Here is a 230,686-nt window from a genome sequence, read left to right as displayed (position 1 = left end):
GGTGTACGAGCTGGACGCGGCGCGGCGGGTGGTGGCGCTCACCATCGACGACGGGCCGGACCCCCGGTACACGCCGACGGTGCTGGCACTGCTCCAGCAGTACGGGATCCGGGCGACGTTCTTCCTGATCGGCGAGAGCGCGGTCGAGCACCCCGCGCTGGTGCGGGAGATCGCGGACCACGGCCACCACATCGCCAACCACACCTGGACCCACCCGGATCTGCGGCACCTGTCCGACACCAAGGTGCGGGACGAGCTGCAGCGCACCTCCGACCTGCTGTACAAGATCACCGGCCGGCAGCCCACCTGGTTCCGCGCGCCGGGCGGGGACTGGTCCCCGGTGTCGCTCAGGGTGGCCGCCGACCTGGGGATGCGGAACATGGGCTGGTCGGTGGACCCGAGGGACTGGGCCCGCCCGGGCACCTCGGCGATCATCGACACCATCCTCAAGGACGTCCGCCCCGGCTCGATCGTGCTCAACCACGACGGCGGCGGGGACCGCTCGCAGACGGTGGCGGCGCTGAAGGCGTACCTGCCGGTGCTGGTCGACTCGGGGTACTTCTTCACGGCTCCGCCGAACTGACTGCAGGCCCGCAGGGGCTTTGGTGGCGGCTTTACCGCTTAAACCACTCGAAAGGGTGGATTGGGAGAACCGTTTCTGCGGATTTTGGGCCTCTAGGGTGATCTCGCACCAATTCACCAGGTACCGATGTGTACCGCCTGAAAGGCCCTCATCCATGCGTCTCCGCAATGCCGTTCTCGCCGCCGTCAGCGCCGCCGCCCTCGTCATCGCCGTTCCCACCTCCGCCGGCGCTGCCACCGGCGACTTCCTCTACAAGGTCGGCCCCGGCGTCCCGGCCGGGCTCGCCGACCCGCAGAGCGGCACGTGCATCAACCTGTTCGGCGCCACCGAGCAGGACCCGGCCTTCGCGCCGGAGAACTTCACCACCTCCACGGCCACGGTCTTCCTCGACTTCAACTGCGACGGGGACGTCTACTACGTGATGAACCCCGGCAAGCGGCTCGGCGGCCGCCTGAAGCTGCGCTCCGTCATCTTCTCCTGAACGGACCGTCGGTGCGGGCGGGGCGGTCCGGCGGCCGGTGGGCCTCGGACGGCCCCGCCGCACTCCGGTGGGGCCGTCCGGGCGACCGGCGCAGCGTGACTGGTGAGGGGGTGCCGCCCCGGCCGCGCAGGAGGACGTCACGACCGTAGGGGACCGGACGCGGCGAAGCGGAACCTTCGCCGGGCGGATGGTGCAGGTGCTCAACGACGCCTGCCTGGGGTTCATGACCAGCCTCGGCCACCAGACCGGGCTCTTCGACCTGATGGCCGGGCTCGACCCCTCGACCAGCGGGCGGATCGCGGACGCCGCCGGGCTGACCGGGCCGTACGACCTGGTCACCACCTTCGACGTGATCCACGACCCGGCCGGGCCGCCCCGGACGCTGGCCGCCATCGCGGGCGCGCCGCGGCCCGACGGGGTCTTCCGAATGGCGACATCGCCGCCAGCGGCAAGCTGGAGGAGAACGTCGAACACCCGCTGGCGCCCGCGCTCTACACCTTCTCGACCTGCTACTGCAAGACGTTCCGCTCGGCGAGGGCGGCGAAGGACTCGGGACGGTCTGGGGCGAGCGGACCGCGCGGCGGATGCTCGCCGAGGGGGACATCCCGAACCTCTACTCGTGGCGCGACCGGCCGGGGCGGCGGCCTGACCGGTGAGCCGGCAGCCTGGCGCGGCCGGGAGCGGTCCGGGGTGGCCCGGGCGCGCCGGGGGACGTACGTTCGAAGGGGTCGGCCCGTTCGCGGCGCGCCGGCGCGTGCGCGCCCGGGGGCCGGTCCGTACAGCCCTGGCGGAGTGAAGGAGGGCCCGGGATGACCGGCAACGGCTACGCACACCCCGAGGCGCTGGTCGACACCGAGTGGCTGGCCCACCACCTGGACGACGGGACGATCCGGGTCGTCGAGGTGGACGAGGACACCACCGCGTACGACCGGGACCACCTCCCCGGCGCGGTCGGCTGGAACTGGACCACCGACCTGCACAGCCGGGTCGGCCGCGACTACGTCGACCGCGACGGCGTCCAGCACCTGCTCCGGGCGGCCGGGGTCGAGGACGACATCACCGTGGTGCTGTACGGCGGCAACAACAACTGGTTCGCCGCGTACGCCTACTGGCTGCTGCGGCTGCGCGGCTTCGGGCCGGTGCGGTTGCTGGACGGCGGGCGCAAGAAGTGGGAGCTGGAGGGCCGCGAACTCACCTCCGAGGTGATGGACTACCAGCACAGCGGCTACCGGCTGACCGGGCCCGAGCGGCCGGAGCTGCGGGCGTTGCGGGACGAGGTGCTGACCAAGGCCGAGGTGTTCGCCAAGCCCGGGGCGGACGCGGTGCTGGTGGACGTCCGCTCGCCGGCCGAGTTCCGTGGCGAGCTGATCGCGCCGCCGCACCTGCCGCAGGAGCAGGCACAGGTGCCCGGGCACATCCCGGGCGCGGTCAACATCCCCTGGTCGCAGGCGGCCAACGACGACGGCTCGTTCCGGTCGGCGGAGGAGCTGCGGGCGCTGTACGGGGGCAAGGGCGTGGAGGCGGAGCGCGAGGTGATCGCGTACTGCCGGATCGGCGAGCGGTCGGCGCACACCTGGTTCGCGCTCACCGAGTTGCTCGGGTACCCGCACGTGAAGAACTACGACGGCTCGTGGACGGAGTACGGCTCGCTGGTGCGGGCGCCGGTGACGCTCGGGGCCTGAGCGTCGGACGGGGGCGGGGTGGCGGGTGGGGCTGACCTGAGGGACGGGGCCCGCGTGCGGGGTGGGGCGTCGTGGCGGCGTGGCGGGATTGCTGCGACGGGGTCATTTCGGCGCGTTTCTTTTCATGAACATCTCACAATTGGGGAGTGGAGCGGGGACCACCGGGACAAGGATCGATCCGACCCATCGTTCCGGTGATCCCTGGAGGACCACGTGCGCAAGAGGCTGATCGTCTCTGCTGCCAGCGCCCTGAGCCTGTTCCTGGCCGTCCCCGCCTCGGCATCCGACTTCCAACCCGGCGCGGCCGGGGCGGGCGACGCCTACTACCCGACCTACGGCAACGGCGGATACCGCGTCTCGCACTACGACATCCGGCTGAAGTACCAGCCCGCCACCGACGAACTCGAAGGCACCACCACCATCCTGGCCACCGCCACCCAGGACCTCTCCCGGTTCAACCTCGACTTCGCGCTGAACGTCTCGGAGGTCCGGGTCAACGGGCGGCCCGCGACCTTCGCCACCAGCGGCGAGCAGGAGCTGGAGATCACCCCCGCCCGGCCGCTCGCCAAGGGCAGCCAGGCCACCGTGGTGGTCCGCTACAAGGGCGTGCCGTCCGCCGTGAAGCGGTACGGCTTCACCGCCTGGCTGCGCACGCCGGACGGCGCGGTGGCGGCCGGCGAGCCCGAGTCGGCGTGGTGGTGGTTCCCGAGCAACGACCACCCGAGCGACAAGGCCACCTTCGACGTCTCGGTGCTGGTGCCGGACGGCAACCAGGTGATCAGCAACGGCGTTCTGACCGGCACTTCCTCCCAGGCCGGGTGGACCCGCTACAGCTGGCGCGAGAACAAGCCCCAGGCGACGTACCTGGCCACGCTCGCGGTCGGCAAGTTCGACGTCACGGCGGACACCACGCCGAGCGGGCTGCCGGTCTACAACGCCTACAGCAAGGACCTCGGCGACAACGCGGACGCGGCCAGGGCGAGCGTGGAGCGCACCGGTGAGCTGGTCGACTGGCTGAGCGGCTACTTCGGCGCCTACCCGTTCAGTTCCGTCGGCGGCTACGTCCCCAACGTCCCGACCGGCTTCGCGCTGGAGGCCCAGACCCGGGTCTTCTACAGCCCCCGGCAGTTCGCGCGCGGCGCCAACACCTCGGTGGTCGTCCACGAACTGGCCCACCAGTGGTACGGCGACAGCGTCTCGCTCTCGCGCTGGAGCGACATCTGGCTGAACGAGGGCTTCGCCCGGTACGCGCAGTTCCTCTGGTCCGAGCACGAGAACGAGGGCACCGCGCAGGAACTGGCGGACTACGTCTACGCCTCGCACCCCGCCGACGACGCGTTCTGGACCGTCAAGCCGGGCGACCCGGGCCCCGACAACCAGTTCGCCACCGCCGTGTACGACCGGGGCGCGGTGGCCATCCAGGCGCTGCGCAACGCCGTCGGGGACGAGACGTTCTTCCGGATCCTCAAGGGCTGGCCCACCGAGCGCCGTTACGGCAACGCCACCATCCCGGAGTTCCAGGCGTACGCGGAGAAGGTCTCCGGCAAGAAGCTCGGCGACCTCTTCCAGACCTGGCTGTTCACCGCCGCGAAGCCGGTCACCGGGCCGGTGGCGCCGGGGGTCGCGGCGGTCGCGCCGGCGCCGGGCGCGGACCGGGGCGACGCGCAGCCGCCGGTGGAACCGAAGTCCTGGAAGAAGATCCAGGAGACCAACTCCCTGCACGAAGCCGGACACTGACACCGGGGCACGGACCGACGTGACGTGACGTGACGTGACGTGAGGTGACGTGACGTGAGGTGACGGGCGTGGCCCGGCCGGCCGCTCGACGGAGCGGGCGGCCGGGCCACGTCGCTTCGGGGCCGCCGCGCCGGCCCTGCGCGAGGTCGGCGGTGGTGAGCGGGGTGGTGCCCGGTGCGGTGCCGGTGCCGTCATGGTGCCCCCTGGTGGTGCTGCGATCGTTCGGGTCCGACCGTAGCGGGTGGCACTGACAACTGGTCAGGACACGGGTGCGCCGGGCGGCAGTCCACGGCGGGTGAGGTCAGCGGGTGTCCGCCGCGGCGAGGGCCCGGGCCTCCTGTTCGGGGGTGAAGCCGTGGTCGAGCGGGGGTTCGCCGCGCTCGCGGTCCCAGGCGAGCACGGCGGCGACGGTGGCGGCGAGCGGGGTCGCGGGCAGCCCGGCGGCGCGGGCCCGGGCGGGGTCACGCTGCTGGCCGGGCCAGAGCGGCTCGGCCCGGACCAGCGGGAAGAACGACTTCGGGGCGGTCTCCGGCGGCACCGGGACGACCTCCGCCCGGGTGCCCGCGACCTCGGCGCAGGTGGCGATCAGCCCGCCCAGGGTGATCGGTTCGGCCGGGCCGACGGCGTGGAAGGCGCCCGGCCGGTCGTCCTGGAGCAGCCGGAGCACCAGCCGGGCGAGGTCGCGCACGTCGACCAGCTGGACCGGCTGCTCCGGGCGGCCGGGCAGGGCGATCCGCCCGCCGCGGGCCGCCCGGCGCGCCCAGTAGGTGAGCCCGCGGTGCTCGTCGTGCGGCCCGGCGACCTTTCCGGGCCGCACGAGGGTCGCCCGGGAGCCGTAGCGGGCGCTGACGCGGTCCTCGCAGGCGACCTTGAGCCGGCCGTAGGTCTCCTCGGTGAGGTGCTCGGCGTCGCGCAGCGGGGCGCGGCGCGGGGCGGACTCGTCCGAGCCGGGGGCGAGGCCGTCCCGCCGGTACACCGCGTGGCTGGAGACGAAGAGGTAGCGGCCGACCCGGTCGCCGAGGACGGCCACGGCCTGGTCGACCTGGAGCGGGCGGTAGCCGCTGACGTCCACCACGGCGTCCCAGCGGCCCTCGCGCAAGGCGGTGAGGTCGCCGGTGTCGCGGTCGCCGACCAGGCGGGTGGCGTCGGGGAAGAGACCGGGGTTGGTCCGGCCGCGGTTGAACAGGGTGACCTCGGCGCCGCCGCGCAGGGCGTCGTCGACGATCGCGCGGCCGACGAAGGAGGTACCGCCGAGGACGAGGATCCGCATGGGCCCAGGGTAGGGCCCGGGGCCGGCCGCTTCGCGTGGGCGGCGGGGTGGTGCCGGTCAGCCGGTCAGCCGGTCAGCCGGTCAGCCGGTGGGCCGGGAGCGGTCGGCGAGCCTCGGGTAGTCGGTGAGGCCGGTCGCGGTCCGGCCGTAGAGGTGGGTCGGGTCGAAGGTGGCGAGCGGGGCGTGGGCGGCGAACCGTTCCGGCAGGTCGGGGTTGGCGATGAAGGCGCGGCCGTAGGAGACCAGGTCGGCCAGTCCGTCGGCCAGCACCGCCTCGCCGCGCTCGCGGTCGGTGGCGGCGCGGTTCTCGCCGACGTTGCCGATCAGGGGGCCGGACCAGCGGGGGCGCAGGTCGGCCAGGGCCGGGTAGTCGGCGTTGTCGGTCAGGTGGAGGTAGGCCAGGCCGAGGCCGTCGAGTTCGGCGAGCAGGGCCCGGTAGACCGGCGCCGGGTCGGCCTCGTGCATGCCGAACTGCGGGTTGCCGGGGGACAGCCGCAGGCCGAGGCGGTCGGGGCCGATCGCCCCGGCGACGGCGGTGACCAGCTCGATCGGGAAGCGCAGGCGGTCGGCGAGGGTGCGGGGGCCGTACTCGTCGGTGCGCAGGTTGGTGTTGTCGGCCAGGAACTGGTGGATCAGGTAGGAGTTGGCGCCGTGCAGCTCGACGGCGTCGAAGCCGGCGGCGAGCGCGTTGCGGGCGGCGTGGACGTGGTCGGCGACCGCCTGGCGGATCTCCTCGCGGGTCATCGCGCGCGGGGTGACGGCCTCGGCCTTGCCGCCGTCCCTGACGTGCACCGGGCCGGGCGCGGGGACGGCGGAGGGGCCGGCCGGCAGGTCGCCGAGCAGCCGGTTGAGCGGGTGGCCCTGGCGGCCGCCGTGCATCAGCTGGGCGACGATCCGGCCGCCGGCGGCGTGCACGGCCGCGGTGACCGCGCGCCAGCCGGCCACGTGCGCGGGCGTCTCCAGGCCGGGCAGCCACCAGCCGGACTGGCCGCGGCTGCTGGGCCAGATGCCCTCGGTGACGATCAGTCCGGCGCTCGCGCGCTGGGCGTAGTACTCGGCGACGACGGGCAGCGGCGTACCGTCCTCGGCGGCCCGGTAGCGCGTCATCGGGGCCATCACGACGCGGTTGGGGAGGTCGAGCGAACCGAGGCGGTACGGGCTGAGCAGGGATTCCGTGGTGGTGGTCATGCCGGTACGGTAGAAGTTGACACCGGTGTCAGGTTCAAGCCTCGGTGGTCGCGGCCGGTGCGGCGCTCGCCGTCACCGTTGCGCCCGCCGCCGCCGTCGCGCGTGCCTCGGTGAGGATCAACTCCTCCATGCCGTACAGGAAGCGCTCCATCGCGGGGCGCGGGAGCACCGAGGGGTCCGCCGTCATGGCGAGGCTCAGCGCCTCGGGGGACTGCAGCGCGTCCAGTGCGTAGGTCAGGCCCGGGCGCGGCTCGAACTCCACCGGCCAGCTGAGGGTGGTCCGGTCGTCGCCGGGGTCGGCGGTGGCGGGGACCAGCTCGCGGGTGTCGTTGAAGACGCAGGAGCGGTCGGCGAGTTCGGTGCCCTCGGCGGTGAGCCGCTCGATCTCGGCGGCCAGCGCGAGCTTGTCGTAGTAGGCGTGCCGGTAGGTGCCGATCGCGGCGGCGTGGGTGCGGCGCACCACCTCGCCGAACTCGGCGGTGGCGTCCGGGAGGTGGAACAGGCCGTCGCCGGCGATCACGCTCACCGCGTCGGCCAGTTCGGGTAGGAAGCGGTTGTTGACCACGACGTTGAGCACCGCCTCGGTCGTCCCGGCCAGTTCGGCGGTCATCGCGGCGGCGGCGGCGAGCAGGACGGAGGAGGTGCTCACCCGGTGGGCGGCGGCCACCCGCTCGACTGCCCGGGGCAGGGCGGGGGAGCGGAGGACCGCGTTCGGGAACAGCGCGGGGCCGTCGGCCGGGCCTTCGGCGGCCGGTGGGAAGAGCCGGGGCGGCCCCAGCCGCAGCTTGCGCACGACCTGCTTGCGGGCGCCGGTGTCCCGTCGGACGCCCCGCTCCGAGGTCTGGAACTCGGCTTCCTCCAGCGGCTGTCGGGCGGGCTCGCGGAGCTCGGCCAACTCGTCGGCGGAGCGGCCGAGGCTGAGCGCGGTCAGGTCCGCGACCAGCCGGTTCATTCCGGCGCCGTCGACCGCCGTGTGGGAGAGCACCAGGCTGATGTACCGGACCAGCCCGTCCACCGTCACCACGCCGATCCGGATCGGCCACTGCTCGGCGGTGTCGAAGGGGCGGGTCGCCAGCTCCTCGTGCAGCCGGGCGCCGAGCTCGGCCGGGTCGTCGCCCTCGGCGGCGGAGCGTGCCTCGACCGCCAGCGTGCCGTCCGGGTCGACGACCTGGCGCAGCCCGCCGTCCTCGCCGGGGAGCAGTCGGGTGTGCAACGAGTCGTGCAGGCGCAGCAGTTGCTCCAGCGCGCCGAGGACGACGGGCAGCGGCAGCCCCGGGTCCACCGGAGTGGCGGTGGTGATGTTGTAGCGCGGCGCGTCGGCCGGGGCCAGCCGGCGGACGGCGTCCCAGATGGCCAGTTGGCCCCAGGTGGCCGGGCCGGACCCGGCCCGGCCGGACGAGAGGGCGATCTCCAGCAGTTGACGAGTGCTCACCGTGAGTCTCTCCGTTGTGCGGTGGTCAGGACGTCGTGCCGGTGCGTTGGGAGCGCGGGTGCTGCTGGGGAGAGTGTGGCGCACCGCCCGCCGTCCGTCGAGGCCCCGGCCGGGGGCGGGAGCGGGGGTTCCGAAGGTGTCTTGATATGAAGTATCTTGATGTCGAGATTGATGGCGATCGTGCAACGGGGGCCTGTGATGCAGGGGAACGGACTGATGGCGCAGCTGCGGAAGCCGCCGGGCGGGCGGGACGCGCGGATCATGCTGCTGGCCCAGGGCGTCGACCGCACCGGGACCGGGGTGTGGGCGGCGGCCTCGGTGCTGTACTTCACCTACGTGTGCGGGATGGACGCCCGGCAGCTCGGCCTGCTGCTGGGGGTGGGCGCGGTGGCGGGGATCGCCGGCTCGCCGCTGGCCGGGCGGGCGGCCGAGCGGGTGCCGGTGCGGTGGCTGCTGATCGGGTGCCACCTGCTGCGGCTGGGGACGATGGGCCTGCTGCTGGTGGTCCACGACTTCGCCGCGCTGCTCGCCGCGGTCGCCCTGACCTGCGTGGCCGAGCGGGCCGCCAAGACCCTGGAGATGCTGTTCGCCACCCGGGTCGCGGGCGAGCGGCGCGCCACCTACCAGGCGCTGTTTCGCAGCGTGGCCAACGCCGGGTACGCGCTCGGCGCGGGCGTCTCGGCGATCGGCCTCGCGGTCGGCACCACGGCCGCCTACCGCGCGCTGATCCTGGCCAACGGGCTCTCCTTCGTGCTGGCCGCCGTCCTGGTCTGGCGCACCCGGGAGCCGGCCGGCCGGAGCCTGGTCGCGGCGGCCGCGGGGGAGGAGCCGGCCGGCGGCGCGTCCGCCGCGCCGAGCCCCTGGCGGGACCGCGGTTACCTGCTGTTCGTCCTGCTGGACATGCCGATGAACCTGGACGACTCGATCCTCAACGTCGGCCTGCCGCTCTGGCTGGTCCACCACACCGGCGCGCCGCACGCCGTCGTCCCGGTCTTCCTGGTGCTCAACACCGTGCTCGTGGTGCTGCTGCAGCTGCGGGTCTCGGCGCTGGCGGAGGGGCCGCGCGGAGCGGCGGCGGCCGTGGGCTGGTACGGGGCGGCGCTGTTCGGCAGTTGCCTGCTGATCGTGCTCGCCACCGGCGGCGGGCCGTGGACGGCCTCGATCGCGCTGCTGGCCGCGGCGATGCTGGTCACCCTGGCGGAGCTGATGCGGTCGGTGAGCTCCTGGGAGCTGGCGGTCGTCCTGGCGCCGCCGGGGGCCCGGGCGTCGTACCTGGGGGTGGCCGGGATGTCCCAGTCGGTGCAGAAGTCGGTGGGGCCGCTGCTGCTGACCGGGGTGGTGATGGCGGCCGGCCCGGTGGGCTGGCTGGGCCTCGGCGCGGCGACCGTCGGGCTCGGCGCGCTGCAGCGCCGGGCCAGCCTGCGCCGGCTGGCGGCCCTGGCCGGGCCCGGGGCTCCGGTCGCGCCGGCGGCTGCCGGGGCTGCCCGTGCCGGTGGGGTTGCCGGGGCTGGTGAGGCCGAGCCGGGGAAGCGGGCGGGTGTGGGGGTCGGCTGAGACGGTCGGCGGCTGTCGGGGTTCCTGCCGGTGTGCGGGCGCCGGCCGCCGGCGGGCGCCGTCGCGGATCAGAGCCGGTCGTAGACCGCGGACAGCCGGTGCAGGACCTCGGCGGCGCGGTCGAGGGCGTCGGCGTCGTAGTCGGCCAGGTCAACGTGCAGGGCCTCGGCCAGGGCCTCCTGGCGCTGCCGGTGCCGCTCGCGCCCGGCGTCGGTGAGCGCGACCACGACGGAGCGCTTGTCCTCGGGCGGCCGGGTGCGGGTGACGTACCCGGCCGCGACCAGGCCGTTCACCAGCTGGGTGGTGGCGGCCCCGGTGGTCTCGGTGCCCGCGGCGAGCCCGCTGATGGTCAGCGGCCCCTGGTCGGCCAGGGTGCGCAGGGCGCGGGCGTGGGTGAGGGAGAGCGCCCCGGGGGTGCGGGTGGCCCGGCCGCGCAGGCGGGCGTCGGCGGCGCTCAGGCGGTAGGCGGCGCGGGCCAGCTGGTCCAGCGCCTGCGCGCGCTCGGGGGTGGGCGGCTGTTCGGCCATGGCCGGTCCTCCTCGGTGGGTCGGGGGCTGGTGGGGCGCCCGGCCGGTGGGTCGGGGCGGGTGGGTTGACAGCAGCCTAGTCTCAGTACTTAATGACTAAGTACTTATTCATTAAGTACTTACCAAACGGCACCGACCCCCCCGAGGAGACCGTCATGACCGTCCGTTCGACCGGCCAGAGCTGGGCCCTGGACATCGCCCTCGCGCAGGGCGGCTTCGATGCGCTGCACCCCGAGGCCGTCGGGACCATGGAGCAGCTCGGCCACGACCACACCGACTTCGCGAAGGTCTTCGCGCTGGTCCGCAGCGGCGCGATGCTGCCCAAGGCCTGGGCGACGGTGGCCGGCCAGGCCGAGCAGCGCGCCGCGCACCACGAGCGCGGCGGGTTCGCGCAGACCGCCGCCGACCTCTACCTGCGGGCCGCGGTGATGTGGGGGCGCGCCCAGTACTCGATCTTCGACGCGGCCGACCCGCGCAAGGCGGCCATGCGCGAGCGCGCGAACCACTGCGTGGCCCGCCTCGGCGCGCTGCGCGACGGCCGGGTGCGGCGGGTGGAGCTGGACTTCGAGGGCTCGACGATCCACGCCCTGCTGCACCTGCCGGCCGGTCGGGTCGAGAACGCGCCGGCCGTCATCCTCGGCCCCGGGATGGACATGATCAAGGAGGACTACATCTGGGCGGCCGAGCGCTACTACACCTCCCGCGGGATGGTCGCGCTGTCCGTCGAGGGGCCGGGCCAGGGCGAGAGCCGCGCCGCCGGGCTCACCGTCGACCTGTCCAACTACGAGCGGGCGATCGGCCGTTACCTCGACCACCTGGCCGGGCTGCCGGAGGTCGACGCGGACCGGATCGGCATGTTCGGCATCTCGATGAGCGGCTACTGGGGCTCCCGCGCGGCCGCCACCGACGGGCGCCTGGCCGCGCTGGCCGCGTTCGAGGCCGTCACCGGCGACTTCGCGACCATCTTCGAGCGCGCCCAGCCGACCTTCAAGAACAACTACATGTACATGGCCGGGTACTCCGACGAGGCGGCCTTCGACCGCGACCTCGCCGACCGGATGCCGCTCGGCGACCTGGTGGCCGACATCGCCTGCCCGGTGCTGTACGGCATCGGCGAGTTCGACGAGCTGACCGACCTCGGCCAGGCGCTGGAGAGCTACGAGCGGATCCGGGCGCCGAAGGAACTGCGGGTCTACGAGGACGAGTTCCACCCGCTCGGCGGCGTGGCGGCCGAGGCCTTCCGGTTCGGCGCGGAGTGGCTGGAGCGGGCCCTGAACGGTGAGTTCGCCGAGCCGGGCCGCGACGTGCGCCACTACGTCCACCGCGACGGCCGCACCACCGACGGCAGCGCCGACCCGACCTGGTGGCTCGGCGCGGCCCCGACCCGGCTGGGGGAGGTCCGGGAGCGGGCCCGGGGCTGAGGGGCGCGGGCCCGCCGCCCGGGCACGCGCGCCCGTGCCCGTGCTCGTGCGCGCGTGCCCGGCGGTTTCAGGTCGGGCGGTTTCAGGTCCGGTGGCTCGGGTCCGGTGGCTCAGGCCCGGACAGCGGTGACGACGTGGTAGTCGAGCAGGCCGTCGCGCCAGGCCGGGAGGAAGTTGCGGGTCCAGTGGCCGGCCGGGACGGTGTCCACGAGGTAGCGGTCGAGGCCGGGCCAGACGTCGGCGCCGATGGACTCGGTGGTGACCTCGGCGAAGCCGGCCGCGGTGAGGTCGTCGGTGAAGGCGCCGAGCGGGTGGGGGACGTCGAGGCCGTCGGCGAAGCCGGCGAGCAGGATCTTCAGGCGTTCGGCGGCCTCGGGGCCCGCGGCGGTGAAGAAGGTGGTGACGGCGAGGTGCCCGCCGGGGCGCAGCACGCGGGCGGATTCGCGCGCGAAGCCGGTGAGTTCGCGGAAGTGCTGGGCGGCTTCGACGGAGTAGAGGCCGTCCAGGGAGGCGTCGGCGAAGGGCAGCCGGTCGGCGGTGCCGATGGTGTAGGCGAGGCGGTCGGGGTAGGTGGCCAGGGCCTTGGCGTTGACGGCGCGGGCCCGTTCGACCTGGTCGGGGTGGATGTCGACCCCGGTGACGGCGGCGAAGCGGAACTCGCGCAGCGCGAGGGCGGCGCCGAGACCGCGGCCGCTGCCGACCTCGGCCAGCCGGAGCCGCTCGCGCGGTTCGGGGAAGGCCCGCAACACCCGCCGGTAGAGCTGCTCCTGGCTGTGTACGCGGTCCTCGGGGGTCGGGGCGGTGAGGTCGATGCCGTGCCAGTCGCCGAAGTTGATGAAACCTCCGGCGAAGCCGGCTGCTTTCGACAGGTCGCCGGCGCCGTAAGTCCGGCGCACGGTCGGGGGGATGCGGTTGTGGTCCATGGGCCGCTGGGTCTCCTGCTCGGTGGGCGCCCGGCCGTCGGGCGCGCCGAGGTACGTACCCAAACCGGTGGCGGTCCGAACACGGTACGTGATGGGCCGGTGTGTTCGTGGGGCGGGGAAAATTCCCGCCGGGAGGGGCGGACGGTTCGCTACAGTCCGCGAGGGTTCCCGAGACGGCGAAGGGATCCTGACGAACCTTCGAGGAGAACGACACCGTGAACGTCCCCGACGAACGCCCCGTACCGCCGCTGACCGGCGGCGAGCGCGAGATGCTGCGCGGCTTCCTGGACTTCCACCGGGCGACGCTCGCCCTGAAGTGCGAGGGCCTGGACGACGAGCAGCTGCGGCGGCGGGCCGGCCCGCCGTCCACGCTCAGCCTGCTCGGGCTGGTCCGGCACCTGGCGGAGGTGGAGCGCACCTGGTTCCGCCGGGTGATCAACGGCGAGGACCTCCCGCTGGTCTGGTCCGCGGACGGCGACTACCAGGCCGCGTACGACGCGACCGGCGCCACCAGTGCGGAGGCCTTCGCCGCCTGGCAGGCCGAGGTCGAGCACTCCCGCCGGATCGAGCGCGCGGCCGAGAGCCTCGACGTCACCGGCTACCAGGCCCGGTGGGGCGCCGAGGTGTCCCTGCGGCTGGTGATGCTGCACCTGATCCACGAGTACGCCCGGCACAACGGGCACGCCGACTTCCTGCGGGAGGCGATCGACGGGGTGGTGGGGGCGTAGCGGGCCGGGGCGCTCCCGGGCGTCCGGGGCGGAAGCGGGCGGAACCGGGCGACCGCGGGGCTACCAGCCGAGGAGGTGGGTGCGGCGGGTGAGGGCGACGAGGACGGACTTGGCGGTGGTCTCGTGGGTGAGGCCGCTGGTGTCGAGGGTGTGCGGGGCGCCGTCCGGGGCCGGGCCGGCCTGGAGGACGACGTAGTGCAGGGCGGCGCCGGTGGTGCGGCTCTCGCGGCGGAAGGTGTCCAGCGCGGCCGGGACGGCCGGGCTCTCCACGACGACCTGGTAGCCCCGGGTGGCGTACGCGAAGGCGGCCTGCGCGGCGGCGGCCAGGGCGGTGGCGTTCTGCCGGCCGGCCTCCGGCAGGTGGGGCTGGAGCCGGCCGCTGCGGATGACCCGCAGGAAGTCGTCCGTCCGCAGGTGGACGCTGGGGTGCAGCTCCTGGGCGAGCAGCTCCGCGACCGGGCTGTTCCCGGCCCCGGACGGGTCGACAAGGACGAGGACGCCCCCGGCGCCCCGGCCGCCCCCGAGCTCCGGCCCACCTACGGTCGTACGGTTCACAGCTGCGGATCCCTTCGCGGGCCGGGGACGGTCGGGTAGCCGGGGCGAGGCGGTCGGAGTGCGAAGGGGCTGGTCGGCCCGGATACCGGACAACCGATCGCCTCGTCCCTACGACTGATGCGTTTCGGGGATCAACCTAGTCCACACGGGTGCCCCGAGTCGTCCCCCACCCGGTCCGCGGGCCGGTCGCCGGGGCCGGTCGGTGGACACCCGGTGAGGTTCCGGTGACCGGCGGGTGGCCGGCCCCGGGACCGGTCGAGGGTCGGCTCGGGGCCGGTCCGGGGCCGGTCCGGGGCCGGGGTCGGGCTAGGCGCGGTCCTCGGTGCGCAGGACGATCGGGTTGGTCAGCGCGGCCATCGGGCCCCAGGGCAGGTCCGGGCCCATCGCGTTGCCCTTGCCCGGCGTGCCGTCCGGCTTCGGGTGGCGCACCTCGGCCCGGACGTACGCGGCGAGCGAGGCCGTCGTGCGCCACACCACGGTGCCCGAGCCGCCGGCGGGCAGCGACTCCTGGTGCATCTGCCCCTCGTCGGTGATCAGCCGGACCGTCCCGCCGGGCACCCCGGAGACGGTGAGCTCGACGTCCAGCGGAGCGTCGGCCGGGACGGTCAGCTCCTCGCCGATGCCCGCCCGGCGACCGTGTCCGGTGACGGTGAACTCCAGCTGGACGGCCCTGGATTCGGCGAGCCAGCTGCGCCCGTCGCGCAGCCCGTCCAGGACCGCGTCCCGGGTGAGGTCCTCGGCCAGCACCACGGTGTGCGGGGAGCCGATCACCTGCGGCTCGCTGTGCGCGTCGCTGTTCCCCAGGGCGGGCAGCCAGGAGCGGCCCTCGCGCAGGGCGACGGCGAGCCGGCCGTCCCAGGTGTCCACCGCGGACTCGTCGTCGTACGTCCAGGGGCCGTTCCAGACCTCGACGGCGTCGGCCTGCTCGTAGCCGAACTTCCACTGGCAGGCGACGTACGGGCAGTACGGGTGGGCGGGCACCACCAGGCCGCCGGAGCGGTGGACCTGGCGGACGAAGCGCGGGAACTCCTCGTCGCGCGAGCGGTAGCGCCAGTCGACGAACTGGCCGCCCTCCAGGCCGAGGGCGAGCCAGTGGCCGTTGCGGGTGGTGATCTCCTCGCCGGGGACGATCAGTAGGTCCGGGCCGGCCAGCGGGCCCCAGACGGCGTGCGAGGAGCTGGTGTTGTGGTCGGTGGAGACGATGAAGTCCAGGCCGGCCGCGCGGGCCCCGGCCGCGACCTCCTCGGGGAGGCGCCGTCCGTCGGAGTGCACGGTGTGCAGGTGGCAGTCGCCCCGGTACCAGGCCCGGCCGCGGCCGCGGGCCCGCTCCGCCGGGTAGTGCGGGGTGAACTGCGGCCCGGGCGGGCCGAACCGGAACGTGACCTGGACGCGGTAGTCCAGGCCCTGCGGGGCGACCTGGTACGGGCCCAGGACGACGTGCCAGGTGCCGGGGTTGACCGGGCCGGGGAGGTAGCCGGGGGTGGCGGCGGAGCGGGAGAGGCTGAACTCGGTGCGGAAGCTGCCGGACCAGCCGCGGAAGCCGGGGCCGCCGAGGTCGGTGCCGCGCTCGTCGAAGATGCCGATGTCGCAGGAGTTGCCGGGGGTGCCGGCCGGGACCGGGGGCTTGTCGTAGGCGTAGGAGACGGCTATCTCCCGGACGCCCTGGGGGACTTCGACCGGGAGGTGGACGAAGTCGGGGGCGCCGGTGGGGAGGTGGCCGGTGAGGGTGAGGGTGCGGTCGGGGATCGGGGTGGTGGCGGCGGGGGTTGGGGCCGGGTCGGGGGCCGCGGCGGCTTCGCCGGTGGTGGCGGCGAGGCCGAGGGCGGCGCCGGTGGCCAGGCCGGTGCGGAGCAGGTCGCGGCGGGCGGGGCGGGGTGTACCGGGTTCGGCCGGGTGGCCGGGCTGGGGCGCGCTGGGTTCGGTCGGCATCGGGGCCTCCGGATCGGGGCGGGCGGATCGGGGCGGTCGGGTCGCTCGCGTGCCTACCCCGGAGGGTGAACCGGGGGTGAGTCGGGAGTGAGGCGGGGCCCACGGAGCCGGGGCGGGTCGGTGAAGAGGAGCGGGGCGGGGGCCGGGGGCGAGTTGCGGGGAGTGACGAATGGTCGGTTCATAGTCATGTAATCAGTTGATTCGGGTGCAGATGGATCGGAGGCAGGCGTGGCGGTGACTCGGCGGGCGCTGCTCGTGGTAATGGCCGGCGGTGTGCTGGCGGGGTGCCGGACGGAGGCGGCGTCGACGTCGCTCGCCGGGGCGGCCTCCTCGGCGGTCCCCGGGGCCGGGACGGCGGCCGCGACGGCGTCCGGCATATCCGGGGCGGCCTCGACCGCCGGGCCGACGGACACCGCGACCGCCGAGCCCACCGCCGAGCCCACCGCCGTGTCGACCCCCGCGGCCACCCCCGCGCCGACTCCGGCCCGGGTGAAGGAGCCGAGCCGGGCCGAGGTGGTGGACCGGTACGACGCCGTCGCCCCGACGGACTGGGGTCTGGAAGTCGCCGGGGTGATCACCGAGCTGCCCGAGGGCGAGAGCGCGACCGCACTCACCTTCGACGCCTGCGGCGGCCCCGGCGGCAACGGCTACGACGCCGAGCTGATCGACTTCCTGCGGGCGAACGCCGTCCCGGCCACGCTCTTCCTGAACGCCCGCTGGATCGACGCCAACCCGGACGAGTTCGAGCAGCTCGCCGCCGACCCGCTGTTCGAGATCGGCAACCACGGGACCGTCCACCGTCCGCTCTCGGTCACCGGCCGCTCCGCCTACGGCATCGTCGGCACCCGGGACGTCGGCGAGGTCTACGACGAGGTCGCGGGCAACGCGCGGAAGCTCACCGGGCTGCTCGGGTACCCGCCCCGGTTCTTCCGCTCCGGCACCGCGCACTACGACGACGTGGCCACCCGGGTGGTCGCCGACCTGGGCGAGCGGGTGGCCGGCTTCACCGTGAACGGGGACGGCGGTGCGACGCTCAGCGCCTCCCAGGTGCGGCAGGAGGTCGGGTCGGCCCCGGCGGGCGCGATCGTGATCGGCCACATGAACCACCCGGGCGGCGGCACCGCCCCGGGGGTGGCGGCCGCGGTGCCGAGGATGCTGGCGGCGGGGCGGCGGTTCGTCCGGCTCTCCGACGTGCTGTAGCACCGACGTGCGGCAGCACCGGCGTCGCCCGGGTGGCGGACGGCCGTGCCGACGGACGGCCGTCCTTCCGCCCGGTGGCGTCAGGCGAGCCGGAGGCCGCCCGGGTGCTCGTCCTCGATGATCCGGACCAGCCAGTCGAAGACCGTCGGCCCCTTCCCCGCCCGGGCGGCGGCCAGCTCGGCGGTGACCTGCTCGCGGTTGGTCGGGTGACAGCGGCCCAGTCGCAGCTCCAGCTGGCGGACCGTCTCCGGGTAGCCGAGCTTGCGCCGGGAGACCGCGTGGTCACGCCACTCGATGACCCAGTCCCCGTCGTCGGGGGTGCCGTAGCCGCCGCGCAGGCAGTCGGCGAAGGCGTCGAGGTTGCGGCCGAAGTAGCCGTCGACGCCGATCTCCCGCCCGACGGCGTCCCAGAAGTCCTCCAGGGTGCCGATCCTGCCGCCGTCGATCACATACGTCACCGTCACGGGGTCGAGGATATGCCCGCACCGCCCGCCCGGGGAGGCGGCGGGTGCGGCGGGAAGCGGCGGGTGTCCGAAAGGGGCCCTATGGCGGCGGGCGTTACGGGTGCACGGCGATGGCGGTGGCGAGCAGTCCGTTCCGGACGGCCCAGCGCCCGTCGAAGCCGTCGAGCTGCCGCCCGCCGACCACCGGGCCGGGGACCAGCAGCAGAGCGGTGAAGGTGCCGTCGGGGGAGAGGTCCAGTTCGGCCTCGCTGAAGTCCAGGAAGATCCCGGTCAGCGGGAACCACGCCTTGTACACCGACTCCTTGGCGCTGAACAGCAGGCGGTCCCACGGGGTGTGCGGGTGCGTGGCGGCCAGGTCGGCGAGGCGCTTCTGTTCGACGGGCAGCGCGACGGCCTCCAGGACGCCCTCCGGCAGCGGCAGCGCGGGCTCGGCGTCGATGCCGACGGAGGCGAGGGTGCCGACGGAGGCGGGGATGCCGGCCCGGGCCACGGCCGCCGCGCGGAAGCCGTCGCAGTGGGTCATGCTGCCGACCACGCCGTCCGGCCAGCTCGGCGCGCCGCGCAGACCCGGGACGAGCGGGCGGTAGGGGACGTCGAGCCGGGCGAGGGCGGCGCGGGCGCAGTGCCGGACGGTGGTGAACTCTCGGCGCCGCTTGTCGACGGCCCGGGCGAGCACCGCCTCCTCCGCCGGCTCCAGCCGGGCCTCCGGGGGGTCGTCGTACGCCACCTCGGTCGCCACGAAGTCCGGCAGCAGGTCCCCGATCACCCGTTCCCCCTCGGTCGTCCCGCGCGGAGTCGTCGCCGCGCGGGACGAGGGTAACCCGACGGGGGGGATCCCGGTGGGCGGAACGGGGACTGCCGCCGGTCACTGTCCGAGGAGCCGGGCGAAGTCCAGCCCGAGGCTGCCGAGGACGGGCAGTGCGCCGAGGTCGGTCACGCCGCCGACCGGGATGCTGTAGCCCTGGTTCACCACGCGGAGCGCGGGGGTGACGGTCGGGAGGGTCGCCGCGTTCGCGGGTGCGGCGACGGCCGGGACGAGGGCGGCGCCGAGGAGCAGGGCGGCGAGAGCGGTGCGCATGTGACGGGACCTCCGGGGGTGGGCGCGTGCCGGACAGCCAAGGGGTGACGGTCTGTCAACACCCTCCGTGTCGGGCCGGTCACGCATCTTCGCCCCTTCGGCGGCATTCGTAAAGATCCTTGCCTTGTGTTCATGCCAACATCATTGAGGTCTGGACCACGCCGAGGACGAGCACATACGTTCCCTTCGCAGGGGTGGGTGTCGAAGTCGCCGATCGCCGAACCGCCGTGTGGGCGTGGCGACTTCCGTCTGTCATGCCCATGCCCCCTGGCTCATGGCCGGCACGTCGTGCCGGCACGGCACTGCAACCGGAGGGAACGAACCATGCGCGCCATCGGCAAGAACCTCAGGATCCTCGCGGGCGCCCCGCTCGCCGCAGCCGCTCTCCTCGCCTTCACGGCCGGCACCGCCAGCGCCGCGATCCCGATCAACAAGCCCATGACCGGCAAGGCCACCTACTACACCGACTCGGGCTACGGTGCCTGCGGCACCCAGATCAACGCCTCGTCGCAGATGCTGGTCGCCGTCTCGCACACCTGGTGGACCGCCGCGAACCCGAACAACGACCCGGTCTGCAAGGGCATTTCGGTCAAGGTGACCTACCAGGGCAAGACCATCACCGTCCCGGTCAAGGACCAGTGTCCTTCCTGCGATTCGACCCACATCGACCTCAGCCAGCCGGCCTTCGCCAAGCTGGCCCCGCTGGACAAGGGCGTCATCAGCGGCCTCACCTGGCAGTTCGTCAAGGCCGGCCTGAAGGGCGAGACCGTCGAGCTCTCCGCGCCGATCACCGGGTCCACCATCGGCTGACGTCGGTCGAGGTGACACGGGCCGTGCCCGCCCCGCCGTCCTTCGGGCGCGGGCGGGCGCGGCCGGTGGTGCGGCCTCGTCCGGGCGTAGCAGTCCGGTGACACGGAACGCGCGGTTCCGTCGACTGCCCGGACTAGCGTCGATCGTGCACGCCGCTGCGCCACCGACCGGTCCCCGGCCGGCGGGCGGAGCAGCGCCCACGCGTGAGCTCCGCCCCGGCCGCAGCGGCCGTCATGGCCGTCACGGTCACAACGGCCGCTGCCGGTGCGCCGGATCAGAACCAGTGCAGGCAGTGCGGCGGGCGCTCGGCCCGGAAGAGGGCGTCGGCGAGCGCTGCCGCGTCCGGGCGGTGGGCCAGGACGTGACCGGCGCGCACCAGCGTGCTCGGGGTGGTCCCGCCGAGGTAGACCGAGCCCAAGTCCCTGACGTCCAGGGACAGATCCGGCTCCCGGTCGGTGGGAACGCAGTCGGCCTCGCCGTTCCGGACGGTCAGCAGGTACCGGTTCCGCTCACCGAGGAACGGGTCGTCCACGTCGAGCACCAGCTCCCCGTCGCCGTACCAGCCGCGCGCGGTCAGCGCGCGCGGGACGTCCAGGATCCGCACCCAGAGCCAGTCGGTGCTCTTGCTCAACTGGCCGGCATTGAAGTCCGCCAGCTGCCAGCGCAGCGGGTGCTCCGGCGGGAAGTGCTTGAACACGACCTCCGACACCAGGTCGTGGCCGAGCAGGAACCCGGCCAGGGCCGTGTACACCGCGTCGTCGGCGGCGATGGTCTCGTCAACCACCAGGGAGTCGGGCTCGTCGAGCGAGTAGCTGGCGTACCCGTCCGGGGTGCCGTCCGCAGCGCGGTGCACGGCGATGTAGCGCGGCGCCGGAGCGATCGGAGGCTGCCCGGCGCCGGAGGCCCACCACCGGTGCGGCCGGGACAGCGCACCGGGCTGGGTACGGCGGTACCGGTCGTAGACCTCCTCCAGGGTCTCGCCGCACTCGGACCGCCGCAGCACCTCGACCGAACCGGCCGCCACGGCCTCCGCAGCCCCGCGCGCCCGGGGGGCGGCGAGGGCCGCCCGGTGGCGCGGCACCGTGAGCCGCCGCGTGTACGTGGCCGGGCCGTACCCGAACCTGCCGTAGATCGTGGCCTCCGAGGCCAGCAGCACCGAGAGGAACTCCCCGCGCCCCCGCAGCTCGGCGAGCTGATGCCGCATCATCGCGGTGAGCACACCCCGGCGCCGGTGCGAAGGCAGGACGCCCACGGCCGTGATCCCGGGGACCGGGACGACGGCCGCGCCGGGCAGGGTGAGCTCGAAGGAGTACGCACCGGCGGTGCCCACCGGCTTGCCTTCCGGTGTGACGGCGAGCAGGGCGCGGTCCATCTCGAACGCCGACCAGAACACCCCGCTGCCGTCCTCGGCCGGGGCCCCGGGGAAGCGCGCGAACGCGGCGTGGAGCGTGTCGACGAAGACCCCGAGGTCCTGGTCGGTCGTGGAACGGATCTCCATCGCTGCTACTGCCCCCTGGCTACCCACCGGCACCACGGCGTTCGCGGTGCCCCGGCACAGTGCACCGTCGCCGGGCTGCGGGGTCAAACGATTTACCGCCGCCGTCGGGGTGGCCGGGGCGGCCGGAGTGAGGAGGGAGGAGCGGATCAGGCCCGGCGTTCGATGGCTTCGAAGATGTCGGCGTCGGTCTCCTGCTGCCACGTGGGGAGGGCGTCCCAGTCGGCGACATAGGCGGGTTTGGGGGCGTCGATGTGCTTGTGGATCTGGGCGATCCAGCAGATCGCGACGAAGCGGCCCTTCTGTTCGCGGGTGAGCTTGGCGGTGCTGCCGGCGCTGACCGCGACGAAGTCGCGGACCTGCCCGAACACGGCGGCCGCCGAAGCGCGTTCCCAGTCCGGGGTGTCGTTCCAGGGGGCGATGTAGCCGGGCTTCGGCTCCCCGGGGAAGTGCTTGCGCACCCCGGCGATCCACGCCTCACGGAAGATCCGGCCGTCCTCGGTCATGTCATGGTCCTTCGGTCAGTCGACTGCTCGGAACTGCGATGGCTCCAGGCCGTCCCGCAGGTACCGCACGCGCCCGTCGGCGAGCGCGCCGAGAGCAGCCCGAAAGCGGGTGCGCTGGCGGGGGCGGAGGCGGGCGGCGGCTTCGAGGGCCGGGAGGAAGAGGGCTTCGGAGAGTTCGTCGTCATGCGGGCGGAGTGCCGCCGCGAGGGCGGGGGAGAGGGTGCCTGCGTCGAAGATGAAGGCGAGCTGGTCGTCCCAAGGCCCGTGCGGGGCCACCCAGTCCACGACGAGCAGGCCGTGGACGGTGATGGCGAGGCCGAGTTCTTCGTGCAGCTCGCGGACGGCGGCCCGGTCGGGCGGTTCGTCGGCCTCCGCCATACCGCCGGGCAGGTCCCAGCCGTCCTTGTAGGTCGGGTTGACGGTGAGGACGCGGTCGCGCTCGTCGCGCAGGACGACGTCGGCTGAGACCCGCTTGCGGGCCTGCTTCGCGTTGCCCTCGGCGAGGTAGGCGTTCCGGGCTTCGGCGTCGGTGGGTACGGGCCTCACGATGAACCTCCTCGCGGCTCCGGGATGATGTCGGCGAGCAGGAGTACGCGGGTCCGGCTCGCTTCACCGAATCGTGCCAGGTATTCCTGTACGGGGCTGTAGCCGCAGTGCCTGCCGAGGAGTTCGGCCAGGTCATCGAGTTGGTTGACGACCCGTACGGATCCGAGGGTGGGGCTGGTGGCGAGCAGGTCGGTGCCGACCGAGACCGCGGCGTCCAGATCGCCGCACTGGACGTGGGTACGGGCAAGTGCGATCCGGCTGAAGGCCAGCGAACGCGTGCGGCCCTCCTCGCGGAGGGCCACGGCCTGTTCGGCGCGGTTGAGGGCGTCGGTGTGCCGTCCGAGGTCGGCGAAGATCAGCGCGGAATCGCCGGCGAGAGTGGCGTGGTCGAACGGGCTCAGCCACGGATGCGACTCGTCGGCCGGGGCGGTGAGGGCTGCTTCGGCACGATCGAGTGAGCGGATGGCCGGTCCGCATTGGCCGGAGGCCGCGATCGCCCTGGCGAGCATGGCGTGCAGCCGGGCCGCCAGGCTCGGCAGGTGAGGGCCCCGGCGGGCCAGATCGATGCCGAGAGCGGCCCAGTGCGAGGCGAGGGACGGATCGCCGTTCTGGAGTGCCAGGTGGCTTGTACTGGCGGCGATGTGAGCGGCCAGCGGCAGGTCGCCTGCCGCGTGGGCGAGCGTGAACGCGCGGGTGAAATGGGTTGCGGCGAGTGAGTCACGGCCGGAGTCGTGTGCCATCCACCCGGCCATCTCGGTGAGCGCCGAGGCAGTGGCGAACACCTGGGAACTGCTGCCGATGTCGACCAGCCTGGGGGCCACGTTCGTGGACAGATGGCGGAGTACTGCCGAATAGAGTCGACCGCCTCCGGTTTCACGGTCTGCGGCGCGGAAGGCCTGCATGGTCGCGAGGTCATGGTCGGCCGATGGGCAGGGAGGCGTGGCCACCAGTGGCCTGGATGTGGAGACTCGCGGCTCCCAAGGCCGCCGAGCGAGGCCCAACAGGAGACCGGGGATGTGGAATGCATCGGAGATCTGCTCGAACAGTGCAAGCTTTTCCACACGGGTCTTGCCGTTCATGTACTCGTAAAGCCGCCCCTGCGTGATGTCGGCGGCTGCGGCCAAGCGGCGAGTGCTGACGCCACGGGACTTCAGGAGCCGGAACACGGCGCCGATGTCGCGTGCCGCGCACGCTGTCAGGAAGCGCTGGTCGTCGAGGAGGCCCGCAATGATCTGACGCGGGTCCGGATGACGGTTCACTACTCGCCTCCTTGAGTGTCGGGTCCGATCCTACGGCCACACAGAGTGCGGTGACTCCGGCGCGGAGTCACCGGATCGGAGTCCCCTGAGCGGGTCGGCAGCGGGTTGGGTTGCGGCGAACCGCTCGGATCCGGTGTGTATCCAGGGATGGAGCGGCTGCCAGGCAGGGGGTCTTGAGCGTCGAGGCCCTCGACCTCACTGAGGAGTAGTCCGCGATGAGCCGACCCGCCGGGGCGAAGCACCCAAAGACCGACTGTCACCTGCAGCAGTTGCCTGCCGAGCAACTGGTCCGGCATCCCTTTCCCGCCACCGCAATGCTGCCGTACCTTCCCGGGTCGGCTTCTGCGGCCCGTCGGTTGGTGCGGGAGAAGCTGGCGGAGTGGGAGTTGCCGGAGCTGATCGAGGTGGCGGAGCTGATCGTCAGCGAGTTGGTGACGAACGCGGTCAAGACCGGGTGTCTCACCAGGATGACCGTCACGATCCGTCGGGCCACCGACCGGACGGTGCGGGTGGCGGTGCGGGACGTGTCCCGGGCGGTGCCGGTGCTGATGGTCGCGGGGGAGGACGAGGAGGGGCATCGGGGGCTGGCGCTGATCCACGAGCTGACGAAGGGGCGTTGGGGTGCGGCGGTGGAGGCGTTTGGGAAGGTGGTTCATGCCGATCTTGTGGTGAGCCGGCGGTGAGCCGAGGGGAGTGCCGGGATGACCGGGAAACCGATGCTGTACGTCGTGGTGTGTGCGGCGGGAGTCGCGGGTGGGGTGGGGGAGTTGATCTCGTCCGCGCAGGCCGACGGGTGGGAGGTGGGGGTGGTGGCGACTCCGCAGGCCATGGGGTTCATCGACGTCGAGGCGATCGTTTCGCGGACCGGGTATCCGATCCGGTCCGCTTGGCGGAAGCCGGGGGATCCCCGGCCGCTGCCCGATCCGGACGCGATCGTGGTCTCGCCCGCCACCTTCAACACGATCAACAAGTGGGCCCTGGGCATCTCGGACACGCTCGCGCTCGGCATCCTCTGCGAGTCGTACGGCTGGGGCGTCCCGGTGGCCGTCCAGCCGTGCCTGAGCGCCGCGCAGGCGGCGCACCCCGCCTACGGTGAGAGCCTGGCGAAGCTGCGGCGGATGGGGGTGCGCATCGCCGGCTTCGTGCCGGACTCCTACGACTGGACCCGCGCCCTGGAGCTGTTGCGGGACTGACAGGGTGGCTGGCCCGGCGCGGTGATCCTGGCAGTGTGAGGGGTGGTCCGCGCCGATCCTCCGGGGTAGCGTCCGGGCAGGTCAGCGATGGTGCGGGAGGTTTCCGGTGGTGGCGGTCAACGGCGAGGTGTCGTTCTGGTACGCGGCGGACGGGGTGCCGGAGCCCGGCCCCGGGCTGCCGGGGGACCGGGACGCCGACGTCTGCGTCGTCGGGGGCGGGTACACCGGCCTCTGGACGGCCTACTACCTGAAGCGGGCCGACCCCTCGCTGCGGATCGTCCTGCTGGAACAGCGCTTCTGCGGCTACGGTGCCTCCGGGCGCAACGGCGGCTGGCTGTACAACGGCTTCGCGGGGCGCGCCGCCTTCGCCAAGCGGTACGGGCGGCAGCGCGCGGCGGCGATGCAGCGGGCGATGGACGAGGCCGTCGGGGAGGTGGTGGACGTCACCGCCGCCGAAGGGATCGAGGCGGACATCGTCCGCGGTGGTGTGCTCGAAGTCGCCCGCAGCAAGCCGCAGTTGGAGCGGCTGCGGGCCTTCGTCGAGGCCGAGCGCGGATTCGGGGAAGACCGCGTCGAGCTGCTGGGCGCGAAGGAGGCGAGCGAGCGGGTCGGCGTCGCCGGCGTCCTCGGCGGCTCCTGGTCCCGGCACGGTGCGCGGATCCAGCCGGCGAAGCTCGTGCGCGGCCTGGCCCGGGTCGTGCGGGACCTCGGGGTGGAGGTGTACGAGGGGACGGCGGTCACCGCGATCCTCCCCGGAGACGCCCACCGCAGGCCGCGGGCCGTCACCGCGTCCGGCACCGTCACGGCCGACCACGTGCTGCGCGCCACCGAGGGCTTCACCGCCGGGCTGCGCGGGGAGCGCCGCACCTGGCTGCCGATGAACTCGGCGATGGTCGCCACCGAGCCGCTGCCCGCCGGGTTCTGGGCGGACGCGGGCTGGCAGGGCCGCGAGGTGCTGGGCGACTTCGCGCACGCCTACATGTACGCGCAGCGCACCGCCGACGACCGGATCGCGCTCGGCGGCCGCGGCGTCCCGTACCGGTTCGGCTCACGGACGGACTCGGACGGGTCCACCCAAGTGGAGACGGTGCGCCAGCTCCGCGCGATCCTGGACGACTTCTTCCCGGCCGCCGCGCAGGCCCGGATCGACCACGCCTGGGCCGGGGTCCTCGGCGTCCCCCGGGACTGGTGCGCCACCGTCGAGTTGGACCGGCTGAGCGGCCTCGGCTGGGCGGGCGGGTACGTCGGCAGCGGGGTGACCACGACCAACCTGGCCGGGCGGACCCTGTGCGACCTGGTGCTGGGGCGGGACAGCGAGCTGACCGGGCTGCCGTGGGTGGGCCACACCGTACGGCGGTGGGAGCCGGAGCCGCTGCGCTGGCTGGGGGTGCACGCGATGTACGCCGCGTACCACGCCGCCGACCGGCAGGAGGCGGCCGGACGGGCGACCACCTCGCCGATCGCCCGGGTCGCGGACCTGGTCTCCGGCCGGTAGCCGCCGCCGGCCCGGACGGCTCGGGTCGGCGCACGACCGTTCGGACCCGCCGGCAGGCGGATCCGGTCCGCGGCGCGGACGGTGGGGGTGTGCTGCGGAGATCGCTGTCGGCCCTGTGCCTCGCCCTGCTGCTGTGCGCGCCCGCGGGCCGTGCGGCGGCCCGGCGGCCCGGTTGGCAGGTCGCCGTGGCGGACCAGGCGTCCCGCCGGGTGCTGGTGCTGCAGAGCGCCGAGGAGCTGATGGCCTACCGGGGCCCGGACCGGCTGCCGGTGGTCTGGAGCTGGAGCGCCGACCGGGCGCCCGAGCTGGCGGACCTCGCCCCGGCACGCAGCTGGACGAACCCGGACGAGGTGAAGAGCCGGGTCCGGCAGGGCCGCCGCTACCTGCTGACGACGGCCTCCGGCGGGCTCGCCGCCGTGGTGGAGACCGTCACCGGCCGGATCCACTGGGCGGAGGACCTGGGGGCGGCCGTCAATCCGCACAGCATCGAGCTGCTGCCGGACGGCAACGTCGCCGTGGTGGCGAGCGCGGGCGGCTGGGTCCGGCTGTACGCGGCCTCGCAGGGCCCGCGCGCCGCCGCGTTCGCGGAGTTCCCGCTGGCCGGCGCGCACGGCGTGCACTGGGACGGGCGGAGCGGCCTGCTCCGGGTGCTCGGCGACTCCGCGCTGACCGCGCTGCGGGTCGGCGGCACCCCGGCCGCGCCCACCCTCACGGCGGTCCGGAGCACCCCGCTGCCCGGCCCGGGCGGCCACGACCTGGCGCCGGTGCTGGCGGCGCCCGGGCGGTTCTGGGTGAGCACCTCGGCCGGCCTGTGGACCTACGACCCGGCGGCCGACCGTTTCACCCCGGTCCACCTGGCCGATCCGGCCGCCGAGCGGGACGTGAAGAGCGTCGGCGACGAACCCGGCCGGACCGGCCGCCTGCTCACCGTGACCCCCGACCCCGCCGGTCCGTGCGCCTGGTGCACCTCGGTGCTCACCCTGCACCGGCCGGAGGGCGCCCGGACCTTGCGCGGGACGCAGCTGTACAAGGCGCGCTGGTGGGGCGGGGCCTGGGGCGGCCACTAGCAGATCCGCGCCGCCGGCTAGTTGATCTTGGGCGTCGAGTCGGCGATACCACCCGAATTGCGGACAGCGTTCGGCTGATGGGGCATATTGTGTACCCCGGCAAACTACTCCAATGGAAGTCAGTTTCCCGTCGCGGTCCGAAAACCATCTGCCGACCCCCGTCGACTGGGATAGCGTCGAAGGCGTCGGGGGGTCGACACCGATCCGGTGTATTCGAACGCTGGTTACCGGGCCGTAAAGGCCGATAGAGTCCTGGAGAAAAACATGGGGAATTCCCCTTCGGAAAACCTGCCGGAAACTCTCGACGACCTGCAGCTCGCGGTGGATTCGCTGGCGGCGTTCCCGTCCCGGAACGCGCCCGGCGGCTCGGACGTGACCGAGCGGCTCGCGGCGGTCGCCGAGTTGTGCCGCTCGGTGGACGCGGTGCTCGACAGCCTGGTCGTCCAGGCGGCCGCGGAGGCCGCCGAGGAGGGGTGGACCGCGGCCCGGATGGCGGCCGAACACTCCGCGTACTACGCCAGGTTGCAGCGCGCGCTGCTCCCCGCGGGGGCCGGCGCCGGGCTGACGCAGCAGTGAGCGCGGTGCACCTGGGCGCGCACGTGCTGGCCTGCCCCACCCGGTGGAGCGACGTCGACGAGAACGGGCACATCAACAACGTCCGGCTGGTCGGCTACGTCCAGGAGGGGATTTACGACCTGTTCCGCCACCACGCGACCGCCGTCCGGGAATCGCTGTTCCCGTCCGGATTCATTATCGCGCGGCACGAGATCGATTATCTGGAACAGTTGCACCACCGGCCCGAGCCATTGTCGGTACGACTCACCGTGGCCCGGCTCGGGCGGAGTTCCGCACATGTCGAGGTGAATGTCTGCCGGGATCGGCTCACGTTTATGCGGGCGCGGACCGTGGTGGTCGCACGGGACCGCGAATCCGGCCGTTCGCGCACCCTGAGCCCGAACGAGCGGCGCTTTCTCTCGACGTTTATGCCGGACGCCGCGCGCGCCGAGGGCGGCGCCCTGGCCACCGCGACGGCGACGGCGCCGGCACAGCGCGTGCCGGCCGGGGTCGCGGGCGGCGGGGTCCCGTCCTCGCGGCGGCCGCGCCGGCGGTGTCGCGCCTCGGCGGGCTGAGGGCGAGCCGAGGCCGGGCCCGAGGAGAGCGGGCCGGTTCCCGGGGCGCCGGGCCGCGTTACGCTGAGCAGCACGGGCACCGGTACGTCCCACGGTGGTCGCGGGCTGCCATGACACCTCCCCCTGGCCCGGGCGCCGAGCGCCGTCGGTCCTGCCGGATCCCGCCGACCGGAAGGAGGACGCGATGACCATCTCCTGGGAGGACTTCCTCGCACGCGTCGTGGAGCGCGGCGAGTACCGGGGGGAGGCGGAGGCGGACCACGCCACCCGGATCGTGCTCGCCCTGCTCGGCGAGCACCTGGTGGGGTCGGAGCGGATCGAGCTCGCCGAGGCGCTGCCCGGGACGTACGCCCCGCTGCTGCGGGACGCGAGGCCCGCCGCCGAGCCGCTGACCGCCGAGCGCTTCGTCCAGGGCGTGGTCGGGTGGATCGACGGGGCGACCCCCGCGACGGCGCAGTGGGACATCGGGGCGGTGCTCAGCACGGTCTGCGACCTGGTCCCCGGGGAGCTGATCGACCGGCTGGTCGAGCAGCTTCCGGACGGTTACGACCTGCTGTTCGGGCATCCCGCGTCGGCCTGAGCGGTCCGGTCGGCCGCCGCCGGTCGGCCGTTACCGGGCGGTGTGCGGCCGTCCGGTGGTGGCCCGGAACAGCTCCGCGCCCGGGCCGGTCAGCCCGACCGGTCCGGCGCCCGGGCGCAGGTAGGCGGACGCCCCCGCCGGAAGCGTGAGTTCGGCGCCGTCGGGCGCGCGCAGCCGGGCCCGCCCGGAGACGCAGAGCAGGATCTGCGGGGTGGGGAGGTCGATCCGGGCGGCGGTGGCGCCGGGGCGTAGGCGGGAGAGCCTGAACTCCTCGGCGGGGGAGGGGAATTCCTGCTCGGAGTAGTCGCCGCCGGCGGTGCCGGTGGGGCCGCCGTCGATCGGGTGCGGGGCGAGCAGGTCGGGCGCGCCGGGGCGGAAGGAGGTGACCGCCAGCAGGCCGTCGACGTCGATGTGCTTGGGGGTGAGGCCGCAGCGCAGCACGCTGTCCGAGTTGGCCATCAACTCCACGCCCAGGCCCCGGAGATAGGCGTGCGGCACCCCGGCGCCCAGGTACAGCGCCTGCCCGGCGGTGAGCCGGACGTGGTTGAGCAGCAGCGCGGCGATCAGTCCGGGGTCGCCCGGGTACTGGCCGGCGATGCGGGCGTAGGCGGCGCAGGCCTCCGCGTACCGGCCGCCCGTCGCCGCCGCGTGAGTCAATGCCCTTGCTACGGAGGCGAGTTCGGCTGAGGCGGGGCGGTCGGCGGCGAGCGTGCTCCGCAGCAGTGCCGGCAGGACCTCGGCGGAGGGCCGGGCGCGCAGTGCCGCCGCCCACGGCGCCAGCAGCGGCAGGTCGAGCAGCTCCAGCAGCCCGGCCGCGTCGGCGGTCGGGCGGAAGCCGCACAGGGCCTCGAACTCGCCCAGCGCGCAGAGGAGTTCCGGTTTGTGCCCGCGGTCCTTGAAGACCCGCTCCGGCGCGTCCGACGGGACGCCCCGGGCCTCCTCCGCCGCGTACCCGGCCTCGGCCTGCGCGCGGGTCGGGTGGACCTGCAGGGAGAGCGCCCGGTCGGCGGCCAGCACCTTGAACAGGAACGGCAGCCGAGGGCCGAACCGCCGTACGGTGTCCGGACCGAGCAGGGCGTCCGGGTCCGCGGCGATCAGCTCGTCCAGCGGCCGCGGGCCGTCGGGGCCGGACACGGACGACGGCGCCGACGGGTGCGCGCCCATCCACAGTTCGGCCTGCGGGGTGCCGTCCGGCTCGGTGCCGGTGAGCGCGGGGAGGGCGGTGGGCGAGCCCCAGGCGTACCGGCGGACCGGGTTGTGCAGCAGGGCGAACGGCGGCATGCGGGTGGCTCCGGGGAGGTTCGGGCGGGAATGGTCCAGCGGCCGGGGTGATCAGGGGTGATCGGGGGTGATCGGGGGTGATCGACGGCCGGGGCGGTCCGACCACCCCGGTGGCTCAGCGGCAGAGCGCGGCGGCGCCGATCAGCCCGGCGTCGGTGCCGAGTTCGGCGCGGCGCACGTCGAGGCCGCGGAGGTACGGGAGGGTGGCGTAGCGGTCCAGGTGGCGGGCGAGCGGGACGAACAGCACGTCCCCGGCGGAGGCGACGCCGCCGCCGACGACCACCCGATCGAGGTCCACCAGGGCGGCCGTGGCGGCGATCCCGGCGGCCAGGGCCTGCGCGGCGCGGTCGAAGGAGGCGAGCGCGACCCGGTCGCCCGCGGCGGCGGAGGCGGCGACGGCGCGGGCCGAGCGGTCCCCGCCGTCGGGCCGCCAGCCTTCGGCGAGCGCGCGGCGGGCGATCGCGGTGCCGCTGGCCAGGCCCTCGAGGCAGCCGCGCGAGCCGCACGGGCAGGGCTCGCCGTCCAGGTCGACGGAGATGTGGCCGAGGTGCCCGGCGTTGCCGCTGGGGCCGGGCCGCACCGCGCCGTCGAGCACCAGCCCGGCGCCGACGCCGGTCGACACCACCAGGCAGAGCGCGTCGGCGGCGTCCCGGGCCGCGCCCTGCCAGTGCTCGGCGGCGGCCATCGCGACACCGTCCCCGGCGAGGCGGACGGGCAGCGCGCGGGCGGCCACCGCCGGGTGGGCGGCGACCCGGGCGACCAGCGGGAAGCCGCGCCAGCCGGGGATGTTGACCGGGCTGACGGTGCCGTCGGCGAGGTCGACCGGGCCGGCGCTGCCGATCCCGACGGCCGTCACGGCGGCCCAGTCGGGCGTGCCGGCGAGCCGGTCCAGCACCTCGTGCACGACCGCGAGCACGGCCGCGCCCGGTTCCGTCGCCGGGGTGGGCACCTGGAGCCGGTGCCGCAGCCGTCCGTCGCCGTCGACCAGCGCTCCGGCGATCTTGGTGCCGCCGACGTCGACGGCGGCGAACAGCGGGGTGGAAGGCACGGAGGGCTCCAGAGGGGTAGGGGGTGGCGCCCCGGCCGGTGAAGGCCGGGGCGCCGCACAGCGTAGGGCAGGCGTACGCCTACGCAGAGCAGGCCGGACGTGTGCGCAGAACAGCCGCACAGCGTGGACGGAGCAGCCGGACGGCGCGCGGCGCAGGCCCTAGCCGGCGCTCCGCAGCCGTAGGGTGACCAGCTCGAACGGGCGCAGCGCGAGGCGCACCGCGCCGTCCTCCACCACCACCTCGCCGCGGGTGCCGTCCCAGGGCCGCTCCAGCAGGTCGCAGGGGACGGCGTCGGCCAGCGGGAAGGAGGTGGTCAGCCGGCCCCGGGCGCGGCCGCCGCCCGCCTCGTAGACGCGGACGATCAGGTCCCCGCTGCGGTCGTCGGCGAGCTTGACGGCGCTCACCACCAGCGCGTCGTGGTCCAGCTCCACCAGCGGCGCGACCCGCTCGGCGCTGCCGGTGACCCGCCGCTCGGGCAGGCCGATCCGGTAGCCCTCGCGGACGGCGTCGCCGATCGCCGCGCCCGGGACGAGGGCGTGCCGGAACCGGTGCAGGCCCTGGTCGGTCTTCGGGTCGGGGAAGCGCGGGGCGCGCAGCAGCGAGAAGCGGACCGTGGTGGTGGTGCCGCCATCGGTGTCGCGCACCGTGCGGGTGACGTCGTGGCCGTAGGTGGAGGCGGTGACCAGGGCGACGCCCCAGCCGGGCTCGTCGAGGTGGACGAAGCGGTGGTTGCAGGCCTCGAACTTGGCGGCGTCCCAGCTGGTGTTGGTGTGGGTGGGCCGGTAGAGGTGGCCGAACTGGGTCTCGGCGGCGTAGCGGTCGGTGTGGAGGTCGAGGGGGAACGCGGCCTTGAGGAACTTCTCGGTCTCGTGCCAGTCCACCAGGGTCTCGAGGTCCAGCCGCTGCTCGCCCGCCCGCAGGGTGAGCGTCTGGACGGCGGTGGAGGAGCCGAAGGAGCGCACGACCCGGACGGAGACCTGCTCGGCCGTCTCCGAGAGGACGGTGAGCGAGTCCAGGTCGGTCAGGTCGGTGACGGTGTTGCGGTAGAACTGGTCGACGTCCCAGGCGTCCCACATGTTGGGGAAGTCGGGGTGCAGCTGGAGCAGGTTGGCGCGGGTGCCGGGGGCGACGGTCTCCCGGCCGCTCGCGACCTCGACCGCCGAGGCCACCAGGCCGTCGGCGTCCACCACGACGTCCAGCAGGCCGTTGCGCAGGAGGTAGCCGCCCTCGGGGCGCTCGGCCAGCGTGCAGCCCTCCGCCGGTGGAGCCACCACGGAGGCCCCGCCCGCCGCGACGGCGGAGCGCGCGTGCGGCGCCGCGTTGAACACCAGCTCGCGTCCGCCGGAGGGATCGCCGGCGAGGGCGCGTTGGGCCTGCCCGATCAGGTCCCGCAGCTCCCCGGCCAGCGCCGCGTAGGTCGCCTCGGCCTCGCGGTGGACCCAGGCGATGGACGAGCCGGGCAGGATGTCGTGGAACTGGTGCAGCAGCACGGTCTTCCAGATCCGGTCCAGCTGCTCGTACGGGTACTCCGCGCCGGTGCGCAACGAGGCCGTGGCGCACCAGAGTTCGGCCTCGCGCAGCAGGTTCTCGCTGTGCCGGTTGCCCTGCTTGGTCTTCGCCTGGCTGGTCAGGGTGGCCCGGTGCAGCTCCAGGTAGAGCTCGCCGACCCAGACCGGCGGGTTCGGGTACTCGGCCTCGGCCTTGGCGAAGAACTCGGCCGGCTTCTCCCAACGGACGGTGGCCGAGCCCTCCAGGTCCTTCATCCGGGCCGCCTTGGCGACCATCTCGCGGGTCGTGCCGCCGCCGCCGTCGCCCCAGCCGGTCGGGGCGAGCGAGTGTCGGGCCACTCCCTTGTCCTTGAAGTTCCGTGCCGCGTGGGCGATCTCGCTGCCCTTCATCGAGCAGTTGTAGGTGTCCACGGGCGGGAAGTGGGTGAAGATCCGGGTGCCGTCGATGCCCTCCCAGAGGAAGGTGTGGTGCGGGAACTTGTTCACCTGGCTCCACGAGATCTTCTGCGTCAGCAGCCACCTGGAGCCGGCGTTGCGGATGATCTGCGGCAGGCCGCCGGTGAAGCCGAAGGTGTCCGGCAGCCAGGCCTCGTGGTTCTCCACCCCGAACTCGTCCAGGAAGAACCGCTTGCCGTGCACGAACTGCCGGGCCATCGCCTCCGAACTCGGCATGTTGGTGTCGGACTCGACCCACATGCCGCCCGCCGGGACGAACCGTCCCTCGGCCACCGCCTTCCGGACCCGCGCGTACACCTCGGGGCGGTGCTCCTTGATCCAGGCGAACTGCTGTGCCTGGGACATGGTGTAGAGGAAGTCCGGCTCGTCCTCCAGCAGCGCGGTCATGTTGGCGGTGGTGCGGGCCACCTTGCGGACGGTCTCGCGCAGCGGCCACAGCCAGGCCGAGTCGATGTGCGCGTGGCCGATCGCGCTGATCCGGTGCGCGGACGGCACGGCGGGCGCGGCCAGTACCCCGGCCAGCTCCGAACGGGCCCGCGCGGCCGTCCCGTTGACGTCCTGCAGGTCCACCGCGTCCAGGGCCCGCTCGATCGCGCGCAGCAGCTCCCAGCGGCGGGCGCCGTCCACCGGCAGCTCGGCCATCAGCTCGCCGAGCACCTCCAGGTCCAGCACCAGCTGCCACACCGTCTCGTCGAAGACGGCGAGGTCCATCCGGGCCAGCCGGTACTGCGGCCGGTCGCCGGCCGTCTCCTTGTCGCCCAACTCGGTCGGCAGGAAGGGGTGGTAGTCCAGGATGACCGGGTTGGCGGCGGCCTCGACGTGCAGCAGCACCTGCTCGCCGCCGGCCGCCGGCGCGGCGATCCGCACCCACTGGTTCTGCGGGTTGAGGCCCTTCACCGGGGTGCCGTCCGGGCGGTAGACCAGGCCCTCGCACTGGAAACCGGGCATGTTGGCGTCGAAACCGAGGTCGATCAGCGCCTCGACGGTGCGGCCGGCCCAGGCGGCGGGCACCGTACCGGTCACGGTGATCCAACTGGTGCCCCAGGGCGCGCCCCAGGCGTCGCCGACCGCGATCGGGGTGCGCGGCGCGGCCAGGCCCTCGGCCACCGGGACGGGCTCGTCCGGAGCCGTCCAGATGCCGACCTCCAGTGGGACGGACTCGGGGTACACGGCCGGGCGGATGCGCTCGTCCAGGACGCGCTTGAGGCGGGACTCGACCAGGGTGCGGTCATCGTGCATGGCAGCGGGCTCCGTTGCGTGGCTGAGGGCGTGTGGCTGTCGGGGGTGTGGACCGGGTGCGGGCTGGGGGTTGCGGGGCGTGGCGGGGCTACCGGGACCGTACGTCGTCGGGGTGGACCACCTCGGTGATGCCGCGCGCGGCCAGGTGCGCCCGGTCCTCGGCGCGTTCGGCGAGCACGGTGGTCGGGCGGGCGCCCGCCTCGGCGAGGCGCATGAACGCCTCGTACACCGGGCCGCCGGGGCCGCAGACCGAGCGCTTCGGGGAGGTGGTCTCGTCGCCGGTGGCGACCACCACGGCGGTGCCGCGCGGCTTCGGCGGCTGCCAGCAGCGGCGGGCCTCGGCGGCGGCCCCGGCGAGCCGGGCACCGGCCGGTTTGACCGTCCGGTCGGTGGTCAACAGGCCCAGGCTGTACTCCAGTTCGGGGAAGTCGGCGAGCGAGCGGTCCACGTCGTGCGAGCACCACCAGGTGACGCCCCACAGGTCCGGGCAGTCCAGTACCGCCTCGACGGTGGCGCCGGTGAACCGCGCCGCGTCCTCCGGGGTGATGTGCGGGGCGGGCGCGCCGACCTCCTGCAGCCAGACCGGGCGGGCCGGGTCGTCCGCCCAGGCCTTGGACAGCTCGACCAGGTACGCGGCGTGCTGCGCGGTGGCGGTGGAGTGGGCGCCGTAGCGCTGGGCGGTGCCGTTGAACACCCAGGAGTGCACGGCGGTGGCGGCGCCGATCCGGGCCGAGTGCCAGGGCGTGAAAGGGTGTTCGTCCAGGTACCAGGCGGCGTCGTAGGAGGCGTGCAGGTGCAGCCGGCCGGGCGCGCCCTGCTCGCAGGCGTCCAGCATCCGGCGCAGCCAGGCCCCGGCCTCGGCGGGGGTGGCCCGGTCCGGGTCGGGGTGCGGCTCGCCGGAGAACTGGTTGATCTCGTTGCCGAGCGTCATCCCGAGGAAGTTGGGCCGCTCGCGCAGCGCCCCGGCGAGGGTGCGCAGGTAGGCGGCCTGACCGTCGATGACCTCGGGGTCGGTGAACAGGTTGCGCCGGTGCCAGGTCCGGGTCCAGGCGGGCAGGAAGTCGAAGCTCGACAGGTGGCCCTGCAGGCCGTCCACCGCGACGTCCAGCCCGCGCTCACCGGCCGCGTCGACCACGGCCACCAGCTGCTCGACGGCGCGCGGGCGGATCAGGGTGCGGTTGGGCTGGAACAGCGGCCAGAGCGGGAAGACCCGGACGTGGTCCAGGCCGAGGGCCGCGATCGAGTCGAAGTCGGCGCGCACGGCGTCGAGGTCGAAGTCGAGCCAGTGGTGGAACCAGCCGACGCTGGGGGTGTAGTTGACGCCGAAGCGGGGGGCGGTGGTCATCGGGTAGCTTCCTCGACTGGGTTGGGGCGTACGGACGGTGGCGCTATCCCTTGACGGCTCCCTCCTCGACGCCCTTGAAGAAGAAGCGCTGGCAGACGCCGAACACCACGACGATCGGCAGGAAGGCGATCATGGTGCCGGCCGCGATCAGCCGGGGGTTGGCGGAGAAGGTGCCGTTGAGGTACTGCAGCCCGACGGTGAGGGTGTATTTCTGCGGGTCGTTGAGCACGATCAGCGGCCAGAGGAAGTCGTCCCAGGCGCCGATGAAGGTGAAGATGACGATCACGCTGATCATGCCGCGCACGTTCGGCAGGCCGATGTGCCACAGCCGCTGCCAGACGCTCGCGCCGTCCACCAGCGCGGCCTGGTCGAGCTCGGCCGGGACGGCGGCGAAGGCGGTGCGCATCAGCAGCACGTTCAGCATGGCGATCGAGCCCGGGAGGGCGACGCCGGCCAGGGTGTCGGCCAGGCCGAGGCTGCGCACCAGCACGTACTGGGAGACGATGGTGACCTCGCCGGGCAGGACGAGCGTGGCGAGGAAGAGGCCGAGGACGAGCCTGGCGCCGCGGAAGCGCAGCCGGGCGAGGGCGTAGCCGGCCAGGGTGCAGCCGACCACGTTGCCGGTGATGCAGACCGCGGCGACGATCACCGAGTTGAGCGCGTAGGTCCACACCGGGATGGTGTCGGCGACCTTGCCGTAGTTGCCGAAGGTGGGCTGGTCGGGCAGGAAGGCCGGGGTGCGGGTGTAGACGTCCTCGGCCGGGCCCTTGAGGGAGGTGGACAGCTGCCAGAGGAAGGGGCCGATGACCAGGAGCAGGACGAGCAGCAGGAGCAGGTAGCGGGCGGCGGTCTGGGCGGGGGAGGGGGTGTTGAAGCCCCGGGAGCCCCCGGAGCCCCGGGAGCCCCGGGAGGGCTTTGCGGCCCGGGCGGCCCGGCCGGTCTGGGCGGTCTGGGCGGTCTGGTCGCGTTCGGCGGTTCGGTCGGCCTGGGTGGCCTTCGTCGGGAGGGTGCTCACGGGTTCAGGCCGCCTTCCGGTTCAGGCGCATCAGGAACAGCATCGGGCCGAGGGTGACGACGAACAGCATCAGGCTGAGCGCGGAGGCGTAGCCGAGGTGGCCGTTGAAGCCGCGGCTGTACATCTGGATCAGCATCACCACCGACATGTCCCGGCCGCCGGGGCCGCCCTGGCCGTTGGAGAGCACGTACAGCTCGGAGAAGACGCGCAGCGAGCTCACCGAGATCAGCGCGGAGATCAGGATCATGGTAGGCCGCACCCCGGGCAGGGTGACGTGCCAGAACCGGCTCAGCGACCCGGCGCCGTCCACCGCCGCCGCCTCGTGCAGCTCCCGCGGGACGTTGGCGAGGGCGGACAGGTAGATGACCATGTAGTAGCCGAGGCCCTTCCAGACGGTCAGGGCGATCGCGCTGAACAGCAGCAGCCAGCGGTCGGTCAGGAAGGAGACCGGGGAGTCGGTCAGCCCGCTCTGCTGCAGCAGACCGTTGACCAGGCCGCGGTCGTCCAGCACCCAGCCCCAGATCAGCGCGACCACGACGGCGGAGGCGATCACCGGGGTGTAGAAGGCGGTGCGGAAGAAGGTGATGCCGGGGATCCTGCGCTGGACGAGCAGCGCGAGAAGCAGCGGCAGGACGGTCAGCAGGGGCAGGCAGACCAGCATGAAGACGATGCTGTTGAGCAGGGCGTCGGCGAGCTGCGCGTCGTCCAGCAGCCGGCCGTAGTTCTCCAGGCCGGTGAACTGCCCGCCGCCCAGGGGCTTGGCGCTGGTGAAGGACAGGATCACCGTGTTGACGGCCGGCCAGAGGTTGAAGACGGCCAGCCAGACGATCGCGGGCCCGGCGAGCAGCCAGGGGGTGAACCAACGCCGGTGGGTCATGCGGTTGCCTTCCTGGGGCCTGGGTGGTGGTGCGGGTCATTCCCGGGAGCGGCGGGTGTGGGGGACCCGCCGCGTCGCCGGTACGGGGTGGGGCGGCTGTTCGTGCGGACGTTCGTGCCGACGTTCGCGTGGACGTTCGTGCTGACGTTCGGGTGGACGTTCGCGCGGATCAGCGTCCGGATGAGCGTTCGGACGCGCGTGCGGCCGTCAGCCCTTGAGCAGCTTGTTGCACTGCTCCACGGCGGTGTCCAGCGCCTGCTTGGAGCTCGCGTCGCCGCTGATGGCCAGTGCGATCTGTTGGTTGATGACGGTGCTCATGGCGTCGTCGACCTGCACGGGCTGGATCAGCTTGGCCTTGGCCAGCGAGGTGAACGCGATCACCTTGGCGTCGCCCGCGTTGGTGCCGTCGCTCTTGCTGAAGAACGGGTCGTCGGCGGAGGCCTTGGTGGACGGGAAGATGCTGGTCAGGTGGGCGAAGGCGGCCTGGTTCTCGGCGTTGGTGACCCAGCGGGCGAGGGCGACCGCGGCGGCCGGGTTCTTGGTGCTCTTCGGGATGGACACGCCCTGGACGTACATCGGCGGGGTGGCCAGCGCGGGGGAGGGGACGACCTTCGGGGCGAGGGTCGGGTTGTCGACGGCGAGGCTGGTGATGTAGTTGGCGCCGGCGGTCGTCCAGGCGGCGGTGCCGGCGTTGAACAGCTTGGTGTTGCCGGCGTAGGTGTTGGTGAGGACGTCCTTGGGGAGCAGGCCCTCCTTGAAGGCGTCGCGGTACTTGTCGAGCAGTGCGGCGGCCTCGGGGGTGTTGAAGGTGAAGGTCTTGCCGTCGTCGGACATGATCTTCACGCCGGCGTTGTAGAGGTCGCCGATGCCGGGCTTGCGGCTCATCAGGTAGGTCTGGCCGCCGGACTTCTCCTTCATCACCCGGGCCTGGGCGATCAGGTCGTCCAGGGTGGTCGGGGGCTTCTTCGGGTCCAGGCCGTTCTTCGTGAGGAGGTCCGAACTCCAGTAGTTCACATCGGTGTTGAGGTACCAGGGGTAGCCGAAGGTGCCCTGGAAGCCGGCGAAGCGGTAGGCGTCGACGCCGCCGGCGACGTACTCGTCGGCGAGCTTCGGGTCGGCCTTGGCGACGTCCAGCAGGAGGTCCTTCTTCGCGAGCGGAAGGGCGAAGTCGGGCGGGAGGTTGACCACGTCGGGCAGGGTGCCGGCGGCGGCCTGGCTGAGCACCTTGTCGGAGTAGCCCTCGCCGGGCTGGTCGAGCCATTCGACCTCGACGCCCGGGTACTTCTTCTTGAAGCCGTCGATGACGCCCTGCATGTAGTCGGTGAACTTCGGCTTGAGCGCCCAGGTCTGCAGCGAGACCTTGCCCTTGACCGCGCCGGTGGCGGCCGCACTCGCCACGGTGTCGCTGTCCTTGGTGTCGCCTGAGCCGAGTCCGCAGCCGGTGAGTGCGGCGGCGGTGAAGGCCGTTGTCGTCAGTGCCGCCCAGATTCTTCGCATGAGGGTCTCCCGGTCCTGGGGGTGGGTGGGGGATCGTGCCGAGTTCGGGGGTTCTTGTGGGTCTTCGGGGGTTCTCGGGGGTTCTCGGGGTGAGGCCGACGGGGGTCGTGCCGGATTCCGGAACCTGTCTAACTAAACCGGTCTAGCTATGCCAGGGACTATGCTCCCGCCTAAACTTGGATGTCAAGAGAGGAGTCGGGTTCTGTGGGCAGACCGACGATCGCCGACATCGCCCGCGAGGCCGGTGTCTCCAAGGGCGCGGTGTCCTTCGCGCTCAACGGCCGCCCGGGCGTGAGCGAGGCGACCAGGGCCCGGATCCTGCGGGTCGCGGAGGAGATGAACTGGCGGCCGCACAGCGCCGCGCGCGCCCTCGGCGGCGCCCGGGCCGACGCCGTGGGCCTGGTGATCGCCCGCCCGGCCCGGACCATCGGGGTCGAACCGTTCTTCAGCCAGCTGCTCTCCGGGCTGCAGGCGGTGCTCTCGGCCAGCTCCGTCGCGCTGCACCTGATGGTGGTCGAGGACACCGCCGCCGAGACGGAGGTCTACCGCCGCTGGGCCTCCGAGCACCGGGTCGACGGCTTCATCGTGGTCGACCTGCAGGTCAAGGACCCGCGGCTGCCGGTACTGGACGAACTCGGGCTGCCCGCCGTCGTGCTGGGCGGGCCCGGCAAGGGCGGCAACCAGCTGCGGATCTGGGCCGACGACCGGGAGGCGATGCTCTCGATCGTCGACTACCTGGCCGCCATCGGGCACCGCCGGATCGCCCACCTGGCCGGGCTGCCGCACTTCCAGCACACCCAGCGGCGGATCCGCGCGCTGCGCGACGCCTCGCGCCGGCTCGGGCTGGAGGAGGCCGTGTCGGTGCCCACCGACTTCAGCGACGCCGAGGGCGCGGCCGCCACCCGCACCCTGCTCTCCCGGGCCAGGCGGCCCACCGCGATCGTGTACGACAGCGACGTGATGGCCGTCGCCGGGCTCGGCGTGGCGGGGGAGATGGGCGTCGCGGTGCCCGGTGAGCTGTCCATCGTCTCCTTCGACGACTCGGTGCTCGCCCGAATCGTCCACCCGCCGCTGACCGCGCTCAGCCGGGACACCTTCGCGCTCGGCGAGCAGGTCGCCCGGAGCCTGCTGGAGGCGCTGGACGACGCCGGGCCCGAGCGGGACCTGCAGATGCCCACGCCGCGGCTGACCGTGCGGGAGTCCACCTCGCCGCCCGGTGTGTTCGTGCCGACGGATCCGGCCGGCGGGGCCGGCGGGGCTGTCGGGGTCGGCGGGGCCGTTGCCGGGTCCGCTGCTGCCGCCGGTGCCGCCCCCGGTTCGCTCCCCGGGGTGATTGCCGCGCGAGTCGTTGACAGGGGTTCTGAACCGGTTTAGCCTCGCAGCGCCGAGCGGCACCCGCTCGGCGCTCCGCCGCACCGGGCCGTACTTCCCCCGCGTGCCGCTGCCCGGCTCCCGCTGCGCCCGTACGTCGAGGAACCGCCGCAGCGGCGACGGCCCGCTGCGGTTCCCGCACCACCTGATCCAGCACCGGCACGCCCGCATGCACCCGGGCCCCCGTACGTGACGGCGGGCCCGCCCCCACCCTCCTCCGCTCGATCGGAGCCACCGCATGTCACGACGCCTACCCCTGCTGCTCAGCGCCGCCCTCGCGACGGCCGCGCTGACCTCCGCCCCTGCGGCCTGGGCCGAGCCGAGACCGGCCGGGGCACCCGCCGCCACCGTCGGCACTGCCCCCGGGGCCACCGGTTCGGCACCCGCCGCCACCGCCGGTCAGGGCAACCAGCCCTTCGCCTCGTACTGGTACCCCAACAGCATCCTGACCTGGGACCCGGCCACCGACCCGGACGCCCGCTTCAACCGCTCCCGCGTCCCGCTGCAGCCGCGCACCAGCGACCCGGCGCTCACGGCGAACCCCAACGCCCGTACCGGCGAAGGGAAGATCGCCTCACTGGTCTCCTTCGGCCCCACCTCCAACAACCCCTCGCAGGGCTCCGCCGATCCCAACTACTACGCCTTCGGCTACTGGCAGTACGTCGACAAGCTGGTGTTCTGGGGCGGATCGGCCGGTGAGGGCCTGATCCTCGCGCCCAACCCGACCGTCATCGACGCCGCCCACCGCAACGGCGTCAAGGTCTACGGCACCGTCTTCTTCCCGCCCGGCGCGTACGGCGGCCAGATCCAGTGGGTGCGCGACTTCGTCCAGAAGTCCGGCAGCCGCTACCCCGTCGCCGACAAGCTCGTCCAGGCCGCGCAGTACTACGGCTTCGACGGCTGGTTCATCAACCAGGAGACCGGCGGCGGCGATTCGGCCCTCGCCGGCGAGCTGCGCAACCTGATGCAGTACACCAAGGCGCAGAGCGGCACCGAGTTCATGTGGTACGACGCGATGACCACCTCCGGCGCGGTGAGCTGGCAGAACGCCCTCACCTCCGCCAACTCGCCGTTCCTGCAGGCCGGTTCCAAGCGAACCTCGGACTCGATGTTCCTGAACTTCGACTGGTCGGCGAGCGGCCTGAACTCCTCCCGGACACTGGCCCGACAGCTCGGCCGCAGCGAGTACGACCTCTACTCCGGCATCGACACCGAGGCCAACGGTTACAACACCGGCGTGGACTGGAGCGCACTTTTCCCGTCCGGTAAGCCGCACACCACCTCGCTCGGCCTCTACCGCCCCGAGTGGACCTGGAAGTCCGCGACCGACCGCGCCGACTTCTACGCCAAGGACGCCCGCTACTGGGTCGGCGCGAACAGCGACCCGTCCCGGATCGACACCTCGGCGAGCTGGCCCGGCCTGGCCGGCTACGTCGCCGAGTCCTCGCCGATCACGGCCAAGCCCTTCGTCACCACCTTCGACACCGGCCAGGGCGACTTCTACAACGCGGGCGGCACCCGGGTCGCCACCGGCGGCTGGAACAACCTCTCGCTCCAGGACGTCCCACCCACCTACCGCTGGGTGGTCGACTCGGCCGGCAGCAGGCTCACCCCGTCGGTCGACTTCACCGACGCCTACCAGGGCGGCTCCTCGCTGCGGCTGACCGGCACCCTCGACGCCGCCAACACCGTCCGGCTCTACCAGACCAAGCTGCCGGTCGCGGCGACCACCAAGCTGGACCTGGTGGTCAAGACCCCGGCGGCCGGGCCGACCAAGCTCAAGGCCGCCGTGGCCTTCACCGACGCACCGAACAGCTTCACCACGATCGACGTCGGCGCCGAGGCCGGCACCGGGTGGGAGCGCCACACCCTCGACCTCTCCCCGTACGCGGGCCGCACCATCGCCCAGATCGCGCTGCGGGTCGAGGGCTCCGATCCCTCGTACGACCTGCGGGTCGGCCAAGTCGCCCTCTACGACGGGGCGGTGGAGACCCCGGCGGCACCGGCCGGGCTCACCGTGCTCGGCGCGAGCGAGGTGACGCCGGGCGCCGCCCAGTCGCTGCGGCTGTCCTGGACGGCGGCGCCGGGCGGCAACGTCCACCACTACGAGGTGTACCGGCGCAACGCGGACGGCAGCCGGACCTTCCTCGGCGCGACGCCCAACGACGCGTACTTCGTCGGGCGGCTCGACCGGGCCGGCGGCGAGACCGCCACCACGCTGGACGTCGAGGCGGTGTCCACCACCTACGGGCGCTCCGACGCGGCATCCACCACGGTGAGTTGGAACGGCACGCCGTCCACCGCCGGCAACCTGGCGCTGAACCGCCCGGCCACCGCCTCCGGCCAGTGCAACGCCAACGAGGGCCCGGCCAAGGCCGTCAACGGCAGCGTCAGCGGCGGGAACGGCGACAAGTGGTGCACCCTGAGCTCCGCCAAGTGGCTCGAAGTGGACCTCGGTTCGGCGAAGCGGCTGACCAAGTTCGTGGTCAAGCACGCCTCGGCGGGTGGCGAGAGCTCCGCGTACAACACCCGCGACTTCTCCGTCCAGGTCCGGTCCACCACCACCGACCCCTGGACGACGGTCGCCGACGTCACCGGCAACACGGCCGGCACCACCACGCACGCGGTGAGCACGACCGCCCGGTACGTCCGCCTGGTGGTCACCAAGCCCACCCAGACCACCGACCCGGCCGCCCGCATCTACGAGTTCGAGGCCTGGGGCGCGTAGCGCCCGCCCGCCCCGTCGGACCTCCGGAAAGGAACCACCCCCGTGCCGGTCACCATCACCGCCGTCGAGAGCACCGACCTGTTCGTCGGCCCCGAGGACGCCCCGCGCCAGATCCTGCGCGTGACGACCGAGGGCCCGGCCGCCCGGATCACCGTCAGCGGCCCGGGCGTCCACGGCGAGGCGACCGGCACGGGTCCGGTCGACGTCCCGCTGGAGATCGCCTCCGAGGCCCGGCCCGGTGATCGACTCCCGGTCACCGTCACGGTGTCGAGAGCCACCGTCGAAGCCTCGGTGGACGTCGCCGAGCCCGGCTGGACGATGTTCCTGGTCTCGCACTTCCACTACGACCCGGTCTGGTGGAACACCCAGGCCGCCTACACCTCCCCCTGGGAACTGCTCTCCGCCGACGCCACCACCCGGCCGCTCTGGGAGCGCAACGGCTTCGCGCTCGTCGACGCGCACCTGGAACTCGCCCTGCGGGACCCGGTGTACAAGTTCGTCCTCGCCGAAGTCGACTACCTGAAGCCGTACTTCGACCAGCACCCGGAGCGCCGGGAGACGCTGCGGCTGCTGCTGGAGCGCGGACAGGTCGAGCTGGTCGGCGGCACCTACAACGAGCCCAACACCAACCTGACCGGCGCCGAGACCACCATCCGCAACATCGTCCACGGCATCGGCTACCAGCGCGACATCCTCGGCGGAGACCCGCAGACCGCCTGGCAGCTCGACGTGTTCGGGCACGACCCGCAGTTCCCCGGCCACCTCGCCGCGGCCGGCCTCACCGGCAGCGCCTGGGCACGCGGCCCCTTCCACCAGTGGGGCCCGATCCAGAAGAACTTCCGCGAGGCCGAGGACGACGCCCGGGTGATGCAGTTCCCGAGCGAGTTCGAATGGATCGCCCCCGGCGGCGAGGGCGTGCTCACCCACTACATGCCGCACCACTACTCGGCCGGCTGGTGGATGGACTCCTCGCCCGACCTCGCCACCGCCGAACGGGCCGTCCACGCGCTGTACCGCAAGCTCAAGCCGGTCGGCGCGACGAAGAACCTGCTGCTGCCGGTCGGGACGGACTACACCCCGCCGAACAAGTGGGTCACCGCGATCCACCGCTCCTGGGCCGCCAAGTACCTCTGGCCCCGCTTCGTCTGCGCCACCCCGCGCGACTTCCTGGACGCCGTCCGGGCCGAACTCGCCGCCACCGGACGGCGGCCCAGCCCGCAGACCCGCGACATGAACCCGGTGTACACCGGCAAGGACGTCTCGTACATCGACACCAAGCAGGCCCAACGGGCGGGTGAGGTCGCGGCCGTGGACGCCGAGAAGCTCGCCACCCTGGCCGCCGTGCACGGCCTCGGCCGCTACCCCGCCGCCGCGCTGGACAAGGTCTGGCGCCAACTCGCCTACGGCGCGCACCACGACGCGATCACCGGCTCCGAGTCCGACCAGGTGTACCTCGACCTGCTGGGCGGCTGGCGGGAGGCGTACGACCTGGCCTCCGCCGTCCGGGACTCGGCGCTGAACGCGCTCACCGGCCGGATCGCCACGGCGGGGGGTGGTGTGGCGCGGAGCGGTTCGGCGGGGGGCGGGGTGGCCGGGGACGGGGTGGCCGGGGACGGGGTGGCCGTGGTGGTCACCAACACGCTGTCCTTCGACCGGACCGACCTCGTCTCGGTCGAACTGCCGGACGGCGCAGCGGCGGTAGGGGCACTGCGGGCGGTACGGGTGCTGGACGACCGGGGCGAGACGGTGCCGAGCTCCGTCGACCGGGGGACGCTGCGGTTCCTGGCCTCGGACGTGCCGGCGCTGGGCTGGCGCACCTGGCGGCTGGTCGAGCGCGATGCGGTGGAGCGCGACGCGGTCGGGGGCGGCGCGGAGGACGGCGGCGCGGCCGGGCCGTGGACGGCGGCCGAGGGCTTCACGATCGCCAACGGCCGGTACCGCGTCACGGCCGACCCGGAGCGCGGCGGCGGCCTCTCCTCGGTCCTGGACCTGCGGCACGAACGGGAGTTGATCCAGGACGGCCGGATCGGCAACGAACTGCGCGTGTACGAGGAGTACCCGCAGCACCCCGACTTCGGCGAAGGCCCCTGGCACCTGGTCCCCAGCGGACCGGTCGTCGGCTCCGGGGACGGCGCCGCCTCGGTCCGCCGGGAGACCGGACCGCTCGGCGAGCGGCTGGTGATCGGCGGCACGGTCGACGCCGTCCGGTACGAGCAGACCGTCACCCTGTGGCGCGGGCTGGACCGGGTGGACTGCCGGACCCGGGTCGTGGACTACTCCGGCGCCGACCGGCTGCTGCGGCTGCGCTTCCCGGTGGACGTCCCCGGCGGACTGCCGGTCAGCGAGGTGGCCGGCGCGGTCATCGGACGCGGCTTCGCGATGCCGGACGTGGACTCCGCCGAGGCGCCGTGGACCCTGGACAACCCGGCCAACACCTGGTTCGGGCTCGGCGCCACCGCGCGGGCCGAGCTCATCGACCCGACCGGGTCGGTCCTCGGTTCCCGGGCCCTCGGCGTGGCGGAGGTCGTCGTCCCGACGCTGGACGACGCGGCCGACGCCCGCCCCCTGGTGGTCGCGCTCGCCCGGGTCGGGGTGACCGCCACCACCTCGGGCGCGGACTGGGCGCGGTACGGCCGGCTGGACGTCGACTCCAACCTGCCGGACTTCCGGATCGTGGTCGGGGCGCCGGAAGTCAACGATGCGGCAAGGGAGTTGATCGAGCAGGCCGGAACGGAGTACGCGGCCGTCCTGAAGGCGCACGGCGCCGTCTGGGTGCCGGCCCTGACTCCGCTCGCCGAGGTCTGGCGGCCGGGCGCCGACCTGCGGGACCTGCGCTGCCTGCCCGCGCTGGTCGTCACCGACGTCGGGGCGCTGGTCGACGACCTGGCCGACGCCCGGATCACCGCCGTCTGCCCGTCCGGGGTGGCGGACCAACTGGCGGACCGGACGGTGGCGTTGCTCACCTTCGGCTTGCCCGGCTTCGCCGTCGACACCACCGGCGCGCTGCACCTGTCGCTGATGCGCTCGTGCACCGGCTGGCCGTCCGGGGTCTGGATCGATCCGCCCCGGCGCACCCTGCCCGACGGCGCCTCCTTCCAACTCCAGCACTGGACCCATGAGTTCAGCTATGCGCTGGTCGGCGGAGCCGGTGACTGGCGGGACCAGGCACTGCCCGCGCGGGGCCAGGAGTTCAACCACCCGCTGTACGCCCGGATCGTCCCGGCCCAGGACGGCCCGCTGCCGGGCACGCTGTCCTGGCTGCGGGTCGAGCCCCAGCGCGAGGTCCTGCTCGGTGCGCTCAAGCCGGCCGGGAACCCCATCGCGCAGGGCTCGGCGGCCCCGAGCGGGCCCGAACTCACCGTCCGGCTGGTCGAGTCGACAGGGCTCGGACGGACGGCACGGCTCAGCGGAGCGCTCGGCCTCGGCGAGCTGCGGCCGGCAGACCTGCTGGAACGCCCGCTCGGCCGCGCCGTGGACTCCCCGGACCTCGCCGGCTCGCAGATCGCCACCCTGGCGGCCACCCCCGGCATTTCCGCCGCCGGAGTCTCTGCCGCCGGAGTCTTCGCGTCCGAGGACGGCCCCGTTCTCGGCCCGGTCGCCGAAGCCGCCCAGCCCGTCCACGCCCGCTACTGGCTGCACAACCGGGGCCCGGCACCGCTCGGCTACCTGCCGGTGTCCGTCGGCGCCTCGCCCGGACTGCTACGGACGGCGGGGGAGGCGGTCACGCTGTCCGTCGCCCTCTCCTCCCAGCTGCGGGACGCGGCCGTCGAAGGCACGGCCGTCGTCCTGCCGCCCGAGGGCTGGGCCGCGAGCCTCGGCAGCCGCCCGTACCGGCTGGAGCCCGACGGACACCTGCGCTTCCCGGTCACCCTCACCCCGCCACCCGGCGCCGAACCCGGGCTGTACTTCGCGGCCGTCCGGATCGAGCACGACGGGCAGCAGGTCGAGGACGTGGTGACCATCGCCGTCGGTGACCTCCCCGCGCTGCTGCCCGTCACCGGCGACGCCCCCGAGGACTGGACGGCCGCCCAGGGCACCAAGGCCACGGCCGGCCGGGACACCGGCCTGGACGTCGAGGTCTCCCACCGGACCCTGCGCCTGGCCCCCGGCGGCCGTGGCAGGTTGAGCCTCACCCTCACCAACCGCACGCGCGGCGAGATCCGGGGCGAACTGCAACTGGTCTCACCGTGGGGCACCTGGGAGGCGATCCCCGACCCGGTGCGCGGCTTCACCGTCCCGGCCGGCGCCTCCAGGGTGGCCGACTTCGAGGTGACCGTTCCCGCATCCTTTGACCCCGGCTCGTCCTGGGCCCTCGCCAAGGTCATGTGGTTCGGCCGCTGCCAATATGCCCCGACCGTCGCCCTGGTGGTGGAGGCATGACCCTCGGCCTGCTCGACGGACGGCCCCTCCCGCGCGCGGCCCTCGACCACCGCCTCGCCGCGCTCCGGACCGGCCCACGGGCCACCGCTCTTCCGCAGGAGGGTAGTTCGGAGGACCGGCAGCTGCGCCGGTGGGTCGCGCAGGTGCTGCTGACCGAGGCGCTGTGCGAGGCGGTGGCCGCGGAGCGGGGGCTGCCGGTGGACGACGGTGCCGACCCGGCCCGGCTCGACCAGCGGGCCGCCGTCGAGCTCGGCTCCATCACGGCCGCGGCGTACGAGGGCAGTGCGGCGGTCAGGGCGGTGTACCAGGCGGTCACCGCCGGCATCGAACCGGCCGCCGAGGAAGTCGCCCACTACCGTGCGATGACCGCCCGAGTGCCGGCCGAGCGCTGGCAACTCGCACTCTCCGAAGGCGAGTTGGAGGCAGATCCGGAGACCCTTCCGGCGGCCCTCGCCGAAGCCCTCCGTGCGGCCCCGGTCGGCGAATGGGCCACCGCCGGCGGATGGACGGCAGCCCTCCTCCTGTCCACCACCACCCTCCCGCCGCCCGACCCCACCCCCGCCCTCCGGGAGGCCGCCCGCCGAGCCGCCTTCGTCCGTTGGCTCGACCGTGAACGCGCCCACCGCCTCACCCTGGTCGAGGGACTGGAACACCCCGGCGACCCCGCCCAACCGGACAACCACCACCGCCACTGACGCATCCGCTCCCCGCCCGCCGTGCCCACCACCGAGCCCGGCGGGCGGGGCCGGTTCGGCGGCCGGCCGGCTACCGGAGGGCGCGGACCAGGACGGCATAGAGCGGGGCGTCCTCGAACGGACGGTGCTCGCCGACCTTCCGGTAGGCCCAGCGCTCGTACATCGCCTGGACGCGGGGGTGGGTGACGTCCACGTAGAGCACGGCCAGAGCCTCGTCCCGCTCGGCGAGCAGCGCCTCGTGCGTCCGCTCGGCGATGCCCAGCTTCCGCCAGTCGGGGCGCACCATGACCTCGGACACGGCGAACGTCGACGGGTCGGCGGGCGGCGGCATGTGAGGGCGCCACCACTCCCGGCCGTCCTCCAGCGGAGCGCCGTAGGAGTAGCCGACCGGCGTGTCGCTGTCGTAGGCGATGACGCAGCTGTAACCGGGCCGGGACGTCCAGTGCTCGGCGAACCACGGGAACCGCTGGACGAAGGGGTCGTCGGCTTGGTCGCGGTAGGCATCCGCGTGGACCTCGATGAGCACCTGCGTGTGGCCGGCGGGAATGCCGCCGGCTCCACAGCGGCGGAGGGCAATCGTCACTGTGGTCCCCTTCCTCCGGACTCACCGGGCAGCTCCGCCGGCGAAGAGCCCTTGCCCGAGATCTCGTCCAGGAACGTCACGTCGAAGGAGGCGAGGTACCGGGCGCGTCCGGCCAGGAACTCCTGGACGTGCGGCTGTCGTTCGTGCTCCTCGAACGCCGCGCGATCCGCGTACAGCTCGTAGAAGACCCGGACGTCGGGTTCTTCCGGCACCGTGTGGTTGACGTACACGACCGTGCCGGGCTCCTTGGCGCGGATGCCCTCCAGCGCCTTCTCCGCCAGCTGGTCGAAGGCGCGAGCAGCCTCCGCGCTGTGGGCGACGAAGCGCACGACAAGACCGAATCCCATGATGACGAATCCCCTTCCGGCGTCGGTCGAGTTTCGCACGGGTGGGCGGAGTGCCGCGCGGAGCAGCGTCCGGCCGTCCTGGCGCTCGGCGGGCGGGCCGCCTCGTTAGGCTGCGGTCATGATTCGCGCTGTGGTGTTCGACGTCGGCGAGTCCTTGGTGGACGAGACCCGGGAGTACGGGACTTGGGCGGACTGGCTTGGCGTGCCGCGCCACACCTTCGTCGCCCAACTCGGGGCGGTGATCGCCCAAGGCCGGGACTACCGGGACACCTTCCAGATCTTCCGGCCCGGCTTCGACCTGTACGAGGAACGCGAGAAGCGGGCGGCGGCAGGCCAATCCGAGACGTACGGCGAGGAAGACCTCTACCCCGATGTCCGGCCCGCCCTGGCCCGCCTCCGTGCGGACGGGCTGTGGCTGGCCATCGCCGGGAACCAGACCGTGCGGTCCGGGGCGAACCTCCGCCGGTTGTTCACCGGCGACGTCGACCTGATCGGCACGTCCGACGACTGGGGTGCGAGCAAGCCGGATGCGGCGTTCTTCGAGCGAGTTGCCGCAGCCGCTCCGGCAGAGCCGGACGAGGTCCTCTACGTCGGCGACCGCCTCGACAACGACGTCCTCCCCGCCGCCCGCGCCGGGATGCGCACCGCGCTGATCCGCCGGGGGCCGTGGGGCTGGATCCAGCAGCACGACCCGGCGGCGGACCGCGCGACCTTCCGGATCGACTCGCTCGGTGAGCTGCCGGAACTGATCGCGAAGGCTAACGCTGAAGCGAACTGAGCGTCGCCGACCAGGAGTAGAGACGGTCGTCGACACGTCGGACGGCATCCGAATCCTGCCAGGGGGTGAGCACTCGGCGCGCCTCGCGGACGCGTTCCATGCCGGTGGCATACCACGTGACACTCAGCTGATCGAGCGCCTGCTCCAGCAGGGCACACGCCGTGTCGGGCCGGCGCGCTGCGGCCTCAACGGCTGCGAGGTCGCCGAGGACGACGACCCGCTGCTTGCCATCGGTCTCGGGGAGGCGGGCAAGCACACCCTCAAGGGTGGTCCGCGCCTGGGGAATCAGGCCGGCCGCCAGTTCCGTGTTTCCCTTGAACGCGGCGAGCCGGGTGGCCGAGAACCAGGTGAACCACTCGGGGCTGTGGTGCTCGGCGTCGTTGGCGAGAGCCTCCTCGGCCCGACGTAGGAGCGAGAGCGCCTGCCTGTGGTCGCCGCACCGGGTGAGGCACTCCGCTTCCACAGCGTCGAGCCACGCCAGCAACTCCGCCGAGGCAGACCCTCGGCGGGCGTACGCGCGGGCAGCTCGGACCCGTTCGGCCGAGGTGTCGCGCTGCCCGGCCCAGCCCGGCACGAATGCGGAGTGCCCGAGGACCGCTGCGCCGAGAAGGGAGTCGTCGGCCTCCCCGGCAGGCCCCGCGGACGGTGCGGCGGTACCGGCGGCCCGGAGGCTGGTGCTGGACATCGTCCGGGCCTGGGGCGTTCCCCTCACCAGAGAGTCACTGCGAGAGCTGGAACTCTGTACGAGTGAGGTGATCGCGAACGCGCTGGAACACGCGAAGGCGCGCTGCACGGTGACCGTGCGCCGAGTGGGCGAGCGGCTGCGCGTCGAAGTCGCGGATCCCGACCCGGCGTTCGAACGCTGCGGAGCGGATCCTGGGGCGACCAGTGGACGTGGGCTGATCCTGGTCGAGGCGCTGGCCCACTCCTGGGGCTGGCACCCGGCGGGGGCGGGGAAGGTCGTGTGGTTCGACTTCCTGGAATCCTGCGAGGCGCCGGGCACCGTTCACGGGTGGGGCGCGGCCCCCGGGCTCCGCTCGCTGCGGGCGGCCGCGTAACGCCCTCGCCGTTGCGTCCGGGCCCGCGCCCGCGCCGAACCTCCTCCTCCGCCTCCTCCTCAGGTCGACGGGCCGGTCCCGTCGGCCGACAGGATCCGCCGCAGGGCGGTGAGCAGGTGACCGTCGCCGTCACCGGCGGGCGGGTGCGGGGCCCGCCAGGCGATGTGGCCGTCGGGGCGGACCAGTACGGCTCCGTCCGCCGGAGCGAGCGCGGTCGGCAGCGGGCGGAGCGCGACGGGCAGGCCGGCTGCGGCGGCGGTGTCCGCCTGCCGTTGCCAGACGGCCTCTCCTCCGGTCACCAGCAGGGTGAACCCGGAGCCAACCAGGTCCAGGGTGGACGCGGGCCCGGGCGGGTCGGTGAGCCGCACATGGGGGAGGCGGGTGCCGGGTGCGCTGTCGGGGTGTTCGCGCTCCGGGTCCAGCGGCGGGCGGGCCGGGTCCTGCGGGTCGGACAGGACGGCGGTGGAGCGGTAGGCGGCCGTCAGCAGCAGCTCGTCGTCGATCCGGTAGCTCGTCCGGGCACGGGAGTTGGCGAGCGAGATGTCGATGACCTGCCGGGCGACCGGGCGGCGTTCGGCCTCGTAGGTGTCCAGTAGGGCGTCGCCCGCCGTTCCGGCGACGACTGCCGCGAGTTTCCAGGCCAGGTTGTCGGCGTCGCCGAGGCCGGTGTTCATGCCGTGCCCGCCGGTGGGCGGCACCACGTGGGCGGCGTCGCCGGCGAGCAGGACGCGGGAGCGGCGGTAGGCGGTGGCGAGCCGGGCGTCCATGCGCCAGGTCATGGTGTCGCGGACGGTGACCGGCAGGTCGGGCAGTCCGGCGGCGTCCCGGACGAGTCGAGCCAGTTGCCGGTGGTCGGTGAGGAGTGCCTCGGCGTTCTCGCCCTCGGGGTCGTACGGGTGCTGGTAGATCCAGTGCCGGTCGTTGTCGACGGCGAGGAATCCGCCGCGCCCCGGGGCGGTGAGGAAATAGGAGGCGCTGGCGCGGTCGGCGACGACCGCGCCGAGCGGGGCTTCGAAGCGGACGCTCAGGTAGTGGCCGAGGCCGGTGGGCCCCTCCATCGGGATCCCGGCCGTCTCGCGGACGGTGCTCGCGGAGCCGTCGCAGCCGACCAGCCAGGCGGCGCGCACGGTGTGCCGCACGCCGGTGGCACGGTCCTCCAGGGTGGCGTGCACGCCGTCGTCCTGCTCGGCGAAGTCCACCAGCCGGGTGCCGAACCGTACGGCGTCCGGGTCGAGTTCGCGGGCGCGCCGCAGCAGGACGGGTTCCAGGGCGTCCTGGGAGCAGATCAGTCCGGGGGAGGGGGTGCGCTCGCTGCCGCCCTCCGCTCCGGTGACGCCGGTGCGGACGAAGTCCGGGTCGACCAGGTCGCGGCCGCGGTAGAAGGACACCTGTGACGCCGGGAGGCCGGCCCGCCGGACGTCCTCCTCCAGGCCGCACCGCCGGAACAGTTCCATCGAACGGGCCGACACCCCACGGGCCTTGGGGTGACGCGAGGTGCCGGGGTGCGCCTCGACCAGCAGGTGCGGCACGCCGTACCCGGACAGCAGGACCGACAGCGTGAGCCCGATCGGGCCTCCGCCGACGTTTAGGACGGACGTTGTCTCCGGGAACACCGCCGGGTTTCGCATGCCACCCCTCCGTAACGCTCATTGATCAATTTTGACGTTACCATGGTGGTGAGGCGACGACCCGACCCGAAGGCGGCCCATGGCGCAGCCCCGCACCCCGCAGCACCCCGACGACAAGCACCCCGACGACAACCCCCGCGGCCTCCACTTCCTCACCGACTTCGCCAACGCGGTCCGCGAGGACCCCACCGCGGGCACCCCCGAACTCCAGGCGCTCCTGGAACGCCACGGTGGCCCGCCCTTCCGGCTCACCGACGCCGACGCCCGCGAACTGCGCGAGGCCACCGCCGAGGTGATCGCCGTCCTCGACACCGACGACCCCGACCGGGCCGCCGAGGCGATCAACGCCCTGCTCGACCGCCACCCGGCCCGCCCCCGCCTCGTCCGCCTGCCCGGCCGCCCCTGGTCGCTGCACACCCGGGCCCCCGCCGACGCCGGCCTCACCCACTGGCTGCTCTCCACCGCCGCCCTCGCCCTCGGCCTGTGGCTCAGCGAGCGCGGCACCTGCGCCTGGGGCCGCTGCGCCGCCCCGGACTGCGACCGCTTCTTCATCGACACCGGCCGCCGCACCGCCCAGCGCTACTGCAGTCCCCGCTGCGCCACCCGTGTCCGCGTCGCCGCCCATCGCGCCCAGCGGGCGGCCGATCCCGACTGATCGTCAGGACGTCCGTGCCGGTACGGTCCGGTCCCCGGAAGCCCCACGATCGGAGTACGCGATGGCGGAACGGCCGCGGATGCGCCTCGGCGCCGGCGAGTCTTGGCTCGAACTCGCCCGGACCGGCGGCGACGAGTGGCGGGTCACCGCCGACTGGTGCTCGTCGCTGACGGCGGACTGCGACGCCTTCCTGACCGACGGGGAAGCCGTCGACTTCGCCGTGCGGATGTTCTCCCACCTGTCCTCGCCCACTGCCTTCGCGGCGGCGGTGACCGAGGGCCGCAACAACCCGCTCCGCCTGCGCGGGGCGCCCGTCGAGGACGGGTTCGCGCTCTTCGCGTTCCTGACGCCCAACGGCGACGACGCGGTGTGCCACCTGCAGACGGAGATCGGCCCGATCGGCACCGAGGACCCCCGCGAGCACTTCGAGGCGTTCCACGCGTCGTTGACGGCGCGACGCCGTGACGGCGCGGCGACCCGGGAGTGACCCGGCCCCGGCCGCCCTGCGGGGGTGCGGGCGAGCGGGGCCGGGAGCCAGAGGGCCGTACCGGTGCGTCAGTGCTGCAGGATCTCGCCCAGGTAGCCGCCGCAGCCGTTGGTGGTGTACATCGAGGCGAGACCGCGGTCACCCTGGTCTGGGGTGTCTGGTGCTGGCAGCGGCCGGTGACCGTCCAGTCCGGTGCCCCGGCCCAGGCCGCCGGCGGCACCCTCCTGCTCTTCACCGAGCTCGACACCGGCCTGCGCGACCCTCTCGTCACCATCGACACCGCCGACCCGGTCTGTGCCGCCTTCGGCACCGCCGGCCCGACCTCCGTCGCCCCCCTCGCCACCGTCGATGCCAACCAGGGCTGGACCGGCGCCGAACCCACCGCCGAGACCCCGGACGACCCGTCGGCCCCCGCCGGGTAGGCGAGGGAGCCAAACTCCCGGCCCCGTCTCGTCCGGGCGTTCGACTCGCTGGTGCGGTCCCGTCGGTGCGGGGCGGGCCGGTGGGGCGTGGGGGCCGTTCCGGGGCGGTCGGGGCGGCGTGCGGGGGCGGGTGGTGGGTGGCTTCGTTGACGGCGGTCGTTCGGGTACGTCAGGCTCGGTGGACCGTCGGGGCGGGTGGCGCGTCGTTCGTGCAGTGCGTCCGGATGCCGCTCCCGGCCCGGTCGTTCGTCCCGCATCCTGCCTGGAGGTACCGCCATGTCCCTGCGCCGCCTCGCCGTGCCCGGAGCCGCCGTCGCCGCCCTGGCCCTCGCCGTCCCGCTGTTCCCGGCCGTGGGCGCCCATGCCGCCCCGGCCGCCGACTCCTGCACCCAGAACTGGAGCATCAGCTCCGCCGAGGGCTATGCGAACGGGAAGTGGTGCAACGACAACACCAAGGTCGTCGGGACGGTGCACGACACCAAGGCCGACGGCCGCTGTCCGTTCGTGCGCGGCAACCTGTCCAGCGGGGGCTACGTGGACAGCGATTGGGCGGGCGGCAAGGGGAAGTCCCGCGCCATCACCCTCCACGCGCCCTCGGGGGCGCACTTCACCAGCGTCACGATGCGCTACATCGGCTGCTGACCGCGGGCAGGTGGGCCGCGCCGGGCCCGGGCCCGGCCCGCCTCTCCCACCCGGGTGCCGGCTACCAGGCCCGCAACGCCCGGTGCCGGTGCACGAAGCCGAGGACGTCGCGGTAGCCGGCGCTGGTCGGCGGCGGGTCGGCGAGGTCGGCCCACACGAAGCGGTCGTGCTCGGTGAGGGCCACCGGGGTGTCGTCGGGCACGGTGGTGGTGAAGACGAACTGGCGGCACCTGCGGTGCTCGGCGTCGGTGAAGTCGAGGGTCCGCAGGTACTCGACGTCCTCGGGGGCGGCCGTGATGCCGGTCTCCTCGAACAGCTCGCGGAGCGCCCCCGCCCGGGCGTCCTCCCCGGGTTCCAGGCCGCCGGCCGGGTAGTCCCAGAGCCCCGGGAGCGCGTCGTCCTCGCGGCGGCGCAGCATCAGCACCCGCCCGGAGGTGTCCAGGACGACCACGCCGCCGGTCAGCCGCTCGAACCCCAGGGCGAGTGCCTGTCGGGTCAGGAGGTTGTGGTCGATCACGGTGTACTGCCTTCCGTCGGGTCGTCGGGTCGTTTCCAGTGGTGCCGTACCCACCTCGCCGCAGGGTGCAACGGGCGGTCCCGGGCCCTTCGGCTCTCCTGACCGGAAAACGGAAATCCGGCCCTCCGGAGAGCCGAAGGACCGGATGACCGGATGACCGGATGACCGGATGGCCGGAGGCCGTCAGAGCCGCTCGGGCACCGGGTTGCCGACCGCCTCGATGGCGCGGCGGAGCGGTACCTTCACGAGCACCGCGAAGCCGATGACGAAGAACACCAGCAGCGAGATGATCGCCGAGCGGTAGCTCCCGGTGAGCTGGTAGGCGAGGCCGAACACCAGCGGGCCCATCCAGCTGGTGCCGCGGTCGCTGACCTTGTAGAGGCTGAAGTACTCGGCCTCCCGGCCCGGCGGGATGAGGTGGGAGAACAGCGAGCGCGAGAGCGCCTGGCTGCCGCCGAGCACCAGGCCGATCATGCAGGCCAGCGCGTAGAACCAGAGCGGCTGGTGGGCGGGCATGAAGTACCCGAGGGCGAGGGTGACCACCCAGCCGACCAGCGAGCCCAGGATGGTCCGCTTGGCGCCGTACCGCCGGGCTATCCGGCCGAGCAGCAGGGCGCCGCCGATCGCCACCACCTGGACCAGGAGGACGGCGGTGACCAGGGAGGTCTGTTCCATGCCGAGCTCCTCGCTGCCGTAGAGCGAGGCCTGGGAGACGACGGTCTGGATGCCGTCGTTGTAGCAGAGGAAGGCGGCGAGGTAGAGCAGCGTCAGCGGGTGCTTGCGCATGCTCTTCAGGGTGCGGCCGAGTTCGCGCAGGCTCCCGGCGGTGGGCCGGTCGGCGTTGGCCGCGGCCCGCTCGGGCGCCGCTCCGGCCCGGGAGGGCAGCCACAGCAGCGGGACGATGGTGAACAGCGCCCACCACAGCCCGGCCGAGGCCAGGCAGATCCGCACCGCCGTGCCGGAGGAGACGCCGAGCGCGTCGTGGCCCTCGAACAGCGCCAGGTTGGCGATCAGCAGCAGCCCGCCGCCCGCGTAGCCGTAGGCCCAGCCCTTGGAGGAGACGGCGTCCCGCTCGTCGGGTGCGGCCAGGCCCGGCAGGTAGGCGTAGGACAGCGCGACCGACACCGCGTACGCGATGTTGGCGACCACCAACAGCGCCCCGCCGAGCAGGTAGCGGTCGCCGTCGAGGAGGAACATCCCCATCGTGGCGAGCGCGCCGACGTACGCGAAGCCGCACATCAGTTCCTTGTGCCGCCCGGTGCGGTCGGCGACCGTGCCGGTCAGCAGCATCACCGCGACCGAGATCAGCACGGAGAAGGAGACCGTGTACGGGAAGAACGATCCGGCGCGGATCGACAGGCCGAGCGGGTGCACGTCCCCGGCCGCGTCGGCGGCGTTCTTGGCCACCGTGGTCAGGTACGGCCCGAGGAACACCGTCAGGACGGTGGCGGAGAAGGCGGCGTTGGCCCAGTCGTTGATGTACCAGCCGAACTGCATCCGGCGCAGCGCCCGGCCGTCGGCGGCGGTCGCCGGGTCGACGCCGGGGTCGACGGCCGGGCCGGCCGGTGGATCGTCCGGCAGGTGCGTCGCGGAGTTCGTGGTGCTCATGGGGTCCCCATCACCGTGCTGGAGCCGGTACTGCCGTCCGTCCAGCAGCCGCGCTCGCCGAGGACGTCCCGGAGGACATCGATGCGATCGGCCATGATGCCATCCACACCGAGGTCGAGGAGAGCCCCGATCCGTGTGGGATCATCCACAGTCCAGACGTGGACCTGCAGGCCGAGGCGGTGGGCGGCCCGGACGAAGGCCCGGTCGACCACCCGCACGCCCCGGTGCCGCTCCGGCACCTGCGCGCACACCCCGGCGAACGGCGCCCCGCGCCCCCGCAGCAGCGGCCCGGCCAGCGAGCGCAGCCGCAGCCGGGCCACCTCGCGCGGGCCGAGGGAGGTGGCCAGCCGGGGGCCGGCGGCGGCGCGGACGGCGGCCAGCCGGCTGTCGGAGAAGCCGCCGACGCAGACCCGGTCCCAGGCGCCGGTCCGGCGGACGGCCTCGACCAGCGGGGCGACGGCCGGTGCCGCCTTGACGTCGATGTTGAAGCGGGCCTCCGGGAACGCGCCGAGCAGGTCCTCCAGCAGCGGCACCGGCTCGGTGCCGCCGATCCGGGCCCGCCTGACGCTCTCCCAGGGCAGCTCCGCCACCGCTCCGGCGCGGTCGGTGACCCGGTCGAGCCGGGAGTCGTGGAACGCCACCAGCACGCCGTCCCGGGTCGCGTGCACGTCCGTCTCCAGGTAGCGGTACCCGAGCGCGACGGCGGCCTCGAACGCGGCCAGCGAGTTCTCGGGGTGCCCGAGGTCGCCGCCCCGGTGCGCGAAGGCCAGCGGCCCCGGATGGTCGAGGAAGGCGTGCATGTGGTGCTCCGAGCTGCAGGGAGGAGGAGGCCGCGCCGTCCGACCCGCCGCCGTCCCGGAGCGCGCGCGTTACAGTATTACGCACTCTGTCAAGCAGTAATGGGTGCCGTCGGGGGTCGGGTGCCGTCTGGTGTCGGCGGGCGGCAGGCGGCGGGCGAAGGGGCTCGCGGTCGGGGCGGGGCGGGCCGGACTTCGACCCTCCGGGTCGACGGTCGTGTAGGAATCAACATTTCAGGGATATTTCGCGCACCCCGATCGATCGTGCGCCTCTTTCCTGTGACCTCTGCCACATCCCGATTTTCCGCCAGGCATTCGGTGACAGCCGTATTCATGGCCGAATCGCCGCGCAATGGCTTGATGTCAACTGACTGTTCGTCAGGGGTCCGGATTCGATGGCAATGTGTGGGTAGTCGTACCACCTTCTGACCTGGTGCACACCGATCGTGTACACGATGACGAATGGCTGAACTGTGCGCATGACCCGTTCGGATCGCAACGAAGCGACCACGCGGCCCCGCTTCCCCGGCGAGAAACTCACCACCCAGGAGTTCTCCCGGCTGGCCGGCACCGTCGGCGGCTACCCCTACGTGAAAATCGTGCTCGACCGCGCCGAGTCGGTGCTCCACTTCATCGACAGTGCGGACGGCATGCTCCACGTCCGCTACATCGCGTGCGAGATACTCGGCATGTCGATCGACGAACTCGCCGCCGGGCTTGATTCGTTCAATGACGATGTCTACCGGAATCCCGATCGCCGTTTCCTTCTCGGCACCCTCGCCCTGCACACCCGGGGCGGTTTGGCGGCGGAAACGGACCACGGCCGGGCGGCCGACACCTTCCTGTCCCTGGAGACCGTCGACGTCGACACCATGTCCCAGGACATGCTGCGCTTCTTCTACCACCGGGTGCGCGACCGGATCGACCCGGCGCTGCCGCTGCTCCTCAAGCCGGCCAACCACCGGCAGGAGGCCTACGTCGCGGGGATCCCGGAGAGCGAGATACCGCGCGTCCTGTCCCACGAGCTCTACTCCACGGCCTCGTTCGTGCCGCTGAACCCCGGCCGGGCCCACGGGCGGCTGCGGGTGTTCCGCTCGGAGGCGGAGTACCGGGCCGACCCGGAGCCGCTGGAGTGGCACGACATCGTCGTGATGCCCCGGGTGCCCGAGGACGTCCCCCGGGTGTCCGGCATCATCCACACCGAGCACACCACCCCGCTCTCCCACATCAACGTGATGGCCGCCGGGTGGCGGATCCCCAACGCCGTCGGCGTGGGGGCGGCCGACCGGATCGAGCGGGCCGGACTGGCCGGCCGGTGGGTCCACTACCGGGTCGACGCCGACGGCACCGACCTCCACCTCGCCGCCGCGCCGCCGCGCGAGGACGGTGACCGGCCGACGCCGGCACCGCGGGCCGAACGGGTCACCGTGGACCGGCCCGACCTCGCGCCCACCCCCGTCACCCCGCTGACCGACCTGCGCGCGGGCGACCACGTCCGCTTCGGCACCAAGGCCGCCAACCTCGGCGAACTCACCCACCTGCTGCAGCACGGCTCCCCGCACTGGCTCGGCTTCTACCGCGTCCCGCGGCCGCCCCGGGACAACCTGCTGCGCTACCTCGCCCGGCAGCTCGGCCTCCCGGACGACGCGGACGAGGCCGAGCTGGACCGCGCCGCGCAGCGCCTGGTGAAGGAGCACGCCCAGGTACCGCGCGGGATCGTGCTGCCCTTCTCCCTCCAGCAGCGCTTCCTGGACTCCTCCGCGGAACTGCGGGGTGCCCTCGACCGGCTCGACTCCGCGCTCCGGGACGGGACTCCGGACGTCGGCGGGCTCTGCCTCGACGCGCAGCGGCTGATCCGCGCCACCCCGCTGCCCGACCCGGTCCGCACCGAGCTCGACCGGGCGCTCGACCGGCACCTGTACGGCGCGCCCGTCCTGGTCGTCCGCAGTTCCTCGAACGCCGAGGACCTGTCCGGCTTCTCCGCCGCCGGACTGTACGAGTCGGTGGCGGACGTCAGCGGAACGGACGCGGTCGCCGACGCGGTCCGCGAGGTGTGGGCCTCGCTGCTGTCGCCGCGCGCCGTACGGCTGCGGCACCAGGCGGGCATCCCGCTGGACCGCTGCCGCATGGGCGTCGTCGTCCAGGAGCAGGTCGGCGCCACCGTCGGCGGCGTCCTGGTCACCTGCAACCCGCTGAGCCCGCAGGACTTCCGCAGCGTCTACCTCAACATCTCGCCGCGCTCGGTGACCGAGGTGGTCACCGGCGAGGGAGCCCCGCTCCAGTACCTCTGCAACACCATGGAGGGCGGCAGCCGCACGATCTCGCTGGGCAGCACCGGCACCGACCTGGACGGGCCGACCAAGGAACTCGTCGGCCGCCTCGCCCTGATCAGCCGGCTGCTGCAGGCGCACTTCTCGCCCGACGAGTCCTCCGCGGCCCCGGTCGACATCGAGTGGGCGATCGAGGGCGACCGGATCGACCTCTTGCAGCTGCGTCCCTTCCGCACCGCCGGCTGACACCTCCCTGGCGCGACGACGCCGGGCCGCCGAGCGCGCCCGGGGCCGACCGTGCCCCGGGCCCAGTGAACTTCCCTCAGGAGAGAGCACCGTGAAACGGATCCTGTACGTCTACGTCAAGGGCGGAGCCCCGCTCGAATACGCCTTCCCCCGCATCGCCGACTGCGGGGAACTGCACGTCCTCGCGCTGGCGCCGCTGCCCACCACCGCCGAGGAGCTGTGGCGGCCCAGCTGCAGCAGCATCGAGCTGGTCCCCGAGGCGCCGCGCGGCGACGCCCTGGTCGAGCTGATCGTGGCGCACGCGAGGTCCGTCGGGGCCGACGCGGTGCTGACGCTCTCGGAGTTCGCGGTGCTGGCCGTCGCGCACGCCGCGCGCCGGCTCGGCCTGGCCGGCCCGGGCGAGGGGATCGTCCGCGCCCGCGACAAGCGGCTGATGCGGGAGGCCTGGGCGGCCGCCGGGGTGCCGATCCCCGGGTTCCGCCGGGTCGACAGCCTCGCGGACCTGGAAGCCGCGCTGGCCGAGTTCACGCCACCGCTGCTGCTCAAGCCGGCCTGGGGCGCCGGTTCGGTCGCGCAGATCGTGCTCCACTCCGCGGCGGACGCCGCCCCGGCGTGGGGCGAGATCGAGCGCGGTCTCCGGGCGGGCGGCCGGGTCGGCATGAACGAGCTCTACGCCCCGGACACCGACCGGGACCGGCTGGTCGAGGAGATCGTCCAGGGGTCCACCGAGGGCTGGTACGAGGAGCCCGGCTACGGCGACTACGTGAGCGTGGAGGGGATCGTCGCGGACGGCGTCCACCGTCCGCTGGCCATCACCGCCAAGCTGCCGACCGTGCCGTCCTTCGTCGAGGTGGCCAGCACCTCGCCCTCCGTCATGGCGGTGCCGCTGCAGCGCCGGATCGAGGAGGTCGCGCGGCAGGCCGTCGACGCGCTCGGGCTGGAGAACTGCGGCACCCACACCGAGCTCAAGCTGATGAAGGACGGCGAGCTGGTGGTCATCGAGACCGCGGCCCGCTTCGGCGGACTGCTGACGACCCGGCAGGTCCACGAGGTGTTCGGGCTCGACCCGATCGGGATGCTGGTCCGGCAGTTGTTGGGCGAGCGGGTCGACTACCCCGAGGCCATGCTCACCGACGGGGTCCGGGCCGCCGCCTCGGTGGCCGTCGTCCCGGCCGACGCGTTCGGCGTGCCCTGGCGCACCCGGCCGGTCTGGAACCCGCAGGCCGTGGACTGGCCGGGCCTGCTGTCCCCGGGCAGCACCATCGAGGCCGTCCCCGGCTTCGCGATGCCGACCGGCGAGCCGGTGCCCGCCTTCGACCCCTCCGCGGGCTCGCGCAACTGGCTGGGGGTCTACCTGCTCGGCGCCGTCGACGCCGACACCCTGCGGCGCGACTGCAACGCGGTGCTGAACGGCCTGGAAGCCGCCCTGCACCGTGCCGCCGAGCACGCCACCGGTCCGGCCGACGACCGCGCCGCCGGCTGATCCGGTCCGTCACCTGCTGAGGAATCCGATGCGAGTACTGTTCGCCGGCGCACCCGGCGTCGGCCACCTCTTCCCGCTGGTCCCGCTGGCCAGGGCGATGCGCGAACTCGGCCACGAGGTCGCGGTGGCCTCGATGGACGGCGGCGAGCCGGTCGCCGCGTCCGGCCTGCCCTACCTGCCGCTCGCCCCGGGCGTCGACTGGCGCCGGGAGATCCGGGAGGCCGGCCGCACCGGGCGGCCCGACCTGATGCGGCGGGTCGTCGGGACCAACGCGGCCGACCGCGAGGCCTTCGTCCCGCTGGCCGCCCGGGTCAACAGCGCGGTGGCCGACGCGGCCGTCGACCTCGCCGCGCGGTGGCGGCCCGACCTGGTGGTGTACGAGTACCTGTTCCCGGTCGCCCTCCTCGCGGCGGGCACCCTGGGCGCGCCCGCCGTCCAGCACGACCTGGGATTCGTCCGCACCCCCGGGCTGCGCGCGCTGATGCTCGCGGAGATGGCGGACACCTTCGCCCGGCACGGCATCGACCCGCTGCCCGAACCGGCCGCCACCGTCGACCTCGCCCCGCCGAGCATGGCCGGGGCCCAGCGGTACGGTTGCGCGCTGCGGCCCGTCGCCTACAACGGCGAAGGCGCCCTCCCCGAGCCGCTGGCCGCACCCGCCGACCGCCCGCGGGTCGCGGTCACGCTGGGGACCGTACCGCCCAAGACCGACGGCCTGACCAGGATCGAACGGGTGATCGCGGCCGCCGCCGAGGTCGACGCCGACTTCGTCCTGGCCACCGGCGAACTCGACCTCGGCACGCTCGGCACCCTGCCGGACAACGTCCGCGCGTACGGCTGGGTGCCCTGGCGCGCCCTGCTGGGCACCAGCACCGCCGCGATCCACCACGGCGGCAGCGGCACCGCGCTCGCCGCCCTCGACGCGGGCATCCCGCAACTCGCCCTGCCCGACGGCTCCGACCGCTTCATCAACGCCGAGGCGGTCCGCGACCGCGGCGCCGGCCTCAGCGCGGGCGCCGAGGAGATCGGCCCGGCACTGCTGGACCGTCTGCTCACCGATGCCGCCCTGGCCCGGACGGCCCGTGAGGTCAGCGCCGAGATCGCGGCGATGCCGGGCCCGGCCGCGGTGGCGGAGAAGCTCGTGGGGCTCGCGGGCTGAGGCCGGTCGGCGGGGTGCTGGGGAACGCCGTCCGCCGCGCCGTCGTCCTGGGCGCGGGCGCGGGCGCGGGCGCGGGCGCGGGCGTGGGCAGCGGCCCCGGTTCAGGCGACCAGGTCGGGCAGCCGGGCCCCCGACGGGCGGGGCGGCGCCCCGGCCGACAGGTCGCGGCCGAGCGGGAGCAGCGCCTCCGCCGGGACTCCGTACGTCAGCACCCGGTCGGCGTCCCGGGCGTGCTGGACCGCGGTGTCCAGCACGCCGGGGAACCGGGTCCGGCTGCAGGTGCGCCGCTGGACGGCGGCGACCCACGGCAGGGCCATCCCGATGCCCGCGTAGGCGCGGGCGCGTCCATCCGGCCAGGTCGGGTCGAGGGCGTGGCCGTGGCCATCGGTGCACCAGGCGTGGTGGGTGACGGTGCCGTCGGCCTCGATCACGTAGCCCTCGACGTACGCCAGGTCGGGCGATCTACGGGCGATGCGCCAGGCGTTGGGGAAGCTGGCGCCGCCGTTGCCCCGGCGGGGCATGCCGGTCGGCCAGGGGGACGGGGTCTGGAACCGCCCCTGGGCGAGGACCACGGCCTCGGCGGTCAGCCTGCCGCGCGCGGCCCTCGCCCGCAGCGCGTCGACAAGGACCCGCTCGTCGCGGGAGGTTCCGGCGTTCACGGTGGAGGACACGTTCGTCAGTCTTCGCAGCCCCCAGGGGCGGCGCGAGAAGTACTACGCCATCCGATGCCGGGGCCGCCCTACACCGCGCCGAGGAAACCGGGGTCGCCCGGCCCCAGTCGGCCCGCGAACTCGGCCGCGATCCCGAGGACTTCGCGCATCGGCACGGCCCGCCGGGTGGTGGCTGACGGGTCCGCCTGCGCCTCCTCGGACCACAGGAACGGGTAGACCGTGATGCCCTGCGAGAGGGCGAGTTCCGCGGCCTCGGCGCGCCAACCGGGCCAGCGCAGTCCGGCGTAGAGCGCCTCCGGGCCGCTCGAGAGGAGCCAGGACACCCATGCGGAGTGGCCCATGTCCAGGGCCTCCCACTCCAGCGTGTCGGGGGCGAAGTAGGTCATCTGCCCCGGCACGCCCGGGCGGCCCGCGGCGGCGGGATCGTAACCGTTGAGCGTGAAGACCCCGCCCACGGCGTCGTGGCCGACGACCAGGCCGGTGGCCGGGTGCCAGGCGGGGTCGAACGCGGCGGGGAACCGGTTGACCCGCCCCAGGCTCGGCAGGCCGCCGTCCGCGGCCGGGCCGCCGCCGAAGACGCGCACCCAGCCGTGGTCCAGGACCAGCCCGCCGGTGTTGAGCACCAGGGCGCCGAGCACGGAACGCGCGGTGACCTGCAACTGCAGCAGGCAGCGGCGACCCTCCGCACGATCGGCGGGCAGCACCCGGGCGGGCACGGGACTTCCCGCGAGCGCCGCCTGCAGCTCCGGCCACGCCGGATCGTCCACTTCGGTCAGTTCGTCGATCGCGCGCATCCGAGGATGATCGCACCGCGGCGGGGCGCCGCGCCGGTCGGGGTCACACCCGGGGCATCACCGCCGCCGCGATCTCCCGGACGCGCTCGCGCATCCTCGCGTACGCCAGGTCGTGCCGCTCCGGCGGCGTTTGCCGTCGCGCACCGCGATGACCCGCTCCCACCAGCGGGACCGTTCCTCCTCGGCGCCGGCCCCCTCGCACCGGGTCGGATACCGCTGCCGTCGCCACCTCCACCCCTCCTCCGCCCGGGCCCGGAGACACCGAGCCGTACGACGCCATCCCACCCGGCTGGATCCCGACCGGGGTTCAGGGCAGGCGGGATGGCCATGGACCCTTCCGGGAAGCGAATGTGGCGGAAGGTCGGAGAAGGTGGTGACCATTCGTCGGGAGTTCCGGCTGCGGCCGACGACGGGTTGACAGCGCCGTGCCGGTGGCCTGTCGGTGCTGTGAGCGGTCTGTTCGTGTGCTGTGGGCGGCCCGCCGCAGGGTGGGTGACGGCAGCATCACCGACCCACGGGAGGTCCACCGTGTCGAGCAACACCGTGTCGAGCAACACCGCACCGAGCGGCGGCAGCGCGCGCACCACTTCGGTCCTGGTCTCCGGCGGAGGGATCGCCGGCACCGCCCTCGCCTACTGGCTGGAGCGCTACGGCTTCCGCGTCACCGTCGTCGAGCGCGCCCCCGCGCTGCGCGGCGGCGGCCAGGCGGTGGACATCCGCGGCAACGCCTTGGAGGTGGTCGAGCGGATGGGGCTGTCGGAGGAGGTCCGGGCCCGCCGGACCGGTCTGCGCGGGATGTCCGTGGTGGACGCGGCCGGCCGCGAGCTGAGCCGCTCCACCGAGTGGACGGCCACCGGCGGCCCGGTCGGCGGCCCCGACGTGGAGATCCTGCGCGACGAACTCGCGGACCTGATCGCGGGGGCCTCCGGGCCCGGCATCGAGTACCGGTTCGACGACTCGATCGACACGCTCGTCCAGTACGCGGACGGCGTCCAGGTCCGGTTCCGCAGCGGCACCGAGCGGTCCTTCGACCTGGTGGTGGGCGCCGACGGCCTGCACTCGAACACCCGCCGCCTGGTGTTCGGCCCCGAGGCCGACTACCTGCACCCCGTCGGCACCTACATCGCGGGCTGGAGCGCCCCCAACCACCTGGGCCTCGACCGCTGGGAGGTCGTCCACCAGGCCGCCGCGGGCTGGACCTGCCTGGCGATGACCGTCCGCGACAACACCGAACTGCGGGTCTTCGTCGGCTTCCGCAGCGACGAGCCGCTCGACCGCATGCTGCCCAGGGACCGTGGCGAGCAGCGCCGGCTGGTCGCCGAGCGGTGCGCCCACCTGGGCTGGGAGATGCCGCGCTTCCTCCGGGCGATGGCCGAGACGGAGGCCTTCCACTACGACGTCGTCGCCCAGATCCGGATGGACCGCTGGTCCCACGGCCGCGTCGTCCTGCTCGGCGACGCGGGCTACTGCTGCTCGCCGTTCACCGGCCAGGGCACCAGCGTGGCCCTGACCGCCGCCTACGTCCTGGCCGGGGAGCTGCACGCGGCGGACGGCGACCACCGCACCGCCTACCCGGCCTACGAGCGGCGGCTGCGCGACCACGTGGCGGCCAACCAGGCCATCCTGGAGCTGACCGCCGCCCGCTACGGCGGCGACACCGCGACTGACGGGACCATGGACGGCACGGCCCCCGGGCCGGAGATGGAGGCGGCCTTCCGCGCCGCCACCACCTTCGACCTGCCCGACTACTGACGGACCGACAGCCGGGGACACCGCCCCCGGCAGCCCGAGGCGGTCGAGCAGCGCGTGGCGGCGTCGGCCGGGTCCGGCACGTCGACGAGCTGGCCCGACTGCGCTCCGCCGTCGAGGACTTGGGCATCTACGGGGCCGGACGCGACGACGAGACGTACTCGACCTCGCTCGTCCTGGACGGGTCCAGGCTCGCGGAGCCGGCCGAGGCCTGGGTCCCGGTGGTCACTCCCGACGGCCCGTTGCGGGAGACATGGATCCGGTAGATGCGGCAGATCCGGTCGATCGGGCGGGTCGGGCACCTCCGGGCGGGTCCGTGCGGGATTCTGCGGCGGAGGACGTCGAGAAGGGCCCGCCGGCTCCGACCACCGGTCGGAGTGGTCCCGTCGGGGCCCGCGCATCCGAGGGAGTCACGAGATGAAGTTCCTGATCAGCCTGCACATCAACCCGGCCGTGCTGGACGCGCTGACCGACGAGGAGAGGGAGGCGATCGGCGTCGGGCACGGCAGGTTCATCGAGGAGTTGAAGGAGTCGGGCGAGCTGATCCTGACGCAGGCGCTGGTCGACCCGTCGCAGGCCGCCGTGGTGACCGTCCGCAACGGGCAGCCGGTGGTGACCGACGGGCCGTTCCTGGAGGCCAAGGAGTACCTGGGCGGCTTCTACCTGATCGACTGCGAGGACAAGCACCGGGCGGTCGAACTGGCGGCCCGGATCCCGGACACCCGGATCGAGGGTCTGGGTGTCGAGGTGCGGCAGGTGATGTTCTCCGACGGAAACTTGGAGGCATGACCGCACCGACACCACCGCCGACACCACCGAAGACACCGACACCACCGAAGTCACCGGCACCACCGACGGCGCCGGGCGTCGAGGACCTGCTGCGTGGGCTCACGCCGCAGGTCCTCGGCACGCTGGTCCGCAAGTACGGCCGGTTCGAGGGGTGCGAGGACGCGGTGCAGGAGGCCGGGCTCGCCGCCGCCGTGCAGTGGCCGTCCGAGGGGGTGCCGGGCAACCCGCGCGGCTGGCTGGTGACGGTCGCGTCCCGGCGGCTGGTCGACCAGGTGCGCAGCGACCGGGCGCGGCGCGAGCGGGAGTCGGCGACGGCGGCCGCCGAGGTGGTGCCGGAGGAGGTGCCGGACACCGACGACACGCTCCTGCTGCTGTTCCTGTGCTGCCACCCGGCGTTGACCGCCGCCTCGCAGACCGCCCTGACGCTGCGGGCGGTCGGCGGGCTGACCACGGCGGAGATCGCCCGCGCGTTCCTGGTGCCGGAGGCGACGATGGCGGCCCGGATCAGCCGGGCCAAGCAGCGGATCAGGGCCGCCGGCAGCTCGTTCGCCCTGCCCGGGGGTGCCGGGCGGGAGGACCGGCTGCGGGTCGTCCTGCACGTGCTCTACCTGATCTTCAACGAGGGCTACACCGCTTCCTCGGGCGGCGAGTTGGACCGGCCCGACCTCGCGCGCGAGGCGATCCGGCTGACCCGGTCGGTGTACGCGCAGCTGCCCGGGGACGGCGAGGTGGCCGGGCTGCTCGCGCTGATGCTGCTGACCCACGCCCGCCGGCCCGCCCGGACGACGGCCGCAGGCGACCTGGTCCCGCTGGGCGAGCAGGACCGTACGGCGTGGGACCGCGCGCTGATCGACGAGGGCACCGCGCTGGTCAAGGCGGCGCTGGCCGGGCCGTCGCTCGGGCCGTACCGGCTGCAGGCCGCCATCGCGGCCACGCACGCCGACGCGGCCACCGCCGGGGACACCGACTGGCGGCAGGTGCACGGCCTCTACCTGATCCTGGAGCGGATCGCGCCCAATCCGGTGGTCACCCTGAACCGCGCCATCGCGCTGGCCGAGGTCGAGGGCCCGCAGGCCGGTCTGGCGCTCCTCGCGCCCCTGGACGGCGACGCCCGGATGGCCGGGCACCACCGGCTGCTGTCGGTCCGGGCGCACCTGCTGGAGAAGGGCGGCGACCGGGCCGGGGCGTACGAGCACTACCGCCGGGCCGCCCGGGCCACCCCGAGCCTCGCCGAGCAGCGGTACCTGGAGGGCCGGGCGGGACGGGTGCGGCCGGCCTGACCGGCCCTTCGTCGTGGCCCGGCCCGATGCCCGTCGCCGTGGCCTCGGGTGGGGGTCAGAGGCCGAGGGCGTCGGCGGTCTGTTCCGCCGTCCAGGCGAAGAGGTCGCCCGCCGGGTCGATCGAGCCGACCAGGTGGCCGTGCAGCTCGAAGCCGATCAGGCCGACGAGCTGGATCCAGGCGGTGACGGCGCGGGCGAGGACGTGCGGCGGGAGGCCGGGGGCGAGGGCGGCGGCCAGCGCGGCCAGCTGCTCGGGCAGGGCGCCCCGGGGGGCGGGGCCGGGCGGGGTGGGCCGCAGGGGGGCGTCGCGGACCACCGCGAGTAGGGCGAGGGGCAGCCGGGTGGCCGGTTCGACGGTGTCCCGGGGTGCCGCGTAGCCGGGGACGGGGGTGCCGTAGACCAGGGCGAACTCGTGCGGGTTGGCGCGGGCCCAGTCGCGGGCGGCGGTCCACAGGGCGCACCAGCGGTCGCGGGGGGCGGCCCCCGCCGTTCCGGCCAGGGCGTGGTCGGCGACGTCGCCGAGTTCGTCGTAGGCGTCGATGATCAGCGCGGTCAGCAGCTCGTCCCGGCCGGCGAAGTAGCGGTACAGGGCGGACGAGGCCATGCCCAGCTCGCGGGCGACGGCCCGGAGCGACAGCTGCTGGGCGCCGACGGAGGCGAGCTGGCGGCGCGCTTCCTGCTTGATCTCGCGGGTGAGTTCCTCGCGGGCCCGTTCGCGGGCGGTCCGGATCGCTGGCATGGGGACAGCCTGCCACATGTCGGAGCGGTGCACACGAACGAGAGCAGTGCTCTTGCCCGGATCGCTCGCCGGTGCCATGCTGGACCCAGCGAAACGAGAGCAGTGCTCTCGAAAGGGATCGGCAGTCGCGAACCGCATGTCGCCGCGGTCACGAACCACGGCCACAAAGCACGGCCCAGGAACCACAGCCCACAAGGCACGGCCCCACGGAATCGAGGAAGACCGATGACCCGGAACGAGAACCCGAACCGGCAGCAGCAGCAGCCGACCGGCCCCGCCACCCGCGTGGTGATGCCGACCACCCGCCTCGGCGCCGTCGCCCTCCGGCTGGTCAACGACGCGGTCGCCGCCCTCACCCGGGCCGGTGTCAGCCTCTGGGGCTCCCGGGTGCTCGCCGTGCGCGGCCGCAAGAGCGGCGAGTGGCGCACCAACCCCGTCAACCTGCTCACCCACGACGGCGAGCGCTACCTGGTCGCCCCGCGCGGCCACACCCAGTGGGTCCGCAACCTCCGGGCGGCCGGCACCGGCGAACTGCGCGTCGGGCGCCGCGCCGAGGCCTTCCGCGCCGTCGAGCTCCCGGACGCCGACAAGCCCGAGGTGCTGCGCGCCTACCTGCGCCGCTGGAAGTGGGAGGTCGGCTACTTCTTCGACGGGATCGGCCCCGACGCCCCGGCCGAGGACCTGCTCCGAGTCGCCCCCGGGTACCCGGTCTTCCGGCTCACCGGTTCACCGGCGACCGACTGAGCGTGCCGGTAGCGGGGCCGGCCGGACGGTAGGGCGCCCCGCCCGCGTTCCCGGGAGCGGCAGTTCGGCGGTGGGCCCCCGCGCGGCCGTGGTCGCGCGGGGGCCGCAGGCGGCGGGGCGGGCGTCAGCCCTTGCCGCCCGCCGTGAGGACCTGGGCCGCCGCCACACCGGCCGCGCTGTTGCCGTGGCCGCCGCCCTCGACCTCGGCGGCGACGGCGAGGTCGCCGCGGTAGGCGATGAACCAGCTGTTGGTGGCCTGGCCGCCGGCCTCGACGGTGCCGGTCTTGGCGCCGATCTGCCCGGACAGGCCGGACATCGGGGCGCGGGCGGTGCCCTCGGTCGCGGTCTTGGCCATCATCGCGCGCAGGTCCCGGGCGACGTCGGCGGGCAGTTGCCCGGGCGCCGTCACGCGCTTGGCGTCCTCCCGCAGGACGGGCTGACGGAACGTTCCGCTCTGTACGGTGGCGGCGACCGAGGCCATCAGCAGCGAGTTGACCTGGATCCGGCCCTGGCCGATGTACTCGGCGGCGGCATCGTCCTTGGTGCCCGGCAGCGGGATGGTGGCGTCCCGGCTCGGGATGCCGATGTGCCACTCCAGACCGAGGCCGAACTGCTCGCGGGCCACCTTGGTGAGCGTGCCCGGCTGCAGCTTCTCCAGGCCCTTGTCGATGAAGCCGGTGTTGCAGGAGTGGGTGAAGTCGTCGGTGAGCGTGTACCCGGGGAAGTCGCCACGGTCGTCGTTGTGCCAGGGACGCGGTGAGTAGGTGGTGTCCTTGCACGGCGCCGCGCTGTCCGGCGTCACCCCGGCCTCGAGCAGGGCGGCGGAGGTGATCACCTTCATCGTGGAGCCGGGCGGCTGGCCGCCCGCGACCGCGCGGTTGAAGCCGCTCGGCGAGTAGGCCATCGCGAGGATCCGGCCGGTGCTCGGCTGGATGGCCACCAGCGAGGCGGGCTTGCCGCCCGCCGACTGCTGCTTGACCGCGTCCTCGGCGACCTGCTGGAGGTCGGCGTCCAGCGTGAGCTTGACCTGCGGCGCGCTCGGCGGGGTCAGCACGAACAGCTGCTCGGACTCCTTCCCGGAGCCGCCCGAGACCACCACGGCCCGCCCGGTGACGACGGTCGCGCCGTCGGCGGGCGCGATCTGCGGCAGGACGGCGCTCAGCGAGGGGAAGCCGTCGAGCGGCTTGCCGTTGCGGTCGGCCGGCTTCGACACCGGGTCCGGCAGCGCCTTCACGGCGATCGTCCGGCCCGGGCCGAGCTGCGGGTGGATCACGGTCGGCGCCCAGTGCACGACCGCCCGGCCGTCCTCGGCCCGGACCACGCTGAGCGCGCTGTCGTACTCCCAGGCGCCGGTCGCGCCCTCGAACTCGGCCTTCACCCGGAAGCCGAGGGTCGGCCCGCTCGCCGCGCCGGTCGCCGCCGGGCCCGTTGCCGCCGCGCCCGCCGCCGGCCCCGTGCCGGTCAGCGCGAGCGAGCGCGCCGGGACGTTCTCGTGGAAGGCGGTCAGCGCCGCGCGCGCCGTCTCCGGCCGGTCCGTGAGGGCGGAGGCGGCGGCCACGTCCCCGCGGCCCCAGGCCGCCAGGAAGTCCTTCGCCACCGACTCGGCCTGCTGGGCGGTCGGCGGCTCCTGCGGAGCCTTCGTCGCGGTGTCGGACCCCTGGCCGCCGCCGGTGCCCGAGGAACTGGTGCCGTTCGAGACGGCGTTCATGATGGTGTAGGCGCCGTACCCGCCGACGGCCAGCAGTGCGGCGAACACCCCGCCCACCGCCACCAGCACGGCCCGCCGCGCGCCCGGCCGGCGCGGCGCTTCCTCCTCGTCCTCGAACTCGACGTGGTTCCCGTCGAGTTCGGTGTATCCGGCGTACCCGTCGGGCTCCCGGTCCTCGCGCATGTCCTCGTCCCCCTGTGTCCTTCACGGCACTTCGGTGTTCCGCTGCCGCTCGGTGTTCCGTGTCGCGCGGACCTGCCCCCTCCGGCATCCCGGCCCGCCGCTGCCCGTCCGGCCGGTCGGTGATCCGTTCGGGCGCGGACCAGCCTATGCGGAGGCGGGCGATCGGTCGATAGCGGGAGGACCGGTGCCGGACCGCGGGCATCGGACCCTCCGGCCGCACGGCTCGGTGTGGGGAGACAACTCGCCCATCGACCAGCGGAGTTCCGCCCGCCCCGGGGGCTCCGGGTGGGCGGACCCGAGCGCCTGACGGATCGTCGGCTGCGCCGGTCGGGTGGCGGCCCGGGCCGTGGCCCGCGCGGTGGAGCGGTCCGACGTGTGCGAACGGGTACTGTGCGGCGGGGCCGACCGGCCCCGCTCGCTGCGCGGATGGGAGAACGCATGCCCGGGACCCGGCACACCGGAGGCGGTAGCACCGGCCGAGCGGCCCGACGGCTGGCCGCCGTCCTGTTCCTGCCGACGCTGTCGGCCTGCGGAGGCGGTGGCGGCGATTCCGGCAACGCTCCGGTCGACAGCGGGCAGAGCAACAGCCCGCAGACCGAGGAGCAGCGGACCAAGGCGCGCGCGATCGAGGGCGGGTTCCAGAACGCCGGCTCGGTGTCCGCCATCGCACACGGCTCCGGCACGAAGGCCGTCGTCGTGCTGAAGAGTTCCTCGCACACCCCGACCGAGGCCACCATCAGCAACGTCAGCGACTGCACGGAGAACGCCCGGCTCGCCACCCCGAGTCAGGCCACGGTGTCGGTGACCGACAGCGGCAGCGAGCCGGCGGAGTTCACCCTCCCGACGTCGAGCGCGTCGAGTCGACCGGTCTGCTACACGGTGACCATCGGCACGGAGAGCCGGGACCTCCAGGCCAGGGGAGCCGTCGAGGGTACGGTCTCTCCGGCCACGGGCACGGCCTCTCCGGGCGAGAGCACGTCTGGCACCGGTCCGAGCCACGGACCGACGAGCGCCGGCGGAGGCGAGACCCCGTACGGAGGCGGCGGGGGGACCGGTACCGAGAGCGGGAGCACCCCCTGAGCCCTGCCGGGGAGGAACGGCCCGCCGAGGAGGGGGAGCGGCCGTCCGACGCCGGGGAGCGGCCTGCCGCGAGTCCGTGGAGCGGCTGGATCGCCAAGCTCGCCGGCTGGATCGCCCCGACCACCTTCGTGACCGCGCTGCTCCTCTTCTTCGGCTACGCCTACACCGACGCCTTCTACGGCTACTTCGGCATCGACGCCGAGACGATCGGTTTCTCCACCCAGGAGCTGCTCCTGCGCAGCTCCTCGGCCCTCTACCTGCCCGCCGGGGTGGTGCTCAGCGGGCTCCTGGTGGCGGCCCTGGCGTTCCCGCTCGTGGCCGGTGCCGCCCGCCGCGGTACCGGAGGTGCCCGGGCGCTGCGCGGGATGTGCCTCGCCGCCGTCCTGCCGGCGGCCGCGCTGCTGGTACTCGGCATGCTGGCGGGGTTCGAGGCGATCGACGCCGGCCCGATGGGTGCCCCGGTGCTGATCGGTGGCGCACTGCTGCTCGCCCTCCTGGCGCGGCTGCTGTACGTGCGGGGCAGCGGTGCGACGTTCCCCGTGGCGGGAGAGCGGGCGGCGCTGGGCGTCACGACGGCGATCGTCGCCCTGTGTGCGTACTGGGCGGTCGGCAGCTACGCCCAGGAGAAGGGGCAGGCCGACGCCGAACAGCTCTCCCACAACCTCCACCTGAGGCCGGCCGTCCTGCTCGACACCTCGGAGCGGCTCTCGCTGGGCTGGCCCGGGGTGCGGGAGGCACCGCTGCCGGAGGCGGCGGCCGGGGCGCACTTCCGGTACCGCTACGAGGGCCTGCGGCTGCTGGCGCAGTCCGGCAACCGGATGTTCCTGATCCCGCGGCGCTGGACCTGGGACACCGGGAACGTCCTGGTCCTCCCGGTCGACGCCGACGTCCGGGTGGCCTTCCACGCCGGCTGACCGGTCCTGCCCCCACCCGCACCCGCCTGCACGGCTGCGCACGGCTGCGCACGGCTGCGCACGGCTGCGCCGCGGCCCGTCCCCCTCGGACGGACCGCGGCGCGGCGGCTTTCACGCGGCGTCAGGTCGCGCCGGTCACACCGGCTGCCACAGCGCCGGGACGATCGGCGGCTCCCAGCCGACCTGGGCGGTGTGGCCCTGGAGGCAGACGTAGGTGACCCCGTTGTACGTCACCGTGTCGCCGGTCTTGTAGGTGGCGCCGGGCGTCCAGGTGCCACCGGGGTTGGGGTTCCCGTTGCCCACGACCAGCGAGAAGCTGGTGCTGTGGGTGGCGGAGCCGGTCCCGGTGAGGGTGATGCTGTAGGTGCCGGCCGCGGTGGAGGCGGAGGTCGCGAGGGTCACCGTCGCGGAGCCGCCGGACTGCACCGAGGACGGGCTGAAGGAGACCGTGACGCCCGCCGGGGTGCCCGAGGCGGTCAGGGTGACCGTCTGGGCCGAGCCGGAGGTGGTCGCGGTGGCGACGGTCGCCGTGGCGGTGTCACCGGGGTTGACGGTGGCGGTGGCCGGGTTCACCGAGACGGAGAAGTCGTTGGCGGGCGTGCTGCCGCCGACCGAGGTCTTCCAGATGGTGTAGGCCACGCCGTCGGCGCTGCGGTTGAGCACCGTCGCGTCGACGTTGCCCGTGGTGTCGCAGGACTGGTGGTAGCAGGAGTCGTAGGAACGGCCCGCCGTGCCGCCCCACTTGGCCGCCTGCGCCGAGGTCTTGGTGGCGCTGGCGCCGGCCGCGTAGCCCGAGGTCGGGATGCCGGCCTGCTGGAAGGAGTAGTCGTCCGAGCGGCCCTGGCCCTCGACGTTCTCCTCCGGCTGCAGGTTGAGCGAGTCCCAGTAGGCCTTCATCGGCGCGGAGGCCGAGGAGGAGATGTTGTTGATGAAGTAGCCGGCGTTGGGCGAGCCGACCATGTCGAAGTTGTAGTAGGCCTTGATCGCGGAGCGCTGGGCGGAGCCGAGCTGGCCGACGTAGAACTGCGAGCCCTGCAGGCCCTGTTCCTCGCCGGTCCACCAGGCGAACCGGACGTGCCGGGTCAGCGAGGGGTTCTGCTGGGCGAGCACCAGGGCGTTCTCCAGCAGGGTGGCCGAGCCGGAGCCGTTGTCGTTGATGCCGGGGCCGGCGCCGACGCTGTCCAGGTGCGCGCCGAACATGGTGACCTGGTCGGACGGGCCGCCGGGCCAGTCGGCGATCAGGTTGTTGGACTGGTAGGTGCAGGAGGTGCAGGTCTGCTCGCTGACGGTGTACCCGGCCGCCTGCAGCTTGGCCTTGATGTACGCCACCGACTGGCTGTGCCCGGCGGTGCCCGCCCGGCGGTTGCCGCCGTTCTGGTTGGCGATGGTGTTCAGCTGCGACAGGTGGGCCTGGACCTTGGCGACGTCGATGTCGGGCGCGGGCCCGCCGGGGTTGCCCCCGCCGCCGACGGTCAGGGTGTACTGGGCGGTGTGGGTGGCCGCGCCGGCGGTGCCGGTCACGGTGATCACGTACGTCCCGGCCGGGGCGCCCGCGGAGGCCGACAGGGTCAGCGTGGCGGAGGAACCGGTCTGCACGGACGAGGGGCTGACCGTCGCGGTGACCCCGGACGGGGCGCCGGAGACGCTCAGGTTGACGGACTGCGCGGTGCCCGAGGTGAGGGCGGTGCCGACCGTCGCCGTGGTCGAGGAGCCGGGCTGGACCGAGCCGGCCGCGGGGGCGAGCGACAGCGAGAAGTCGTTGGTGCCGGACGGCGTGCAGGTCGGGTCACCGCTCTGCGCGGTCACGCTGACCGCGTCCCAGGCGGCCTTGGCCCGGTTGAAGAAGGTGCAGGACGGGTCCAGGTTCTTCGCCGCGGTCAGGGTGGCGGTGCGGTAGCGCTTGTACGTCATGCCGCTGGTCTTGAGCAGCATGCCGCCGTAGAAGACCCGGCCGGCGTCCTTGACACCGATGCCGGTGACCGAGGAGTTGTTGCAGGTCGGGCTGGTGGGCTTGCCGCCGCCCGGGTTGGAGCCCTCGGCCAGCAGGTAGAACCAGTGGTTCAGCGGGCCGGCCGCCGCGTGCTCCTCGGTGTTCGGGATGGAGGCGGAGTAGCAGTTGGGGTTGTTGCTCACCAGCGAGGGGTTGTACATGTTGCGGATCGGCCCGGTGCCGACCAGGTTGATCATCTCGCCGACGGTGTAGTCCGGACTGTCGTACGGCGCGGGCTCGTTGGCGTACGCCTCGGTGAGCGCGCCCATGATGTCGCCGGTGGACTCGCCGAGCCCGGCCTCGTTGTTGGCGCCGCCGGGGGTGTACTGGTCGATGCCGTGGCCGAACTCGTGGCCGACCACGTCGATCGAGGCGATCCACTCGTTGGCCTGGCTGTGGCCGATGGATATCGAGCTGCCGTCCCAGTAGGCGTTGACGTCGTTGAGGCCGACCTTCACCGGCCAGCTGCCGCCGTTGCCGTCGTGCCCGTTGCGACCCAGCCAGTCGCGGAGCATGTCCCATTCCTTCTGGGCCGCGAACATCGCGTCCCCGCAGCCGGTCTCCTTGCTGGTCGGGCTGCCGGTGCCCCAGGAGTCGCCGGACTTGGAGAACACCTGACCGGTGCTGTAGTCGGAACAGGACAGGCCCGGCCGGTTGGGGTCGCGCAGCGAGTACGAGCCGCCCGAGCCGGTGGTGCTGATGGTGACCGGGGCGGGCCCGTTCCACTTGCTGTTGACGGTGCCGGCGTGGACGTCGTCGTAGCTGTCGACGACCTCGCCGGTCGCCGCGTCGACGAAGACGTGCAGCCGGCTCGGGGCGCTGCCCCGGTGGCCGCTGAGCACGGTCTCCCAGGCGAGCCGGCCGCCGCTGCCGTCCTTGACCCGGACGACCAGGCGGTTCGACTCCACCGAGTCCACCGCGGGCAGTGCGGTGCGGGCCGTCTTCTCCGCCTTGTCCGCGCCGATCTTCGGGGTGACGGACCCGCCGACCGGGCCGGGGGCGGCGGACTGCAGGCCGCGGACCTTGCCCTGGCCGTCGGCGAGCACCACCGCGTCGCCGCCGACCACCGGCAGGCCGCGGTAGCTGCGCTCGTACGCGACGGAGTAGAGGCCGCCGACCCACGGGGTGACGGACGTGCGTTCATAGGACTCGTCGGGGCCCTTGGCCAGGGCGTCCAGGCCCGCCGAGGCCGCGGCGTCGGCGGCGTTGACGGCGGCGGCCAGGGCGGTGGGCGGTGCCGGGGCGGGGGTGGGCGCGGCGGTGGCCGGCCCCGTGCTGGCGGCGATCAGGCCGGCCAGCACGGTCAGGGTGGTCGCCGTGGTGAGCAACCTGCCGGTGGAAACTCTGCGTTGCATCGAGGCTCCTCGCATGTGGGGGTCCTCGACCGCGGACGGGCATGGCTGGTGGCGCACCGCAGGCCGTGTCGGGGGGCGGCCGTGCGGGCCGTCCGCGCTCGGGTGCCCGAACCCTCACATGGCGTCATGCTCGGGTCAATGGCTGGTGCGGGCGATGCATAGGGTTGGCAAATTCCGTCAAGCCCGCGGCCCGGCTTCGCGTCAAGCTGGGCTTTTCCGCGAGTGGTTGAGACCACATCATGTACGGCGAGGGTGGCCATCGAGTACCGTCGGCGATCGGGCGCGTCGGCACCGGGCACGTCGGTCGTCGAGCACGTCTGTCGTCGGGCAGGTGGGCGATCGGGCGCGTCGGCCACCGGGCACCGGGCACCGTCCTCGTCATCGGAGTCGTCGGAACCACTGGAATCGTCGGCGGGCCCCGCACCGGGCCGGGGCGGCGATGCACCCGGGGAGGAAGCCGTGGAGCGCAACCGCGTGGTCCCTGCGGCGGGGGCTCCGGCACCGCCGACCGGCCAGGGCCGGGGCGCCTGGCAGGAGTTCGGCGCCCGGCTGCGGCACTGGCGGCGCCGGGCCGGCCTCACCCAGGCGCAGCTCGGCGCCGGGATCGGCTACGACCACACCGCGGTCAGCAAGATCGAGCACGGAGCCCGCCGGGTCACCCCCAGGATCGCCGACCGGATCGACGAACTCCTGCTCGCCGGAGGGGAGGTGAGCGCCGCCTGCCTGCGCGCCGAGACCGCCGAGCTGTGCGCCCTCGACTCCTTCTCGCCCGCGCTGCTGCGGCCCCCGCTGCCCGGTGCCGCCGCGGCCGGTCCGGCTCCGGCCGTCCCCGCCCCTGCCCCGGCCGCCCCCGCCCGGTTGCCGGACTACGGCCTGCTCTGCCCGCTGCACGGCGCCGACGGCTGCGCCGTCCCCGGAGCCGGCGAACTCGCCGCCCTGCACGCCGAGTTCTGCGCCCCCGGAGCGCTCGCCGAGCCGGCCTCCGCCGCACCGCTGGACGCCGCCACCGCGCACGCCCTGACCGGACTGCTCGCCGCCCGGCTGCGCTCCGGCGAGACCGGCGACCGGCCGGGCCTCGCCGCCGCCGTCGAACGCACCCTGCACGCCGTGCTCGCCCGGCTCGCCGACGCCCCAGCCGGGCAGCGCGGTCCGCTCGCCCGGCTGGCCGCCGAACACGCCCACGCGGCCGGCGCGCTGCGCATGCAGGACGGCCGCAACGCCACCGCGATGGCCTGCTACGACCGCGCGTTCACCTGGGCCGGGCTCGCCGGGGACCGGGCCACCCAGGTCGGCACGCTCAGCGACCTGAGCATCCTGGCCCGGCTGGACGGCGATCCGGAGGCGGCGCTCGGCTACGCCCGCGAGATCGACCGGGTCGCGCCCGGCCGGCACTGGGCCGGTGCGATGGGCCGGATCAGCCGGGCCCGCGCGCACGCCCTGACCGGCGACGTCCGCTCGACCGTCCGGCAGATCGGGCTGGCCCGGGCGCACCTGGACCACATCGGCGCGCAGGACGAGGTCGACGCGCCCTGGCTCTCCATCGCCTCGATGCGGATGCGGGTCGAGTCCGCCGCGGCCGCCGCGCTGCGCGACCTCGCGGCGGCCGGTGACGACCCCCGGCTGGCCCGCCGGGCGCTGAGCGCCACCGAGACCGCGCTCGGCCTGCTCGGCCCGAACCAACTCCCCTCCAGCCGCCTGCTGTTCATCGTCCGGGCGGCGGACTGCCACGTCTGCGCGCACGATCCGCGGACGGCCGTCGAACTCCTCGCGCCCGCGCTGGAGGCGACTCCTGCGGCCGTCCTCCCGGCGCTGGTGGAGCACGAGCTGCGCGGCCTGCGCGACCGCCTGGCGGCGTACGAACCGCGCGCCGCCCACCAACTCGCGGAGCTGGTCCGGGCCTGAGCGGCGGCAGTCGCCAAGGGGCCGGCAAGGGGTCGTCAAGGGACGGGCCGGAAGGCGGTCGGAAGGCGGTCGGGACGTGTCCGGGCGGCGTTCGGGAGGCGTTCGGACGGGGCGCCCGCCGGCGCTCACTGTGCGGTGTGACGGTGCCGCGCCCCCACAACTCCCGCCCCTACGGGGAAATGCGCCCTCTTCGCGCCGTCCGAGCGTCAACTTCGTGTGCGCATCGTCCGCCGATCGGGTCATTCGTGGCGTTAACACGTCGAATGACTGCCCCAACCATCGGCTCCCGCTAGAGTCGAGACGTTTCCGGTCGTTGGTCTGCGAAGAACGGGGGGCGCGTGCTGTACGCCATCGCACGCCGACTCGCCCATCCGCTCCTGCTGTTGGGCGTCCTGTCCACCGCCGTCGTGACCTTGCGCCTGCACTGGGCACCCGACCGGGTCTCCCCGCTCGTCCTGGTGGCCGTCATCGGATACCTGGCGGTGCTGGAGAGGGTGATCCCGTACCGGACCGACTGGCACCCGACGCGGCGTGAACTCGGCTGGTACAGCGTCTACTTCGTGCTGAGCATGGTCGGCGGGGGGCTGGCCCAGGGTCTGGTGGCGGCGCTGGTGGAGCTGCTCGGCCCGGCGCACCCGGCGCTGCCCTTCGCGGCGGAGATCCCGCTCGCGCTGCTGGTCGGCTCGCTCGGCGACTACCTCGTGCACCGCTGGTCGCACCGCAACCGGTGGCTCTGGCGGCTGCACGGCGTGCACCACGTGCCGGAGAAGGTGAACGTCGCGAACAACGGCGTGAACCATTTCCTGGACGTCCTCGTCGCGCAGTCCGTGGTCCAACTTTCGCTGGCGCTGATCGGATTCTCGGCGGATTCAGTGTTCGTGGTCGGAATATTCGTCATGGCGCAGGGGTATTTCGTCCACGCGAACATCGACGTCCACCTCGGGCCGCTCGGCCACGTCCTGGCCGGCCCGGAACTCCACCGCCTGCACCACAGCACCGACCTGGCCGAAGCCGGCCACTACGCCTCCGACCTCTCGCTGTGGGACCACGTGTTCGGGAGCTACACCTGGCGGCCCGGCCGCGTGCCCACCGCCGTCGGCCTGACCGACCCGGCCGCGTTCCCCACGACCGGCGAGCTCGGCGCCAGCCTGCTGCACCCCTGGCGCCGGGTGAGGACCACCGAGCAGTCCGTCTGAACTCCGGTCCGCGCAGCCCCCTTGCCCGTGCCCCCGGCGCCACGCCATCACCCCCGGAATGGACCATGACCTCCTCGCCCTCCGCCGCGCCCCGCGAGCCCATCGCGATCACCGGTATCGGCTGCCGCCTGCCGGGACACGCCAACGACCACCGGACCTACTGGCGCAACCTGATCGAGGGCCGGGACTGTCTCACCGGGACGCCCGCCGACCGCTACGACACCGCCACCCTGGGCAGCCGGGACCGGGCCAAACCGGGGCGTCTGATCGGCGGCCGGGGCGGCTACATCGACGGCTTCGACACCTTCGACCCGGACTTCTTCGGGATCAGCCCGCGCGAGGCCGAGCACATGGACCCGCAGCAGCGCAAGCTCCTGGAGGTCAGCTGGGAGGCGCTGGAGGACGGCGGCCTGCGCCCGGCCGAGCTGGCCGGCCGCGACGTGGGCGTCTACATGGGTGCCTTCACCCTCGACTGGAAGATCCTGCAGTTCGCCGACCTCGACTTCGCGACCATCGCCGCGCACACCGCCACCGGCACCATGATGACGATGGTCTCCAACCGGATCTCGCACTGCTTCGACTTCCGCGGCCCCAGCGTCTCGATCGACACCGCCTGCAGCTCCTCGCTGGTCGCGGTCCACCTGGCCTGCCAGAGCCTGCTCCGCGGCGAGACCGAACTCGCCCTGGCCGGAGGCGCGTTGCTGCACATGGCGCCGCAGTACACGATCGCCGAGACCAAGGGCGGCTTCCTCTCCGCGGACGGCCGCTCGCGCGCCTTCGACGCCGCCGCCGACGGCTACGTCCGGGCCGAGGGCGTCGGCGTGGTCGTGCTCAAGCGGCTCTCCGACGCGCGGCGCGACGGGGATCCGGTGCACGCCGTGATCCTCGGCAGCGGCGTCAACCAGGACGGCCGCACCAACGGCATCACCGTCCCCAGCGCGGACGCCCAGGTCGCCCTGATCGAGCGGGTCTGCGCCGAGGCCGGGGTGCTGCCCGGCAGCCTGCAGTACGTCGAGGCGCACGGCACCTCCACCCCGGTCGGCGACCCGATCGAGGCCGCCGCGCTCGGCCGGGTGCTCGGCATCGGCCGCCGCGCCGGGGACCGCTGCTACGTCGGCTCGGTCAAGACCAACATCGGGCACACCGAGGCCGCCGCCGGGGTCGCCGGGCTGATCAAGACCGCGCTCGCCCTCAAGCACCGCCGCATCCCGCCGCACCTCAACCTGGAGCGCCCCAACCCCGGCATCGACCTGGCCGTGCTGCCCTTCGAGATCCCGACCGGGCCGGTCGACTGGCCCGAGCACCGGGGACCGGCCCGCGCGGGCGTCAATTCCTTCGGTTTCGGCGGCACCAACGCACACGTCCTGCTGGAGGAGCCGCCCGCCCCGGAGCCCGCCGGGCCGGTCGCGCGGCCGGTCTGCACCGTCCTGCCGCTGAGCACCAAGGACGCCGCCGCACTGCCCGAACTCGCCGCCGCCGTACGGCGGGAGCTCGCCGCCGGGGTCTCGCTCACCGACCTCGGCCACACCCTGGCGCACCGCCGCCAGCACCTGCCCGAGCGGCTCGCGGTCGCGTACGCCTCCCGGCCGGAGCTGGACGAGGCGCTGGCCGCGTGCGAGCGCGGCGAGGAGCACCCGCGGGTGGTCCGGGGCCGCGCCCGGGAGCGCCGACAGCGGCGCCTGGCCTGGGTGTTCACCGGCATGGGCCCGCAGTGGTGGGGGATGGGCCGCGGCCTGTACGAGCACGAGCCGGTCTACCGGGAGGCCGTCCGGGCCGTCGACGGGGAGATCCGCGAGCAGGCCGGCTGGTCGCTGCTGACCGAACTGGGCCGGGACGAGGCGGACTCCCGGATGGCCGAGACCTGGCTGGCCCAGCCCGCCAACTTCGCCGTCCAGGTGGGGCTCTCGGCACTCTGGCGAAGCCACGGCCTGCACCCCGACGCGGTGGTGGGCCACAGCACCGGCGAGGTGGCGGCCTTCCACGAGGCCGGGGTGTACGACCTCGCCGACGCCGTCCGGGTGGTGCTGGCCCGCAGCCGGCTCCAGCAGCGGCTGGCCGGCACCGGCGGCATGCTCGCGGTCGGCCTGCCGGAGGCGGAGGCGGAGCGCCGGATCCGGCCGTACCGCGCCCGGGTCTCGCTCGGCGCGGTCAACAGCCCGTCCGCGGTGACCCTGGCCGGGGACACCGACGCCCTCGGCGAACTGGCCGGGGAGCTGCGGCAGCAGGGCGTCTTCACCCGCCTGCTGGACGTCGAAGTCCCGTACCACAGCGTGCGGATGGAGCCGATCCGGGACGAGCTGACCGCCGCGCTCGCCGCCGTCAAACCACGGGAGGCGCGGCTGCCGCTCTACCTGACCGCGCGGGAGGGGCTCGCCCGCGGCCCCGAACTGGACGGCGGCTACTGGTGGGAGAACGTCCGCAACCCGGTGCGGTTCCGGGCCGCCGTCGAGCGGATGGCCGAGGACGGGCACGGTCTGTTCCTGGAGGTCGGGCCGCACCCGGTGCTCGGGCACGCGATCCGCGAGTGCGCCGAGCACGCCCACACCCTGCCGTCGATCCGTCGCGGCCAGCACGAGCCCACCCGCTTCGCCCACAGCCTGGCCGAACTGCACACCCTCGGCGTCGAGTTGAGCTGGCACGCGCTGCACCCGGCCGGCCGTCCGGTGCCGCTGCCGACGTACCCCTGGCGGCGCGACCGGTACTGGACCGAGCCCGAGCCGGTCGCGCGGGTCAGGCTCGGCCGGGTCGACCACCCGCTGCTCGGCCGCCGCACCGCGAGCGCCCAGCCCGGCTGGACCACCGCGCTGGACCCCGAGCGGCTGCCGTACCTGACCGACCACCGGATCGAGGGCCAGGCGGTCTTCCCGGCCGCCGGGTACCTGGAGATGGCCGCCCAGGCCGTCCGCGCCCTGACCGGCGGCACCGAGGTGGTGCTGGCCGAGGTCGAACTCAACCGGGCGCTGTTCCTCTCCGAGACCGAGCCCGTCCCGGTCCAGTTCGGCTACGCGCCGCAGGACGCCCGCTTCAGCGTCGCCGCCACCCCCGCCGGCGGCGAGCCGACCGTGCACGCCTGCGGCCGGGTCCGCACCGGCCAGCGCCGCTCGTACGGCCCCGCACTGGACCTCTCGGCGCCGGACGCCTACGGGCGGCACCTCGACGGACCGGACTGCTACCGGCGACTGGCCGAACGCGGCTACGACTACGGACCGGCCTTCCGGGCCATCGCGGAGGTCTGGGCCGGCCCCGGCCGGGCGCTCGCCCGGATCCGGCCGACCGCCGCCCTCGGCCCCGACGCGGCCGACCACCACCTGCACCCGGTACTGCTGGACGCCTGCTTCCAGACCCTGCTCACCACCACCCTGCACACCCCCGCCGGCGGCGGCGTCCGGCTGCCCGTCGCCATCGAGGAGGTCAGGCTCGACGCGATCGGCGACCGGCCGATCTGGGCACACGCCACCGTCACCCGGGACGGCGGCGGCGAACTCGTCGGCGACATCGCCCTGCACGCCGAGGACGGCACCCCGCTCGGCCGGATCACCGGCTTCCGGGTCGCCGACGTCGCCCAGGCACCGGCCTCGGTCGGCCTGGCCACCATCGACGGCTGGCTCACCGAGGTCGCCTGGCCGGAGGCGCCCGCGCCCGCCGCGCCCGGCCAGGACCCCGGCGACCTGCTGCTCCTCGCCGACCGGAGCGGCCTCGCCGAACGGCTGGCCGCGCTCGCCGCCGAGCGCGGCGCCCGCTGCCACCTCGTCCGGCCCGGCCCGGAGTACCGCCACGGCGACGGGCACTCGACCGTACGGCCCGACTCCGCCGAGGACCTCCGGCGGCTGCTCGCCGACCTGGCACCCGGCTACCGCACCGTCGTCCACCTCTGGAACCTCGACCTGCCCGCCCTCGACGCCACCCCGCCCGACCGGCTCGACGCACTCGCCACCCTCGGCGCCTACTCGCTGATCGCCCTCGCCCGGGCCCTGCCCGAGGCCCGCCCGGACGGCCGGCTGCACATCGTCACCCGGGGCACCCAGCCCGCCGCCCCCGGCGACCGGGTCGAACCGCTCGGCGCCCCCGCCTGGGGCATCGGGCGCGTCCTGTGGCAGCAGGAACTCACCGCCCAGCGCGGCAGCCTGATCGACCTCGATCCGGCCGCCCCCGCGGCCGACCAGGCCGAGGCGCTGCTCGCCGAACTCGCCGCCCGGGACGAGCAGGAGCTCGCGCTGCGGGCCGGCCGCCGCCTGACCGCCCGGCTGCGCCCGGCCCAGGGCCTCACCCGGCCGCTGCCGCCGGTCCTGCGCCCCGATGGCAGCTACCTGGTCACCGGCGCGTTCGGCGCCCTCGGCCGGCTGCTCTGCCGCACCCTGGTCAGGCGCGGCGCCCGGCGGCTGATCCTGGTCGGCCGCACCGCCCTGCCCGAGCGCTCCCGGTGGGCGCAGACCGATCCGGACACCCCCGCCGGGGAGCGGATCGCCTTCCTGCGCGAACTGCGGGCACTCGGCGCCGAACCGCTGCTCGCCCCGGTGGACGTCACCGACGAAACCGCCCTGGCCGACTGGCTCGCCGACTACCGGGAGCACCAACACCCGCCGATCCGGGGCGTGTTCCACCTCGCCGGGCAGGTCAAGGACACCCTGCTGGCGCAGATGGACCGCGCCGCCTTCGACGCCGGGTACGCCCCCAAGGTGGCCGGCGGCCACCTGCTGCACCGGCTGCTGCGCGACGAACCGCTCGACCACTTCGTGCTGTTCGCCTCCGTCGCCGCGCTGCTCACCACCGCCGGGCAGACCAACTACGCGGCCGGGAACGCCTTCCTGGACGCCCTCGCGCACCACCGCCGGGCCGCCGGCCTGCCCGCGCTCAGCCTGGACTGGGGCCCCTGGGCCACCGGCATGATCGAGGAACTGGGCCTGGTCGCCCACTACCGGGACGCCCGCGGGATGAGCTCGCTGCCGCCGCACGCCGGGACGGCCGTGCTGGAGCGCGTCCTCGGCCAGGACCACGCCCAGCTGCTGGTCGCCACCGTGGTCGACTGGCCGACCTTCCTCGCCTGGTACCCGGCGCCCCCGCCACTGGTCGCCGAGCTGGCCGCGAGCGCCGCCGAGCAGGCCCCGGCCGAGACCGGCGGCTTCCTGGACGCCTACCGGGCGGCCGACCCGGGGACCCGACGGGACCTGGTCACCGAGCGGTTCACCGCCGCCGCCGCGGCCGTGCTGCGGACCGGCGTCGACCGGATCGGCCCGGACACCGGGCTCGGCGCGCACGGCCTGGACTCGCTGCTCGCGATGGAGCTGCGCGCCCGGGTGCACGGCGACCTGGGCGTCGCCCTGCCGGTGGTGGCCCTGCTCGGCAACGGCACCGTCGGCGACCTGGTCGACCTGCTCGCCGAGGGCCTGGACGAGCGGCTCGAAGCCGACGCCGGCCCGGCGCGGGCCGAGGTCGAACCGCACACCGACGAGTCCCGCTACCCGCTCACCCACAACCAGCAGGCCCTCTGGTTCCTGCGCCAACTGCACCCCGAGGGCTTCGCGTACAACATCGGCGGCGCCGTCGAGATCCGCGCCGAGCTCGACCCGGAGCTGGTGTTCGCCGCCTTCCGCCGGCTGGTCGCCCGCCACCCCGGACTGCGCGCCGCCTTCACCAGCGAGGAGGGCCGTCCGGTCCAGCGCATCCGCGCGGAAGTCCTGTCCGACACCGGGCTGTTCGACGTCGAGGGCCGCCCGTGGGAGGAGATCCACGAACTGATCGTCCGCGAGTACCGGCGGCCCTACGACCTCGCCGAGGACCCGCTGGTCCGGCTGCGGCTGTTCCGGCGCGGGCCGGACCGCTGGGTGCTGATGAAGGCCGTCCACCACATCGTCTCGGACGCGATCTCCACCTTCACCTTCATCGAGGAGCTGTTCGAGGTCTACGAGGCGCTGCGCCGCGGGCGCACCCCCGAACTGCCCCCGGTGCCCGCCCGCTACCTGGACTTCCTCAACCACCAGAACCGCTTCCTGGCCGGCCCCGGGGCGCAGCGGATGCTCGACTACTGGCGCGGCCGGCTGCCCGCCGGGACGCCGGTGCTGGCGCTGCCCACCGACAAGCCCCGGCCGGCCGTGCAGACCCACAACGGTGCGTCCGAGTTCTTCCGGCTGGACGCCGAACTCACCTCCCGTGTAGGTGAGTTGGCCCGTGCGCAGCAGGTCACCCCGTTCATGGTGCTGCTCGCCGGCTACTACCTGCTGCTGCACCGGTGGTCCGGGCAGCCGGACATCGTGGTCGGCAGCCCGGTGACCGGCCGCACCCGGGAGGAGTTCGGTTCCGTCTACGGCTACTTCGTCAACCCGCTGCCGCTGCACGTGAGCCTGGCCGGGGAGCCGACGGTGGCCGAGCTGCTGGCCCGGGTGCGGGAGAGCGTGCTCGGCGGGCTGGACAATCAGGAGTACCCCTTCCCGCTGCTGGTCGAGCAGTTGGGGCTGCAGCACGACCCGAGCCGCTCCGCGGTGTTCCAGGCGATGTTCATCCTGCTCACCCACAAGGTCGCCGTGGAGCGCTTCGGCTACCGCCTGGAGTACATCGAACTCCCGGAGGAGGAGGGCCAGTTCGACCTGACGCTGTCCGCCTACGAGGACCGCTCGGACGACTGCTTCCACTGCGTCCTCAAGTACAACTCCGACCTCTTCGAGCCCGCCACCGTCCGGCGGCTGGCCGCGCACTACCGCAACCTGCTGGACGCCATGACCCGCGCCGCCGAGGGCGAGCCGGTCGGGCGGCTGCGGATGCTGGACGCGGCCGAACGCCGGGAGATCCTCACCGGGTTCAGCGGCGCCGGGTGCCGGACCGGCCACGGCACCCCCGTGCCGGAGCTGATCGCCCGGGCCGCCGCCGAGCACCCGGAGGCCGTCGCCGTGGTCGCGCCCGGCCGCGACGGGGCCCGGCGCCTCACCTACGGCGAGCTGGACCGGCGCTCCCGGCACACCGCCGGACGGCTGCGCGACCTGGGCGTCGGGGAGGGCTCGGTGGTGGCCGTCTGCCTGGACAAGTCGCCCGAGCTGATCACCACCCTGCTGGGGATCTGGCGGGCCGGCGCGGCCTACCTGCCGCTCGACCCCGGGCACCCGGCCGACCGGCTGGCGTACCAGGTGGCGGACGCCGGCGCCGCGCTGGTGGTGGTCGACGAGCGGCGCCCGCCCGCCGTGGCGCTGCCCGCCGAGCCGGTCACCCTGGCGGAGCTGGAGCTGGACCTTGACCTGGACGTCGACCCGGATCCGGACCGGTCGGCCGGGCCGCTGCCCGCCGCCGACCCGGACCGGGCCGCCTACGTGATCCACACCTCCGGCTCCACCGGCCGCCCGAAGGGGGTCCGGGTCGACCACCGCAACCTGGCCGCCGTCACCGCCGGCTGGCGCGCGGAGTACCGGCTGGACACCGAGGTCCGGGTGCACCTGCAGATGGCCGGGACGGCCTTCGACGTCTTCTCCGGCGACCTCGCCCGGGCGCTCGGCACCGGCGGCACCCTCGTCCTGGTCGACCGCGAACTGCTCTTCGACACCGCCCGGCTGTACCGGGTGATGCGCGAAGAGGCCGTCGACTGCGGCGAGTTCGTGCCCGCCGTGGCCCGCGCCCTGCTGACCCACTGCGAACGCGACGGCCTGCGGCTGGACTTCCTGAAGCTGCTCGTCGTCGGCTCCGACTCCTGGAAGGCCGCCGAGCACCGCCGGCTGCGGGCCCTGTGCGGCGAGCGGACCCGGCTGGTCAACTCCTACGGCCTGACCGAGGCCACCGTCGACAGCACCTACTACGAGGGCACGGCCGAGGAACTGGAACCCGGCCGGATGGTGCCGATCGGCCGACCCTTCCCGAACAGCGCGCTGTACATCCTGGACCCGTACGGCGAGCCCGTCCCGGTGGGCGTCCCCGGCGAGCTGTGGATCGGCGGCGCGGGCGTCGCGGCCGGCTACCCCAATGACCCGGAGCTGACCGCCCGGCGCTTCGCCACGCTGGAGCCGGACGGCACACCGCTGCGGCTCTACCGCACCGGCGACCTCGGGCACTGGGACACCGCCGGCACCGCGCACCTGCTCGGCCGGATCGACAACCAGGTCAAGGTCCGCGGCCACCGGATCGAGCCGGGCGAGATCGAGGCCCACCTCACCGCCCGCCCCGAACTCGCCCAGGCCTGCGTGGCGGTCCGCCCGGACGCCACGGGCGAGGCCGTGCTGGCCGCCTACGTGGTGCCCGCGGAGGGCGCCGTGCTGGACCGCCGCGAACTGCGCCGCCACTTGGCCGAGCACCTGCCCACCGTGATGATCCCCTCCTACCTCACCGAACTGCCCGCGCTACCGCTCACCCCGAACGGCAAGGTCGACCTCGCCGCCCTGCCGGAGCCGGAGGCCGACACCGGCGGAGCCCAGCACGAACCGCCCGTCACCCTCTACGAGACCCGGGTCGCCGAACACTGGCGGAACCTGCTCGGCCTGGACGACGTCGGCCTGCAGCACGACTTCTTCGAACTCGGCGGCAGCTCGATCCGGCTGATCGAGCTGATCCACCACCTGCAGACCGAGTTCAGCATCGCCATCCCGGTCGGCCTGCTGTTCAAGGTCACCACCCTGCACGGGATGGCCCGCACCGTCGAGCAGATCGTCACCGGCGAGGTGGCCGGCGGCCAGCCCCACCTCTGGTTCAACTCCGCGGCGGACGGCGACCGTACGGTGTTCTGCTTCCCGCCGGCCGGCGGGCACGGACTGGTCTACCGGCAGCTCGCCGCGCACCTGCCCGAGCACCGGATCGCCGCCTTCAACTACCTGACCGGCGACGACAAGACCGCCCGCTACGCCGACCTGGTCGAGGAACTGCACCCGGCCGGACCGTACGCGCTGCTCGGCTACTCGCTCGGCGGCAACCTCGCCTTCGAAGTGGCCAAGGAGCTGGAACGCCGCGGCCGCACGGTCGCTTCGGTGCTGCTGGTGGACGCCTACCGCGCCCTGGACGCCTTCGACCTCGGCGAGGAGCACGTGGCCGTCTTCGAGCGCGAACTCCGGGAACACCTGCACCGCCACACCGGCTCGCGGATCGTCGCCCGGCAGACCCTCGAACAGGCCCGGGACTACCTGGAGTTCTGTAGCCGCACGCCCAACACCGGCACGGTGCGGGCCCGGCTCGACGTGGTCTGCGAGCGCGAGCGGCTGGGCGTGCACGTCGACGGGGAGGAGGGCTCCTGGCACGGCGCCTCCACCACCGGCACCGCCGTGCACGCCGGCCACGGCAGCCACGCCGAGATGCTCGACGGCGCGCACGCCGCCCGCAACGCCGCACTCGCGGGCGCGATCCTGGCGGGCGGCTTCCCGGCGGACGACCTCCCGGCGGACGACCTCCCGGCCGGAGGCGCCGCCGATGGCCGCGACTGACCGCGGACCGGACTGGTCCGTCCGGGAGCGGGCCCCCGGCGGCCCGCCCCGGGTCATCGTGATCGGGGCCGGCCTGGCCGGCCTCGCCACCGGCTGCTACGCGCAGATGAGCGGCCTGGAGACCCGGGTCTTCGAGAAGCACGTCCTGCCCGGTGGCTGCTGCACCGCGTGGTCCCGGCACGGCTACCTGTTCGACTACTGCATCGACTGGCTGATCGGCACCGCCGAGGGCACCGGCGCGCACCAGGTCTGGCGCGAACTCGGCGCCCTGGACGGCAAGTCGGTGACCCGCTTCGACACCTTCACCCGGGTCGTCGACGAACACGGCCGCGCCGTCACCTTCTACGGCGACCCGGACCGGCTGGAACACCACCTGCTGGCCCTCGCCCCCGACGACGCCAAGCCGATCCGGGCCTTCTGCCGGGACCTGCGCCGCTTCGCCGCCATCGACCTGCCCTGGGACCTCACCCCGCCGCCGCTGCGCACCCCGGCGGAGCGGCTGCGCACCCTGCGCACCGTGCTGCCCGCCTGCCGGCTGTTCTGGCGCACCGCTACCACCCCGATGAGCGGCTTCGCCGAGCGCTTCCAGGACCCGCTGCTGCGCCGGGCCTTCCCGACCATGTTCCTGCAGGAGCCGACCGGCTTCCCGCTGCTGCCGTACCTGTACACGCTGGCCGCCGCGCACAACGGCAACGCGGGCTTCCCGCAGGGCGGTTCGCTGGGCCTGGCGCGCTCGGTGGAGGAGCGCTACACCGCACTCGGCGGGGTGATCGGCTACCGCTGCCGGGTGGAGCGGGTCCTGATCGAGGACGGCCGCGCCGTCGGCGTCGAACTCCGGGACGGATCACGGCACTTCGCCGACCACGTGGTCGCCGCCTGTGACGGCCCGACCGTCCTCGACCGGCTGCTCCAAGGCCGCTACTCCAGCCCCACCACCGACCGGCTGTACGGCGAACTGCTCGACAAACCGGGCAACCTGTACCCGGCCGTGGTCTCCGCCTTCGTCGGCGTCGACGGCCCGCTGCCGGCGGGCGAACCGCACAGCACCACCTACCTGCTGGCACCCGAGGAGGGCGCCCGGCTGCCCGGCTCGCTGCAGAGCAGCCTGGTGGTGCAGCTGCGTTCGGCCTACGCGGAGGGCTTCGCCCCGCCCGGCAAGTCGGTGCTGCACTGCACCTACTTCAGCGACTACCGCTCCTGGAAGGACCTGCGGGTCCGGGACCGCCGGGCGTACCGGGCCCGCAAGCAGGAGGTCGCCGGGTTCGTCCGGGGCTTCCTGGACCGGACGTACCCGGGGCTCGGCCGGCGGATCGAACTGGTCGACGTGGCCTCGCCGGTGACCACCGAGCGGTTCACCGGCAACACCTACGGCAGCATCCTCGCCTGGCAGGCCTTCTCCGAGGCCGAGGACGCCGCCAACCGGCTGGTCAACCGGGACCGGATGCGGCTGCCCGGCCTCGACGGCTTCTCGATGGCCGGGCAGTGGACCGCGCTCGGCGGACTGATCCGGGCCGCGACCAGCGGACGGTTCGCCGTGCAGTACCTCTGCCGGGAGCTGGGCCTGCCGTTCCGGGCCTGGCCCAGCGACAACCGGGAGCCCTGGCACCCCGGCAAGTGGGGCCGCCTGCCGCAACTCGGCCGGGCCACCGAGGGGCGGCCGGGCGAGGGCGGGCCGGAGGGGGCAAGGGAGGCGGCGGACGTGGGACGGGCGGACGTGGACGTGGAAGTGGGAGTGGCGGAGTGAGCGGGACGACGACCGGCGGGGCGGCCACCGGCGGCAGGCAGACCATGGTCATCGTGGGCGGCGGGCTCGGCGGCCTGTCCACCGGCTGCTACGCGCAGATGAACGGCTACCGCACCCGGATCCTGGAGATGCACGAGATCCCCGGCGGCTGCTGCACCGGCTGGGAGCGCGGCGAGTTCACCTTCGACTGCTGCGTCAGCTGGCTGCTGGGCAGCGGGCCGGGCAACGAGATGCACCGGATCTGGCTCGAACTCGGCGCGCTGCAGGGCAAGCGGATGCGCAACTTCGACGTCTTCAACGTGGTGCGCGCCCGGGACGGCCGGGCGGTCTACTTCTACTCCGACCCGGACCGGCTGGAGGCCCACCTGCTCGAACTGGCCCCGGAGGACGCCCGGCAGATCCGCCAGTTCTGCGCCGGACTGCGCAAGTTCCGCCTGGCGCTGGCGCGTTACCCCTTCCTCAAGCCGGTCGGGCTGATGGGCCGGCGGGAGCGGTGGCGGATGCTCGCCTCCTTCCTGCCGTACGTCAACGTGATCCGGCGCTCGATCACGGTACTGATGAGCGACTACTCGGCGCGGTTCCGGAGCCCGCTGCTGCGCGAGGCGTTCAACTTCGTCCTCTACGAGAAGCACCCCAACTTCCCGGTGCTGCCGACCTACTTCCAACTCGCCTCGCACGCGGGCCAGTCGGCCGGGGTGCCGGAGGGCGGCTCGCTCGGCCTGGCGCACTCGGTCGAGCAGCGCTACCGGCGGCTCGGCGGCGAGATCACGTACAACGCCAAGGTGACCGAGATCCTGGTCGAGCGGGACCGGGCGGTCGGGGTGCGGCTGAGCGACGGCCGGGAGGTGCGGGCGGACATCGTGGTGGCGGCCTGCGACGGCCGGACCACCGTGCTGGACCTGCTCAAGGGCCGCTACCTGAACGACACCTACCGCCGGCTGTACACCACGACCATCACCGAGCCCGGCATGGTCTTCCCCGGCTACCTGACCGTCTTCCTCGGCCTGCGCCGCCCCTTCCCGGCCGGGGACCCGTGCACCACCTACCTGCTGGAGGACGGGCTCGCCGCGCGGCTCACCGGGATCCGGCACCCCAGCATCAACGTCCAGTTCCGCAGCCGCCACTACCCGGAGCTGTCCCCGGCCGGGACCACCGTGGTCTACGCCAGCTACTTCTGCGACATCGCCCCCTGGCGCGAGCTGAGCACCGGTCCGGAGCAGGCACCCCGGCTGCGGCGCGGCGAGGAACTGCACACCCTGCCGGTCGGCCGCGGCCGGGAGTACCAGCGGGAGAAGCGCCGGGTCCGGGACGCCGTGATCGAGTTCCTGGACGGCCACCACCCGGGCCTCAAGGAGGCGGTGGCGGTCAGGGACGTCTCCACTCCGCTCACCCAGGTCCGCTACACCGGCAACTACGACGGCACGGTGCTGGGCTGGCAGCCCTTCGTGGAGAGCGGGGAGACGCTGGAGGAGGAGATCAAGCGCAACGGCCCGGGGCTGCCGGGCCTGCGGAACTTCTACCTCTCCGGCGTCTGGGCCACCACCGGCGGCCTGATCCGGGCCGCGGCGGCCGGCCGGCACGTCGTCCAGTTCATCTGCCGGGACGACCACAAGCCGTTCACCGCCGAGGTGGACGACAGCGCGCCGCCGCCCACCCTGCTCATCGACCCGGTCGGGCCGGTCGGCCGCCAGTTTGGAGTCACCTCGTGAGGATCGAGAGTTGGACCGTGCGGGAGCACGTGGACGGCGTGCCGGACGTCGAGCGGATGTACCGGAAGGTGGTGGAGGAGGTGGACGTCCGCCTCGGCGCGGACGAGATGCTGCTGCGCACCCGGTACGTCTCGGTCGACCCGTACCTGCAGGGCATCGCGCTGGACACCCCGATCGGCGACCACATGGGCGCCGACTCGATCATGGAGGTGCTGGAGGCCGGGCCGTTCGCGCCGTTCGCGGCCGGTGACCTGGTGCAGGGCTTCGGCGGCTGGCGCAGCCACGTGGTCAGCAACGGCGCGCCCCGGCTCTGGCAGACCGGTACCTTCCCGATGGTCTTCCCCGCCTTCCGCCGCCTCGACCCCGGCCACTACGACGAGGTGCTGCCGCTCTCCACCGCGCTCGGCGTCCTGGGCGGACCGGGGATGACGGCCTGGGGCACGGTGGAGAAGTTCCTGGACGTGCGCCCTGGTGCGACCGTGCTGGTCAGCGGGGCGTCCGGGGCGGTGGGGTCGCTGGTCGGCCAGCTGGCCAAGCACCGGGGCGCCCGGGTCATCGGCACCACGGCGACGCCGGAGAAGGCCGGGCGGTTGTGGGAGCTGGGCTTCGACGGGGTGGTGCTGTACCGCGACGGCGACGCCCCGGAGCGGCTGGAGAAGGAGCTCGCCGAGCTCGCCCCGGGCGGCGTCGACCGCTACTTCGACAGCCTCGGCGGGGTGCTGACCGACGTGGTCTTCGGCATGCTCGCGGTGGAGAGCCGGGTCGCGGTCTGCTGGCAGTGGGGGAGCCAGGTCGGAGGCGGCTGGGCGGGCCCCCGGCTGCTGCCGATGATCATGTACCCGCGCACCACGATCCGGGGCATCTTCTCGCTGGAGTGGTTCACCGAGGAGAACTGGGCGGCGCTGCGGCGGGACCTCGGCGCACTGGTCCGCGGCGGGGAGCTGAGCTACCAGCAGACCGTCCACCGGGGCTTCGACAGCATTCCGGCCGCCTATCGCAGCCTCTACCTCGACCGCTCGGCGACCCGGGGGAAGGTGCTGGTCGAACTCTGAGCGGGGCGGTGGGCCGGCTCGTCCGCCACCTGCCGGGCACGTGATGTGACGGTGCGTCAGGAGTGTGCCGGGTGGGGTTTGTGGGTCCGGTGGGGGTGGGCACACTCAGCGGGTCGGCGGAGAACGGACAGGAGTCGGGGGAGCGATGGACAGCGGCGTACGGGCGATGGTCGAGGCGGTCGACGAGGCGCGGCGGCAGCTGCGGGAGAACGCCCTCCCGAAGGCCCGGGAGACCGGACGCGAGCGCATCCCGGAGGCGGAGGAGGCGGCGCTGCTGCGCGCGCTCGCCGGGTTGGTGGAGGCCGTGGTGGAGCTGACCGACGCCGTCTCCGACCGGACGACCACCCTCGACAGCGGCACGGTGTACCTCAAGGCGGGGCGGCGGCTGCGGGACCAGGCCCGCTACCTGCGGGACGACGAGCGCAACGTGGCGGCCCGGGTGGAAGCTGCCGGGGCGGCGAAGACGACCTGAACCAGCCGGTGGCGCAGGGCCCTCGGCTGGTCGCGGGCGCGGCGGCAGCCCCCGTCGATCGTCCGACGGGGGCTGCCGGGTGCTCAGCGGTGGCCGGGGAACTGCACCACCTGCTGGTACGTCGGCCGGTTCTGCCAGGTGGTCCCGGCATCCGTCACGCCGCCCAGCGGGCGCTGGATGATCGTGTCGGCGCACCACTGGTCGCCGGCCGAGCAGCTCGCGTCGCCCGGGTAGACCTGCGCCGGGGTCTGGGCGGCCGCGCGCTCGAGGGTGTCGAGCAGGACGCCCCGGCAGGCGGTGAGGTCGCCCCCGCCGCAGAAGGGGCGGGCCAGCGGGCCCTTGACCGGGTCGCCGAGGACGGACCGCAGGTCCTTGTCCAGGTAGCTCCACCAACCGTACTGGAAGGCCGAACCCTTGTGCGGGATGCCCTCGTTGGCGCTCACCGGCCCGCCGCCGGGGCCGGTCTGCCCGCCGGAGGGCGACTCGTTGATCTGCAGGGCGCCGGTCAGGGCGCCGAACAGCTGGTCACCGAGGCCCGGCCGCATGACGCCCTCGGCGACCAGCGGCCACCAGGCGTCCAGCACCCGGATCGCGGTCGCGTCCGCGTAGGTGTGGCTGCCGGGCGAGGTCTCCTGCCGCCGGGCGCCGTCGGCGAGCCAGGTCTCCAGCTGTTGCAGGGCGGTGAGGGCGGCCGGGTCGGTGACCGGCGCGCTGCGCAGCACCCGGATCAGGTCGGGCAGCACGTCCTCGGCCCGGAGGTCGGCCAGGGCGGCGCTCTCCATGGCCTGGGTGAGCGAGACCCGGCTGACCTTGCCGCCGTTCCGCAGCAGCGCCTTGACCCGGTCGTCCAGCAGGTTGCCGCGGTGCACCGAGCCGTTGCCGAAGCCGGCCGCGGTGTAGCCGTCCGCCTGCTTGTTGTTCCAGGAGACGTAGTAGTCCTGGTCGACGGACTGCGGGTGCTCGGCCGCCGGGGTGTACCGGGCGGTGTTGGTGGCGGGGTCGAAGTCCGCCCACTCGTAGGCGGGTCGGGCGAGTACGGGCAGTCCGGCGTCGACCCCCGGGGCGCGCACCGGGTTGCTGCCGGAGTTGTAGTAGGCGATGTCGCGGGAGTCGGCGTAGAACCAGTTGAAGGTGTAGTCGATGTCCTGCGCGGCCCGCTGGAAGCTCGCCGCGTCGTGCACCGCGCCGGGGTCGTTCAGCTCCTGGAAGCCGATGATGGAGTCGGCCTCGTGGCGGTAGGTGGAGCGCAGCGAGGTGAAGGCGACGGGCGCGCCGCCGACCGTGCCGCGGGCGGTGACCAGGCCGTACCTGGAGCGGTACATCACCAGGGTGTAGGAGCCGGCCGGGGTGGAGTCGGCGGTGGTGGGGCTCCAGGCGTCCTGGCGTTCCAGACGGTCGAAGGGCAGGCACTGGCCGTGCCACAGGTAGGAGCCGGCGGCGGTGGTGACCGGTGAGCCGTCGGTGGTGCAGAGCGGGACGGCGTAGCTGTCGGTGATGTCCTGGCCGGCGGAGGTGGCGCTCCAGGCGTAGTCCTGGCCGCGGCCGAGCTGGACGTAGAAGCTCAGGCCGGCGAAGGCGGCGCCGCGGGCGCTGATCCCGGGGCCCTGGAGCTCCTCCAGCATCAGCAGCTGCGGGGCGAAGTAGCCGGTCTGCGGGCCGAACACGGCGACCGGGTGGCCGTCGTCGGTGTGCGCCCCGGAGACCAGCAGGGCGTTGGACATGCCGTGCCGGGCGGTGAGCAGGTTGCCGGGGAGCACGCCGTTCGCCGTGGTGGTCGCGGTGTTCGCCGAGCCGGTGGCGTCGTAGACCAGCCGCTCGGGCACCACCGAGCCGGGGTCGGGCAGTGCCTCGCCCTGCGGCCGGTCGGGCACGGTCGCGTACGGGAAGCTCTGCCCGTCGTGCAGGGTCTGGACGGCCTCGGGGTCGTCGGCCTCGCGCAGCGACGTCCAGAGCGCGTCCCCGGCGTCCTTGCCGAAACGGGCCTCGGCGGCCGACTTGACCTGGGCGGAGGCGAGTTCGTTGCCGCCGCCGGAGCCGAACAGGGCGCCGACCACGGAGGCGAGCGCGACCAGGTCGGTCAGCGCGAAGGGTTCGATCGACCCGGCGTTGGTGATCGGGTCGATGTGCCCGGTCAGGTCGTACTCGCCGGGGAACGTCCGGGCGTCGTGGGACTCCTTGGCGTACTGGTTGATGCCGTCGAGGTAGGCGGTGGCGTCGGCGAGGGCCTGGGTGGCCCGGCCGCCGCGGGCGGCGATGGCGTCGATCTGCTGCTGCAGCTCCGCCTCGGTGTACGGCGCGGCCTGCCAGAAGCTCTGCTCCAACTGGCGGTTGGCGGCGGCGCCGACCGCGAAGCCGGACAGCCGGCCGCGGCCGACGTGCCGGAAGAGGTCCATCACCCAGAGCCGGTCCTGGGCGGCGGCGTAGCCCGCGCCGAACTCGGTGCCGTAGCGGGTGGTGCCGGTGATGTGCGGGACTCCGGTGGCCTTGTCGCGCACGATGGTGACGTCCGGGCGGGGGCTGGTGGTGCTCGCGACCTGGTCGGCGGGGACGCCGAAGGAGGCGTCGTCGAAGAAGTCGCGCAGCTTGGCCTCGGTCAGGCCGGGGTAGCCGGAGGCGAGCGCGGCGTACGGGCCGAGCTGGTCGTCGGTGTGGGCGGGACGGGTGCCGAACATCCGGTTGAGCAGGATGTCGGCGAGGGTGGCGTTGCCGTTCTCGCCGGGCGGCAGGATGTCGGCGCAGCGGCCGCCGCAGTAGTCGCCGGCGGTGGCGGTCGGCGCGGCCGGTGCGGTGGGGGCGGCGGCCGCGGTGGGGGTGGTGGTCAGGGCGGCGGTGACGAGCAGGGCCGACGCGAGGGCGGCGGCCGCCCCGGATCGGAGCGGGTGTCGGAGGGGGTGGGGGCGTAGGCGCAAGGCGGACTCCTCCGTCGAAGCCACGGGGAGTCGACGGTAGGGGTGCTACTGGCCGGTTGGCTAGTGGCGTGCATGCCATTTCCGGTGGTGCGGAGGAAAGTTGACGCGGCGGCGGGCGCCGGCGGGGATGGGTGCTGCCGGGGCGGGGTGCTGCCGGGGTGGGGTTCTGCGGCTCGGAGGTCGTGGGGGAGGGTCACCGGTTCGCGGCGGCGTGTCCGGCGAGGCGGGCGGCGGCGGTGGCCGCGTCCGTGGCGGGCAGGCGTGGGGCGAGGTCGGCGAGGCGGTGCAGGAGGTGCTCGCGGACCGGGCCGGGTGAGGTGGCCACCGAGCCCGCGAGGACGAGTGGTTCGGCGGGTGCGGCGGTGGCGCGGGCCAGGGCGGCCAGGTGGTCGGCGGCGGCCCGGGTGATGGCGAGGGCGGTGGCGTCGCCGGTGTCGGCCAGTCGGGTGACCAGCGGGGCGAGGTCGGCGAGGCGGCGCGGCGGGCCGTCGTAGGCCCACCGCAGCAGCCGGTCGGCGGAGTCGGCGGCGCAGTGGGCGCGGACGGCGGTGCCGAGCGGGCCGTCCGGGTCGGCGTGGGCGTGCCGGACCGCCTCCCGGCCGAGCCAGAAGCCGCCGCCCTCGTCGCCGAGCAGCCAGCCGAGCCCGCCGCCGCGCGCGAGCGTGCGGGTGCCGTCGAGGCGGACGCAGACGGTGCCCGTCCCGGCGATCAGGACGGTGCCCCGGCCGTCGGTGACGCCGCCGGCGGCCAGGGCGGGGACGGTGTCCGGGACGAGCCGGACCGGGCGGTGCAGGCCGAGCGCGGTGCCGGCCCGCCGGGCGAAGCCGTCCGGGTCGGGCAGTGCCCGGTACCCGGCGAGGCCGACCAGGCAGGCCGTGACCAGGGCCGGATCGCGGGGCCCGAGTGCGGCGGACACGGCGGCGGCCAGCTGACCGATGGCGCGGGCCGGGTCCTGACCGGCGGGGTTGGCACCGCCGCTCTCGCCCCGGCCGAGCCGGGTGCCGGCGGCGTCGAGCAGGACGGCGCGGGTACGGCTGCCACCCGCGTCGACGCCGAGGTGGAGGGTGGTCACGGGCGGCTCCGGTGGGCGGAGGGGGACGGCCGCAGGGCTGATCGGTGGTCAGTCTGCCAGGTGCGGCGAACTGTTCGCCGGTTTCCGGGCGGCGCGGGTGCGCCGTGGAACGGTCCGGCCGGCGGGAACGCGGGGGTGGCTGTCGGGTGGTCGTCACGCCCTCCGGGACGAGGCGGTCCGCCGGGCGGGCGGCGAGATGCGGATCCGCTCGGTCGCGGGTGCCCGTTCGAGGTCGTCCAGTTGGGCGAGGACGGTGGCACGCAGGTCGTCGTCGTCCTCGAAGTGGTGGTCGTTGAAGAGGGTGTAGCCGGTCCACATCAGGTTGGCGCAGACCCGGGCCGGCACCCGGCCGGTCCGGGCACCCATCCCGACCAGGGCGACCGACCGGATGGAGCCCGGCGCCAGCCGGTTCTGGTGGTGGACCGCCTGGAAGGCGGCGGCGCAGGCCAGCGCGACGTTCAGGGTCTCGCTCACGTCCTGCGAGGAGGCCAGCATCGTCGGGGCCGAGATCAGGAACCGCGGGGTGACGGCCCCGGACGGGACGCACACCGCGCTGCCGACCGGGAGCGAACCGGCGTACCGCTCCCGGATCGCCTTCTGCACCCGCAGCTGGATGCCCGCGCCCAGGTGGCGCTTGATCGCCGCGTCCGTCCCGCCGTCCATCCGGCCGCGGGAGTTGGTGGGGCTGACCCAGGCGTCGGCCTCGGTGGCGAGGAGCGAGGCGTGCCGGATCTCCACTCCGGGGGTGTCGGCGAAGGCCGCCCGCCAGGACTCGACCACGGTGGCGTTGAGGTCGGTCAACACCACCTTGAGCGGCGACTGCGCGCGGTTCGTGGTCATGCGTGGGCTCCTGTCGGTCGGGTGCGGTTCCTGCTGACGACGACGAAGCTAGCGCGCGGCACTGACACCGGCGACGGACTCCGGCGGCACCCGTCGGCGGTGGTCGGAACCGATGCCCGGGCGGGCCGGATTGTCAGTCCCGGCTGGTAGGACTGTGGTGTCCGCCAGGGAACTGACGGACCGTCACCTCTATTCGGCCTGCCCATCGCACGGTCCCGACCAGCCGGACCGCCACACACCCTCAGGGACCACCATGAGCGCCGTCGACACCCCCGCCACCCAGCCCGACCCGAACGGTCCGAACGACCCGCTCGCCCTCGCGGAGTTGTTCGCGGGCGGCGGCGAGCCCTGGCTCCCGCTGCTGAAGCCGGTCATCGAGGCGCGGCCCGGGGCGGCCTCGTTCATCGGCCCCGGCCGCGGTCCGGACGTCGTCCCGGTCCGCGAGCTGACCTTCCAGGCGCTCAAGCCGCACGCCCCGCACAAGTGGAAGGTGGTGGTGTTCGGTCAGAACCCGTACCCGCGGCCGGAGAGCGCCACCGGCATCGCGATGTTCGACAACACCTTCCACGACTGGAAGGACAGCACGTTCGGCCGGGTGGTCAGCATCCGCTGCATCATCAAGGCGGCGGCGATGTGGAAGTACGGCATCCCCAAGAAGACGCCGATCGCCGACATCCGGGCGCTGCTGAAGGAGCAGGAGACGGTCCAGCCGCCGGAGTGGTTCCAGGCGATGCTCACCCAGGGCGTGCTGCTGCTGAACGCGGCGCTGACCGCGAGCAGCGACGGCGCGATGGGGCCGGACCGGCACACCGCGTTCTGGCGTCCGGTCGCCGAGCGGATCGTCGAGGAGATCCTCCGGGCCAAGCAGCAGGCCGCCGAGGAGGACCGCTACGTGGTGTTCGCGTGGTGGGGCGCGCACGCGCGCAGCCTGAAGAACGTCGTGCTGCGGCTGCAGAAGAAGTACCCCGAGGTCGAGGTCCGGCACATCGACCACGCCAACCCGGCGGCCCAGGGCGACATCTTCTGCGACGGCGAGCACTTCGCGACGGTGAACGCGGCGCTCGCCGCGGTCGGCGCCGAGGAGGTGGACTGGCTGCCCAGCACCGGGTGGAACGCGCGGGCGGCCGACGCGGGCGGGGCGGACGGCGCCGTCGCCGAGCGGATGGGCGCCTTCATCGCCTCCACGATGGAGCTGCACCAGCTCTACCTGGACCGCCTCGCGAGCGTCAAGGACGAGGGCCTCGTCCTGCCCGCCATCACCGGCGTGTTCGACACCCCGCTGATGGGGTTCCGGGAGGCCGCGGCGCCGGTCGCGGAGGTGCTGCGCGGGCTGGACCGGCACGTCGCGCTGTCGCACGACTTCGGCAAGCGGCGGGCGGACGAGGAGGCCGCCGCTCTCTCCGCCGACGAGATCGCCGCACTGTACCTGTACACCTGCGAGTCCGCGTTCTACCGGGAGATCAACGCCGTGCTGCGCTCGCCCGACCGCGGCCGACTGGTGCCCTACCTCCCGTACCTGCGGCTGCTGTTCGCGGCGGTGTCGCGGCTGCCCGTCCGCACCGAGCCGCTCTGGCGCGGGGTCTCGCTGGACCTGCGCCGGCAGTACCCGCTGGGCCGGACGGTGACGTGGTGGGGCGTGTCCTCCTGCACGTCCAAGCTCGGGGTGGCGCAGGCCTTCCTCGGCGGCCGCGGCAAGCGGACGCTCTTCGAGGTGCGCCCCGCCCGGGCCGCGGGCATCCAGAAGTTCTCGGCGTTCACCGGCGAGGAGGAGTTCATCCTGCTGCCCGGCACGCAGCTGGAGGTCACGGACGTCCGGACCGAGCGCGGCGGCCTCTGCACCGTGACGCTGACCGAGCTGGCGGAGGCGCCCCTGGTGTCCTGAGAACGACCCCGGCGTCCTTCGCCGCCTGCCCATCGTCCGGTGCCGCTCACCCTCTGAAAAGCATGACCAAGTCAGTAATTTTACTGAGTTCAGTTATGCTGGATCCCGAGCAAGCCGGCAAGCGAGCGGGCGCGCCCGTGGCGAGGGAAGGGACGCGAACGATGACCTCGGAATTCCAGCGGGTGGCACCGGAGGCCGGGGGCCTCGACGGCGAACTGCGGCGGGAGCGGGCCTATGTCGAGGTCTGCCGGGCGGCGATGGCCCGACAGGTCGAGGACGCGAGCCACCAGGTCGTCGCCGGAGAGGACGTCTCCGGCGACGGCGCCAGCGCGGAGGCGCTCGGCCGGTACCTGCGGACGCGCGCCAAGCGGATGGAGGAGCTGCCGGAGAGCCCGTCCTTCTTCGGCCGCCTCGACTTCGCCGACACCCCGGAGGCCGGGGACCACCGGCGGCAGCGCTACTACCTGGGCCGTCAGCGGATCTCCGAGGACCCGACGGTGCCGCCCCTGGTGGTCGACTGGCGGGCCCCGGTCTCCCGGGCGTTCTACCGGGCGAGCGCCCACGCCCCGCTCGGGCTCGCGCAGCGACGCCGGTTCGGCTGGGCGCCGTGGAGCCGCGGCCGGCCGGAGGAGCTGACCGGGCTGGAGGACGAGCGCCTCGACGCTGCCGACCCGGGCGGGGCGGGCGGCGGTGCGGACAGCTGGGCGGCAGGCGGTGGGGCAGGGGGCGCCACGGGCGGCGGCATCCTCGCGGCCGAGATCGAGCGGCCCCGCACCGGCCCGATGCGGGACATCGTCGCGACCATCCAGCCCGAGCAGGACGAGCTGGTGCGGGGCGAGCTGAGCGAGTCCGTCTGCGTGCAGGGCGCGCCCGGCAGCGGCAAGACCGCCGTCGGCCTGCACCGCGCCGCGTACCTGCTCTACAGCTTCCCGCAGTGGATCCGGCGCAGCGGCCTGCTGGTGATCGGCCCCAACCGGACCTTCCTGCGCCACATCGCCGAGGTCCTGCCCGCGCTCGGTGAGATCGACGTCGTCCAGCGCACCGTCGAGGACCTGGTCGCCACCCGGCCGGTCACCGCCGTGGACGACGAGCGGGCCGCCGCGGTCAAACAGGACGCCCGGATGGCGACGGTGCTGCGCCGGGCGCTGTACGGGCGGATCCGGACGATGGGCGCGGAGCCGCTGGTCGTCCCGGACGGCTCCTACCGGTGGCGGGTGGCGCCGGAGCGGCTCGACCGGATGGTCGCCGAACTGCGCGCGCAGGAGCCGCCGTACGCGGTCGGCCGGGAGAGCGTCCGCACCCGCGTGGTGGCCATGCTGCAGGACCAGGCCGAGCGGCGGGCGGGCGTGATGCCCGGCGCGTGGCAGCGGAAGGTCGGCCGCTGTCGGCCGGTCGCGGCGTTCCTGGCGGCGGCCTGGCCCGAGCTGCGCCCGGAGGCCGTGGTCGCCGCGCTGCTCGGCGACCCCGCGGTGCTGGCCGAGGCCGCCGAGGGGGTGCTCGGCCCGGAGGAGCAGGCGGCGATCCGGTGGCGCCGGCCGCCGCGTTCGGAGAAGAGCGCGACGTGGTCCGAGCACGACCTGATGCTGCTGGACGAGGTGGCGGGCCTGATCGAGCGCCCGGCCGGCTTCGGTCACGTCGTCGTGGACGAGGCCCAGGACCTCTCCCCGATGCAGTGCCGCGCGATCGCCCGCCGCAGTGCCTTCGGCTCCCTCACCGTCCTCGGCGACCTCGCCCAGGCGACCGCCCCGTGGGCCCCGCGCAGCTGGCCGGAGCAGCTCGCCCACCTGGGCAAGCCGGAGGCCGCCGTGGTGCCGCTGACCACCGGCTTCCGGGTCCCGGCCGCCGTGATGGCGCTCGCGAACCGGGTGCTGGGCGCACTGGAGGTGGACGTGCCGGAGGCCGTCTCGCTGCGGCGGGACGGCGAGCTGACGGTGCGCAGGGTCGACGGGCCGGGCCCGGGCGAGGCGGTCGGCCCACAGGCTGCGGTCGGCTCGGGCGGTGTGGCCGGCCTGGGCGGCGCGGTGGTGGTGGCGGTGCGGGCCGCGCTGGAGCGTGAGGGCTCGATCGCGGTGATCGCGGCGGACGGCGCGGTGGTGGAGGCCGCCGACGCCCTCCGGATGGCCGGGATCCCGACGGCCTCGGCCGAGCAGGTCGGCACCTCGGCCAGGGTGACGGTGCTGCCCGCCTCGCTGGTCAAGGGTCTTGAGTACGACCACGTGGTGGTCCTGGAGCCGGCCGCGATCGTCGAGGCCGAACCGCGCGGCCTGCACCGGCTCTACGTCGTGGTGACCCGGGCGGTCTCGCGGCTGGACATCCTGCACTCCCGGCCGCTGCCCGCACCGCTGGCGGGCTGACCGGGGCCCACTCGGGTGGGTGGTCGGGCGGGCGGGTGGTGGGGCCGGTCACGTTCCGGTGTGTCGCAGCGGTGCGCGCACGATGGCCAGGGCGGCGGCTGCGGAGGCGAGGCCGAGGACCGCTCCGGCAGCGACGTCGCCGGGGTAGTGCACGCCCGTGTGGACGCGGGAGTAGCCGACGGCGACCGCCAGCGCTCCGAGCGGTACCGCCGCCTGGGGCAGCACCACACCGACGGCGGTGGCGAAGGCCGTCGCCGACGCCGTGTGCCCGGACGGGAAGGAGGCCGACTCCGGCATCGGCACCTGCCGGGCCACGGTCACCCGGGCCTGCTCGCGGTCGGGCCGCCGCCGGTGGACCACCCGCTTGCCGAACAGGTTCGCGGTCACCGAGGCCAGGGCGACGGCGGTGACCCCGGCGGCGGCCGCCTGCCGGGGGCGGCCTGGCAGGAGCGCGAGGCCCGCGGCGACGGCCAGCGAGATCTTCGAGCGGTCGGCCGCGCGGGACAGCCGCCGCAGGGCGGAGTCAAGGGCCGGTGTCGGGGTGGCGGCCACGGCGGCGTAGAGGGCTCCGTCGATCGAACGGAGGTCGGTGAGCACGTCCGCCGGGGCGGGCCGGGGTGGGGAGGCGCTTCGGTCAGGCACGGGGCTGCCTCCCGTCGGTCGGCCCGGAGGACTGCCCGGAGCCCGGCCCGGAGGCCTGCGTGCCGTGGCTGAACGCGAGGGTGATGAGCTGCCGCCAGTCCATCCGCGGTGCGACGGGGACGACGCCCGGGCGGTCGCGCGGGACCAGGACCCGCAGCGCGCCGGGGCGCAGCGTGCACACCACCGGTGTGGGCATCCGCAGTGCCTCGCCGTCGACGGCGACCGGGATCTCCGGCTCCTCGGAGGTCACCTCGACCCGGTGCGCGGTCAGCACGGTCAGCCCGGTGGCCTGGGAGCCCCGTACGGCCAGTTCGGCGGCCTGCGCCGCGCCCTCGACCCGGATGGCCGTGACGCCGAGCAGGCCGCTGTCGAGCCGGGAGCGACGGCCGCCGCTCTCCAGGTCGTCGGGCGAGCCGTACGGGTTGTTGCTGACCAGCAGCGCCTGCTGGGCCGAGAGCGCCGGGGTCGCGCCGCCGTCGATGAGGGTGTCGACCCGGCGCACCCCCTCGCCGACCAGCAGGTCCGGCAGCAGGTTCAGTGCGGTGCCCGCCTTGGCGTCGCGGTACTCGGGGCGCTGCACGACGTCGGCGTACACCCCGAAGGACACGGTGTTGACGAAGGGCCGGCCGGCGACGTCGCCGAGGTCGATCCGCAGTTCCTCGCCGTCGGTCAGCGCGTCGAGGCAGCGGGACGGGTCGGACCGGTCGAGTCCGAGGTCCATGGCGAAGTGGTTGCGGGTGCCGGCGGCGATCACCAGGAACGGCAGGCCGTGCTCGGCGGCGACGGCCGCGACCAGGGCCTGGGTGCCGTCGCCGCCCGCGACGCCGAGCAGGTCGGCGCCGCCGGCCACCGCCTCGCGGGCGAGCGCGGTGACGTCGGCGTGGACGGCGGGGTCGAGCAGGACCACCCGGGCGCCGAGTCGCTCCGCCCGTTCGACCAGCCCGAAGCGGCCGACCTTCCCGCCCCCGGATTTCGGGTTCATGATGAGCACCGCCCGCTGCGGCCGGGCGGCGGCGGTCGCCGGTTTCGCCCGGGTCGGGCGCGCGCGGCGCAGCGCCGTCCGGCCGAGGGCGAGTGCCACGCCCGAGCAGAGCACCAGCAGCAGCGCCGTCGGCCACAGGTCGTGGCGGGCGAACAGCACCACGAGGGCGACCGGTGCGGCGATCGCGAGCACCGCTCCGACCACCCGCAGGACGCCGCGATGTGCCAGGAACCACCAGACGCCGGCCGCCCAGACCACCAGCTCCAGGAAGCCGATCAGCACCACTTGCAAGCCGCCGTCACCCAGGGCGAACAGCAGCACGACCACGGTGCCGATCGCGGCCAGCAGCGCGCAGCGCGCGAGCACCCGCGCGGTCACGTCCCCGGCGGAGTCCGTCTGCGGCGTCGCGTCGATGTCGTTCTCCCTGAGCCGTGTCCTGAGCCGTGTCCTGAGCGGTGTTCCGGGCGGTGTCCTGCGGCCCGGTCCGTGTCAGCAGCCTGCGCATTCCCGCAGTCGGGGGCATCCCGGCCAGGCTGTCCGGGTGAGCCCGGCGCCGTGGGCCGCGGAGCCCTCCCCGTTCGGCCGGGGCACGGCCGACGGTGGCGGCCCGGTCAGGCGTGCGGGACGAGCGCGACCGGGCAGTGGACGTGGTGGACGGCCGCGTGGGCGACCGGGCCGAGGTGGGCGCCGAGCAGGGTACGGCGGACGCGGCGGCCGAGGACGAGCAGCCGGGCGGTCGCGGCGGCGTCCACGAGGGCGACGGTGGGGCTGCCCCGGACGAGGTCGGCCGTGACGTCCACCGCGGGCCGGCGGGCCCGCCAGGGCTCCAGCAGCTCGGTGAAGCTGGTCCGCTCGGCGGCGGAGAGCTCCTCCTGCAGGCCGCCGATGGCGTCGAAGGCCATGTACTCGGAGCCGACCGGCGGGGACCAGACGTGCACGACGCGCAGCGGGGCCGAGCGTCGGGCGGCGGCCTCGAAGGCGAAGGCGAGCACCTCGTCCATCGGGTGGGTGAGGTCGATCCCCACCAGCACCGGGCCGGCCGGTTCGTCCTCGCCGGTCCGGACCAGCACCACCGGGCAGGCGGCCCGGCGCAGCACCTCCTGGCTCACCGAGCCGACCAGGAAGCCGCGCAGGGCGCCCAGCCCGCGGGAGCCGAGGACGAGCAGGGCGGCGGTCCGCGCGGCCTCGTCCAGTGCCTCGGCCGGGGCGTCCGGCACCTGCGAGGAGGACACCGGGACGGTGACGGTGGTGCGCAACTCGGCTTCGCGGGCGAGCAGTTGCTCCAACGGGCGGTGTTGCTCGGGGGCGCCCCGCTTCGGTCGGGGCCAGGCCTGGAGGAGGTGCAGGGGGCAGTCGCGGCGCTCTGCCTCGCGGGCGGCCCAGGAGGTGGCGGCGAGGCTCTCGGGCGAGCCGTCGAAGCCGACGACGACGGGCCCGGTCACGGCCGGCTCCCTCCCGCGCGCAGCGAGTCGAGGGCGGCGCCCAGCCGCCGGGCCGCCTCGTCGGCGACCGCGCCCAGCCCGCCGTCGGCGCCGGCCAGGGCGACCATCGTCTGCGGGTCGACGGCCTCCACGACGGTGGCGTCGCCGTCGGCGCGGACGACCACGTTGCAGGGCAGCAGCAGCCCGATGCGGCGGTCGGCGTCGAGCGCGCGGTGGGCGAGGGCGGGGTTGCAGGCGCCGAGGATCAGGTAGTCCTCGATCTCGGCGCCGATCTTCTCGCGCAGGGTCGCGCGGACGTCGATGGTGGTCAGGACGCCGAAGCCCTGCTCCTTGAGGGCGGCGGTGGCCGCCTCCACCGTCTCGGCGAACGGGCGGTCGAGTCGTACGCCGATCCCGTAGTCCATGGTTCCTCCCGGGGGTCGGGCCCAGTATCGGCGGCGGCCGGGCCCACCGCCTCCCGGGCGGCCGGGGCTCCTGCCGGGCCGGCCGGCCCGGGTCGGCAGGGCAGCGGGCGTGATCGTTCGGCGGAGGGCCCCGAGGGCGGAGGGGGCGAGACGGTGGGGCTCCGCGGGCGGTGGGGTGCAGGTCGAACGGGTCGAGCGGGTCGAGCGGGTCGAGCGGGGCGAGCGGGTTCGACGAGGCCCCGGGGGTGGGCGGCGCCGTGGTCCAGCGCCGGTCGAGGCGGACCGGCCAGAGTGTGGGCGCGGGCGCGGACGGCACCGCGTCCGCGCCCAGTCGGGCGCACGGTCGGACGGGACGAGGGAGAGTCATGGACGACGAAGCGGTAGCGGTACTCGTGGTCGGCGGCGGCCTGGTCGGGCTGTCGGCAGCCGCCTTCCTGTGCGGCCACGGCGTCACCACGGCGGTGGTCGAACGGCACCCGGGCACCTCGGTGCTGCCCCGCGGCGGGGCGGTGAACTCCCGTTCCATGGAGCTCTACCGGTCCTCCGGCCTGGAGCCGGCGATCCGGGCGGCGGCGCCGTCGGTGGTCGGCCGCCGCCCCGAACCGGCCCGGGTGGGCACGTTGGCCGGCCGCGGGGCCCCCGGCCCGGTGGCGCGCCTCAGTCCCTGCGAACCCGCCTTCGTGGACCGGCAGGTGCTGGAACCGCTCGTCCTCGCGCACGCCCGCAAGCTCGGCGCCGACGTCCGGTTCGCCAGCCGGATGGTGGAGTTCGAGCAGGACCCGGACGGCGTCACCGCGCTGATCGAGTCCACCGCCACCGGCCGCCGCCACCGGGTCCGCGCCCGCTACCTGATCGGTGCCGACGGGCACCGCTCGTCGGTCCGGCGGGCCCTCGGCATCGCGACCCACCGGCCCGGCGCGCTCCGCCGCGGCGCCGAGCTCGCCTTCGAGGCCGACCTCACCGCTGTGCCGCGCGGCCGGCCGATCCCGATCCCGGCCCGCACCGCCACCGGCGACCCGACGCCCGAGGCGGAGATCGTCCCGGTGCTCGACGGGGAGACCGCCCTGGCGCCCGAGGGCGCGGCCCGGCCGGTCGTCCAGGGCGGGGAACCGGCCGCCCGGGTGGCCGACCGGTTCCGGGAGGGGCGGGTCTTCCTGGCCGGGGACGCCGCGCACACGGTCCGGCCGGCCGGGGGTTTCGGCGCCGACACCGGCATCCAGGACGTGCACAACCTGGCCTGGAAGCTCGCCGCCGTCCTGACCGGCTGGGCCGGCCCCGGCCTGCTGGACTCCTACGAACCGGAGCGGCAGCCGGTCGCCGAGACCACCTGCGCCTTCGCCGCCGCCCGGCAGCGCGAGCACGGGCACGGGCACGGGCACAACCGGGCCCACGGCGGGGCCGCCGGCTTCTCGCCGCTCGCCCTCACCTTCGGCTACCACTACCGCTCGGCGGCGGTGGTCGGCGGGGCACCGGCCGGGACCGACCCGGGCGAACCCGCCGACCTGACCGGGCTCGCCGGCACCCGGGCACCGCACGTACGGCTGGAGCGCGACGGCGCGGCGCTCTCCACCCTGGACCTCTTCGGCGACCGCTTCGTGCTGCTCACCGGCCGCGACGGCACCCCGTGGGCCGAGGCCGGCACCCGCGCCGCCGCCCGGCTGCGCGCGCCGTTCGCCGCCCACCGGATCGGCACCGACCTCGCGGACCCGGACGGCGACTGGGGCGCCCGCTACCACCTCGCCCACACCGGGGCCGTGCTGGTGCGGCCGGACGGCTTCGTCTCCTGGCGCTCGGTCGGCCACGGCGGGCGGGGCGGCGTCGCGCTGGAGGCCGAACTGGCCCAGGTGCTGGGCCGGTTGCTGGCCCGTACGGCGTCCTGACCGGCCTGCCGCGCCCCGCACCGGATAGCCGGCAGCACGAAGGACCGCGCACCGCAGCGGCCGGCCCGGGAGACCGGACCGGCCGCTGTGCGTTGCCTCAAGTCCCTTCCGAAGCGGTCGAGTCGGCCGTCACGAAACGATGAGCAGCGGCCGCGTCAGAGGAAGTAGAGGCGGTTCAGCGGGACGGTGTCGGCGGGTTCGGTGCGGAGGGCGGCGCCGTCCAGGGTGACCAGTCCGTTGCGGGCGTTGACCAGGACCTCGCCGAGGCGGGTGTTGCGGACCAGGTCGCGCGGCCCGATGCCGCGGGTGCCCCGGACCGCGACGCGGCGGCGTCGGGTGGTCATCGCGTCGTAGGGGCGGTGGTCGGTGCCGGACTCGGCGGCGGCGCGGCTGGTGAAGGCGACCGAGAGGTCGGCGGGGGTGGCGCCGTGGGCACCGAACAGCGGCCCCATGACCAGGGGTTGGCAGGTTTCGGTGGCGCCGTTGGGGTCGCCCGTGACGCCGTACGCGGGGAACCCCGCCTTCAGGACCAGCTGCGGCTTGGCACCGAAGGAGGCGGGGCGCCACAGCACGATGTCGGCGAGCTTGCCGGTCTCGATCGAGCCGACCTCGTGGACAAGGCCGTGCGCGATGGCCGGGTTGATGGTGAGCTTGGCGATGTAGCGCAGCACGCGTTCGTTGTCGTCGTCCGGGCCGTCGCCCTCCATCGGGCCGAGTTCGGCCTTCATCTTGCCCGCGACGGCGAAGGTGCGGCGCACGGTCTCGCCGGCGCGGCCCATGCCCTGGGCGTCGGAGGAGGTGATGCCGATGGCGCCGAGGTCGTGCAGCACGTCCTCGGCGCCCATGGTGCCGGCCCGGATCCGGTCGCGGGCCATCGCGGCGTCGCCGGGCAGGTCGGTCTGGAGGGCGTGGACGGAGACGATCATGCCGTAGTGCTCGGCGACCGCGTCCCGGCCGAACGGGAGGGTGGGGTTGGTGGAGGAGCCGATGACGTTCGGCACGCCCGCCAGCTTGAGCACGTTGGGGACGTGTCCGCCGCCGCAGCCCTCGATGTGGAAGGCGTGGATGGTCCGCCCGTCGAGCACGCGCAGGGTGTCCTCGACCGACAGGCACTCGTTCAACCCGTCGGTGTGCAGGGCGACTTGGACGTCGTGGACTTCGGCGACGGACAGTGCGGTGTCCAGGGCGCGGGTGTGCGCGCCCATGTCCTCGTGCACCTTGAACCCGCAGGCGCCGCCCTCGGCGAGGGCCTCGACCAGCGGGGCCGGGTGGGAGGACGAACCGCGGCCCAGGAAGCCGATGTTGACCGGCCAGGCGTCGAAGGCGTTGAAGGCGTGCCGCAAGGCCCAGGGGGAGTTGACGCCGACGCCCCAGGCGGGGCCGACCTCCTGGCCGATGATCGTGGTGACACCGGAGGCCAGCGAGGCCTCCATGATCCGCGGGGACATCAGGTGGACGTGGGTGTCGATGGCCCCGGCGGTGGCGATCAGGCCCTCGCCGGAGACGATGGTGGTGCCGGTGCCGACGACCACGTCCACGCCGTCCAGGGTGTCCGGGTTGCCCGCGCGGCCGATCGAGGCGATCCGGCCCTCCCGGATGCCGATCGAGGTCTTGCGGATGCCCTGGACCGCGTCGATCACCAGGACGTTGCTGATCACGAGGTCGCAGGTGTCCCGCACGGCCGCGGCCTTGAGGTGCAGCCCGTCCCGGGCGGTCTTGCCGAAGCCGACCAGGAACTCGTCGCCGGGCGCCTGCGAGTCGGACTCCACGCGGACGACCAGGCCGCTGTCGCCGAGCCGGACCCGGTCCCCGGCGCGCGGGCCGTGCACCGCCGTGTACTCGGACGCTTCGATGCTGCTGCTCACGGCTGGTTCTCCTGTCCGTCGTCGACTGCTCCGAGGTAGCCCTGCTCGGCGGCCCGGCGCAGCGCCTCGCTCCTCACCCGGGGCGCGTCCAGTGGGCCGTCGACCAGGCCGGCGAAGCCGATCGCGACCCGCTCGCCGCCGATCGGCACCAGGCCGACCTCGACGGTGGCGGCCGGGTCGAAGCGCACCGAGGAGCCGGCCGGCACCGCGAGGTGCATGCCGTAGGCGGCGGCGCGGTCGAAGGCCAGGCGCGGGTTGGCCTCGAAGAAGTGGAAGTGCGAGGTGACCGAGACCGGCACCTCGGAGGTGTTGCGCACGGCGAGGGTGCGGACGGGCTCCGGCCCGGGCGCGGGGTTCCCGTCGGGGAGCACGGCGCCGGGTGCGGCCGCGCCGAGGGTGCCGCCGCCGAAGGGGTCGGCGACCACGGCGAGGCGGGTGCCGTCCTCGAACACGGCCTCGACGTGGATCTCGGTGACCAGGTCCGGCACGCCGGGCAGGACGTCGTCGGCGGCGAGGACGGACCGGCCGCGGGCGACGGCCTCGGCCAGTCGCAGCCCGTCGCGGGCGGCCTCGCAGACGGTGTCCGAGACGAGCGCGGTGGCCTCGGGGACGTTGAGCCGCAGGCCGCGGGCCCGGCGGGCGCGGGCGAGTTCGGCGGCCGTGAAGATCAGCAGCCGGTCGCGTTCGGTGGGGGTCAGCTGCACGGGGGTTCCCTTCTCCCTCGGTACGGGGCGGTGGGGGTCAGCCGGCGGGCTGGTCGTGGGTGGAGCAGTGGATGCCGCCGCCGCCGGAGGCGATGGTGTCGATCCGCACGGGGACGATCTCGCGGCCGGGGAACTGGTCCCGGAAGATCTCCTGGGCGTGGCCGTCGGCCCGGGCGTCGCCGAACAGCGGCAGGTAGACGCCCTTGTTGCCGATGTAGAAGTTCATGTAGGAGGAGACGAAGGCGTCGCCGCGGCCGGTGATCCTGTCCGGGTCGGGCTGGCTGATCTCGATCACCTTGAGCTTCCTGCCGGTCGCGTCGGTGGTCTCGGCGAGGACGGCGCGGGCCTGGTCGGCGGAGCGGGACCAGACGTCCGGCGGGGTGCCGGGGAAGGCACGGTCCAGGAGGACGACGCCGGGGGCGGCGAAGCGGGTGAGGCAGTCGACGTGGGCGTCGGTGATGTCCTGGCCCTTGACGCCCGCCAGCCAGATCACCGTGGTGACGCCGAGCGCCTTCTTGAGCTCCGCCTCGACCTGGTCCCGGCTCATGCCCGGGTTGCGGTTGTCGTTGACGACGGAACTCTCGGTCACCAGCAGGGTGCCCTGGCCGTCGGTCTCGAAGGAGCCGCCCTCGGCGGTGATCGGGGTCTCCAGTCGTTCGACGCCGTACTTCTCCAGGACCGCGCGGGCGATGCGGGCGTCGTTGGCGTGCTCCTGCTTGCCGCCCCAGCCGCTGAAGTTGAAGTCGACGCCCTTGACCTTGCCGCCCTCCTCCACGAACACCGGCACGGTGTCGCGGGCCCACAGGTCGTCCACCGGGACGGAGAGCAGTTCGACGTCCGAGCCGCAGGCGTTGCGGGCCGAGGACTCCTGGCCGGGGCGCACCAGCATGACCACCGGTTCGCGCGCGCCGATGGCCCGGGCCACCGAGGCGATGTCCGTGCGGACGGCGCCGAGCTGCTCGCCCCAGACGTTCTCGGAGGCGGGCCAGGCCATGAAGGTCCGTTCGTGCTTCTCCCACTCGCTGCCGAGCCGGCGTCCGCCGGCGGACGCCGCGGGCTGCCCGGGTGCGTCCGCGGGCGGCTGCTCGGTGGCGGGGGCGGACGGGGACGCCGGGTCGGCCGGGTCGTCGCCGGAGGCCGTGCAGGCGGTCGCGCCGAGGGCGATCACACCGGCGCCGGCGAGCGAGCGCAGCACCGTGCGACGGGCGAGGGGGGACTGGGACACGCTGGACTCCGGTGGGGCTGAGGGTGGATCCGGTCCGGCGGCGAGGGCGGGGCTCCGGGGGAGCGGACTGCGGGCGCCGGTGGGCGGCGGACGTGGCCGTCCTGGTGGACGGGGTGGTCCGGCATCGCCACTCCTGAACTCTCGCATTGACTGAAAAATCAGTCAAGCTTTACGGTGAAGCCACCCAAAACGCCCCGAGACGACCCGGGCCGCCGAGCGCGCGGCCCCGGTCACGACGATGAAAGGCCGGGTGAGGCGGCGATGCTGCGCAATGGTCTGGAGCCCTGGCACCTGCTGGTGATGGTGGCCGTCCTGGTGCTGCTGTTCGGCTCCAAGAAACTGCCCGAGACGGCGCGCGGACTGGGGAAGTCGATGCGCATCCTGAAGTCCGAGACGGCGGCGATGCGGGAGGAGGGGCGGCCCGCCGCCGCCGCCGTCGCCGCCGCGGCGGCGGCCGAGCCGGTGGGCGACCCGGGGAAGGCTCAGGCCCGCCCGGACGGGCCGCCGGTCCGACCGCACTGAGCGGCGCCGTCGACCTGGGCACCGCCCTCGACGCCGAGAGCCGTCGTCCCCCGCCACGCGGCCGGGTGGGCGACGGCTCTCGGCCGTGTGCGGGGCCGTCCGCGCGGCGGGCCGGCTCAGCCGTTGCGGCGGTAGTGGTCCACCGAGACCCTGACCGGGCCGTCCGCGCCCGCGGTCGACAGCACCCGGACGACCGCGAGGTCCCGCCCGTCCGCGGACCGGACGCAGAAGGCGCCGCGCGGCCCGACGGCGGTGAACGGGATCCGTCCGGCCGGACGGCTGCCGAGGCCCTTGAGGCACTCGGCCACGCCCAGGCCGGCGTCCCGGCCGATGAAGGAGTCGGCGGTCTCCGGGACGAGGAACTCGCCCTCCCCCCGGCCGACGTACCAGGTCGCGCTGTCGACCGGGACCACGGTGCCGGTGGCGAGGTCGAACTCGTAGCCGGAGTCCGCCGAGGTCAGCTCGACGGAGCGGTAGACCGGCGCGAAGTCGGCGGCGGGCCCGGACGGCGTCGAAGCTGCCGGTGCGGTCGGTGCGGCGGAGGCCGAGCGGGTGGGCGTCGGTGATCCCGCGGGCGTCGCCGGGGCGCTCGGGGCGACCGGCGTGGCGGAGCCGGAGACCGGGGCCTCGGCGGTCGCGGCCTCCACCGGCTCCTGGTCGTCGAGCAGGAACACCGCCGCCGCGGCGCCGACGGTCAGGGCGACGGCGGCGGTCAGCGCGGTCCGCCCGAGGGCGCGGCGGCGGCCCCGGCCCCGTTCGTCCTCGCGCCGGGCCGCGCGGGAGGCCGTCGACGACCCGGGCGGCCCGGAGGCGGAGCCGGAGCCGGAGCCGGGCACGGAGGAAGGGTCGGAGACGGAGGCGGGCGCGGAGCCGGGCCCGGGGGCGAGCAGGGTCGGCGTCGGCGCGGCCGTCGGCGCCAGGACCGTCCGGGCCGAGTCCCAGCCGGGCCGCGCGGCGGCTCCGGCGGCCTCCGCGGGCACCTGCGGCAGCTCGGCGTGCCGGGTGATCTGGCTGGTCAGCGGGTGCGGGAGCCAGTCGTCGCCGAACCGGAGGTGCCCGCCGACCGCCGGGTGGTTCCGGGCGGCGGCGATCACCTCGGCGGTGGTCGGACGGTCCTCGGGCCGCTTGGCGAGGCAGCGCAGCAGCAGCTCGTGCAGGGTCGGCGGCACCCGGCCGAGGTCGGGCTCCTCGTGGACGGTCCGGTAGAGCGCGGCCGGGTCCGGGCCGTCCCCGAAGGGCGGGGTGCCGCCCGCGACGTGGACGGTGAGCGCGCCCAGCGCGTACACGTCGGTGGCCGGGGTCGCGGCCCGGCCCATGGCCTGTTCGGGCGCCATGTAGGCGGGCGAGCCGATGCGCAGTCCGGTGCCGGTGAGCGCGCTGGCGTCGGCGGCGCGGGCGATGCCGAAGTCGATCACCCGGGGGCCGTCGGAGGCGATCAGCACGTTGCCGGGCTTGAGGTCGCGGTGGACCACGCCGCTGGCGTGGATCGCCTGCAGCGCCTCGGCGATGCCGGCCATCAGCAGCAGGACGGTCCGCTCCGGGAGCGGACCGAACCGCTGCACCACCTGCTGGAGCGAGGGGCCCGGCACGTAGGTGGTGGCCAGCCACGGGGTGGCGGCGTCCACGCCCGCGTCGACCACCTGCGCGGTGAACAGCCCGTGGATGCGCCGGGCGCTGGCCACCTCCTGGGCGAAGCGGGCCCGGAACTCGGGGTCCTCGGCCAGTTCGGGCCGGACCACCTTGAGCGCCACCGGCCGCCCGCCGGGGGTGTACGAGAGGTAGACCCGGCCCATGCCGCCGGCGCCGAGCCGGGCGTACAGCAGGTGGCCGCCGACCTCGCGCGGGTCGTCCGCGGTGAGTTCCTGGAAGACGGGCTGCAGGGCGAAGGGGGATCGGTCGGCGGACATGCGGTGGCCTCTCTCGGCGGACAGGGAGGGGGACGGGAGCCGGAACGGCGCCCCCGGGCGGCCACGGCGCTGGTCGGCGCAGACGGCATCGCGAAGTTTAGAGGTACCGTCAGGGTAGCCGTGACGGGCCGACCGGAGGCCGGAGCCGGCCGCCGGGCCGAGGCCGTTCAGCCCCGCAGTTCGGTCTCGACGGCACCGCGCAGGAGCCGGCGCGCGTGGTCCAGCGGCAGCGAGCCGCTCAGCCAGCGCACGCTGAGGCCCTCGACGAGGGTGGTGAGGCGCTCGGCGGCGGCCGCGTGTGCGGGTGCGGTGCCGGTCGGGTCGGCCCGGGCGAGCAGCTCGGCGATGTCGTGCACCCAGGTGTGGGTGGTCCGCGCCAGGTCCTCGCGCAGGCTCGGCTCGAACACCGCGGTGGCTCTCAACTCGCCCCAGGCGGTGCTGTTCTCGCGGACATCGGTGCTGTCCTGCAGTTCCCCGAGCAGCACCCGTTCGAGGTCGGCCCTGGGGTCCCGGCTCCGGGGCGCGGGGTCGTCCTCGTCGGTGGTGTAGTGGTCGGCGCGGTCGCTGATGAACTCCAGCGTCTGGCGCAGGAGGCCGGCCCGGTCGGTGAAGTGGTAGTAGATCAGCGAGGTGGACACCCCGGCCTCGGCGGCCAGTTCGCCCACGCGCAGCCCGCGTACGCCACGGCGGGCGATCGCCCGGGTGGCGGCCTTGAGTATTTCCGTCCGACGGTCCGACATGGTCGCCCACTCTACCGGGCTTCCCGGCTGGTCAGGCGCGGTTCCTGATGATCGTTTCAGTGACTTGCCCTGGCTTTGCCTCAAACGCTTGACTGAATTTTCAGTACGGTAGAGGATGCGGGGCAACCCCCACACCTCCCACGTCACTCAGGGAGTCCCATGCGATCCCCCACGCCTTCCCGCCGCGGTCTGCTCCGGTTCGGCGCGGCCGCCGTCCCGCTGATCGCCCTCGGTGCCGTGCTGCCGGCGAGCGCCCGGGCCGCGACCGCCGAAACGGCCGCCCCCACCGAAACGGCCGCCCCCGCGAGGCTGCGGATGCCGGCCGAGAGCGACCGGCACGACCGCACCTTCATGGCCTGGCCGGCCCTGTCCTCGATCTGGCGGACCCAGCTCTCCGCGGTCCGGGACGACATCGCCCGGGTCGCCCACGAGATCTCCCGCTACGAACCGGTCGTCGTGGTCGCCCGCCCCGGCCAGGCCGCCGACGCGCGGTACTACTGCGGCCCCGGCGCCTCCTACGGCATCACCGTGGTCGAGATCGCCAACGACGACCTGTGGATCCGCGACTTCGGCCCGACCTTCGTGGTCGCGCCGGGTGCCATCGCCGGGGTCGACACCAACTTCAACGGCTGGGGCAAGACCGGCACCCCGTACTACCAGCGCTTCACCGAGGACGCCGCGGTCGCGGCCGCCCTCCTCGCCGAGTACGGCGTCGACCGCGTCCAGGCCCCCTTCGTCGGCGAGGGCGGGGCCCTGGAGACGGACGGCCAGGGCACCCTGCTGGCCACCGTCAGCTCGCTCGTGAACCCCAACCGCAACCCCGGGATGTCCCAGGACCAGGTCGAACAGGCCCTGAAGAGCGCGCTCGGGATGGACAAGGTGATCTGGCTGGCCGGTCTGGCGGGCCAGGACATCACGGACGACCACATCGACTGCCTGGCGCGCTTCACCACGCCCGGCCGGGTCATCCTCGACCGGCCCGGCCCCGGCACCGACCGGATCTGGATCGACGTCTACGAGCAGGCCAAGGACGTCCTGCGGACCGCCACCGACGCCCGGGGCCGCCCGCTGACCGTCCTGGAACTGCCCGGCCCCGACCGGGCGAGGACCCGCCGGCGCGGCAAGGACTTCCTGTCCAGCTACACCAACTTCTACGTCGCCAACGGCGCCGTGTTCGTCCCGCAGTTCGGCGACGCCGTCGCCGACGGCCAGGCCTACGCGATCCTGCAGGCCGAGTTCCCCGGCCGCGACGTCGTCCAGCTGAACATCGACAACATCGCCTCCGGCGGTGGCGGCATCCACTGCGCCACCCAGTCCCAGCCGGCCGTGCCGCCGGCCCTCTGAGACCCCTCGGCGGCCCGTCCGGAACCCCACGGAGACGGGCCGCCGAGGACCACCGCTCACCCACCCTCCCTCCCGGCCGGCCGGCGCACCGAACGCGCCGGCCCGGCCGGACCCGAACAGAAGAGGTTTCCCGTGACGTACCGAATGCCCGCGGAGTGGACCGAGCACGAGGGCTGCCTGATGGCCTGGCCGGTTCGCCCGGAGCTGTGGGGCGACACCCTCGACGAGGTGCAGGGCGAGTACGCGGCGGTCGCCCGCGCCATCGCCGAGTTCGAGCCGGTCACCATGGTGGCGCCGCCCGGTCACGGCGAGGACGCGCGCGCCCGGTGCGGCGCGGGCATCACCGTCGTGGAGCTGCCGACGGACGACTCCTGGTTCCGCGACTCCGCGCCGATCTTCGTCCTGGACGGGGACGGCCGCCGGGCCGGCGTGGACTTCCGCTTCAACGCCTGGGGCCGCAAGCACCACCCCTGGGACGCCGACGACCGGATCAGCGGCCTGCTGCTGGAGCACCTCGGCGACCCGGCGATCCGCTCCGAGATGATCCTCGAAGGCGGTGCGATCACCGTCGACGGGGAGGGCACGCTGATCACCACCGAGCAGTGCCTGCTGCACCCCAACCGCAACCCGGAGCTGACCCGGGAGGAGATCGAGGCCGAGCTGAAGGCGCGGCTCGGCGTCACCAAGGTGATCTGGCTGCCCTACGGCGGCGCGCTGGACACCGAGACCGACGGGCACGTGGACGGCGTCTGCGCCTTCGTCGCCCCCGGCAAGGTCGTGGTGCAGCTGCCGGCCGACCCGGAGCACCCGGACCACGTGCGGATGCGGGCCAACCGCACCGTGCTGGAGCACTCCACCGACGCCCAGGGCCGGCCCTTCGAGATCGTCGACCTGACGCAGGCCGCCTTCGTCGAGGTCGCCGGCCGCGACGTCGAGGTAGGGTACCTGAACTTCTACCTGGCCAACGGCGGTGTCGTCGTGCCGGTAGCCGACCACCCCGAGGACGAGGGTGCGCTGGCCGTGCTCGCCGCCGCCTGCCCGGACCGGAAGGTCGTCGGCGTGCGGGCCAGGGTCATCGCCTACGGCGGCGGTGGCGTCCACTGCATCACCCAGCAGATCCCGGCCGCCCACGCCTGACCCCCTCGCCAGCGAACGGAGAACACCCCCTCATGACTCCCTCCGCGCCCGCGAGACGCGCCGGCGCCCCCGGCCGGCTCGCCCTCGCCACCGCCCTGCTCTCGGCCGCGGCCCTGGTCGCCGCCTGCTCCGGCCCGCCGCGCGGCGGCTCCGACCAGGCGTCGGTCCGGCTCTCCGCCGACACCCCGCCGGCCAAGGGCGAGCTCGACTCCTTCACCTGGGCCACCTACGCGGAGCCGCCCACCCTCGACTACGTCCAGGCCTTCGACTACCCGCAGAACACCGTCCTCGCGAACGTCTGCGAGAGCCTGATGCGCTGGACCCCCCGGCTCACCCTGGCCCCCGGCCTGGCCGAGAAGGCCACCAACCCCGATCCCACCACCTGGGTCTACGACCTGCGGTCCGGCGTGCACTTCCACGACGGCACGGTGATGACCGCCGACGACGTCGTCTACAGCCTCGGCCGGCAGACGAACCCCGACAACGCCTCGGCCTGGGCCCAGGTGTTCCAGAACGTCGACTCCGTCGGCAAGACCGGGCCGCTCCAGGTCACCGTCAAGCTCAAGCAGCCGGACTCCCAGTTCCCGCAGTACATGGCCACCGCCGCCGGCGTGGTCGCCGCCCGGGCCGGGGTGGAGGCGGCCGGCAAGGACTACGGCACCGGCGGCAGCCTCGACTGCACCGGCCCGTTCAAGCTCGGCGCCTGGGCGAAGGGCCAGTCGATCGAGCTCCAGCGCTTCGACGACTACTGGGGCGCCAAGGCCAAGGCCAGGAAGGTCGTCTTCAGCTTCCTCACCGACCCGTCCGCCCGCACCAACGCGATGCTCACCGGCGACGTCGACGGCGGCTACCTGATCCCGACCGAGAGCTACGACCGGCTGCGCAGGAGCGGCGCGGGCACGCTCTACTTCGGCGAGGGCCTGAGCACCGTCAACCTCAACGTCACCAGCATGCAGGGCCCGCTCGGCGACCTCCGGGTCCGCCAGGCCCTGTCCCTGGCGCTCGACCGCTCCGGCTTCGTCAAGACGGGCCTCGCCGGAGCCGGCACCGTCACCGGCTCGCTCACCACCCGGGCCGCCTGGGCCGGCGCCCCCGAGGACGTCCGGAAGGCGGCCTTCGACCACCTCACCCCGACCGCCCAGGACCTGGACCGGGCCAAGGCCCTGGTCAAGGAGGCCGGCGCCGAGGGCAGAACGCTCACCGTCGCCACCAGCACCATCGGCCAGGACGTCTCGCTGCTCGCCACCGCCGTCCAGGCCGCCGGTGCCAGGATCGGCCTGAACGTCCAGCTGAGGACGATCGCCCCGAACGCCTTCACCGCGCTGTTCACCGACCCCAAGGCCCGCGAAGGCCTGGACATGTTCCCCGAGACCTACTACGACTCGGTCACCGACCCGCTCGACCTGCTCACCAACTTCAGGACCGGGGCCTACCAGAACTTCGCCGGCTACAGTGACCCGGCCTACGACGCACTGGTCGACCAGGCCACCGCCGAGTACGACCCGGCCAAGCGCGCCGCGATCGAGGCGAAGCTCCAGCGGACCGCCTCCGAGCAGCTGCTGTGGCTCCCGGTCGCCGAGTGGCCCACCGCCGTCTTCCTCAACAAGCGCATCACCGGCGCCCCCACCACCATCTCGTACATGTACTACCCGTGGGCCGCCGACGTGGGAGCCGCACGGTGAACTTCCTGAGATTCGCCGTCCGGCGGCTGGCCGAGATGGCCGCCACCCTGCTCGGCGCGTCCTTCGTGGTGTTCGGCGCGATGTACCTCGCGCCGGGCAGCCCGGCGAGCTTCCTGCTGTCCGGCCGGTCGGCCTCGCCGGCCGCCCTGCGGGCGATCAACGACCAGTACCACCTCGACGACCCCTTCCTGGTCCGGTACTTCCGCTGGCTGGGCCAGGTGCTTCAGGGCGACTTCGGGCGCTCGATCACCTACCGCACCGACGTGTCCACCCTGCTCGCCGACCGGCTGCCCGCCACCCTGACGCTGGTCGCCATGGCCCTGGTCGTGGTCGTCCTGATCGGCCTGGCCCTGGGCTGGATCGGCGCGGTGCGCGGCGGCGCGACCGACTCGGCGATCCTGCTCTCCACCACGCTCGCGGTCGGCACCCCGTCCTTCGTCGCGGCGGTCCTGCTGCAGGGTCTGTTCGCGGTCACGCTGGGCTGGTTCCCGACCAGCGGCACCGGCGACGGCTTCGCCGACCTGCTGTGGCACCTCACCCTGCCGTCGATCGCCCTCGCGCTGTACCTGATCGGGATGCTCGCCCGGGTCACCCGCTCGGCGATGCTGGAGGCTCTGGAGGGCGAACACGTCGCCGTGGCCCGCAGCCGCGGTGTGCCCGAGCACGAGGTGATCCGCCGCCACGTGTTCCGCAACTCGCTGGGCACCGTCCTGACCACCGGCGGCCTGATCGTCTCCACCCTGCTGGTCTGCACGATCCTGGTGGAGTCCGCGTTCAGCATCGGCGGTATCGGCCAGCTCCTCGAACTGTCCACCACCACCAAGGACTTCCCGACCGTCCAGGCCATCTCGCTGCTGATCGTGGCCCTGTTCATGACCGTGAACCTGGTGGTCGACCTGCTGCACCCGCTGGTCGATCCCCGGGTCACCCTCGGCACCAGGAGGTCCGACGCATGAGTGTCGCCCTCACCCGACGGCCCGGCCTCGGCCGCCTCAAGGCCGCCCGCGCCCCGCTCCACCTGGCCTGCCTCGGCATCGTCGCCCTGGTCGTGCTCGCCGCCCTGCTCGCCCCCTGGGTGGCGCCGGCCGACCCGAACGCCGTCGACCTCGGCAACGCCCTCGCCGGCCCCTCGCCGGACCACCTGCTCGGCGTCGACGCGGCCGGCCGCGACACCCTCTCCCGGCTGCTGCTCGGCGCCCGCACCTCCCTGCTCGGCCCGCTCGGCGTGGTCGTCTTCTCCACCGTCGCGGGCGTGCTGGTCGGCCTGGTCGCCGGCTGGCGCGGCGGCTGGCTCGACTCCGTGCTGTCCCGCAGCACCGAGCTGGTCTTCGCCTTCCCCGGCATGCTGCTCGCCATCCTGATCGTCTCGGTGTACGGGGAGGGCCTGCTCGCCCCCGTCCTCGCCCTCGCGATCGCCTACCTGCCGTACGTCTCGCGGCTGACCCGCTCCCTGGTGCTGGCCGAACGCGAACGGCCGTACGTCAGCGCCTACCGGGTCCAGGGGCACTCCGCCGGGCAGATCTGCCTGCGGCACGTCCTGCCCAACATCGCCCCGATCGTCCTCGCCCAGTCCACCATCAACTTCGGATACGCCCTCATGGACCTGGCCGGCCTGTCCTTCCTCGGACTCGGCGTCCCCGCGCTCACCCCCGACTGGGGGCGGATGGTCTTCGACGGCCAGACCGCGATCCAGCACGGCTACCCGCTGTCCGCGATCCTGCCGTGCGTCCTCATCGTGCTCACCGTCGTCGCCTTCAACGTGGTCGGCGAGCGCTGGGCCGACCGCGTCGCCCGGAGGACCCCATGAACCCGGGGGAGCAGATGAATCCCGAGGACTCCGTGAACCCCGAGGCGCGCGTCAACCCCGAGGACCCCGGGGCGCGGGTGAACGCGCTCGACATCAGGGGCCTGCGGCTCCACCTGCCCGGCGCCGCCCGGCCCGTCCTCGACGGGGTCGACCTCACCGTCGCCCCCGGCGAGACCGTCGCCCTGGTCGGCGAGTCGGGCTCCGGCAAGACCCTCACCTCGCGCACCGCCCTCGGCCTGCTGCCGACCGGCGCCACCGCCGAGGGCAGCGTCCTGGTCGACGGCGAGGACGTCCTGACCATGGGCCCCGAGCGGCTGCGCGCGCTGCGCACCGGCCGGGCCGCGATGATCTTCCAGGACCCCCGGGCCGCCATCAACCCGCTGCGCCGCGTCGGCGACTTCCTGACCGAGGGCGTCCGCCGTACCGGTGTCATGGGCGCGGCCGACGCCGACCGGCGCGCGGCCGAACTGCTCGACGCCGTCGGCCTCGGCCCGGAGCTGCTGCGCCGCCACCCCGGCCGGCTGTCCGGCGGGATGCTCCAGCGCGTCATGATCGCCGCCGCGCTGATGGGTGACCCGGTCCTGCTGCTCGCCGACGAGCCGACCACCGCGCTCGACGTCACCAGCCAGGCCGAGGTGGTCGCGCTCCTCGACCGGCTGCGCGAACGCTTCGGCACCGGCCTGCTGTTCGTCACCCACGACCTCGGGCTCGCCGCCGCCATCAGCGACCGGGTGCACGTCATGTACGCCGGGCGGATCGTCGAGCACGGGCCTGCCGAGGCGCTGTTCGAACGGCCCCGCCACCCCTACACCGCCGCGCTGCTCGCCGCCACTCCCCGGCTGGACGCCGGGCGCGGCCGGCTCGCCGCCATCGACGGCCAACCGCCGGATCTGCGGCAGGAGTTGCCCGGCTGCGCGTTCGCCGCCCGCTGCCGGTACGCCACCGAGCCGTGCCGCACGGAGGCCCCCGCGCCGGGCCCGGTCGCCTGCCACCACCCGCTCGAAGGGAGCCGCGCCGATGACTGAGGCCGTCCTGCAGGTCAACGGGCTGTGCCGCAGCTTCGGCAGCGTACGGGCCGTGGACGAGGTCTCGTTCACCCTCCCGGCCGGCGGCTCGCTCGGCATCGTCGGCGAGTCCGGCTCCGGCAAGACCACCACCGCCCGGATCGTGGTCGGCCTCGAACAGGCCGACGCCGGCGAGGTGTCGGTCCGTGGCCGGGCCCGGACCGGGCGGGCCCGGGGGAGGGCCGAACGGCTGGCCCGCGCCCGCGAGGTGCAGATGGTCTTCCAGGACCCGTACCTCTCCCTGGACCCGCGCACCAGCGTCGAGGCCGTCCTGCGGGAGACCCTGCGGCTGCACTTCCCCGGCACCGACCACGCGGCCCGGATCCGGGAACTCCTCGACCAGGTCGGCCTCGGCACCCGGGCGGCGGAGGCGCTGCCCCGGCAGCTCTCCGGCGGCCAGCGCCAACGCGTCGCCATCGCAAGGGCGTTGGCCGTCGAGCCGGACGTACTGGTGCTGGACGAGGCGGTCGCCGCGCTGGACGTCTCGGTCCAGGCGCAGGTCCTCAACCTGCTCGCCGACATCCGCGAACGGACCGGCGTCGGCTACCTGTTCATCACCCACGACCTCGGCGTGGTCCGCTGCGTGACCGACGAGGTGATCGTGATGCGCCACGGCCGGATCGTCGAGTCCGGCCCCACCTCGCAGGTCCTCGACGCCCCGCAACACGCCTACACCCGGCTGCTGTTGGAGTCCGTCCCGCGGCCCGGCTGGGATCCCGAGCGGATCGCCGCCGCGCGCCGCGCCCTGTAGGACGGCCCCGGACCGGCAGGCGGTGGGACCTGCCGGTCCGGGGCGACCGGGCGGCGCCGGCCGCAGCGCGAACGGGAGCCGGGCACCGGGGCCCCGGCCCCCGGGGAGGGCTGTCCCCCGAACGGCGGAGCCCTGCCGCGCCGGATCCTGACCGTCCTGTCAGTAGCCTGCGGAGCCGAACCCGACACCAACCGGAACGAGGCCCCATGGCTCACCCCCGGCCGTCCCGCCGCTCGCTCCTGCGGTCCGGGGCCGCGCTCGCCGCCCTGGCCCTGGCCGGCGGCTGCTCCTCCGACGGCGGAGCACCGGAGCAGCCCGGTACCGGTGCCGCCGCCTCGGGCGCGGTGCCGTCCGGCAGCCCGACGGCCGGCGGCCAGACGTCCGGCGGCCCGCAGGCCGGCGGCCGGGCGATGCCCGCCGAGTCCGCCCCGCACACCCGCACCTTCATGGCGTGGCCCGCGCTGGAGGAGGTGTGGGGCGACCAACTGCCCGGCGTCCGCCAGGACATCGCGGGCCTGGCCCGGGCCGTCGCGGACTTCGAGCCGGTCGTCCTGCTGGCCCGCCCCGACCAGGCCGACCAGGCCCGGCAGGCCTGCGGCTCCTCGGTCGAGGTGCTCGACCTGATGGTCGACGACCTGTGGGCCCGGGACACCGGGCCGACCTTCGTCACCGGCCCGCAGGGGCTCGCCGGGATCGACTTCAACTTCAACGGCTGGGGCGGCAAACAGACCCACGCCAACGACAGCCAGGTCGCCCGCAACGTCCTCGCCCACTACGGCATCCCCCGGATCCAGGCGCCGATCACCGGCGAGGGCGGCGGCATCGAGGTGGACGGCGAGGGCACGCTGATGGCCACCGAGAGCTCCTGGGTCAACGACAACCGCAACCCCGGCATCTCCCGCGACCGGATCGAGGCGAGCTTCAAGGAACTGCTCGGCGTCGAGAAGGTGATCTGGTTCCAGGGCGTCGCCGGGCAGGACATCACCGACTGCCACATCGACGCCCTCGCCCGCTTCGCCGAGCCCGGCACCGTCGTCCTGCACCGCCCCGCCGCCGGCACCCCGCCGGACGTCTGGACCACCGCCTCCGCGCAGGCGGTGCGGGTGCTCGCGTCCGCGACCGACGCCAAGGGCCGCGCGCTCACGGTGGTCGACCTCCCCGAGCCCGACCTCGACCTGATCCCGGGCGCCGGCAAGAACTTCCTCGCCACCTACCTCAACTACTACGTCTGCAACGGCGGCGTCATCGTCCCGCGCTTCGGCGACCAGGCCGCCGACGACCGGGCGGCCGGCATCATCGGCGACCTCCACCCGGGCCGCCGGGTCACCCGGATCGACATCAACCACATCGCCGCGGGCGGCGGCGGCATCCACTGCGCCACCCAGCAGCAGCCGGTCACCGGATCGTGAGCGCGCCGAGGTTGCGCGGCAACCGTTTCCTCCTCGCCCTGCTGATCGTGGCGGTCCTGTGCTCGGTCGGCGTCGCGCTGTACCTGAACGAGCGCAACACCCGGCAGCAGCCGCACGAGCTGGCCCTGCCGAGCGCCGGTGACTGGATCGAACTGGACGTCACCTCCCAGGAGATCGACCCCGGGACGGGCAACCTCACCGTCTTCGTGGTGGCGGTCCCGCACGGCGGGCTCGCCGTGGGGCCGGACTCCTCCGCCTTCACCCGGCAGGTCGTGATCACCGTCCAGGCGGCGACCCGCACCGAGCTGCGGGCGGCGCCGGGGGAGGCCGCGACGCCCCAGGCCGTCCAGGCCGACTTCTACAGCGGCACCCTGACCGACTACCCCTTCGACCGCCACCACTTCGCGCTGTCGTTCGCGGCCTCGGACAGCGCGGGCGGCGTCCCGGTCGGCCTGGTCGTCGTGAACGCCGACCCGTTCTTCGTGGTCCACCCGACCAGCACCCCGAGCCCCTCCGGGGCGATCGTCCTGGAGGGCACGGTCACCAGGGCGCGCAGCACCTTCATCCTGGCCTGGTTCATGATCGCGGCCATGTGGGCGCTCGCCCTGGCGGTCGCGGCCGGGGCCGAGGTGCTCCACCGGGGACGGCAGGGGATGGTCTGGCCCTCGCTCGGGTGGATGGCCGCGACCCTGTTCGCGCTCATCGGCATGCGCAACGCCGCGCCCGGGTCGCCGCCGATCGGGTCGCTGATCGACTACCTGGCCTTCTTCTGGGCCGAGGGCATCATCGCGGCGTGCCTCACCTTCACCGTCGCGGCCGGCGCCCGGGTCGAGCGCCGCAAGCGCGCGGAGGCCGCGGAGGCCGCTGCGGCCGCGGCCGGTCCCGGTCCGTGACGGGAGGTGCCCCGGCCGGTCGGGTCACGGGTCAGGTGGGGGTGTGGCGGGTCAGCTCAGGTCGGGTCAGCTCAGCTCAGGTCGGGTCAGGTCGGGTCAGCTCAGGGCGGGTCGGGTCAGGCGGTGGCGGACAGCGAGTCCAGCAGGGTCCGCAGCACCCGCCCGGCGTCCACCGTCCCGTCGAGCGAGCCGATGGCGGCGAGGCCGTCCACGGCGGCGGCGAAGGCCTCGCCGAGCGGGACCGGGTCGGCGTCGCCGCCGCGCTCCTCGACCAGGCAGCGGAACAGGCGCACGAAGGCGGAGCGCCACCGCGCGTACTCGGCCTCCAGGCCCGCGCGGACGCGCTCGTCGTTGAGGGCGAGCCAGTGCAGGGCCGCGTGCAGCCGGGCCAGGTCGGGGCTCTCGGGCCGGGTGAGCAGCGCCAGCACCCGGTCGGCGCGCTCGGCGTAGCCGCCCGGGCCGGCGACGGCCTCCTCCAGCGGGGTGATCCACTCGGGCCGGATGTCCGCCACGACCGCGACGATCAGGTCGGTGCGGTCCGCGAAGTGGTAGTGGCACATCCCGTGCGAAACCCCGCACAGCGCGGCCACGTTGCGGGTGGTGAACCGCCCGGCGCCGTCGCCCGCGAGCAGGGTGCGGGCCGCGGCGATCAGCCGGGCCCTGGTCTGCTCGCCCTTGGCGGAAGCGCGCGCCCGGCCGGTGCCGCCGGATCCGGGGGCCGTTCGCGGGGCTGCGCCCGTCGCCTGTGTCGCCATGGCCGCCACTGTAACGACTGCGGGAGCGCGGCAGGGGCGCATCGGCACCGATAGCTGCGCAAAGTATTGACCGAGCGCTTGGCCAGTTTTACCTTTTCGGTCAACTGCTGCACCAGCAGCGGACTTTGACGTGGAGGCAATGATGGAGGAGAGCTCCAGACCCCGGCCGGCGTTCGACGGCGGGCTCGACCGGCGCCGGTTCCTGGCGGCCGCCGGGCTCACCGTGGCCGGCACCGCGCTGACCGCCGTGGCCGGCGGGCCGGCGCAGGCGCGGGCGGTGCGACCCCGCGGCGGCACCGCCGGCCCGGCCGTCGCCGCCGCCACCGGCTACCGCGTGCCGCTGGACACCGTCCGGCACACCCGGACCTGGATGGCCTGGCCGGACAACAGCGGCATCTGGCGGACCAAGCTCGGCGGCGTCCAGTCGAACATCGCGCTGATCGCCAAGACCATCGCGACGTACGAGCCGGTGACCATGTGCGCCAACCCGGCCAGTGTCGCCAAGGCGCGCTCGATGTGCGGCTCGGCCGTCACCGTCATCGGGGACATCCCGGTCGACGACTGCTGGATGCGCGACACCGGCCCGGTCTTCCGCACCGACGGCGCGGGCGGCCTCGACACCGTCGGCCTCAACTTCAACGGCTGGGGCAACCACCAGAACCCGCACGGCAACGACGCCCTGGTCGCCCAGCGCGTCGCCGCCTACCTCGGCCTGCCGTTCACCGCGGCCGGGCTGGTCGCCGAGGGCGGCGCCGTCGAGACCGACGCCGCGGGGACGCTGATGGCCACCCGCAGCAGCATCATCAACGCCAACCGCAACCCCGGCATGTCCCAGGCCGCGATCGAGAGCGCGCTGTGCGCCGCCTTCGGCGCCACCAAGGTGATCTGGTTCCCCGGCATCGCGGGCCAGGACATCACCGACGACCACGTGGACGCCACGTCCCGCTTCGTCGGCGCGGGCACCGCGACGGTCCAGATGCCCCTGGCGAGCGACACCGACGCCTGGTCCCAGGACGAGCGCCAGCAGTACCGGACCCTGACCACCTCCACCAGCGCCGAGGGCACCCCGTTCACGGTCAGCCGCATCCAGGGGCCCGACTACACCCTCATCCGCTCGACCGACCCCAACTTCGTCGGCTCCTACGCCAACTACTACCTGTGCAACAACGCGGTGATCTCCGCGCAGTTCGGCGACACCCGGGCCGACGCCGCCGCCAGGGCCGCCCTCGCCCGGCTGTTCCCCGGCCGCACCGTCGAACAGCTGAACATCGACTACCTCGGCGCGGGCGGCGGCGGCATCCACTGCGTCACCCAGCAGCAGCCCGCCGGGTGAATCCGCCGGGGCCGGGTCCGGTCCGCCGACCGGACCCGGCCCCGGCGGCGGCCGGCCCCCGGGACGCTCCCGGGGGCCGGCCCGTCCGGTCAGCCGAGGGCGGGGACGTCGTGCGTGGCGCAGTGGATGCCACCGCCGCCGGCCGCGATCGCGTCGATCTTCACCGGGACGATCTCGCGGCCGGGGAAGTACTGCTTCATGGTCTGCTGCGCCCGCTCGTCGGCCCTGGCGTCGCCGAACTTCGGCAGGTAGACGCCCTTGGTGCCGAGGTAGAAGTTCATGTAGGAGGAGACGAAGGCGTCACCGCGCCCGGTGATCCTGTCCGGGTCGGGCTGCTGGAGCTCCACCACCTGCAGCTTCCTGCCCGTCGCGTCGGTGGCCTCCTTCAGCACGGTGCGGGCCTGGTCGGCCGAGCGGGACCAGACGTCCGGCGGGGTGCCGGGGAAGGCACGGTCCAGGAGGACGACGCCGGGGGCGGCGAAGCGGGTCAGGCAGTCGACGTGGGCGTCGGTGATGTCCTTGCCCTTGACGCCCGCCAGCCAGATCACCTTGGTCACGCCGAGCAGCTTCTTCAGCTCGGCCTCGACCTGGTCCCGGCTCATGCCCGGGTTGCGGTTGTCGTTGACGACGGAGCTCTCGGTCACCAGCAGGGTGCCCTGGCCGTCGGTCTCGAAGGAGCCGCCCTCGGCGACCAGCCGGGTCTCGATCCGCTCGACGCCGTACGTGGCCAGCACCGCCCGGGCGACCTTGGAGTCGTTGCCGCGCTGCTGCTTGCCGCCCCAGCCGTTGAAGTTGAAGTCGACGCCCTTGACCGTGCCGCCCTCCTCCACGAACACCGGCAGGGTGTCCCGGGCCCACAGGTCGTCGACGGCGATCGGCACGACCTCGACGGCCGAGCCGCAGGCCTTCCGGGCGGCGTCCTGCTGCTCCGGGCGGGCCATCAGGACGACCGGCTCGCGGGCGGCGATGGCCTGGGCCAGGCCCGCGACGTCCCGGCGGACGTCCGCGAGCTGGTCGCCCCAGATGCTCTCGGAGGCGGGCCAGGACATCACCGTGCGCAGGTGCTTGTCCCACTCGGCCCCGAACCGGCGCACCCCGGGGGTGCCGCCGGGCTCCTGGGACGGCGGCGCGGCGCCGTCGACGTCCTCGACGCCGGTGGGGTCGCAGGCGGTGAGGCCGAGGGTGAGGGCGCCGACACCGAGGCCGACACCGGCGAGGGAACGCATCAGGGTGCGGCGGGGCAGGGCGTTGGTCATACGGGAACTCCAGCGGTGGGTCCGGGCGGTGGGCGTGGCGTGCGAGGTGGGACGGGCGTGTGCGGGAGGTCGGCCGGTGGCTACGGCAGCGGCTCGTGCATGGTCGAGCAGTGGATGCCGCCGCCTCCGGCCATCAGGCGGTCGACGTCGATCTGCACCACCTCGCGGCCGGGGAAGGCCGCGGCGAGCGCGTCCCTGGCGGCGGCGTCCTTGTAGGCGTCGCCGAACCGGGCGGTGATGACACCGCCGTTGACGACGTGGAAGTTGAGGTAGGAGTCCACGAACGCGGAGCTGCGGGAGCGGACGGTGTCCGGGCCGTGCACGGGGACGACCTGCAGCCGGCGGCCGCGGGCGTCGGTGGCGGCGGACAGGATCGCGAACTGCTCGCGGGCGTCCCGCGCCCAGGCGTCGTCGCGGTCCGCCGGCGGCAGCTGCACCATCACCACACCGGGGCGGACGAACCGGGAGGTGACGTCCACGTGGTCGTCGGTGATGTCCCGGCCCTTGATGCCGGGCAGCCAGATCATCCGGTCCGCGCCGTAGGCCTCCAGGACGGCCTCCTCGATCTCGTCCCGGCTCATCCCGCGGTTGCGGTTCTTGTTGACCAGGCTGCTCTCGGTGGCCATCACGGTGCCGTCGCCGTCGGTCTCGATCGCCCCGCCCTCGCCGACGAAGTCCGCGTAGGAGTGGCGCAGGCCGCGGCGGGTGGCGATCAGCTCGGCGGCCCGGGCGTCGTCGTGGTGCACCTGCTTGTTGCCCCAGCCGTTGAAGTTGAGCACCACGGCGTCCAGGCCGCCGTACCCGTCCCGGCGGAACACCGGCGCGATGTCGCGCATCCACAGGTCGTCGGTGGGGATCGCGGTGATCACCTCCACCCCGGAGCCGCACCGGGACCGGGCCTTGCCCGCGGTCCAGTCGTCGGGGGCGCACATGACCACCGGCTCGAACTCGGCGATCGTGCGGGCGATCAGGGCGATGTCCTCCTGGACGCCGCCCAGGCGCAGCCCCCACACGCCCCGGCGGGAGGGCCAGGACATCCAGGTCCGCGCGTGCGGGACGTCGTCCGCCGGCACCCAGGGGTAGGGCTCGGCGGAACGGTCATCGCGGTAGTGGGTCATGAGGGTCTCCAGATCGTGCGACGGTGCCGGGAAGGGTGCCGAAGAGCCGCCGACTCCACTCTTCGCGCCGCGACGCACCGGCGCACCACGGGAGCGGAGCGGGCGGGGGAGCGCCCTGCCTGCGGGTTCAGGCTGACACTGACTGAAAGTTCAGTCAAACTCGCGGGCGTGTCCTGACGCGTCCTTGACGGCTGCTGTGCGCAGCGTGACGACCGGGCGACTCCGGGCTGTTCCTGCTGCTCCGCCGTGCTGTGTGCGGCGGCGCGCGGCGCCGTGCCGCTGCGGGGAGTCGGGCCGAGCTCAGGAACCGAGCCGGGCCACCTCGGCCTCGATCGCGTCCGCCATCAGCGTCCGGGCGTGCGCCAGCGGCAGGCTGCCGCTGAGCCAGCGGGTACTCAGCCCCTCCAGCAGTGCGGTCAGCCGCTCCGCCGCGCCGGCCAGCGCGACCGCCGAGGACATCGGCCGGACGACGCCGAGCAGCTCGGCGATCTCCTGCACCCAGATCCGGGTGGCCCGCGCCAGGTCCTCGCGCAAGGTCTCGTCGAACACCGCGCTCGCCCGCAGCTCGCCCCAGGCGGTGCTGTTCTCCCGCACCTCGACGGTGTCCTGGAGCTCCAGCAGCAAGGTCTGCTCCAGCTCCTCACGCGCCGTCAGCGGCGGCGCGTCCGGGTCGCGGTCGGTCGTGTAGCGCTCCGCCCGGTCGTTGATGAACTCCAGCGTCTGCCGGAGGATCCCGGTGCGGTCCTTGAAGTGGTAGTAGATGAGCGCGGTCGACACGTTCGCCTCGGCCGCGAGTTCCTCCACCCGCAGCCCGCGCACCCCGCGGCGGGCGATCACCCGTGCCGCGGCTTCCAGGATCGACGTTTTACGACTGGCCACGGTCCACCACCTTACCGGTGCGTACCGGCAAGATCGGAACCGCGGTCTGAGAAACAGGTCAGCCACCGGGTCGGCGTGTCGGTGCTGCGGCGGGCGGGAAGGTCCCGGCTGCTCGCACGTCGCCCCCGACCCCTCCCGATCGGATGCCCGGCCTTGGACTCCCTGCTGCTCTCCCGCCGTGACCTCGACTTCCTGCTGCACGACTGGCTGGACGTCACCGCCCTGACCCGTCGCCCCCGCTACGCCGACCACGACCGGGACACCTTCGACGCGGTGCTGGACCTCAGCGAGTCCATCGCCACCCGGCACTTCGCCCCGCACAACAAGAAGGGCGACGCCGAGGAACCCCGCTTCGACGGCGAGCGGGTCCACCTCATCCCGGAGATCGGCCGGGCCCTGCGGGTCTATGCCGAGGCCGGCCTGGTCGGCGCCTCGATGGACCACGACCTCGGCGGCCAGCAGCTGCCCGTCGTGGTCGCCAACGCCTGCCGGGCCTGGTTCCAGGCCGCCAACATCGCCACCGCCTCCTATCCGCTGCTCACCGTCGGCAACGCCAACCTGCTGCTGGCGCACGGCAGCCGGGAGCAGATCGACACCTACGTGCGGCCGATGGTCGAGGGCCGGTTCTTCGGCACCATGTGCCTCTCCGAGCCGCAGGCCGGATCCTCGCTCGCCGACCTCACCACCCGGGCGGTGCCGGCGGCCGACGGCACGTACCGGATCTCCGGCACCAAGATGTGGATCTCCGGCGGCGACCACGAGCTCAGCGAGAACATCGTCCACCTGGTGCTGGCCCGGATCCCCGGCGGCCCGGCGGGCGTGAAGGGCATCTCGCTGTTCATCGTGCCCAAGTTCCTGGTCGGACCGGACGGCGCGCTCGGGGAGCGCAACGACGTGGTGCTCGCCGGCCTCAACCACAAGATGGGCTACCGCGGCACCACCAACACCCTGCTCAACTTCGGCGAGGGCCGGCACACCCCCGGCGGCGCCCCGGGCGCGGTCGGTCACCTGGTCGGCGAGGCCCACCACGGGCTCGCGTACATGTTCCACATGATGAACGAGGCCCGGATCGGCGTCGGCCAGGGCGCCACCGCGCTCGGTTACACCGGCTACCTGCACGCCCTCGACTACGCCCGCACCCGCCCGCAGGGCCGTCCGCTCGGGGCCAAGGACCCGAACGCCCCGCAGGTGCCGATCATCGAGCACCCGGACGTCCGCCGGATGCTGCTGGCGCAGAAGAGCTACGTGGAGGGCGCGCTCGCCCTCGGCCTGTACTGCAGCCGGCTGCTCGACGAGGAGGCCACCGGCGCCACGCCCGAGGACCGGGCCCGGGCGAAGCTGCTGCTGGACGTCCTCACGCCGATCGCCAAGAGCTGGCCGTCGCAGTGGTGCCTGGCCGCCAACGACCTCGCCATCCAGGTGCACGGCGGCTACGGCTACACCCGCGAGTACGACGTCGAGCAGTTCTACCGGGACAACCGGCTCAACCCCATCCACGAGGGCACGCACGGCATCCACGGCCTCGACCTGCTCGGCCGCAAGGTGGTGATGGCCGGCGGCGCGGGGCTGCGCCTGCTCCTCGACACCCTCGCGGCGACCACCGCGCGGGCCGCGGCGGCCGGCGGCGAGGCGGCCGGGCTCGCCGCCCGGCTGGACGCCGCCGCGGCCCGGATCGGGCGGACCACCGCCGCGCTGTGGGCGACCGGGGACCCGGCGACCGCGCTGGCCAACGCCTCCGTCTACCTGGAGGCCGTCGGCCACGTGGTGCTGGCCTGGATCTGGCTGGAGCAGTTCCTCGCGCTGGGCGAGGGCGCGGACGCCTTCCGGGCCGGGAAGCGGCAGGCCGCCCGGTACTTCTTCCGGGTCGAACTGCCGCGCACCGGGCCGCAGTTCGACCTGCTGGACAGCCTCGACCGGACGGCGGCGGAGTGCCGCCCCGAGTGGTTCTGACGGTCCCGCGCGTTCGGCCTGTCCCCGCCGGGGCGGGCCGTACCGGCGTGCGGCCCGTCACGGCGCGGCCGGTGCCGTCAGCCGTGCGGGGTGTGCGTCCGGCGGCGGGCGGCGAACCGGCGGCGGGCGGCGAGGGCGGCGGCGAGGTGGCAGGCCAGGCCGACCGCGACGGCGAGCAGCGGCCCCTTCGTGCCGAGCCACAGGTGGAGGAGCAGGCCCGCGGGGATCAGCAGGATCGCCGCGGTGCGCAGGGCGCGGTTGCCGCGGGGCGCGGTGGTGATCACGCGCGCTCCCCGGGCGCCGCGGACGCCCCGGGCGTGCCGGGCCCCGCAGGCGTGCCGGGATCCGTGGGCTTGGCGGCCCGGACGTAGTGGATCCACGGGTGCAGGTCGCCGGTCTCGATGCCGGTGAAGCCGGCGTCCCGGACGAGCGGCTGGAGCAGGTGGACCGGGTTGTGCTCCATGACCGGCCCGGTGACGGCGCCGACCAGGTGACGGGCCAGCGGGTTGGCGGGCGGGCGGAAGTCCGCGAGCAGGAGACGGCCGCCCGGGCGCAGGACGCGGTACATCTCGGCGGCGGCGCGGGCGCGGACGTCCTCGGGCAGGTGGTGGACCATCAGGCTGCTGACCACGAGGTCGTAGCCGCCGTCGGGGCCCGGGAGGTCCTCGGCGATGCCGTCGGCGAAGGCGCACTGCGGGTGGCGGACGGCGCGCCGGCGCGCGTGGGCGAGGACGTCGGGGGAGGGGTCGATGCCGAGCGCGCTGCCGGTCGGGCCGACGGCGTCGGCGACGCACAGGGTGAGGTAGCCGGTGCCGCAGCCGACGTCGAGGGCGCGGTCGCCGGGGCGGGCGCCGCTGAGGCGGGCGAGGCGGGTGAAGACCTGGCGGCGCCGGCCGCCGAAGAAGACGTTGCCGAAGGCCTCGTAGGCGCGTCCGTGGGTGAGCGTCTGCCCGCCGGTGCGGGTGTCCGAGGTGCCGTGCAGAAAGCGTGCGAGTTCCATGCCGGGCTCTTTCTTAGTGGCGACTAAGTAGCACTGAACTTAGTCGCCACTAAGTTTTCTCGCAAGGGGGTGGATAGGATGCGGGCGTGCCCGAGTCAGAACCCGAAGCGAAGCGTCCGCGCACGCGGACACGCCTGAAGCCGGCCGACCGGCAGGCGCTGATCCTCGCGGCGGCCACCGAGGTCTTCGCCGAAGTCGGCTACCAGCGCGGCCGGATGTCGGAGGTCGCCCGCCGGGTCGGCGTCAGCGAGCCGGTGGTGTTCCAGAACTTCGGTTCCAAGGCGGCGGTCTTCGCCGCCGTCCTCGACCACGCCGCCGGGCAGTTGGACGCCGCGCTGCGGGAGTGGGCGGGGCGCAGCCCCAGCATCGGCGGGTGGCTGTCCGAGCTGCTCGCCCCCGGGCACCTCGCCCGGGTCCATGCCCGGGGCACCCTCGGGGTGCTGTTCGCCGACGCCATGACCCTCACCGCCGAACCGGTGGTCCTCGACGCGGCCCGGCGCGGGAACCGGCTCATCGCGGCGACGCTCGCCGAACTGCTCGCCGACGGGCAGCGCGACGGCAGCGTCCGGCCGGACCTCGAACCGGCGACCGGGGCGTGGTGGCTGATCTCGCTGCTTGCCTCCCAGCAGTTCCGCTTCGCCGTGGCGCCCGGGGTGGAGGGGCTGGAGGGCGAGTTGGGCGGTCTCACGCTGGACGCCCTGCTCGGCGGGCCCGGCCGGGAGGCCGGCTGACCTCGGCCCCGGCCCCGGCATCGGCCCCGGCATCGGTCCGCATCGGCCCGGGAACGTCCCGGTGCGGCGCGGCCGTGGGGTCAGCCGGCCGTGGCGTGGGGGCGGGGGCCGCTCGGGCGGGGCCAGGTGTGGTGGTGCCGGTCGATGACGTAGTGGTGGCCGTGCTGCCAGGCGCCGCCGGCGGTCGCGTGCGCGTCGGCGAGGTGGGGGTGGCCTGCGGGCAGGTCGGTGTGCAGGTGCTCCAGCGCCTCGGGGTCGCGGGACGGCCAGAGCGCGGCGGCGCCGGTCGCGGCCGCCAGCGCGACGACGCCGAGGACCACGGCGGTGACGGGCAGCCCGGCGCCGGCCGCGAGCCAGCCGGCCAGCGGGTAGGTGAGCAGCCAGCAGGCGTGCGACAGCGAGAACTGGGCGGCGAACGCGGCGGGCAGGTCGGCGTCGGCGGCCGAGCGGCGGATCAGGCGTCCGCCGGGGGTGAGCACGGCGGAGCTGCCGGCGCCGACGAGCGCCCAGGCGGCGAGCAGGGCCGCCCACGTCCCGGTGCCGGCCGGGGCGGCGGAGATCGCCGTGACGGCCGCCAGGACGGCGGGCAGGGCGAAGGCGGCGGGCAGCATGATCGCGCGGTCGCCGACCCGGGCCAGCAGGCGGGGCAGCAGGAGTGCGGTGAGCATCGAGCCGACGCCGTAGGCGCCGAGCGCGAGCGAGACGGCCCCGGCCGGGCGGTGGAAGTGGTCGCGGACCACGTTGACGGTGTCGACGAAGACGATCGCGCCGGCGGCGGCGACCGCGAGGTCGAGGGCGAGCAGCGCGCGCAGCCGGGGGGTGGCCCGGAACAGGCGGGTGCCGAGGGCGGCCCTGGCGTAGCCGCCGCCGGCGGGTTCGACCGGGGCGGGCTTGGGCAGGACGGCCGAGACCACCAGGGCGGCGGAGGCCAGGAACCCGACCGCCGTCCCGGCGAACAGCCAGTCGTAGGACACCACGGACAGCAGCAGCGCGGCGAGCGCGGGGCTGAACAGCGACTCCAGGTCGTAGGCGAGCCGGGACATCGACAGGGCGTGGGTGTAGTCGCGTTCGGCGGGCAGGACGTCCGGGATGGTGGCCTGGAACGTCGGGGTGAAGGCGGCCGAAGCGGCCTGGAGCAGGAAGATCAGGACGTAGACCTGCCAGACCCGGTCGACGAACGGCAGGGTGAGCGCGACGCAGGCCCGGGTGAGGTCCATCGCGACCATCAGGGTCCGTCGAGGCAGTCGCCCGGCGAGTGCGCCGGCGAGCGGCGCGATCGCGACGTAGGCGACCATCTTGATCGCCAGGGCGGTGCCGAGGACGGCCGAGGCGTCGTCGCCGGCGATCCGGTACGCCAGCAGGGACAGCGCCACCGTGGCCAGGCCGGTGCCGACCAGGGCCACGGCCTGTGCGGTGAAGAGGTGGCGGTAGGCACGGTTGCGCAGCACGGACAGCACGGGTTCCGTCCAGGTCGGCGGTGGGGTGGTGTGCCCATCATAAAAACAAGTGCGTACCTGTGCACCTATTCGCCGGAAGTCCGCCCTCGGATCCGGGGCGGTGCCCGCGCGGGCGGGTCGGTCGTGGGGCGGGTCGGCTGCGCGGTGGGTCGGCTGCGCGGTCGGGTCAGTCGTGCGGCGGCAGGTGGCCGATCTGGTGGTCGGCGACGTTGAGCGCCTCGTCGACGAGGCGGCGCAGGTGCCCGTGGCGCAGCGAGTAGACGACGCGCCGGCCCTCCTTGCGGGTGGTGACCAGGCCGGCCAGTCGGAGCTTGGCCAGGTGCTGGCTGACGGACGGCCGGGCGGCGCCGGTGGCCCCGGTCAGCGTGGTGACGTCCGCCTCGCCCCGGCCGAGCCGTTCCAGCAGGGCGAGCCGGGTCCGGTCGGCGAGCAGCGTCAGCACGGACGCGGCGACGTCCAGGCGCTCCCCGGCCCGCTGCTGCGAGCGATGCGCATCTGCCAGATCGGTGCCGGTGCTCATCCGCCCATCGTAGGGCGTTCCGTGCGTACGTACGCACCTGAGTCCGGGAGTCGTCCGGATCGTGTCCCCGCTGTGTCCGGGGCGCGGACCGGCCGTCGCGGGGCCGGCGTGAGAGGCTCGTCCCATGGAACAGCGCGTACTCGGCCGCACCGGTCGGCCCGTCTCGATCGTCGGACTCGGCACCTGGCAGCTCGGCGCGGACTGGGGGGACGTCCGGGAGGAGGACGCCCTGGCCGTGCTGGAGGCCTCGGTGGAGGCCGGCGTCACGCTCTTCGACACCGCCGACGTCTACGGCGACGGGCGCAGCGAGCGGCTGATCGGCCGCTTCCGGAAGGACCGCCCGGACGCGGAGGTGTTCGTCGCCACCAAGTTCGGGCGCCGGGTCGAGCAGCGGCCCGAGCACTACCACCTCGCCAACTTCCGCGCCTGGGCGGACCGTTCGCGGGCCAACCTGGGGGTGGAGCGGCTCGACCTGGTGCAGCTGCACTGCCCGCCGACGCCGGTCTACTCCTCGGACGAGGTCTTCGACGCCCTCGACACCCTGGTCGCGGAGGAGCGGATCGCCGCGTACGGGGTGAGCGTGGAGACCTGCGCGGAGGCGCTGACCGCGATCGCGCGCCCGGGCGTGGCGAGCGTGCAGATCATCCTGAACGCGTTCCGGCTCAAGCCGCTGGAGCGGGTGCTGCCCGCCGCCGAGGCGGCCGGGGTGGGGATCCTGGCCCGGGTGCCGCTGGCCTCGGGGCTGCTCTCGGGCCGCTACAGCGAACGAACGGTCTTCCCGCCGGACGACCACCGCAGCTACAACCGCCACGGCGAGGCCTTCGACCAGGGCGAGACCTTCTCCGGGGTGGACTTCGCGACCGGTGTCGAGGCGGCGGTGGAGTTCGCCGCGCTCGCGCCGGAGGGCGCCACCGCCGCCCAGACGGCGCTGCGCTGGATCGTCCAGCAGCCGGGGGTGACCACGGTGATCCCCGGCGCCCGCAACGTGGCGCAGGCGCGGGCCAACGCGGCCGCCGCCGGGCTCGCGCCGCTGCCGCCGGCCACCCTGGAGGCGGTGCGGGAGCTGTATGACCGCCGGATCCGGCCGCAGGTGCACGACCGCTGGTGACGGCGTGGCGGGCGTCGGCCGGGGTCGACTCCCGACGTCCGTCAGCCCGTTGCTAGCGCGGGGGCTCGGCGGGCGGGTCGAAGGCGCGGAAGAGCAGGAGGTCCGGCGCCTGTGCGCGGATCGCGGTCCAGCGCTCCTGGAAGGCGTGCCGCAGCCGCGCGGGCGGCCAGGGTGAGGGCCGCAACTCCGGTGGGAGCAGCGGGTCCTGCTCCAGCGCGTGGCCGAACGCGTCGGCCAGGCGCAGCGCGGTGGCGACGAGTCCGGTGGATTCGTGAGCAGCGGTGCGGGCGTCGGCGGCGCCGAGGGCGTCGGCGAGCGGGCCGTACGCCGCGACGGTGTCGGCCGCTGGCCAGAGGCGTTCCGCGATGGAGGCGGGGTCGGCGAAGCCCGGGCCGGTCAGCCGGGTGGCCTCCGCCGTGATCAGGTAGGTGTCGACCGTCGACTGCGCGGTCTCGCCGAGGAGTTCGGGCAGGAGGTCGTGCGGGCTGACGTAGGTGCCGGGCGCGAGCGGGACGCCGCCGAGCCGGGTCAGCGCGGTGCGGAGCGCGTCGCGTTCGGCCCGGCGCTGTTCGGGGACGGAGAAGGTGTAGAGGCGCCAGAGGCCGTCCCAGGGGGCGAGTCCGGCGTCCTGCGCGTAGGCGAGCGCGATGAACCGGGCGTCCGTGTCGGTGCGGAGGCGGCCCGCGTCGGTCAGCCGGAGGCGGCCCTTGCGGCCCCGCCCCTCCTGGCGCAGCACGCCCGCCGCCTCCAGCCGGCGGACCGCCAGCCGGACCGGTTGGTCCGCGAGGCCGGCCGCCGCGGCGACGTCGTAGACGTAGTCGAGCGAGGCGGTGCCCCGGGGGTCGAAGCAGGCCTCGACCACCGTGCGCGGCGCGGGCTTGTAGTCGGGCACGGGAGTCCTCGGTTCGTGACGGCACGGCCCCGGCTGGGGGTGGTCCGGCCACTGTGCCACACGGGGGTGGGCGGGGTGCCGGGCCGTCGGCGGGGGCGGTGCGTCCCCGGCCCAGGGGCCCGCTGCCGCCCGCGTGTGGCGGGGGGAGGATTGACGGGGCGGCCGGGGAATCTTGTATGGTTCCTGGCGAATCATCCAGAGGGGTGGAGGGACCGGCCCTACGAAGCCCCGGCAGCTCCCCGGTCGACCCGGCGTCCGAAGTACGCGCCGTGCCGCCCGGGATCAGTGCCAACTCCGGCCTGTCGCCACTGTGGCGCGGGAAAGATGAGGAGACACGGTGCTCTCTGTGCTGTCCTTCGCCCGGGCGCTTCCCGCCCCGGCCCTTTCGCGTACCCGTCTCGTGCCCGGCGCAGGCAATCGGCCGACTTCTCCGGCCCGTCCGCGCTGACCACCCCCCGGCTCCACGCCCGGGGCCTCCGTGAGCACGGCCCACCCGCCGCTCACGGGATTCGAGACGGAGTACCCATTCCCATGCAGAACACGAGCGGCGTCGGCGTGCTCGACAAGGTCACCTCGATCCTCGGCACCTTGGAGGCCGGTCCGGCCACCCTCGCCGGGCTGGTCGCGGCCACCGGGCTGGCGCGGCCCACCGCCCACCGGCTGGCCGTCGCACTCGAACACCACCGCCTGGTCACCAGGGACCTGCAGGGCCGGTTCGTCCTCGGCCCCCGGCTCTCCGAGCTGTCGGCGGCCGCGGGGGAGGACCGGCTGCTGGCCGCCGCCGGCTCCGTCCTGACCCACCTGCGCGACGTCACCGGCGAGAGCGCCCAGCTCTACCGCCGGCAGGGCGAGGTCCGGATCTGCGTGGCCGCCGCCGAGCGGCTGTCCGGCCTGCGCGACACCGTGCCGGTGGGCATCACCTTCCCGATGAAGGTCGGCTCGGCCGCCCAGGTCCTGCTCGCCTGGGAGGAGCCCGAGCGGCTCCACCGCGGCCTGCAGGGTGCCCGGTTCACCGCCACCGCCCTCAGCGGCGTGCGGCGCCGCGGCTGGGCGCAGTCCATCGGCGAGCGCGAACTCGGCGTCGCCTCCGTCTCCGCGCCGGTCCGCGGCCCGTCGAACCGGGTGGTGGCCGCCGTCTCCGTCTCCGGCCCGATCGAACGGCTGACCCGCCACCCCGGCGCGCAGCTCTCCCGGGCGGTGGTCGAGGCGGCCGACCGCCTCACCGAGGCCCTGCGCCACCCCTGACCGCCGGGCCTCCCCGCCTCTCCCCGTCCCTTCCGTCTCCGCCCCGCCGCTCAGGCCCGGAGCTGCGGGACGACGAGGGAGGGGCGGGGGATCCGGCTGATCACCGAGCCGATCAGGGTGCCGATCGACACCCCGAACACCGCCGACACGGCCGCCAGCACGGATTGCGCCCCGTTCCCGACCTCGATCTGCGCGGTGTTCAACAGGCCGAAGGAGCCCGGCACCACGATCCAGAACGCCGGGAGGTAGAGCACCTGCCAGAGCCGACCGCCCGGCAGCCAGTGCACCAGGGTGGCCGCGACCGCGGCGGAGACCGCCCCGGCCAGGCCGCCGATCGCGGCGCCGTGCGCCATCCCCACCGCCACCTGGACGGTCACGCTCACCGCGATCACCGCGACGATCCACGGGACGGCCGCGGGCGGGGTGTGGACGTTGACCACCACCCCGGCCACCGCGATCGCCAGCCCCAGCCCGATCACCCACCAGCTCGGCTTCGCGACCTGCACGTTGGCCAGTGCCGTGGCCGGCATGCCGGTCGCCGTCGCGGCCGCGGCCACCCCCGCGAGGAACAGCGCCAGCTGCACCGCGCCGGACACCAGCCGGGCCGTACCCGCGCTGGCCGCGCCCGCGGCGATCTCCGACAGCCCGGTGACCAGCAGTCCGCCCGGCAGCAGGATCGCCAGGGTGGCCACGATCGTCCGCAGCGGCCCGTCCAGCACGGCGGCCCGGGCGAGCGACAGGACCAGCAGCGCGACCAGGAACCCGGCGGTGACGGGCAGCAGCGGTCGCAGGTACGGCAGGCGCCGGGCGAGCGCGGTCAGCCCCACCACGATCAGCGAGCCGAGCCCGGCCACCAGCACGTTCGCCGCCACCGGCTGCAGGAAGAGGCAGACCCCCACCCCGACCGGCAGTGCCCCGAGGTCCGCCACCCAGGTGGGCCAGCGGGCCGGCGCCCGCCGGATCCCGTCCAGTTCGGCCAGCGCCCGCGGCCCGTCGAGCTCACCGGCGCGCAGCCGGTGCACCAGGTGCAGGACGTCCGCCGTCTGTTCGAACCGCAGCGCGGTGCCCACCGGCTGGAAGCGGGTGCCCTCGTCCGGGCCCAGGGCGACGAACAGCCCGTTGGTCAGGGCCGCGACCCGGACCTCCGGCGCCCCCGACGCCTTTCCCAGTCCGCGCAGTTCCTCCTCGACCTCGTGGACGGGCAGACCACCGCCCAGCAGGGCCTCCCCCAGGTCGAGCAGCAGGCGGCAGAGCGGGTCGGGCGGGGTGCCGGGGCCCCGGACCGAGGGAGACTTGCTAGGCATGGCAGGTATCGTCCCATCCCGACCGTTTCGGTCCTTCTCTGCCCCGGTCTGTTCGGTTCGGGCTCGGCGGGGCCTTTGCTTCCGGCGGGGCCGCTGCCCCGGGTGTTCGAGGCCGGTCCGGGATGGCTCGGCGCGCCGGTGAGGCCGTCGTGGGTGTTGTCGTCGGGGCTCCCGGCCGGGGTGCCGAACGTGATGTGAGGCCTGCGTGAAGGTCGCGGGTGGGGCCGGTGATCGGCCGTTGATCGGGCGTAGACGGCGAGCCTGGAGCATCGGGAACCGGAGGGAACCGGTTCGGAGGCCACAGCCTGACCACCGGTACCAGTACGGCCGGACCACGGGCCGCGCGGGTGCCCAGTGCTGATGCCGCCGGATCGGAGCTCCCGTGAGTGTCCGAACCACGGAAGGGCAGGCGAGGCATGGACAGCGGGCAGTCGGTGCGAGCGGCGGCGGGCTTCGGCGAGCAGCTGCGGGTACGGCGCGAGCGGATCGGGCTGACCCAGCAGTGCCTCGCCGATCACGCGACCCTGAGCGTGCGGGCGATCCGGGACATGGAGAGCGGCCGGGTGCGCCGGCCCCGCAACGAGACCGTCCGGCTGCTGGCGGACGCGCTGCGGCTGGAGGGCCGCAACCGGACGGAGTTCGAGGAGGCCGCCCGCCGGCACCCGCTCGCCGACGAGCCGGCGGCGGTGCCGGCCCCGGCCGCCCCGCCGGTGGCGCGCGGGGCGATCGTCGGCCGGGAGGTGGAGACCGAGGTGCTGGTCGACGCCTTCGCCCTGCACGGCGACCGGCTGGTCTCTCTGGTCGGGCTCGGCGGGGTGGGCAAGACCCGGCTCGCCCTGGAGGTGGCCCGCCGGGTGCACCTGGCCGCGCACTGGTCGGTGCGGTGGGTGGACTGCGGCGGCGGCCCGCACCCCTGGCGCGGCCGGCCGGACGACCTGGTCCGGGAGATCGGCGACCGGCCCGCCCTGCTGGTGCTGGACGGCGCCGACGGCGGCGTGGACGCCGGGCAGTTGGACGCCCTGTTCCACCACTGCCCCGGACTCCGGGTGCTGATCACCGCCCGGGAGGCCCGGCCGCTGCCCGGCGGCCAGGTCATCCCGCTCGCGCCGCTGCCCGTCCCGGCCCCCGAACTGGACGCCGAACCGGAGGCGTTGGCGCAGGTCGGGGCCGTCCGGCTGCTGCTCTCGCACCTGTGCAGACTTCGTCCCGGTTACACCCTGGAGCGCTCCGAGGCGCCCGCCGTCGCGGAGCTCTGCCGCCACCTGGACGGCCTGCCGGGCGCGTTGGAGCGCGCGGCGGGCTGGGCGCTGGTGCAGTCCACCGGCCAGCTGGTGGCCCGGCTGGCCGCCGTCCCGTTCACGCTGGCGGCACCGCCGCTGGTGTTCGGCGCGCGCGGCGACGTGCGGGACGAGGTGGAGCCGGCGATCCGAAAGCTGACGGATCGTCAGCGCGCACTGCTGGACGTGCTGGTGGACGAGCCGGGGGACTGGTCGGGGGAGGACGCGGTGGTGCGCACCGGCTGGGCGCTGCAGACCTGCCTGGCGACGGTGCACGAGCTGCTGTCGCGCGGGCTGATCCGCAGCGTGCCCGCCCGGGACGGCGTGCGCTTCACGGTGCTCAACCTGTGCCGGCGACTCGTCCGGGAGGAGCCGGGGCTCCGGCTGGCCCCGACCGGGGACGTGCCGCTGCTGGCCGTCGCGGGCTGACGGCTCGGCCGACGGCGCGGCCGACGGCGCGGGCCGGTGGTGCGGGCCGGTGGTGCGGCAGTGCCTCGGCCGGGCGCCGATTCTGCCGCATTGTGCCGCAGGAGCTGCCGCTCGCCGGGCCCGATCGTTCCTAACGTTCTCCGCGGGGCTGGGCCGTCGCGGAACACGCGCCGGAATTCCCGGACCGCCGGCCCGGCGTCGGCGGAATTCCATCGACGATCTCTACCGATGAGGGCTGAGCTGTGGAGCACGGAAATGCCGAACACGGCGGGCTGGACGTCGTCGTGACGACGACGGCCTCGGATTCGCACACCTGGAACCTGGTGTTCCTGCAGCTCCTGCTGGAGGAGATGGGCCACCGGGTGACGAATCTGGGGGCCTGCGTTCCGGACGCGCTGCTGCTCGCCGAATGCCGCCGGATCGTGCCGGACTTGATCGTGATCAGCAGCGTCAACGGGCACGGCCACCAGGAGGGCCTGCGGGTGATCCCGGCGCTGCGCGCCTGCCCGGAGCTGCGGCGCACGCCGACCGTCATCGGCGGCAAGCTCGGCATCGCCGGGGCCGACGACCCCGACCGCGAGCGGACGCTGCTGGCGGCCGGTTTCGACGCCGTCTTCGAGGAGGGCTCCGCGGTGGCCCCGTTCCGCGCCTTCGTCGACGGGCTGCGCTCCCGGGTCCTGCTGTGACCGGTTTCGGCGCGTTCGTGGCGCAGGCGGCGGAGGCCGGCGCCCTGGTGGTCCAGCCCCGGATGGGGATGGCGGAGGCGGCCCGGATGCGGGACGGCCTGCTCGCCACCCGGGGAGCGGCCGCCGTCACCGTCGGCACCATCACCCTGGACAGCTACACCCGCACCGGCGACCTCGACGCGGCGCGCCGCGCCCTGGCCGCCGGGGCGGGCCTCAACGGCTACCCGATCGCCACCCACCCGGTCGAGGTCACCCGGGCGGTGCTGCGCGGGGTGGCGGACGCCGGCTTCCCGGTGCAGGTCCGGCACGGCTCGGCGTCACCGGAGCGGATCTTCGAGGCGCTGCTGGCGGCCGGCCTGGACGCCACCGAGGGCGGACCGGTCTCCTACTGCCTGCCGTACGGCCGCACCCCGCTCCACGAGGCGGTGGCCCGCTGGCGGCGCAGCTGCGAACTCCTCGCCTCCATGCGGGAGGTCGGTGCGGAGCCGCACCTGGAGACGTTCGGCGGCTGCATGATGGGCCAGCTCTGCCCGCCCTCGCTGCTGATCGCCATCAGCGTGCTGGAGGCGCTGTTCTTCCGGCAGCACGGGCTGCGCAGCATCTCGCTCAGCTACGCCCAGCAGGCCGACGCCCGGCAGGACGAGGAGGCGCTGGCCGCGCTCGGCCGGATCGCGGACGAGCTGCTCGCGGACGTCGACCGGCACCTGGTGGTGTACGCCTACATGGGCGTGTACCCGCGCTCGCCCGGTGGCGCCCGGCTGCTGCTGGAGGACGCGGCGCGGCTCGCCGTGCGCGGCGGCGCCGCCCGGCTGATCGTCAAGACCACGGCCGAGGCGCACCGGATCCCGACCGTCGCCGAGAACGTCCGGGCGCTGGAGGCCGCCGCCGCGGCCGCCACGGCGGAGCGCACCCGTCCGCGGCCCGCCACGCCGCCGGACACCGGGGTCGAGGCCGAGGCCAGGGCGCTGATCGGCGCGGTGCTCGACCTGGACGCCGACGTCGGCCGGGCCCTGGTGCGGGCGTTCGCGGCCGGCTACCTGGACGTGCCGTACTGCCTCCACCCCGACAACGCCGGGCGGGCGCGCAGCTCGCTGGGCCCGGACGGGCGGCTGCACTGGTCCGCCGTCGGCTCGATGCCGATCGCCGGGCTGGTCGAGGGCGGCCGCCCGCCGATCCTCGGCTCGACCGGGCTGCTGGCCGCCCTCTCGCACGTCCAGCGGTGCTACGACGGCCGGGACGTGCGGTCGGACGCGGTGCCCGAAAGCCGGGGCCTGCCGGCCGCGCGCTGAGCGGGCCGCGCGCCGGTCCGACCGGCGACCGATGCCTCCCGATCACAGCCGCTCCCCGAACACAGCCGCTCCCCGAGCGCGGATGCCTCCCGATCACAGCCGCCCCCGAACACAGTCGCTCCCCGAGACCCGACCTCCCCCGAGAGAAGAGGACCCCGACCATGCCCGACTCCGCCCCTTTGCCCCCGACCGATCCGGGCCGCCACCTGACCGCGCCGACCACCCGCAGCGCGCTCCGGGTCCAGCAGCAACTGCTCACCGCCGCCCGCGCGTTCCTGCGCGGCCGGGGCTTCACCGAGCTGCTGCCGCCGATCATCGGCCCGGTCACCGACCCCGGCGCGCGCGGCTCCAAGCAGGTGGACATCGACTACTACGGCCACCGCTACAAGCTGATGACCAGCGCGATCCTCTACAAGCAGGCCTCGCTGCTCGCCTTCGACAAGATCTTCTGCATCGCCCCGAACGTCCGCCTGGAGCCGCTGGAGACCGCGGGGACGAGCCGGCACCTGGCCGAGTTCCACCAGCTGGACGTGGAGGTCGCCGGCGCGAGCCGGGACGAGGTCGTCCAGTTGGCCGAGGAGCTGGTGGTGCACATGGTCGACAGCGCGGTGCGCGAGCTGCCCAAGGAGTTCGCCGAACTCGGCCGGGATCCGCAGGCGTTCGCCGAACTCCTGAAGGGCTCCTTCGGGCGCGTCCGGCACGCCGAGGCGGTCACCGAACTCCGGGGCATCGGCCACCCGCAGAGCGCCGATGCCGAACTCGACTGGGAGGGCGAGGCGTTGCTGTCGGCCCGGCGGGACCGGCCGTTCTTCGTCACCGACTACCCCAAGGGCTCGCGCGGCTTCTACGACCGCGAGCACCCCGACGACCCGGGCCTGCTGCGGAACTTCGACCTGCTCGCGCCCGAGGGCTACGGCGAGCTGTGCAGCGGCAGCCAGCGCACCAACGACTACGCGGAGATCATCACCCGGATGCGGGAGACCGGCGAGAATCCGCAGAAGTACCGCTGGTACCTGGACCTGGTGCGCGAGGGCGTGCCGGCCAGCGCGGGCTTCGGCATCGGGGTCGAGCGGCTCACCCGGTACGTCGCCGGGCTGGACGCGGTCTGGCAGGCCAGCGCCTTCCCGAAGCTCGCCGGAGTGGTGTCCCCGTGAGCGAGCGGTTGAGTGACCTCGTCGGCGAGCGGCCGAATGCCTCCGTGAGCGGGCCGCCGGGCGGCCTCGTCGGTGAGCGGCCGGGTGACCTCGCGAGCGGGCGGCCGGGTGACCTGGTGGCGCCCGGCTTCCCGGAGCAGGAGGTCCGGCGGCGGGCCCGCGCCGGGGCGGCCGCCGCGTTCCCGCCCGCCGAGGAGTACGGGCGGGTGCTGTTCGGCGCCGCCGAACCCGGCCCGGCCGACCGGCCCGCGCGGCCGGACGCCCTGGACGCGCTGCGGATCGTCCCGCCGCTGTTCCTGCCGCAGCGGCTCGCCAAGCTGATCGACCTCGGCCGCGAACCCGACTACCGGGACGTCGAACTCGCCACCGCCATCGGCGGGTTCGCCTCCGCGCTGCCGGTGTACGTCTCCGCGACCGGATCCACCCGGGCGGCCGGCGGCGATGTGGGCCTGGCGCTGAGCCGGCAGGCCGGGGCGCTCGGGATCCCGATGGTGATCGGCGAGAACGTGGTGCCGGTCAACGGCTACGGCCGGCTCGGCGAGGCGGCCGACCGAACGCTGCTCGGCCGGCTGCGCGCCTACGGCGAGGAACTCCCGGACGGGCTCGGCGGCGTGGCCGTGCAGCAGAGCACGGAGGACGCCGACGCCGAGGTGTGGAACCTCGTCCACAGCGATCCGGCGGCCCTGCCGCTGCTCGAATCCGGGCGGTTGGCCTTCGAGTTGAAGGTCGGGCAGGGGGCCAAGCCGGGCCTGGGCGGGATGACCGTGCTGGCGGCCGAGGCCGCCGCCGCGCTCGGCGACCGCTTCGGGATCGACCCGCTGTTCGGCGACGGGCGGGTGCTGCGCGCCGCGACCCCGGGCACCTTCACCGCGGAGATCCTGCGCCAGCAGATCCGGCTGATGCGCAACAACTACCCGCGGGTGCGGATCTGGGTGAAGCTCTACCCCGGCCGGGACGTGGCCGAGGCCGCCCGGGTGGCGCACGAGGCCGGCGCGGACGCCGTCGTGGTGGACGGCGCCGAGGGCGGCACCGGCTGGGCGCCCGGGGTGTTCCTGCCGCACGTCGGCCTGCCGCTCGCCGAGTGCCTGCGCCGACTCGCGGTCGACCCGCCGCCGAGCCTGCTGGTCTCCGGGCGGATCTGGGAGGGGGCCCGGGCGGTCAAGAGCCTGGCGCTGGGCGCCCGCGCGGTGGGCCTCGGGCGGGCGGCGCTGCTGGCCGTCGCGGAGGACCGGGAATCCGGGCTGCGCCGTTTCGCGGAATGCCTGGCGCTGGAACTCAGACTGCTGATCAGTTCGCTCGGAAAGTACGCGCCGCAGGCCCTCGACCGGGAGGACGTCTGGTCTCCCGAGGGTTTCGGGACCGCCCCCGGCCGATAGCGCCGGCCTGCTCGGAAAGCGGCACGATCAAACTGCCGATTTCCTTCCGCTCATTCTGCCGATAGGGCCGTCGAATTCCCCCTATCGTCGCTCTCGTCGCCGATTTTCTCTCACGATCTGGGGTTGGATGATGTCCTCACGCGGTTTCCCCGTCGAATTCCCGGCGCCCGGATTCTCGGCACCGGAATCCACGGCACCGGAATGCGCGGCGCCCGGATTCGCGCCGTTCGCCTCCGCCGTCCGCCGCTTCCCGGAGCGGCCGGCCGTCCGGACCGGCGGCCGGACCCTCAGCTACCGGGAGCTGGACGGCCTGACCGCCGCCCTGGCCGCCCGGCTCGCTCCCGGGCGGACGGTCGCCGTCACCGGCCGCGACCGGCTGGACCACGTGGTCGCGCTGCTGGCGGTCCTGCGGGCGGGGGCCACCTACCTGCCGCTGGACCGAGAGGCCCCCGAGGAGCGCAACCGCTGGATCGCCGAGGACGCCGGAGCCTCCCTGGCCCTCGACGGCGAGGCGCTCACCGAGGTGGGCGAGCCGACCGCGGACGCGAACGCCGCTGCGGGCTACGTCATCTACACCTCCGGCACCACCGGCCGCCCCAAGGGCGTGCACGTGCCGCTCGCCGCGCTCACCGGCCACCTGGCCGCCGTGGTCGACACCTTCGGCCTCACCGAGCGGGACGTGGTGCTGCACTTCGCCCGCCCGACCGTGGACGTGGCGGTGGAGCAGGTGCTCGGCGCGCTGTCCGCCGGGGCCTGCCTGGTCCTCCCGGAGCAGCACCTGCTGGCCCCGGCCGAGGTGCTGGACCTGCTGGACGCCGAGGGCATCACCGTCGCCAACCTGGCCGCCGGCTACTTCCAGGACGTGGTGGCGGCCCTCGGCGGCCGGGTGCCGCGCACCCTGCGGCTGATGATCTCGGGCAGCGACAAGCTGGAGCCCGCCACCGCGGCCGCCTGGTGGGCGGCGACCGGGGTGCCGCTGCTGAACGCGTACGGGCCGACCGAGACGGTGGTCACCGCCACCACCCACCGGCTGGCCGGTGAGCAGCCGGCCTCCCGGGTGCCGATCGGCACCGCGCTCGGCGCCCGGCGGCTCTACGTCCTGGACGAGCGGCTGCGGCCGGTGCCGCCCGGCGAGACCGGCGAACTGTACGTCGGCGGGACGCTGTTGGCCTCCGGCTACCTCGGGCGCCCCGGCCTCACCGCCGACCGCTTCGTCGCGGACCCCTTCGCGGAGCAGGAACCGGCACACGAACCGGCGGCGGAGCAGGAACCTGCACCGGCGCGGACACCGGCACCCGGCGGCGGCGCCCGGATGTACCGCACCGGCGACCTGGTGCGCCGCCCGGCCGAGGACGGCCCGCTGGAGTTCCTCGGCCGCAGCGACCACCAGGTGAAGATCCGGGGCTTCCGGGTCGAGCCCGGGGAGGTCGAGCAGGTGCTGGCGGGCCACCCCGGCGTCACCGGCTGCGTCGTGGTGGCGCACGAGGGCCGGCTGGCCGCGTACGTGACCGGCGCCGTGCCGGAGTACGCCGAGGTCCGGCCCTGGCTGGCCGAGCGGCTGCCCGAGCACCTGGTCCCGGCGACGCTGACCGCCCTGGCGGCCTTCCCGCTGACCGCCGGCGGCAAGGTGGACCGCGCGGCGCTGCCCGCGCCGCGGGCCGCCGCCGAGGGCAAGCCGGTCGGCCGCCCGCCGCGCACCCCCGCCGAGCAGCTGATCGCGGCGGTGTGGGCGGACGTGCTCGGGGTGCCCGAGGTCGGCGCCGACGACAACTTCTTCCACCTGGGCGGCGATTCGCTGACCGCCGTCCGGGTGGTCGGCCGGGTCTTCGACGTCTTCGGCATGGTGTCGCCGTACACCATCTTCGACGCGCCGACGCTCGCCGAGTTCGCCGCCGCGGTGAGCTCCTCGGCCGGTGGCGAGCGCCCGGAGCTGGTCCGCTCGGGCGCCACCGAGGCCCCGTTGTCCACGTTCCAGCGCGGCCTCTGGTTCCTCGACCAGTGGAACCCGGACGCGCCGACCTACGTGGTGCCCTGGGTGTTCCGCTTCGCCGGGCCGGTCGACCCGGAGCTGCTGCGGCGGGCGCTGGCGGGGGTGGTGGCGCGGCACGAGAGCCTGCGGACGACCTTCGAGCTCGCCGAGGACGGTCCGCGCCAGGTCGTCCACCCGGCCGTGGAACTGCCGTTCACGCTCACCGAGACCACCGCCGACCGGGTGGACGGCCTGGTCGCCGAGGCGGCGCTGGAACCCTTCGACCTCGAGCGGGGACCGCTGGTGCGGGCCCGGGTGTTCCGGGCCGACGGCGCCACCACGCTGCTGCTGCTCCTCCACCACATCGTCTGGGACGAGGGCTCGCTGGCCGTGCTGGAGACGGAGCTCCAGGAGCTGTACGCCGCCGCGGCCGAGGGCCGTCCGGCCGAGCTGCCGGAACTTGCCTTCCAGTACGGCGACTACGCCGCCTGGCAGTACCGGGACGACGCCACTGGACGTCAACTCGACTACTGGCGTGAGCAGTTGCGCGACGCTCCGACGACGCCGGCACTGGCCCCGGAGCACCCCCGGCCGGCCGAGCAGGCCTTCCGCGGGGCCTTCCACCGCTTCACGATGCCGGACCCGGTGGCCGCGGCCGTCCGGGCGCTCGCCCGCAGCGAGGACGCCACCCCGTTCATGGTGCTGCTCGCCGGGCTGGCGCTCACCCTGCACCGCCGGTCCGGGCAGCGGGACCTGGTGCTCGGCTCGCCGGTGAACGTCCGCGGCCGGGCCGAACTCGACAGCCTGATCGGCTACTTCGTCAACCTGCTGCCGCTGCGGCTGACGCTGGAGGAGGGTGCCTCCTTCCGTGAGCTGGTCCGGCACGTGCGCGAGGTGTCGATCGGCGGCTACCGGCACCAGGAGGTGCCTTTCGACGACATCGCGAACGCCGTCCTCGACGAGCGCCCCGAGGACCGCAACCCGCTCTGCCAGGTGCTGCTGGAGCTGCACCCGCTGGACACCCGGCCGTTCACCGTCGGCGGCCACCCGGTCACCCGCGCCCTGCACTCCAACCCGGTCTCCCGCTTCGACCTGTCCGTCTCGGTGGACGACCTCGGCACCGGCTTCACCGGCCGCTTCGAGTACGACAGCGACCTCTTCGGCGCCGCCGGCATGGCCGCCCTGTGCGAGGAGTGGCTGGGCACCCTGGCCGCCGCCCTCGAGGTGCCGGTGCACGCCCTGTTCGAGGCCCAGGCCGCCCGAGCCCCGCACGCCACCGCCCTGGTCTCCGGCGAACGGACCGTCGGCTACGGCGAGTTGAACGCCGCCGCGAACCGGCTCGGGCGCCACCTGGCGGGCCTCGGCGTCGGTCGCGGCGACACCGTCGCGGTGCTGGCCGACCGCGGGCCCGAGCTGGTCACCGCGCTGCTGGCGGCCCTCAAGACCGGCGCCGCCTACACCCTGCTGGACCCGGACTTCCCGGCCGAGCGGCTGGCCGGCGCGGTCGCCGACACCGGCGCCGCCACGGTGGTCACCCACCGGCGCGCCACCGTGCCGTTCGCCGTCCGGAACCAGGTGGACCTGGACGCCTCGGCCGCCGAAATCGCCCGTCACCCGGCGCACGACCTCGGTCTGCCGGTCGGCGGCGCCGACCTGGCCTGCGTGATGTTCACCTCCGGTTCCACCGGCCGCCCCAAGGGCGTGGCCGTCCCGCACCGGGCGCTCACCACCACCTACCTCGGCCAGGACTACGCCCGCTTCGGCCCGCAGGAGGTCTGGCTGCAGTGCTCGCCGGTCTCCTGGGACGCGTTCGCGCTGGAGCTCTACGGCGCCCTCTGCTTCGGCGGCAGCTGCGTCCTGCAGCCCGGCCAGCGGCCCGACCCGCAGACCATCGCCGAGCTGACCCGTCGCCACGGTGTCACCCAACTCCAGCTTTCCGCCAGCCTGTTCAACTTCCTACTGGAGGAGTTCCCGGAGACCTACGACGGACTCAAGCTCGCCTTCACGGCCGGCGAACGGGCCTCCGTCACCCACGTCGCGAAGGCCCTGGAGAACCACCCGGGCCTCGGGGTCGCCAACGGTTACGGCCCGGTCGAGAGCCTCGGCCTGACCACCTGCCACCGGGTCACCGCCGCCGACCCGACCGGCGGATCGGTGCCGATCGGCGTCGCGCTGCACGGCAAGGGCATCCACGTCCTGGACGAGCGGCTGCGCCCCGTCGAGCCCGGCGTCACGGGCGAGCTGTACGCCTCCGGCGGCGGCCTCGCGCACGGCTACCTCGGCCGGCCCGGACTCACCGCCGAACGCTTCGTCGCCGCCCCGTTCGGCGCCCCCGGCGAGCGCCTCTACCGCACCGGCGACCTCGGTTACGTCAACGCCGAGGGCCTGCTGGAGGTCACCGGCCGGATCGACGACCAGATCAAGATCCGCGGCTTCCGGGTCGAGCCCGGCGAGGTCGAGGACGCGCTCACCCGGCACCCGGCCGTCCAGGAGGCCGTGGTCACCGTGCACGAGCCCGCCCCGGGGGACCGCCGGCTCGCCGCCTACGTCACCCCCGGCGCGGACGCCCCCGACCCCGACGCGCTGCTCGACCACCTGGCGGCCCTGCTGCCCGAGCACATGGTGCCCGCCACCCTCGACGTCCTGGCCGCCCTGCCGCTGAACCACAACGGCAAGGTCGACCGCAAGGCCCTGCCCGCCCCCGCGGAGCGCCGCGCCGCCGTGCGGGACCCGCTGACCGAGGCCGAGCGGCTGGTCGCCGAGGCCGTGCGCGAGGTGCTCGACCTCGCCGAGGTCGGCCGCGAGGACAACTTCTTCCGGATCGGCGGCAACTCGCTGGCCGCCGTCCGGGTCGCGATGCGGCTGTCCCGGGAGACCGGCAGCCGCGTCCCCCCGCAGCTGGTGTTCCGGGCCAGGACCGTGAGCGCCATCGCCGAACGGCTGGCCGCCCGATGACGGGCCGTGCCGCACACGAAGGGAACGAGGCCGTGAGCCCGTCCGACCACCCGGCGCGCACCGCGCCCGTCTCCGGGCTGCAGCGCGGCCTCTGGTTCCTCGACCGCCTCGACCCGCGGGCCGTCACCTACTGCACCCCCTGGACCGTCGAGGTCACCGGCCCGCTCGACCTCGCGCTGCTCCGGCGCGCGCTGGACGCCCTGTCGGCTCGGCACGAGGTGCTGCGCACCACCTTCGCGCTGCACCCGGACGGCCCCCGCCAGCAGGTGCACCACGCCCTGCCGGTGCCGCTCGCGGTCACCGACCTGCGCCCGTCGGCCGGCTCGGGACAGGCCGGCCCCGCGCAGGCCGAACGCCCGGAGGAACGCCCGGAGGACCGCCTGGAGGAGCTGCTCGCCGCCCGCTGCGCCGAGCCCTTCGACCTGGCCACCGGCCCGCTGCTACGGGCCGAGGCCTTCCGGCTCGCGGACGAGCGCACCACGGTGCTGTTCACCGTCCACCACATCGTCTGGGACGGCTGGTCCGCCGAGGTCTTCGCCCGCGAACTCGCCGAGCTGTACGGCGCGGCGGTGGCGGGCCGGGAGGCCGTCCTGCCGGAGCTGACCGTGCAGTACGCCGACCACGCGCAGGAACGGCACGGCACCTCCTACGAGGAGCACCTGACCTACTGGAAGGAGCAACTGGACGGCGCGCCCGGCCTGCTGGAGCTGCCCACCGACCGGCCCCGGCCCGCCGAGCGCGGCGCGGCCGGGCGGACCGAGGAGTTCGGCACCGCCCCCGGCACGGCGGCGCGGGTCCGCGCCCTGGCCGAAGCGGCGGGCGTCACCCCGTTCACCGTCCACCTGGCCGCTTTCGCCCTGCTGCTGAACCGCTGGACCGGCGCCGACGACCTGGTGATCGGTACCCCGGTCACCACCCGCGACCGCCCCGAACTGGAGCACCTGCTCGGCTACTTCGTCAACCTGCTGCCGCTGCGCCTGCGGCTCTCGCCCGACCTGTCCTTCCGGGGCCTGCTGGAGCACGTCCAGGACGTCGCCTTCGAGGCCTACGGCTACCTCGACGTGCCCTTCGACCAGCTGGTCGACCACCTCGGCGCCGCCCGCACCGCGCAGCACCCGCCGCTGGTCCAGGTGGTGTTCGGCGCCCACGGCGAGGACCGCACCCCGTTCGCACTCGGCCCGGCCACCGCCGAGAGCCGGGTCCGCTCCAACGGCACCAGCAAGTTCGACCTGACCTGGTCCGTCTTCGACGGCGGCGGGAACGGCGGCGGGAACGGCGGCGAACTGCGCGGCGAGGCCGAGTACCGCAGCGAGCTGTTCGACCCGGAGACCGTCCGGCGCCTCGCCGCCGACTGGAGCGCGCTGCTCACCGCGGCCCTGGACGATCCCGACGCCACCGTGCTGCGGCTGACCACCCGCGACGCCGACGCCCCGCGCGCCACCGACACCCCCGGCCACTGCCTGCACCGGCTGTTCGAGCGGGCCGCCGACGCCCACCCGGACCGGCCCGCCGTCAGCGACCCGGACCGCACCCTGAGCTACGCCGAGCTCGACCGCCGGGCCAACCGCCTCGCGCACGCCCTGCGCGCCCGCGGCGCCGGCCCCGGCGACCGGATCGGCGTGCTGCTGGACCGCACGGCCGACGTCCTGGTCACCGTCCTCGGCGTGCTCAAGACCGGCGCCGCGTACGTGCCCGTCGACCTGGCCGCCCCCGCCGACCGCGCCGCGCTCGTCTTCGGTGACACGGACGTCGCCCTGGTGGTCACCGACCGCGCGGACCGGGTGCCCGAAGGCCCCTGGCAGGCCTACGACCTGACCGCGGAGGCCGCCGACCTGGACGCCCGGCCGGACACCCGCCCGCCCGCCGCCGGCCGCCCCGGCGACGTCGCCTACGTGATCTTCACCTCCGGCTCCACCGGCCGCCCCAAGGGCGTCGCCGTCGCCCACGAGCACGTCAGCCGGCTCATGGCGGACGGCGCCGAGCACTTCGGCTTCGGCCCGGAGGAGACCTGGACGCTCTTCCACAGCTACGCCTTCGACTGGACGGTCTGGGAGATGTGGGGCGCCCTGCTGCACGGCGCCCGGCTGGTCGTCGTCCCGTACGTCACCAGCCGCTCGCCGGAGGAGTTCGCCCAGCTGCTGGAGGAGGAGCGGGTCTCCTTCCTCTGCCTCACCCCCTCGGCGCTGCGCCAACTGGAGCCGGTGCTGCGCCGCAGCCCGCGCGCCCTGCCCGCACTGAAGTGGATCATGCTCGGCGGGGAGGCGCTGGACCCGGCCGTCGTCCAGCGCTGGTTCGAGCTCGACCCGCCGCCGCCGGCCCGGCTCTGCAACCTCTACGGCATCACCGAGACCACCGTCCACGTCACCACCCACGACCTGGCCGGCAGCACGGGCTTCCAGCGCAGCCTGATCGGCGCGCCCATGCCGCACCTGACCGCGCAGGTCCTGGACGACTGGCTGCGGCCCTGCCCGCCCGGCGCGCCCGGCGAGCTCTACATCGGCGGCGGCAGCCTCGCCCACGGCTACTGGGGCCGCCCCGGCCTCACCGCCGGCCGCTTCGTCGCCGACCCCTACGGCCCGCCCGGCGCCCGGCTCTACCGCACCGGCGACGTCGCCCGCCGCCTGCCCGGCGGCGGCCTGGAGTACATCGGCCGCGCCGACTTCCAGGTCAAGCTGCGCGGCTTCCGGATCGAGCTCGGCGAGATCGAGAACGCCCTCGCCGCGCACCCGGACGTCGACGCCTGCGTGGTCACCGTGCACGAGGACCGCCTCGCGGCGTACGTCACCGGGCGCGAACCCGCCGACGTCCGCGCCTTCCTCGGCCGCTCGCTCCCCCCGTACATGGTTCCGGCGAGCTTCACCGTGCTGGAGTCGCTGCCGCTCACCGTCAACGGCAAGGTGGACCGCGCCGCGCTGCCCGCCCCCGGCCAGCGCAGCGCGGCCACCGGCGGCCGCCACGTCGAACCGCGCACCCCGGAGGAGGAGGCCTTCGCCGCCGTCTGGACGGAGGTCCTCGGGGTGGACGGCATCGGCGTCCACGACGACTTCTTCCACCTCGGCGGGGACTCCATCCGGGCCGTCCAGCTGGCCGGCGCGCTGCACGAGCGCGGCTGGGGGGTGAGCCTGCGGGACGTCTTCGACGCCCCCACCGTCGCCGCCCTGCTGCCGCTGGCCGAGCCCGTCACCGGCGGGGCCGAGGCCCACGAGCCCTTCGCCCTGCTCACCCCGGAGGACCGCGCCGACCTGCCGCCCGGCCTCGCCGACGCCTACCCGATGGTGTCCATGCAGCTCTCCATGGTCTTCCACATGGAGATCGCCGGCGGCACCGACAGCTACCACAACGTCAACTCCTACCGGATCTCCGGCGACCTCGACGAACCGGCCTTCCGCCGCTCCGTCGCCGAGGCGATGGACCGGCACGCGGTGCTGCGCACCGGCCTCGACCTGTCCGGCTACGGCGAGCCGCTGCAGCTCGTCCACGGCCGGCTGCCCGCCCCCGTCGAGTTCACCGACCTGCGCGGCGCGCCGGACCAGGACGCGGCGGTCCGGGAGGTCTTCGACACCCACCGCCGGACCCCCTTCGACCTCGCCGAGCCGCCGCTGTTCCGGATCACCGTGCAGCGCCTCGCCGAGGACGCCTTCCAGCTCACCGTCTCCGAGCACCACGCGATCCTGGACGGCTGGAGCTTCACCTCGCTGCTCACCGAGATCCTGGAACGGCACACCGCCCTCGCCGCCGACCCGCTCGGCGCCCCCACCCCGCCGCCGCGCACCGCCTTCCGCGACTTCGTGGCCGTCGAACGGCAGGCCGCCCGGGACGAGCGGTCGCTCGACTACTGGCGCGAGCGGCTGTCCGGCGCCAGCGGCCAGCTGTTCCCCGGCAGCGAGGACGTGCACGAGGCGCCGCGCACCGTCGAACGCGTGCTGCCCGAGGCGCCCGGACAGCTGCGGCTGGTCGCCGAGGCGCTGGCCGTCCCGGTCAAGTCGGTCGCGCTCGCCGCCCACCTGCACGCCCTCGCCGCCGTCACCGGGCGGGCGCGGGTCACCACCGGCCTGGCCGTCAACGGCCGGCTGGAACGGCTCGGCGGCACCGAGGTGTACGGGCTGTTCCTCAACACCGTCCCGCTGAGCTGCGAGCCCACCGACGACCTGCTCGCCCTGGCCCGCGAGGTGCACCGGGAGGAGCTCGACATGATGCCGCACCGCCGGGTGCCCTTCGCCCGCCTCGCCCGGCTGATGACCGACACCGCGCTGGACAGCCAGTTCGGCTTCCTGCGCTTCCACGCCCTGGGCCGGCTCAGCTCGGCCCGCATCGTGGACGGCCGGATCGGCTGCGAGCCGACCCTGCGCCACGAACCCAACAGCTTCGCCTTCGGCGCCTCGCTGATCCAGGACCCGGTCTCGCAGCGGGTGCTGCTCGCCGTGGACCACCAGCGCTCCCTGGTCACCGACCGCACCGCCGAACAGTTCATCGACACCTACACGGCCGCCCTGCACACCATGGCCGCCGCCGCCCGCGACCTCCGAGGACCGTCATGACCGACCTGCTGCAGCGCCTGCGCGACACCGTCGCCGCCCACCCCGAGCGCACCGCCGTGATCGCCGGCGCGGACCGCCTCGACTTCGCCGCACTCGACCGCCGCACCGCCGACCTGGCCCGCGCCCTGCGCGCCCTCGGCGTCGGCCGCGGCGACCGGGTCGGCGTCCACCTCGCCCGCACCGTCGACCTGCCGGTCGCCCTCCTCGCGGTCTGGCGGGCCGGCGCCGCCTACGTCCCGCTCGACCCGGCCTACCCCGCCGAGCGGCTGGCCTTCATGGCCGCCGACGCCCGGCTCGCCGCCCTGATCAGCGCCGACGGCCTCCCGGCGGCCGAGGGCGTGCCGGTGCTGCGCCCGGACGTCGCCGACCTGCCGGACGCCGCCGACGGGCCGGACGTCGCGGACCTGCCGGAGCGGGCCCACCCGCTCGACCCGGCCTACGTCATCCACACCTCCGGCTCCACCGGGCGCCCCAAGGGCGTCGAGGTGGCGCGCGGCGCCGTCGCCGGACTGATCGAGGGGCTGGAGGCCACCGGCGCCTTCCGCGCCGAGCCCGGCGTGGTCGGCTGGAACGCCAGCATCTCCTTCGACGCCTCCGTCCCGCAGTGGACCCGGATCTGCCGCGGCGACACCGTCCTGGTCATCGGCGAGGAGCACCGCGCCGACCCGGCCCGGCTGGCCGCCCTGCTGGCCGAGCACGCCGTCACCGACTTCGACCTGACCCCGTCGCACTGGGAGCTGCTGCGCGAGCCGCTCGCCGGCGCCCGGGTGCCGCGGCTGTTCATGGGCGGCGAGGCCGTCCCCGAGCGCACCTGGCGGGAGCTGGCCGACGGCGGCATCGACGCCCTCAACCTGTACGGGCCCACCGAGTGCACCGTCGAGGCCGTCACCACGCCGATCAGCGGTCCCGGACCGCACCTGGGCGAGCCGATGCCCGGCGTGCGCCTGTACCTGCTGGACGAGAAGCTCGCCCCGGTCGCCGACGGTGTGGTCGGCGAGCTGTACCTGGCCGGGCCCGGGCTCGCCCACGGCTACGTCGGCCGGCCCGGACTGACCGCCGAACGCTTCGTCGCCGACCCGTTCGGCGGGTCCGGCGACGGGCGGAGGATGTACCGCACCGGCGACCAGGCCCGGCGCGGCGCGGGCGGCCTGCTGGAGTACGTCGGCCGGGTGGACCGCCAGGTCAAACTGCGCGGCTTCCGGGTCGAACTCGGCGAGGTCGAGCACGCCCTGGCCCGGCTGGAGGGTGTCCAGGCCGCCGCCGTCACCGTGCACGAGCCGGCCCCCGACGACCGCCGGCTGATCGGCTACGTCACCGGCGGCGTCACCCCCGCCGAGCTGACCGAACGGCTGCGGGCCACCGTGCCCGCCCACCTGGTGCCGTCGGCGATCACCGTGCTGGACGCCTTGCCGCTCACCCCGAACGGCAAGGTCGACCTGGCCGCGCTGCCCGTCCCGGCCGCCGGGGCGGACCCGGCTTCGGACCCGGGGGCGGACCCGTCCTCGGCGGCGGGCACGTCCGCGGATACGGCGGAGCGGGCCGGGGGACTGGCGGACCAGGTCACCGAGGTCTGGAGCACCGTCCTCGGCATGCCCGGCCTGGCGCCCACCGACGACTTCTTCTCGCTCGGCGGTCACTCCCTCGCCGCGCTGCGGGTCGTCCACCTGCTGCGCCGCCGGCTCGGCATCGAGCTCCAGCTGCGCCACCTGCTGGACTCGGCCGACCTGGCCGCCTTCACCGCCACCGTCGAGCAGGCCGTCCGGGCCGGCACCGCCGCCCCCCGCCCCGCCCTGACCGCCCGCGCCCGGTGAGCGGCGGATGACCACCGCCACGCGGGTCCGGCCCCGCGTCGAGGGGGACTGGCTGTTCGTCCCCGCGCCCCAACCGCACCGCCCGTTCCGGCTGTTCTGCTTCCCGCACGCCGGGGGCGACGCCACCGCCTACACCCCGCTGGCCCGCGCCCTCGCCCCGGCCGCCGAGGTCTGGGCGGTGCGCCCGCCCGCCCGCGGCGGCCGCCGCGGCCACCCGATGCCCGCGAGCTTCGACCTGCTGGTCGATGCCGTCGTGGAGGCCCTCACCCCGCACCTGACCGGGCGGTTCGGCTTCTACGGGCAGAGCTTCGGCGCCCTGCTCGGCTACGAGGTCGCCCGGGCCCTGCCCGCCGAACGGCGGCCCGAGCTGGTCGTCGCCGCCTCCGCCTCGCCGCCGGCCGCCTGGGCCGGACCGGACCGCCCCCGGCACACCGCCGACGACCTGCTCCGCCTCGCCGGAATGGCCGAACTCGTCGAGGGACAGGCGGACTTGAAGGAACACGCGCTGCGCGGCATCCGGACCGACCTGGACGTGGTCGCCACCTACCGGCCGCGGCCGCACCCGCCGATCGGCTCCCGCCTGCACACCGTGGTCGGTGTCGAGGACCCGCTGCTCGCGGTCGGCGGCCTCGAAGGCTGGGCCGTCCACACCCGCGGCGGCTCCGGCCACCACGTCGTCCCCGGCGGTCACCTGCTCGCCACCGTCGACCGGCCCGGCCCGGTCGACCTGCTGACCTCGCTCGTCGCGCGGCCCGGCGCCGCCGACCAGTCCACGACGGAGTACCCATGCTGACCACCACCTCGGTCGACCTCACCGACCCCGACCTGTGGGCCCGCCCCGACACCTCCGGCCTGATCGCCGAACTGCGCCGGGAGGCCGCCGTCCACCGCACCGACACCGTCGACGACGGGCCGGTCTGGTCGGTGCTGTCCTACCGCCACGCCGCGGAGGTACTGCGCGACGCCACCCTCTACAGCTCCGAGCAGGGTTCGCTGCTCGGCGCCGGCGAGGGCAACGTCCCGGTCGGCTCCGGCCGGATGATGGCCCTCACCGACCCGCCCCGGCACCGCGAACTGCGCGCCCCCGCCAACCCGTTCTTCGCCCCCGGCCCGGTGCGCGGCGCCGTCCGCGGCATCACCGACCTGGCCGCCTCGATCGTCGACCGGGCCGTCGAACTGGGCGAGGTGGACCTGGTCGACGCCGTCTCCGCCCTCCCGCTGTCCGTCATGTGCGACCTCCTGGACGTCCCCGAGCAGGACCGCGAGATGGTCGAACGGGTCTGCGACGTCGCCTTCCTCGGCGGCACCCCCGAGGAGCGCCGGGCCGGCCACCAGCAGCTCATCCCGTACCTGCTGCACCAGGTGATGCTGCGCCGCACCGACCCGCGGGACGACCTGATCAGCAAGATGGCGACCTACCGGGTCGGCGGCAAGCTGCTGCCGGTCGAGGACGTCGTCCTCAACCTGGACAACATCGTGGTCGGCGGCGTCCAGACCGTCCGCCACACCGCCGCCATGGGCCTCTACACCCTCGTCCGGAACCCGGACCTGTGGCGGACGTTGCAGCGGGGCGAGGTCGGCATGGACTCGGCCCTGGACGAACTCCTGCGCTGGACCTCGGTCGGGCTGCACACCCTGCGCACCGCGAGCCGGGACACCGAACTCGACGGCCGCAGCATCCGGCGCGGCGACCGGGTCGCCGTCTGGGTGTGGTCCGCCAACCGGGACCCGGAGGCCTTCGACCGGCCCGAGGAGATCCGGCTGGACCGCAGCCCCAACAAGCACCTCTCGCTCGGCCTCGGCGCCCACTACTGCATCGGCGCACCGCTGGCCAAGGCCGAACTCGGCGCCCTGTTCACGGCGGTGCTGGAGCGCGTCGCCACCATCGAGCCGACCGGCCCGGTCACCCACAACCGATCGATCATCAACTTCGGCCTGGACCACTTCCCGGTCCGCCTGGTCCCGCGCTGACCGGCGCCCGACGGCGGCAGTCGTGCGTACCGAACTGCCGCGTTCCTGCCGCGCCTCCTGCCCTTCCGGGCCACGGCCCGCCCCTACCTTCGAAGCAACCCAAGGAGGACACCATGAGCAACCCGTTCGAGGACGACAACGCCGGCTACCTGGTGCTGGTCAACGACGAGAACCAGCACTCGCTGTGGCCGGTCTGGATCGACGTGCCCGCCGGCTGGACCACCGTCCACGGCGAGGACACCCGGCAGGGCTGCCTCGACCACATCGAGGCGAACTGGACCGACATCAGGCCCGCCAGCCTGGTCGCCTCCCTCGCCCGCCAGTGAGCGCCACCATGCCGACCTGGGAACTGAACCCCGGCCGCCCGGCCCTCGCCCACGCCCCGCGCACCGCCGACCTCGGCGAGGCCTGCGACTGGCTGCGCGAGAACGAGACCGAGCTCACCGCCGCCCTGCACCGCCACGGCACGATCTTCCTGCGCGGCCTGCCGGTCGCGAGCACCGAGGACGTCGCGGCCGTGCGCGACGTGCTCATCCCCGAGCGCACCCCCTACCGCGAGAAGGCCACCCCGCGCAGCGACTACGGCAACGGGGTCTTCTCCTCCACCGACCTGCCGCCGGCCCAGCCGATCCGGATGCACAACGAGAACAGCTACACCCTCACCTTCCCGGGCCGGCTGCTGTTCGCCTGCCTGATCGCCCCCGAGGAGGGCGGTGCCACCCCGACCGCCGACTGCCGCCAGGTGCTGAGCCACCTGCCGGCGCACCTGGTCGAGCGGGGGCGCGGCTCCGGCTGGACGCTCACCCGCACCTACTCCGACTACGTCTCGCTCGGCTGGCGCACCGCCTTCGCCACCGAGGACCGGGCCGAGGTCGAGGCCTACTGCCGGGAGAACGGCATCAGCTGCGAGTGGCTGCCGGACGGCAACCTGCGCACCGGCCAGCTGCGCCCCGCCACCATCCACCACCCGGAGACCGGGGAGGAGGTCTGGTTCAACCACCTCGCGTTCTGGAACGAGTGGTCGCTCGACCCGGACATCCGGGAGGCGATGACCGAGGAGTTCGGCGCGGACGGCCTTCCGTTCAACACCGGGTTCGGCGACGGCGAACCGCTCGGGCGCGCCGACGTCGACGCCCTCAACGAGGCGTACCACGCCGCGACCGTGCGCGAGCGCTGGCAGGTCGGCGACGTGATGCTGGTCGACAACGTGCTCTGCGCGCACGGCCGGGACCCGTACCGCGGCGACCGCAGGATCGCCGTGTCGATGGGGCGGCCGGTCGAGGTCCTGGACTGCCGGCCCAGCGTCCGGCCGGTCCTGACCGCCGTCTGACCGCCGTCGGGCCCTCGTCGGACCGCCGTCCGACCGCCGTCCGACCGAGGTTCGACCGTCCGCCCCGAACACCCCGTGCCGTGCCGTTCCGTGAGTAGAGGAAGCACCGTGATCCCGGTTTCGTACGCCCAACAGCGTCTCTGGCTGGTCGACCAGATCGAGGGGCCGACCGCGCTGTACAACCTGCCGTTCGCCCTGCGCCTGCGCGGCGAGCTCGACACCGCCGCGCTGCGCGCCGCGACGGCGGACGTGGTCGCCCGGCACGAGGCCCTCCGCACGGTGTTCCCGGTGGCCGGGGGAGTCCCGGTGCAACGGATCCTGCCCGCCGAGGAGGCGCAGCCGCGCTTCCTGGCGGTGGACCTCGCACCGGCCGACTACCCCGCCCACCGGGACGCGGCCGCCGCCGAAACCTTCGACCTGAGCTGCGAACTGCCCATCCGGGTCACGGTGTTCACCCTCTCCCCGACCGAGCACGTGCTGCTGGTCGTGCTGCACCACATCGCCGGTGACGGCTGGTCGCTCGGCCCGCTGCTGCGCGACCTCGCCACCGCCTACCGGGCCCGGCTCACCGGCCGCGGCCCCGACTGGGAGCCGCTGCCCGTCCAGTACGCCGACTACGCGCTCTGGCAGCGCGACCTGCTCGGCGACGAACACGACCCCGAGAGCCTGCTTGCCCGTCAACTCACCTACTGGCGAGCGGCGTTGGCCGACCTCCCGGAGGAACTGGAGCTGCCCGCCGACCGACCCCGACCGACCACGCCCACCGGCGCCGCCGACGCCGTCGACCTCTCCTACGGCGCCGACCTGCACACCGCCCTGCTCGACCTCGCCCGCGCGCACCGCACCACCCTGTTCACCGTCCTGCAGGCCGGACTGGCCGCGCTGTTCACCCGGCTCGGCGCCGGCACCGACATCCCGCTCGGCACGGCGGTGGCCGGCCGGTCCGACCCGGCCCTCGACGACCTGGTCGGCTTCTTCGTCAACTCCCTGGTGCTGCGGGCCGACACATCGGGGGACCCGAGCTTCGCCGACCTGCTCGGCCGGGTCCGGGAGGCCCAGCTCGACGCCTTCGCCCACCAGGACGTCCCGTTCGAGCGCCTGGTCGAGGAGCTCAACCCGGCCCGGGCGCTCGGCCGCCACCCGCTGTTCCAGACCCTGCTCGTGGTCCAGAACGCCGGGAAGGCCGAACTCGACCTCCCCGGACTGGAGTCCGCGCCCGAGCCGATCGGCCTGCGGGTCGCCAAGTTCGACCTCAACATCGGCATCACCGAACAGCACGGCCCCGATGGCGCACCCGCCGGGCTCAGCGGCTCGATCGAGTACGCCGCCGACCGCTACGACCACGCCACCGTCACCGCCCTGATCGACCGGCTCGGCCGGGTCCTCGCGGGCGCCGCCGCCGACCCGCACGCCCCGATCGGCACCCTCGACGTGCTCGCCCCCGAGGAGCGCACCCGCATCCTCACCGGCTGGAACGCCACCGGCGTCCCCCGCCCCGCCGGCACCCTGCCCGAGCGCTTCGAACGGCAGGCCGACCGCACCCCGGACGCCGTCGCCCTCGCCCACGACGGCGGCACCCTGCGCTACGCCGAACTCGACGCCCGCGCCAACCGCCTCGCCCACCACCTGACCACCCTCGGCGTCGGCACCGAGACCCCGGTCGCGATGCTGATGGAACGTTCCGTCGACCTCGTCGTCGCCACCCTCGCGATCCTCAAGGCCGGCGGCTGCTACGTGCCGATGCACACGAGCCTGCCGCCCGAGCGGATGGCCGCCGTGCTGGCCGACACCGGGGCCCCCGTCCTGCTCACCGACCGCGCCGACCCCGGCTTCCCGCACCACGCGGTGGTGGTCCGCCCCGGCGAGGAGTCCGCGTCCCCCGCCCACCGGCCCGGCGTACCCGTCCACCCGGACCAGCTCGCCTACGTGATGTACACCTCCGGCTCCACCGGCCGCCCCAAGGGCGTCGCCGTCCGGCACCGCGACGTGGCCGACCTCGCCGCGGACCGGCGCTGGCAGGACGGCCGGCACCGGCGCGTCCTGCTGCACTCCCCGCACGCCTTCGACGCCGCCACCTTCGAGCTCTGGACGCCGCTGCTGGCCGGCGGCACCGTCGTGGTCGCCCCGCCCGGCCCCCTCGACGCCGCCGCCCTGCGCGCCGTCACCACCCGTCACCAGGTCACCGCCGCCTGGCTGACCAAGGGCCTGTTCGACGTGATCGCCGAGGAGGCGCCCGGGACCCTCGGCGCGCTGCGGGTCGTCTGCACCGGCGGTGACGCCGCCTCGCCCACCCTGGTGCGCCGGGTCCTCGACGCCTGCCCCGGCCTGGTCGTCGCCAACGGCTACGGCCCCACCGAGACCACCACCTTCGCCACCCACCACACCCTCACCGCCGCCGACCTCGACGGCCCGCACGTCCCGATCGGACGCCCGCTGGACAACACGCGCGCCTACGTCCTCGACGCCCGGCTGCGGCCGGTGCCGCCCGGGGTGCCCGGCGAGCTGTACCTCGCGGGGGCCGGCCTGGCCCGCGGCTACCTCGGCCGGCCCGGGCTGACCGCCGAACGCTTCGTCGCCTGCCCGTACGGCACCGCTGACCGGATGTACCGCACCGGCGACCTCGTCCGGCTGCGGGCGGACGGCGCGATCGAGTTCCTCGGGCGGATCGACGGGCAGATCAAGCTGCGCGGCTTCCGGATCGAGCCCGGCGAGATCGAGGCGGCCCTCGCCCGCCACCCGGCGGTCCGTCAGGTCGTCGTGCTCGCCCGGGAGGACCGGCCGGGCGACACCCGGCTGGTCGCCTACTGCACCACGGAGACCGCCCCCGACGCCGCCCCCGAAGCCGCCACGGCGGCCGCCACCGACGCCGTCACGCCCGCCGACCTGCGCGCCTTCGCGAGCGCCTCGCTGCCGGCCTACATGGTCCCCTCCGCCGTCGTCCTCCTCGACGCCCTCCCGCTGAACGCCAACGGCAAGGTCGACCGCCGCGCCCTGCCCGCCCCCGACCACGCCGCCGACAGCTCCGGCCGCGCCCCCCGCGACGACCGCGAGCGCGCCCTGTGCGCGCTGTTCGGCGAACTCCTCGGCCTCGACGACATCACCATCGACGACGACTTCTTCGCCCTCGGCGGCCACTCGCTGATGGCCACCCGGCTGGTCGGCCGGGCCCGCGCCGAACTCGGCGTCGAACTCGCCATCGGCGACCTCTTCCGCACGCCGACCGTCGCCGGGCTCGCCGGGCGCCTCACCGGACCCGCCGCCGTGCGGCCCGTCCCGCGTCCCGGCCCCCGCCCCGAGCGCGTGCCGCTCTCCGCCGCCCAGCGCCGCCTGTGGTTCGTCGCCCGGTCCGAGGGCCCCGCCGCCACCTACAACATCACCCTCGCCCTGCGGCTGCGCGGCACGCTCGACCCCGCCGCCCTCGAAGCCGCCCTCGGTGACGTCGTCCGGCGGCACGAGGCCCTGCGCACCGTCTTCGCCGAGCAGGACGGCACCCCCCATCAGCTCGTCCTCGACGGGCCCGCCGCAGCCCTGCTCACCGTCACGGACCGCCCGGTCGACGAACTCGCCCGGCACACCTTCGACCTGGCCACCGACCTGCCCCTGCACGCCTACCTGCGGCCCGAGGGCCCGCAGGAGCACGTCCTGGTCCTCGTCCTGCACCACATCGCGGGGGACGGCGCCTCGCTGCGCCCGCTCTACCGCGACCTCGCCGACGCCTACCGGGCCCGCCTCGACGGCGCCGCGCCCGCCTGGGAGCCACTGCCCCTCCAGTACGCCGACTACGCGCTCTGGCAGCACCGCCTGCTCGGCGCCGACCGCGACCCCGACAGCCTCGCCGCGCGCCAACTCGCCTACTGGCGCGCGGCCCTGTCCGGCCTCCCGGACGAGCTGCCGCTGCCGCTGGACCGCCCCCGCCCGGCGGTCGCCGGCCACCGCGGCGCGGTCGTCCCGCTGGAACTCGACGCCGCCCTGCACGCCCGGCTCACCGAGCTGGCCGCCGAGCACGGCGTCACCCTGTTCATGGTCCTCCAGGCCGCCTACGCCACTCTGCTGCACCGCTTCGGCGCCGGCACCGACCTGCCCATCGGCACCCCGCTGGCCGGCCGGCTCGACGAGACGCTCACCGACCTGGTCGGCTTCTTCGCCAACACGCTGGTGCTGCGCACCGACCTCTCCGGCCGCCCGAGCTTCGCCGAGCTGCTGAGCCGGATCAGGACGGCCGACCTGGCCGCCTACGAGCACCAGGACATCCCGTTCGAGCGCCTGGTCGAGGAGCTGAACCCGCCCCGCTCGACCGCCCGCCACCCGCTGTTCCAGGTGATGCTCGCCTTCGCGGCCGGCGCCGAGGACGGCCCCGCCCTGCCCGGCGTGACGGTGCGGGAGGAGCCGGTCGAGCACGGCACCGCCGCCTTCGACCTCACGCTGACCCTCACCGGGCGCCACCGGCCCGACGGCACGCCGGACGGGCTCGCCGGCGGCCTGGAGTACGCCACCGAGCTGTTCGACCGGGAGACCGTCCAGCGGCTCGGCACCGCCCTGGAGCTGATCCTCCGCCAGGCCGCCGCCGACCCGACCCGACGGATCGGCGAGCCGGCCGTGCTCCCGGCGGGCGAGCGCACCGAGCTGCTGCACGGCGGCGTGACGCCGCTGCCCGGGGAGGTGCCGCTCGTCCCCGCCGCCTTCGAGGCCCAGGCCGAACGGACCCCGGACGCGGTGGCGCTGGTGTGCGGCGAGGACGCGCTGACCTTCGCCGAGCTGAACGCCCGGGCGAACGGCCTCGCGCACCGGCTGATCGCGGCCGGGGTCGGACCGGAATCGGTGGTGGCGCTCGCCCTGCCCCGCTCGGCGGACGCGGTGGTCGGGCTGCTGGCCGTGCTCAAGGCGGGCGGCGTCCACCTGCCGCTGGACGCCGGCTACCCGGCGGAGCGCACCGCCCAGGTGGTCGCCGACGCGGCGCCGACGGCCGTCGTCGCCGACCCGCGCCACCCGCTGCCCGAGCCGCTGCGCGGGCTGCCCGTCCTCGACCCCGCCGGGCCGCCCGCACCGGCCGGGAACCCGGCCCCGCGCGCCACCGCCTCCGACGCCGCGTACGTGATCCACACCTCGGGCTCCACCGGCCGACCCAAGGGCGTGGTGGTCCAGCACGGCAGCCTCGCCGCGCTGCTGGCCTCCCACCGGTCCGGCCCGATGGCGGTCGACCGGCGGCTGAAGGTGGCGCTCGCGGCGTCGCTCTGCTTCGACGCCTCCTGGGACGGCCTGCTGTGGATGGTCGCCGGCCACGAACTGCACCTGCTCGGCGACGACCTGCGCCAGGACGCCGGCGCGCTGGTCCGGCACGTCCGCGCGCGCGGCATCGACGTCGTCGACGTCACCCCGTCCTTCGCCGAGCAGCTGGTGGACGAGGGCCTGCTGGACGCCCCCGCGCCCCGGCTCGTCGTCCTGGGCGGCGAGGCCGTCGGCAAGAGCCTGTGGACCCGCCTGCGCGAGACGCCCGGCACGACCGGTCTCAACCTCTACGGCCCCACCGAGTGCACCGTCGACGCGCTGATCGCGGACCTGGACAGCGCCGAACGGCCCGTGCTGGGAAGCACCGTGGCCGGCGTCCGCGCCTACGTGCTGGACGAGTACCTCAACCCGGTGCCGCCCGGGGTGCCCGGCGAGCTGTACCTCGCCGGGTCGGGCCTGGCCCGCGGCTACCTCGGCCGCCCGGCACTGACGGCCGAACGCTTCGTCGCCGACCCCTTCGTCCCGGGTGACGGGCCCCTCCTGTCCGGTGGCGGGCAAGGAGGTGGGCCCCTCCTGTCCGGTGGCGGGCAAGGAGGTGGGCCCCTCCTGTCCGGTGGCGGGCAAGGAGGTGGGCCCTTCCTGTCCGGTGGCGGGCAAGGAGGGAGGATGTACCGCACCGGCGACCTGGTCCGCCGCACCCGCACGGGCGCCCTCGACTTCCTCGGCCGCACCGACGAGCAGGTGAAGATCCGGGGCTTCCGGATCGAACCCGGCGAGATCGAGGCGGTGCTGACCGCCCATCCGCAGGTGGACCGCGCCGCCGTCCTCCCGGACGAGGACGGCCTGCGGCTGGTGGCCTACGTCGTCACCGACGGCCGGCCCGACCCGGCCGACCTGCGGGCCTTCGTCGCCGCCAGGCTGCCCGGCCACCTGGTCCCGGCCGCGGTCGTGCCGCTCGACACCCTGCCGCTCACCGCCAACGGCAAGCTGGACCGCCGCGCCCTGCCCGCGCCCGACTTCACCACCGGCGGCTCCGGGCGGGCCGCGCGGACCCCGCGGGAGGAGATCCTCGCCGGGCTGTTCGCCGAAGTCCTCGGCCTGGACACGGTCGGCGTCGACGACGACTTCTTCGCCCTCGGCGGCCACTCGCTGCTCGCCACCAGGCTGCTCAGCCGGATCCGGGCCGTGCTGGGCGCCGAGCCGGGCATCCGGGACGTCTTCGAAGCGCCCACCGTGGCCGGGCTCGCGGCCCGGCTGGACACGGCCGAGCGCAGGCTCGCGCCGACGGCGGTCCGGGAGCGGCCCGCCCGGATCCCGCTGTCGTTCGCGCAGCGGCGGCTCTGGCTGATCGACCGGATGGAGGGCCCGAGCGCGCTCTACAACGTGCCGCTCGCGCTGCGCCTGACCGGTGAACTGGACGCGGCCGCGCTGGAGGCGGCCCTGAACGACGTGGTGACCCGGCACGAGAGCCTGCGCACGCTCGTCGCGGAGGCCGACGGCGAACCGTACCAGCGGATCCGGCCGGCCGGGCGGGCCCGCGTCACCGTCGAGGTCCTGCCCGCCGGCACCGACCCGCGGGACTGCGCCGAGCGCCCGTTCGACCTGGCCGCCGACCTGCCCGTCCGCGCCCACCTGATCCCGGCCGGGCCGGACGAGCACCTCCTCGTCCTGGTGCTGCACCACATCGCCGGTGACGGCTGGTCGATGGGCCCGCTGCTGCGGGACCTCACCGAGGCGTACACCCACCGCCTCGGCGGCGAGTCGCCGACGTGGGAGCCGCTGCCGGTGCAGTACGCGGACTACGCCCTGTGGCAGCGCGCCCTGCTCGGCGACGAGGCCGACCCGGACAGCCCGGCCGCCCGTCAACTCGCCTACTGGCGCGCCACCCTGGCCGACCTCCCGGAGGAGCTGACGCTCCCGGCCGACCGCCCTCGGCGCGCCGACAGCGGCCACCGCGGCGACCGCGTCGCCCGGACGCTGGGCGCCGACCTGCACCGCGCGCTGGCCGCGCTGTCCCGCGAGCACCGGGTCACGCTGTTCATGACCCTCCAGGCGGCCCTGGCCGCCCTGCTCACCCGGCTCGGCGCGGGCACCGACGTGCCGATCGGCTCGGTGGTCGCGGGGCGCTCGGACGAGTCCCTGGACGACCTGGTCGGCTTCTTCGTCAACACCCTGGTGCTGCGCACCGACACGTCCGGCGACCCGACCTTCGCCGAACTGCTGGCCCGGGTCCGGGAGACCGACCTCGGCGCGTACGCCCACCAGGACGTGCCGTTCGACCGGCTGGTCGAGGAGCTCAACCCGGCCCGCTCGCTCGCCCGGCACCCGCTGTTCCAGGTGATGCTGGTCCTGCAGAGCAACGAGGACGCCGACCTGGAGCTGCCCGGCCTGCGCGCCGGGGCCCTGCCGGCCACCACCGGGGTCGCCAAGTTCGACCTCAGCGCGATCCTGGAGGAGTCCTTCGACCCGGCCGGCGAGCCCGCCGGCATCGACTTCGCGATCGACTTCGCGACGGACCTGTTCGACCGGGAGACGGTCGAGGCGCTCGCCCGGCGGTTCGAGCGGCTGCTGACGGCCGTGACGTCCCGTCCCGAGCTGCGGATCGGCGCGGTGGACCTGCTGGCGGCCGACGAGCGGGCCGAGCTGGTGACCGGCGGGTACACCCCGCTCGGCGAGGCCCCGCTGGTGCCGGCGGCGTTCGAGGCCCTGGCGGCCACGACCCCGGACGCCGTCGCGCTGGTCTGCGGCTCCGACACGCTGACCTTCGCCGAGCTCAACGCCCGGGCGAACACCCTCGCCCACCGCCTGATCGCGGCCGGGATCGGACCGGACACCGTGGTCGCCCTGGCCCTGCCCCGCTCGGCGGAGGCCGTGGTCGCCCTGCTCGCGGTGCTCAAGGCCGGCGGCGCCTACCTCCCGCTGGACGCCGGCTACCCGGCCGACCGGACCGCCGCCACCCTGGCCGACGCGACGCCCGGGCTCGTCCTCACCGACGACCGCTGGGCGCGCCCCGACCTGCTGGCCGGCCTGCCGCTGATGGACGTCCACGCCGACGCCACCGGCCCGGCCACCGGCCCGGCCACCGATCCGGCCCCGCGCGCCTCGGCACAGCACGCGGCCTACGTCATCCACACCTCCGGATCGACCGGCCGCCCCAAGGGCGTGGTCGTCCCGCACGACAGCATCGCGGCCCGCCTGGTCGCCCACCGCGCCCGGCTGACGGAGGGCCACGGCCGCCGCCGGGTGGCCCTGGTGACCTCCCTCTGCTTCGACGGCTCGTGGGAGGGCCTGCTCTGGCTGCTCTCCGGCCACGAGCTGCACCTGGTCGGCGACGACGTCCGCAGCGACGCGGGCGCCCTGGTCCGGTACGTCCGGCGGGAACGCGTCGACGCGCTCTGCGTCACCCCGTCCTTCGCCGAGCAGCTGATCGAGGCCGGCCTGCTGGACGACCCCGCCCCGGCCGTGCTGGTGCTCGGTGGCGAGGCCGTCGGCCGGCGCCTCTGGACACGGGTGCGCGAAGCCCCGGCCACCGCCGGGCACAACCTGTACGGGCCCACCGAGGCCGCCCTGTACGCGCTCGGCCGGCCGATCGACACCGCGCCCACCCCCGGCCTCGGCAGCGTCGTCCCGGGCAGCCGCGCCTACGTCCTGGACGAGCGGCTCGCCCCGGTGCCGCCCGGCGTCCCCGGCGAGCTGTACCTGGCCGGCGCCGGACTGGCCCGCGGCTACCTCGGCCGCCCCGGCCAGACGGCCGAACGCTTCGTCGCCGACCCCTTCGTACCGGGCGCCCGGATGTACCGCACCGGCGACCTCGTCCGCCGCACCCGGGACGGCGGCACCGACTACCTCGGCCGCACCGACCACCAGGTGAAGATCCGCGGCTTCCGGATCGAACCCGGCGAGATCGAGCACGTCCTGACCAGGCACCCGCTCGTGACGGCGGCCGCGGTCCTGCCCCACGAGCACCCCACCGCCGGCACCCGCCTGGTCGCCTACGTGGCGGCCGAGGACGGACTCGACCCCGCCGAACTGCGCTCCCTCGCCGCCGGGTCCCTGCCCGGCTACATGGTCCCCGTGGCCGTCGTGCCGCTGGCCGCCCTTCCGCTCACCGGCACCGGCAAGCTCGACCGCGCCGCCCTGCCGGAACCGGACTTCGGGCAGTTCACCGGCGGCCGGCCCGCCCGCACCCCGCAGGAGCGGGAGCTGTGCGCCCTGTTCGCGCAAGCCCTCGGCCTGGACACCGTCGGCATCGACGACGACTTCTTCGACCTCGGCGGCCACTCGCTGCTCGCGACCGGACTGCTCGCCGGCATCCGCGCCACCCTCGGGGTCGACCTGGGCATGCGCACCCTGTTCGAGGCGCCGACCGTCGCCGCGCTCGCCCGGCGGCTGGACACCGGCCGGCCGGAGCAGCCCCGGGACGCCCTCGACGTCCTGCTGCCGCTGCGCACCGGCGGCAGCCGCGCCCCGCTGTTCTGCGTGCACCCGGCGGCCGGCATCAGCTGGGTCTACTCCGGGCTGCTGCGCCACCTCGACGACCGGCCGGTCTACGGCCTGCAGGCCCGCGGGCTGCGAGGCGGGGCCCCGGCGAGCGTCGCGGAGATGGCCGAGGACTACGTGCGGCAGATCCGCTCGGTACGGCCGACCGGCCCCTACCACCTGCTCGGCTGGTCCTTCGGGGCGGTGGTGGCGCAGGAGATGGCCGTCCGGCTCCAGGCCGAGGGGGAGACGGTCGGGGTGCTCGCCCTGCTCGACGGCCTGCCGGTCACCGCGGCCGATGCCGATGTCGAGGCCGGCGCCGGTGAGCCGCTGGACGAACCCGCCGACGCCCTGGCCGAGTTGCTGCTGTCCCTGGGCTACGACCCGGCGGACGGCCGCGGCCAGGCCGAGCTGACCGCCGTGCTCGGCGAGGCCGCCGCCGAACTGCCCGAGGTGTTCGCACGGCACCGCAAACTGATGGCCGAGCACGTGCCCGGCCGCTACCGGGGCGACGCCGTCTACGTCGGCGCGACCCTCGACAAGCCCGCCGACTGGCCCCACGAGCGGAGCTGGCGGCCGTACCTGGACGGCCGGATCGAGCCGCACCGCCTCGCCTGCGCGCACGGCGAGCTGACCCGACCGGAACCCCTCGCACGGATCGCCGCCGTGCTCGTCGAGAAGCTTGGAGAGTGACCCGCGATGTCCGTCACCACCCCCGCCACGGCTCCGCCGGAGCCGCCCCGCAGCCGCTGGGGGCTGTGGGCGCAGGGCGACTTCCGTCGGCTCTGGATCGGTGAGACCACCAGCGGTCTCGGGACGGCGGTCGGCAACGTGGCGCTGGCCCTGGTGGCCGTGGTCACCCTGGACGCCAGTCCCTTCGCGGTCGGCCTGCTGACCGCCTCGGCCTGGCTGCCCTGGCTGTTCCTCGGGCTGCCGGCCGGCGCCTGGGTGGACCGCTGGCCCCGGCTGCGGGTGATGCTGGTCTGCGACGTGCTGCTGCTCGCCCTGTTCGCGAGCGTGCCGGTGGCCGGCTGGCTCGGTGTCCTGACCATGGCCCACCTGGTGCTGGTGGCACTGCTGACCGGCGCGGTGAAGGTCTTCTTCTCCACCGCGTACGGGGCGGTGCTGCCCTCGCTGGTCGCCAAGGACGACCTGCTGGAGGCCAACGTCCAGCTGCGTTCGGGGGAGTCCGCGGCGGAGATCGCCGGGCCCGGGGTGGCCGGTCTGCTGGCGCAGGCCTTCGGCGCGGCCAGCGGGCTGCTCGCCGACGCGGTCAGCTACCTCGTGTCGGCGGTCTGCGTGGCCCGGATCACCGTGGTGGAGGAGCCCCCGCCGCCGTCGCAGCGGCAGGGGATCCTCCGGGAGATCGGCGAGGGCCTGCGCTTCCTGACCCGCGACCCCTACCTGCGGACGCTGGCCTGCTTCGGGGCCGTCGGCAACCTCGGCCTGAACGGCATCCAGGCCGTGCAGACGGTCTTCCTGGTGCGCAGCGTCGGCCTCGACGCCGGCCGGGTGGGCCTGGTGTTCGCGGTGGTGAGCGTCGGCGGGCTGGCCGGCGCGGCGGTGGCCGGGCGGGTGGCCCGGCGGCTGGGCAGCGCGCGAGGGCTGCTGCTGTGCGAGCTGGTGGTCGCGCCGTTCATCGTCCTGCTGCCGATGGCGGGCGACGGGCTGCCGCTCGCGGTGAGCGCGCTCGGCTGGTCCGTGGCGGTCTGCGGGGTCGTCGCCGGGAACGTGCTGGCCGGCAGCTTCTACCAGTCCTACTGCCCGCCCGCGATGATCGGCCGGATCCGGGCGAGCGCCTCGACCGTCAACTACAGCGCGATCCCGCTGGGCGCGGTGCTCGGCGGCTGGCTCGGCGAGGTGCTGGGCGCCCGGACCACGATCTGGATCATGACGGGCGTGCTGCTCTCGGCGGGCGTCGTGCTGCTGGCGAGTCCGCTGCGCGGGCTGCGGAACTTCCCCGAGCGGCCCGAGCCGGCCGTGTGATCCCGCTCCCTCGCCGACCCCCCTGCCGATCCCCTCGCCGTACCTCTGCCGATCCCCCCCGCCGTACCCCTGCCGATCCTCCCGCCGTGCCCCTGCCGACAGTCCCGCACCCTCACCCGGAGAACCCGATGACCCGCACCGCCCGCCCGCGCCGCTACCTGATGTGCCGTCCGGATCACTTCGACGTCACCTACGCGATCAACCCCTGGATGGACCCCGCCAAGCCGGTCGACACCGGCCTCGCCGTCGCCCAGTGGGAGCGGCTGTACGCCCTGTACGGCGAACTCGGCCACCGGGTCGACCTGATCGACCCGCTGCCCGGCCTGCCCGACATGGTCTACGCGGCCAACGGCGCCACCGTGGTGGACGGCCGGGTGCTCGGCGCGCGCTTCCGCGACGCCGAGCGGGCCGCTGAGGGCCCCGCCTACCTGGAGTGGTTCCGCAACCGGGGCTTCGCGACGCACGACCCGGAGCACGTCAACGAGGGCGAGGGGGACCTCCTGCTGACCGCGGGCTTCGTGCTGGCCGGGCGGGGCTTCCGCAGCGTGGCCGAGGGGCACGCGGAGGCGCAGGAGTTCTTCGGCCGGCCGGTGGTCGGCCTGGAGCTGGTCGACCCGCGCTTCTACCACCTGGACACCGCGCTCTCGGTGCTCGACGGCGACGAGATCATGTACTACCCGGAGGCGTTCTCGCCCGGCAGCCGGGCCGTGCTGCGGCGGCTCTTCCCGGACGCCCTGCTGGTGAGCGAGGCGGACGCCGAGGTGTTCGGCCTCAACGCGGTGAGCGACGGCCTGCACGTGGTGCTGCCCGAGGCGGCCGTGGGCCTGGCGGCCCGGCTGCGGGAGCGCGGGTTCCGGCCGATCGGGATGGACCTGAGCGAACTGCTCAAGGGCGGGGGCAGCGTGAAGTGCTGCACCCTGGAGATCCGGACGGTGGCGGCCTGATCACCGTCCGGTGATCACCGGTGCTCCGCCGTAGATCGACCGTTGACCGGCCCCCGCAAGACTGGTGCCACACCACGAGGAGACCTTCCCCACCAGGGAAGCCAGCAAAGGAGCACCAGAGATGACGCAGCGTCCGGCCACCGCCTCCGCCCGCCTCCGGCTCTTCACCGTCGGCCTCGGGGCGGCCGTCGCCCTGGGCGCGGGTCTCTCCGCCACGGCGGCGGTGGCGGCGGCCGGCACCGGGACGGCGACGGCGGTGGTCGGCGACGCGACGCCGACGCCCACCCCCGTCACCCCGACCGCCCCCGGTCCGACCCCCACCACCGGGCACGGCAGCACCGCCGACTGGAACAGCACCGGCTCCTGACCGGCCCGAGCCGGGTGCAGGATCGATTCTTCTCGGTCCTGGTCAGCCCGGAACCCGGTACCGGCTCAGCACCGGCCGGTCAGCGGAAATCCGGCCGCCTCCCGGCAGCAATCCCGACAGTCCTCCCGGTGGTCCTGCCGACCGCCCCCCGGACAGTTCTCGCGGCAGCTCTCGCGGCAGTCCCCGCACCGCCCCTCCCGCGCCGACGGGACGCCGTCCCCGCCCCGGGCCAGCAGCCCCGCCACCTCCTGGGCGTCCGGCAGCCCCAGCCGGACGAAGATCGCGTGAGCCTCCCGCCACCGGTCCCGCGCCTCCGCCGCGCGCCCGAGGTCCGCCAGCGTCGAGCCCAGCACCACCAGCGCGTGCCCGTGGTCCCGCTCGGCCCCCAACTCCTCGCACAGCGCCAGCGCCCGCCCCGCGTGCTCCAACGCCTCCTCGGTACGGCCCAGCGACCGCAGGCTGTCCGCCAAGCGGTAGCGGGCGTGCCCGGCCCGGGCCTGCAGACCGGCCGCGGTGGCCACCGCCAGGCACTCGCCGAACCAGGTGACGGCCTCCTCGTGCCGCTCCAGCCCGTGCAGCGCCAGCCCCAGCACGTACAGCGTGTACGCCCGGCCGGGATCGTCGTTGCGGGTGCGCAGGTCGGCCAGCGCCCCGTGGCAGATCGCCACCGCCTCGGTGGCCCGGCCGCTGCGCACCCGGGCCAGTGCGGAGTTCACCGTCGTCACCAGCTCCCCCGAGCGGTGGCCGAGCCGGCGGGCCAGCAGCAGGGCCTCGTCGTAGAGCTCGACGGCCTCGTCGTAGCGGCTGAGGAACTGGCAGACCAGGCCGAGGTCGTTGAGCGCCTGGCGCAGGATCACCGTGTCGCCGGCCGCACGGGAGGCGGCCACGGCCAGCCTGGCGGCCGTCTCGGCCTCCTCCAGCCGGGTGGCGGCCAGCGCGACGCTGCCGCGCAGGAAGTGCGCCCGACCGGCTGCCCGGTGGTCGGCGCGGTGGATGGCCGCGGCGGCCAGGGCCTCGGCGGCGGTGGCCAGCTTGCGGTCGGGCGGGGCGAGGGCGAAGGGCGTGAGCGCGATCAGCAGGTCGATCGCCGCGCGCAGCGGGTCCGGCGGGGCGTCCCGCTCACCGGGTTCACCGGGTTCACCGGCGCCGGTGGTTTCGGTGGTTTCGGTGGTTTCGGTCGGGCCGCCGGGGCCGGCGGGGGAGGGGGCCTCGGCCACCGTCCAGGCGGCGACCTGCGCGGCCAGCGCGATCGCCCCGGCGCCCTCCGCCTCGGCCCAGGCCCGGGCACCGTCCGGGCCGGCCAGCTCCACCCCGGCAGTGCGGGCGGGCCCGAGCGCACCGGCCGCCGGATCCCCGGGCACGGCGTGCTGGAAGGCGGCGCACGCGGTCGCCAGCAGGTGGTCCAGCAGCCGGTCGCGGGCCCGGAGGGTCGCGCCGGGGTCGTCGGGCGCGTCGGGTCGTCGTCGGGCGAAGGCGCGCAGCAGGTCGTGGTAGCGGTAGCGGCCGGGGAAGGGCGATTCCATCATCGCCACGTCCACCAGGGCCTCCAGCAGGTCCTCGGCGTCGTACTCGTCCAGGTCCAGCAGGGCGGCCGCGGCGGCCAGGCCGATGTCCGGGCCGTCCACCGAGGCGGCCAGCCGGAAGGCCCGGGCCTGGGCGGGCGTCAGCTGGCGGTAGCTCAGTTCGAAGGCGGCCTCCACCGCCAGGTCGCCGATCCGCAGCTCGTCGATCCGGCGGCGTTCGACCGCGAGCCGGCGGCCCAGGGTCTGCACCGTCCAGCTCGGCCGGGCGGCCAGCCGGGCGGCCACGATCCGCACCGCGAGCGGCAGGTGGCCGCAGACCCGCAGCAGGTCCCGGGCGGCCTGTGCCTCGGCGGCCAGCCGCTCGGCGCCGATGGTGCGGCCGAGGAGTTCGAGCGCCTCCTCGGGGGCGAAGACGTCCAGGTCGGTCTGGACGGTCGCGGGCAGGCCGGACAGGCGGGTACGGCTGGTGGTGAGCACGGCGCAGCCGACCGCGCCCGGCAGCAGGGGCCGGATCTGCGCGGTGTCGTGGACGTTGTCGAGCACCAGCAGCAGCCGTCGGCCGTCCACCACCGAGCGGAACAGCGCCGAGCGGGCGTCCAGCCCCTCCGGCACCGCGTCGGCCGGCACCCCGAGCGCCAGCAGGAAGCCGCAGAGCACCGCCTCCGGGTCGGCCGGGGTGGGGTCGGCGCCCCGCAGGTCGACGTAGAGCTGCCCGTCGGGGTAGGTCTCGCGGACGCGGTGGGCGACGTGCAGGGCCAGCGCGGTCTTGCCGACCCCGCCCATGCCGACCACGGTGGCGATCACCAGCGCCGGCTGCCCCGGGGTGCCGAGGGCCGTGCCGAGCCGTTCGACCAGGACCGTGCGGCCGGTGAAGTCCGCCGCGTCGGGCGGAAGTTGGGCGGGCCGGGGCGGTGCCGTCACGGTGGGCTCGGCGGGCGGGTCCTGCGGCGCGGGCTCGGCCGCGGCGGGCTCCGCCGGGCCGGCCGGCGCGGCGACGGCCGGGGCGGCGGGCGTCGGGGCGGCGAGCGCCGGGTCGCCCTCCAGGATCCGCCGGTGCAGCAGGTCCAGCTCGGCCCCCGGCTCCACCCCCAGCTCGTCCAGGAACAGCTGACGGGCGCCCCGGTAGACCGCCAGCGCGTCCGCCTGCCGGCCGGCCTGGTACAGCGCGCGCATCAGCAGCCCGTACGTCCGCTCGTGCAGCGGGTGTTCGGTGGTCAGCGCGGTCAGCTCCGGGACGCACCGGGAGAACCGGCCCAGCGACAGGTCCAGGGCGATCCGCTCCTCCAGCAGGGTCAGCCGCAGCTCCTGCAGCCGCTGCCGCTGGCGCTGCGCGAACGGCCCGGGGATGCCGGCCAGCGGCTCGCCCTGCCACAGGTCCAGGGCCTGGTTCAGCAGGTCGCGCGCCTGCTGCGGCTGTCCGGCCGCCGCCGTGCGCTCGGCCTGCGCCGCCAGCTCCTCGGCCTGCGCCGCGTCCACGGCGTGCTTGGGCAGCACCAGCCGGTAGCCGTCCCCGACGGAGGTCAGCACGGTCGGCGCGTCCGGCTCCTCGCCGTGCAGGATCTTGCGCCACCGCCAGGCGTAGGTCCGCACCGTCGTCATCGCGGTGCCCGGGGGCTCCTCGCCCCACAGGGCGTCGATCAGGTCCGTGGCGCTCGCGCCGTGCCCCGGCCGCAGCAGCAGCACCGCCAGCATCGCCTGCTGCTGCGGACTTCCGACCTTCAGTACGGTGGTGCCACGTTGCGCCCGCATCAGTCCCAGCACCGAGAACCGGAAATCACCCATTCCTGCACCTGCTCGCCTCATGTGCCGGCCCCCGCCCGCGCACGTGCTTCCCCCCGATTGATGAGTCCCTATCAACCCACGCCACCCCGGCAGCTGTCGAGGGATCGTCTACCGGGTGGTGATCCGGTGTTGATCGGTCGTCACCACAATCGTGGGTGTGGCTCCCCCCTGCCGTCGGCCCGGCACGATACGCCGGGCCCGCCACACTCCGGTCGCCGGACCGCTGCCCGGCGACCACCACAGCTCTCGGAGGCGGACGCCCGTGAACACCGACCTGCTCCACCGGTTGCTCGACCTCGACCCGGACGCCGGACCGGTCGAACTCCTCCACCGCGCCCGCGGCGTCCGCCACCTCCCGTACCTGGTGCTCGCCGCGCTCGCCCGGGAGGACGTCCGGATGGGCGAGCACGCCCGGGCCGAACTCCGGCGCGCCCGGGCGCGCTCCGAGCGCTACGCCCGGCTCGCCGGCGACCTCACCGACGCCACCGGGGTCCGCCCGATCCGCGAGCTCCCGCTGGCCGGCTACTACCCGGCCGACCTGCCCCGGCCGCTGGGCGAGCTCACCCTCGTCAGCCCCACCGAGGCCGCGCTCTGGCAGGCGGTCAACCGGCTCGTCACCGACCACCCGGTCGAGTCCGTCGAGGTCACCCTGTTCGGCGAGCGCCCCCGGCACACCGCCGTCACCCTGCGCTGGCCGGCCGAGGACCCGCTGCTCGACCCCTGGTACCAGGTGCGGCTCGGCACCGCCGCGCTCACCGGCGACCTCGCAACCGTCCCGGTCCGCCCCTACCTGGCCGCCGACGACCACGTCGAGTGCCTGATCGCCCTCGCCGAGGAGGGCCTCGGCCGCGCCTTCCACCCGGGCGACGTGCTCGACGTGGCGCAGCTGGCCGGGCAGCCCTTCGAACCCGTCGAGACCGCCGAGGTGGTCGCCGCCTACCGGCTCGCCCCGGAGACCGCCGCCCTGCTCGACCTCGCCGCCGAGCACGTGCCGCTGGGCCCGCTGGCGGGCGTGCGCACCGTCCTGGAGGCCGAGGTCGCCCCCGAGCTCCGGCGCCGCCGGGACACCGCCCGCCCGCTCCGGCCGCGGCACGGCACCCTGCTGCGCCGCATCGTCACCCGGCACGCCTGGGACGAGGCCGTCCTGCTCCCGTGCGGAGCCGCCACCGTGCTGCTCACCCCGGTCGCCGACTACCTGCTCACCCCGGCGGACTCCGGTCCGACCGCCGCCGAACGCACCGCCGCCCTCGCCGCCCTGCACGCCTGGGACGCGACGACCCCCACCGCTCCGAGCCCGACCCCCTGCCCCTCGAAGCCCCACCACCGCTGACCCCGATCCGCCGAGGTGAGCCCGCCGCACCCGGCCGGCCCGCACGCGCACCGACTCCCTCATCTGATGCCTGCCGTACCGGATGGCCGCTGGTCAGTCGTCGGCAGCCATCCGGTCCATCGGCACGAGGCGAGGGTGGTCGGGGCCGAGGAACCGCCGAAAGACCTCTCGTGCCTCGTTCATCAGGCGGTTCGCGTCGGTCCCGGCCCCGGCGGCGGCCATCACCTGGGCCAGGCGCCAGCGGTTCTCGGCCAGGGCCGGGTGCTGATCGCCGTGCACCCGGCGATGGAGGTGCGCCGCCTCGTCGAGTGCCGCCACCGCCAAGTCGCCGCTGTGCTGTCGGGCGTTCAGCAGCATGCCGTACATGTCGAGCGCGGTGGCCAACCGGTGCGGCTGTACCGCCGCTCGGTCCCTGCGGTACGCGAGCACCGCCTCGGCGATGGCCGTCATCGCACTCAGCTGCCGCTCTATGAGCTGCTGGTAGGTCCTCCAGCTGTTCTCCCCGCTTGTGTCCAGGGTTCCGAGGTACGCGCGCATGACGTCCACCAGCGTCTCACTGGCACTCATGACCACGTCGAGCGCCTCGACGTCCCGCCGACGCCCGGCCTTGCGGATACTGGCGGCCAGGACCTCGCAGGCCGCGAGGCTCGGACGCTCCTGCAACAGCGAGAGCCGGGCACGGTCCTGGCGGATCCCTACTTCCAGCAGGTCCCCGTCATACGGTCGGTCCGAGCCGAGGCGGAGCAACTCACGCCATGCCAGCTCCAGATGTTCCTCGGCCTCGCTCAGTCGGCCGGCCTCCAGTTCGGTCAGGCCGAGTTCGCGGCGGACCCGGGCTTCGTCGAGCCGGGCACCCCCGGCCGGCGCCCCGCTCCGGGCGAGCGCCATCGTCCGGGCGATGGCCTCCAGGTCCAGCCTGGACTCGTGCAGCTGGTACAGCTCGCGGTGGACGGCGGCGGCCAGGAGACGGGCGCGGACGCTCCGCCGGTCGGATTCCGGACCGGTGGCGGGCAGTGCCGCGAGCGCCCGCCGAATGCTGCCGAGGGCGGCTCCGTGGCGACCGGCGGCGAAGAGCACCTGGGCCATCAGGAGGTTCGCCTCCGCGTTCGCTGATGTGTCGTCCCCTCCGCCGGACACGGAGCCGCGCACGCGCAGGTACGCCTCGGCTGCGTCGAACTCGCCCTGGGCCGCGCGGAACCTGGCCAGTTGGTGCAGCAAGTCGGCACGCTCCGCCGCCGACCCGCTGTCGAGCTCGGGCAGTTGGAGTACCGCGTGGGCGTGCGGGAGGAGTGCCGTGCAGAGGGCCCACTGCTGGCGGCGCGTCGGGTCAGGAGGGAAGGCCGCGAGCACGCCCCGGATCGCGGCCGTCCCCCAGTCGGTCCGTTCCGCGGGAGTGAGGCGCATCCGGATCGCTTGCTGCAGCGGAGCGGGCACCCGGAGCGAGACGGAACCGTGCGGGTTGGGGGCGGCGCTGAGCAGATGCCGGCCCGAGAGCCGGCCGACCAGCCCGGGCGGCAGCCCCCGGTCGCCCGACCCGACTCCGGTGCGTGTCGGGCGGGCGGCGGCACGCAGGCCCTTGATGACCAGGTCGATGGGCAGCTCGACCGGGCCCAGGACGGCGCAGAGGGTGAGGACGTCCAGTGCCTCCCGGTCCTCCCTGGCGAGCTCGTCGAGGACCGGGCCGTAGCGGACCTCGGGTTCGCCTCCGGCATGGGCGGGAGCCGGGTCGGGTCGCGTGTCCTGAGGCACCGACGTGTCCGCGGCCCGGGCGAGCAGACCGGGCAGGGCCGCCAGGTCGTCGTCCGGGGCGTTCGCCGCGCCGGCCGGCCGGGCGTCCCGTTGGGAGGTGCGGAACTGGAGGAGGTGGCCTTCCAGGACGGTGCGGTCGTTGGTGGTCGCCCTGGTGGTGATCAGGACGCTGCCGTACCCTTCGGGCGGCCACCGCTCGCCGAGCATCGCGCGCGGCGCGTAGCCGGCCATCCAGCGCTCCGACTCCGCGAAGTCCCGGCCGAGGTCGTCGATGACGATCAGCCAGCCGGGGTGTTCGGCCAGCCACCGGTTCAGCATGGCCGGAGCGTCGCCTTCGAGTGGGACGCCCTGGAGGATGGCCAGTTGGTCGAGCGACTGGCCGATAGTCTCCGGGCTGCCCCCATCGACCCACCAGACCAGGGAGTAGTCGGCCAGGTGCAGGTGGGCGTAGGCGAGCGCCACGGCGGTCTTGCCGGTGCCGTTCGGGCCCTGGACCACGCAGAGCGAACGCCGTTCGGACGGAAGGCCCGGCCGGGCGGCGGCCACGGCGGTCCCGGCCGGGTCCAGGATCTGTTCGATCCGGAGGACCCGGTGCTCCCAGCCGGTCACGTCGGGCAGGTCAGGCGGCAGATTGTGCCAGGTCGGCGAGCTGGGCCGGGTTCCGGACCCGACGGGTGACGCCGCGGTCACCTCGGCGGCCGGTGGGCGTCGCTGCCACCAGCGCCGCTCCGGTCGCGAAGGACCGATAGCGGTGGACGGGTGGGCGGGAACGGCGGACTCGGCCGCGGCCCTCCGCAGCCGTGACCCGGTCGGCAGGCTGACCGCCAGCCGCTCTGCCAGCGCGCGGTCCGCGCCGCCGAGGCCGCGCAGCACCTCGACCGCCACCTCGGCGAACGGAACGCTCTCCGGCGGCAGCACCGGGCCCGGCCCGGACCCGCCCTCGGCGAGCGCTGCGAGAGCGCGGAAGTCCAGCGTGCCGCCGAAGGCGCCCGCCACCGACCGCGACACTCCTGCCAGCACCCGCAGCACGGCGACGGACTCACCCCGGGTCAGGGTGCCGAGCAGCCGTTCCCGTACTCCGGGTCGGAAGTCGTACAGCACCGCCTCCGGGTCCTCTCCTGCCCGCTCCGGGGAGCGGCGCTCCATCAGCCCGGACAGGTAGATCTCGGCGAGGTGGGTGGTCGAGGAGTCACCGAGCATCGCCGTCTGGACGTGCCGCATCACCGGCAGGCTGAGTGGTGCGGCGGCGAGGAAACCGGCCAGCTCGTACGCGGTCGGGGAGGCGTCCCGACGGAACCTCGCGAGCAGTTCGGCAGGTGTCTCCTCGGCGGGCTGGGCCTCCCCGGCCGGTGCTGGTCCGGCAGCCGGGCCGACGGCCCCGTCCAGCGGCACCGCGAGCACAGGGGTCCAGTCCGACGTCCGCCCCGACAACATCCGGGCCCAGGGCATGAGCCAGTCGGCTCGCAGTTCCAGCACCCCTGCCCAGGCGGTCCCGGGTCTGCCCCAGCCCTCCTCCTCCGGCGCGTGGATCACCGTCGGTCGGTCCCCCGGCCGCATCCGGGCCCGGGCCGGGACGGGGTGCAGCGCGGTGCGGTGCCAGTGCCGACGCGGCAGGACCTGCAGGACGGTGACCGGGGCGTGCCGGCTCCAGACGTGCATGACGGCGCGCAGGGCGCCGCTGTGCCAGAGCGGGCCGACGCCGTCGGTGAGCAGCAGTACCACCCGGCGGCCGCGCGGGTCGGCGGTCGGCCCGGGCCCGGTGCCGTACGTCCCCGGGCCGCGCGGCGTGAGGACGGGCTTCCCGGCACGGTCGTGTACCGACCAGGCGCGCACCTGGTGGAACGCGCCGTGCCGACGCAGCATGGCGACGAGTTCGTCGCCGAGGGTGGACCAGACCGCCATGGTTGGTCCGGCGTCGATCACCACGTCGACGTCCAGCCAGCGTTCGGGGGCGCTCCGCCAGACCGGGAGCAGCAGTCCGGCCTGGCCGGAGACGGAGACGGTGGCCTCCTCGTCCAAGACCAACTCGTGGGCCGACCGGACTGTACGACGCAGCGGCCGCAGTGCGCGGGAGAGGGCCAGGGTGCCGGTGAGCGTCGGGCGGGCGGGGGCCCGGACGATGGCGGCCGGCGCGCCGCCCGGCACCTGACGGCCCGGGACGGACGGCAGGTGGAACGGGACGACCGGCTCCGGCTCCTCCGGGACCGTTCCGGCTTGCTGAGCGGGTGACAGTGGTTCGGGTCCTGCCACGGGAGCGGACTCCGGAGCCGGCTCCGGTGCGTCCTGCTGTGCGGCCTGTGCCACCGCGGCCCGCAGTGCGGCGTTCCACGCGGCCGTGGCCCGTTCGTCCTCGACCGCGTCCACGGCGGGCAGCGGCGGTAGCTCCCACCCCGGGCGGCCCACAGGTCCGTCCCGGCGCAGCCCGCAGACCCGCGTGAGCCACAGCACATCGGCCAGGTCACGCGGGTCGGTGCTGCTCCCGGGCCCCGCCTCGTGAGGAGTCAGCAGCCGGCTGAGCTCACGCAGCAGCTCTGGGGGCACTGGAGCAGCGGACATCGCTCGGTCAGCTTTCCTCAAGCGAGCGCAGCAGATGACGGTCGACCAGCTGTCGGCCGCTGTCGTCCTCCCACAGTCCGTGGGCGGCCATCAGCAGGGCGTTGAGCAGCTGGTCGTTGGCGAGGTTGGTGCCCTCCTCCTGCTGCTTGGCGAGGAAGCGGGCGATCAACTGTTCGCGGACCCCGGCGGGGACGGCAGCCGGGCCGGTGAGGTGGGCGGCGACCATGCGGGCCAGCTTGGCGGGGCCCGGACGGGGGATCTCCAACCGCAGGCAGCGGCGCAGGAAGGCGGGCGGGAACTCGCGTTCTTCGTTGCTGGTCAGGATGACCAGCGGGAACTCGTCACAGCCGACCCGCCCTCGGTGGAGTGTCGTCCAGCCCTTGTCGTCGGCGGTCATCACCCGGGTGCCCTCCTCGTCCAGACGGCCGAGTTCGGGGATGACGAACTCGCCCTCCTCGAAGACGGTGAGCAGGTCGTTCGGCAGGTCGAGGTCGGCCTTGTCGATCTCGTCGACGAGCAACACCCGGGGCCGGTCCCAGGGCAGCAGGGCAGTGCCGAGCGGGCCGAGTCGCAGGTAGGGGCCGATGCCGGGGGCGGCCGCGGCCCGTCCGTCGGTGTCGGCGGGGCGCAGCCCGGTGTCCTGGAGCCGGCCGATCGCGTCGTAGTGGTACTGGCCCTCGCGGAGGGTGGAGCGGCTGGTGATCGGCCAGTGGAGTACCGGGCCGAGGCGCAGCTCGTGCGCGACGCTGTACGCCAGCGTGGACTTGCCGACTCCGGGCGGGCCGGTGACCAGTAGCGGACGCCGCAGGTGCAACGCCATGTTGACGAGGTGGATCTCCTTCTCGTCGGCCTGGTAGGCGGAAGCCTGGTGAGCCCGGCCGAGCTTGCGGGCGGCCATCGCCTCGGCCATCTCGGGCGGTGCCGGCAGTTCGGCACGGGCCCGGTCGTCGCGGCGGAAGGACCGCCAGGGCGGGGCGTCGGGCAGGCCGCGGATGCCGTCGTGTGAGGTGCCGGTGGAGCGGTAGATCCACCAGTCCGGGATCGCCGTGCCGTCCTGGGCGGTGGTCATACGGAGCTTCCTTCCTGCCGTGCGGGGATGGCGGCCGGGGCACGAAACGGGGCGGGGGCAAGCCAGGCGGCGTGCCCGGGCTCGTCCCAGAGGAGGGTGAGGTGGCGTCCGAGGTCGCTCTGGTCGTCCTCCCGGGCGGCCCGTCGGCGGCGCTGGACGTGCGCGGCGAGCGCGGGCAGCTGGGCGGTGGCCAGTTCGCCCAGTAGCGCGTGCAGTTCGGTGGGGCTGCCGGTGTCGCGCCGCCAGATCATCACCGGGATGCCCTCGCGGACAGCGTCCTTGACGGCCTGGTAGGGGGCCGCGCGCTTCTTGGGATGGTAGGCGTACGGGAAGGACAGCGCCAGGATCGCCGTGTGCGGCCGACTGTCCAGCCAGCGCCGTACATCGCCCTTGCCACTGCCGATGTGCAGGGTGCGCGCGGAGACCTCGGCTTCGATCGGGGCTGCGCCGTCCGTGAGGACGAACCAGCCGGGCAGGTCGGCGACCGTGCCCGGGCCGCTGCCCTCCATCGCGGCCTCGAGGGCGCGCCACTTGTTCTTCCACGCGGTGTGCCAGAACGCGGACCTGATCCGGTCCAGGGAACGCACCACCACGGGGAAGTGCATGCCGACGGGGTAGTCGTCCTCGTCCATCGGCCACAGCTCGGCGGGGTGGCCGAGCAGGGACCACGGGAGCAGGAACTCCACCCGCAGGCCCTCGGCGTGTGCCGCGGCGGAGGCCAGCTCGGTCCAGCTGGTCAGGTGGTGGCTGCCGTGCCGGAGGAGGTCGGACTGGGACACCGGTTCGTTGCCCGCCTGTTTGGCGAGCAGCTTCCACGGCTGTTCGGAGGTGTCGAAGAGGACGGCCTCGAAAGCGTAGACGGGCTCTGTGTCCGAGCCGACCGGCGAGACGTCGTCCAGGGTGATCTGCAGGACGAGCGGGTGGTCCTCGGCCGGCCTGGTGGTGGCGGGCTGCCGCACGGTGGCAGTCAGTTCGGCCTCGGTCAGGTTCCGTTCGCGCGCGATTTTCTTCACCAGGTCGGCAAGCCGGTCGCCCTCCGGGCCGGGACGGTCGACAGCGAGTCGGAGCAGGAAGCGGAGCAGCAGCGGTGGTCCGTCGATCTGCCGGGCCCGGTGGAGCCGGCTGACCGCCTCGGGCAGGCTGTCCCGGGCGCGGACCGGGTGGGTCTCGCCGTCCGTGCACATGGACTCCACCAGGCGCTGTACCTCGACGGACGTGGGCGGCGGGCTCAGCGCGCGCACCGTCCGCAGCACGGCGAGCTGCAGCTCTGGGGAGAGCAGCCCCGACTCGGTGACGGACTCGACGGCGGCGCCCAGCCAGTCGACGGCGGAGGTACCCGGCCGCAGCGTCCGCAAGGAGGCGGCGAGTTCGGCCAGGGCGCTGTGCGGTTCGTGCCAGCTGCGGCAGGCGTGGACCAGATTCAACAGGTGGTCCGCCGTCTGCGGGCTGTACGGGACAGCGAACGCGGTGCCCGGTCCGAGGCGGCGGCCCAGGTCCCTCAGCACGGTCCGGCGGAACTCCGGATCGTCCAGGTCGGGGACCTGGTGGAGGAACTCGTGCAGCGCGGTGTCGGCCTTTGCCGACCACGGCTCGGCTGCGACCGGTCTGCTGTCGGACTCCCCGGTGTTGGTCGGCACACCGCCGAGCGGTTCGGTTTCGGGAGGGGGCGGACGGCGGCCGCCACCGGCCAGTTTGCCCAGGACGACGCGGAGATTGTTCACGGACCGTCCTTCGGGAGGCAGGTCAGCGCGCGCAGCTCGTGCACGGGGGCCAGGCCTGGGCGCAGGAAGTCCAGCGCGTCGACCACGGCGGCCAGGGCCGCCGCCGGCTCCCGGTGTTGCAGGCAGGTGTCCAGCAGCTCCAGCAGGTGGTCGGTGGCGTGGGAACGGTGGGCGACCCGCAGCGGGCCACGGTCGGCAAGGACTTGGTCGGCGGTCCGGATGACCCGTCGGCGGAACTCGGGGTCGTCCATGTCGGGTACCCGGAGCAGAACGGGCAGCAACTCGCGCGCGCCGGGCAGCATGGCCGGGCGGTGGGCCGCCGGCGATCCCGTGAGCAGTGCCTGAAGCGGGTCGTCGGCGGGCAGCGCGGCGGCCAGCGCCCCGAGCGGGGTGTACCAGCCGCCGCGCACGCCGTCGAAGTCCCGGCTGCCCTTGAGCACCCCACAGACGGCGCCGGTGTCCAGGCGGGACACCACGCCGCCGCTGAAGCCGTCCCGCACCTCATCGCCGGTAAGCCGGAGGTACCCGGCGGCAGGTCCGGCGACGGTGAGCAGCAGGGAGTCGGCCTGGACACCGGCGGCGGGCGTGTAGGGCGAGAAGCCGGCCACCGACACGGCGGTCCCGCTCGGGGGCTCCCCGGTGTCCAGGATGAGCGGCGGCGGTTCGACCGGGGTGGCGAGGGTGAGCAGGGCGAGGTCCGGGAAGGCGTGGAAGCGGCCGTTCCCCGGGTCGGCTGGGAACAGCCGGACCGGGTGGACCGCTGCCGCGCGCCCCCAAGGGCCGGTCACGAAGGGTTCGTTCCGGGCGCGGTGTGCGACATGGGCCGCGGTCAGCACGATGCCGGGGGCGAGGAGGAGTCCACTGCCCCGGAAGTAGGGCCCGTCGTGCACCTCGACGGCGGCGCCCCGGACGACCGGGTCGGTCATCGGTCGTCGCCCACCCGCGTTCCGACCGGGCCGGTGGGGGCGGGCGGGTCGCCGGCCGGGGCGGACCCGGTGGCCAGACCTGCGCGAGCTGCCGCTACCCGAGCGGTGTCCCAACTCATCCGCACCGTGAACGACGCCTCACCGCCGGCCTCGGCCAGTATGCCGACCAGCGCACCCGACTTGACGGCCAACTTGAGCCCGAACTCGATCTCCAGCGTGTCCGGAACGGCCGGACCAGTGCTGGAAACGCTGTCGGCGGCCCATCGTCCGACGTTTCGCACCACCTCGCGCACTGCGTCCAGCCGTTGCGGGAACTCGGCGAACATGCGGGAGGCGGTGTCCCGGACTCCGGCGTCGCCGCCCGGCTCGGCAGCGTCGGCGCTGAAGCCGGTATCTGCCCGGTCCAGCACCGCCACCTCGGCGTGCACGAACGCGCCCTCACCGAGGTCCACCGTGATGACGTCCCCCACCTGCGACTCCCCTCGGTTCCCTGCACGGCCGGTCCCGGCACAGGGGTCCATTCGATAACACGACAGAACTATAGGGCGAGGAAGGTGAGGTGACTGTTGTTCAGCACAATCCCGGATGGCCGTCCCGCTGCCCTGGGGCAGGTGCTCTTTCGGGCGACCCGTACGGCGCGACCGGGGGGAGCCGGCCGGGACGCGTGGAGGCGGTGCCGCGGCAGCGGGTGCGAACCGTTTGCGTCCCGGAACGCCCGGCACCGCTCATCACCGTTTCTCGCTGCCCATCGACTCGGAGAAACCCCTTTGTGTGCCAGCAGGTTCACTGCGGTCCTCCTGTCTGGCGCTATGGTGTCGGCGCTCACCACGGACAGGGGCCCTCGCGTCCGGCTCGGACGCCAGGGCCCGGGCGGCTTGTTCGGACTCGCCGGCCTTCGGCGACGGCGGCCTTCACTGGGCTGGGCCTCGGCTGCGGCGGGCGCCGCCTTCAACGATGCCTCCGCCGGTTTTCACTGCCCGAGAGCCCCGGGGTCACCCTGCAGGCCAGGCGCGAGATCCCCGAACTCCCGATCCTCGTGCTCCCTCGGCGAGTCGAAAGATGTGCGCCAGGGAGTCGCCAGCCGACGGCTGCTCTCGTAGCGCCTTCGTACAGCCCCCCTTCATCACCTGGGGGCCGGCCGGCCGACGAACGGCCGCGCCGCCGGGCCGGGGTGTCCCGGGCCGGCGGCGCGGCTGTGGATGGGGTTCAGGACAGGTGGCTGACCACGGGCCAGTCGATGTCGACGGCGGCGGCCTTGTTGAAGTAGTTGGTGAAGACGTTGAGCGCGACGTTGGCGATCACCTCGGCCACCTCGGCGTCGCCGAGGCCCGCCTCCCGGGCGGCCTTGAGGTCGGCGTCGTCCAGGTCGCCGCGGGTGCGGACGAGGGCGGCGGCGAGCTGCAGCGCCGCCCGGGTCCGGGCGTCGGCGGACTCGGCGCGGCGCGCGGCCTCGGCCTCGGCGGGGGTGAGGCCCGCGAGGGCGGTGGCGATGTGGGTGTGGGCGGACAGGCAGTAGTCGCAGGCGTTCTCCTGGGCGACGGTGAGCGCGATGCCCTCGCGGACCTTCGCGGAGAGCTTGCCGCCGGCCAGCGCGCCCGAGAACTCCAGGTAGCCCTTGAGGACGGCGGGGCTGTTGGCCATCACCTTGGTCATGTTCGGCGTGACGCCGAGCGCCTTGCCGACCGCGGCCAGCAGGTCGGCGGCGGGGGCCTGGGCGGTGGCGGGCTCGATGATCGGGAGTCGGGACACGGTGTTCCTCCGGTAGTGCGGTGATCCGATTTCTCACGGTTGCCAGCTTCAGCAACCGTGAGAACCATAGGCAGACTTTTCTCATGGATGCAAGCCGGAGCTACCATGAGGTGGTGAACGTAGAAGAGCTGGAAGGCGGGGGCGCGCCCGCCCTGGGCGAGCCGCTGCCGATCGAGCTGGCCAACGCCACGTACGCGGTCCGCGGCCGCCTGGTGGACGGCCTGCAGACCGTCGAGCACGTCGCCGCGTGGTTGCGCGACAACCGCGCGCGGTTCGCGGAGCCGTGCGCCGACGGTGACCTGCTCGGCGTCGGCCCCGAGGAGCTGCGCGCCACCCGCGCCCTGCGCGACGCGATCCGCGAGCTGGCCGGCGTCGCGGTCCGCGGCGGCGCGGCCCCGGCGGGCGCGGTCGAGGAGGTCAACCGGCAGGTCCGCGCGGCCGCCCGCTGGCGGGAGCTGTCCTGGGGTGACGGGCCCTCGGCGCTGGCCCGGAGCGCGACCCCGCCGGTCACCACGGCGCTCGCCGAGATCGCCCAGCAGGCCGTCGACCTCTTCGGCGGCGACCGGATCGCCGACCTCCGCGCGTGCCAGGCGCCGGGCTGCGTCCTGTACTTCGTCAAGGACCACCCCCGCCGCGAATGGTGCTCGGCCGGCTGCGGGACCAGGGCCCGTGCGGCCCGCCACTACGAACGGACCAAGGCCGCGCGCTGAGGCCGCCCCGAGGGGTCCTTCGCGACCCGGGGGGCTCGGCGGCGCTTGTTCTTGAATGGTCGCTCATGTATGTTGTCGTCATGCCCAGACCGCGTGAGTTCGACCCCGACACCGTCCTCGACCAGGCGATGCTGCGGTTCTGGGAGCGCGGGTACCGGGCCACGTCCATCGAGGACCTGGTGAAGGCCACCGGCGTCAAGCCCGGCAGCATCTACAGCGCGTTCCCGGGCGGCAAGCGCGCGCTCTTCGTGAAGTCGCTGGAGCGCTACTCGAAGCTGGTCGTGCCCCAGAAGCTCGGGGAGCTGGCGGCGGCGGGCGCGTCGGTGGCGGAGGTCCGGGGCTACTTCGACGGGCTGGTGCGCGATCTGCTCAGCCCCGAGGGGCGGCAGGGCTGCCTCCTGGTCAACACGGCGATCGAGAAGGCCGCCGAGGACGACGAGGCGGCGGCCGTCGTGCGCGGCCACCTGGCGCGCCTGGAGCAGTGCATGACCCATGCCCTGGAGAACGCCGTTCGCCGGGGCGAGGTCCGGGCCTCGCTGGATGCGGGGGGCAGTGCCAAGCTGCTCGTCGCGACCTGCCAGGGGCTGATGGTCGTCGGCAAGGCCAATCCCGACGAGGCGGTCCTGCGGGCCATCGTGGACAACGCCTTCGCCGCACTCTCCTGAGGTCGCGGGTTCCAGGGCCACCGTGCGCGGTGGCCCTTTCGTCGGCCCAATAGTTGAATGACTACTCAAGAATGAGGTTGATCCATGAAGGCCATCGTCATCTCCACCCACGGCGGCCCCGAGGTGCTCACGGTCACCGAACTGCCCGACCCGGTCGCCGCGGCCGGCGAAGTCCTCATCAGGGTCCGGGCGTTCGGCCTCAACCACGCCGAGGCGTACATGCGCAGCGGCGCCTGGGGCCCGGTGGCCGACGTCCCGGGGATCGAGTGCGCGGGCCTGGTCGAGGACGATCCCTCGGGCCGACTCCCCGTCGGGACCACGGTGGTGGCGATCCTCGGCGGCATGGGACGGACCCGCAACGGCAGCTACGCGGAGCTGGTGACCGTCCCCGCGACCAACGTGGCGGTGGTGGACTCGCGGTTGCCCTGGGCGGATCTGGCCGCGGTGCCCGAGGTCTACGCCACGGCCTACAACGCCCTGCACGGCAACCTCGGCCTCAGGGCCGGGGAGACGCTGCTGGTCCGGGGCGCGACCTCCTCCCTCGGGCAGGCCGCCGTCAACCTGGGCGTCCGGCACGGCGCGACGGTGCTCGCCACCACCCGCCACCCGGCCCACGCGCCCCTGCTCAAGGAGCTCGGGGCCTCCGAGGTGCTCATCGACGACGGACGGCTGGCGCCGGTGGCCGGACGCCGGGGCCTCGCCGTCGACGCGCTGCTCGACGTCGTCGGCAACTCGGTGCTGCGCGACTCCCTGGCCGCGGTCGGGCCGCGCGGGCGGGTCTGTCAGGTCGGCTTCCTCGGCGGATTCGAACCGGTGGCGGACTTCGACCCGATCGCCGACCTGCCCAGCGGCGTCCGGCTCAGCTTCTTCGGCAGCGCCTTCGTCCTCGGAACCCCGGCGTTCCCGCTCTCGGACGTCCCGCTGGACGAGATCTACGCCCTGGTCGAGGCCGGCGCCCTGCGGGCCCGCCCCACCCGGATCTTCCGCTTCGACGAGATCGTCGAGGCCCACCGGGTGATGGAGGCGGGCCGGGCACTGGGGAAGATGGTCGTCACTCTCGACTGACGCGTTCGGCGGGCCTCGTGACACCCGGCAGGCCGGGCGCCGCGCCCCCCTCGCGGCGGGGCGGAGCGGGGTGAGGTGAGGCGGGGTGGGGCGGGGTGGGGCGCGGCGGACGTTCGCGATCCGTAAGGACCGGTGCACCCGGTACCGGCGCCGTCCGTTCCTACAGTGGCCGGGAGGTTGTTCCCGACAGAAGAGAGGTGGACCGGGATGACGGTCGACCAGGACGTGCCGCCGCGTGCCGAGCTGGGCGTGATCGGCGGCTCCGGGCTGTACGAGCTGCTGGACGACGTGACCGAGGTACGGGTGGACACCCCGTACGGCGCGCCGAGCGACGCGCTGTTCGTGGGGGAGGTGGCCGGCCGCCGGGTCGCCTTCCTGCCCCGGCACGGGCGCGGCCACCGGATCCCCCCGCACCGGATCGACTACCGCGCCAACCTGTGGGCGCTGCACTCGCTGGGCGTGCGGCAGGTGGTCGCGCCGTGCGCGGTCGGCGGGCTGCGGCCGGAGTACGGGCCGGGCACCCTGCTGGTGCCCGACCAGTTCGTGGACCGGACCTCGGGGCGGGTGCAGACCTTCTACGACGGGCTGCCGCTGCCGGACGGCACGGTGCCCGAGGTGGTGCACGTGTCGATGGCCGACCCGTACTGCCCGGCGGGGCGGCGCGCGGCGCTGGCGGCCGCCGGGGAGGCGGCCTGGGAGCCGGTCGACGGCGGCACGCTGGTGGTGATCGAGGGCCCGCGGTTCTCCACCCGCGCGGAGTCCCGCTGGTTCGCCGGCAACGGCTGGTCGGTGGTCGGCATGACGGGCCATCCGGAAGCCGTCCTCGCCCGTGAACTCGGGCTCTGCTACACCTCGGTGGCCCTGGTGACCGACCTCGACGCCGGGGTGGAGAGCGGGGCGGGCGTCACCCACGGGGAGGTGCTGGCGGAGTTCGCCCGCACCGTCGACCGGCTGCGCGCCGTGCTGTTCAAGGCACTGGAACGGCTGCCGCTGCTGCGCGAGTGCCCCTGCCCGCACGCCCTGGACGGTCTCACGACCGGTCTTCCCGGGGTGCCGGGCGCCTGACGGCCCGATCCCGCGGCCCGACGGCCCGGTCCCGGCGCCGCCACCGCCCGACGAGCGCGATCAGCAGCGCGACGCCGGCGGTGGCGGCCAGCGTCAGCAGCCAGTTGCGCAGGTAGGGCAGCGGCAGCACCGACGGGTTGCCGTGGTCGTCGCCGGCCCGCAGGACGGCGGGCAGGCCGACGGCGGTCACGGCCACCGCGACGACCAGCCAGCCGCGCAGCACCGGCCCACCCGGCCCGGGCCCGCCCGACTCGGCGCCCGCCCCGGCCCGGCGCACCAGGAGCACGCCCAGCAGGCACACCAGCGGCACCCACAGCCCGTCGTGGATCACCAGCCCGCCGACCGCCCAGGTCAGGACGTCCAGCGGGTCGGTGATGTACGGGTCGCCGAGCAGGCCGTACACGCCGTAGCCGGTCACGGCGAGGCCGGCGGCCAACAGGAAGGCCCGGACGACCCGGACAGCCCGGCCGGCCCGGGCGGGAGCGGTGCCGGTCATACGATCACCTCGATGCGCGCGACCCACTTGGTCTGCAGGACACCCGGCCGGTTCGGCGTGATGACGCGGGCCGGGAACCCGTGGTCCGCCGCCAGGACCTCCCCGTCGACCCGCAGGGCGAGCAGGCTGAGCGGATCGTCGACGTACGGCGCGGGCATCTCCATCACCCGGTACGGCCCCTCGGCCTCCAGCGAGGTGACCCGCACCGCCGAGCCGGGCGGGGCCCCGGCCCGCCGCACCAGGTCGGAGATCCGGACCCCGGTCCACCGGGCCGAGGCGCTCCAGCCCTCCACGCAGGCGATCGGCAACTCGGCCGAGTACTGCGGGAGTTCACCGAGTTCGGCCAGGGTGAGCCGGTACGGCCGGGGCCCGTCCACCCGGAGCCGCCAGTCGGCGGGCACCGTCACGGTGCCGGCCTGGGCGGCGGTGCGGTTCACCGGCAGGCCCTGCGGGCCGAGGTCGGGGCGGCGCGGGGCCAGCAGGTCCAGGGCGCGCAGCCAGGGCACGGTCTGACCGGCCGTGACGAGGGTGACGGCGCCGACCGCGGCGGTGGTCGCGGTGAGGAACGCGCGGCGCTGGGCGAGCGCCGGAGCGGCCCGGCGCCACCAGACCGAGGCGATCAGCGGCGCCTTGACGGCGAGGTGGACCAGCAGTCCGCCGGTGGCCAGCCAGCCCAGCCAGAAGTGCGTCTGCCGGAACGGGAACGGCCACGGGTACCACTGCAGGGTGTTCAGCAGGCCGGTGAACAGCTCCAGCAGGACGGCCGCGACGAGCACGGCGATGCCGAGCCGCTCCAGGGCGTGCAGCACGCTGCGCGCCGGCGGCCACTCGAACAGCCGGGGGTAGACCGCCCACAGCTTCACGCCCACCAGCGGGATCGCGGCCAGACCACTGATCACGTGCAGTCCCTGGGTGACCCGGTAGCCGTTCACCGGCCGCGCGGGCAGGTGCGGTGCGAGCCAGCCGGGCGGGTCCTGCAGCAGATGGCTGGTCAGGCCGGTCAGGAAGCAGACCAGGAGGGCCGCGCCCAGCCAGCGGCCGACGACGACCACGGTCCGCGGCTCGCGCGGCGGTGAGGTGAACGCATCCTCGCGGAACGGTCCGCGGCGCAGGAACGCCGGGGGAGCGGGCAGCGGCGGGTCGTAGCGGCGGCGGGTGGCAGGGGTGCCGGAGTCGGCGGGTTCGGTTTCCACCCGCCCATCGAAGCGCCCCGGCGGGCCCGGACGGTGCTCCGGCGTGCTTACGGATTTCGAACGGCGGCCTCGCCGCCGGGGCCGGGGCGGCGGGCCGGTGGGAGGGTGAGCGGCGTGATCCCCCGTACCGTTCCACCCTGTCTCCTCGCCCTCGCCGCCCTGGTCACCGCCCTGGCGCTGACCGTCACCCGCGGCGGCGCCGACCCGCTGCACGGCCGGCACCCGCTCTGGTACCTCCTCGATGCCGCCCTCTTCGCCGTCGCGGTGCTGCTGCTGCGCCGGGTGCCCGCCGCCCGGGTCGTGCCGCTGGTCCTGGCCGGCGGCGTGGCCGTGGCCGCCGTCGGGCTGCTGGCGCCGCCGCGCACCAGCGACGACGCCTACCGCTACGTCTGGGACGGCCGGGTCCAGGCGGCCGGGATCTCGCCGTACGCCCGTACCCCGGACGACCCGGCGCTGGCGCGGTTGCGCGATCCGGGGCTCTTCCCGGTGGGGGACGGCTGCACGGGCTGGGACGAGCGGCGCACCGCGGCCGGGGACTGCACCCGGATCAACCGGCCCGCCGTGCACACCATCTACCCGCCGGTGGCGCAGGCCTGGTTCGTCGGGCTGCACCCGTTCGGCGGCGGGGTGCGCGGGGTGCAGGTCGGCGGGGCGGTGCTGGCGGTGGCGACCACCGGGCTCCTGCTGGCGGTGGGCCGGGTCAAGTGGCGGGCCGCGCTGTGGGGGTGGTTCCCCGGAGTGACGGTCTGGGCGGTCAACGACGCGCACGTGGACACGCTCGGCGTGCTGCTCACGGTCGCCGGGCTCGGCTGCGCGGCGCGCGGCCGGGCCGTGCGCGGCGGGCTGGCGCTGGGCGGCGCGGTCGCGGCCAAGCTGCTGCCGGCCCTCGCCCTCCCGGGCGCGCTGTCGGGTGCGCTGGCAGGCCTGCCGACCCGGCGCCGGACCTGGCGCCCGAGCCGGAGCGACGTGCTGCTGCTCGGCTCCGCGCTCGCCGCCTTCGCCCTGTCCTACCTGCCGTACGTGCTGGCCTCCGGCACCTCCGTGCTGGGCTACCTGCCGGGCTACCTGCGGGAGGAGGGCTACGAGCAGGGCCACATCGACCGGTTCGGACTGCTGCGGCTGGTGCTGCCCGACCGCCTCCTGCCGTGGGGGGCGGCCCTGGTCCTGACGGCCGTGCTGCTCCGGGTGCTGTACCGGGGCGACCCGCACCGGCCGTGGGCCGGCGCGCTGCTGGTGACGGGCACCGCGCTGCTGCTGGTCGCGCCCTCCTACCCCTGGTACGGGCTGCTCGTGGTCGGGCTGGTCGCGCTCGACGGCCGCTGGGAGTGGCTGGCCGTCCCGGCCGCCGGGCAGGTGCTCTACCTGACGGGAGGCCAGACCGCCCAGCAGCTCTCCTACGGGGCGGCGCTGTGCGTGGTCCTCGCGGTTCCGCTCCTGCGGCGGCGCCGGGCGGGACGGCCGACGGTGCAGGCGATGCCCGTGGTGCCGGTGGATCCGGTGGCGCCGGTGGCGCCGGTGGGCGGGGCCGGCGAGGTCGGAACGGCGGCGGCGGGCCGGGACGGGTGACGGCAGGCCGGGAGAGGTGACGGTGGACCGTGAAGGGCGGCGCCGGGAATGGTGACGAAAGTCTGACGGGCCGGCGCAGGCCCTGGCCGTTTCGTCCCCCGACTGGTCGAATCGGCGGCGTGAGCGAACAGAGCGAAGAGAGCCGGGGCACGCCGGTCGGCCGTCGCGTGGTGCTGGGGCTGCTCGGCCTCGGCGCGGCGGGCGTCGCGGCCGGCCCGTACCTCCAGCGGGCCCAGGAGACGGTGGCCGGCAAGGACCCGACGGGTCTCACCGGCCTGCTGCCGGGCGGAGGCGGCTTCCGGTACTACTCGGTGACCGCCTCGGTCCCGACCCGGGGTCCGGACACCTACACCCTGACGGTGGACGGGCTGGTGGACCGCCCGGGCAGCTACCGGCTGGCCGACCTCCAGGCGATGCCCCAGCGCCGGATCGTGCGGGACGTGCAGTGCGTGACCGGCTGGCGGGTGGCGGACACCCCGTTCGAGGGCGTGCCGCTGGCCCACCTGCTCGACGCCGCCGGCGTCAGGGCGGGCGCCCGCGCGGTGCGGTTCAGCTGCTTCGACGGCGAGTACACCGAGAGCCTCACCCTGGAGCAGGCCCGGCGTGACGACGTGCTGGTCGCGCTCAAGCTCCAGGACGCCCCGATCTCCCACTCCCACGGCGGGCCGGTGCGCCTGTACGTGGCGCCGATGTACTTCTACAAGTCGGCCAAGTGGCTGTCGGGGATCACCGTGACCGACTCGGTGGAGCCGGGCTACTGGGAGCAGAACGGCTATGACATCGACGCCTGGGTCGGCCGCTCGAACGGACGTGACGATGCACCGACCGCCTGACCTCCGACTCCGCTTCACCCGCGCCGAGCGCTGGGTGCACCGCACCACGGCCACCCTGCTGCTGACCTGCCTGGCCACGGCCGCCTGCCTCTACCTGCCGCCGCTGGCGGAACTGGTCGGACGCCGGCGGCTCGTCGTCACCGTGCACGTGTGGTGCGGCCTGGCGCTGCCGGTGCCGCTGCTGCTCGGACTGGCCTTCCGGGCGGTGCGCGCGGACGTGTCGCGGCTGAGCCGCTTCCACCCCGTGGACCGGGCGTGGCTGCGGGCCACCTGGGCCAGGGCGGTGCACCGCCCGGCGGGGAAGTTCAACGCCGGGCAGAAGCTGTACGCCCAGTGGACGCTCGGCGCGATGCTGGTGATCATCGGCACCGGCCTGTTGATGTGGCTCACCCACCTGGCACCGGCGGACTGGCGGACCGGCGCGACCTTCGTCCACGACTGGCTCGCGGCGGCCATCGCCGTGGTGACCGCCGGGCACATCCGGATGGCCCTGCGGGATCCGGAGGCCCGGCGCGGGATGCGGACCGGGCTGGTCGACCGCGACTGGGCCGAGCGGGAGCACCCGCAGTGGCCGGACCCGGAACCGGGTCAGGGGAGTCCGGCGGGTGCGGCGAGCCCGGCGGGCGCGCGGGAGTAGCACCGGCGGCCCGCTGCGCCCGGTCGGCCGCGCCCGGGTCCGCCGCACCCCGGTCCGCCGCGCCCCTGTCGGCGGGGTCGGCCCGGCGGGGTCGGCCGGTGGGGCCGGATCAGCGGGGCCGGATCACCTTCCGGAAGGCGAGGAAGTGCCGGCCGTGCGAGGACCAGCGCTCGGTCTCGACCAGCCCCGCCCGGTCGGCCCGCCGGGCGGTGGCCGTCGCGCCGCAGCGGGCCCAGGCGAACGACGGCCCGACCCGCCCGTCGGGGCCCTCGACCCGGACGGTGATCCGTTCGTCGATCTCCTCCGGTTCCACCTCGACCAGCAACGCCCCGCCCGGAGCGAGCAGTTCGGCGCTCCGGCGGAGCAACAGCCCCGGGTCGCCGCCGATGCCGAGGTTGCCGTCGGCGAGCAGCGCGCCGCCCCAGCGGCCCTCCGCGGGGAGCCGGTCGAACACCGAGCGGCGCAGCGCCGGCCCGCCGAGTCGCCTGGTCCGGGCCACGGCCGCTCCGGTGACGTCGACCCCGAGCGCCGGCACGCCCAGGCCCAGCAGGGCCGCGACGAGCCGGCCCGGGCCGCAGCCGAGGTCCACCACCGGGGCGGCCAGCCGGGTGCAGCGCCGCAGCATCCCGTGGTCCGCCCCGGCGGCGGGCGCGCACCAGCGTTCGACGTCGAGCGGGATCCGGCGGCCGTCCTCGCGGCGGAGCCAGAGCGGGCCCCGGCCGGCCCGGACGGCCTCGGCGAACGGGTCGTCCACCCATGCCTCGGTGGCGACGGTCACCGGCTCACCTCCCGGGCGGTGTCGATCGACCGCAGGCGGGCCGCGAACCTGCTGCCCGGCGCCTCGGCGGCGACCTGCCGCGCGTCCTCGATGGTGTCCACGTCGGTGACCACCGGGAGACGGCCGATCGTCAGCCGCTCGGCGAGCAGCCGGTCGAGCAGGGCCTGCCCGGTCTCCGGCGTGGACATCGGCACGCCCAGGAGCAGCCGCCGGGCCAGCTGCCCGGTGGGCCCGGCCAGCCCGAACGCCCAGAAGCCGCCGTCACCGGCCGGGCCGAACCAGGCGTCGACGCCGGTGCGCCGGGCGGGCGACAGGGCCTCGGCGAGGAGGGCGGCGTCCAGCTGCGGGGTGTCCATGCCGACCAGCAGCGCGGGTGCGTCCGGGGCGATCCGGGCGGCGTGCGCGAAGGCGGCCGCGAGCCGTTCGTCCAGCCCGCCGCCCACCTGCGGCACGACCTGCCAGCCGGGCGGCAGCCAGTCACCGACGGCGCCGTCCAGCACCAGCAGCCGCCGGCCGGCCGGCATCCGGGAGAGGGCGGTGAGGGTGTCGGTGAGGGCGGCCTCGGCCAGCGCCGCCGCCTGCTCGGGCGTGCACGGCGGGGTGAGGCGGGTCTTGACCCGCCCCGGGACCGGCGACTTGGCGATCACCAGCAGGGTCGGGGCCGGCGCGGCCAGCACGGCCCGCATGTCGCGGACGGCCTGCCGGGTGCCGCGCACGGTACCGGTGACCTTGGAACGCCCCGCGCGCGGCAGGTAGTCGACGGACGTCTCGGCGATCCGCATCCCGGCCGCCGACGCGGCGAGCACCATCTCCAGCGGGTAGCCGGAGCGGCGGTCGCCCAGGCCCAGCGCCAGCAGCCGGTCCCGGCGGACGGCCCGCATCGGCCCGAGGTCGTGCAGCGGCGCCCCCGTCCTCGCGCGCAGCCGGCGGGCCAGGACGGCGTTGGCCAGGCGGGCGTGCGCCGGCCACGCCCCGGCGCTCGCGGGGCGGCGCCGGCCGAGCACCAGGTCCGCCGAGCCGGCCAGGACGGGTGCGGCGACCCGCGGCAGCTGGGCGGGGTCCAACGAGCCGTCGCAGTCCAGGAAGCAGACCAGCTCGGCGGTCGCGGCGAGCAGCCCGGCGTGGCACGCGGCGCCGAAGCCGCGCCGCGGCTCCTCGACGACCGTCGCGCCCAGCGAGCGCGCCAGCTCGGCCGAGCCGTCACGGGAGCCGTTGTCCACCACGATCGCCCGCCAGCCTGCGGGCACCCGCCCGAGCACCCAGGGCAGGGCCTCGGCCTCGTCCAGGCACGGCAGGATCACATCGGCGGACGGCACCGGGGGCGTCGGACCCGGGGAAGCCGGAATCGGGGGAGTCGGAGAAGGGGGAGTCGGAGAGATCACGTCGGCCACGCTAAGCGCGGGCGGGGCCGCCGCGGCCGAACCGGGCCCTTACGAAAGTCGTACGTCGGCCCACCCGCAGCGGCCCCCGCGTTCCCCCAGCCCGGCGTTCCCCCAGCCCGGCGTTCCGCCGGACCCGCGATATTACGGAACCCGAACGTCGCCCCCGGCGCGGCGCCCCACCGCGGCCGGCACTCGTATCCTCGGCGAGGTGAACGACAGCCCCGCCTCCGCCGGCCCTCCGGACCCCGCCCGCATCCTGGTGATCGACGACGACCTCACCGTGGGCGAGGTCGTCGCCGGCTACCTCACCCGGGCCGGCCACCACGTCGACCGGGCCTGCGACGGAAACCATGGCCTCGCCCTGGCCCGCGCCCACCGCCCCGACCTCCTGGTCCTGGACCTCATGCTCCCCGGGATCGACGGCCTGGAGATCCTGCGCCGGCTGCGCGCGACCGCCGACGGCGCCGATCTCCCGGTGGTCATGCTCACCGCCAAGGGCGACGAGGCCGACCGCATCCTCGGCCTGGAACTGGGCGCCGACGACTACGTCACCAAACCCTTCAGCCCGCGGGAGCTCGTCCTGCGCGTCCAGTCCGTGCTGCGCCGCTCCCGCGCCGCCGCCCCCAGCACGCCGTCCCCCGCACCGCTCACGTCCGGGGACATCACGCTCGACCCGCAGGCCCGCCGGGCGCGCCGGGGCGGGCGCGAACTCCTGCTCACGCTCAGGGAGTTCGACCTGCTGGCGTTCCTCCTCCGGCACCCCCGGACGGTCTTCCCCCGGCAGGAGCTGATGCAGCGGGTCTGGGGCTGGGACTTCGGCGACCTGTCCACCGTCACCGTCCACGTCCGCCGGCTGCGCGAGAAGATCGAGGACGACCCCGCCGCACCGACCCTGATCACCACGGTCTGGGGCGTCGGCTACCGCTACGACCCCGTGACGGACGAGAAGGACGGCCCGGCGTGAAGGACCTGCTGCTCATCGCCCTGTTCGCGGGGCTCGGCGCGACCGGCGCCGGCCTGCTCGGCTGGCTGGCCGTCCGGCTGCTGCGCCGCCGCTCGGTGGCCCTCTCGCTCTTCTGCGTCGCCGTCGTCACCGTCCTCGCCGTCACCTCCGGGACGTTCGCCGTCGCCCAGGCGATGTTCCTGTCCGGACACGACCTCGGCGTGGTGATCACCGTGCTCGGCATGGCGTCCGTGGTCTCGCTGCTCACCGCCGCACTGCTCGGACGCCAGGTGGTGGCCGGCAGCCGCGCCCTGACCGCGGCCGCCCGTACCGTCGGGAGCGACACCGGCTTCACCGCGCCGGAGCATCCGCTCGGGCTCGAACTGGCCCAGCTCAGCGCGGAACTCGCCGCCACCAGCGCCCGGCTCGCCGAGTCGCGCGCCCGGGCGCAGGCGCTGGACGCCTCGCGGCGCGAGCTGATCGCCTGGATCTCCCACGACCTGCGCACCCCGCTCGCCGGGCTGCGTGCCATGGCCGAAGCCCTGGAGGACGGGGTCGTCGAGCAGCCGGAGCACTACCTCAGGCGGATCCGCACCGAGGTGGAACGGCTCACCGGGATGGTCGACGACCTCTTCGAACTCTCCCGCATCCAGGCCGGCGCGCTGTCCCTCTCGGTGTCCCGGGTGTCCGTCTACGACCTGGTGGACGACGCGCTGGCCGGCGCCCACCCGCTGGCCCGCCAGCGCGGGGTCCGGCTGGAGGGCCGTCAGGTCGCCGCCGAGCCGGTCGAGGTGGACAGCCGGGAGATCACCCGGGTGCTGGGCAACCTCCTGGTCAACGCGATCCGCTCGACCCCCGAGGACGGTGTGGTCGCGGTCTCGGCCCGCCGGGAGGTGGACGAGGTCGTCCTCTCGGTCACCGACGGCTGCGGGGGCATCCCGGAGCAGGACCTCTCCCGCGTGTTCGAGACCGGCTGGCGCGGCAGTGCCGCCCGGACACCGCGGCGTGACCCCGGCGAGGGCGGGGACAGCGGCGCCGGGCTCGGGCTGGCCATCGTCCGCGGCATCGTCGAGGCGCACTCCGGCCGCGCCCGGGTGCGCAACGTCACCGGGGGCTGCTGCTTCGAGATCGCGCTCCCGGCGGCGCCCGGGTGACCGGGGCCGCCGGGGCGCGGGCGGTCGGGTCCGTCGTGTGGGTCGTCAGGCCCGCAGGGGCGCGGCGGCGAACTCGGCCATCCCCGCGCGGAACGGCACCCGGGCCCGCCAGCCCAGCTCCTCCCGCAGCCGGGAGGAGTCGGCGGTGATGTGCCGGACGTCCCCGAGCCGGTACTGCCCGGTCACCACCGGCGCGGGCCCGCCGTAGGCGTCGGCCAGCGCCCGGGCCATCTCGCCGACCGTGCGCACCTCCCCGCTGCCGACGTTGTACGCCCGGGCCAGGCCGGGCGGCCGGCCCCCGACGTCCTCGAGGGCGGCCAGGTTCGCCACCGCGACGTCGTCGACGTGGACGAAGTCGCGGCGCTGGCCGCCGTCCTCGAACACCCGGGGGGCCTCGCCCCGGGCGAGCGCCGACCGGAACAGCGAGGCCACCCCCGCGTACGGGGTGTCGCGCGGCATGCCCGGGCCGTAGACGTTGTGGTAGCGCAGCGCCAGGACGGACCCGCCGCACGCGCGGGCCCAGGCGGCGGCCAGGTGCTCCTGGGCGAGCTTGGTCGCGGCGTACACGTTGCGGGGATCGCCCGGCGCGTCCTCCGCGACCAGGCCCGGCCGGAGCGGGGCCGCACACACCGGGCAGGGCGGCTCGAACCGGCCGGCGTCGAGATCCTCCGGGCGCCGCGGACCGGGGGCCACGCTCCCGTGCTCGGGGCAGGCGTACCGGCCCTCGCCGTAGACGACCATCGACCCGGCCAGCACCAGGTTCCGCACCCCCGCGCGGGCCATCGCGGACAGCAGCACCGCCGTGCCGAGGTCGTTGCAGCCGACGTACTCGGGCGCGTCGTCGAGGTCGAGGCCGAGGCCGACCATCGCGGCCTGGTGGCAGACCGCGTCCACCCCGGCCAGGGCGCCCTCCACCGTCGCCGCGTCCCGGACGTCGCCGTGCCGGAACCCGACCCCGGCGGGCAGCTCGGGAGCCGACCCCGAGGGGTGGACCGCGGGCAGCAGGGCGTCCAGCACCCGGACCTCGTGGCCCGCGGCGACCAGAGCACGCACGACGGCCGAACCGATGAACCCGGCGCCGCCGGTGACCAGAATCCTCATGACCGGCGACGCTACCGGCCGGCCGGCCCGACCGGCGGTCGCGGCGGGCCGGCGTCAGCAATCCGTAAGGCGGGACGCTCGACGTGGGTCTCGATGCGCCCCGCCCCTGTCCTACGTCAGGTGTCCTACATCAGGCGGTCTCGGTGGGCAGGCCCGCCTCGACCCAGTCCTGGATGCCCTCGCGGTACTTGCGGACATCGGTGTAGCCGAGGGCGGTGAGCCGGTCGGCGACCTGGCCGCTGTTGGGGCACGCCGGGTTGGAGCAGTAGGTGACGATCGCGGCGTCGCGGTCGGGCAGCAGGGCGGCCGCCCGGGCGTCGACCTCGGCCGGGACCAGCTCCAGCGCGCCGGGCAGGTGCTGCTGGGCGTAGTACGCGCCGCCGAGCGTGTCCACGACGGTCACGGAGTCGGTCTCGATCGCCGCCGCCAGTTCGTCACGGGTGATGAGTGCGGTCATGCCAGTGCCTCCAGAAGAATCGGACTACAGTCCTCTTATGACTCGAGACAGTAGCGGACCGCAGTCCGCTTCCGCAATCCCGCTCGACCTGCTGCGGACCCCGCCGCCCAAGGAGCGCGCCGACGCGGCCCGCAACCGGGCCGCGGTGCTGGAGGCGGCCGCCGGGCTCTTCGCCGAACTGGGCGTCGACGCCGTGTCCATGGACCAGGTGGCCGCGGCCGCCGGCGTCGGCAAGGGCACCCTGTTCCGCCGGTTCGGCGACAAGTCGGGGCTGGCCGTCGCCCTGCTGGACGCCCGCGAACGCGAACTCCAGGAGGCGATCCTGCACGGCCCGCCCCCCCTCGGCCCCGGCGCGCCGGCCGCCGAGCGCCTGACCGCGTTCCTCGACGCCTACCTCGACTACCTGCTGGAACACCTGGCCCTGGTCCGGATGTCCGAGACCGCCACCCCCGGCGCCCGGTACCGCATCGGCGCCTACCGCTTCTGGCACCGCCACCTGGCGATCCTGCTGGCCACCGCCCCCGACCCCGAGCACACCGCCCACGCCCTGCTCGCCGCCCTGGCCGCCGACCACGTCGCCGCCCTCCTGCCGGAACTCGGCGAACAGCGCATCCGCACCAACCTGATCCGCCTCGCCCACCGCGCCATGTGACGCCCGGCGGCGGTGCCCGGTGGCGGAACGCGACAGGCCCCGCCGGTCCGGGTGGGGCGGCGGGTTCCGTGGCCGGACGGCCGGGTGCGGGTGCGTCCCAGCCGTCCGGACTGCGACGACCGGGGATTCCCGAAGGGACCGGTCACCGGATCCCGGGACCTGGCGTCGGGAACGGCGGTACCCGCCCGAGGCCGATGCTGCGGGTTTCAGACCATCATCCGCGGTGTGCGGGGGGATCGTTGGGGTTCGGGGGAGTGGGCCCGGGCGTCCGCCGGTGGTGCGCGCGGTGGCGGGCGCGGAACGGCAGTCGGCCCAGGGCGGCGTCGAGGGTGGCGGCGGTCGGGTCGGCGCCTGTCAGGTCGGCGGCCGTCGGGTCGGTCGTCAGGTCGGTGGAGCGCCAGGCGATGTGGCCGTCGGGGCGGACGAGGACGGCGCCGTCCGGGGCGGTGCCGGCCAGGGCGGCGAACTCGGGCCCCGGGTCGGTGTGGCGCAGGCCGGCGGCGTCGGCGGGCAGGTGCCAGGCGGGTGGGCCGAGCAGGATCCAGTCGCCGGCGGGCAGGTCGAGGGTGGAGCGGGTCCGGGCGGGGTCGGTCCAGGCGTGCGGGAGGCGGGTGCCGGGGCTGCCGTCGAGGCCGGTGGCGACGGGGCCCGCCGGGTCCTCCTCGCCGGTGAGGACGGCGGCGGAGCGGTAGCGGTCGCCGAGGCCGTGGGCGGCCGGGGTGGTCCAGTCGGGATCGGCCGAGGGGCTGCCGGGCGTCATGGCCCGGGCGTTGGCGCCCGAGGCGGCCACCGCGTGGACGGCGGCGGGGTGGCGCTCGTCGTGGTAGGTGTCCAGCAGGGTCTCGTCCGCCCGCCCGCCGAGGACGGCGGCGAGCTTCCAGACCAGGTTGTGGACGTCGGCGATGCCGGTACTGGCGCCGCGGGCGCCGGCCGGGGGCATCTGGTGGGCCGCGTCGCCGGCGAAGAACACCCGGCCCGCGCGCAGGCGGTCGAGCGTGCGCTCGCGGGCCTCCCAGGGCAGCACGCTGACCACCCGGGGCTCGACCCCGGGCACCCCGAGGACGTCCCGCAGGATCTGCTCGCACCGCTCGGGCGGGTAGTCGGCGGGGCTCTCGACGGCCGGGTCGTAGCGCAGGTGGAAGGCCCAGCGGGTGCGGGCGTCGATGGCGGTGAGCATCCCGCGCACGCCGGGGCGTGCGATCAGGACGACGCTGAACTCCCTTCCCCGGACGAGCTGTTCGAGGTCGGCGCGGAACAGGATGTTGAGCTGGTGGCCGTGGCTGGTGCCGTATGTCGAGGCGACGCCCAGTTCGTGGCGCAGCGCGCCGCCCGCGCCGTCGGCGGCTATCAGGTAGTCGGCGGTGACGGTTTCGGTGGCGCCGGTGGCCACGTCCGTCAGGTCGACGGCGAGGTGGTCGTCGTGGTGCCGCAGGCCGGTGCGCAGCGTGCCGAAGCGGATCTCGGCCGGTCGGCGGCGGGCCGCCGCCAGCAGGACGGGTTCGACGGCGTCGAGGGTCGCGCGGCGGCCGGTGGTCGGGCTCCAGCGGGCCATCGCGGCGGGGGCGAAGATGCTCGCGGGCCGGTCGCCGGACTCCGGCCGGCGCGGGACCGCGGCGAGGGCGGTGGCGAGGTCGGGGCCGCGGTGGAGCCCTTCGGCGCGGGCCAGTGGGGCGCCGGCCTCGCGGACGGCGTCCGCCACGCCGAGTTCGCGGTAGATCTCCATCGCGCGGGCGTTGAGGCTGCGGGCGCGCGGGTGGTCGTGGGTGCCGGGGTGGGCCTCGACCAGGAGCGAGGGCACCCCGTGGTGGGAGAGGGCGAGGGAGGCGGACAGGCCGACGATGCCGCCGCCGACGACGAGGACGGGGTGGTGCTTGCCGGTGTGCATGGGTGTTCTCCGGTCTTCGGGGAGGTGCGGAGGTGCTGAGGCGGAGTCAGCACCGTTGGTGCGTAGCGGTGCCGGCGTCGGTGCCGGTGCCGGTCGTGCTGCTGGTGCCGGCGCCGACGGTCCCGCCGGCGCTCCGGGCTCCGGGCAGGAGCAGGGAGGTGAGCGCGCCCAGCAGGCTGAGCGCCGCCGCGGCGACCAACGCCGCCCGGGAGCCGTGCAGGAGCGCGGCGGCTCCGGAGGCCGTGCCGGTGACGGACTGGGCGAGGGCGCCGAGCAGGGCGAGGCCGAGGGCGCCGCCCAGCTGGCGGGAGGTGTTGAGCAGGCCCGAGGCGAGGCCGGCTTCGGCGGGCGGGACGGCGGCGGTGGCCGCCGTGGTGGCGGACATCAGCATCAGGCCGAGGCCGGTTCCGATCAGCAGCAGCGGGCCGAGCAGGTCGGCCGCGAAACCGGCGTCGGCCGGCAGGGTGGCGAGCCACAGCAGCCCGGCTGCCGCGACGGTGCCCCCGTACAGCGGCAGTCGGCGGGCCCCGGCGTCGAGCAGGCGCCGGGAGACCAGGGCGGCCGCGGCCAGGCACCCGCCCATCGGCAGCATCGCCAGGCCGGCCTGCTGGGCGGAGTAGCCGAGGACCTGCTGGAGCAGTTGGGAGACGAGGAACAGCGACGCCGTCAGGCTCGAACCGAGCAGGAGGACGACGAGGTTCCCGGCCGGTACGCCGGGCAGCCGGAAGACCGGCAGGCGGACCAGCGGGTTCGCGCTGCGGGCCTCGATCCGCACGAAGGCGGTGAGCAGCAGGGCCGCCGCGGCGAGGCTGACGAGGGTGGTGGGGGACGTCCAGCCGCTCTCGGAACCGCGCGTGACACCGAACAGGAGCAGGCCGACGCCGGTGGTCGAGACGAAGGCCCCGGGCAGGTCGAGCCGGCCCAGGGAGCCGCGGACGTCGGTGGGCCGCAGGCAGAGCTGGACGGCGGTCAGCAGCGCGATGCCGACGGGCACGTTGACGTACATCACCCAGCGCCAGCCGGCGTGTTCGGTGAGCACGCCGCCGAGCAGCACGCCGAGCGCGGCGGCCGACGAACTCGACGCGGCCCAGGCCGACATGGCGCGCCGGCGCAGCTCGGGCCGGTCGGCGGTGGCGGCGAGGACGACGCCCAGGGTCGAGGTCGCCAGTGCCGACGCGCCCAGCCCTTGGGCGGCGCGGGCGGCGATCAGGACCTGGCCGCTGCCGGCCAGTCCGCCGAGGGCGCCGGCGGCGGTGAACAGCAGCAGGCCCGCCTGGAGGGTGGCGCGGCGGCCGAAGAGGTCGCCGGCGCGGGCCGCGAGCAAGGTGCAGCCGCCGAGCACCAGCAGGTAGGCGTCCACCACCCAGCGGGCGGCGGCGGAGGCGAGTCCGAGGTCGGCGCTCATCGCGGGCAGGGCCACGTTCACGATGGCGCCGTCGGTGACGACCATGAACGACGCGGTGCAGGCGATCGCCACCGCCGCCGCGACGGGCAGGCCGGGCCGCAGCAGAGGCGGTGCTCCGGACGGCGGCGGGCCGGTGCGGGGTGGGCCGGTGTGCGGCGGCGCGGCGGCCGGAGGGGGCGCGGCGGGGTCGTGGGAAGGGGGCGGCGCGGGCATGGCGACTCCTGACCTGAACGGTGTTCTAGTAGAACGGTGTTCAGGTTAGGGTAGGCTCAATGACGTGTCAACACGGGGTGACCAGGGCCGCGAAGGTGCCCAACCCGCCTGCCCAGCAAGGAGATCCGCGTGCGCCTGCACCGCGAGGACGTGCTCGCCGGAGCCCTCGGCCTGCTCGACCAGGACGGCCTGGACGGGCTCACCATGCGCCGCCTCGCCACCTCCCTGGGTGTCGGTCCCAGCGCCCTGTACTGGCACTACCGCGACAAGCAGGCCCTGCTGGAGGCCATCGCGGAGGAGATCATGAGCGGCGTCGCCGACGTCGACCTCGCACTGCCGCCGGGTGAGCGGACCGCCGAACTCGCCCGACGCCTGCGCCGCGCGCTGCTCGCCCGCCGGGACGGCGCCCGCGTCCTGTCCGGCACGTACGTCCGCCGGCCCAACACCCTCGGCTTCGGCGAGGCCGCCGTCCGGGCCCTCGCCGAAGCCGGAGTGCCGGAGACGGAGACCGCGCTGGCCTTCTTCACCCTCCAGGACTACGTGCTCGGCCACGTCATCGAGGAACAGAGCCGGGAGCACCAGCTCGCCACCACCGACCGCACCCCGACTCCGGACGCCGCCACCACCGGCGACTACCCGGCGATCGGCACGGCCATCCGCCACTGGGCCGAGCGCACCCCGGACGACCGCTTCGAGTACGGCCTCCGCCTCCTGCTCGACGGCCTCGACCGCCGCACGGGGGTCTGACCACCGACCGCGGGCCCGGGACCGATCCGGGGCAGTGACCGCCCGCGCCCGGCCGAGAACCCTGGGGGGACGTTGAGCACGAACAGGCCGGTCGGGGATTCGGCGCGGGTGCTGTGGCGGCACAAGGCACTGCTGCTCCTGCCCGGGATGGCCGGCCTGGTGCTGACCGCGGTGGCCTGGGGCTCGTCCTGGCGGCGGCGGGGCTGTGGTCGGGGGCCGTCGCGGGGAACCTCGCGCTGGTGGTGGCCGCGCTCCTGGTGCTGGCGGTCTTCGCCACCTTCTTCAACGCGGTGCTGATCGTCGCGGCGGACGACGCGCTGCGGGGGCGGCCGGTCCGGATCGGGGCGAGCTACCGGCGGGCGCTGCGGCGGTTGCCGGCCGTCGTGGCGTGGGCACTGGTCGGGGCGGTGGTGATCGTCCTCGGGTCGGTGCTGCTGGTCGGGCTCCCGTGGGTGATGGCGTCCTACCTGGTGCTGCCGGCGATGATGATCGACGGCAGCGGCGTCCGCGAGGCGATGCGGACCTCCCGGCAGGCGTTCCGGGCCCACGGCGGGGACACCACGCGCGGTTCGATCCGGACCGCGCTGCCCGTCACGCTGTCGTTCGTTCCCTCGGCGGTGGTCTTCGCCCTGGGCCTCACGGCGGCCGACCGGCTGCTCGGGGTGCTGGCCGTGGCGGGTGCGGCCCTGTGGCTGGCGCTCGCCGTGACGGTGACGGCGAGCCTGTCCGGGGTGTTCCGGGTTTCCCACTACCGCGAGATGACGGAACGTCGGGTCGAGCCGGTGGGGCGCCCGGCGATCCGGGTGTCGCCGGTGGAGTAGCGCGGCCGGACCGATCCGATGGGAGGCCGGCGCGCATCGGCCGCGCGGGTTCTCGCGGGGTGGACACCCGAGCGCGGGGCGGCCGGGGTGAGCCCGGGCCGGGCGACGCGCGCCGCGGTCGAGGCGAGTCCTCGCGCCCCGGGCACGCGCCCGGCCACCGCCTACTGGTCAGGCGGGGAGCAGCAGGGTCCGGCCGCTGGGGCCCTGGCGGTGGACGGCGGCGAGGTCGGTCAGCGGGCGGCGGTCGCCGACGTCGATGTGCAGGCGGCCGGCGTCGACCTCGGCCACCAGGTGGGCGAGTCGGGCGGTGTTGCCGCGGGCGGCGATCTTGATGCCGCGGACCTCGCGGGCCGGGTCGCTCTTGGCGGGCGTGGTGGCGGAGACGAGCACGCCGCCGGGGCGGACCAGGCCGAGGAGGTCGGCGGTGTCGGTCGGGGCGAGGTTGAGTGCGAGGTCGACGGGCTCGGTGACGGCCTCCGCCGGCGTGGTGGTGGTGTGGTCGACGATCTGGTCGGCCCCGTACGAGCGGACGCGGTCGGCGCTGGCCGGGCCGGCGGTCGCGACGACCACGGCTCCGGCCTGCTTGGCCGGCCGGCGCGCGGAGCGCGGCCGGGTCCGCGCCCGCCACCGGCGCATCGGGTCGTTCCTGGTCGGATGCCGGATCGCCGGCGATCGGCTGTGATCTCAACTATCGAAATCCAGCACATGCGAAACAATCAAGTTGAAAAATTCTTCATGTCGCTACATGATGTCGGCTGTCCGACGGACACGGGCAGCCGACGGCTGCTCCGGCGGACCGGCCGAACGCGCGGAGGGGTGGCGATGACCGAGGTCTTCGAGCAGGAACTGCGGGAACAACTCGCCCGGGCGCGTCGGGCCCGGCAGGCCGCCGAAGCCGACGGTGACGAGGACGGCGCCCAGGCCTACGCCGGCCGGGTCGCGGAGCTCGTGCGCATCGCGAACCGCCACGGCCTCGCGGAGGGGGAGCACACCGAACCCAGGCAAGGAGCGAGCTGAGTCATGGCCGTCCCGCTGTACCAGGCGAAGGCGGAGTTCTTCCGCACCCTGGGCCACCCCGTCCGCATCCGGGTGCTGGAGCTCCTGCGGGACGGTCCGCTGCCGGTGCGCGATCTCCTCGCCGCCCTCGACATCGAGGCCTCCAACCTCTCCCAGCAGCTCGCCGTCCTGCGTCGCGCGAACCTGGTGACCGCGACCCGCGGTGGCAGCACCGTGGTCTACGCGCTCGCCACCCCGGACGTCGCCGAACTGCTGCTGGCCGCCCGCCGGATCCTCGGCTGGGTGATCAGCGACCAAGGGCAGCTGCTCGCCGAACTCGGGGCGACGCCCGGCACGGTCCGGTCGTGAGCGCCCATGGTCCGATCGGGAACGCCCGCCGTCCGGTCGCGAACACCCTCGGTCCGGTCGTGAACACCGTCACGCGTCGGGTGCGTGCGGTCCTGCCGACCCGGCCGATCCTGGCCACGATGGGACGGTCCCCGCGCCGGGACCTGGTGGCCGGCCTCACCGTGGCGGTCGTCGCGCTGCCGCTGGCCCTGGGTTTCGGCATCTCCTCCGGCGCGGGCGCCGAGGCGGGCCTGGCCACGGCGGTCGTCGCCGGGGCGCTCGCCGCGGTCTTCGGCGGCTCCGACTTCCAGGTGTCCGGGCCGACCGGGGCGATGACCGTCGTCCTGGTCCCGATCGTCGCCCGCCACGGCACCGCCGGCGTACTGACCGTCGGCCTGCTCGCCGGGGTGCTGCTGGTGGCCCTCGCCCTGGCCCGGGCCGGGCGGTGGATGGCGTACGTCCCGGTGCCCGTGGTGGAGGGCTTCACCGTCGGCATCGCCGGGGTCATCGCGCTCCAGCAGGTGCCGGGCGCGCTCGGCGTCCGCAAGCCCGAGGGCGACAACCCGGCCGTCGTCGCCGCGCGGGCGGTGGGCGAGTTCGCCGCCGCGCCGCACTGGGCGGCCGTCGGCGAGGCCCTCGCGGTGGCGGCCGTGATGCTGATCGGCGTCCGGCTGCGGCCCGCGCTGCCGTTCTCGCTGATCGCCGTCGTCGCGGCGACCGTCCTCACCAAGCTCGCCGACCTGCCGGTCGCCACCATCGGCCACCTGCCCGCGGGCCTCCCGGCACCCTCGCTCGGCTTCCTCGACCTCTCCGCCGTCCCCGCGCTGCTGCCCTCGGCCCTGGCCGTGGCCGCCCTGGCCGCGCTGGAATCGCTGATGTCGGCGACGGCCGCGGACGCGATGAGCGTCTCCGAGCGCCACGACAGCGACCGCGAACTGTTCGGCCAGGGGCTGGCCAACCTGGTCGCCCCGCTGTTCGGCGGCGTCGCCGCGACCGGGGCGATCGCCCGCACCGCCGTCAACGTCCGTTCGGGTGCGGCCTCCCGGCTCGCCGCGCTGGTCCATGCGGCCGTGCTGGCGGTGATCGTCTTCGCCGCCGCCCCGCTGGTCGCCGGGGTCCCGCTGGCGGCCCTGGCCGGGGTGCTGATCGCCACCGCCGTCCGCATGGTCGAGGTCGGCTCGCTGCGGGCGCTGGCCCGGACCGGGCGGGGCGAGGCGGCCGTGATGATCCTGACCGCCGCCGCCACCCTGGCCTTCGACCTGGTCACCGCCGTCGTGATCGGCCTGCTGGTGGCCGGCGTCCTGGCGCTCGCGGCCGTCGCGAAGGCGGCCAGGGTGGAGCAGGTCCCGCTGCACGAGGGCGTTCCCCCGGCCGACCACCACGAGGAGGAGCGGGCACTGCTCGCCGAGCACATCGTCGCCTACCGGATCGACGGCCCGCTGCTGTTCGCCGCCGCGCACCGCTTCCTGCTGGAGCTCACCGAATCGGCCGAGGTCAGGGTCGTCATCCTGCGGATGTCCAGGGTCAGCGCGATCGACGCCAGCGGTGCCACCGTCCTCGGCGACGCGATCACCAAGCTGCAGCGCCGCGGCACGCTCGTCCTGGTCTCCGGCATCCGCGACGAACACCACCGCACGCTCGACGCCCTCGGCACCCTCGACCGGCTTCGCGCCGAGGGCCACGTTTTCGCGGCGACCCCGGACGCCATCGCCCACGCCCGCACCCACCTGTACGGTGCCGCCGCCCCGGCGGGCCGCCCGGCGGGGGATGTCGCCACCGCGGAGGCGGGCCGTTGACCACGCTCGCCGAGGAACCCCGATGACGCTCGCCGAGGAACCCCGATGATCCGGCGCTGGAGGGACCGCAGGCAGCACGGCCACACCTCCGCCACGCCACCCCGACCGGTCGGCCACCGACGGCAGTACCGGATGAGCCTGGCCAGCACCTGGGCCGCGGCCAAGGTCGTCCGCCGGATCACGGTGACCCTCCTCACCTCGTGGCGGGTGCCGCCGAAGTCCACGGTCCACGACGTCGCGGTCTTCGCGGTCACCGAACTGGCCGCCAACGTGGTTCGGCATGCCGCGGAGCGGTCCCCGTACTTCGAACTGTGGCTGGCCGTCGGCGATGACGGCCTGGAGGTCGCCGTCCGGGACGGTCACCCGCGCCTGCTCGACCTGCCGCTCCCGGGGCCGGGCGGGGAGAGCGGCCTGGCCGCCGTCGCGGACCTCGCCCGGCACCTCGGCGGCGACCTGACGATCGAGCCCGCCCCCGAGGGCGGCAAGACCGTGCGGGTCCGGCTGCCGCTCGACCCACCCCTGAACTCACCTACCACGACTGTGGATTGAGGTCCAGCGTGCGCTTCACCGTCACGCCCTACGACGACGACCGGGGCACCCCTGGGCCGCCGGAGAGCGTCGACCTGCCGACTCTGCGGGCCGTCCTCGCCGAGGCCGCCGTGACCGGCCGGCGCCTCCACATCCGCCCCCGGCCCCGACCCGAGCGTGCCCCCACCCCCACCCAGGAGTCCCGGTGAGCGACAGCGTCGGCAACGGCGTCAACGACGGCGTCAGCAACGGCGTCAGCGACGAGAAGAAGCGCCGCAAGGCCATGCTGATCCGTGCCGGGATCTACATCCTCGGCACCCACCTGTTCGCCGGGTTCGTGATCCTGCTCTTCGCCCTCGGCAACCGGCACTGAGCCGACAGGGGCCTCGGAGCGCCCCGCTCGGGGCGCGGTGCCCCATCCGCTCCCGCCCACGCGGACGCGGGGTTACGCCTTGGGGTGGCGCACCGGGCCGGCCTCGGTGCGGAGTTCGTCGAGGAGCCCGGCCCGGTCGGTCAGGAGCGCGCCGAGGATGGACCGGGCGACCGCCAGGAGATCGGCGACCTCGGGGGTGGTCAGCCGGTAGTAGACGCCGGCGCCCTCCCGGCGGGAGGTGACCAGTCCGGTGCGGCGCAGGATCGCGAGCTGCTGGGACAGGTGGGCGGCCTCGACGCCGACCTCGGGAAGCAGGTCCGCGACGGCCTGCTCGTGCTCGCTCAGCAGCTCCAGGACCCGGATGCGGACGGGGTGGCCGAGCGTCTTGAAGAACTCGGCCTTGTGCTGGTAGAGCGGCACGGTGACGACCGACGGCTGGCGTGGGGCGTCGGCATTCACCGGGCTCACCATTCCCCTCAGGTGCTGGTCAGGCGGGACATCAACACCGACGACTCTAGCAATCCCGCCGACACGTAGATCATCTCGCCGCCGGAGCCGCCGGAGCCGCCGGAGCCGCAGACACGGCTGCAAGCGCCGGACGCCCGCGCCGGGCCGCCGCCGTCGACCTGTCGCGACCACCGGAGGATGCTCGCCGCCACCCCTGTCCAGCACACCCGGGGTGGCGGCGAGCGAACGCGAGGCCCCGACGACCCATCGGTGGCTGGGGCCCGGGATGCCCGACCCGCGTTTACGGATCCCGCCGCTTGCTGCCGACCGCCCCGGGGTATGCGGCCCCGGGGCGTGCGGCACCACGAACGGAGCGAGCGGCGCCCGCACACACCGGCACGGTGGAACGCAGCCCGATTCCCTTCCTCGCAGTTGCCAATCTTAGCAACTGCTAACATTCATTGTGCTGAGGCCCCCCGGAAGCGGCCGACGCTCGGGCGGGCCGCCTCGGAACCGACGCCGAGGCGGCCCGCCGCCGGTTCCGGCGAGCGCCGCGGCCCTCCGAACAGCGTGCCGACCCGAGGGTGGCGCGCGTCGGCCGATGACGACCAGTGAGGCACCGCCGGGGCGGCGCCCGGAACGACCGCAGCCGCGCCCGGATGCCTCCCGGCGCCGCCCACACGGGCGGCGGCGTCGCGCCGCGGTGAGCCCGTCGAGCCCCGCCCGTACCGGCCGGGTCGTCACGACCGCTCCTTGCCGGTCGTCCGGGCACCGGGCGCGGGTGCCGTCCGGCTGCGCACCGATCTCCCGTCGCGCCCGGCAGGAGCCGAGGAGAGCCGCCGGGACCATCGGGCGCGGGAAGCAGGGACCGCCGGGGCGGGGGAACGGGACTGTCGGCCCCTGGGATGCGCGGCCCGCCGGTCCGAAGATCTTTCTCGACGGGTCGCGGCGAAGGCCGGTCCCCATCCGCACGATGTCGACGCCTGACGAGGGAGCCCCTGATGTCCGGACACGATCGCGCCAGAGCGCGGGCGAGCACGACGGAGGACGGAACACGAGGACGGAGCGGCACGTTCGGGCTTCCGGGCGCCACCGCGCTGGTGGTCGGCAGCATCATCGGGACCGGCGTGTTCGCGCTGCCGTCGGCCCTCGCGCCGTACGGGCCGATCGCGCTGGTGGCGTTCGTGCTGGTGACCCTCGGGGCGCTGGCGCTCGCCGTGACCTTCGGGCGGCTGTCGGAGCGGGTCCCGGGCAGCGGCGGACCGTACGTCTACGCCCGGGCGGCGTTCGGCGAGTTCGCCGGGTTCCTCACCGCCTGGTCGTACTGGATCACGGCCTGGGCCGGGAACGCGGCCATCGTGGTGGCCTGGGTCGGCTACGTCGAGGTGTTCGTCAACAAGGGCCACCACACCTGGGCCTCGATCGCGATAGCCCTGGTGGGCCTGTGGCTGCCCGCGATCGTCAACCTGACCGGCGTCCGCAGCATCGGGGCGTTCCAGGTGGTCACCACGGTGCTGAAGTTCCTGCCGCTGGCGTTCATGGCCACGGCCGGACTGCTGTTCGTGCGGTCCGGCAACTTCGGGGCCTTCAACGCGAGCGGCGGCTCGGCGCTGGGCGCCGTGTCGGCGGCCGGGGCGATCGCGCTGTTCAGCTACATCGGCCTGGAGACCGCCTCGGTGGCGGCCGGACGGGTGCGGGAACCGGAGCGCAACGTGCCACGGGCGACCGTCTACGGCACCCTGGCCTGCGCGGCGATCTACCTGCTCGGCACCCTGGCCGTGTTCGGCACCGTGCCGCACGCCCGACTCGGCTCCTCCGTCGCGCCGTTCACCGACGCCATGAACAGCATCGCGGGCGGCACCTGGGCCGGGAACCTGGTCGCCGTCGCCGCGATCGTCTCCGGGCTCGGCGCGCTCAACGGCTGGACGCTGATCTGCGCCGAGATGCCGATGGCCGCCGCCCGCGACGGACTCTTCCCGGCCGCCTTCGCCGGCACCCGCGGCCGGGGCGAGGTCCCGGCCTTCGGCATCGTCTCGGCGACCGTCCTCGCCTCGGTGCTCACCGTGATCAGCTACACCCGGTTCACCCGGGTGTTCACCGAGATCGTGCTGCTGAGCGTGCTCACCGCCGTCATCCCGTACCTGGTGTCGGCCGCCGCCCAGCTGTACTGGCTGGCGCTGCACGGCAGGGAGCAGGCGGACCGGCGCCGCCTCGCCCGTGACACGGCCGTCACCGTCCTCGCGCTGGCCTTCTCCTACTGGTCGATCCAGGGCAGCGGCTACCAGACCGTCTACTACGGCCTGTTCACCATCCTGCTCGGCATCCCGGTCTACATCTGGCTCAAGCGGCCGCACGCCCGAACGGCGGCCGACACCCTCACCGGTACCGACACCCTCACCGGTGCCGACACCGGCATCGACCCCGACACCCGGCCGACCGAGACCCGGCCGACCGGCACCCTGCAGCCGGGCCGCCCCGACGCACCGCCCGCCACGAAGGCGGCCCGCACCGTCCGTCCGGTCGGCCTCACCGCCGCCGTCCTGCGTGCGCTGACGCCGCGCCACCTCCACTGAGAACAAGGGAGCACACCGAGATGTCCACTCTGCGTGTCGACTCGGAAGCCGGCCGGCTCCGGCAGGTGATCCTGCACCGCCCGGGCCTGGAGCTCGCCCGGCTGACCCCGCGCAACGTCGACGAGCTGCTCTTCGACGACATCCTGTGGGCCAAGCGCGCCCGCGAGGAACACGACGCCTTCGCCCAGGTCCTGCGCGACCACGGGGTGCGCGTCCACCACTACGCCGATCTCCTCGCCGAGACCCTCGACCTGCCGCCCGCCCGGGCCTGGCTGCTCGGCCAGGTGGTCACCGGGGCCACCGTCGGCCCCGCGCTCGTCGAGCCGGTCCGGGAGCTGTGCTCGCAGTTCGACGGCACCACCCTGGCCGAATACCTGATCGGCGGCGTCCTCAAGGAGGACCTGCCGCTGCACCGCCCCCACAGCCTGCACTGGAACACCCTGGGCGAGCAGGACTTCGCCCTTCCGCCGCTGCCCAACCACCTCTTCCCGCGCGACAACTCCTGCTGGATCGGCGGCCGTTACAGCCTGAACCCGATGGCGAAGGCGGCCCGCCGACGGGAGAGCCTGCACACCGCCGCGATCTACCGCTTCCACCCGCTGTTCGCCGAGACCGCGCCCGCGCTGCTCGACGGCACCACCACGGCACCCGGGCTGAGCCTGGAGGGCGGGGACGTGCACGTCGTCGCCCCGGGCGTCGTCATGGTCGGGATGGGCGAGCGCACCACCGCGCAGGCCGTCGAAACCCTCGCCCAGCAGCTGTTCCTGACCGGCACCGCGCACCGGCTGATCGCCGTCCGGCTGCCGGAGAGCCGGGCGTTCATGCACCTGGACACCGTCCTGACGATGATCGACCGGGACACCTTCACCGTCTACCCGGGCCTGGCCGACGGCCTGCGCTCCTGGACCCTCACCCCCGCGCCCGAACGTCCGGCCGGCTTCGACGTGCGGACCGACGCCGACCTCGCCGCCTCGCTCGCCGAGGCCCTCGGCCTGGACAAGGTCCGGTTCCTGTCCGCCGAACAGGACCAGCGGGCCGCCGAGCGCGAACAGTGGGACGACGGCAGCAACTTCCTCGCCCTGGAGCCCGGCGTCGTCGTCGGCTACGAGCGCAACACCACCACCAACACCTACCTGCGCAAGCAGGGCGTCGAGATCGTCACCATCGCCGGCTCCGAGCTCGGCCGCGGCCGCGGCGGCCCGCGCTGCATGAGCTGCCCGATCCAGCGCGACCCCGCCAACTGACCGACACCCGGGAGAACCTGCCATGACCGTCGACCTCACCGGCCGCCACTACCTGCGCGAACTCGACTTCACCGCCGCCGAGATCCACCACCTCCTCGACCTCGCCGCCGACCTGAAGGCCGCTCGCCGGGCGGGCACCGAGACGCCCGCCCTGACCGGCCGCCGGATCGCCCTGATCTTTGAGAAGAGCTCCACCCGGACCCGCTGCGCCTTCGAGGTCGCGGCGGCCGACCAGGGTGCCATGACCACCTACCTCGGCCCGGACGGCTCGCACATCGGCCACAAGGAGAGCATCGCCGACACCGCCCGGGTCCTGGGCCGGATGTACGACGCCATCGAGTACCGCGGCTTCGACCAGGACGCCGTCACCGAACTCGCCCACCATGCCGGCGTCCCCGTGTACAACGGCCTCACCGACCAGTGCCACCCCACCCAGAGCCTGTGCGACGTGTTCACGATGCGTGAGCACAGCGGAAAGCCGCTGCGGGAGATCTCCTTCTGCTACCTCGGCGACGCCCGCAACAACACCGCCAACTCCCTGCTGGTCATGGGCAGTCTGCTCGGCATGGACGTCCGCGTCGCGGCCCCGCGGGACCTGTGGCCCGACCCGGGGCTGGTCGCGGAGTGCATCCGGCTCGGCCGGGACAGCGGCGCCCGGCTGACGCTCACCGACGAGGTCGAGGAAGGCGTGCGCGGAGCGGACTACCTCTACACCGACGTCTGGGTCTCCATGGGTGAGGACCACGCCCGATGGCCCGAGCGCATCGCCCGGTTGCTGCCCTACCAGGTCAACGCCAAGACGCTGGCGGCCACCGGCAACCCGGACACCGCCTTCCTGCACTGCCTGCCCGCCCTGCACGACCGCCGTACCGACCTCGGTGCCGAACTCGCCGCCGAGCCGCTGCTCGCCGCCGAGCACGGGCTCGTCGGCCTCGACGTCGCCGCCGGGCACCGGCTCGACGGCCTCGAAGTCACCGACGAGGTCTTCGAGTCGCCGGCCTCGCTGGTCTTCGACCAGGCCGAGAACCGCATGCACACCATCAAGGCGATCCTGGTCGCCACCCTGGGGAGGAAGTGACGATGCGCATCGTCGCCGCACTCGGCGGGAACGCCCTGCTCCAGCGGGGCGAGCACCCCGACGCCGAGATCCAGCAGCACCACGTCCACGACGCCGCCCGGTCGCTGGCCGAACTCGTCACCGCCGGACACGAGTTGGTGATCACCCACGGCAACGGCCCGCAGATCGGCCTGCTCGCCGTGGAGAGCGAGACCGACCCGGCCCTCACCGCGCCCTACCCGCTGGACGTCCTCGGCGCCCAGACCCAGGGCATGATCGGCACCCTGCTCGCCCGCGAGCTGCTGGGCCGGCTGCCCGGGCACGCCGTCACCGCGCTGATCACCCACACCGAGGTGGACCCGCACGACCCCGCGTTCGAGCGGCCCGGGAAGTTCATCGGCGGCCGGCTCACCGAGCACCAGGCCAGGATGATGGAGATCGAGCGCGGCTGGACCACCGCGCGCGACGGTGCGCACCCGCGCCGGGTCGTCCCCTCGCCCCGCCCCACGGCGATCGTCGAACTCGCGGCCGTCCGAGCCCTCCTGGCCACGGGGGCGGTGGTGATCGCCGCCGGGGGCGGCGGTGTCCCGGTCACCCGGGACCCGGACACCGGCCGGGTACGCGGCGTCGAGGCCGTCGTCGACAAGGACCTGGCCGCGGCGCTGCTCGCCGAACAGCTCGACGCCGACGCGCTGTTGATCCTCACCGACGTCACCCACGTGTTCACCCGCTTCGGCTCCACCCGTCCCGGCCCGTTGATCAGCGTCACCCCCGACCGGCTGCGCGAACTGGACCTGCCGGAAGGTTCGATGCGGCCCAAGGCCGAAGCCGCCGCCGCGTTCGCGGAGCGGACCGGCGGCCTCGCGGCCATCGGTCCGCTGGACAACGCCCTCGGCACCATCCTCGGCACCACGGGCACCGCCGTCCGCGCACTGCCGGGGGCCGCGGGGGAGGGACCCAAGGCGTTGCCGGCGGGACCTTCGGCACTCGGCCCGGCCGATCAGCGCGCGGCAGTCTGACAACCACCCGGAAAGGAAACTGTGATGACCCGTCTGCAGACCCGAACCGCCACCGAGGTCCTGGTGGCGACCCGCGGTGAAGTCTCCCTGGCCGCGCCCGAATACGCCCGGACCAAGCTGCTCGCGGTGCTCGAACGCCTCGACGAGCCGGTCCTCGAAGCCCGGGTGAAGCTCACCCAGGAGGCCAACCACGCGGTCGCCAAGCCGTCGATCGCCCAGGCCACGATCGACCTCAACGGCCGGCCCGTGCGGGCCCACGTCGCCGCCGCCACCATGCAGGAGGCCGTCGATCTGCTCCAGGACCGGCTGAACGCCCGGATCGCCCGCGTCCGGACCCACCGGCACCACCGCCACCACGCCGAGGCGCCCGCTGCCGCGGCCTCGGCCGCGTCCTCGGCCGCCGGGCACGAACACCGTCCGCAGCGCCGTGCGTTGGACGCGGAGGAGCGCCGGGTCGAGCGGCACAAGACCTACAGCCTCGCGCGGCAGACGGCGTGGGCGGCGGTGTTCGAACTGGAGGCGATGGACTACGACTTCCACCTGTACACCGACACCGCGACGGGCCGCGACAGCGTCATCTACCGGGACGGGGCGACGGGGGCGTACCGGATCTCCTCGGCCGGCCCGGCGGCCGCGGCCGGATCGGCGCCCGAGGCCGTCCCGGGCATCACGGTGAGCACCGCCGGCGTCCCCGAGCTCACCGCGGCCGAGGCGGTCGCCCACCTCGACCTGGGCGGCCGGCCGTTCGTCTTCTTCACGGACGCCACGACCGGTCGCGGCAACATCCTGTACCACCGGTACGACGGCCACTACGGCCTGATCACTCCCGCGGACCAGTAGCACGCGAGTGACATGCGGTACGGCCGTGGGGACGTGACCCCGGCCAGGGCCGAGCGCCGGAAGCGGGACCGACCGCTTCCGGCGCCGTTGCCGTTGGCACCCGTCCGGCACACCGTCCGACGGTTTCGGACCCGGACCCGGACCCGGACCCGGCTCCAGGCGCAGGCGCAGGCGCGCGCACGGACGCATCGCACGGACGCATCGCACGGACGCATCGCACGAGAGCGAGGCTCCCCGACGGGAAGCCTCGCTCTCGTGCCTCATCCGCCCCGGCCCGGTGCGCTCACTCGCGGTGCATGGTGTGCAGGGCCTCGGCCAGGACGTGCGGGTCGTGGTGGCCCTTGTAGACGGCCGGGGGCCGCCGGTCGAGGTCGAGCAGCTGCGCGACGGCGGTCCAGGCGGTGCGCACGGAGTATTCGACGGTGAAGACGACGTCGTCGGGGACCTCGGCGTACTGGCCGATGAAGGCGAGGTTGGCGGAGCCCTTCGGGACCACCTGCGGCCGGTCGCCGTGGCTGCGCACCAGGAACTGGCTGGTGATGTAGGGCATCAGGCAGGGGATGACGGTCGAGGTCCCGGCCACCCGTTCCGCGGTGGCGGGGTCCACGGTCAGGTGCCGGAGGACCTCCTGGAGGATCTCCGCACCGCTGCACTCCCGCATCGGCTTCCTGACGAAGGTGCCGGGCCGGTCGGGGAAGAGGCCGTAGCCCCACCACACCGAGACGTCCTCGGGCTGCTGCTGGTAGACCGGCTGGCGGTTGACCACGATGGTCAGCAGCCACGGGGAGTCGGTGAGGGTGAGCAGGCCGCCGCGACCGGTCGGGCGGCCGGTGAACTTCGCCATCCAGTCGACGAAGGCCGGGTCCTCGGCGGTGACGGTGAACGACTCCCAGGTGGATTCGGCCGGGTGGTGGTCGAAGACGGCGGGGTGGCCGAAGTCGTCGCGGCCGCGGGAGATCCGGTGCCACAGCAGGAAGGACTCGGGGTCGCGGGAGGTGCGGGGGCTCGCCGGCGGGGCGGTGTGGGAGCCGAGGACGGAGTCGGCGGTCATCGAGCCGTTGGTGACGAACACGAGGTCGTCCTCGGCGACCGGGATGTCGTCGTGCGCGCCGAGGAAGTTGATCCGCTCGACGCTGGTGCCCGGCCCGTGCCGGAAGGCCAGGTCCGCGACCAGGTGGCCGGTGTGGAGGTGGACTCCCTGCTCCTGGAGCCAGGCGGAGAGCGGGCGGACGATCGAGTCGTACTGGTTGTAGCGGGTCCGGTGGATCCCGGACATGCTCTCGAACTCCGGGAAGAGGTGGATGAAGCGCCTGAGGTAGCGCCGGAACTCGATGGCACTGTGCCAGGGTTCGAACGCGAAGGTGGTGCACCACATGTACCAGAAGTCGGTGGTGAAGAAGCCCTCGTCGAAGCAGTCCGTGATCCGCTTGCCGTCCAGCAGCCGTTCGGGCGTGGCCAGGCACGTGACCAGTTCCAGCCGGTGGCGTTCGGAGAAGCCCATCGCGTGCCCGTCGCGGATCTCGCCGCCCGCGCGCACCAGCCGGGCGGTGTCGTCCCAGGGGGACTCCTCGTGCGAGTCGAGGATGTCCTGGGTGGCCGACTTCGACGGGTCGTCCAGCGAGGGGATGCCGGACAGCAGGTCGTACGTGCAGCGGAACTGTGCCTCGAACATCCGGCCGCCGCGCATCGTGTACCCCGTCTCGGGCGTGCCGCCCGCGTCGAGGCTGCCGCCGACCTCGTCCTGCCCCTCGTAGAGGTGGATGTCGTCGCCGGCGAAACCTCCGTCCCGGATGAGGAACGCGGCGGCGGACAGGGCGGCTATGCCGCCACCGACCAGGTGGGCCTTGGGCATCGCTTTTCTCCTCAACTGTCGTGCACCGAAACGCCGTCGGCCGGCCGAGCAGCGGTCCCGGCGGTCGGCGCCGGGCGATCGGGTCCGCCGATCGAGTCCGTCGATCGAGGGGTGCGGACGACAGCTTGCTCCCGGGTCGGGTGGTGGGTCGTTGGGCCATTGGTCACCGGCGACGGAACGACGGTCCCGCGGCGTCCCGGGCACGCGTGCGGGGCGGACTGTCACGGGCGGACCGGGACCGACGGACCGGGACCTTCGGGCCCGCCCGAAGGGCATCGTGGACCCTGCCGAACACGGCTGCGGAGAGGAAGAGTTGACCATGCCGGACAGCCACCGCAGGACCCGAGGAGGAGCCCCATGAACAGCCACGGACCGATCCCCGCCGTGCCCGTGCCCGTGCCCGCGCCCATGTTCGTGCCCGTGCCCGTGCTCGTGTCCGGTCCCGTGGTCGTCGGCGTCGGCCGCTCCGCGGCCGGCCGCGGAGCCGTCACCTGGGCGGCGGACGAGGCCGCCCGCACCGGCCGGGTGCTGCGACTGGTCCACGCCCTGAAGTGGCCGCAGACCGACCCGGACGAGGACACCCCGCGCCTGCTGGACGATCACGTCCGGGTCGGCGGCGACATCGTCCTGGCCCAGGCCCGCACGTTCGTGGAGGAGCGGCACCCGGGGCTGGAGACCGAGACCCGTACGGTCGACGGGCCGCGGGCACGCGGGCTGCTGGAGCAGGCCGCGGACGCCTCGCTCCTGGTGGTCGGTGCCAAGCGCAGGCCGGTGGTCGAGCAGGTGCTCACCCTCCCGCCGATCGGCGTCCAGCTCAGCGCCCACGCCCCCTGCCCGGTGGCGGTCGTCCGCGAGACGGCGGACCCGGCCGCGCATGCCCCTGCCCCCAGGCCGCTGGTCGTCGTCGGAGTGGACGGATCACCGGGCTCCCTGGCGGCTCTGGAACTCGCCTTCGCCCAGGCCGCGGCCCACGGGGCGGTGCTGCGCGTGGTCCGGGTCTGCCGGGACCGGCCGGGGCGGACCGCCGCCGCACACACGGCCGCCGCAGGCCGGTGCGAGTCCCGACTGCTCAGCGCGACGGCCGAGTTGCGCCACCGGGACCCGCGCGTCGAGGTCGAACACGAGGTGGTGTTCGGACGCCCCGTGGGAGCCCTGCTGGGCGAGGCCGCCCGGGCCCGGTGCCTCGTCGTCGGCTCACGGGGCCTCGGCGGCTTCCGCGGCCTGCTCCTCGGCTCGGTGAGCCACGCCCTGATCGAGCACGCGGAGTGCCCGCTGATCGTCGTCCCCCCGGGCAAGGACTACTGAACGGCCCGGCCCGGCCCGCCCGCACAGCCCGGATCCCGGCCTCGCCCGCCCGCCGAGCCCGGTCCGGGCGAGCGGGCCGTGGTCGCCACGACTGACCCACACCCCGTCACCGACGCGCGGCCGTGCCGCCGATCGGAAAGGAGCGAACCGACCATGCGACACCGGATCGTGGGAGAACTGATGACGTCGGCCGTCGTGCACGTGAAACCCGACACCGGCTTCAAGGAGATCGCCCGGCTGCTCGCCGAGCACGACATCACCGCGGTGCCCGTCCTGGACCACGACGACCGCCCGCTCGGCGTGGTCTCCGAGGCCGACCTGCTGCTCAACGAGGCGGCCCAGGAAGACCCGGCAGGGCTGCTGCTCGCCCCGGACCTGCCGCCCCGGGACCGCACCCGCAGCCGCGCGACCACCGCCGTGGGCCTGATGACCGGCCCGGCCGTGTGCGCGCGCCCGGAGTGGACGGTCGTGGAGGCGGCCCGCCTGATGCAGAGCGAGCGCGTCAAGCGCCTGCCCGTCGTGGACGAGGCCGGCCGCCTGGTGGGCATCGTCAGCCGCAGCGACCTGCTCCGGGTGTTCCTCCGGCACGACCGGGCCATCCGCGAGGAGATCCGCGCCGAGGTCCTGCGCCGCACCCTGGGCATCGACCCGGACACCGTCGACGTCCGGGTCCAGGACGGCCGGGTCACCCTGGCCGGCGGCCCCGGCGGCGGGGGCCAGGCGGCAGCGATCGAGCGCCTCTGCCGCAGCGTGGACGGCGTGGTCGACGTCACCAACCACCTCGGCCACCCCCCGAACCCCACCGCCTGACCCGCCATCGCACCCCTCGCCAAGTCCCTCCCGAGTCCCGTCCGCTGACGGGGGAGTTCCGTATCGACGTGGTGACGTGAAGCCGACGCGCTCCCTGCCGTCGCACTCTCGCCGACGAGAGCGCGCCGGCAGGGAACTCCGGTTTTCCGCAGGTCAGTTGTCGCCGAGGTCGAACTCGGCGGTGTCAGTGCGACCAGTAGGGGTCGTCGACCGTCGCGCAGGTGGCGGCGTAGGCCTGCCCTCCCGGTCCGAACCTGTCGATCCACTCGCGATCGCCGATGTCGGTGACATTGAACACGGAAGCCCACACCTCGGCACAACCCTCCACCCCCGAGACGAACCGGAGGCTGAACCCTGAACCCTTCACCTCCACCGAGCCCTTGTTGCGCTCGACCACGTAGCCCTTCCCGGTCCAGAGTGCCTGGACGATGTCGAGCGGCTCCTGATTCCGGGTAGGGGTGATCCGGACTCGGGCCGCTTGGCGGGCGGACATCTCCGCCCGGCCCGTCCTCTTGCACCCGGACGTACCGCAGAGTCCGGTCAGGTCGGGGTCGCTCTCGTACCTGGCCTCGGCCCACTGCAGCCCCGGGTGGAAGGCCCCGGCGACATCGGCGAGTTCGGCCTCGATCCGGTGCTGCGCCTGCTCGACCGGCACGGCGGGTTTCTCGGGCTCCGGCCAGGCGTACCAGCCGATCAGGAGTGCCAGCAGTACTCCTGGGACGGTCATGCGCCATACCTTGGCCCTCACCTCGGGTCCTCCCTGGTGATCGTGTTCCCGTGGCCGCTCACGATCTTCCCGATGTTGGGGAGCGAGTCGCCGCCCTTGTCGTGCTTGCCGAAGTAGTTGTCGTGGGAGTCGGTCACGGTCCCGTCCGCCACCGAGAAGCGCTGCCCACCGAAGCTCTGGCTCGCCGGGTCCGTGCCGTGCCACGACCCGTCGGGATTCGTGAACGCCTCGACCGCGGACCAGCCGGGGATGAGCATTCCGGGGGACGGCGCGTCCGCGACGGGATCGTACTTGGCCGTGCCGACGTACACGTGGTCCGCGCCGATCCCGAGCTGCGATGCCTTGTCCACCCCGACGCCCGGGCTGCCGACCAGGACGATGTCGTCGACGGGCAGGCCACCGGGGTGCTGGGTCGCCTTCCCGACCACCAGGGAGCCGTAGCTGTGCCCCTGCGCGGTCATGTGTGCGGGCGCGCCCTCGTGGGTGGCCCGGAGCCCGGTGAGGAACTTGTTGTACGCGGCCCCGCCCTCCTCCGCCCGGTCCTGCATGAGTACGGAGGGACCGTCCAACTGCGGCGCGTCGTACCCCAGCCAGAACACGGACGCGATGCTCGGCGTCTCGCTGTTGGCCCGCGCGCTGCTCGCCGCGGACTGATAGATGCGCTTCGCCGTCATGGCGTCGCCGTTTCCGGCGCCGGCCAGGTTGCTGTTCAGCCCGGGCACCAGCGAGGAGACGTTCCGGGCCTTGTCCGGGTCGCCCCAGGACAGGATCGCGCGGCCCTGCCCCTGATCGCCGATCCCCAGCAACAGCAGCGGCGGCTCGGAGCCCGGCCCGCCACCACCTTCGAACTTGCCGTCGAGCCGGTCCTGAATGGACTGGAAGCCGTCGAGCTTCTCCTTCAGGGCGTCGCGCTTGGCCTTCCACTTTTCGTACTCGGGGTTCGTGACGGGCTCGCCCTTGACGTACCCCAGGTACTGCTTCGGCTCGGGGCCGAGGTTGGCCAGTTGGTTAGTGCGGTCCTGGATCAGGTTCTTCAGGTTGGTCCGGTTGGCCTGGTCGCGGGCGGCGGCGGGGATGCCGTCGAGGTTGCCGATCTGGTCCGGGTGGTTGAGGATCATCCGCTGCTGCTGGTCATCGGTCAGGCCGTTCCACCAGGCCTTGACGCTGTTCGGGTCGGTGGCGGCGGCGGGGACCTGCTGGAGCGCGTTGGCGGCGTCCGTGTCGGCCTTCACGGTGGCGGAGTCGAGGCCGGTGCCGTTGCTCGCGTTGGTGGCGAGGTGGGCGAGCCGGGCGCTGATGGTCTGGTCCGCGTGGTCGGCCTCGGTGAGCGCGGCGGTGATCCGCTTGCTGATCAGCTGGGCCTGCGCCTCGGCGTCGGTGCCGGCGAAGTTCGCGGATGCGGGGTCGTTGTCCCAGGTGATCCCGCCGTCGGGGGCGACGGTCAGCTTGTGGGTCTTCGCGTCGTCGAGGGCGCTGATCAGGTGCGCCTGGGCGGCGGCGAAGCCGTCGTAGGCGTCCTGCAGGGCCCTGCTGACGAGGCCGATCTCCTGCTGGGCGGCTTGGAGCTCGTTCTCCAGGAGCTGGATCCGGGCCTGGGCGTGGCCGGCGGCGGTGCCCGTCCACTGGGAGCGGTTCAGCCGGTCGATGACCTCGGTCTGCCAGTTGTCCTTGTGCTGACCGAAGGCGGTGGCCAGGGTGTCGAAGGCGTTCTTCGCGGTGGTGATGCCGATGACGTCGGCGTCGTGAAGGGTCTTGATGTCCACGGGGCTACTCGGCCGCCTTCGCGATCGAAGGCTTCGCGGGGCCGTCCGGGACGACCGTCGTACCGACGTCGCTCATGTCGCCCGCGAGCTTCGACGTCTCGCCCGGTATCAGACTCCCGAGGTGTTGCCGACTCTGCCCGCAGCCGTCCCGTTCAGCCGGTGTGACCTCGACTACCGAGCCCGCGTCAGGATCTGCCATGCATGCCCCCCATGCGCTCGGGCCGACTGCCGGTCAGCCCGTGTGTTCGAAAACCAACGACGCATGCTAACGGATTCGATCCGGAGGAAGATCGACGGACGTGCGGGGGGACGGTGAGCATCCTCTCGGCCTCACCGCGCCCTCGCCGGTGTTGCCGGCAAGGTCGGGGTGAGGCCGTCGGCCGAGATGTCGACCTCGCGGTTGGCGACGGTGGGGCTCAAGGTCCCTTCTCGGTAGGGTAATTCAGGCAGTTTCCCGCCTCTTGCGCCGCTGTTGCGCGGGCTGACAGGCTCTGCGCTGTGATCGGTGACAACGCGTTCGCAGCAGCGGAGGCGGTCGCCTCGCCGCGGTGGTCGCCGACCATCATGCCGGGGGAGTCCGCGGGCCTGCGACACCTCGAATCGGCCGAGTTCGTCGAGGCCGCCCTCGCCGCTGCGCCCGGCGAGCCAGTCCTGCCGGCCGGGCCGCTGCCCGGGACGGCCGGCTTCGCCGTCGTGATGGCGCCGTTCGCGGAGCTGGCGGGGCGGCGGTTGCTCGGCGAGCTCGATCCGGGGGTGGGTCGGGCGATCGAACTGCCTGCGATCGTAGCGAAGTTCACCGAGGCTACGGCCGCCGCGCTCGGTGGCCTGGCGGCCCGGGCGCTGGTGCTGGAGCTGCGGGTGGCGCGGGGGGAGGGGCGGCTGGCGGGGGCGAGTCCGCAGGACAGGTTCCGGGACTTCGTCGCCGCTGTCGGTACTCGTGACGGGTTGGCCCGGTTGTTCGCCGAGTACCCGCTGCTGCCGCTGCTGGTCGGCCGGACCTGTGTGGACGCCGTCGCGGCGATGGCCGAGGTGCTCACCCGGTACGCCGCCGACCGCTCCGAGCTGGTCGCCCGGCTGTGGGGCGGGCGCGATCCGGGGCCGCTGGTCGCCGTGGACCGGGCCGCCGGCGATGCGCACCGGGGTGGCCGTCGGGTCGCCGTACTCGGCTTCGCCGACGGCAGTCGGGTGGTCTACAAGCCGCGTTCGCTGGCGGTCGACCGCCACTTCGGTGAACTGGTGGACTGGTTCAACGCCCGCCCTGGGACACCCGGGTTGCGCACGCCCGCCCTGGTGAGCCGGCCGGGCTACGGCTGGTCGGAGTTCGTCGAGGCCCGGCCCTGCGCCTCCCCGTCGGAGCTGGCGCGGTTCTACCGGCGACAGGGTGCGCTGCTCGCCGTCGCGCACGTCCTGGACCTCACCGACCTGCACCACGAGAACCTGATCGCCTGCGCCGACCACCCGGTGCCGGTGGACGTCGAGACGCTCTTCCACCCGCCCTTGCCCGAGAACGAGGGCGAGGGCGAGGGCGAGGACCGCGCCGCCGACGACCCGGCGGGCCGCGCGCTGGAGGCGTCCGTCCAGCGGACCGGCCTGCTGCCGCAGCTGGTGCTCGGGGACGAGGCCGCGCTCGACCTCTCCGGCCTCGGGGGCGGCGCCGGCCACCGTTCGCCGCTGGAGACGGTCGGCTGGGAGGCCGCCGGCACCGACGGGATGCGGCTGGTCCGTCGGCCCGGCGTCGTGGGCGGTGGTGTCAACCGCCCCCGGCTGGGCGATGTCGAGGCCGAGCCCGCGGCTCACGCCGAGGCGCTGGTGGCCGGCTTCCGCGTGGGCTACCGCGCGATCCTGGCCGGGCGGCGGGAGTTGACCGGACTGCTGTGCCGCTTCGCCGACGACGAGGTCCGGGTGGTGACCCGGGCCACCCAGGTCTACGCGACGGTCCTCGCCGAGGCGACCCACCCCGACGTGCTGCGGGAGCCGGGCGACCGGGAGGGGCTGCTGCGGCTGCTCGGTACGGATGCCGTGGACGACCAGGGCTGGCCGGGACTGCTCGACCACGAGGTCGCCGAGCTGTGGGGCGGCGACGTGCCGGTGTTCACCGCGCGCCCGGGCGGCGTCGACCTGTGGAGCGGCACCGGCGCCCGCATCCCCGGTGCCCTCGACCGGCCCGGACTCGCCCGGGTGGCGTCCCGCCTCGCGGCGATGGACGAGGCCGACCTCGCCGGGCAGGAGCGGATCATCCTGGCGTCGCTGTCCTGCCGCGCCTCGGAAGCCGAAGCGGCCCATCCCGCCGCGGTGCCCGGCCCGCGCACCGCCGGACCGGGCGAGCCGGGCTCGACGGGCGACACAGGTGAACCCGGCGACACGGGCGAGCCGGGGGATGAACCGCTCGCTCCCGAGCGGCTGCTCGCCGCCGCCCGGGCGCTCGGCGACCTGCTGGTCGAGCAGGCCCACCGGGGGTCGGGGCGGGCGAACTGGCTGGCCATGGAGCTGCTCGGCGAGCGCTACCGCAGGCTCGCGGCCTGCGGTGCCGACCTGGGGCACGGATACACCGGGGTCGCCCTGTTCCTCGCCCAACTCGCCGCGGTCACCGGCGCGGACCGCTACGCGGACACGGCGCTCGCCGCGCTGCACCCGGTGCCGGAGCTGCTGGAGCGCCTCGCCGCGCTCCCGGACGAGGACCTGGGCGCGGTCGGCTCGGGCGGCTTCGCCGGGCTCGGCGGCATCCTGTACGCCGTCACGCAGACGGCGGTCGCCGTGGACGACGCCGGGCTGCGCGCCCTGGTCGAGCCGGCGGCCGACCTGACCGTCCGGGCCGCCGGAGCCGAGCAACCGGTCGGTGTCCTCGACGGCACCGCGGGCGGCCTGGTCGCGCTGCTGGCCGCGCACCGGGTGTGCCCGTCGGCCGGGCTCCGGCGCGGTGCGGGTGCCTGCGCCGACCGGCTGGCCGCCGCGCCCGTCCCGGCGGAGCCGGGCTTCGGCACCGGCGCGGCCGGGGTCGGCTGGGCGCTGCTCCGCTTCGCCTCCGACGGGGGCGGCGAGCGGTACCGCCGGCCGGGGCTGGCCGCGCTGCGTTCGGCCGTGGCCGCTGTGCCGTCCGTGGGGGCGGACGTCTCCTGGTGCACCGGCCGGGCCGGGGTGGCGCTGGCGGTCGCCGACCGGGCCGAGGCGATGGCGGACCCGGGGCCGGCCGAGGCCGTCGCCGAGGTCGTCGGGCGCCTCGCGGGCGCCGGACCGCTGCCCGATCACAGCCTGTGTCACGGCGAGTGGGGCGCCCTGGAGCTGCTGCACCGGACGTCCGACCGTTCGGCACTCCAGGACCGTGCCACCGCTGCGGTCCGGCGCGGCCCGCGCTGCGCGACCCCCGGCGGGATCGCGCCGCCCGGACTGCTCACCGGTCTGGCCGGCCTCGGCCATGGCCTGCTGCGGCTCGGCTTCGCCGACCGCGTCCCGTCGGCACTGCTGCTGCGGGCACCGAACCCCTGAGCCCCGCCGTCAGCCCGACCACCGGACCACCGTGCCCGACCGATCCACCGCGCTCGACCACCGGACCACCGTGCCCGACCGATCCACCGCGCTCGACCACCGGACCACCGTGCCCGACCGATCCACCGCGCTCGACCACCGGACCACCGTGC

Annotated in this window: 180 protein-coding genes, 1 pseudogene and 1 riboswitch (1 of these 182 running past the window's edge); of the genes and pseudogenes, 105 read left to right on the top strand and 76 right to left on the bottom strand. The window is 74.5% G+C overall.

What is annotated here, in order from left to right; genetic code table 11:
• The 5 genes from AB0Q99_RS02065 to AB0Q99_RS02045 all read left to right on the top strand — a co-directional run.
• Window positions 1-583, top strand: the 3' portion of a protein-coding gene (locus AB0Q99_RS02065; protein ID WP_363567492.1) for a polysaccharide deacetylase family protein. 35 nt of this gene lie to the left of the window's left edge; the window shows 583 of its 618 coding nt (coding positions 36-618); the start codon falls outside the window, past its left edge; it ends in the stop codon at window positions 581-583.
• A gap of 154 nt (window positions 584-737) precedes the next feature.
• A complete protein-coding gene (locus AB0Q99_RS02060) occupies window positions 738-1,064 on the top strand; it encodes a hypothetical protein (RefSeq protein ID WP_363567490.1) in 327 nt (108 codons plus the stop codon).
• A gap of 187 nt (window positions 1,065-1,251) precedes the next feature.
• The gene (locus AB0Q99_RS02055; protein ID WP_363567489.1) at window positions 1,252-1,713 is read left to right on the top strand and encodes a hypothetical protein; all 462 of its coding nucleotides are present in this window, start codon (window positions 1,252-1,254) and stop codon (window positions 1,711-1,713) included.
• Window positions 1,714-1,873: 160 nt separating this feature from the next.
• A complete protein-coding gene (locus AB0Q99_RS02050) occupies window positions 1,874-2,746 on the top strand; it encodes a sulfurtransferase (protein WP_363567487.1) in 873 nt (290 codons plus the stop codon).
• A gap of 213 nt (window positions 2,747-2,959) precedes the next feature.
• Window positions 2,960-4,483: a M1 family metallopeptidase gene (locus AB0Q99_RS02045; RefSeq protein WP_363567485.1), complete on the top strand. Its 1,524-nt coding sequence runs from the start codon at window positions 2,960-2,962 to the stop codon at window positions 4,481-4,483.
• Window positions 4,484-4,784: 301 nt separating this feature from the next.
• Here the strand turns inward: AB0Q99_RS02045 and AB0Q99_RS02040 are convergent, their stop codons facing one another.
• The 3 genes from AB0Q99_RS02040 to AB0Q99_RS02030 form a co-directional block, all read right to left on the bottom strand.
• Window positions 4,785-5,753 (bottom strand): NAD-dependent epimerase/dehydratase family protein, encoded by a 969-nt coding sequence (locus tag AB0Q99_RS02040; RefSeq protein WP_363567483.1) that lies wholly within the window; start codon window positions 5,751-5,753, stop codon window positions 4,785-4,787.
• Between the two features lie 81 nt (window positions 5,754-5,834).
• On the bottom strand, window positions 5,835-6,941 hold the full coding sequence (locus AB0Q99_RS02035) for an alkene reductase (protein ID WP_363567482.1): 1,107 nt from the start codon (window positions 6,939-6,941) through the stop codon (window positions 5,835-5,837).
• Window positions 6,942-6,975: 34 nt separating this feature from the next.
• Window positions 6,976-8,373: a condensation domain-containing protein gene (locus AB0Q99_RS02030; RefSeq protein WP_363567480.1), complete on the bottom strand. Its 1,398-nt coding sequence runs from the start codon at window positions 8,371-8,373 to the stop codon at window positions 6,976-6,978.
• A 216-nt stretch (window positions 8,374-8,589) separates the two neighbouring features.
• Between AB0Q99_RS02030 and AB0Q99_RS02025 the strand changes: the two genes are divergently transcribed.
• Window positions 8,590-9,927 (top strand): MFS transporter, encoded by a 1,338-nt coding sequence (locus tag AB0Q99_RS02025; protein WP_363567478.1) that lies wholly within the window; start codon window positions 8,590-8,592, stop codon window positions 9,925-9,927.
• 68 nt (window positions 9,928-9,995) lie between these two features.
• Here AB0Q99_RS02025 and AB0Q99_RS02020 read toward each other — a convergent pair whose 3' ends face one another.
• Window positions 9,996-10,454, bottom strand: a complete 459-nt coding sequence (locus AB0Q99_RS02020; protein WP_363567476.1) for a MarR family transcriptional regulator — start codon at window positions 10,452-10,454, stop codon at window positions 9,996-9,998.
• Between the two features lie 155 nt (window positions 10,455-10,609).
• Between AB0Q99_RS02020 and AB0Q99_RS02015 the strand changes: the two genes are divergently transcribed.
• On the top strand, window positions 10,610-11,875 hold the full coding sequence (locus tag AB0Q99_RS02015) for an alpha/beta hydrolase (protein ID WP_363567474.1): 1,266 nt from the start codon (window positions 10,610-10,612) through the stop codon (window positions 11,873-11,875).
• A gap of 110 nt (window positions 11,876-11,985) precedes the next feature.
• Here the strand turns inward: AB0Q99_RS02015 and AB0Q99_RS02010 are convergent, their stop codons facing one another.
• A complete protein-coding gene (locus AB0Q99_RS02010) occupies window positions 11,986-12,861 on the bottom strand; it encodes a methyltransferase domain-containing protein (protein ID WP_363567472.1) in 876 nt (291 codons plus the stop codon).
• A 206-nt stretch (window positions 12,862-13,067) separates the two neighbouring features.
• Here AB0Q99_RS02010 and AB0Q99_RS02005 point away from each other — a divergent pair, with 206 nt between their 5' ends.
• Window positions 13,068-13,526, top strand: a complete 459-nt coding sequence (locus AB0Q99_RS02005; RefSeq protein WP_363568191.1) for a DinB family protein — start codon at window positions 13,068-13,070, stop codon at window positions 13,524-13,526.
• Between the two features lie 60 nt (window positions 13,527-13,586).
• On the opposite strand, the gene AB0Q99_RS02000 is transcribed toward AB0Q99_RS02005, so the two are convergent.
• Together AB0Q99_RS02000 and AB0Q99_RS01995 are read right to left on the bottom strand one after the other, a co-directional pair.
• Window positions 13,587-14,081 (bottom strand): hypothetical protein, encoded by a 495-nt coding sequence (locus tag AB0Q99_RS02000; protein ID WP_363567470.1) that lies wholly within the window; start codon window positions 14,079-14,081, stop codon window positions 13,587-13,589.
• 306 nt (window positions 14,082-14,387) lie between these two features.
• Window positions 14,388-16,010 carry a CehA/McbA family metallohydrolase gene (locus AB0Q99_RS01995; RefSeq protein ID WP_363567468.1) on the bottom strand — a complete coding sequence of 541 codons (1,623 nt, stop codon included), beginning with the start codon at window positions 16,008-16,010 and terminating at the stop codon, window positions 14,388-14,390.
• 261 nt (window positions 16,011-16,271) lie between these two features.
• Between AB0Q99_RS01995 and AB0Q99_RS01990 the strand changes: the two genes are divergently transcribed.
• Window positions 16,272-17,210 (top strand): polysaccharide deacetylase family protein, encoded by a 939-nt coding sequence (locus AB0Q99_RS01990; RefSeq protein ID WP_363567466.1) that lies wholly within the window; start codon window positions 16,272-16,274, stop codon window positions 17,208-17,210.
• An 80-nt stretch (window positions 17,211-17,290) separates the two neighbouring features.
• On the opposite strand, the gene AB0Q99_RS01985 is transcribed toward AB0Q99_RS01990, so the two are convergent.
• The 3 genes from AB0Q99_RS01985 to AB0Q99_RS01975 form a co-directional block, all read right to left on the bottom strand.
• Window positions 17,291-17,674, bottom strand: coding sequence for a barstar family protein (locus AB0Q99_RS01985; RefSeq protein ID WP_363567464.1), 384 nt, complete (start codon window positions 17,672-17,674; stop codon window positions 17,291-17,293).
• 94 nt (window positions 17,675-17,768) lie between these two features.
• Entirely contained in the window at window positions 17,769-18,440 is a 672-nt protein-coding gene (locus tag AB0Q99_RS01980) for a 4'-phosphopantetheinyl transferase superfamily protein (protein WP_363567463.1), read from the bottom strand.
• A gap of 99 nt (window positions 18,441-18,539) precedes the next feature.
• On the bottom strand, window positions 18,540-18,752 hold the full coding sequence (locus AB0Q99_RS01975) for a hypothetical protein (RefSeq protein ID WP_363567461.1): 213 nt from the start codon (window positions 18,750-18,752) through the stop codon (window positions 18,540-18,542).
• A 324-nt stretch (window positions 18,753-19,076) separates the two neighbouring features.
• On the opposite strand from AB0Q99_RS01975, the gene AB0Q99_RS01970 reads away from it, so the two are divergent.
• Entirely contained in the window at window positions 19,077-19,562 is a 486-nt protein-coding gene (locus tag AB0Q99_RS01970) for a cysteine/serine endopeptidase inhibitor (protein ID WP_363567459.1), read from the top strand.
• 274 nt (window positions 19,563-19,836) lie between these two features.
• On the opposite strand, the gene AB0Q99_RS01965 is transcribed toward AB0Q99_RS01970, so the two are convergent.
• The 4 genes from AB0Q99_RS01965 to AB0Q99_RS01950 form a co-directional block, all read right to left on the bottom strand.
• Window positions 19,837-21,060 carry a GNAT family N-acetyltransferase gene (locus AB0Q99_RS01965; RefSeq protein ID WP_363567457.1) on the bottom strand — a complete coding sequence of 408 codons (1,224 nt, stop codon included), beginning with the start codon at window positions 21,058-21,060 and terminating at the stop codon, window positions 19,837-19,839.
• A 146-nt stretch (window positions 21,061-21,206) separates the two neighbouring features.
• On the bottom strand, window positions 21,207-21,563 hold the full coding sequence (locus tag AB0Q99_RS01960) for a hypothetical protein (RefSeq protein ID WP_363567456.1): 357 nt from the start codon (window positions 21,561-21,563) through the stop codon (window positions 21,207-21,209).
• Window positions 21,564-21,578: 15 nt separating this feature from the next.
• A complete protein-coding gene (locus AB0Q99_RS01955; protein WP_363567454.1) occupies window positions 21,579-22,109 on the bottom strand; it encodes an NUDIX hydrolase in 531 nt (176 codons plus the stop codon).
• The gene (locus AB0Q99_RS01950) at window positions 22,106-23,368 is read right to left on the bottom strand and encodes an XRE family transcriptional regulator (RefSeq protein ID WP_363567452.1); all 1,263 of its coding nucleotides are present in this window, start codon (window positions 23,366-23,368) and stop codon (window positions 22,106-22,108) included. The genes AB0Q99_RS01955 and AB0Q99_RS01950 overlap by 4 nt, the downstream gene beginning before the upstream one ends.
• Window positions 23,369-23,583: 215 nt before the next feature.
• Here AB0Q99_RS01950 and AB0Q99_RS01945 point away from each other — a divergent pair, with 215 nt between their 5' ends.
• The 7 genes from AB0Q99_RS01945 to AB0Q99_RS01915 all read left to right on the top strand — a co-directional run bounded on the left by AB0Q99_RS01945 (window position 23,584) and on the right by AB0Q99_RS01915 (window position 28,833).
• Window positions 23,584-24,051 (top strand): ATP-binding protein, encoded by a 468-nt coding sequence (locus tag AB0Q99_RS01945; protein ID WP_363567450.1) that lies wholly within the window; start codon window positions 23,584-23,586, stop codon window positions 24,049-24,051.
• A gap of 18 nt (window positions 24,052-24,069) precedes the next feature.
• Complete coding sequence (locus tag AB0Q99_RS01940) at window positions 24,070-24,561, top strand: flavoprotein (RefSeq protein ID WP_363567448.1); 492 nt, start codon at window positions 24,070-24,072, stop codon at window positions 24,559-24,561.
• A 106-nt stretch (window positions 24,562-24,667) separates the two neighbouring features.
• On the top strand, window positions 24,668-26,056 hold the full coding sequence (locus AB0Q99_RS01935) for an FAD-binding oxidoreductase (RefSeq protein ID WP_363567446.1): 1,389 nt from the start codon (window positions 24,668-24,670) through the stop codon (window positions 26,054-26,056).
• An 89-nt stretch (window positions 26,057-26,145) separates the two neighbouring features.
• A complete protein-coding gene (locus AB0Q99_RS01930; protein ID WP_363567444.1) occupies window positions 26,146-27,123 on the top strand; it encodes a DUF6528 family protein in 978 nt (325 codons plus the stop codon).
• Window positions 27,124-27,387: 264 nt separating this feature from the next.
• Window positions 27,388-27,699 (top strand): hypothetical protein, encoded by a 312-nt coding sequence (locus AB0Q99_RS01925; RefSeq protein WP_363567442.1) that lies wholly within the window; start codon window positions 27,388-27,390, stop codon window positions 27,697-27,699.
• Window positions 27,696-28,253, top strand: a complete 558-nt coding sequence (locus AB0Q99_RS01920; RefSeq protein WP_363567441.1) for a thioesterase family protein — start codon at window positions 27,696-27,698, stop codon at window positions 28,251-28,253. The genes AB0Q99_RS01925 and AB0Q99_RS01920 overlap by 4 nt, the downstream gene beginning before the upstream one ends.
• A gap of 184 nt (window positions 28,254-28,437) precedes the next feature.
• Window positions 28,438-28,833: a DUF2267 domain-containing protein gene (locus AB0Q99_RS01915; RefSeq protein WP_363567439.1), complete on the top strand. Its 396-nt coding sequence runs from the start codon at window positions 28,438-28,440 to the stop codon at window positions 28,831-28,833.
• A gap of 30 nt (window positions 28,834-28,863) precedes the next feature.
• Here the strand turns inward: AB0Q99_RS01915 and manA are convergent, their stop codons facing one another.
• The 7 genes from manA to AB0Q99_RS01880 all read right to left on the bottom strand — a co-directional run bounded on the left by manA (window position 28,864) and on the right by AB0Q99_RS01880 (window position 39,100).
• The gene (gene manA / locus AB0Q99_RS01910; RefSeq protein ID WP_363567437.1) at window positions 28,864-30,114 is read right to left on the bottom strand and encodes a mannose-6-phosphate isomerase, class I; all 1,251 of its coding nucleotides are present in this window, start codon (window positions 30,112-30,114) and stop codon (window positions 28,864-28,866) included.
• A gap of 115 nt (window positions 30,115-30,229) precedes the next feature.
• Window positions 30,230-31,162, bottom strand: a complete 933-nt coding sequence (locus AB0Q99_RS01905) for an ROK family protein (RefSeq protein WP_363567435.1) — start codon at window positions 31,160-31,162, stop codon at window positions 30,230-30,232.
• Between the two features lie 159 nt (window positions 31,163-31,321).
• Window positions 31,322-34,366 (bottom strand): glycoside hydrolase family 38 C-terminal domain-containing protein, encoded by a 3,045-nt coding sequence (locus tag AB0Q99_RS01900; protein WP_363567433.1) that lies wholly within the window; start codon window positions 34,364-34,366, stop codon window positions 31,322-31,324.
• Between the two features lie 88 nt (window positions 34,367-34,454).
• Window positions 34,455-35,711, bottom strand: coding sequence for a glycosyl hydrolase (locus AB0Q99_RS01895; protein WP_363567432.1), 1,257 nt, complete (start codon window positions 35,709-35,711; stop codon window positions 34,455-34,457).
• A gap of 43 nt (window positions 35,712-35,754) precedes the next feature.
• On the bottom strand, window positions 35,755-36,726 hold the full coding sequence (locus tag AB0Q99_RS01890) for a carbohydrate ABC transporter permease (protein WP_363567430.1): 972 nt from the start codon (window positions 36,724-36,726) through the stop codon (window positions 35,755-35,757).
• A 4-nt stretch (window positions 36,727-36,730) separates the two neighbouring features.
• Window positions 36,731-37,603: a sugar ABC transporter permease gene (locus tag AB0Q99_RS01885; protein WP_363567428.1), complete on the bottom strand. Its 873-nt coding sequence runs from the start codon at window positions 37,601-37,603 to the stop codon at window positions 36,731-36,733.
• Between the two features lie 207 nt (window positions 37,604-37,810).
• Window positions 37,811-39,100, bottom strand: a complete 1,290-nt coding sequence (locus tag AB0Q99_RS01880) for a sugar ABC transporter substrate-binding protein (protein ID WP_363567426.1) — start codon at window positions 39,098-39,100, stop codon at window positions 37,811-37,813.
• A 204-nt stretch (window positions 39,101-39,304) separates the two neighbouring features.
• Between AB0Q99_RS01880 and AB0Q99_RS01875 the strand changes: the two genes are divergently transcribed.
• The 4 genes from AB0Q99_RS01875 (at window position 39,305) to AB0Q99_RS01860 (ending at window position 48,274) form a co-directional block, all read left to right on the top strand.
• Entirely contained in the window at window positions 39,305-40,474 is a 1,170-nt protein-coding gene (locus AB0Q99_RS01875; protein ID WP_363567424.1) for a LacI family DNA-binding transcriptional regulator, read from the top strand.
• A 235-nt stretch (window positions 40,475-40,709) separates the two neighbouring features.
• The gene (locus AB0Q99_RS01870) at window positions 40,710-43,199 is read left to right on the top strand and encodes a discoidin domain-containing protein (RefSeq protein WP_363567423.1); all 2,490 of its coding nucleotides are present in this window, start codon (window positions 40,710-40,712) and stop codon (window positions 43,197-43,199) included.
• 42 nt (window positions 43,200-43,241) lie between these two features.
• Window positions 43,242-47,579 carry an NEW3 domain-containing protein gene (locus tag AB0Q99_RS01865; RefSeq protein WP_363567421.1) on the top strand — a complete coding sequence of 1,446 codons (4,338 nt, stop codon included), beginning with the start codon at window positions 43,242-43,244 and terminating at the stop codon, window positions 47,577-47,579.
• Window positions 47,576-48,274, top strand: a complete 699-nt coding sequence (locus AB0Q99_RS01860; RefSeq protein WP_363567419.1) for a hypothetical protein — start codon at window positions 47,576-47,578, stop codon at window positions 48,272-48,274. The genes AB0Q99_RS01865 and AB0Q99_RS01860 overlap by 4 nt, the downstream gene beginning before the upstream one ends.
• Window positions 48,275-48,344: 70 nt before the next feature.
• On the opposite strand, the gene AB0Q99_RS01855 is transcribed toward AB0Q99_RS01860, so the two are convergent.
• The gene (locus AB0Q99_RS01855; RefSeq protein ID WP_363567417.1) at window positions 48,345-48,857 is read right to left on the bottom strand and encodes a GNAT family N-acetyltransferase; all 513 of its coding nucleotides are present in this window, start codon (window positions 48,855-48,857) and stop codon (window positions 48,345-48,347) included.
• Window positions 48,854-49,204 (bottom strand): antibiotic biosynthesis monooxygenase, encoded by a 351-nt coding sequence (locus AB0Q99_RS01850; protein ID WP_363567416.1) that lies wholly within the window; start codon window positions 49,202-49,204, stop codon window positions 48,854-48,856. Before AB0Q99_RS01850 ends, AB0Q99_RS01855 begins: the two co-directional genes overlap by 4 nt.
• 118 nt (window positions 49,205-49,322) lie before the next feature.
• Between AB0Q99_RS01850 and AB0Q99_RS01845 the strand changes: the two genes are divergently transcribed.
• Entirely contained in the window at window positions 49,323-49,982 is a 660-nt protein-coding gene (locus AB0Q99_RS01845) for an HAD family hydrolase (RefSeq protein ID WP_363567415.1), read from the top strand.
• Here AB0Q99_RS01845 and AB0Q99_RS01840 read toward each other — a convergent pair.
• Window positions 49,963-50,667 (bottom strand): transcriptional regulator, encoded by a 705-nt coding sequence (locus tag AB0Q99_RS01840; RefSeq protein ID WP_363567413.1) that lies wholly within the window; start codon window positions 50,665-50,667, stop codon window positions 49,963-49,965. The two genes, AB0Q99_RS01845 and AB0Q99_RS01840, sit on opposite strands and share 20 nt — an antisense overlap.
• On the opposite strand from AB0Q99_RS01840, the gene AB0Q99_RS01835 reads away from it, so the two are divergent.
• On the top strand, window positions 50,657-51,040 hold the full coding sequence (locus tag AB0Q99_RS01835) for an ATP-binding protein (RefSeq protein ID WP_363567411.1): 384 nt from the start codon (window positions 50,657-50,659) through the stop codon (window positions 51,038-51,040). The two genes, AB0Q99_RS01840 and AB0Q99_RS01835, sit on opposite strands and share 11 nt — an antisense overlap.
• A gap of 59 nt (window positions 51,041-51,099) precedes the next feature.
• Here the strand turns inward: AB0Q99_RS01835 and AB0Q99_RS01830 are convergent, their stop codons facing one another.
• Window positions 51,100-52,668, bottom strand: a complete 1,569-nt coding sequence (locus tag AB0Q99_RS01830) for an FAD-dependent monooxygenase (RefSeq protein WP_363567409.1) — start codon at window positions 52,666-52,668, stop codon at window positions 51,100-51,102.
• Between the two features lie 79 nt (window positions 52,669-52,747).
• On the opposite strand from AB0Q99_RS01830, the gene AB0Q99_RS01825 reads away from it, so the two are divergent.
• The 4 genes from AB0Q99_RS01825 (at window position 52,748) to AB0Q99_RS01810 (ending at window position 54,874) form a co-directional block, all read left to right on the top strand.
• Window positions 52,748-53,323, top strand: coding sequence for a CGNR zinc finger domain-containing protein (locus AB0Q99_RS01825; RefSeq protein WP_363567408.1), 576 nt, complete (start codon window positions 52,748-52,750; stop codon window positions 53,321-53,323).
• A 61-nt stretch (window positions 53,324-53,384) separates the two neighbouring features.
• The gene (locus tag AB0Q99_RS01820) at window positions 53,385-53,810 is read left to right on the top strand and encodes a hypothetical protein (protein ID WP_363567406.1); all 426 of its coding nucleotides are present in this window, start codon (window positions 53,385-53,387) and stop codon (window positions 53,808-53,810) included.
• Between the two features lie 71 nt (window positions 53,811-53,881).
• A complete protein-coding gene (locus AB0Q99_RS01815; RefSeq protein WP_363567404.1) occupies window positions 53,882-54,232 on the top strand; it encodes a hypothetical protein in 351 nt (116 codons plus the stop codon).
• Window positions 54,233-54,508: 276 nt separating this feature from the next.
• Window positions 54,509-54,874, top strand: a complete 366-nt coding sequence (locus AB0Q99_RS01810; protein WP_363567402.1) for a hypothetical protein — start codon at window positions 54,509-54,511, stop codon at window positions 54,872-54,874.
• A gap of 61 nt (window positions 54,875-54,935) precedes the next feature.
• On the opposite strand, the gene AB0Q99_RS01805 is transcribed toward AB0Q99_RS01810, so the two are convergent.
• The 3 genes from AB0Q99_RS01805 to AB0Q99_RS01795 all read right to left on the bottom strand — a co-directional run bounded on the left by AB0Q99_RS01805 (window position 54,936) and on the right by AB0Q99_RS01795 (window position 57,799).
• The gene (locus tag AB0Q99_RS01805; RefSeq protein WP_363567400.1) at window positions 54,936-55,391 is read right to left on the bottom strand and encodes an NUDIX hydrolase; all 456 of its coding nucleotides are present in this window, start codon (window positions 55,389-55,391) and stop codon (window positions 54,936-54,938) included.
• A 183-nt stretch (window positions 55,392-55,574) separates the two neighbouring features.
• A complete protein-coding gene (locus tag AB0Q99_RS01800) occupies window positions 55,575-56,888 on the bottom strand; it encodes an MFS transporter (RefSeq protein WP_363568189.1) in 1,314 nt (437 codons plus the stop codon).
• Between the two features lie 107 nt (window positions 56,889-56,995).
• The gene (locus AB0Q99_RS01795) at window positions 56,996-57,799 is read right to left on the bottom strand and encodes a glycerophosphodiester phosphodiesterase (protein ID WP_363567398.1); all 804 of its coding nucleotides are present in this window, start codon (window positions 57,797-57,799) and stop codon (window positions 56,996-56,998) included.
• A gap of 476 nt (window positions 57,800-58,275) precedes the next feature.
• Between AB0Q99_RS01795 and AB0Q99_RS01790 the strand changes: the two genes are divergently transcribed.
• The 3 genes from AB0Q99_RS01790 to AB0Q99_RS01780 all read left to right on the top strand — a co-directional run bounded on the left by AB0Q99_RS01790 (window position 58,276) and on the right by AB0Q99_RS01780 (window position 62,954).
• Window positions 58,276-60,312 carry a PEP/pyruvate-binding domain-containing protein gene (locus AB0Q99_RS01790; RefSeq protein ID WP_363567396.1) on the top strand — a complete coding sequence of 679 codons (2,037 nt, stop codon included), beginning with the start codon at window positions 58,276-58,278 and terminating at the stop codon, window positions 60,310-60,312.
• A gap of 91 nt (window positions 60,313-60,403) precedes the next feature.
• A complete protein-coding gene (locus AB0Q99_RS01785; RefSeq protein ID WP_363567395.1) occupies window positions 60,404-61,795 on the top strand; it encodes an ATP-grasp domain-containing protein in 1,392 nt (463 codons plus the stop codon).
• A 28-nt stretch (window positions 61,796-61,823) separates the two neighbouring features.
• Window positions 61,824-62,954, top strand: a complete 1,131-nt coding sequence (locus AB0Q99_RS01780) for a nucleotide disphospho-sugar-binding domain-containing protein (RefSeq protein ID WP_363567393.1) — start codon at window positions 61,824-61,826, stop codon at window positions 62,952-62,954.
• Window positions 62,955-63,055: 101 nt separating this feature from the next.
• On the opposite strand, the gene AB0Q99_RS01775 is transcribed toward AB0Q99_RS01780, so the two are convergent.
• Window positions 63,056-63,625 (bottom strand): hypothetical protein, encoded by a 570-nt coding sequence (locus AB0Q99_RS01775; protein ID WP_363567392.1) that lies wholly within the window; start codon window positions 63,623-63,625, stop codon window positions 63,056-63,058.
• A 68-nt stretch (window positions 63,626-63,693) separates the two neighbouring features.
• The gene (locus tag AB0Q99_RS01770) at window positions 63,694-64,419 is read right to left on the bottom strand and encodes a DUF2625 family protein (protein WP_363567390.1); all 726 of its coding nucleotides are present in this window, start codon (window positions 64,417-64,419) and stop codon (window positions 63,694-63,696) included.
• 528 nt (window positions 64,420-64,947) lie between these two features.
• Between AB0Q99_RS01770 and AB0Q99_RS01765 the strand changes: the two genes are divergently transcribed.
• The 4 genes from AB0Q99_RS01765 to AB0Q99_RS01750 all read left to right on the top strand — a co-directional run bounded on the left by AB0Q99_RS01765 (window position 64,948) and on the right by AB0Q99_RS01750 (window position 68,237).
• Window positions 64,948-66,171: an FAD-dependent monooxygenase gene (locus AB0Q99_RS01765; RefSeq protein ID WP_363567388.1), complete on the top strand. Its 1,224-nt coding sequence runs from the start codon at window positions 64,948-64,950 to the stop codon at window positions 66,169-66,171.
• On the top strand, window positions 66,168-66,434 hold the full coding sequence (locus AB0Q99_RS01760) for a DUF6210 family protein (RefSeq protein ID WP_363568187.1): 267 nt from the start codon (window positions 66,168-66,170) through the stop codon (window positions 66,432-66,434). Before AB0Q99_RS01765 ends, AB0Q99_RS01760 begins: the two co-directional genes overlap by 4 nt.
• Window positions 66,435-66,585: 151 nt before the next feature.
• On the top strand, window positions 66,586-66,957 hold the full coding sequence (locus tag AB0Q99_RS01755) for a YciI family protein (RefSeq protein ID WP_363567387.1): 372 nt from the start codon (window positions 66,586-66,588) through the stop codon (window positions 66,955-66,957).
• Window positions 66,954-68,237 carry a DUF6596 domain-containing protein gene (locus AB0Q99_RS01750; protein ID WP_363567385.1) on the top strand — a complete coding sequence of 428 codons (1,284 nt, stop codon included), beginning with the start codon at window positions 66,954-66,956 and terminating at the stop codon, window positions 68,235-68,237. Before AB0Q99_RS01755 ends, AB0Q99_RS01750 begins: the two co-directional genes overlap by 4 nt.
• 55 nt (window positions 68,238-68,292) lie before the next feature.
• Here AB0Q99_RS01750 and AB0Q99_RS01745 read toward each other — a convergent pair whose 3' ends face one another.
• The gene (locus AB0Q99_RS01745) at window positions 68,293-68,976 is read right to left on the bottom strand and encodes a TetR/AcrR family transcriptional regulator (RefSeq protein ID WP_363567383.1); all 684 of its coding nucleotides are present in this window, start codon (window positions 68,974-68,976) and stop codon (window positions 68,293-68,295) included.
• A gap of 291 nt (window positions 68,977-69,267) precedes the next feature.
• Here AB0Q99_RS01745 and AB0Q99_RS01740 point away from each other — a divergent pair, with 291 nt between their 5' ends.
• Window positions 69,268-69,720 (top strand): nitroreductase family deazaflavin-dependent oxidoreductase, encoded by a 453-nt coding sequence (locus tag AB0Q99_RS01740; protein ID WP_363568185.1) that lies wholly within the window; start codon window positions 69,268-69,270, stop codon window positions 69,718-69,720.
• Between the two features lie 124 nt (window positions 69,721-69,844).
• Here AB0Q99_RS01740 and AB0Q99_RS01735 read toward each other — a convergent pair whose 3' ends face one another.
• Window positions 69,845-71,611 carry a penicillin-binding transpeptidase domain-containing protein gene (locus AB0Q99_RS01735; RefSeq protein ID WP_363567382.1) on the bottom strand — a complete coding sequence of 589 codons (1,767 nt, stop codon included), beginning with the start codon at window positions 71,609-71,611 and terminating at the stop codon, window positions 69,845-69,847.
• 438 nt (window positions 71,612-72,049) lie between these two features.
• Between AB0Q99_RS01735 and AB0Q99_RS01730 the strand changes: the two genes are divergently transcribed.
• Together AB0Q99_RS01730 and AB0Q99_RS01725 are read left to right on the top strand one after the other, a co-directional pair.
• Window positions 72,050-72,691 carry a hypothetical protein gene (locus tag AB0Q99_RS01730; RefSeq protein WP_363567380.1) on the top strand — a complete coding sequence of 214 codons (642 nt, stop codon included), beginning with the start codon at window positions 72,050-72,052 and terminating at the stop codon, window positions 72,689-72,691.
• A 128-nt stretch (window positions 72,692-72,819) separates the two neighbouring features.
• Window positions 72,820-73,605: a hypothetical protein gene (locus tag AB0Q99_RS01725; protein WP_363567379.1), complete on the top strand. Its 786-nt coding sequence runs from the start codon at window positions 72,820-72,822 to the stop codon at window positions 73,603-73,605.
• Between the two features lie 135 nt (window positions 73,606-73,740).
• Here the strand turns inward: AB0Q99_RS01725 and AB0Q99_RS01720 are convergent, their stop codons facing one another.
• A complete protein-coding gene (locus AB0Q99_RS01720) occupies window positions 73,741-76,950 on the bottom strand; it encodes a M28 family peptidase (protein ID WP_363567377.1) in 3,210 nt (1,069 codons plus the stop codon).
• Between the two features lie 459 nt (window positions 76,951-77,409).
• Here AB0Q99_RS01720 and AB0Q99_RS01715 point away from each other — a divergent pair, with 459 nt between their 5' ends.
• From AB0Q99_RS01715 to AB0Q99_RS01685, 7 genes are all read left to right on the top strand, one after another.
• Complete coding sequence (locus tag AB0Q99_RS01715) at window positions 77,410-78,852, top strand: helix-turn-helix transcriptional regulator (RefSeq protein ID WP_363567375.1); 1,443 nt, start codon at window positions 77,410-77,412, stop codon at window positions 78,850-78,852.
• Window positions 78,853-79,190: 338 nt separating this feature from the next.
• Window positions 79,191-80,048: a sterol desaturase family protein gene (locus AB0Q99_RS01710; RefSeq protein WP_363567373.1), complete on the top strand. Its 858-nt coding sequence runs from the start codon at window positions 79,191-79,193 to the stop codon at window positions 80,046-80,048.
• A 65-nt stretch (window positions 80,049-80,113) separates the two neighbouring features.
• Window positions 80,114-89,431, top strand: coding sequence for an amino acid adenylation domain-containing protein (locus AB0Q99_RS01705; RefSeq protein ID WP_363567371.1), 9,318 nt, complete (start codon window positions 80,114-80,116; stop codon window positions 89,429-89,431).
• Window positions 89,418-91,175 carry an NAD(P)/FAD-dependent oxidoreductase gene (locus tag AB0Q99_RS01700; protein ID WP_363567369.1) on the top strand — a complete coding sequence of 586 codons (1,758 nt, stop codon included), beginning with the start codon at window positions 89,418-89,420 and terminating at the stop codon, window positions 91,173-91,175. The genes AB0Q99_RS01705 and AB0Q99_RS01700 overlap by 14 nt, the downstream gene beginning before the upstream one ends.
• Before the next feature lie 44 nt (window positions 91,176-91,219).
• Entirely contained in the window at window positions 91,220-92,884 is a 1,665-nt protein-coding gene (locus AB0Q99_RS01695; RefSeq protein WP_363568183.1) for an NAD(P)/FAD-dependent oxidoreductase, read from the top strand.
• Window positions 92,881-93,936, top strand: coding sequence for an NADP-dependent oxidoreductase (locus AB0Q99_RS01690; protein ID WP_363567367.1), 1,056 nt, complete (start codon window positions 92,881-92,883; stop codon window positions 93,934-93,936). Before AB0Q99_RS01695 ends, AB0Q99_RS01690 begins: the two co-directional genes overlap by 4 nt.
• Window positions 93,937-94,081: 145 nt before the next feature.
• Window positions 94,082-94,408, top strand: coding sequence for a hypothetical protein (locus tag AB0Q99_RS01685; protein ID WP_363567366.1), 327 nt, complete (start codon window positions 94,082-94,084; stop codon window positions 94,406-94,408).
• Window positions 94,409-94,491: 83 nt separating this feature from the next.
• On the opposite strand, the gene AB0Q99_RS01680 is transcribed toward AB0Q99_RS01685, so the two are convergent.
• The 3 genes from AB0Q99_RS01680 to AB0Q99_RS01670 form a co-directional block, all read right to left on the bottom strand.
• Complete coding sequence (locus AB0Q99_RS01680) at window positions 94,492-97,230, bottom strand: penicillin acylase family protein (protein WP_363568181.1); 2,739 nt, start codon at window positions 97,228-97,230, stop codon at window positions 94,492-94,494.
• A 280-nt stretch (window positions 97,231-97,510) separates the two neighbouring features.
• The gene (locus AB0Q99_RS01675; protein WP_363567364.1) at window positions 97,511-98,389 is read right to left on the bottom strand and encodes a BadF/BadG/BcrA/BcrD ATPase family protein; all 879 of its coding nucleotides are present in this window, start codon (window positions 98,387-98,389) and stop codon (window positions 97,511-97,513) included.
• 153 nt (window positions 98,390-98,542) lie between these two features.
• Window positions 98,543-99,229 carry a macro domain-containing protein gene (locus AB0Q99_RS01670; RefSeq protein WP_363567362.1) on the bottom strand — a complete coding sequence of 229 codons (687 nt, stop codon included), beginning with the start codon at window positions 99,227-99,229 and terminating at the stop codon, window positions 98,543-98,545.
• 253 nt (window positions 99,230-99,482) lie between these two features.
• Between AB0Q99_RS01670 and AB0Q99_RS01665 the strand changes: the two genes are divergently transcribed.
• Both AB0Q99_RS01665 and AB0Q99_RS01660 read left to right on the top strand, forming a co-directional pair.
• On the top strand, window positions 99,483-101,111 hold the full coding sequence (locus tag AB0Q99_RS01665; RefSeq protein ID WP_363567360.1) for an ADP-ribosyltransferase domain-containing protein: 1,629 nt from the start codon (window positions 99,483-99,485) through the stop codon (window positions 101,109-101,111).
• 161 nt (window positions 101,112-101,272) lie between these two features.
• A complete protein-coding gene (locus tag AB0Q99_RS01660) occupies window positions 101,273-103,465 on the top strand; it encodes an AAA family ATPase (protein WP_363567358.1) in 2,193 nt (730 codons plus the stop codon).
• A 48-nt stretch (window positions 103,466-103,513) separates the two neighbouring features.
• Here the strand turns inward: AB0Q99_RS01660 and AB0Q99_RS01655 are convergent, their stop codons facing one another.
• The 4 genes from AB0Q99_RS01655 to AB0Q99_RS01640 form a co-directional block, all read right to left on the bottom strand.
• Entirely contained in the window at window positions 103,514-104,107 is a 594-nt protein-coding gene (locus AB0Q99_RS01655) for a phosphatase PAP2 family protein (RefSeq protein WP_363567356.1), read from the bottom strand.
• A complete protein-coding gene (locus AB0Q99_RS01650) occupies window positions 104,100-105,467 on the bottom strand; it encodes a diacylglycerol kinase family protein (protein WP_363567354.1) in 1,368 nt (455 codons plus the stop codon). The genes AB0Q99_RS01655 and AB0Q99_RS01650 overlap by 8 nt, the downstream gene beginning before the upstream one ends.
• A 233-nt stretch (window positions 105,468-105,700) precedes the next feature.
• Window positions 105,701-106,531 (bottom strand): universal stress protein, encoded by an 831-nt coding sequence (locus AB0Q99_RS01645; protein WP_363567352.1) that lies wholly within the window; start codon window positions 106,529-106,531, stop codon window positions 105,701-105,703.
• Window positions 106,528-106,935, bottom strand: a complete 408-nt coding sequence (locus AB0Q99_RS01640; protein WP_363567351.1) for a DUF302 domain-containing protein — start codon at window positions 106,933-106,935, stop codon at window positions 106,528-106,530. Before AB0Q99_RS01640 ends, AB0Q99_RS01645 begins: the two co-directional genes overlap by 4 nt.
• A gap of 365 nt (window positions 106,936-107,300) precedes the next feature.
• On the opposite strand from AB0Q99_RS01640, the gene AB0Q99_RS01635 reads away from it, so the two are divergent.
• Window positions 107,301-108,815: an FAD-dependent monooxygenase gene (locus AB0Q99_RS01635; RefSeq protein ID WP_363567349.1), complete on the top strand. Its 1,515-nt coding sequence runs from the start codon at window positions 107,301-107,303 to the stop codon at window positions 108,813-108,815.
• Window positions 108,816-108,970: 155 nt separating this feature from the next.
• Here AB0Q99_RS01635 and AB0Q99_RS01630 read toward each other — a convergent pair whose 3' ends face one another.
• Genes AB0Q99_RS01630 through AB0Q99_RS01620 form a run of 3 tightly spaced genes read right to left on the bottom strand, consistent with a single transcriptional unit; the run spans window position 108,971 to window position 112,609 of the window.
• Window positions 108,971-110,680: an urease subunit alpha gene (locus AB0Q99_RS01630; RefSeq protein ID WP_363567347.1), complete on the bottom strand. Its 1,710-nt coding sequence runs from the start codon at window positions 110,678-110,680 to the stop codon at window positions 108,971-108,973.
• Complete coding sequence (gene ureA, locus AB0Q99_RS01625; protein WP_363567345.1) at window positions 110,677-111,384, bottom strand: urease subunit gamma; 708 nt, start codon at window positions 111,382-111,384, stop codon at window positions 110,677-110,679. The genes AB0Q99_RS01630 and ureA overlap by 4 nt, the downstream gene beginning before the upstream one ends.
• Before the next feature lie 37 nt (window positions 111,385-111,421).
• The gene (locus AB0Q99_RS01620; RefSeq protein WP_363567344.1) at window positions 111,422-112,609 is read right to left on the bottom strand and encodes an agmatine deiminase family protein; all 1,188 of its coding nucleotides are present in this window, start codon (window positions 112,607-112,609) and stop codon (window positions 111,422-111,424) included.
• 261 nt (window positions 112,610-112,870) lie between these two features.
• Between AB0Q99_RS01620 and tatA the strand changes: the two genes are divergently transcribed.
• Window positions 112,871-113,131, top strand: coding sequence for a Sec-independent protein translocase subunit TatA (tatA, locus tag AB0Q99_RS01615; protein WP_363567342.1), 261 nt, complete (start codon window positions 112,871-112,873; stop codon window positions 113,129-113,131).
• A gap of 116 nt (window positions 113,132-113,247) precedes the next feature.
• On the opposite strand, the gene AB0Q99_RS01610 is transcribed toward tatA, so the two are convergent.
• Both AB0Q99_RS01610 and AB0Q99_RS01605 read right to left on the bottom strand, forming a co-directional pair.
• Complete coding sequence (locus tag AB0Q99_RS01610; protein ID WP_363567341.1) at window positions 113,248-115,038, bottom strand: serine/threonine-protein kinase; 1,791 nt, start codon at window positions 115,036-115,038, stop codon at window positions 113,248-113,250.
• A gap of 167 nt (window positions 115,039-115,205) precedes the next feature.
• On the bottom strand, window positions 115,206-115,778 hold the full coding sequence (locus AB0Q99_RS01605) for a TetR/AcrR family transcriptional regulator (RefSeq protein ID WP_363567339.1): 573 nt from the start codon (window positions 115,776-115,778) through the stop codon (window positions 115,206-115,208).
• A 159-nt stretch (window positions 115,779-115,937) separates the two neighbouring features.
• On the opposite strand from AB0Q99_RS01605, the gene AB0Q99_RS01600 reads away from it, so the two are divergent.
• The 9 genes from AB0Q99_RS01600 to AB0Q99_RS01560 all read left to right on the top strand — a co-directional run bounded on the left by AB0Q99_RS01600 (window position 115,938) and on the right by AB0Q99_RS01560 (window position 125,865).
• Entirely contained in the window at window positions 115,938-117,122 is a 1,185-nt protein-coding gene (locus AB0Q99_RS01600; RefSeq protein ID WP_363567337.1) for an agmatine deiminase family protein, read from the top strand.
• A gap of 132 nt (window positions 117,123-117,254) precedes the next feature.
• Complete coding sequence (locus AB0Q99_RS01595) at window positions 117,255-118,259, top strand: agmatine deiminase family protein (protein ID WP_363567335.1); 1,005 nt, start codon at window positions 117,255-117,257, stop codon at window positions 118,257-118,259.
• A 32-nt stretch (window positions 118,260-118,291) separates the two neighbouring features.
• The gene (locus tag AB0Q99_RS01590) at window positions 118,292-119,941 is read left to right on the top strand and encodes an ABC transporter substrate-binding protein (RefSeq protein WP_363567333.1); all 1,650 of its coding nucleotides are present in this window, start codon (window positions 118,292-118,294) and stop codon (window positions 119,939-119,941) included.
• The gene (locus tag AB0Q99_RS01585) at window positions 119,938-120,897 is read left to right on the top strand and encodes an ABC transporter permease (protein ID WP_363567331.1); all 960 of its coding nucleotides are present in this window, start codon (window positions 119,938-119,940) and stop codon (window positions 120,895-120,897) included. Before AB0Q99_RS01590 ends, AB0Q99_RS01585 begins: the two co-directional genes overlap by 4 nt.
• Complete coding sequence (locus AB0Q99_RS01580) at window positions 120,894-121,748, top strand: ABC transporter permease (RefSeq protein WP_363567329.1); 855 nt, start codon at window positions 120,894-120,896, stop codon at window positions 121,746-121,748. The genes AB0Q99_RS01585 and AB0Q99_RS01580 overlap by 4 nt, the downstream gene beginning before the upstream one ends.
• A complete protein-coding gene (locus AB0Q99_RS01575) occupies window positions 121,745-122,773 on the top strand; it encodes an ABC transporter ATP-binding protein (RefSeq protein ID WP_363567327.1) in 1,029 nt (342 codons plus the stop codon). Before AB0Q99_RS01580 ends, AB0Q99_RS01575 begins: the two co-directional genes overlap by 4 nt.
• Window positions 122,766-123,563, top strand: coding sequence for an ATP-binding cassette domain-containing protein (locus AB0Q99_RS01570; protein WP_363567326.1), 798 nt, complete (start codon window positions 122,766-122,768; stop codon window positions 123,561-123,563). Before AB0Q99_RS01575 ends, AB0Q99_RS01570 begins: the two co-directional genes overlap by 8 nt.
• Window positions 123,564-123,769: 206 nt before the next feature.
• On the top strand, window positions 123,770-124,972 hold the full coding sequence (locus tag AB0Q99_RS01565) for an agmatine deiminase family protein (RefSeq protein WP_363567324.1): 1,203 nt from the start codon (window positions 123,770-123,772) through the stop codon (window positions 124,970-124,972).
• An 11-nt stretch (window positions 124,973-124,983) separates the two neighbouring features.
• Window positions 124,984-125,865, top strand: a complete 882-nt coding sequence (locus tag AB0Q99_RS01560; RefSeq protein ID WP_363567322.1) for a DUF4436 family protein — start codon at window positions 124,984-124,986, stop codon at window positions 125,863-125,865.
• Window positions 125,866-125,981: 116 nt separating this feature from the next.
• Here AB0Q99_RS01560 and AB0Q99_RS01555 read toward each other — a convergent pair whose 3' ends face one another.
• Complete coding sequence (locus AB0Q99_RS01555) at window positions 125,982-126,620, bottom strand: TetR/AcrR family transcriptional regulator (RefSeq protein ID WP_363567321.1); 639 nt, start codon at window positions 126,618-126,620, stop codon at window positions 125,982-125,984.
• Between the two features lie 142 nt (window positions 126,621-126,762).
• On the opposite strand from AB0Q99_RS01555, the gene AB0Q99_RS01550 reads away from it, so the two are divergent.
• Entirely contained in the window at window positions 126,763-127,953 is a 1,191-nt protein-coding gene (locus AB0Q99_RS01550) for an agmatine deiminase family protein (protein ID WP_363567319.1), read from the top strand.
• Window positions 127,954-128,042: 89 nt separating this feature from the next.
• Here AB0Q99_RS01550 and AB0Q99_RS01545 read toward each other — a convergent pair whose 3' ends face one another.
• The 3 genes from AB0Q99_RS01545 to AB0Q99_RS01535 form a co-directional block, all read right to left on the bottom strand.
• Window positions 128,043-129,209: an agmatine deiminase family protein gene (locus AB0Q99_RS01545; RefSeq protein ID WP_363567317.1), complete on the bottom strand. Its 1,167-nt coding sequence runs from the start codon at window positions 129,207-129,209 to the stop codon at window positions 128,043-128,045.
• 80 nt (window positions 129,210-129,289) lie between these two features.
• Complete coding sequence (locus AB0Q99_RS01540; RefSeq protein ID WP_363567315.1) at window positions 129,290-130,327, bottom strand: agmatine deiminase family protein; 1,038 nt, start codon at window positions 130,325-130,327, stop codon at window positions 129,290-129,292.
• Between the two features lie 300 nt (window positions 130,328-130,627).
• Window positions 130,628-131,206 (bottom strand): TetR/AcrR family transcriptional regulator, encoded by a 579-nt coding sequence (locus tag AB0Q99_RS01535; RefSeq protein WP_363567313.1) that lies wholly within the window; start codon window positions 131,204-131,206, stop codon window positions 130,628-130,630.
• 153 nt (window positions 131,207-131,359) lie between these two features.
• On the opposite strand from AB0Q99_RS01535, the gene AB0Q99_RS01530 reads away from it, so the two are divergent.
• Entirely contained in the window at window positions 131,360-133,156 is a 1,797-nt protein-coding gene (locus tag AB0Q99_RS01530; RefSeq protein WP_363567311.1) for an acyl-CoA dehydrogenase, read from the top strand.
• Window positions 133,157-133,233: 77 nt separating this feature from the next.
• Here AB0Q99_RS01530 and AB0Q99_RS01525 read toward each other — a convergent pair whose 3' ends face one another.
• Together AB0Q99_RS01525 and AB0Q99_RS01520 are read right to left on the bottom strand one after the other, a co-directional pair.
• The gene (locus AB0Q99_RS01525; protein ID WP_363567309.1) at window positions 133,234-133,440 is read right to left on the bottom strand and encodes a hypothetical protein; all 207 of its coding nucleotides are present in this window, start codon (window positions 133,438-133,440) and stop codon (window positions 133,234-133,236) included.
• Window positions 133,437-134,156 (bottom strand): methyltransferase domain-containing protein, encoded by a 720-nt coding sequence (locus AB0Q99_RS01520; RefSeq protein ID WP_363567308.1) that lies wholly within the window; start codon window positions 134,154-134,156, stop codon window positions 133,437-133,439. The genes AB0Q99_RS01525 and AB0Q99_RS01520 overlap by 4 nt, the downstream gene beginning before the upstream one ends.
• Window positions 134,157-134,242: 86 nt before the next feature.
• Between AB0Q99_RS01520 and AB0Q99_RS01515 the strand changes: the two genes are divergently transcribed.
• On the top strand, window positions 134,243-134,887 hold the full coding sequence (locus AB0Q99_RS01515; protein ID WP_363567306.1) for a TetR/AcrR family transcriptional regulator: 645 nt from the start codon (window positions 134,243-134,245) through the stop codon (window positions 134,885-134,887).
• 80 nt (window positions 134,888-134,967) lie between these two features.
• Here AB0Q99_RS01515 and AB0Q99_RS01510 read toward each other — a convergent pair whose 3' ends face one another.
• Both AB0Q99_RS01510 and AB0Q99_RS01505 read right to left on the bottom strand, forming a co-directional pair.
• Window positions 134,968-136,344, bottom strand: a complete 1,377-nt coding sequence (locus tag AB0Q99_RS01510; RefSeq protein WP_363567304.1) for an MFS transporter — start codon at window positions 136,342-136,344, stop codon at window positions 134,968-134,970.
• A 166-nt stretch (window positions 136,345-136,510) separates the two neighbouring features.
• Complete coding sequence (locus tag AB0Q99_RS01505) at window positions 136,511-136,864, bottom strand: metalloregulator ArsR/SmtB family transcription factor (RefSeq protein ID WP_363567302.1); 354 nt, start codon at window positions 136,862-136,864, stop codon at window positions 136,511-136,513.
• Between the two features lie 124 nt (window positions 136,865-136,988).
• Between AB0Q99_RS01505 and AB0Q99_RS01500 the strand changes: the two genes are divergently transcribed.
• On the top strand, window positions 136,989-137,972 hold the full coding sequence (locus tag AB0Q99_RS01500; protein WP_363567301.1) for an aldo/keto reductase: 984 nt from the start codon (window positions 136,989-136,991) through the stop codon (window positions 137,970-137,972).
• A 52-nt stretch (window positions 137,973-138,024) separates the two neighbouring features.
• Here the strand turns inward: AB0Q99_RS01500 and AB0Q99_RS01495 are convergent, their stop codons facing one another.
• Window positions 138,025-138,864 (bottom strand): PaaX family transcriptional regulator C-terminal domain-containing protein, encoded by an 840-nt coding sequence (locus AB0Q99_RS01495; RefSeq protein WP_363567299.1) that lies wholly within the window; start codon window positions 138,862-138,864, stop codon window positions 138,025-138,027.
• A 188-nt stretch (window positions 138,865-139,052) separates the two neighbouring features.
• Window positions 139,053-139,195: riboswitch (SAM riboswitch) on the top strand.
• A 200-nt stretch (window positions 139,196-139,395) separates the two neighbouring features.
• Here AB0Q99_RS01495 and AB0Q99_RS01490 point away from each other — a divergent pair.
• Window positions 139,396-140,109 (top strand): IclR family transcriptional regulator, encoded by a 714-nt coding sequence (locus AB0Q99_RS01490; protein WP_363567297.1) that lies wholly within the window; start codon window positions 139,396-139,398, stop codon window positions 140,107-140,109.
• Window positions 140,110-140,159: 50 nt separating this feature from the next.
• Here the strand turns inward: AB0Q99_RS01490 and AB0Q99_RS01485 are convergent, their stop codons facing one another.
• On the bottom strand, window positions 140,160-141,413 hold the full coding sequence (locus AB0Q99_RS01485; protein ID WP_363567295.1) for a threonine/serine exporter family protein: 1,254 nt from the start codon (window positions 141,411-141,413) through the stop codon (window positions 140,160-140,162).
• Between the two features lie 416 nt (window positions 141,414-141,829).
• On the opposite strand from AB0Q99_RS01485, the gene AB0Q99_RS01480 reads away from it, so the two are divergent.
• The 16 genes from AB0Q99_RS01480 (at window position 141,830) to AB0Q99_RS01405 (ending at window position 175,200) form a co-directional block, all read left to right on the top strand.
• Window positions 141,830-143,119, top strand: coding sequence for a helix-turn-helix domain-containing protein (locus tag AB0Q99_RS01480; RefSeq protein WP_363567293.1), 1,290 nt, complete (start codon window positions 141,830-141,832; stop codon window positions 143,117-143,119).
• Between the two features lie 242 nt (window positions 143,120-143,361).
• On the top strand, window positions 143,362-143,805 hold the full coding sequence (locus AB0Q99_RS01475; protein WP_363567292.1) for a cobalamin-dependent protein: 444 nt from the start codon (window positions 143,362-143,364) through the stop codon (window positions 143,803-143,805).
• Entirely contained in the window at window positions 143,802-145,094 is a 1,293-nt protein-coding gene (locus AB0Q99_RS01470) for a methylaspartate mutase (RefSeq protein WP_363567290.1), read from the top strand. The genes AB0Q99_RS01475 and AB0Q99_RS01470 overlap by 4 nt, the downstream gene beginning before the upstream one ends.
• A gap of 161 nt (window positions 145,095-145,255) precedes the next feature.
• Entirely contained in the window at window positions 145,256-146,248 is a 993-nt protein-coding gene (locus AB0Q99_RS01465; RefSeq protein WP_363567288.1) for an asparagine synthetase A, read from the top strand.
• A gap of 113 nt (window positions 146,249-146,361) precedes the next feature.
• On the top strand, window positions 146,362-147,624 hold the full coding sequence (locus tag AB0Q99_RS01460) for a glutamate synthase-related protein (protein ID WP_363568179.1): 1,263 nt from the start codon (window positions 146,362-146,364) through the stop codon (window positions 147,622-147,624).
• A gap of 127 nt (window positions 147,625-147,751) precedes the next feature.
• Window positions 147,752-152,548: an amino acid adenylation domain-containing protein gene (locus tag AB0Q99_RS01455; RefSeq protein ID WP_363567286.1), complete on the top strand. Its 4,797-nt coding sequence runs from the start codon at window positions 147,752-147,754 to the stop codon at window positions 152,546-152,548.
• Between the two features lie 32 nt (window positions 152,549-152,580).
• On the top strand, window positions 152,581-157,086 hold the full coding sequence (locus AB0Q99_RS01450) for an amino acid adenylation domain-containing protein (RefSeq protein ID WP_363567284.1): 4,506 nt from the start codon (window positions 152,581-152,583) through the stop codon (window positions 157,084-157,086).
• A complete protein-coding gene (locus AB0Q99_RS01445) occupies window positions 157,083-158,897 on the top strand; it encodes a non-ribosomal peptide synthetase (protein WP_363567282.1) in 1,815 nt (604 codons plus the stop codon). The genes AB0Q99_RS01450 and AB0Q99_RS01445 overlap by 4 nt, the downstream gene beginning before the upstream one ends.
• Window positions 158,898-158,904: 7 nt before the next feature.
• On the top strand, window positions 158,905-159,690 hold the full coding sequence (locus AB0Q99_RS01440) for a thioesterase domain-containing protein (RefSeq protein ID WP_363567280.1): 786 nt from the start codon (window positions 158,905-158,907) through the stop codon (window positions 159,688-159,690).
• A complete protein-coding gene (locus AB0Q99_RS01435; protein ID WP_363567278.1) occupies window positions 159,684-160,868 on the top strand; it encodes a cytochrome P450 in 1,185 nt (394 codons plus the stop codon). The genes AB0Q99_RS01440 and AB0Q99_RS01435 overlap by 7 nt, the downstream gene beginning before the upstream one ends.
• A 113-nt stretch (window positions 160,869-160,981) precedes the next feature.
• A complete protein-coding gene (locus AB0Q99_RS01430) occupies window positions 160,982-161,194 on the top strand; it encodes an MbtH family protein (RefSeq protein WP_363567276.1) in 213 nt (70 codons plus the stop codon).
• Between the two features lie 8 nt (window positions 161,195-161,202).
• Window positions 161,203-162,198, top strand: a complete 996-nt coding sequence (locus tag AB0Q99_RS01425; protein WP_363567274.1) for a TauD/TfdA family dioxygenase — start codon at window positions 161,203-161,205, stop codon at window positions 162,196-162,198.
• 108 nt (window positions 162,199-162,306) lie between these two features.
• A complete protein-coding gene (locus AB0Q99_RS01420; protein ID WP_363567272.1) occupies window positions 162,307-172,596 on the top strand; it encodes an amino acid adenylation domain-containing protein in 10,290 nt (3,429 codons plus the stop codon).
• Between the two features lie 6 nt (window positions 172,597-172,602).
• Window positions 172,603-173,889, top strand: a complete 1,287-nt coding sequence (locus tag AB0Q99_RS01415) for an MFS transporter (RefSeq protein WP_363567270.1) — start codon at window positions 172,603-172,605, stop codon at window positions 173,887-173,889.
• Between the two features lie 128 nt (window positions 173,890-174,017).
• Entirely contained in the window at window positions 174,018-174,833 is an 816-nt protein-coding gene (gene ddaH / locus AB0Q99_RS01410) for a dimethylargininase (protein WP_363567268.1), read from the top strand.
• A 121-nt stretch (window positions 174,834-174,954) separates the two neighbouring features.
• Window positions 174,955-175,200 carry a hypothetical protein gene (locus AB0Q99_RS01405; protein WP_363567266.1) on the top strand — a complete coding sequence of 82 codons (246 nt, stop codon included), beginning with the start codon at window positions 174,955-174,957 and terminating at the stop codon, window positions 175,198-175,200.
• A 65-nt stretch (window positions 175,201-175,265) separates the two neighbouring features.
• On the opposite strand, the gene AB0Q99_RS01400 is transcribed toward AB0Q99_RS01405, so the two are convergent.
• Entirely contained in the window at window positions 175,266-178,505 is a 3,240-nt protein-coding gene (locus tag AB0Q99_RS01400; protein ID WP_363567264.1) for a BTAD domain-containing putative transcriptional regulator, read from the bottom strand.
• A gap of 262 nt (window positions 178,506-178,767) precedes the next feature.
• On the opposite strand from AB0Q99_RS01400, the gene AB0Q99_RS01395 reads away from it, so the two are divergent.
• The gene (locus tag AB0Q99_RS01395) at window positions 178,768-179,835 is read left to right on the top strand and encodes a hypothetical protein (RefSeq protein WP_363567263.1); all 1,068 of its coding nucleotides are present in this window, start codon (window positions 178,768-178,770) and stop codon (window positions 179,833-179,835) included.
• A 93-nt stretch (window positions 179,836-179,928) separates the two neighbouring features.
• On the opposite strand, the gene AB0Q99_RS01390 is transcribed toward AB0Q99_RS01395, so the two are convergent.
• From AB0Q99_RS01390 to AB0Q99_RS01365, 6 genes are all read right to left on the bottom strand, one after another.
• Window positions 179,929-184,140, bottom strand: a complete 4,212-nt coding sequence (locus AB0Q99_RS01390; RefSeq protein WP_363567261.1) for an SAV_2336 N-terminal domain-related protein — start codon at window positions 184,138-184,140, stop codon at window positions 179,929-179,931.
• A 7-nt stretch (window positions 184,141-184,147) separates the two neighbouring features.
• The gene (locus AB0Q99_RS01385) at window positions 184,148-185,209 is read right to left on the bottom strand and encodes a MoxR family ATPase (RefSeq protein WP_363567259.1); all 1,062 of its coding nucleotides are present in this window, start codon (window positions 185,207-185,209) and stop codon (window positions 184,148-184,150) included.
• On the bottom strand, window positions 185,206-186,930 hold the full coding sequence (locus AB0Q99_RS01380) for a hypothetical protein (RefSeq protein WP_363567257.1): 1,725 nt from the start codon (window positions 186,928-186,930) through the stop codon (window positions 185,206-185,208). Before AB0Q99_RS01380 ends, AB0Q99_RS01385 begins: the two co-directional genes overlap by 4 nt.
• Window positions 186,927-187,856, bottom strand: a complete 930-nt coding sequence (locus AB0Q99_RS01375; RefSeq protein ID WP_363567256.1) for a trypsin-like peptidase domain-containing protein — start codon at window positions 187,854-187,856, stop codon at window positions 186,927-186,929. The genes AB0Q99_RS01380 and AB0Q99_RS01375 overlap by 4 nt, the downstream gene beginning before the upstream one ends.
• A complete protein-coding gene (locus tag AB0Q99_RS01370) occupies window positions 187,853-188,326 on the bottom strand; it encodes a CU044_2847 family protein (protein WP_363567254.1) in 474 nt (157 codons plus the stop codon). Before AB0Q99_RS01370 ends, AB0Q99_RS01375 begins: the two co-directional genes overlap by 4 nt.
• Before the next feature lie 736 nt (window positions 188,327-189,062).
• On the bottom strand, window positions 189,063-189,605 hold the full coding sequence (locus tag AB0Q99_RS01365) for a carboxymuconolactone decarboxylase family protein (protein WP_363567252.1): 543 nt from the start codon (window positions 189,603-189,605) through the stop codon (window positions 189,063-189,065).
• Between the two features lie 113 nt (window positions 189,606-189,718).
• Here AB0Q99_RS01365 and AB0Q99_RS01360 point away from each other — a divergent pair, with 113 nt between their 5' ends.
• From AB0Q99_RS01360 to AB0Q99_RS01345, 4 genes are all read left to right on the top strand, one after another.
• Entirely contained in the window at window positions 189,719-190,315 is a 597-nt protein-coding gene (locus AB0Q99_RS01360; RefSeq protein ID WP_363567250.1) for an ABATE domain-containing protein, read from the top strand.
• Between the two features lie 80 nt (window positions 190,316-190,395).
• On the top strand, window positions 190,396-190,980 hold the full coding sequence (locus AB0Q99_RS01355) for a helix-turn-helix domain-containing protein (protein WP_363567248.1): 585 nt from the start codon (window positions 190,396-190,398) through the stop codon (window positions 190,978-190,980).
• A gap of 84 nt (window positions 190,981-191,064) precedes the next feature.
• Window positions 191,065-192,045 carry a zinc-binding dehydrogenase gene (locus AB0Q99_RS01350; protein WP_363567247.1) on the top strand — a complete coding sequence of 327 codons (981 nt, stop codon included), beginning with the start codon at window positions 191,065-191,067 and terminating at the stop codon, window positions 192,043-192,045.
• Window positions 192,046-192,252: 207 nt separating this feature from the next.
• Complete coding sequence (locus AB0Q99_RS01345; RefSeq protein ID WP_363567245.1) at window positions 192,253-193,110, top strand: S-methyl-5'-thioadenosine phosphorylase; 858 nt, start codon at window positions 192,253-192,255, stop codon at window positions 193,108-193,110.
• On the opposite strand, the gene AB0Q99_RS01340 is transcribed toward AB0Q99_RS01345, so the two are convergent.
• Both AB0Q99_RS01340 and AB0Q99_RS01335 read right to left on the bottom strand, forming a co-directional pair.
• Window positions 193,076-193,606 carry a hypothetical protein gene (locus tag AB0Q99_RS01340; RefSeq protein WP_363567243.1) on the bottom strand — a complete coding sequence of 177 codons (531 nt, stop codon included), beginning with the start codon at window positions 193,604-193,606 and terminating at the stop codon, window positions 193,076-193,078. The genes AB0Q99_RS01345 and AB0Q99_RS01340 overlap by 35 nt on opposite strands.
• Window positions 193,603-194,658, bottom strand: coding sequence for a molybdopterin-dependent oxidoreductase (locus AB0Q99_RS01335; protein WP_363568177.1), 1,056 nt, complete (start codon window positions 194,656-194,658; stop codon window positions 193,603-193,605). The genes AB0Q99_RS01340 and AB0Q99_RS01335 overlap by 4 nt, the downstream gene beginning before the upstream one ends.
• Before the next feature lie 255 nt (window positions 194,659-194,913).
• On the opposite strand from AB0Q99_RS01335, the gene AB0Q99_RS01330 reads away from it, so the two are divergent.
• The 3 genes from AB0Q99_RS01330 to AB0Q99_RS01320 all read left to right on the top strand — a co-directional run bounded on the left by AB0Q99_RS01330 (window position 194,914) and on the right by AB0Q99_RS01320 (window position 197,835).
• Entirely contained in the window at window positions 194,914-196,365 is a 1,452-nt protein-coding gene (locus tag AB0Q99_RS01330) for a hypothetical protein (protein WP_363567241.1), read from the top strand.
• A 119-nt stretch (window positions 196,366-196,484) separates the two neighbouring features.
• A complete protein-coding gene (locus AB0Q99_RS01325; RefSeq protein WP_363567239.1) occupies window positions 196,485-197,198 on the top strand; it encodes a molybdopterin-dependent oxidoreductase in 714 nt (237 codons plus the stop codon).
• Complete coding sequence (locus AB0Q99_RS01320; RefSeq protein ID WP_363567237.1) at window positions 197,182-197,835, top strand: cytochrome b/b6 domain-containing protein; 654 nt, start codon at window positions 197,182-197,184, stop codon at window positions 197,833-197,835. The genes AB0Q99_RS01325 and AB0Q99_RS01320 overlap by 17 nt, the downstream gene beginning before the upstream one ends.
• Window positions 197,836-197,944: 109 nt before the next feature.
• Here the strand turns inward: AB0Q99_RS01320 and AB0Q99_RS01315 are convergent, their stop codons facing one another.
• The 3 genes and pseudogenes from AB0Q99_RS01315 to AB0Q99_RS01305 form a co-directional block, all read right to left on the bottom strand.
• Window positions 197,945-198,613 (bottom strand): class I SAM-dependent methyltransferase, encoded by a 669-nt coding sequence (locus tag AB0Q99_RS01315; protein WP_363567235.1) that lies wholly within the window; start codon window positions 198,611-198,613, stop codon window positions 197,945-197,947.
• The gene (locus AB0Q99_RS01310) at window positions 198,610-199,137 is read right to left on the bottom strand and encodes a DUF2064 domain-containing protein (RefSeq protein ID WP_363568175.1); all 528 of its coding nucleotides are present in this window, start codon (window positions 199,135-199,137) and stop codon (window positions 198,610-198,612) included. The genes AB0Q99_RS01315 and AB0Q99_RS01310 overlap by 4 nt, the downstream gene beginning before the upstream one ends.
• Window positions 199,138-199,275: 138 nt before the next feature.
• Window positions 199,276-199,959, bottom strand: a pseudogene (locus AB0Q99_RS01305) (glycosyltransferase family 2 protein); the annotation flags it as partial.
• 244 nt (window positions 199,960-200,203) lie between these two features.
• Between AB0Q99_RS01305 and AB0Q99_RS01300 the strand changes: the two are divergent.
• A complete protein-coding gene (locus AB0Q99_RS01300; protein WP_363567233.1) occupies window positions 200,204-200,959 on the top strand; it encodes a response regulator transcription factor in 756 nt (251 codons plus the stop codon).
• Window positions 200,956-202,092, top strand: a complete 1,137-nt coding sequence (locus tag AB0Q99_RS01295) for a HAMP domain-containing sensor histidine kinase (RefSeq protein ID WP_363567231.1) — start codon at window positions 200,956-200,958, stop codon at window positions 202,090-202,092. Before AB0Q99_RS01300 ends, AB0Q99_RS01295 begins: the two co-directional genes overlap by 4 nt.
• A gap of 45 nt (window positions 202,093-202,137) precedes the next feature.
• Here the strand turns inward: AB0Q99_RS01295 and AB0Q99_RS01290 are convergent, their stop codons facing one another.
• Together AB0Q99_RS01290 and AB0Q99_RS01285 are read right to left on the bottom strand one after the other, a co-directional pair.
• Entirely contained in the window at window positions 202,138-203,193 is a 1,056-nt protein-coding gene (locus AB0Q99_RS01290; RefSeq protein ID WP_363567229.1) for an NAD-dependent epimerase/dehydratase family protein, read from the bottom strand.
• 130 nt (window positions 203,194-203,323) lie between these two features.
• Window positions 203,324-203,650, bottom strand: coding sequence for a rhodanese-like domain-containing protein (locus tag AB0Q99_RS01285; RefSeq protein WP_363567227.1), 327 nt, complete (start codon window positions 203,648-203,650; stop codon window positions 203,324-203,326).
• Between the two features lie 37 nt (window positions 203,651-203,687).
• Between AB0Q99_RS01285 and AB0Q99_RS01280 the strand changes: the two genes are divergently transcribed.
• Window positions 203,688-204,302 (top strand): helix-turn-helix domain-containing protein, encoded by a 615-nt coding sequence (locus tag AB0Q99_RS01280; RefSeq protein WP_363567225.1) that lies wholly within the window; start codon window positions 203,688-203,690, stop codon window positions 204,300-204,302.
• 214 nt (window positions 204,303-204,516) lie between these two features.
• Here AB0Q99_RS01280 and AB0Q99_RS01275 read toward each other — a convergent pair whose 3' ends face one another.
• Together AB0Q99_RS01275 and AB0Q99_RS01270 are read right to left on the bottom strand one after the other, a co-directional pair.
• Window positions 204,517-206,187: an FAD-dependent monooxygenase gene (locus AB0Q99_RS01275; protein ID WP_363567223.1), complete on the bottom strand. Its 1,671-nt coding sequence runs from the start codon at window positions 206,185-206,187 to the stop codon at window positions 204,517-204,519.
• Window positions 206,188-206,233: 46 nt separating this feature from the next.
• On the bottom strand, window positions 206,234-207,805 hold the full coding sequence (locus tag AB0Q99_RS01270) for an MFS transporter (RefSeq protein ID WP_363567221.1): 1,572 nt from the start codon (window positions 207,803-207,805) through the stop codon (window positions 206,234-206,236).
• Between the two features lie 129 nt (window positions 207,806-207,934).
• Here AB0Q99_RS01270 and AB0Q99_RS01265 point away from each other — a divergent pair, with 129 nt between their 5' ends.
• Both AB0Q99_RS01265 and AB0Q99_RS01260 read left to right on the top strand, forming a co-directional pair.
• Window positions 207,935-208,552: a TetR/AcrR family transcriptional regulator C-terminal domain-containing protein gene (locus AB0Q99_RS01265; RefSeq protein WP_363567219.1), complete on the top strand. Its 618-nt coding sequence runs from the start codon at window positions 207,935-207,937 to the stop codon at window positions 208,550-208,552.
• Window positions 208,553-208,791: 239 nt separating this feature from the next.
• Window positions 208,792-209,373 carry a hypothetical protein gene (locus tag AB0Q99_RS01260; protein ID WP_363567217.1) on the top strand — a complete coding sequence of 194 codons (582 nt, stop codon included), beginning with the start codon at window positions 208,792-208,794 and terminating at the stop codon, window positions 209,371-209,373.
• Between the two features lie 168 nt (window positions 209,374-209,541).
• On the opposite strand, the gene AB0Q99_RS01255 is transcribed toward AB0Q99_RS01260, so the two are convergent.
• The gene (locus AB0Q99_RS01255; RefSeq protein ID WP_363567215.1) at window positions 209,542-210,009 is read right to left on the bottom strand and encodes a zinc-binding dehydrogenase; all 468 of its coding nucleotides are present in this window, start codon (window positions 210,007-210,009) and stop codon (window positions 209,542-209,544) included.
• 186 nt (window positions 210,010-210,195) lie between these two features.
• Between AB0Q99_RS01255 and AB0Q99_RS01250 the strand changes: the two genes are divergently transcribed.
• From AB0Q99_RS01250 to AB0Q99_RS01225, 6 genes are all read left to right on the top strand, one after another.
• A complete protein-coding gene (locus tag AB0Q99_RS01250; RefSeq protein WP_363567213.1) occupies window positions 210,196-210,390 on the top strand; it encodes a hypothetical protein in 195 nt (64 codons plus the stop codon).
• 3 nt (window positions 210,391-210,393) lie between these two features.
• On the top strand, window positions 210,394-210,738 hold the full coding sequence (locus tag AB0Q99_RS01245; RefSeq protein ID WP_363567211.1) for a metalloregulator ArsR/SmtB family transcription factor: 345 nt from the start codon (window positions 210,394-210,396) through the stop codon (window positions 210,736-210,738).
• A 119-nt stretch (window positions 210,739-210,857) separates the two neighbouring features.
• Window positions 210,858-212,513, top strand: coding sequence for a SulP family inorganic anion transporter (locus tag AB0Q99_RS01240; RefSeq protein ID WP_363567209.1), 1,656 nt, complete (start codon window positions 210,858-210,860; stop codon window positions 212,511-212,513).
• Between the two features lie 45 nt (window positions 212,514-212,558).
• The gene (locus AB0Q99_RS01235) at window positions 212,559-213,062 is read left to right on the top strand and encodes an ATP-binding protein (RefSeq protein WP_363567207.1); all 504 of its coding nucleotides are present in this window, start codon (window positions 212,559-212,561) and stop codon (window positions 213,060-213,062) included.
• A gap of 8 nt (window positions 213,063-213,070) precedes the next feature.
• On the top strand, window positions 213,071-213,250 hold the full coding sequence (locus AB0Q99_RS01230; protein WP_363567205.1) for a hypothetical protein: 180 nt from the start codon (window positions 213,071-213,073) through the stop codon (window positions 213,248-213,250).
• The gene (locus AB0Q99_RS01225; RefSeq protein WP_363567203.1) at window positions 213,247-213,414 is read left to right on the top strand and encodes a DUF6126 family protein; all 168 of its coding nucleotides are present in this window, start codon (window positions 213,247-213,249) and stop codon (window positions 213,412-213,414) included. The genes AB0Q99_RS01230 and AB0Q99_RS01225 overlap by 4 nt, the downstream gene beginning before the upstream one ends.
• Before the next feature lie 72 nt (window positions 213,415-213,486).
• Here the strand turns inward: AB0Q99_RS01225 and AB0Q99_RS01220 are convergent, their stop codons facing one another.
• A complete protein-coding gene (locus AB0Q99_RS01220) occupies window positions 213,487-213,873 on the bottom strand; it encodes a metalloregulator ArsR/SmtB family transcription factor (RefSeq protein WP_363567201.1) in 387 nt (128 codons plus the stop codon).
• A gap of 989 nt (window positions 213,874-214,862) precedes the next feature.
• Here AB0Q99_RS01220 and AB0Q99_RS01215 point away from each other — a divergent pair.
• From AB0Q99_RS01215 to AB0Q99_RS01195, 5 genes are read left to right on the top strand one after another with little or no spacing between them, the layout of a single operon-like run.
• Window positions 214,863-216,434, top strand: coding sequence for an amino acid permease (locus AB0Q99_RS01215; RefSeq protein ID WP_363567199.1), 1,572 nt, complete (start codon window positions 214,863-214,865; stop codon window positions 216,432-216,434).
• A 20-nt stretch (window positions 216,435-216,454) separates the two neighbouring features.
• On the top strand, window positions 216,455-217,678 hold the full coding sequence (locus tag AB0Q99_RS01210) for an arginine deiminase (protein WP_363567198.1): 1,224 nt from the start codon (window positions 216,455-216,457) through the stop codon (window positions 217,676-217,678).
• 22 nt (window positions 217,679-217,700) lie between these two features.
• Complete coding sequence (gene argF, locus AB0Q99_RS01205; protein WP_363567196.1) at window positions 217,701-218,756, top strand: ornithine carbamoyltransferase; 1,056 nt, start codon at window positions 217,701-217,703, stop codon at window positions 218,754-218,756.
• Between the two features lie 2 nt (window positions 218,757-218,758).
• Window positions 218,759-219,754, top strand: coding sequence for a carbamate kinase (locus AB0Q99_RS01200; protein WP_363567194.1), 996 nt, complete (start codon window positions 218,759-218,761; stop codon window positions 219,752-219,754).
• Window positions 219,755-219,778: 24 nt separating this feature from the next.
• The gene (locus tag AB0Q99_RS01195; protein WP_363567192.1) at window positions 219,779-220,594 is read left to right on the top strand and encodes an HPF/RaiA family ribosome-associated protein; all 816 of its coding nucleotides are present in this window, start codon (window positions 219,779-219,781) and stop codon (window positions 220,592-220,594) included.
• A 283-nt stretch (window positions 220,595-220,877) separates the two neighbouring features.
• Here the strand turns inward: AB0Q99_RS01195 and AB0Q99_RS01190 are convergent, their stop codons facing one another.
• Entirely contained in the window at window positions 220,878-222,446 is a 1,569-nt protein-coding gene (locus AB0Q99_RS01190; protein ID WP_363567190.1) for an oleate hydratase, read from the bottom strand.
• A gap of 357 nt (window positions 222,447-222,803) precedes the next feature.
• Here AB0Q99_RS01190 and AB0Q99_RS01185 point away from each other — a divergent pair, with 357 nt between their 5' ends.
• Together AB0Q99_RS01185 and AB0Q99_RS01180 are read left to right on the top strand one after the other, a co-directional pair.
• The gene (locus tag AB0Q99_RS01185) at window positions 222,804-223,751 is read left to right on the top strand and encodes a universal stress protein (RefSeq protein WP_363567188.1); all 948 of its coding nucleotides are present in this window, start codon (window positions 222,804-222,806) and stop codon (window positions 223,749-223,751) included.
• Between the two features lie 153 nt (window positions 223,752-223,904).
• Window positions 223,905-224,561, top strand: coding sequence for a CBS domain-containing protein (locus AB0Q99_RS01180; RefSeq protein ID WP_363567186.1), 657 nt, complete (start codon window positions 223,905-223,907; stop codon window positions 224,559-224,561).
• A 184-nt stretch (window positions 224,562-224,745) separates the two neighbouring features.
• On the opposite strand, the gene AB0Q99_RS01175 is transcribed toward AB0Q99_RS01180, so the two are convergent.
• Both AB0Q99_RS01175 and AB0Q99_RS01170 read right to left on the bottom strand, forming a co-directional pair.
• On the bottom strand, window positions 224,746-225,288 hold the full coding sequence (locus AB0Q99_RS01175; RefSeq protein WP_363567185.1) for a hypothetical protein: 543 nt from the start codon (window positions 225,286-225,288) through the stop codon (window positions 224,746-224,748).
• 17 nt (window positions 225,289-225,305) lie between these two features.
• The gene (locus AB0Q99_RS01170; protein WP_363567183.1) at window positions 225,306-227,051 is read right to left on the bottom strand and encodes an alpha/beta hydrolase; all 1,746 of its coding nucleotides are present in this window, start codon (window positions 227,049-227,051) and stop codon (window positions 225,306-225,308) included.
• Between the two features lie 498 nt (window positions 227,052-227,549).
• Between AB0Q99_RS01170 and AB0Q99_RS01165 the strand changes: the two genes are divergently transcribed.
• On the top strand, window positions 227,550-230,534 hold the full coding sequence (locus AB0Q99_RS01165) for a type 2 lanthipeptide synthetase LanM family protein (protein WP_363567181.1): 2,985 nt from the start codon (window positions 227,550-227,552) through the stop codon (window positions 230,532-230,534).
• Window positions 230,535-230,686 lie beyond the last annotated feature (152 nt).

The sequence above is a fragment of the Kitasatospora sp. NPDC086791 genome (genome assembly GCF_040685975.1).
Classification (GTDB): Bacteria; Actinomycetota; Actinomycetes; order Streptomycetales; family Streptomycetaceae; genus Kitasatospora.
Note: the sequence above shows the minus strand (reverse complement) of the source record. Positions and strands in the feature narration are given on the sequence as shown.

Coding starts and splice junctions, on each gene's coding strand:
- AB0Q99_RS02060 (WP_363567490.1), top strand. CDS start 738: ATGCGTCTCCGCAATGCCGTTCTCGCCGCCGTCAGCGCCGCCGCCCTC.
- AB0Q99_RS02055 (WP_363567489.1), top strand. CDS start 1,252: ATGGTGCAGGTGCTCAACGACGCCTGCCTGGGGTTCATGACCAGCCTC.
- AB0Q99_RS02050 (WP_363567487.1), top strand. CDS start 1,874: ATGACCGGCAACGGCTACGCACACCCCGAGGCGCTGGTCGACACCGAG.
- AB0Q99_RS02040 (WP_363567483.1), bottom strand. CDS start 5,753: ATGCGGATCCTCGTCCTCGGCGGTACCTCCTTCGTCGGCCGCGCGATC.
- AB0Q99_RS02035 (WP_363567482.1), bottom strand. CDS start 6,941: ATGACCACCACCACGGAATCCCTGCTCAGCCCGTACCGCCTCGGTTCG.
- AB0Q99_RS02025 (WP_363567478.1), top strand. CDS start 8,590: ATGGCGCAGCTGCGGAAGCCGCCGGGCGGGCGGGACGCGCGGATCATG.
- AB0Q99_RS02020 (WP_363567476.1), bottom strand. CDS start 10,454: ATGGCCGAACAGCCGCCCACCCCCGAGCGCGCGCAGGCGCTGGACCAG.
- AB0Q99_RS02015 (WP_363567474.1), top strand. CDS start 10,610: ATGACCGTCCGTTCGACCGGCCAGAGCTGGGCCCTGGACATCGCCCTC.
- AB0Q99_RS02005 (WP_363568191.1), top strand. CDS start 13,068: ATGCTGCGCGGCTTCCTGGACTTCCACCGGGCGACGCTCGCCCTGAAG.
- AB0Q99_RS01995 (WP_363567468.1), bottom strand. CDS start 16,010: ATGCCGACCGAACCCAGCGCGCCCCAGCCCGGCCACCCGGCCGAACCC.
- AB0Q99_RS01990 (WP_363567466.1), top strand. CDS start 16,272: ATGGCCGGCGGTGTGCTGGCGGGGTGCCGGACGGAGGCGGCGTCGACG.
- AB0Q99_RS01975 (WP_363567461.1), bottom strand. CDS start 18,752: ATGCGCACCGCTCTCGCCGCCCTGCTCCTCGGCGCCGCCCTCGTCCCG.
- AB0Q99_RS01970 (WP_363567459.1), top strand. CDS start 19,077: ATGCGCGCCATCGGCAAGAACCTCAGGATCCTCGCGGGCGCCCCGCTC.
- AB0Q99_RS01965 (WP_363567457.1), bottom strand. CDS start 21,060: ATGGAGATCCGTTCCACGACCGACCAGGACCTCGGGGTCTTCGTCGAC.
- AB0Q99_RS01960 (WP_363567456.1), bottom strand. CDS start 21,563: ATGACCGAGGACGGCCGGATCTTCCGTGAGGCGTGGATCGCCGGGGTG.
- AB0Q99_RS01945 (WP_363567450.1), top strand. CDS start 23,584: ATGAGCCGACCCGCCGGGGCGAAGCACCCAAAGACCGACTGTCACCTG.
- AB0Q99_RS01940 (WP_363567448.1), top strand. CDS start 24,070: ATGACCGGGAAACCGATGCTGTACGTCGTGGTGTGTGCGGCGGGAGTC.
- AB0Q99_RS01925 (WP_363567442.1), top strand. CDS start 27,388: ATGGGGAATTCCCCTTCGGAAAACCTGCCGGAAACTCTCGACGACCTG.
- AB0Q99_RS01915 (WP_363567439.1), top strand. CDS start 28,438: ATGACCATCTCCTGGGAGGACTTCCTCGCACGCGTCGTGGAGCGCGGC.
- manA (WP_363567437.1), bottom strand. CDS start 30,114: ATGCCGCCGTTCGCCCTGCTGCACAACCCGGTCCGCCGGTACGCCTGG.
- AB0Q99_RS01900 (WP_363567433.1), bottom strand. CDS start 34,366: ATGCACGATGACCGCACCCTGGTCGAGTCCCGCCTCAAGCGCGTCCTG.
- AB0Q99_RS01895 (WP_363567432.1), bottom strand. CDS start 35,711: ATGACCACCGCCCCCCGCTTCGGCGTCAACTACACCCCCAGCGTCGGC.
- AB0Q99_RS01885 (WP_363567428.1), bottom strand. CDS start 37,603: ATGACCCACCGGCGTTGGTTCACCCCCTGGCTGCTCGCCGGGCCCGCG.
- AB0Q99_RS01880 (WP_363567426.1), bottom strand. CDS start 39,100: ATGCGAAGAATCTGGGCGGCACTGACGACAACGGCCTTCACCGCCGCC.
- AB0Q99_RS01870 (WP_363567423.1), top strand. CDS start 40,710: ATGTCACGACGCCTACCCCTGCTGCTCAGCGCCGCCCTCGCGACGGCC.
- AB0Q99_RS01860 (WP_363567419.1), top strand. CDS start 47,576: ATGACCCTCGGCCTGCTCGACGGACGGCCCCTCCCGCGCGCGGCCCTC.
- AB0Q99_RS01850 (WP_363567416.1), bottom strand. CDS start 49,204: ATGGGATTCGGTCTTGTCGTGCGCTTCGTCGCCCACAGCGCGGAGGCT.
- AB0Q99_RS01845 (WP_363567415.1), top strand. CDS start 49,323: ATGATTCGCGCTGTGGTGTTCGACGTCGGCGAGTCCTTGGTGGACGAG.
- AB0Q99_RS01840 (WP_363567413.1), bottom strand. CDS start 50,667: ATGTCCAGCACCAGCCTCCGGGCCGCCGGTACCGCCGCACCGTCCGCG.
- AB0Q99_RS01830 (WP_363567409.1), bottom strand. CDS start 52,668: ATGCGAAACCCGGCGGTGTTCCCGGAGACAACGTCCGTCCTAAACGTC.
- AB0Q99_RS01825 (WP_363567408.1), top strand. CDS start 52,748: ATGGCGCAGCCCCGCACCCCGCAGCACCCCGACGACAAGCACCCCGAC.
- AB0Q99_RS01820 (WP_363567406.1), top strand. CDS start 53,385: ATGGCGGAACGGCCGCGGATGCGCCTCGGCGCCGGCGAGTCTTGGCTC.
- AB0Q99_RS01810 (WP_363567402.1), top strand. CDS start 54,509: ATGTCCCTGCGCCGCCTCGCCGTGCCCGGAGCCGCCGTCGCCGCCCTG.
- AB0Q99_RS01800 (WP_363568189.1), bottom strand. CDS start 56,888: ATGCAGTTCGGCTGGTACATCAACGACTGGGCCAACGCCGCCTTCTCC.
- AB0Q99_RS01795 (WP_363567398.1), bottom strand. CDS start 57,799: ATGCACGCCTTCCTCGACCATCCGGGGCCGCTGGCCTTCGCGCACCGG.
- AB0Q99_RS01790 (WP_363567396.1), top strand. CDS start 58,276: ATGACCCGTTCGGATCGCAACGAAGCGACCACGCGGCCCCGCTTCCCC.
- AB0Q99_RS01780 (WP_363567393.1), top strand. CDS start 61,824: ATGCGAGTACTGTTCGCCGGCGCACCCGGCGTCGGCCACCTCTTCCCG.
- AB0Q99_RS01770 (WP_363567390.1), bottom strand. CDS start 64,419: ATGCGCGCGATCGACGAACTGACCGAAGTGGACGATCCGGCGTGGCCG.
- AB0Q99_RS01755 (WP_363567387.1), top strand. CDS start 66,586: ATGAAGTTCCTGATCAGCCTGCACATCAACCCGGCCGTGCTGGACGCG.
- AB0Q99_RS01750 (WP_363567385.1), top strand. CDS start 66,954: ATGACCGCACCGACACCACCGCCGACACCACCGAAGACACCGACACCA.
- AB0Q99_RS01745 (WP_363567383.1), bottom strand. CDS start 68,976: ATGCCAGCGATCCGGACCGCCCGCGAACGGGCCCGCGAGGAACTCACC.
- AB0Q99_RS01740 (WP_363568185.1), top strand. CDS start 69,268: ATGCCGACCACCCGCCTCGGCGCCGTCGCCCTCCGGCTGGTCAACGAC.
- AB0Q99_RS01735 (WP_363567382.1), bottom strand. CDS start 71,611: ATGCGCGAGGACCGGGAGCCCGACGGGTACGCCGGATACACCGAACTC.
- AB0Q99_RS01730 (WP_363567380.1), top strand. CDS start 72,050: ATGCCCGGGACCCGGCACACCGGAGGCGGTAGCACCGGCCGAGCGGCC.
- AB0Q99_RS01720 (WP_363567377.1), bottom strand. CDS start 76,950: ATGCAACGCAGAGTTTCCACCGGCAGGTTGCTCACCACGGCGACCACC.
- AB0Q99_RS01705 (WP_363567371.1), top strand. CDS start 80,114: ATGACCTCCTCGCCCTCCGCCGCGCCCCGCGAGCCCATCGCGATCACC.
- AB0Q99_RS01700 (WP_363567369.1), top strand. CDS start 89,418: ATGGCCGCGACTGACCGCGGACCGGACTGGTCCGTCCGGGAGCGGGCC.
- AB0Q99_RS01695 (WP_363568183.1), top strand. CDS start 91,220: ATGGTCATCGTGGGCGGCGGGCTCGGCGGCCTGTCCACCGGCTGCTAC.
- AB0Q99_RS01685 (WP_363567366.1), top strand. CDS start 94,082: ATGGACAGCGGCGTACGGGCGATGGTCGAGGCGGTCGACGAGGCGCGG.
- AB0Q99_RS01670 (WP_363567362.1), bottom strand. CDS start 99,229: ATGACCACGAACCGCGCGCAGTCGCCGCTCAAGGTGGTGTTGACCGAC.
- AB0Q99_RS01665 (WP_363567360.1), top strand. CDS start 99,483: ATGAGCGCCGTCGACACCCCCGCCACCCAGCCCGACCCGAACGGTCCG.
- AB0Q99_RS01660 (WP_363567358.1), top strand. CDS start 101,273: ATGACCTCGGAATTCCAGCGGGTGGCACCGGAGGCCGGGGGCCTCGAC.
- AB0Q99_RS01640 (WP_363567351.1), bottom strand. CDS start 106,935: ATGGACTACGGGATCGGCGTACGACTCGACCGCCCGTTCGCCGAGACG.
- AB0Q99_RS01635 (WP_363567349.1), top strand. CDS start 107,301: ATGGACGACGAAGCGGTAGCGGTACTCGTGGTCGGCGGCGGCCTGGTC.
- tatA (WP_363567342.1), top strand. CDS start 112,871: ATGCTGCGCAATGGTCTGGAGCCCTGGCACCTGCTGGTGATGGTGGCC.
- AB0Q99_RS01610 (WP_363567341.1), bottom strand. CDS start 115,038: ATGTCCGCCGACCGATCCCCCTTCGCCCTGCAGCCCGTCTTCCAGGAA.
- AB0Q99_RS01605 (WP_363567339.1), bottom strand. CDS start 115,778: ATGTCGGACCGTCGGACGGAAATACTCAAGGCCGCCACCCGGGCGATC.
- AB0Q99_RS01600 (WP_363567337.1), top strand. CDS start 115,938: ATGCGATCCCCCACGCCTTCCCGCCGCGGTCTGCTCCGGTTCGGCGCG.
- AB0Q99_RS01590 (WP_363567333.1), top strand. CDS start 118,292: ATGACTCCCTCCGCGCCCGCGAGACGCGCCGGCGCCCCCGGCCGGCTC.
- AB0Q99_RS01580 (WP_363567329.1), top strand. CDS start 120,894: ATGAGTGTCGCCCTCACCCGACGGCCCGGCCTCGGCCGCCTCAAGGCC.
- AB0Q99_RS01575 (WP_363567327.1), top strand. CDS start 121,745: ATGAACCCGGGGGAGCAGATGAATCCCGAGGACTCCGTGAACCCCGAG.
- AB0Q99_RS01570 (WP_363567326.1), top strand. CDS start 122,766: ATGACTGAGGCCGTCCTGCAGGTCAACGGGCTGTGCCGCAGCTTCGGC.
- AB0Q99_RS01565 (WP_363567324.1), top strand. CDS start 123,770: ATGGCTCACCCCCGGCCGTCCCGCCGCTCGCTCCTGCGGTCCGGGGCC.
- AB0Q99_RS01555 (WP_363567321.1), bottom strand. CDS start 126,620: ATGGCGACACAGGCGACGGGCGCAGCCCCGCGAACGGCCCCCGGATCC.
- AB0Q99_RS01550 (WP_363567319.1), top strand. CDS start 126,763: ATGGAGGAGAGCTCCAGACCCCGGCCGGCGTTCGACGGCGGGCTCGAC.
- AB0Q99_RS01545 (WP_363567317.1), bottom strand. CDS start 129,209: ATGACCAACGCCCTGCCCCGCCGCACCCTGATGCGTTCCCTCGCCGGT.
- AB0Q99_RS01540 (WP_363567315.1), bottom strand. CDS start 130,327: ATGACCCACTACCGCGATGACCGTTCCGCCGAGCCCTACCCCTGGGTG.
- AB0Q99_RS01520 (WP_363567308.1), bottom strand. CDS start 134,156: ATGGAACTCGCACGCTTTCTGCACGGCACCTCGGACACCCGCACCGGC.
- AB0Q99_RS01505 (WP_363567302.1), bottom strand. CDS start 136,864: ATGAGCACCGGCACCGATCTGGCAGATGCGCATCGCTCGCAGCAGCGG.
- AB0Q99_RS01500 (WP_363567301.1), top strand. CDS start 136,989: ATGGAACAGCGCGTACTCGGCCGCACCGGTCGGCCCGTCTCGATCGTC.
- AB0Q99_RS01490 (WP_363567297.1), top strand. CDS start 139,396: ATGCAGAACACGAGCGGCGTCGGCGTGCTCGACAAGGTCACCTCGATC.
- AB0Q99_RS01485 (WP_363567295.1), bottom strand. CDS start 141,413: ATGCCTAGCAAGTCTCCCTCGGTCCGGGGCCCCGGCACCCCGCCCGAC.
- AB0Q99_RS01480 (WP_363567293.1), top strand. CDS start 141,830: ATGGACAGCGGGCAGTCGGTGCGAGCGGCGGCGGGCTTCGGCGAGCAG.
- AB0Q99_RS01465 (WP_363567288.1), top strand. CDS start 145,256: ATGCCCGACTCCGCCCCTTTGCCCCCGACCGATCCGGGCCGCCACCTG.
- AB0Q99_RS01455 (WP_363567286.1), top strand. CDS start 147,752: ATGATGTCCTCACGCGGTTTCCCCGTCGAATTCCCGGCGCCCGGATTC.
- AB0Q99_RS01445 (WP_363567282.1), top strand. CDS start 157,083: ATGACCGACCTGCTGCAGCGCCTGCGCGACACCGTCGCCGCCCACCCC.
- AB0Q99_RS01440 (WP_363567280.1), top strand. CDS start 158,905: ATGACCACCGCCACGCGGGTCCGGCCCCGCGTCGAGGGGGACTGGCTG.
- AB0Q99_RS01435 (WP_363567278.1), top strand. CDS start 159,684: ATGCTGACCACCACCTCGGTCGACCTCACCGACCCCGACCTGTGGGCC.
- AB0Q99_RS01430 (WP_363567276.1), top strand. CDS start 160,982: ATGAGCAACCCGTTCGAGGACGACAACGCCGGCTACCTGGTGCTGGTC.
- AB0Q99_RS01425 (WP_363567274.1), top strand. CDS start 161,203: ATGCCGACCTGGGAACTGAACCCCGGCCGCCCGGCCCTCGCCCACGCC.
- AB0Q99_RS01415 (WP_363567270.1), top strand. CDS start 172,603: ATGTCCGTCACCACCCCCGCCACGGCTCCGCCGGAGCCGCCCCGCAGC.
- ddaH (WP_363567268.1), top strand. CDS start 174,018: ATGACCCGCACCGCCCGCCCGCGCCGCTACCTGATGTGCCGTCCGGAT.
- AB0Q99_RS01405 (WP_363567266.1), top strand. CDS start 174,955: ATGACGCAGCGTCCGGCCACCGCCTCCGCCCGCCTCCGGCTCTTCACC.
- AB0Q99_RS01400 (WP_363567264.1), bottom strand. CDS start 178,505: ATGGGTGATTTCCGGTTCTCGGTGCTGGGACTGATGCGGGCGCAACGT.
- AB0Q99_RS01390 (WP_363567261.1), bottom strand. CDS start 184,140: ATGTCCGCTGCTCCAGTGCCCCCAGAGCTGCTGCGTGAGCTCAGCCGG.
- AB0Q99_RS01385 (WP_363567259.1), bottom strand. CDS start 185,209: ATGACCACCGCCCAGGACGGCACGGCGATCCCGGACTGGTGGATCTAC.
- AB0Q99_RS01375 (WP_363567256.1), bottom strand. CDS start 187,856: ATGACCGACCCGGTCGTCCGGGGCGCCGCCGTCGAGGTGCACGACGGG.
- AB0Q99_RS01355 (WP_363567248.1), top strand. CDS start 190,396: ATGCCCAGACCGCGTGAGTTCGACCCCGACACCGTCCTCGACCAGGCG.
- AB0Q99_RS01350 (WP_363567247.1), top strand. CDS start 191,065: ATGAAGGCCATCGTCATCTCCACCCACGGCGGCCCCGAGGTGCTCACG.
- AB0Q99_RS01345 (WP_363567245.1), top strand. CDS start 192,253: ATGACGGTCGACCAGGACGTGCCGCCGCGTGCCGAGCTGGGCGTGATC.
- AB0Q99_RS01340 (WP_363567243.1), bottom strand. CDS start 193,606: ATGACCGGCACCGCTCCCGCCCGGGCCGGCCGGGCTGTCCGGGTCGTC.
- AB0Q99_RS01320 (WP_363567237.1), top strand. CDS start 197,182: ATGCACCGACCGCCTGACCTCCGACTCCGCTTCACCCGCGCCGAGCGC.
- AB0Q99_RS01310 (WP_363568175.1), bottom strand. CDS start 199,137: ATGCCGGCCGGCCGGCGGCTGCTGGTGCTGGACGGCGCCGTCGGTGAC.
- AB0Q99_RS01290 (WP_363567229.1), bottom strand. CDS start 203,193: ATGAGGATTCTGGTCACCGGCGGCGCCGGGTTCATCGGTTCGGCCGTC.
- AB0Q99_RS01285 (WP_363567227.1), bottom strand. CDS start 203,650: ATGACCGCACTCATCACCCGTGACGAACTGGCGGCGGCGATCGAGACC.
- AB0Q99_RS01280 (WP_363567225.1), top strand. CDS start 203,688: ATGACTCGAGACAGTAGCGGACCGCAGTCCGCTTCCGCAATCCCGCTC.
- AB0Q99_RS01275 (WP_363567223.1), bottom strand. CDS start 206,187: ATGCACACCGGCAAGCACCACCCCGTCCTCGTCGTCGGCGGCGGCATC.
- AB0Q99_RS01270 (WP_363567221.1), bottom strand. CDS start 207,805: ATGCCCGCGCCGCCCCCTTCCCACGACCCCGCCGCGCCCCCTCCGGCC.
- AB0Q99_RS01255 (WP_363567215.1), bottom strand. CDS start 210,009: ATGCGCCGGTGGCGGGCGCGGACCCGGCCGCGCTCCGCGCGCCGGCCG.
- AB0Q99_RS01250 (WP_363567213.1), top strand. CDS start 210,196: ATGACCGAGGTCTTCGAGCAGGAACTGCGGGAACAACTCGCCCGGGCG.
- AB0Q99_RS01245 (WP_363567211.1), top strand. CDS start 210,394: ATGGCCGTCCCGCTGTACCAGGCGAAGGCGGAGTTCTTCCGCACCCTG.
- AB0Q99_RS01240 (WP_363567209.1), top strand. CDS start 210,858: ATGGGACGGTCCCCGCGCCGGGACCTGGTGGCCGGCCTCACCGTGGCG.
- AB0Q99_RS01235 (WP_363567207.1), top strand. CDS start 212,559: ATGATCCGGCGCTGGAGGGACCGCAGGCAGCACGGCCACACCTCCGCC.
- AB0Q99_RS01215 (WP_363567199.1), top strand. CDS start 214,863: ATGTCCGGACACGATCGCGCCAGAGCGCGGGCGAGCACGACGGAGGAC.
- AB0Q99_RS01210 (WP_363567198.1), top strand. CDS start 216,455: ATGTCCACTCTGCGTGTCGACTCGGAAGCCGGCCGGCTCCGGCAGGTG.
- argF (WP_363567196.1), top strand. CDS start 217,701: ATGACCGTCGACCTCACCGGCCGCCACTACCTGCGCGAACTCGACTTC.
- AB0Q99_RS01200 (WP_363567194.1), top strand. CDS start 218,759: ATGCGCATCGTCGCCGCACTCGGCGGGAACGCCCTGCTCCAGCGGGGC.
- AB0Q99_RS01195 (WP_363567192.1), top strand. CDS start 219,779: ATGACCCGTCTGCAGACCCGAACCGCCACCGAGGTCCTGGTGGCGACC.
- AB0Q99_RS01190 (WP_363567190.1), bottom strand. CDS start 222,446: ATGCCCAAGGCCCACCTGGTCGGTGGCGGCATAGCCGCCCTGTCCGCC.
- AB0Q99_RS01185 (WP_363567188.1), top strand. CDS start 222,804: ATGAACAGCCACGGACCGATCCCCGCCGTGCCCGTGCCCGTGCCCGCG.
- AB0Q99_RS01180 (WP_363567186.1), top strand. CDS start 223,905: ATGCGACACCGGATCGTGGGAGAACTGATGACGTCGGCCGTCGTGCAC.
- AB0Q99_RS01175 (WP_363567185.1), bottom strand. CDS start 225,288: ATGACCGTCCCAGGAGTACTGCTGGCACTCCTGATCGGCTGGTACGCC.